General features: G+C 63.7%; 199 protein-coding genes, 2 tRNA genes, 3 pseudogenes and 1 riboswitch. Of the genes and pseudogenes, 100 read left to right on the top strand and 104 right to left on the bottom strand.

The window, feature by feature from the left end; all coding sequences use genetic code 11:
- Both ACWGS9_RS16740 and ACWGS9_RS16735 read left to right on the top strand, forming a co-directional pair.
- A partial coding sequence (locus ACWGS9_RS16740) for an electron transfer flavoprotein subunit alpha/FixB family protein (RefSeq protein WP_454506283.1) occupies nt 1-348 on the top strand: 348 nt, incomplete at its 5' end.
- Nucleotides 349-549: 201 nt separating this feature from the next.
- Nucleotides 550-1,428 (top strand): 3-hydroxybutyryl-CoA dehydrogenase, encoded by an 879-nt coding sequence (locus tag ACWGS9_RS16735; protein ID WP_224527472.1) that lies wholly within the window; start codon nt 550-552, stop codon nt 1,426-1,428.
- A gap of 18 nt (nt 1,429-1,446) precedes the next feature.
- Here ACWGS9_RS16735 and ACWGS9_RS16730 read toward each other — a convergent pair whose 3' ends face one another.
- The 3 genes from ACWGS9_RS16730 to ACWGS9_RS16720 form a co-directional block, all read right to left on the bottom strand.
- Nucleotides 1,447-3,423, bottom strand: coding sequence for a PAS domain S-box protein (locus ACWGS9_RS16730; RefSeq protein WP_454506282.1), 1,977 nt, complete (start codon nt 3,421-3,423; stop codon nt 1,447-1,449).
- A 173-nt stretch (nt 3,424-3,596) separates the two neighbouring features.
- Nucleotides 3,597-4,235 (bottom strand): NrsF family protein, encoded by a 639-nt coding sequence (locus ACWGS9_RS16725; RefSeq protein WP_454506281.1) that lies wholly within the window; start codon nt 4,233-4,235, stop codon nt 3,597-3,599.
- A gap of 1 nt (nt 4,236) precedes the next feature.
- Nucleotides 4,237-4,788 carry a sigma-70 family RNA polymerase sigma factor gene (locus ACWGS9_RS16720; RefSeq protein WP_454506280.1) on the bottom strand — a complete coding sequence of 184 codons (552 nt, stop codon included), beginning with the start codon at nt 4,786-4,788 and terminating at the stop codon, nt 4,237-4,239.
- Between the two features lie 206 nt (nt 4,789-4,994).
- Between ACWGS9_RS16720 and ACWGS9_RS16715 the strand changes: the two genes are divergently transcribed.
- From ACWGS9_RS16715 to ACWGS9_RS16695, 5 genes are all read left to right on the top strand, one after another.
- The gene (locus tag ACWGS9_RS16715) at nt 4,995-5,999 is read left to right on the top strand and encodes an iron ABC transporter substrate-binding protein (protein WP_454506279.1); all 1,005 of its coding nucleotides are present in this window, start codon (nt 4,995-4,997) and stop codon (nt 5,997-5,999) included.
- A 208-nt stretch (nt 6,000-6,207) separates the two neighbouring features.
- A complete protein-coding gene (locus ACWGS9_RS16710; RefSeq protein WP_454506278.1) occupies nt 6,208-7,734 on the top strand; it encodes an ABC transporter permease in 1,527 nt (508 codons plus the stop codon).
- Nucleotides 7,731-8,813, top strand: a complete 1,083-nt coding sequence (locus ACWGS9_RS16705) for an ABC transporter ATP-binding protein (protein ID WP_454506277.1) — start codon at nt 7,731-7,733, stop codon at nt 8,811-8,813. Before ACWGS9_RS16710 ends, ACWGS9_RS16705 begins: the two co-directional genes overlap by 4 nt.
- A 57-nt stretch (nt 8,814-8,870) precedes the next feature.
- A complete protein-coding gene (locus ACWGS9_RS16700; protein ID WP_454506276.1) occupies nt 8,871-9,146 on the top strand; it encodes an AbrB/MazE/SpoVT family DNA-binding domain-containing protein in 276 nt (91 codons plus the stop codon).
- Nucleotides 9,143-9,541, top strand: a complete 399-nt coding sequence (locus ACWGS9_RS16695; protein ID WP_454506275.1) for a type II toxin-antitoxin system VapC family toxin — start codon at nt 9,143-9,145, stop codon at nt 9,539-9,541. The genes ACWGS9_RS16700 and ACWGS9_RS16695 overlap by 4 nt, the downstream gene beginning before the upstream one ends.
- Nucleotide 9,542: 1 nt before the next feature.
- Here ACWGS9_RS16695 and ACWGS9_RS16690 read toward each other — a convergent pair whose 3' ends face one another.
- From ACWGS9_RS16690 to ACWGS9_RS16670, 5 genes are all read right to left on the bottom strand, one after another.
- Nucleotides 9,543-10,337: a phosphodiesterase gene (locus tag ACWGS9_RS16690; RefSeq protein WP_454506274.1), complete on the bottom strand. Its 795-nt coding sequence runs from the start codon at nt 10,335-10,337 to the stop codon at nt 9,543-9,545.
- Between the two features lie 50 nt (nt 10,338-10,387).
- Complete coding sequence (ugpC, locus tag ACWGS9_RS16685) at nt 10,388-11,488, bottom strand: sn-glycerol-3-phosphate ABC transporter ATP-binding protein UgpC (protein WP_320216615.1); 1,101 nt, start codon at nt 11,486-11,488, stop codon at nt 10,388-10,390.
- A 12-nt stretch (nt 11,489-11,500) separates the two neighbouring features.
- Complete coding sequence (locus ACWGS9_RS16680) at nt 11,501-12,415, bottom strand: ABC transporter permease subunit (protein WP_454506273.1); 915 nt, start codon at nt 12,413-12,415, stop codon at nt 11,501-11,503.
- Nucleotides 12,416-12,419: 4 nt separating this feature from the next.
- A complete protein-coding gene (locus ACWGS9_RS16675) occupies nt 12,420-13,304 on the bottom strand; it encodes a carbohydrate ABC transporter permease (RefSeq protein ID WP_454506272.1) in 885 nt (294 codons plus the stop codon).
- A 103-nt stretch (nt 13,305-13,407) separates the two neighbouring features.
- Nucleotides 13,408-14,760 carry an extracellular solute-binding protein gene (locus ACWGS9_RS16670; RefSeq protein WP_454506271.1) on the bottom strand — a complete coding sequence of 451 codons (1,353 nt, stop codon included), beginning with the start codon at nt 14,758-14,760 and terminating at the stop codon, nt 13,408-13,410.
- A 365-nt stretch (nt 14,761-15,125) separates the two neighbouring features.
- Between ACWGS9_RS16670 and ACWGS9_RS16665 the strand changes: the two genes are divergently transcribed.
- On the top strand, nt 15,126-16,166 hold the full coding sequence (locus ACWGS9_RS16665; protein ID WP_454506270.1) for an endonuclease/exonuclease/phosphatase family protein: 1,041 nt from the start codon (nt 15,126-15,128) through the stop codon (nt 16,164-16,166).
- 236 nt (nt 16,167-16,402) lie between these two features.
- Nucleotides 16,403-18,847 carry a putative bifunctional diguanylate cyclase/phosphodiesterase gene (locus ACWGS9_RS16660; RefSeq protein WP_454506269.1) on the top strand — a complete coding sequence of 815 codons (2,445 nt, stop codon included), beginning with the start codon at nt 16,403-16,405 and terminating at the stop codon, nt 18,845-18,847.
- Between the two features lie 193 nt (nt 18,848-19,040).
- On the opposite strand, the gene tlpA is transcribed toward ACWGS9_RS16660, so the two are convergent.
- Nucleotides 19,041-19,724, bottom strand: a complete 684-nt coding sequence (tlpA, locus tag ACWGS9_RS16655; protein WP_454506268.1) for a thiol:disulfide interchange protein TlpA — start codon at nt 19,722-19,724, stop codon at nt 19,041-19,043.
- Nucleotides 19,725-19,756: 32 nt separating this feature from the next.
- On the opposite strand from tlpA, the gene argH reads away from it, so the two are divergent.
- The 3 genes from argH to lysA all read left to right on the top strand — a co-directional run bounded on the left by argH (nt 19,757) and on the right by lysA (nt 22,782).
- Nucleotides 19,757-21,157, top strand: coding sequence for an argininosuccinate lyase (gene argH / locus ACWGS9_RS16650; protein ID WP_454506267.1), 1,401 nt, complete (start codon nt 19,757-19,759; stop codon nt 21,155-21,157).
- A 128-nt stretch (nt 21,158-21,285) separates the two neighbouring features.
- Complete coding sequence (locus ACWGS9_RS16645) at nt 21,286-21,492, top strand: lipoprotein (protein ID WP_095767477.1); 207 nt, start codon at nt 21,286-21,288, stop codon at nt 21,490-21,492.
- Between the two features lie 21 nt (nt 21,493-21,513).
- Nucleotides 21,514-22,782, top strand: a complete 1,269-nt coding sequence (gene lysA / locus ACWGS9_RS16640; RefSeq protein ID WP_454506266.1) for a diaminopimelate decarboxylase — start codon at nt 21,514-21,516, stop codon at nt 22,780-22,782.
- A 14-nt stretch (nt 22,783-22,796) separates the two neighbouring features.
- Here the strand turns inward: lysA and ACWGS9_RS16635 are convergent, their stop codons facing one another.
- Complete coding sequence (locus tag ACWGS9_RS16635) at nt 22,797-23,099, bottom strand: ArsR/SmtB family transcription factor (RefSeq protein ID WP_434724182.1); 303 nt, start codon at nt 23,097-23,099, stop codon at nt 22,797-22,799.
- Nucleotides 23,100-23,151: 52 nt separating this feature from the next.
- Between ACWGS9_RS16635 and ACWGS9_RS16630 the strand changes: the two genes are divergently transcribed.
- The 3 genes from ACWGS9_RS16630 (at nt 23,152) to ACWGS9_RS16620 (ending at nt 27,262) form a co-directional block, all read left to right on the top strand.
- The gene (locus ACWGS9_RS16630) at nt 23,152-24,093 is read left to right on the top strand and encodes a threonine/serine dehydratase (protein WP_454506265.1); all 942 of its coding nucleotides are present in this window, start codon (nt 23,152-23,154) and stop codon (nt 24,091-24,093) included.
- A 111-nt stretch (nt 24,094-24,204) separates the two neighbouring features.
- Nucleotides 24,205-26,790, top strand: coding sequence for a TIGR02302 family protein (locus ACWGS9_RS16625; RefSeq protein WP_454506264.1), 2,586 nt, complete (start codon nt 24,205-24,207; stop codon nt 26,788-26,790).
- Nucleotides 26,791-26,884: 94 nt separating this feature from the next.
- A complete protein-coding gene (locus tag ACWGS9_RS16620) occupies nt 26,885-27,262 on the top strand; it encodes a glyoxalase superfamily protein (RefSeq protein WP_454506288.1) in 378 nt (125 codons plus the stop codon).
- Between the two features lie 8 nt (nt 27,263-27,270).
- On the opposite strand, the gene ACWGS9_RS16615 is transcribed toward ACWGS9_RS16620, so the two are convergent.
- Together ACWGS9_RS16615 and ACWGS9_RS16610 are read right to left on the bottom strand one after the other, a co-directional pair.
- A complete protein-coding gene (locus tag ACWGS9_RS16615; protein WP_454506263.1) occupies nt 27,271-27,903 on the bottom strand; it encodes a glutathione S-transferase family protein in 633 nt (210 codons plus the stop codon).
- A 116-nt stretch (nt 27,904-28,019) separates the two neighbouring features.
- Nucleotides 28,020-28,880: a LysR family transcriptional regulator gene (locus ACWGS9_RS16610; protein WP_454506262.1), complete on the bottom strand. Its 861-nt coding sequence runs from the start codon at nt 28,878-28,880 to the stop codon at nt 28,020-28,022.
- Between the two features lie 364 nt (nt 28,881-29,244).
- Between ACWGS9_RS16610 and ACWGS9_RS16605 the strand changes: the two genes are divergently transcribed.
- Nucleotides 29,245-30,195: a DMT family transporter gene (locus tag ACWGS9_RS16605; protein WP_454506287.1), complete on the top strand. Its 951-nt coding sequence runs from the start codon at nt 29,245-29,247 to the stop codon at nt 30,193-30,195.
- Nucleotides 30,196-30,255: 60 nt separating this feature from the next.
- On the opposite strand, the gene ACWGS9_RS16600 is transcribed toward ACWGS9_RS16605, so the two are convergent.
- The 4 genes from ACWGS9_RS16600 to ACWGS9_RS16585 form a co-directional block, all read right to left on the bottom strand.
- The gene (locus ACWGS9_RS16600) at nt 30,256-30,726 is read right to left on the bottom strand and encodes an outer membrane protein (protein ID WP_454506261.1); all 471 of its coding nucleotides are present in this window, start codon (nt 30,724-30,726) and stop codon (nt 30,256-30,258) included.
- Nucleotides 30,727-31,089: 363 nt separating this feature from the next.
- Nucleotides 31,090-31,461 carry a response regulator gene (locus ACWGS9_RS16595; protein ID WP_454506260.1) on the bottom strand — a complete coding sequence of 124 codons (372 nt, stop codon included), beginning with the start codon at nt 31,459-31,461 and terminating at the stop codon, nt 31,090-31,092.
- A gap of 76 nt (nt 31,462-31,537) precedes the next feature.
- Nucleotides 31,538-32,080 (bottom strand): hypoxanthine phosphoribosyltransferase, encoded by a 543-nt coding sequence (gene hpt / locus ACWGS9_RS16590; RefSeq protein ID WP_042643821.1) that lies wholly within the window; start codon nt 32,078-32,080, stop codon nt 31,538-31,540.
- 180 nt (nt 32,081-32,260) lie between these two features.
- A complete protein-coding gene (locus tag ACWGS9_RS16585; protein WP_454506259.1) occupies nt 32,261-32,893 on the bottom strand; it encodes a hypothetical protein in 633 nt (210 codons plus the stop codon).
- 180 nt (nt 32,894-33,073) lie between these two features.
- On the opposite strand from ACWGS9_RS16585, the gene ftsE reads away from it, so the two are divergent.
- From ftsE to ACWGS9_RS16570, 3 genes are all read left to right on the top strand, one after another.
- Entirely contained in the window at nt 33,074-33,733 is a 660-nt protein-coding gene (ftsE, locus tag ACWGS9_RS16580) for a cell division ATP-binding protein FtsE (protein ID WP_095816884.1), read from the top strand.
- Nucleotides 33,726-34,709, top strand: coding sequence for a cell division protein FtsX (locus ACWGS9_RS16575; RefSeq protein WP_454506258.1), 984 nt, complete (start codon nt 33,726-33,728; stop codon nt 34,707-34,709). Before ftsE ends, ACWGS9_RS16575 begins: the two co-directional genes overlap by 8 nt.
- A 197-nt stretch (nt 34,710-34,906) precedes the next feature.
- Nucleotides 34,907-35,596 carry a YdcF family protein gene (locus ACWGS9_RS16570; RefSeq protein WP_454506257.1) on the top strand — a complete coding sequence of 230 codons (690 nt, stop codon included), beginning with the start codon at nt 34,907-34,909 and terminating at the stop codon, nt 35,594-35,596.
- Between the two features lie 62 nt (nt 35,597-35,658).
- On the opposite strand, the gene ACWGS9_RS16565 is transcribed toward ACWGS9_RS16570, so the two are convergent.
- On the bottom strand, nt 35,659-36,279 hold the full coding sequence (locus ACWGS9_RS16565; RefSeq protein WP_454506256.1) for a pyridoxamine 5'-phosphate oxidase family protein: 621 nt from the start codon (nt 36,277-36,279) through the stop codon (nt 35,659-35,661).
- A 54-nt stretch (nt 36,280-36,333) separates the two neighbouring features.
- Nucleotides 36,334-36,885: a carboxymuconolactone decarboxylase family protein gene (locus tag ACWGS9_RS16560; protein ID WP_454506255.1), complete on the bottom strand. Its 552-nt coding sequence runs from the start codon at nt 36,883-36,885 to the stop codon at nt 36,334-36,336.
- Nucleotides 36,886-36,988: 103 nt separating this feature from the next.
- On the opposite strand from ACWGS9_RS16560, the gene ACWGS9_RS16555 reads away from it, so the two are divergent.
- Nucleotides 36,989-37,891, top strand: a complete 903-nt coding sequence (locus tag ACWGS9_RS16555; protein WP_454506254.1) for a LysR family transcriptional regulator — start codon at nt 36,989-36,991, stop codon at nt 37,889-37,891.
- A gap of 171 nt (nt 37,892-38,062) precedes the next feature.
- Nucleotides 38,063-38,857 (top strand): lysophospholipid acyltransferase family protein, encoded by a 795-nt coding sequence (locus ACWGS9_RS16550; RefSeq protein WP_320216595.1) that lies wholly within the window; start codon nt 38,063-38,065, stop codon nt 38,855-38,857.
- A gap of 4 nt (nt 38,858-38,861) precedes the next feature.
- Here ACWGS9_RS16550 and ACWGS9_RS16545 read toward each other — a convergent pair whose 3' ends face one another.
- The 3 genes from ACWGS9_RS16545 to ACWGS9_RS16535 all read right to left on the bottom strand — a co-directional run bounded on the left by ACWGS9_RS16545 (nt 38,862) and on the right by ACWGS9_RS16535 (nt 41,276).
- Entirely contained in the window at nt 38,862-39,482 is a 621-nt protein-coding gene (locus tag ACWGS9_RS16545; RefSeq protein WP_454506253.1) for a LysE family translocator, read from the bottom strand.
- An 85-nt stretch (nt 39,483-39,567) separates the two neighbouring features.
- Nucleotides 39,568-40,515 (bottom strand): aldo/keto reductase, encoded by a 948-nt coding sequence (locus ACWGS9_RS16540; RefSeq protein WP_454506252.1) that lies wholly within the window; start codon nt 40,513-40,515, stop codon nt 39,568-39,570.
- 239 nt (nt 40,516-40,754) lie between these two features.
- Nucleotides 40,755-41,276, bottom strand: coding sequence for a gamma-glutamylcyclotransferase (locus tag ACWGS9_RS16535; RefSeq protein ID WP_454506286.1), 522 nt, complete (start codon nt 41,274-41,276; stop codon nt 40,755-40,757).
- A gap of 119 nt (nt 41,277-41,395) precedes the next feature.
- On the opposite strand from ACWGS9_RS16535, the gene ACWGS9_RS16530 reads away from it, so the two are divergent.
- Together ACWGS9_RS16530 and ACWGS9_RS16525 are read left to right on the top strand one after the other, a co-directional pair.
- Entirely contained in the window at nt 41,396-42,394 is a 999-nt protein-coding gene (locus ACWGS9_RS16530; RefSeq protein ID WP_454506251.1) for a DUF2125 domain-containing protein, read from the top strand.
- Nucleotides 42,395-42,401: 7 nt separating this feature from the next.
- Nucleotides 42,402-43,337, top strand: coding sequence for a sugar kinase (locus ACWGS9_RS16525; RefSeq protein ID WP_454506250.1), 936 nt, complete (start codon nt 42,402-42,404; stop codon nt 43,335-43,337).
- A gap of 354 nt (nt 43,338-43,691) precedes the next feature.
- On the opposite strand, the gene ACWGS9_RS16520 is transcribed toward ACWGS9_RS16525, so the two are convergent.
- The gene (locus ACWGS9_RS16520; protein WP_454506249.1) at nt 43,692-44,627 is read right to left on the bottom strand and encodes a prephenate/arogenate dehydrogenase family protein; all 936 of its coding nucleotides are present in this window, start codon (nt 44,625-44,627) and stop codon (nt 43,692-43,694) included.
- A gap of 6 nt (nt 44,628-44,633) precedes the next feature.
- The gene (hisC, locus tag ACWGS9_RS16515; protein ID WP_454506248.1) at nt 44,634-45,737 is read right to left on the bottom strand and encodes a histidinol-phosphate transaminase; all 1,104 of its coding nucleotides are present in this window, start codon (nt 45,735-45,737) and stop codon (nt 44,634-44,636) included.
- A gap of 148 nt (nt 45,738-45,885) precedes the next feature.
- A riboswitch (SAM riboswitch) is annotated at nt 45,886-45,963 on the top strand.
- A 96-nt stretch (nt 45,964-46,059) separates the two neighbouring features.
- Between hisC and metX the strand changes: the two genes are divergently transcribed.
- The 3 genes from metX to ACWGS9_RS16500 all read left to right on the top strand — a co-directional run bounded on the left by metX (nt 46,060) and on the right by ACWGS9_RS16500 (nt 49,129).
- Nucleotides 46,060-47,229 (top strand): homoserine O-acetyltransferase MetX, encoded by a 1,170-nt coding sequence (gene metX, locus ACWGS9_RS16510; protein ID WP_454506247.1) that lies wholly within the window; start codon nt 46,060-46,062, stop codon nt 47,227-47,229.
- A gap of 91 nt (nt 47,230-47,320) precedes the next feature.
- Nucleotides 47,321-47,935 carry a methionine biosynthesis protein MetW gene (gene metW / locus ACWGS9_RS16505; protein WP_454506246.1) on the top strand — a complete coding sequence of 205 codons (615 nt, stop codon included), beginning with the start codon at nt 47,321-47,323 and terminating at the stop codon, nt 47,933-47,935.
- A 264-nt stretch (nt 47,936-48,199) separates the two neighbouring features.
- Nucleotides 48,200-49,129 (top strand): glycosyltransferase family 2 protein, encoded by a 930-nt coding sequence (locus ACWGS9_RS16500; RefSeq protein WP_454506245.1) that lies wholly within the window; start codon nt 48,200-48,202, stop codon nt 49,127-49,129.
- Here the strand turns inward: ACWGS9_RS16500 and ACWGS9_RS16495 are convergent.
- Nucleotides 49,126-50,967, bottom strand: coding sequence for an ABC transporter ATP-binding protein/permease (locus tag ACWGS9_RS16495; protein ID WP_454506244.1), 1,842 nt, complete (start codon nt 50,965-50,967; stop codon nt 49,126-49,128). The two genes, ACWGS9_RS16500 and ACWGS9_RS16495, sit on opposite strands and share 4 nt — an antisense overlap.
- A gap of 117 nt (nt 50,968-51,084) precedes the next feature.
- Nucleotides 51,085-51,861: a class I SAM-dependent methyltransferase gene (locus tag ACWGS9_RS16490; protein WP_454506243.1), complete on the bottom strand. Its 777-nt coding sequence runs from the start codon at nt 51,859-51,861 to the stop codon at nt 51,085-51,087.
- 100 nt (nt 51,862-51,961) lie between these two features.
- On the opposite strand from ACWGS9_RS16490, the pseudogene gloB reads away from it, so the two are divergent.
- Both gloB and ACWGS9_RS16480 read left to right on the top strand, forming a co-directional pair.
- Nucleotides 51,962-52,728, top strand: a pseudogene (gene gloB / locus ACWGS9_RS16485) (hydroxyacylglutathione hydrolase).
- A 65-nt stretch (nt 52,729-52,793) separates the two neighbouring features.
- Nucleotides 52,794-53,225 carry a cupin domain-containing protein gene (locus ACWGS9_RS16480; RefSeq protein WP_454506242.1) on the top strand — a complete coding sequence of 144 codons (432 nt, stop codon included), beginning with the start codon at nt 52,794-52,796 and terminating at the stop codon, nt 53,223-53,225.
- A 66-nt stretch (nt 53,226-53,291) separates the two neighbouring features.
- Here the strand turns inward: ACWGS9_RS16480 and ACWGS9_RS16475 are convergent, their stop codons facing one another.
- The 3 genes from ACWGS9_RS16475 to ACWGS9_RS16465 are packed head-to-tail and all read right to left on the bottom strand — an operon-like array spanning nt 53,292 to nt 55,666.
- Nucleotides 53,292-53,963 (bottom strand): lysoplasmalogenase family protein, encoded by a 672-nt coding sequence (locus tag ACWGS9_RS16475; RefSeq protein WP_454506241.1) that lies wholly within the window; start codon nt 53,961-53,963, stop codon nt 53,292-53,294.
- Nucleotides 53,960-54,847, bottom strand: a complete 888-nt coding sequence (gene yddG, locus ACWGS9_RS16470) for an aromatic amino acid exporter YddG (protein WP_454506240.1) — start codon at nt 54,845-54,847, stop codon at nt 53,960-53,962. The genes ACWGS9_RS16475 and yddG overlap by 4 nt, the downstream gene beginning before the upstream one ends.
- 27 nt (nt 54,848-54,874) lie before the next feature.
- Nucleotides 54,875-55,666, bottom strand: a complete 792-nt coding sequence (locus ACWGS9_RS16465; protein ID WP_454506239.1) for a DUF3108 domain-containing protein — start codon at nt 55,664-55,666, stop codon at nt 54,875-54,877.
- Nucleotides 55,667-55,921: 255 nt separating this feature from the next.
- Here ACWGS9_RS16465 and rpmB point away from each other — a divergent pair, with 255 nt between their 5' ends.
- The 5 genes from rpmB (at nt 55,922) to ACWGS9_RS16440 (ending at nt 60,716) form a co-directional block, all read left to right on the top strand.
- On the top strand, nt 55,922-56,218 hold the full coding sequence (gene rpmB / locus ACWGS9_RS16460; RefSeq protein ID WP_027167505.1) for a 50S ribosomal protein L28: 297 nt from the start codon (nt 55,922-55,924) through the stop codon (nt 56,216-56,218).
- A gap of 111 nt (nt 56,219-56,329) precedes the next feature.
- Entirely contained in the window at nt 56,330-57,010 is a 681-nt protein-coding gene (locus tag ACWGS9_RS16455; protein ID WP_454506238.1) for a queuosine precursor transporter, read from the top strand.
- Between the two features lie 64 nt (nt 57,011-57,074).
- On the top strand, nt 57,075-57,749 hold the full coding sequence (locus ACWGS9_RS16450) for a polyamine aminopropyltransferase (RefSeq protein WP_454506237.1): 675 nt from the start codon (nt 57,075-57,077) through the stop codon (nt 57,747-57,749).
- 163 nt (nt 57,750-57,912) lie between these two features.
- A complete protein-coding gene (locus ACWGS9_RS16445) occupies nt 57,913-59,688 on the top strand; it encodes a GtrA family protein (protein ID WP_454506236.1) in 1,776 nt (591 codons plus the stop codon).
- Between the two features lie 218 nt (nt 59,689-59,906).
- On the top strand, nt 59,907-60,716 hold the full coding sequence (locus tag ACWGS9_RS16440) for a hypothetical protein (RefSeq protein ID WP_454506235.1): 810 nt from the start codon (nt 59,907-59,909) through the stop codon (nt 60,714-60,716).
- A 108-nt stretch (nt 60,717-60,824) separates the two neighbouring features.
- Here ACWGS9_RS16440 and ACWGS9_RS16435 read toward each other — a convergent pair whose 3' ends face one another.
- The 4 genes from ACWGS9_RS16435 to ACWGS9_RS16420 all read right to left on the bottom strand — a co-directional run bounded on the left by ACWGS9_RS16435 (nt 60,825) and on the right by ACWGS9_RS16420 (nt 65,526).
- A complete protein-coding gene (locus ACWGS9_RS16435; protein WP_454506234.1) occupies nt 60,825-61,841 on the bottom strand; it encodes an esterase-like activity of phytase family protein in 1,017 nt (338 codons plus the stop codon).
- On the bottom strand, nt 61,838-63,736 hold the full coding sequence (cobT, locus tag ACWGS9_RS16430; RefSeq protein ID WP_454506233.1) for a cobaltochelatase subunit CobT: 1,899 nt from the start codon (nt 63,734-63,736) through the stop codon (nt 61,838-61,840). The genes ACWGS9_RS16435 and cobT overlap by 4 nt, the downstream gene beginning before the upstream one ends.
- 55 nt (nt 63,737-63,791) lie before the next feature.
- Nucleotides 63,792-64,778, bottom strand: coding sequence for a cobaltochelatase subunit CobS (cobS, locus tag ACWGS9_RS16425; protein ID WP_454506232.1), 987 nt, complete (start codon nt 64,776-64,778; stop codon nt 63,792-63,794).
- A 124-nt stretch (nt 64,779-64,902) separates the two neighbouring features.
- On the bottom strand, nt 64,903-65,526 hold the full coding sequence (locus tag ACWGS9_RS16420; RefSeq protein WP_454506231.1) for a J domain-containing protein: 624 nt from the start codon (nt 65,524-65,526) through the stop codon (nt 64,903-64,905).
- A 157-nt stretch (nt 65,527-65,683) separates the two neighbouring features.
- Between ACWGS9_RS16420 and ACWGS9_RS16415 the strand changes: the two genes are divergently transcribed.
- On the top strand, nt 65,684-65,986 hold the full coding sequence (locus tag ACWGS9_RS16415) for a BolA family protein (protein ID WP_454506230.1): 303 nt from the start codon (nt 65,684-65,686) through the stop codon (nt 65,984-65,986).
- A gap of 13 nt (nt 65,987-65,999) precedes the next feature.
- Here ACWGS9_RS16415 and ACWGS9_RS16410 read toward each other — a convergent pair.
- Nucleotides 66,000-66,331 (bottom strand): annotated as a pseudogene (locus ACWGS9_RS16410) (thiamine pyrophosphate-dependent enzyme); the annotation flags it as partial.
- Nucleotides 66,332-66,605: 274 nt separating this feature from the next.
- Between ACWGS9_RS16410 and ACWGS9_RS16405 the strand changes: the two are divergent.
- From ACWGS9_RS16405 to ACWGS9_RS16395, 3 genes are read left to right on the top strand one after another with little or no spacing between them, the layout of a single operon-like run.
- Nucleotides 66,606-68,555, top strand: coding sequence for a PrkA family serine protein kinase (locus ACWGS9_RS16405; protein WP_320310825.1), 1,950 nt, complete (start codon nt 66,606-66,608; stop codon nt 68,553-68,555).
- 19 nt (nt 68,556-68,574) lie between these two features.
- Nucleotides 68,575-69,885: a YeaH/YhbH family protein gene (locus ACWGS9_RS16400; protein WP_454506229.1), complete on the top strand. Its 1,311-nt coding sequence runs from the start codon at nt 68,575-68,577 to the stop codon at nt 69,883-69,885.
- Between the two features lie 11 nt (nt 69,886-69,896).
- Nucleotides 69,897-71,444: a SpoVR family protein gene (locus ACWGS9_RS16395; RefSeq protein ID WP_454506228.1), complete on the top strand. Its 1,548-nt coding sequence runs from the start codon at nt 69,897-69,899 to the stop codon at nt 71,442-71,444.
- Between the two features lie 302 nt (nt 71,445-71,746).
- Here the strand turns inward: ACWGS9_RS16395 and ACWGS9_RS16390 are convergent, their stop codons facing one another.
- From ACWGS9_RS16390 to ACWGS9_RS16380, 3 genes are read right to left on the bottom strand one after another with little or no spacing between them, the layout of a single operon-like run.
- Nucleotides 71,747-72,643 (bottom strand): HlyC/CorC family transporter, encoded by an 897-nt coding sequence (locus ACWGS9_RS16390; protein ID WP_454506227.1) that lies wholly within the window; start codon nt 72,641-72,643, stop codon nt 71,747-71,749.
- The gene (gene aroB / locus ACWGS9_RS16385; protein ID WP_454506226.1) at nt 72,640-73,785 is read right to left on the bottom strand and encodes a 3-dehydroquinate synthase; all 1,146 of its coding nucleotides are present in this window, start codon (nt 73,783-73,785) and stop codon (nt 72,640-72,642) included. The genes ACWGS9_RS16390 and aroB overlap by 4 nt, the downstream gene beginning before the upstream one ends.
- Nucleotides 73,782-74,393, bottom strand: coding sequence for a shikimate kinase (locus tag ACWGS9_RS16380; RefSeq protein ID WP_454506225.1), 612 nt, complete (start codon nt 74,391-74,393; stop codon nt 73,782-73,784). Before ACWGS9_RS16380 ends, aroB begins: the two co-directional genes overlap by 4 nt.
- 189 nt (nt 74,394-74,582) lie before the next feature.
- On the opposite strand from ACWGS9_RS16380, the gene ACWGS9_RS16375 reads away from it, so the two are divergent.
- The 5 genes from ACWGS9_RS16375 to ACWGS9_RS16355 all read left to right on the top strand — a co-directional run bounded on the left by ACWGS9_RS16375 (nt 74,583) and on the right by ACWGS9_RS16355 (nt 78,564).
- Nucleotides 74,583-74,735 (top strand): histidine kinase, encoded by a 153-nt coding sequence (locus ACWGS9_RS16375; protein WP_320310819.1) that lies wholly within the window; start codon nt 74,583-74,585, stop codon nt 74,733-74,735.
- A gap of 34 nt (nt 74,736-74,769) precedes the next feature.
- Nucleotides 74,770-75,684 (top strand): site-specific tyrosine recombinase XerD, encoded by a 915-nt coding sequence (locus ACWGS9_RS16370; protein WP_454506224.1) that lies wholly within the window; start codon nt 74,770-74,772, stop codon nt 75,682-75,684.
- Between the two features lie 100 nt (nt 75,685-75,784).
- Entirely contained in the window at nt 75,785-76,735 is a 951-nt protein-coding gene (locus ACWGS9_RS16365) for an acetyl-CoA carboxylase carboxyltransferase subunit alpha (protein ID WP_320214996.1), read from the top strand.
- Nucleotides 76,736-76,969: 234 nt separating this feature from the next.
- Nucleotides 76,970-78,262 (top strand): L,D-transpeptidase family protein, encoded by a 1,293-nt coding sequence (locus ACWGS9_RS16360; RefSeq protein ID WP_454506223.1) that lies wholly within the window; start codon nt 76,970-76,972, stop codon nt 78,260-78,262.
- Nucleotides 78,263-78,312: 50 nt separating this feature from the next.
- Complete coding sequence (locus ACWGS9_RS16355) at nt 78,313-78,564, top strand: sulfurtransferase TusA family protein (RefSeq protein ID WP_454506222.1); 252 nt, start codon at nt 78,313-78,315, stop codon at nt 78,562-78,564.
- A 5-nt stretch (nt 78,565-78,569) separates the two neighbouring features.
- Here ACWGS9_RS16355 and ACWGS9_RS16350 read toward each other — a convergent pair whose 3' ends face one another.
- Together ACWGS9_RS16350 and ACWGS9_RS16345 are read right to left on the bottom strand one after the other, a co-directional pair.
- Nucleotides 78,570-79,679 carry a CobW family GTP-binding protein gene (locus tag ACWGS9_RS16350; protein WP_454506221.1) on the bottom strand — a complete coding sequence of 370 codons (1,110 nt, stop codon included), beginning with the start codon at nt 79,677-79,679 and terminating at the stop codon, nt 78,570-78,572.
- A gap of 8 nt (nt 79,680-79,687) precedes the next feature.
- Entirely contained in the window at nt 79,688-80,860 is a 1,173-nt protein-coding gene (locus ACWGS9_RS16345) for a D-alanyl-D-alanine carboxypeptidase family protein (protein WP_454506220.1), read from the bottom strand.
- Between the two features lie 221 nt (nt 80,861-81,081).
- Here ACWGS9_RS16345 and ACWGS9_RS16340 point away from each other — a divergent pair, with 221 nt between their 5' ends.
- Nucleotides 81,082-82,245: a M20 aminoacylase family protein gene (locus ACWGS9_RS16340; protein WP_454506219.1), complete on the top strand. Its 1,164-nt coding sequence runs from the start codon at nt 81,082-81,084 to the stop codon at nt 82,243-82,245.
- A gap of 148 nt (nt 82,246-82,393) precedes the next feature.
- Nucleotides 82,394-82,470 (top strand) — tRNA-Arg (locus ACWGS9_RS16335).
- A 45-nt stretch (nt 82,471-82,515) separates the two neighbouring features.
- Here ACWGS9_RS16335 and ACWGS9_RS16330 read toward each other — a convergent pair.
- A complete protein-coding gene (locus ACWGS9_RS16330; RefSeq protein WP_454506218.1) occupies nt 82,516-83,355 on the bottom strand; it encodes an undecaprenyl diphosphate synthase family protein in 840 nt (279 codons plus the stop codon).
- Between the two features lie 251 nt (nt 83,356-83,606).
- On the opposite strand from ACWGS9_RS16330, the gene ACWGS9_RS16325 reads away from it, so the two are divergent.
- On the top strand, nt 83,607-84,455 hold the full coding sequence (locus tag ACWGS9_RS16325) for an undecaprenyl-diphosphate phosphatase (protein WP_454506217.1): 849 nt from the start codon (nt 83,607-83,609) through the stop codon (nt 84,453-84,455).
- Here the strand turns inward: ACWGS9_RS16325 and ACWGS9_RS16320 are convergent.
- Nucleotides 84,452-84,673, bottom strand: a complete 222-nt coding sequence (locus ACWGS9_RS16320) for a hypothetical protein (protein WP_454506216.1) — start codon at nt 84,671-84,673, stop codon at nt 84,452-84,454. The genes ACWGS9_RS16325 and ACWGS9_RS16320 overlap by 4 nt on opposite strands.
- A gap of 69 nt (nt 84,674-84,742) precedes the next feature.
- Nucleotides 84,743-85,675: a diacylglycerol/lipid kinase family protein gene (locus tag ACWGS9_RS16315; RefSeq protein WP_454506215.1), complete on the bottom strand. Its 933-nt coding sequence runs from the start codon at nt 85,673-85,675 to the stop codon at nt 84,743-84,745.
- 222 nt (nt 85,676-85,897) lie between these two features.
- On the opposite strand from ACWGS9_RS16315, the gene ACWGS9_RS16310 reads away from it, so the two are divergent.
- Nucleotides 85,898-87,412, top strand: coding sequence for an LssY C-terminal domain-containing protein (locus tag ACWGS9_RS16310; RefSeq protein WP_454506214.1), 1,515 nt, complete (start codon nt 85,898-85,900; stop codon nt 87,410-87,412).
- A gap of 34 nt (nt 87,413-87,446) precedes the next feature.
- Here ACWGS9_RS16310 and ACWGS9_RS16305 read toward each other — a convergent pair whose 3' ends face one another.
- The 6 genes from ACWGS9_RS16305 to ACWGS9_RS16280 form a co-directional block, all read right to left on the bottom strand.
- Nucleotides 87,447-88,376 (bottom strand): anti-sigma factor family protein, encoded by a 930-nt coding sequence (locus ACWGS9_RS16305; protein WP_454506213.1) that lies wholly within the window; start codon nt 88,374-88,376, stop codon nt 87,447-87,449.
- Nucleotides 88,363-88,902 (bottom strand): sigma-70 family RNA polymerase sigma factor, encoded by a 540-nt coding sequence (locus tag ACWGS9_RS16300; RefSeq protein ID WP_454506212.1) that lies wholly within the window; start codon nt 88,900-88,902, stop codon nt 88,363-88,365. The genes ACWGS9_RS16305 and ACWGS9_RS16300 overlap by 14 nt, the downstream gene beginning before the upstream one ends.
- 13 nt (nt 88,903-88,915) lie before the next feature.
- Nucleotides 88,916-89,164 carry a hypothetical protein gene (locus ACWGS9_RS16295; RefSeq protein ID WP_454506211.1) on the bottom strand — a complete coding sequence of 83 codons (249 nt, stop codon included), beginning with the start codon at nt 89,162-89,164 and terminating at the stop codon, nt 88,916-88,918.
- Nucleotides 89,165-89,407: 243 nt separating this feature from the next.
- A complete protein-coding gene (gene chrA, locus ACWGS9_RS16290) occupies nt 89,408-90,796 on the bottom strand; it encodes a chromate efflux transporter (protein ID WP_454506210.1) in 1,389 nt (462 codons plus the stop codon).
- Nucleotides 90,793-91,611 carry a chromate resistance protein ChrB domain-containing protein gene (locus ACWGS9_RS16285; protein WP_454506209.1) on the bottom strand — a complete coding sequence of 273 codons (819 nt, stop codon included), beginning with the start codon at nt 91,609-91,611 and terminating at the stop codon, nt 90,793-90,795. Before ACWGS9_RS16285 ends, chrA begins: the two co-directional genes overlap by 4 nt.
- Nucleotides 91,612-91,789: 178 nt before the next feature.
- A complete protein-coding gene (locus tag ACWGS9_RS16280; protein WP_454506208.1) occupies nt 91,790-92,578 on the bottom strand; it encodes a 3-hydroxybutyrate dehydrogenase in 789 nt (262 codons plus the stop codon).
- A 247-nt stretch (nt 92,579-92,825) separates the two neighbouring features.
- On the opposite strand from ACWGS9_RS16280, the gene ACWGS9_RS16275 reads away from it, so the two are divergent.
- Both ACWGS9_RS16275 and ACWGS9_RS16270 read left to right on the top strand, forming a co-directional pair.
- Nucleotides 92,826-93,614 (top strand): acetoacetate decarboxylase, encoded by a 789-nt coding sequence (locus ACWGS9_RS16275; protein WP_454506207.1) that lies wholly within the window; start codon nt 92,826-92,828, stop codon nt 93,612-93,614.
- Complete coding sequence (locus ACWGS9_RS16270) at nt 93,607-94,767, top strand: patatin-like phospholipase family protein (protein ID WP_454506206.1); 1,161 nt, start codon at nt 93,607-93,609, stop codon at nt 94,765-94,767. The genes ACWGS9_RS16275 and ACWGS9_RS16270 overlap by 8 nt, the downstream gene beginning before the upstream one ends.
- A gap of 554 nt (nt 94,768-95,321) precedes the next feature.
- On the opposite strand, the gene ACWGS9_RS16265 is transcribed toward ACWGS9_RS16270, so the two are convergent.
- Both ACWGS9_RS16265 and ACWGS9_RS16260 read right to left on the bottom strand, forming a co-directional pair.
- The gene (locus ACWGS9_RS16265) at nt 95,322-96,932 is read right to left on the bottom strand and encodes an inorganic phosphate transporter (protein ID WP_454506205.1); all 1,611 of its coding nucleotides are present in this window, start codon (nt 96,930-96,932) and stop codon (nt 95,322-95,324) included.
- Nucleotides 96,933-97,012: 80 nt separating this feature from the next.
- Nucleotides 97,013-97,546 carry a TetR/AcrR family transcriptional regulator gene (locus ACWGS9_RS16260; protein ID WP_454506204.1) on the bottom strand — a complete coding sequence of 178 codons (534 nt, stop codon included), beginning with the start codon at nt 97,544-97,546 and terminating at the stop codon, nt 97,013-97,015.
- Nucleotides 97,547-97,694: 148 nt separating this feature from the next.
- Between ACWGS9_RS16260 and ACWGS9_RS16255 the strand changes: the two genes are divergently transcribed.
- Together ACWGS9_RS16255 and ACWGS9_RS16250 are read left to right on the top strand one after the other, a co-directional pair.
- Nucleotides 97,695-98,960 carry an efflux RND transporter periplasmic adaptor subunit gene (locus tag ACWGS9_RS16255; RefSeq protein WP_454506203.1) on the top strand — a complete coding sequence of 422 codons (1,266 nt, stop codon included), beginning with the start codon at nt 97,695-97,697 and terminating at the stop codon, nt 98,958-98,960.
- Entirely contained in the window at nt 98,957-102,091 is a 3,135-nt protein-coding gene (locus ACWGS9_RS16250; protein WP_454506202.1) for an efflux RND transporter permease subunit, read from the top strand. Before ACWGS9_RS16255 ends, ACWGS9_RS16250 begins: the two co-directional genes overlap by 4 nt.
- A gap of 156 nt (nt 102,092-102,247) precedes the next feature.
- Here ACWGS9_RS16250 and ACWGS9_RS16245 read toward each other — a convergent pair whose 3' ends face one another.
- Nucleotides 102,248-102,697, bottom strand: coding sequence for a L,D-transpeptidase (locus ACWGS9_RS16245; protein WP_454506201.1), 450 nt, complete (start codon nt 102,695-102,697; stop codon nt 102,248-102,250).
- A gap of 352 nt (nt 102,698-103,049) precedes the next feature.
- Here ACWGS9_RS16245 and ACWGS9_RS16240 point away from each other — a divergent pair, with 352 nt between their 5' ends.
- Nucleotides 103,050-103,382, top strand: a complete 333-nt coding sequence (locus ACWGS9_RS16240; protein ID WP_454506200.1) for a hypothetical protein — start codon at nt 103,050-103,052, stop codon at nt 103,380-103,382.
- A 33-nt stretch (nt 103,383-103,415) separates the two neighbouring features.
- Entirely contained in the window at nt 103,416-103,580 is a 165-nt protein-coding gene (locus ACWGS9_RS16235; protein WP_454506199.1) for a hypothetical protein, read from the top strand.
- Between the two features lie 71 nt (nt 103,581-103,651).
- On the opposite strand, the gene ACWGS9_RS16230 is transcribed toward ACWGS9_RS16235, so the two are convergent.
- The gene (locus tag ACWGS9_RS16230; RefSeq protein ID WP_454506198.1) at nt 103,652-104,353 is read right to left on the bottom strand and encodes a winged helix-turn-helix domain-containing protein; all 702 of its coding nucleotides are present in this window, start codon (nt 104,351-104,353) and stop codon (nt 103,652-103,654) included.
- Nucleotides 104,354-104,446: 93 nt separating this feature from the next.
- Here ACWGS9_RS16230 and ACWGS9_RS16225 point away from each other — a divergent pair, with 93 nt between their 5' ends.
- Together ACWGS9_RS16225 and ACWGS9_RS16220 are read left to right on the top strand one after the other, a co-directional pair.
- The gene (locus tag ACWGS9_RS16225) at nt 104,447-105,175 is read left to right on the top strand and encodes a response regulator (RefSeq protein ID WP_454506197.1); all 729 of its coding nucleotides are present in this window, start codon (nt 104,447-104,449) and stop codon (nt 105,173-105,175) included.
- Nucleotides 105,176-105,209: 34 nt separating this feature from the next.
- The gene (locus ACWGS9_RS16220; protein WP_454506196.1) at nt 105,210-107,312 is read left to right on the top strand and encodes a GAF domain-containing sensor histidine kinase; all 2,103 of its coding nucleotides are present in this window, start codon (nt 105,210-105,212) and stop codon (nt 107,310-107,312) included.
- A 280-nt stretch (nt 107,313-107,592) separates the two neighbouring features.
- Here ACWGS9_RS16220 and ACWGS9_RS16215 read toward each other — a convergent pair whose 3' ends face one another.
- From ACWGS9_RS16215 to ACWGS9_RS16190, 6 genes are all read right to left on the bottom strand, one after another.
- Nucleotides 107,593-108,000 (bottom strand): hypothetical protein, encoded by a 408-nt coding sequence (locus ACWGS9_RS16215; protein WP_454506195.1) that lies wholly within the window; start codon nt 107,998-108,000, stop codon nt 107,593-107,595.
- Between the two features lie 309 nt (nt 108,001-108,309).
- The gene (locus tag ACWGS9_RS16210) at nt 108,310-109,620 is read right to left on the bottom strand and encodes a flavin monoamine oxidase family protein (protein ID WP_454506194.1); all 1,311 of its coding nucleotides are present in this window, start codon (nt 109,618-109,620) and stop codon (nt 108,310-108,312) included.
- Nucleotides 109,621-109,808: 188 nt separating this feature from the next.
- A complete protein-coding gene (locus ACWGS9_RS16205) occupies nt 109,809-110,867 on the bottom strand; it encodes a dipeptidase (RefSeq protein ID WP_454506193.1) in 1,059 nt (352 codons plus the stop codon).
- 257 nt (nt 110,868-111,124) lie between these two features.
- Entirely contained in the window at nt 111,125-111,424 is a 300-nt protein-coding gene (locus ACWGS9_RS16200; RefSeq protein ID WP_454506192.1) for a GNAT family N-acetyltransferase, read from the bottom strand.
- A gap of 1 nt (nt 111,425) precedes the next feature.
- The gene (locus tag ACWGS9_RS16195; protein ID WP_454506191.1) at nt 111,426-112,055 is read right to left on the bottom strand and encodes an alpha/beta hydrolase; all 630 of its coding nucleotides are present in this window, start codon (nt 112,053-112,055) and stop codon (nt 111,426-111,428) included.
- Nucleotides 112,056-112,058: 3 nt separating this feature from the next.
- Nucleotides 112,059-112,991: a VOC family protein gene (locus ACWGS9_RS16190; protein ID WP_454506190.1), complete on the bottom strand. Its 933-nt coding sequence runs from the start codon at nt 112,989-112,991 to the stop codon at nt 112,059-112,061.
- Nucleotides 112,992-113,204: 213 nt separating this feature from the next.
- Between ACWGS9_RS16190 and ACWGS9_RS16185 the strand changes: the two genes are divergently transcribed.
- Entirely contained in the window at nt 113,205-114,758 is a 1,554-nt protein-coding gene (locus ACWGS9_RS16185) for an alkaline phosphatase family protein (RefSeq protein ID WP_454506189.1), read from the top strand.
- Between the two features lie 119 nt (nt 114,759-114,877).
- Here ACWGS9_RS16185 and ACWGS9_RS16180 read toward each other — a convergent pair whose 3' ends face one another.
- Nucleotides 114,878-116,245 carry a PRC-barrel domain-containing protein gene (locus ACWGS9_RS16180; RefSeq protein WP_454506188.1) on the bottom strand — a complete coding sequence of 456 codons (1,368 nt, stop codon included), beginning with the start codon at nt 116,243-116,245 and terminating at the stop codon, nt 114,878-114,880.
- Nucleotides 116,246-116,486: 241 nt separating this feature from the next.
- Here ACWGS9_RS16180 and ACWGS9_RS16175 point away from each other — a divergent pair, with 241 nt between their 5' ends.
- A complete protein-coding gene (locus ACWGS9_RS16175; RefSeq protein WP_454506187.1) occupies nt 116,487-117,407 on the top strand; it encodes a diacylglycerol/lipid kinase family protein in 921 nt (306 codons plus the stop codon).
- Nucleotides 117,408-117,414: 7 nt separating this feature from the next.
- Here the strand turns inward: ACWGS9_RS16175 and ACWGS9_RS16170 are convergent, their stop codons facing one another.
- The 4 genes from ACWGS9_RS16170 to ACWGS9_RS16155 all read right to left on the bottom strand — a co-directional run bounded on the left by ACWGS9_RS16170 (nt 117,415) and on the right by ACWGS9_RS16155 (nt 119,562).
- A complete protein-coding gene (locus ACWGS9_RS16170; RefSeq protein WP_454506186.1) occupies nt 117,415-117,615 on the bottom strand; it encodes a hypothetical protein in 201 nt (66 codons plus the stop codon).
- Between the two features lie 189 nt (nt 117,616-117,804).
- Nucleotides 117,805-118,269: a phage holin family protein gene (locus tag ACWGS9_RS16165; RefSeq protein WP_454506185.1), complete on the bottom strand. Its 465-nt coding sequence runs from the start codon at nt 118,267-118,269 to the stop codon at nt 117,805-117,807.
- A gap of 6 nt (nt 118,270-118,275) precedes the next feature.
- The gene (locus ACWGS9_RS16160; RefSeq protein ID WP_320310773.1) at nt 118,276-118,602 is read right to left on the bottom strand and encodes an ElaB/YgaM/YqjD family protein; all 327 of its coding nucleotides are present in this window, start codon (nt 118,600-118,602) and stop codon (nt 118,276-118,278) included.
- 198 nt (nt 118,603-118,800) lie between these two features.
- Entirely contained in the window at nt 118,801-119,562 is a 762-nt protein-coding gene (locus tag ACWGS9_RS16155; RefSeq protein WP_454506184.1) for a Crp/Fnr family transcriptional regulator, read from the bottom strand.
- A gap of 153 nt (nt 119,563-119,715) precedes the next feature.
- Between ACWGS9_RS16155 and ACWGS9_RS16150 the strand changes: the two genes are divergently transcribed.
- Entirely contained in the window at nt 119,716-120,096 is a 381-nt protein-coding gene (locus tag ACWGS9_RS16150; protein ID WP_320214946.1) for a response regulator, read from the top strand.
- A gap of 37 nt (nt 120,097-120,133) precedes the next feature.
- On the opposite strand, the gene ACWGS9_RS16145 is transcribed toward ACWGS9_RS16150, so the two are convergent.
- On the bottom strand, nt 120,134-120,685 hold the full coding sequence (locus tag ACWGS9_RS16145) for an RNA polymerase sigma factor (RefSeq protein ID WP_027166584.1): 552 nt from the start codon (nt 120,683-120,685) through the stop codon (nt 120,134-120,136).
- A gap of 3 nt (nt 120,686-120,688) precedes the next feature.
- Complete coding sequence (locus tag ACWGS9_RS16140) at nt 120,689-120,892, bottom strand: NepR family anti-sigma factor (RefSeq protein ID WP_095767379.1); 204 nt, start codon at nt 120,890-120,892, stop codon at nt 120,689-120,691.
- Nucleotides 120,893-121,109: 217 nt separating this feature from the next.
- On the opposite strand from ACWGS9_RS16140, the gene ACWGS9_RS16135 reads away from it, so the two are divergent.
- The 6 genes from ACWGS9_RS16135 to ACWGS9_RS16110 all read left to right on the top strand — a co-directional run bounded on the left by ACWGS9_RS16135 (nt 121,110) and on the right by ACWGS9_RS16110 (nt 124,548).
- Nucleotides 121,110-121,904: a response regulator gene (locus ACWGS9_RS16135; RefSeq protein ID WP_454506183.1), complete on the top strand. Its 795-nt coding sequence runs from the start codon at nt 121,110-121,112 to the stop codon at nt 121,902-121,904.
- Between the two features lie 171 nt (nt 121,905-122,075).
- Nucleotides 122,076-122,240 (top strand): DUF1328 domain-containing protein, encoded by a 165-nt coding sequence (locus ACWGS9_RS16130; RefSeq protein ID WP_018429836.1) that lies wholly within the window; start codon nt 122,076-122,078, stop codon nt 122,238-122,240.
- Between the two features lie 178 nt (nt 122,241-122,418).
- Nucleotides 122,419-123,450, top strand: a complete 1,032-nt coding sequence (locus ACWGS9_RS16125; RefSeq protein ID WP_454506182.1) for a sensor histidine kinase — start codon at nt 122,419-122,421, stop codon at nt 123,448-123,450.
- Between the two features lie 177 nt (nt 123,451-123,627).
- Nucleotides 123,628-123,798, top strand: coding sequence for a hypothetical protein (locus ACWGS9_RS16120; protein WP_454506181.1), 171 nt, complete (start codon nt 123,628-123,630; stop codon nt 123,796-123,798).
- 94 nt (nt 123,799-123,892) lie between these two features.
- Nucleotides 123,893-124,219, top strand: coding sequence for a hypothetical protein (locus ACWGS9_RS16115; protein ID WP_320310771.1), 327 nt, complete (start codon nt 123,893-123,895; stop codon nt 124,217-124,219).
- Between the two features lie 83 nt (nt 124,220-124,302).
- Nucleotides 124,303-124,548, top strand: coding sequence for a YMGG-like glycine zipper-containing protein (locus ACWGS9_RS16110; protein WP_027166589.1), 246 nt, complete (start codon nt 124,303-124,305; stop codon nt 124,546-124,548).
- 85 nt (nt 124,549-124,633) lie between these two features.
- Here ACWGS9_RS16110 and ACWGS9_RS16105 read toward each other — a convergent pair whose 3' ends face one another.
- The 4 genes from ACWGS9_RS16105 to xylF form a co-directional block, all read right to left on the bottom strand.
- Nucleotides 124,634-126,274: a CHASE domain-containing protein gene (locus tag ACWGS9_RS16105; protein ID WP_454506180.1), complete on the bottom strand. Its 1,641-nt coding sequence runs from the start codon at nt 126,272-126,274 to the stop codon at nt 124,634-124,636.
- Between the two features lie 124 nt (nt 126,275-126,398).
- Nucleotides 126,399-127,199, bottom strand: a complete 801-nt coding sequence (locus ACWGS9_RS16100; RefSeq protein WP_454506179.1) for an ATP-binding cassette domain-containing protein — start codon at nt 127,197-127,199, stop codon at nt 126,399-126,401.
- A gap of 78 nt (nt 127,200-127,277) precedes the next feature.
- Nucleotides 127,278-128,630, bottom strand: coding sequence for a sugar ABC transporter permease (locus tag ACWGS9_RS16095; RefSeq protein WP_454506178.1), 1,353 nt, complete (start codon nt 128,628-128,630; stop codon nt 127,278-127,280).
- Nucleotides 128,631-128,875: 245 nt separating this feature from the next.
- Nucleotides 128,876-129,916 carry a D-xylose ABC transporter substrate-binding protein gene (xylF, locus tag ACWGS9_RS16090; protein ID WP_320310767.1) on the bottom strand — a complete coding sequence of 347 codons (1,041 nt, stop codon included), beginning with the start codon at nt 129,914-129,916 and terminating at the stop codon, nt 128,876-128,878.
- 270 nt (nt 129,917-130,186) lie between these two features.
- Between xylF and ACWGS9_RS16085 the strand changes: the two genes are divergently transcribed.
- Entirely contained in the window at nt 130,187-131,422 is a 1,236-nt protein-coding gene (locus tag ACWGS9_RS16085) for an ROK family protein (protein WP_454506177.1), read from the top strand.
- 224 nt (nt 131,423-131,646) lie between these two features.
- Here ACWGS9_RS16085 and phoB read toward each other — a convergent pair whose 3' ends face one another.
- From phoB to ACWGS9_RS16050, 7 genes are all read right to left on the bottom strand, one after another.
- The gene (gene phoB, locus ACWGS9_RS16080; protein WP_010911896.1) at nt 131,647-132,336 is read right to left on the bottom strand and encodes a phosphate regulon transcriptional regulator PhoB; all 690 of its coding nucleotides are present in this window, start codon (nt 132,334-132,336) and stop codon (nt 131,647-131,649) included.
- Between the two features lie 15 nt (nt 132,337-132,351).
- The gene (phoU, locus tag ACWGS9_RS16075) at nt 132,352-133,059 is read right to left on the bottom strand and encodes a phosphate signaling complex protein PhoU (RefSeq protein ID WP_320214937.1); all 708 of its coding nucleotides are present in this window, start codon (nt 133,057-133,059) and stop codon (nt 132,352-132,354) included.
- 19 nt (nt 133,060-133,078) lie between these two features.
- Nucleotides 133,079-133,882 carry a phosphate ABC transporter ATP-binding protein PstB gene (pstB, locus tag ACWGS9_RS16070; protein ID WP_454506176.1) on the bottom strand — a complete coding sequence of 268 codons (804 nt, stop codon included), beginning with the start codon at nt 133,880-133,882 and terminating at the stop codon, nt 133,079-133,081.
- Nucleotides 133,879-134,730: a phosphate ABC transporter permease PstA gene (pstA, locus tag ACWGS9_RS16065; RefSeq protein ID WP_454506175.1), complete on the bottom strand. Its 852-nt coding sequence runs from the start codon at nt 134,728-134,730 to the stop codon at nt 133,879-133,881. Before pstA ends, pstB begins: the two co-directional genes overlap by 4 nt.
- A 3-nt stretch (nt 134,731-134,733) precedes the next feature.
- Complete coding sequence (pstC, locus tag ACWGS9_RS16060; protein WP_454506174.1) at nt 134,734-135,720, bottom strand: phosphate ABC transporter permease subunit PstC; 987 nt, start codon at nt 135,718-135,720, stop codon at nt 134,734-134,736.
- Nucleotides 135,721-135,786: 66 nt separating this feature from the next.
- Nucleotides 135,787-136,845: a phosphate ABC transporter substrate-binding protein PstS gene (gene pstS / locus ACWGS9_RS16055; RefSeq protein WP_454506173.1), complete on the bottom strand. Its 1,059-nt coding sequence runs from the start codon at nt 136,843-136,845 to the stop codon at nt 135,787-135,789.
- Between the two features lie 494 nt (nt 136,846-137,339).
- Nucleotides 137,340-140,693, bottom strand: a complete 3,354-nt coding sequence (locus tag ACWGS9_RS16050; protein WP_454506172.1) for a response regulator — start codon at nt 140,691-140,693, stop codon at nt 137,340-137,342.
- Between the two features lie 197 nt (nt 140,694-140,890).
- Between ACWGS9_RS16050 and ACWGS9_RS16045 the strand changes: the two genes are divergently transcribed.
- Together ACWGS9_RS16045 and ACWGS9_RS16040 are read left to right on the top strand one after the other, a co-directional pair.
- A complete protein-coding gene (locus ACWGS9_RS16045; RefSeq protein WP_454506171.1) occupies nt 140,891-141,238 on the top strand; it encodes a hypothetical protein in 348 nt (115 codons plus the stop codon).
- Nucleotides 141,239-141,600: 362 nt separating this feature from the next.
- Entirely contained in the window at nt 141,601-141,822 is a 222-nt protein-coding gene (locus ACWGS9_RS16040) for a hypothetical protein (RefSeq protein WP_454506170.1), read from the top strand.
- Between the two features lie 97 nt (nt 141,823-141,919).
- On the opposite strand, the gene ACWGS9_RS16035 is transcribed toward ACWGS9_RS16040, so the two are convergent.
- The 4 genes from ACWGS9_RS16035 to ACWGS9_RS16020 all read right to left on the bottom strand — a co-directional run bounded on the left by ACWGS9_RS16035 (nt 141,920) and on the right by ACWGS9_RS16020 (nt 145,267).
- Nucleotides 141,920-142,285 carry a hypothetical protein gene (locus ACWGS9_RS16035; protein ID WP_454506169.1) on the bottom strand — a complete coding sequence of 122 codons (366 nt, stop codon included), beginning with the start codon at nt 142,283-142,285 and terminating at the stop codon, nt 141,920-141,922.
- A gap of 263 nt (nt 142,286-142,548) precedes the next feature.
- On the bottom strand, nt 142,549-143,394 hold the full coding sequence (locus ACWGS9_RS16030) for a glutathione S-transferase family protein (protein ID WP_454506168.1): 846 nt from the start codon (nt 143,392-143,394) through the stop codon (nt 142,549-142,551).
- 22 nt (nt 143,395-143,416) lie between these two features.
- Entirely contained in the window at nt 143,417-143,998 is a 582-nt protein-coding gene (locus tag ACWGS9_RS16025) for a VOC family protein (RefSeq protein WP_454506167.1), read from the bottom strand.
- A gap of 288 nt (nt 143,999-144,286) precedes the next feature.
- A complete protein-coding gene (locus ACWGS9_RS16020) occupies nt 144,287-145,267 on the bottom strand; it encodes an MBL fold metallo-hydrolase (RefSeq protein ID WP_414128884.1) in 981 nt (326 codons plus the stop codon).
- Between the two features lie 117 nt (nt 145,268-145,384).
- Between ACWGS9_RS16020 and ACWGS9_RS16015 the strand changes: the two are divergent.
- A pseudogene (locus tag ACWGS9_RS16015) lies at nt 145,385-145,577 on the top strand (transposase); the annotation flags it as partial.
- Between the two features lie 232 nt (nt 145,578-145,809).
- Here ACWGS9_RS16015 and ACWGS9_RS16010 read toward each other — a convergent pair.
- The 3 genes from ACWGS9_RS16010 to ACWGS9_RS16000 form a co-directional block, all read right to left on the bottom strand.
- A tRNA-Glu gene (locus tag ACWGS9_RS16010) sits at nt 145,810-145,884 on the bottom strand.
- Nucleotides 145,885-145,970: 86 nt separating this feature from the next.
- Nucleotides 145,971-146,384 carry a VOC family protein gene (locus tag ACWGS9_RS16005; protein WP_454506285.1) on the bottom strand — a complete coding sequence of 138 codons (414 nt, stop codon included), beginning with the start codon at nt 146,382-146,384 and terminating at the stop codon, nt 145,971-145,973.
- Between the two features lie 11 nt (nt 146,385-146,395).
- Nucleotides 146,396-146,779 (bottom strand): fimbrial protein, encoded by a 384-nt coding sequence (locus tag ACWGS9_RS16000; RefSeq protein WP_454506166.1) that lies wholly within the window; start codon nt 146,777-146,779, stop codon nt 146,396-146,398.
- A gap of 26 nt (nt 146,780-146,805) precedes the next feature.
- Here ACWGS9_RS16000 and ACWGS9_RS15995 point away from each other — a divergent pair, with 26 nt between their 5' ends.
- Both ACWGS9_RS15995 and rpoH read left to right on the top strand, forming a co-directional pair.
- Entirely contained in the window at nt 146,806-147,876 is a 1,071-nt protein-coding gene (locus tag ACWGS9_RS15995) for an RluA family pseudouridine synthase (protein WP_454506165.1), read from the top strand.
- A 215-nt stretch (nt 147,877-148,091) separates the two neighbouring features.
- On the top strand, nt 148,092-149,003 hold the full coding sequence (gene rpoH / locus ACWGS9_RS15990) for an RNA polymerase sigma factor RpoH (RefSeq protein WP_320216692.1): 912 nt from the start codon (nt 148,092-148,094) through the stop codon (nt 149,001-149,003).
- A 302-nt stretch (nt 149,004-149,305) separates the two neighbouring features.
- On the opposite strand, the gene ACWGS9_RS15985 is transcribed toward rpoH, so the two are convergent.
- The 3 genes from ACWGS9_RS15985 to ACWGS9_RS15975 all read right to left on the bottom strand — a co-directional run bounded on the left by ACWGS9_RS15985 (nt 149,306) and on the right by ACWGS9_RS15975 (nt 150,880).
- Nucleotides 149,306-149,965, bottom strand: a complete 660-nt coding sequence (locus ACWGS9_RS15985) for a peroxiredoxin (RefSeq protein ID WP_454506164.1) — start codon at nt 149,963-149,965, stop codon at nt 149,306-149,308.
- 272 nt (nt 149,966-150,237) lie between these two features.
- Nucleotides 150,238-150,603: a cell division protein ZapA gene (locus tag ACWGS9_RS15980; RefSeq protein WP_454506163.1), complete on the bottom strand. Its 366-nt coding sequence runs from the start codon at nt 150,601-150,603 to the stop codon at nt 150,238-150,240.
- A gap of 4 nt (nt 150,604-150,607) precedes the next feature.
- The gene (locus ACWGS9_RS15975) at nt 150,608-150,880 is read right to left on the bottom strand and encodes a DUF4164 domain-containing protein (protein WP_454506162.1); all 273 of its coding nucleotides are present in this window, start codon (nt 150,878-150,880) and stop codon (nt 150,608-150,610) included.
- 276 nt (nt 150,881-151,156) lie between these two features.
- Between ACWGS9_RS15975 and tkt the strand changes: the two genes are divergently transcribed.
- From tkt to ACWGS9_RS15940, 7 genes are all read left to right on the top strand, one after another.
- Nucleotides 151,157-153,148: a transketolase gene (gene tkt, locus ACWGS9_RS15970; RefSeq protein WP_454506161.1), complete on the top strand. Its 1,992-nt coding sequence runs from the start codon at nt 151,157-151,159 to the stop codon at nt 153,146-153,148.
- Nucleotides 153,149-153,303: 155 nt separating this feature from the next.
- Nucleotides 153,304-154,314, top strand: a complete 1,011-nt coding sequence (gene gap, locus ACWGS9_RS15965) for a type I glyceraldehyde-3-phosphate dehydrogenase (RefSeq protein ID WP_454506160.1) — start codon at nt 153,304-153,306, stop codon at nt 154,312-154,314.
- 271 nt (nt 154,315-154,585) lie between these two features.
- Entirely contained in the window at nt 154,586-156,472 is a 1,887-nt protein-coding gene (locus tag ACWGS9_RS15960) for a potassium/proton antiporter (protein ID WP_454506159.1), read from the top strand.
- A 160-nt stretch (nt 156,473-156,632) separates the two neighbouring features.
- On the top strand, nt 156,633-157,829 hold the full coding sequence (locus ACWGS9_RS15955) for a phosphoglycerate kinase (protein WP_454506158.1): 1,197 nt from the start codon (nt 156,633-156,635) through the stop codon (nt 157,827-157,829).
- A gap of 299 nt (nt 157,830-158,128) precedes the next feature.
- The gene (locus ACWGS9_RS15950; RefSeq protein WP_454506157.1) at nt 158,129-159,154 is read left to right on the top strand and encodes a class I fructose-bisphosphate aldolase; all 1,026 of its coding nucleotides are present in this window, start codon (nt 158,129-158,131) and stop codon (nt 159,152-159,154) included.
- A 157-nt stretch (nt 159,155-159,311) separates the two neighbouring features.
- Nucleotides 159,312-160,052, top strand: a complete 741-nt coding sequence (locus ACWGS9_RS15945; RefSeq protein WP_454506156.1) for a DUF899 domain-containing protein — start codon at nt 159,312-159,314, stop codon at nt 160,050-160,052.
- 65 nt (nt 160,053-160,117) lie between these two features.
- Nucleotides 160,118-160,852 carry an SGNH/GDSL hydrolase family protein gene (locus ACWGS9_RS15940; RefSeq protein WP_454506155.1) on the top strand — a complete coding sequence of 245 codons (735 nt, stop codon included), beginning with the start codon at nt 160,118-160,120 and terminating at the stop codon, nt 160,850-160,852.
- Here ACWGS9_RS15940 and ACWGS9_RS15935 read toward each other — a convergent pair.
- Entirely contained in the window at nt 160,849-161,028 is a 180-nt protein-coding gene (locus ACWGS9_RS15935; protein WP_454506289.1) for a hypothetical protein, read from the bottom strand. The two genes, ACWGS9_RS15940 and ACWGS9_RS15935, sit on opposite strands and share 4 nt — an antisense overlap.
- A 183-nt stretch (nt 161,029-161,211) precedes the next feature.
- Here ACWGS9_RS15935 and ACWGS9_RS15930 point away from each other — a divergent pair, with 183 nt between their 5' ends.
- The 3 genes from ACWGS9_RS15930 to ACWGS9_RS15920 all read left to right on the top strand — a co-directional run bounded on the left by ACWGS9_RS15930 (nt 161,212) and on the right by ACWGS9_RS15920 (nt 162,733).
- Nucleotides 161,212-161,376: a hypothetical protein gene (locus ACWGS9_RS15930; protein ID WP_454506154.1), complete on the top strand. Its 165-nt coding sequence runs from the start codon at nt 161,212-161,214 to the stop codon at nt 161,374-161,376.
- Between the two features lie 208 nt (nt 161,377-161,584).
- Nucleotides 161,585-161,995 carry a hypothetical protein gene (locus ACWGS9_RS15925; RefSeq protein WP_454506153.1) on the top strand — a complete coding sequence of 137 codons (411 nt, stop codon included), beginning with the start codon at nt 161,585-161,587 and terminating at the stop codon, nt 161,993-161,995.
- An 18-nt stretch (nt 161,996-162,013) separates the two neighbouring features.
- The gene (locus ACWGS9_RS15920; protein ID WP_027166621.1) at nt 162,014-162,733 is read left to right on the top strand and encodes a helix-turn-helix transcriptional regulator; all 720 of its coding nucleotides are present in this window, start codon (nt 162,014-162,016) and stop codon (nt 162,731-162,733) included.
- A 67-nt stretch (nt 162,734-162,800) separates the two neighbouring features.
- On the opposite strand, the gene ACWGS9_RS15915 is transcribed toward ACWGS9_RS15920, so the two are convergent.
- From ACWGS9_RS15915 to ACWGS9_RS15905, 3 genes are all read right to left on the bottom strand, one after another.
- Complete coding sequence (locus ACWGS9_RS15915; RefSeq protein WP_454506152.1) at nt 162,801-163,499, bottom strand: DUF1013 domain-containing protein; 699 nt, start codon at nt 163,497-163,499, stop codon at nt 162,801-162,803.
- Between the two features lie 252 nt (nt 163,500-163,751).
- Nucleotides 163,752-163,892: a DUF1127 domain-containing protein gene (locus tag ACWGS9_RS15910; protein WP_454506151.1), complete on the bottom strand. Its 141-nt coding sequence runs from the start codon at nt 163,890-163,892 to the stop codon at nt 163,752-163,754.
- Between the two features lie 252 nt (nt 163,893-164,144).
- Nucleotides 164,145-165,155 (bottom strand): NAD(P)H-quinone oxidoreductase, encoded by a 1,011-nt coding sequence (locus tag ACWGS9_RS15905; protein WP_454506150.1) that lies wholly within the window; start codon nt 165,153-165,155, stop codon nt 164,145-164,147.
- A gap of 113 nt (nt 165,156-165,268) precedes the next feature.
- Here ACWGS9_RS15905 and ACWGS9_RS15900 point away from each other — a divergent pair, with 113 nt between their 5' ends.
- The 3 genes from ACWGS9_RS15900 (at nt 165,269) to ACWGS9_RS15890 (ending at nt 167,103) form a co-directional block, all read left to right on the top strand.
- The gene (locus ACWGS9_RS15900) at nt 165,269-165,463 is read left to right on the top strand and encodes a DUF1192 domain-containing protein (protein ID WP_454506149.1); all 195 of its coding nucleotides are present in this window, start codon (nt 165,269-165,271) and stop codon (nt 165,461-165,463) included.
- An 84-nt stretch (nt 165,464-165,547) separates the two neighbouring features.
- Nucleotides 165,548-166,795 carry an MFS transporter gene (locus ACWGS9_RS15895; RefSeq protein WP_454506148.1) on the top strand — a complete coding sequence of 416 codons (1,248 nt, stop codon included), beginning with the start codon at nt 165,548-165,550 and terminating at the stop codon, nt 166,793-166,795.
- Between the two features lie 32 nt (nt 166,796-166,827).
- Nucleotides 166,828-167,103, top strand: coding sequence for an ArsR/SmtB family transcription factor (locus ACWGS9_RS15890; protein WP_454506147.1), 276 nt, complete (start codon nt 166,828-166,830; stop codon nt 167,101-167,103).
- A gap of 51 nt (nt 167,104-167,154) precedes the next feature.
- On the opposite strand, the gene ACWGS9_RS15885 is transcribed toward ACWGS9_RS15890, so the two are convergent.
- From ACWGS9_RS15885 to ACWGS9_RS15870, 4 genes are all read right to left on the bottom strand, one after another.
- Entirely contained in the window at nt 167,155-167,619 is a 465-nt protein-coding gene (locus tag ACWGS9_RS15885) for an SRPBCC family protein (RefSeq protein ID WP_454506146.1), read from the bottom strand.
- Between the two features lie 11 nt (nt 167,620-167,630).
- Complete coding sequence (locus tag ACWGS9_RS15880; RefSeq protein ID WP_454506145.1) at nt 167,631-167,966, bottom strand: ArsR/SmtB family transcription factor; 336 nt, start codon at nt 167,964-167,966, stop codon at nt 167,631-167,633.
- A 6-nt stretch (nt 167,967-167,972) separates the two neighbouring features.
- Nucleotides 167,973-168,629: a glutathione S-transferase family protein gene (locus tag ACWGS9_RS15875; RefSeq protein ID WP_454506144.1), complete on the bottom strand. Its 657-nt coding sequence runs from the start codon at nt 168,627-168,629 to the stop codon at nt 167,973-167,975.
- Nucleotides 168,630-168,740: 111 nt separating this feature from the next.
- Entirely contained in the window at nt 168,741-169,562 is an 822-nt protein-coding gene (locus ACWGS9_RS15870) for an alpha/beta fold hydrolase (protein ID WP_454506143.1), read from the bottom strand.
- 88 nt (nt 169,563-169,650) lie between these two features.
- Between ACWGS9_RS15870 and ACWGS9_RS15865 the strand changes: the two genes are divergently transcribed.
- Nucleotides 169,651-170,169, top strand: a complete 519-nt coding sequence (locus tag ACWGS9_RS15865) for a winged helix-turn-helix transcriptional regulator (protein ID WP_454506142.1) — start codon at nt 169,651-169,653, stop codon at nt 170,167-170,169.
- Nucleotides 170,170-170,403: 234 nt separating this feature from the next.
- On the opposite strand, the gene ACWGS9_RS15860 is transcribed toward ACWGS9_RS15865, so the two are convergent.
- The 3 genes from ACWGS9_RS15860 to ACWGS9_RS15850 all read right to left on the bottom strand — a co-directional run bounded on the left by ACWGS9_RS15860 (nt 170,404) and on the right by ACWGS9_RS15850 (nt 172,177).
- A complete protein-coding gene (locus ACWGS9_RS15860; RefSeq protein ID WP_217573078.1) occupies nt 170,404-170,805 on the bottom strand; it encodes a hypothetical protein in 402 nt (133 codons plus the stop codon).
- A 235-nt stretch (nt 170,806-171,040) separates the two neighbouring features.
- Nucleotides 171,041-171,223 carry a 50S ribosomal protein L32 gene (rpmF, locus tag ACWGS9_RS15855; protein WP_006203806.1) on the bottom strand — a complete coding sequence of 61 codons (183 nt, stop codon included), beginning with the start codon at nt 171,221-171,223 and terminating at the stop codon, nt 171,041-171,043.
- A gap of 246 nt (nt 171,224-171,469) precedes the next feature.
- On the bottom strand, nt 171,470-172,177 hold the full coding sequence (locus tag ACWGS9_RS15850) for a biosynthetic peptidoglycan transglycosylase (RefSeq protein WP_320312033.1): 708 nt from the start codon (nt 172,175-172,177) through the stop codon (nt 171,470-171,472).
- A gap of 129 nt (nt 172,178-172,306) precedes the next feature.
- On the opposite strand from ACWGS9_RS15850, the gene ACWGS9_RS15845 reads away from it, so the two are divergent.
- The gene (locus tag ACWGS9_RS15845) at nt 172,307-173,224 is read left to right on the top strand and encodes a polyprenyl synthetase family protein (protein ID WP_454506141.1); all 918 of its coding nucleotides are present in this window, start codon (nt 172,307-172,309) and stop codon (nt 173,222-173,224) included.
- 129 nt (nt 173,225-173,353) lie between these two features.
- Here the strand turns inward: ACWGS9_RS15845 and ACWGS9_RS15840 are convergent, their stop codons facing one another.
- Nucleotides 173,354-174,715: an FAD-binding oxidoreductase gene (locus ACWGS9_RS15840; RefSeq protein WP_454506140.1), complete on the bottom strand. Its 1,362-nt coding sequence runs from the start codon at nt 174,713-174,715 to the stop codon at nt 173,354-173,356.
- 395 nt (nt 174,716-175,110) lie between these two features.
- On the opposite strand from ACWGS9_RS15840, the gene ACWGS9_RS15835 reads away from it, so the two are divergent.
- Nucleotides 175,111-177,444 carry a response regulator gene (locus ACWGS9_RS15835; protein WP_454506139.1) on the top strand — a complete coding sequence of 778 codons (2,334 nt, stop codon included), beginning with the start codon at nt 175,111-175,113 and terminating at the stop codon, nt 177,442-177,444.
- Between the two features lie 98 nt (nt 177,445-177,542).
- Here ACWGS9_RS15835 and ACWGS9_RS15830 read toward each other — a convergent pair whose 3' ends face one another.
- From ACWGS9_RS15830 to ACWGS9_RS15820, 3 genes are all read right to left on the bottom strand, one after another.
- Nucleotides 177,543-178,394, bottom strand: coding sequence for a lytic transglycosylase domain-containing protein (locus ACWGS9_RS15830; RefSeq protein WP_454506284.1), 852 nt, complete (start codon nt 178,392-178,394; stop codon nt 177,543-177,545).
- A 13-nt stretch (nt 178,395-178,407) separates the two neighbouring features.
- The gene (gene ispG, locus ACWGS9_RS15825; RefSeq protein ID WP_454506138.1) at nt 178,408-179,658 is read right to left on the bottom strand and encodes a flavodoxin-dependent (E)-4-hydroxy-3-methylbut-2-enyl-diphosphate synthase; all 1,251 of its coding nucleotides are present in this window, start codon (nt 179,656-179,658) and stop codon (nt 178,408-178,410) included.
- A gap of 254 nt (nt 179,659-179,912) precedes the next feature.
- Nucleotides 179,913-180,092, bottom strand: a complete 180-nt coding sequence (locus tag ACWGS9_RS15820) for a YdcH family protein (RefSeq protein ID WP_320216734.1) — start codon at nt 180,090-180,092, stop codon at nt 179,913-179,915.
- Between the two features lie 243 nt (nt 180,093-180,335).
- On the opposite strand from ACWGS9_RS15820, the gene ACWGS9_RS15815 reads away from it, so the two are divergent.
- On the top strand, nt 180,336-180,539 hold the full coding sequence (locus ACWGS9_RS15815; RefSeq protein WP_320216735.1) for a YdcH family protein: 204 nt from the start codon (nt 180,336-180,338) through the stop codon (nt 180,537-180,539).
- Nucleotides 180,540-180,733: 194 nt separating this feature from the next.
- On the opposite strand, the gene ACWGS9_RS15810 is transcribed toward ACWGS9_RS15815, so the two are convergent.
- Nucleotides 180,734-181,534, bottom strand: coding sequence for an IclR family transcriptional regulator (locus ACWGS9_RS15810; protein WP_454506137.1), 801 nt, complete (start codon nt 181,532-181,534; stop codon nt 180,734-180,736).
- Nucleotides 181,535-181,655: 121 nt separating this feature from the next.
- On the opposite strand from ACWGS9_RS15810, the gene ACWGS9_RS15805 reads away from it, so the two are divergent.
- The 8 genes from ACWGS9_RS15805 to ACWGS9_RS15770 all read left to right on the top strand — a co-directional run bounded on the left by ACWGS9_RS15805 (nt 181,656) and on the right by ACWGS9_RS15770 (nt 188,156).
- Nucleotides 181,656-182,528, top strand: a complete 873-nt coding sequence (locus ACWGS9_RS15805) for a transporter substrate-binding domain-containing protein (RefSeq protein ID WP_454506136.1) — start codon at nt 181,656-181,658, stop codon at nt 182,526-182,528.
- Nucleotides 182,529-182,650: 122 nt separating this feature from the next.
- Nucleotides 182,651-183,316 carry an amino acid ABC transporter permease gene (locus tag ACWGS9_RS15800; protein ID WP_454506135.1) on the top strand — a complete coding sequence of 222 codons (666 nt, stop codon included), beginning with the start codon at nt 182,651-182,653 and terminating at the stop codon, nt 183,314-183,316.
- A gap of 1 nt (nt 183,317) precedes the next feature.
- Nucleotides 183,318-183,968 (top strand): amino acid ABC transporter permease, encoded by a 651-nt coding sequence (locus tag ACWGS9_RS15795; protein ID WP_454506134.1) that lies wholly within the window; start codon nt 183,318-183,320, stop codon nt 183,966-183,968.
- 4 nt (nt 183,969-183,972) lie between these two features.
- Complete coding sequence (locus ACWGS9_RS15790) at nt 183,973-184,767, top strand: amino acid ABC transporter ATP-binding protein (protein ID WP_454506133.1); 795 nt, start codon at nt 183,973-183,975, stop codon at nt 184,765-184,767.
- A 38-nt stretch (nt 184,768-184,805) separates the two neighbouring features.
- Entirely contained in the window at nt 184,806-185,267 is a 462-nt protein-coding gene (locus ACWGS9_RS15785) for a RidA family protein (protein ID WP_454506132.1), read from the top strand.
- 19 nt (nt 185,268-185,286) lie between these two features.
- Entirely contained in the window at nt 185,287-186,492 is a 1,206-nt protein-coding gene (locus ACWGS9_RS15780) for an aminotransferase class V-fold PLP-dependent enzyme (protein ID WP_454506131.1), read from the top strand.
- Between the two features lie 93 nt (nt 186,493-186,585).
- Nucleotides 186,586-187,083: a 5-(carboxyamino)imidazole ribonucleotide mutase gene (gene purE / locus ACWGS9_RS15775; RefSeq protein ID WP_320216736.1), complete on the top strand. Its 498-nt coding sequence runs from the start codon at nt 186,586-186,588 to the stop codon at nt 187,081-187,083.
- Nucleotides 187,080-188,156 carry a 5-(carboxyamino)imidazole ribonucleotide synthase gene (locus ACWGS9_RS15770; protein ID WP_454506130.1) on the top strand — a complete coding sequence of 359 codons (1,077 nt, stop codon included), beginning with the start codon at nt 187,080-187,082 and terminating at the stop codon, nt 188,154-188,156. The genes purE and ACWGS9_RS15770 overlap by 4 nt, the downstream gene beginning before the upstream one ends.
- A gap of 7 nt (nt 188,157-188,163) precedes the next feature.
- Here ACWGS9_RS15770 and ACWGS9_RS15765 read toward each other — a convergent pair whose 3' ends face one another.
- The gene (locus tag ACWGS9_RS15765) at nt 188,164-188,586 is read right to left on the bottom strand and encodes a lysozyme inhibitor LprI family protein (RefSeq protein ID WP_454506129.1); all 423 of its coding nucleotides are present in this window, start codon (nt 188,584-188,586) and stop codon (nt 188,164-188,166) included.
- A 259-nt stretch (nt 188,587-188,845) separates the two neighbouring features.
- Between ACWGS9_RS15765 and ykgO the strand changes: the two genes are divergently transcribed.
- The 3 genes from ykgO (at nt 188,846) to ACWGS9_RS15750 (ending at nt 191,011) form a co-directional block, all read left to right on the top strand.
- Complete coding sequence (ykgO, locus tag ACWGS9_RS15760) at nt 188,846-188,971, top strand: type B 50S ribosomal protein L36 (RefSeq protein WP_006203764.1); 126 nt, start codon at nt 188,846-188,848, stop codon at nt 188,969-188,971.
- A gap of 170 nt (nt 188,972-189,141) precedes the next feature.
- Nucleotides 189,142-189,774: a tetratricopeptide repeat protein gene (locus ACWGS9_RS15755; RefSeq protein ID WP_454506128.1), complete on the top strand. Its 633-nt coding sequence runs from the start codon at nt 189,142-189,144 to the stop codon at nt 189,772-189,774.
- Between the two features lie 175 nt (nt 189,775-189,949).
- Nucleotides 189,950-191,011, top strand: coding sequence for an alpha/beta fold hydrolase (locus ACWGS9_RS15750; protein WP_454506127.1), 1,062 nt, complete (start codon nt 189,950-189,952; stop codon nt 191,009-191,011).
- A gap of 95 nt (nt 191,012-191,106) precedes the next feature.
- On the opposite strand, the gene pyk is transcribed toward ACWGS9_RS15750, so the two are convergent.
- Together pyk and ACWGS9_RS15740 are read right to left on the bottom strand one after the other, a co-directional pair.
- Nucleotides 191,107-192,534, bottom strand: coding sequence for a pyruvate kinase (gene pyk, locus ACWGS9_RS15745; protein ID WP_454506126.1), 1,428 nt, complete (start codon nt 192,532-192,534; stop codon nt 191,107-191,109).
- Nucleotides 192,531-193,019 (bottom strand): DUF1036 domain-containing protein, encoded by a 489-nt coding sequence (locus tag ACWGS9_RS15740; protein ID WP_454506125.1) that lies wholly within the window; start codon nt 193,017-193,019, stop codon nt 192,531-192,533. The genes pyk and ACWGS9_RS15740 overlap by 4 nt, the downstream gene beginning before the upstream one ends.
- Nucleotides 193,020-193,254: 235 nt before the next feature.
- Here ACWGS9_RS15740 and ACWGS9_RS15735 point away from each other — a divergent pair, with 235 nt between their 5' ends.
- From ACWGS9_RS15735 to ACWGS9_RS15725, 3 genes are all read left to right on the top strand, one after another.
- Complete coding sequence (locus ACWGS9_RS15735) at nt 193,255-194,052, top strand: N-formylglutamate amidohydrolase (RefSeq protein ID WP_454506124.1); 798 nt, start codon at nt 193,255-193,257, stop codon at nt 194,050-194,052.
- A 58-nt stretch (nt 194,053-194,110) separates the two neighbouring features.
- A complete protein-coding gene (locus ACWGS9_RS15730) occupies nt 194,111-194,419 on the top strand; it encodes a DUF1244 domain-containing protein (protein ID WP_454506123.1) in 309 nt (102 codons plus the stop codon).
- A 243-nt stretch (nt 194,420-194,662) separates the two neighbouring features.
- Nucleotides 194,663-195,856 carry an MFS transporter gene (locus ACWGS9_RS15725; RefSeq protein WP_454506122.1) on the top strand — a complete coding sequence of 398 codons (1,194 nt, stop codon included), beginning with the start codon at nt 194,663-194,665 and terminating at the stop codon, nt 195,854-195,856.
- The last annotated feature ends 89 nt before the right edge of the window (nt 195,857-195,945 follow it).

Below are 195,945 nucleotides of genomic sequence, written 5' to 3'. Positions count from 1 at the left end.
ATCATCATCTCCGGTGGTCGTGCGCTTGGCTCCTCGGAGAAGTTCCAGGAAGTCATCCTGCCGGTCGCCGACAAGCTGGGTGCTGCGGTAGGCGCCTCTCGCGCCGCGGTCGACGCCGGCTACGCGCCGAACGACTGGCAGGTCGGCCAGACCGGCAAGGTGGTCGCGCCCGACCTCTATATCGCCGTCGGCATCTCCGGCGCCATCCAGCACCTGGCCGGCATGAAGGATTCGAAGGTCATCGTCGCCATCAACAAGGACGAGGAAGCGCCGATCTTCCAGGTTGCCGACTACGGCCTGGTCGGCGATCTCTTCGTCATCCTGCCGGAGCTGCAAAAGGCGCTTTGACGCCGCCGGTTCTGGCATATTAAAATCCAAAGGGTGGGGTAGACGAAGTCGCCCCGCCCTTTTAGTTTGCACTGCACAAAAAGCGGGCCATCAAGGCTCGAAAGCTATCCGGCGGTTTTGCATCCGGATTGCGGGAAATAAACAAACAGGAGCACTTTCCCGCTTTAAAGAAGCGGAAATGCTCCAGACGGGATCGGGGTAATGAGCAAGATCGAGACGATCGGCATTGTCGGCGCAGGTCAGATGGGCGGCGGTATTGCCCATGTCTCGGCGTTGGGCGGTTACAAGGTCCTGATCCACGACGTGTCGCCCGATCGGATCGAGAAGGGCATCGCCACCATCAGCGGCAACATGGCCCGCCAGGTGGGCTCCGGCAAGCTTGAGGAAAAGGCGCGCAACGAAGCGATGGCGCGCATCTCCGCCGCTCCGGCCATGGCCGATCTCGCCGCCGCCGACCTGGTGATCGAAGCGGCCACCGAGGACGAGACGGTCAAGCGCAAGATCTATGCGCAGCTTTGCCCGCAGCTCAATCCGGAAGCGATCCTGGCAACCAACACTTCGTCGATTTCGATCACCCGGCTCGCAGCCCAGACCGACCGTCCGGAACGCTTCATCGGCATACATTTCATGAACCCGGTGCCGGTGATGAAGCTGGTCGAACTGGTGCGCGGCATCGCCACAGAGGACCAGACCTTCGAGGCGGCCAAGAGCTATGTGAAGCATCTCGACAAGACGATCACCGTCTCGGAGGACTTTCCGGCCTTCATCGTCAACCGCATCCTGCTGCCGATGATCAACGAGGCGATCTACACGCTCTACGAAGGCGTCGGCACGGTCGATGCCATCGACACCGCCATGCGGCTCGGCGCCAACCATCCGATGGGACCGCTGCAGCTCGCCGACTTCATCGGCCTCGACACCTGCCTGTCGATCATGCAGGTGCTGCATGAGGGCCTGTCGGATTCGAAATACCGCCCCTGCCCGCTGCTGGTGAAATATGTCGAAGCCGGCTGGCTCGGCCGCAAGACCGGCCGCGGCTTCTACGACTATCGCGGCGACCATCCGGTGCCGACGCGCTGATCCTCCCTGGCTGAACGCCTACGACGCCGCGGCGAGCGGCAGAGGCGTCGCACTGCCTTTCGAAACTTCGTCGAGCGAAACTTCGCCGGGCGCGGCGGAAACGCAGCCTCGGCCCGCCGCCTTGGCGGCATAGCAGGCGGCGTCCGCGCGGGCGATGATCTCGTCCACTTCGCCGCAACCGGCGCGGATCGGCGCAAGCCCGATGCTGGCGCCGATCGAATGCGGGCGCCCGTCCCAGCTGAAATTGAGATTGCGGATGGCATCGATGATCGAGCGCGCCGCGATCGGCCCGCGCGCCGCGGCGCCCGATTTGAGGATAACGGCGAACTCGTCGCCGCCGAGCCGCGCGACGATGTCTTCCGGACCGAGCACATTGCGCAGGCTATCGGCCACCTGCTTGAGCAGCGCATCGCCCGCGGCATGGCCGCCGGTGTCGTTGACCGCCTTGAAGTGGTCGAGGTCGACGAACATGAACTGATGCTCGCCGCCATTGAGGCGGCATTGGTCGACTAGGTCCTCCATGATGCGGATGAAGCTCGAGCGGTTGGCGAGCCCGGTCAGCGCATCATGGGCGGCGGCGTAGGCCAGTTGGCGCTGCAGGGCGCGCGCGTCGGTGAAATCCTGGAAGACGATGACCAGGCCGCAGAACTCGTCGCGGTCGTTCATGATCGGCGACACCACCTGGCGGATGCTGCAGCGCGTATCGTCGCGCCGGACGAGGACCGCGCGGGTGTTTTGGTCGCAATGCGGCCGCTCGCTCGCCGAAGGGCGCGTCAAGCCGATTCTCTGTCCACTTTCCTCGTCGACCGCCCAGTAGACATGGCCGAGCACCTTTCCCATAGCCTCACCGACTTCAATACCGGTAAGCTTTTCCGCGACCGGATTCATGAAGGTGACGCGGTTGGCGGCGTCGGTGCAGATCACCGCGTCGCCGATCGACTGCAACGTCACCCTGAGACGCTCCTTTTCGTCGGCCAGCATTGCCGCCGAAACCATCAGCCGCGCCTCTGCCTCCTTGCGCTCGGTGATATCGGTCAGGCTGCCGATGGCCCGGATCAGCCGGCCCTCCGCGTCACGCTCGATCGTCTTGCCGCGGTCGAGGATCCAGACCCAGTGACCGTCCTTGTGCCGCATCCGGAACTCGGCCTCGAAAAAGGGCGTCTCGCCGGCAAGATGCGCGCGATCCGCCTCGGCGACGCGTCCCTGATCGTCGGGATGGATCATGGTCAGCCAGCGGTCGGGGTCGCCGTCGAGCTCGCCATCGGCATAGCCCAGTATTTTCACCCAGGTTTCGGAATAGGCCGTGCCGCCCTTGCGCATATCGAGGCTCCAGACGCCCTGCCCGGCGCTGGCGAGCGCGAAATTCCACCGGGTCTCGGCCTCGGCGATGCGCGCCTCGGCCTGCTTGCGAGCATCGATGTCCTCGATCTGCGACACCAGATAAAGCGGCTTGCCGGTATCCTCGTCGCGGATGACCGAGCCAGCGAGCTGTGCCCAGACCGGGGTCCCGTCTTTCCTGAGATAGCGCTTTTCGAAATGGTAGGAACTGATCCTGCCTTCCCCTACGCTCTGCATCGTCTCACGGCCGATCAGCAGATCGTCCGGATGCGTGATCTGCGGGAAAGTCAGTGCCTCGATCTCGCCGCGGCTGTAGCCCAGCATGGCGGCGAAGGAAGGGTTGGCTTGCTGGATGCGCCCGTCGAGCCCGACTATGGCGACGCCGATCGCCGAATCCTCCATGGCGCGGCGGAAGCGCTGCTCGCTCTCGGCGATCTGCCGGCGGTCGTCGACGATGCGGTGAATGAACAGCGCCGACAAAAACAGCGTCGCGGCCGTGATGGCGACGGATATCTGTAGGCAGAGCTTCAGCGCGTCGGCACCAAACTCAAGTCGCGGCAGCAGGATCGATACGACGGCGGCAACCAGGCCGACCACCAGCAGACCCTGCGCAGCGTGCCTGTCGGCACGAAGCCCTTTCCAGTTCAACCACGCCACGATGCGATCCCACCCAATACGCACTGCACGTTGCCACAACCCTGGCGGAACGTTGCCACAACCCTGGCGGATCGATTTTAAGGAATGCTTGCATGGACGGCAGCGATCAGTCCGCTAACCGGCAAACAATTGCCGGCATGATTAAGGGACTGTTGCGAAAATCGCTCCGGTGGCTACCAGCGCACGAAAAGCCGCCCGCCGATGGCCCCGAGCAGCGTGAGGAAGGCGATCGCGATCGTATACCAGGTGGCGACGAAGAGCGGCGAATCGTCGAAGCAATGCGCGGCATAGAAGGTTGCCGCAAGCCCACCCGCAAGCAGGCCGGCGACCGCGCCGGCAAACACCGGCCGCGTCGGCGCGCCGTAACGCAGCATGCCGAGGAAGATCGCCAGCGGGCCGATGCCGATCAGCGGGATGAAGCTCATGCAGATCATCATGTTCGAGCCGACGAGCCGCGTGCCCCAATCGGCCTCGGGCACGACAAATAGCTCCAGCACGACCGCCAGCACGACCAGCGCGGGCGCCGCGACCATCCAGGCCATCACCCGCCTGGTCGAAGCACCCGGCATCGACAGCGCGCGGATCAGCGCGAAGGCGCTGGCCGCAAGCACCAGCGTGAACACGAATTTCGACATGAAGCGCATCGTGTGCATGGCCGGCATGATGTCGGGACGCGGTCCGATGGTCGCAAAGAAAACCGCTGCCGCGATCGCCACGGCCACGCCGACGGCCAGCCACCAGGCCCGGCCAAGCGGCATCGCCTTGTCGCGGGCATCGGCGTCGAGCGCCTTGATGAGATCCTCGGTCCTCATGTCACTGTCGTCCGAATCGCTCCTGTCCGAATCGCTTGGCGATCGCGGCGAGGCCGCGGTGCAGCGACACGCGCACCGCCGTCTCGCTGATGCCGAGCTTGGTGGCCGTCTCGCCGATCGAATGGCCATCGACCGAGATTGAGGAGACCACCGAGCGCTGCGCCGGCGGCAGGCCGTCGAGCGCCCGATTGATGTCGCGATCGCTGACCGTTTCCGCCTCCGGCTCGGCGAAGGTCTCGGCGATCTCGCCGATCTCAACCTCGATGCGCCGCCCGCGCCGGCGAAACGCGTCGATCAGCTTGAAGCGGGCAATCGCATAGACCCAGGGCAATACCGGCGCGTCCGGCCGCCAGGTGTGACGTTTCACATGAATGGCCAGCAAGGTTTCCTGCACGACATCCTCGGGGTCGACCCCGCCCTGAACGATCTTGCGCCGGACAAAGCCGCGAACGAGGGCGGCTATCCGGTGCAGAAAGTCGGCATAAGCCCTTTCGTCTCCCGCGATCGCGGCCTTGAGCAGCCGGGAGAACTCTGCCTCGTCCTTGCCGGTCACAAGAGTTTACCCCCGATGTTCGCGTCTCGGCCCTGGTTTGTTACGTGGCCGGCGAAATAATGTCCAAACCAAACTACCGCAAAATCACGAAAGTTTGCGGCACGGCGACCGATTGAAGCAGGGTCACAATGTTGACTATGATAGTCATGTATTGCTAGGTGACAGCTGTGCCCAAGCCCCTGTCTCCAGATTTGAGGACGATGCCCATGAAGATTGCCCTTTCCACGCTCGCCGGCGCCGCGCTGGCGCTCGGCCTGATCGCCGGCCCGGCCATGGCCGCGGATCAAGGCATCGTTGTCTACAATGCCCAGCATGAGAGCCTCGCCAAGGAATGGGCGAAGGGGTTCACCAAGGAAACCGGCATCAGGGTCACGCTGCGCAATGGCGGCGACAGCGACTTCTCCAACCAGATCGTGGCAGAGGGCGCGGCCTCGCCGGCCGACGTGTTCCTGACCGAGAACTCGCCGGCCATGGCGCTGGTCGAGGCGGCGGGCCTGTTCGCCCCGGTCGACGCCGATACGCTGGCCCAGGTTCCGCAGGAATACCAGCCGTCGAGCGGCAAGTGGGTCGGCGTCGCCGCCCGCAGCACCGTCTTTGCCTACAACAAGGACAAGCTTAAGGAAGACCAGTTGCCCAAGTCGCTGCTCGATCTTGCCGATCCGAGCTGGAAGGGCCGCTGGGCCGCCTCGCCCGCCGGTGCCGATTTCCAGGCCATCGTCAGCGCCCTGCTGCAGCTCAAGGGCGAAGCCGCGACCGTCAACTGGCTGAAAGGCATGAAGGAGAACTTCGCCGCCTACAAGGGCAACAGCACGGTGATGAAGGCGGTCAATGCCGGCGAGATCGATGGCGGCGTGATCTACCACTATTACTATGTCGGCGATCAGGCCAAGACCGGCGAGAACAGCAAGAATATCGGGCAGCACTATTTCAAGAACCAGGATCCGGGCGCTTTCATATCCGTTTCCGGTGGCGGCGTGCTGGCCTCGAGCAAGCACCCGAAGGAAGCCCAGGCCTTCCTGAAGTGGGTCACCGGCAAGGCGGGCCAGGAGGTGCTCAAGACCGGAACTTCGTATGAGTATGCGGTCGGCAAGGGCGATGACTCCAATCCGAAGCTGGTGCCGCTGGCCGACCTTCAGGCGCCGAAGGTCGACCCGGCGACGCTGAATTCCAAGAAGGTCATCGACCTGATGACGCAAGCCGGCTTGCTTTAGTTCGCGTTCGTCCTAAAAGGGCAAACGACCGTGCTCCCGCGGGAATTCGCTTCCGTGGGAGCGCTTTTGTTTTGGAGATGGCCTCGTCGATGACGATCATCTGCGTTTGCGGCCGCGTCCGCGGTTCATCACGTCGCTTCCAGGCGGCCTATTCCGGCTGATGGCGTCCGCGATCCACCTCACGCGTCCTGGGCTGCCGGCGGCCGGGATGAAGAAGCGCCGGTCCACGTCGTGGATCACGCTCGCCGCGGCTCTGATCTCCCTGATCTCGCTGCTGCCGCTCGCCTTCATCGTCTGGATCGCGATCCAGACCGGCTGGGATACGGTTGTGGCGCTGATCATCCGCCCGCGCGTCGGCGAACTGCTGGTCAACACCGGACTCCTCGTCATCGTCACCGTGCCGATCGCCATCGCGCTATCAGTGGCGCTGGCCTGGTTGACCGAGCGCAGCGACCTGCCGGGCAATCGGCTGTGGTCGTGGCTGTCGGTCGCGCCGCTCGCCGTCCCCGCTTTCGTGCACAGCTATGCCTGGATCAGCTTTGTCCCTGGCCTGCACGGGCTCTGGGCCGGCGTGCTTGTCTCCGTCATCGCCTATTTCCCGTTCCTCTATCTGCCGATCGCCGCCGCGTTGCGCCGCCTCGACCCCGCACTGGAGGATGCCGCGGCGGCACTCGGTCTTGGCCCGTGGCGGGTTTTCGCGCGCGTCGTGCTGCCGCAGCTCAGGCTCGCCATCTGCGGCGGGTCGCTGCTGGTCGGCCTGCATCTGCTGGCCGAATACGGCCTCTATGTCTTTATCCGCTTCGACACTTTCACCACCGCGATCGTCGATCAATTCCAGTCGACCTTCAACGGCCCGGCCGCCAACATGCTGGGCGCCGTGCTTGTGGTCTGCTGCCTTTTCCTGCTCGCTCTGGAGGTGACGATACGCGGCGAGGAACGCTATGCGCGCGTCGGTTCCGGCGCCGCGCGCAAGCAGCAGCGCGCCCGGCTTGGCCGCGCCACGCTGCCCTGCCTGCTTTTGCCGGCGGGCGTCGCGCTGCTTTCGCTCGGTGTGCCATTCGTCACCATAGGCCGCTGGCTGCTCGCCGGCGGGACCGATGTCTGGCGTTGGGACGAGATCGGCCTGGCGCTCGGCCAGACGCTGTTCCTTGCTATCGCCGGCGCGGTGCTTGCAACAATTGCCGCCATGCCGATGGCCTGGATCTCGATCCGCGCGCCAGGACGGCTGCAGCGCGTGCTCGAGAGCTGCAATTACATCGTTGGCGCGTTGCCGGGCGTGGTCATCGCGCTGGCGCTGGTGACCATCACCGTGCGCGTCGCGCTGCCGCTCTACCAGACGCTGTTCACCATCCTGTTCGGTTACGCGCTGATGTTCCTGCCGCGCGCGCTCATAAGCCTGCGCGCCTCGATCGCGCAGGCGCCGGTGGAGCTGGAACGCGCCGCTTCCAGCCTCGGCCGTCCGCCGGTCAAGGCGCTGTGGTCGACGACCATCCGCCTGTCGGCGCCCGGTGCCGCCGCCGGCATGGCGATGGTGGCGCTCGGCATCACCAACGAGCTCACCGCCGCCCAGATGCTGGCGCCCAACGGCACCCGCACGCTGGCGATGGCCTTCTGGTCCTATAGCGGCGAGATCGACTACGCCTCCGCCGCCCCTTATGCGCTGATCATGGTGGCGATGTCCTTGCCGATGACCTGGTGGCTCTACGTCCAGTCGAAGCGGATGGCCGGGCGATGAGCTTTCTCGAACTCAGCGGCGTCGCGAAAAACTACGGCCCGGTGGCGGCGCTGGCCGGCGTCGACCTTGAGGTCGAAAGCGGCAGCCGCACCGCGATCGTCGGCCCTTCCGGCTGCGGCAAGACCACCTTGCTCAGGCTGATCGCCGGCTTCGAGGCGCCGGACCGCGGCCGCATCGCGCTCGACGGCAAGGTGCTCGCCAATGGCGGAGCCGCAGTGCCGGCACACCGCCGCGGCATCGGCGTGGTGGCCCAGGATGGCGCCCTGTTCCCGCATCTCAGCATCGCCGACAATATCGGTTTCGGCATCGCGCGGAATGCCGACAGACGAGCCGAGAATATCGTCGAACTCGCTTACATCGTCGGGCTGGACAAGGCGGTTCTGAAACGCCGGCCGCACGAGCTTTCCGGCGGCCAGCAGCAGCGCGTGGCGCTTGCCCGCGCCATGGCGATGAAGCCCAGGCTGATGCTGCTCGACGAGCCCTTCTCGGCCCTCGACACCGGGCTTCGCACGTCGATGCGCAAGGCCGTTGCCGAGCTTCTGGAAGAGGCGGGCATCACCACTATCCTGGTCACGCACGACCAGGCCGAGGCGCTGTCCTTCGCCAGCCAGGTGGCGGTGATGCGCGACGGCTTGTTCTCGCAGGTCGGCACGCCGCGCGAGCTCTATTTCCAACCCAGGGACAGGATGGTCGCCGAGTTCCTCGGCGACACCATCATAGTGCCGGCCCGGATCGCGGACGGCTTTGCCGAATCGCGGCTCGGCCGCATCGCCGTCGACACAGAGGAACGGCGCGATGTCGCGCGCATCATGCTGCGACCCGAGCAGGTCCTGCTCAAGCGGACCTCGCGCGAAGGCATGTCGGGCACACCGGACATGCTGTTCGGCGAAGTGACGGACTGCGAATTCGCAGGCTCGGTCTGCACCGTCGCGGTGCGCCTGCTCAACAGCCTTGATCCGCCCGATGCGGCTGCGATCGGCAACACGCCGCTCATCCTGCGCAGGACAGGCATGGACGCGCCGGCGATCGGCGAGATCGTGCGCCTCACCGTGACCGGCAAAGCGCATGTCTTTGCTTGATCTCCGTCTTGAGAATAATGTAGTTCTGCATTATTTTTGGCGCTCGGAGGCCACATCATGACGACTTTGACGGTTACAGCACGGGGCCAGGTCACGTTCCGGAAGGATGTGCTCAAGCACCTCGGCATCCGGCCCGGCGACAAGATCAGGCTTGATCTTCTGCCCGATGGGCGGGCGGAGCTGAAAGCCGACCAGGGCAAGGGCTCCTGGCAAGAGCTGAGCGGGATGCTCAAGGGTAAGACGAACGGCGCACGGCTTTCGATCGAGGAGATCAACGATGCGATCGCCGACGCCGGCGCTTCGGGCGGGATGCGCGGAATCGAGCGCAAGTGAAGATCAGCCTCGACTCGAACGTGCTGTTGCGCCTTATCGTCGGGGATGACCCAACGCAGCAACAGCAAGCGGTTGATGCCCTTGAGGGGGCCGAGTTGGTCGCGATCAGCGTTCAGGCGCTCTGCGAGTTTGTTTGGGTGCTGGATAGAAGTTACCGGGTCGCGCGGCCTGACATATCCGCCTCGATCCGCCGCATCCTCGACATGCGCAACGTCGTGGCCAACCGCCCAACGATCGAAGCGGGCCTGGCCGTGCTCGACGCCGGTGGAGATTTCGCCGATGGCGTGATCGCGTTCGACGGTCAGTGGCTCGGCGGCGAAACCTTCGTGTCTTTCGACAGGAAAGCGATAAAGCTGGTCGAAGGACAGGGAACGCCCACACTGCTGCTCGAGTGATCTACCGCACGCGCTGCCCCGTCGCTGGCGACCACAACGGCCATTGCTCCAGGAAATCGTGGCTGTGGATGACGACGCGCTGCCCATCGATCAGGATGATCGAATAGGCGGGCGGCGCCTGCTCGACCGCCTCGTCGCCGACCAGGTCGAGCATGAAACGGGCATGAAGCCCGCGCTGCACCGAGAACGGAATGCCGGCGACGGTGCCGGCGATGTCGCGGTGGACATGGCCGAAGAAGATGTAGCGGACATTGCCGTGGCGGGTCAGGAGATCGATGAGCCGCTGCGGCTGTTCGAGTCCGAGCGGGTCAAGCAGGGTGAGCCCGAGTTCGACCGGCGGATGGTGCAGGAAAACATAGGCCGCTTTGCCTGCCTCGGCGAGCCGTGCATCGAGCCAGCCAAGCCGGTTGTCGCACAACTCGCCGGTGACACGGCCTTCCGCCAGGCTGTCGAGAAAAACGAGCCTCCCTTCCGGCGTGTCGAAAACCGACTGCACGAAGCCGTTGCCGTCGGTGCCGTTTTCCGGGAAGGCGGCGATGAGGTTGGCGCGCCGGTCGTGGTTTCCAGGCAGCAGCCGGTAAGGCACGGTGAGCCGGTTGAGCGCCGATCTCAAATCGGCGTAACTCTCGGCTTCGCCGTCATCTGCGAGGTCGCCGGTGAAGATGCAAAGCGTGGCATCCCCGTGCCGCGCATTGATATGGTCTATGCAACGATCGAGCCGCTCATTCAGGTTCGCGCCATAACGTATCTGATGCCGACGATCGAGATGGACGTCGGTAACCTGGATGATCTTCATCTCACGAACCCTCGGTCGAATTTTGTAAAGTCAGCCGTGCAAGGATCGCCTTACAGCGCCGGCTCCGGCACCGAAGCCTTGAACACGTCGAGCCTGGCGCCGGTCTCCGAGGAGAAGAAGTGCAGGTCCGCCTCGGCGAACTGCAGGCCGACCGTGCTCCCTGGTTCGGGGTGGACGGTCTCCGACGTCACGATGGAGAACGGCGCGCCGTCGAGATCGACATAGATGACGCGGCCGGCACCCAACTCCTCGATGAGGTCGACAGTCGCCGCCAGCGCCCCGGGCGTGCCCGGCGCCACCACGCGCACCGCCTCCGGCCGAATGCCGACCGCCACTTTCGAACCCACGGCAAGGCCTGTGCGCGACACGTTGAGCTTGCGGCTGTCGCCGAGCAACGACAGCCCGTCGAGCGTAACGGTACCTTCGAGCATGTTCATGGCCGGCGCGCCGACGAAGGTCGCCACGAAGCGGCTTGCCGGCCGGCTGTAGACTTCCGCCGGCGTGCCGACCTGCTCGACGCGGCCGCCATTCATCACCACCAGCCGGTCGGCCAGCGTCATCGCCTCGACCTGATCATGCGTGACGAAGACCGAGGTGGCGCTGAGACGCCGGTGCAGCTTGCGGATCTCGGAGCGCATCTGGACGCGCAGCTTGGCGTCGAGATTGGAGAGCGGCTCGTCGAAGAGGAACACCTTGGGCTCGCGGATCATGGCGCGGCCCATCGCGACGCGCTGGCGCTGGCCGCCGGACAGCGCCATCGGCTTGCGGTCGAGCAGGTGTTCCAGTTCCAGGACGCGCGCCACCGCCTGGATGCGCTGGGTGCGCTCGGCCGAGGGAACGCCGGCCACCTTCAACGAATAGCCGATATTCTGCGAAACGCTCATATGCGGGTAGAGCGCGTAGTTCTGGAACACCATGGCGCAGCCGCGTTCGCGCGGCTCGAGCTTGTTGACCACGGTGTTGTCGATCGCGATCGTGCCGTCGGAAATCTCTTCCAGCCCCGCGATCATCCTGAGCAGCGTGGACTTGCCGCAGCCGGACGGCCCGAGGATGACGACGAATTCGCCCGAGGCGAAGTCGAGATCGACACCGTGCACGACCTGCGTCTTGGCGTAATTCTTCTTGACGCCGCGAATGGTGATGGAGGCCATTTCTTTGTCTCCTTATTTTTCGGTGGCGATCAGGCCGCGCACGAACCAGCGTTGCATCAGCACCACCACGATCAGCGGCGGCAGCATGACGATCAGCGTGCCGGCCATGGCGATATGCCATTCCGGCGCTCCGCCGACATTGGGGATGAGCTGCTTGAGCTCGGTCACCGCCGTGGCGTGGCTGGCGTCCGTGGTGATCAGCAGCGGCCAAAGATACTGGTTCCAGGCCCACAGGAACATGATGGTGCCGAGCGCCGCCATGTTGTTGCGCGACAGCGGCAACAGGATATCGATGAAGAAGCGCAGCGAGCCGGCGCCGTCCATGCGGGCGGCTTCGGTCAGCTCATCCGGCACAGTCAGGAAGAACTGCCGGTAGAGGAAGGTGCCGGTGGCGGTGGCGATCAGCGGCATGATCAGGCCGGTATAGGAATTGAGCAGCCCAAGGCTGAGCTGGACCTGCACGCCCGATATCTTCTCGATCAGCCAGCTGATGCCCGTCACGTCGAGGATAGCCTGGTAGGGCGACAGCACGTTGGCAACGACCGCATAGGTCGGCACGATGCGCACTTCGAGCGGCAGCATCAGCGTGATGAAGATCAGCCAGAAGATCAAGGTGCGGCCGGGATAGCGGAAATAGACGATCGAGAAGGCGGTCAGCGCCGAGATGATGACTTTGCCGGCGGCGACGCCGGCCGCCATGATGAAGCTGTTGAGCAGCTTCGGTCCGAGATCGGCGGTCGTCCACGCCGTCTTGATGTTGACCCAGAAGTCGCTGCCCGGCAGCAGCGACATCGGCACGTCGTTGACGTCCTTCAGATTGTGCGAGGCCGCGATCGCCACGATGGCGAACGGCGCCACGCAAAATACAAAGCCGACGAGCAGGATCAGATGCGTGAGGAAGTTGAGGATCGGAGTGCGCTCGACCATGGCCTCACCTGTAATGCACGCGCCGCTCGATGAAGCGGAACTGGAAGATGGTAAGCAGGACGATGAGCAGCATCAGGATGATGCTCTGCGCGGCGGCGCCGGAGTAATCCAAGCCCTTGAAGCCGTCGGAATAGATCTTGTAGACCATCAGATTGGTGGCGTTGGCCGGCCCGCCGGCGGTCATGATGTCGACGATGCCGAAGGAATCCTGGAAGCTCTCGGTGATGTTGATGACCAAGAGGAAGAAGATGGTCGGAGTGATCAGCGGGAATTGAATGTCCCAGAAACGCCGGATAACACCGGAGCCGTCCATGGCCGCCGCCTCGATCAGCGAGCGTGGGATGGCCTGGAAGGCGGCGAGGAAGAAGATGAAATTATAGCCGACATATTTCCAGGAGAAGGCGAGGATGATCGAAGCCATGGCATCGGTGCCGTTGAGGCCGGGGTCCCAGAAGCCCGGCCAGAACTGGTTGACGAAGGCCATGAAGCCGGCTTCGGGCGCCAGGATGAAACGAAAGGCCATCGCCAGCGCGGGTGCGGCGATGCCGTAAGGCCAGATCAGCACCACGCGATACAGCCATGAGCCGGCGAGCTGGCGGTCGGTCAGGGCGGCGAGCACAAGCGCGATGAACATCGCAAGGCCAGTGCTGATTCCGGCAAAGATCAGGCTGGCGGTGATCGAATTCCAATAGTCGGCGTTGGACAATATCGAGCGGAAATTGTCGAGCCCGACCCAGATGTTGCCGCCGCCCCATGGCTGCTGCAGCGTCAGCGACCAGTACACCGCCTGTCCGGCGGGCCAGTAGAAGAAGGTGAAGATGAGAAGGAGCTGCGGCACCGCGAACAGGATGCCGATCGTCCATTTGCCGAAAGTGACGCGTTTTTCCATCGATCCGCCGATGCCGTTGAACCGTCAGCCGCTTTCCCGACAACCCTAGATGTGAAATGGCCGCCCGTCGATTCTCGGCGGGCGGCCGTTCCACTATCCGGGATCAGGGCAGCGTCTTGTTCGGATAGGTCTGCTGGAAGCGCTCGAGGATGGCGTCGCCGTTCTTGACCAGCGCGTCGATGCCTTCCTGTACGCTGACCTTGTTGGCGAAGATCGCCTGCATCTGCGTGCCGAACTCGGCGCGGATCTGGGTGAAGTTGCCGAGGCGGATGCCGCGGGTGATCTCGGTCGGTTCCGAAGCGGTCAGGCTGGCGATCGCCACTTCACGCCCCTTGTAGGGCGCCTTGTCGTAGAAGCCGCTGGACTTCATGTATTCGAAGCCGGACTTCGTCACCGGAATGTAGCCGGTGTTGGTCGACCAGAACAAAGCGGTCTTGGGGTCGTGGATGAAGTTGAGGAAAGCGGCCGCGCCCTTGTATTCGGCGTCCGACTTGCCGGACAGCACCCACAGCGAAGCGCCGCCGACCAGCGAGTTCTTGCGCTCGGTGCCGGCATAGGCCGGCAGCTCGGCGACATCCCAGTTCATGCCTTCCTTCTGCGTCTTGCCGACCGTGCCGTGGTCGCCGACCGAGGTCATGATGACCTGGCAGGTGCCGGTGGCAAAGGCCTGCACCATATCCTGGCCGAGGTCCTTCGACTTGATCTTGATCAGGCCGGCGTCATACCACTTCTTCAAGTCGGTGACGTACTGGACGAACTTGGTCTTGTTCATTTCCAGACGGGCGTCGAGACCGTCATAACCATTGTTCTTGGTGGCGATCGGCTGGCCGTGAATGGCCGAGAACTGCTCCATGATCTGCCAGCTTTCGTTGGCCGAGATATTGATCGCCATCGGGCAATCATAGCCGGCGTCCTTGAGCGCCTTGAGGTCGGCGCCGACATCTTCCCAGGTCTTCGGCGCCTCGGTCTTGCCGATCTTGGCGAAGGCGTCCTTGTTCCAGTACATCAGCGCCGTCGAGGAATTGAACGGGAAGGACAGCATCTCGCCCTTCGACGTCGCGTAATAGCGCGCGATGCCGGGGAAATAGTCGCTGTAGTCGATCTTGTAGCCGTTCTCCTCCATCAGCTTGTCGGCGGGCTTGTAGGCGCCCGACAGCATCATGGTGGCGGTGCCCACGTCATAGACCTGGACGACGGTGGGCTGCTTGCCGGCACGGAAGGCGGCGATCGTGTTCTGCAGCGTGGCGTCGTAATTGCCCTGGCTGGTGCAGACGACTTCATAGTCCTTCTGGGAACCGTTGAAGTTCTTGCACAGCGTATCGACGACGCGGGCGAGATCGCCCGAAAGACCGAACCAGAAATCGAATTTGACCGGCTCTGCAAAAGCAGGAACCGCAAGCGCGGTGCTCAGCGCGCCGGCGGCAAGGGCGGCAAAGCCCCGCTTGATGATCGTCATGGTTTTTCCCTCTTGAGTGACAGTTGACAAGGGTTTTGCGCAAGTCCTTGCCCGCTCTCATAGAGAAGGTATGTGACAGTTCTGTTGTGACCACTGGACCGGTAAGCAGCCCCTGTGGACAGCCCGTCTCTCCTCCCTGGCAGCGGTCGCGCCGGCATGAAAACGTCACATCGGCGCTCTAGAGCATGATGCCGAAAAGTGTGAAGCGGTTTCCGGGCGACATCATGCTCTATCTCTTGGATTTAGAGACGGATTCAGATTTCAGGTCGATTCGACCTGAAATCATCCGGCTCTAGGAAGCTAGCGCGCCTCGAAGCGAAGAAAAGACCTTCCGTGATTAACCGGCTAACTGGATGAGAAGAGACATGCTGGTCCCGCAGCTCACGCACGTGCCTGTCACCGCCCGCAACGCGATGCGGGACGGGCCGCGCGACAGCGCCACCCATCTGCGCCACGCGGCCGCCATTCCCGCCCTCGGCGAGATCGAGATCGGCGGCAAGGCCTCGCGTGAGGGCGCCGGCGAGAGCTTGACCGTCATGGCCTGGAACGTCGAGCGGCTCCGTCATGTCGACGCCATCGTCGAAACGATCGCCGGCCAGGCGCCGGACGTTGTGCTTTTGTCCGAGGTCGACAAGGGCATGGCGCGCTCCGGCAACGGCCATCTGTTGAGCCGGCTTGCCGATCGTCTAGGCCACTCCTTCGCCTATGGCGTCGAGTTCCTCGAACTCGGCACCGGCAACGAGACGGAGCAGGCGGCCAATGGCGGCGCCGAAAACACCGAGGGCTTCCACGGAAATGCCATAACCAGCGCCGTTCCGCTGCTGCGGCCTTTTCTCATTCGCCTGGATGCGGCCGGCGCCTGGTTCCTGCCGCAGCACGGCCAGCCGCGCATCGGCGGCCGCATGGCGCTCGGCGGCCAGGTGATGGTCGGCGACCGCCGGGTCACGGTCGTTTCGGTGCATCTCGAAAACCGCACAGACCCGGCCGGCCGTGCCGACCAGACACGCCACCTGCTCGACGCCATCGACAGATATGACGCGGAAGCGCCGGTCCTGATCGGTGGCGACTTCAACACGCTGACCGCCACTTATCCGGAACGCAATGACGATCCTGCGGCGTGGCTAAAGCGCATTGTCGCCGAACCGGACCGGCTGATGCGCCCCGACCGGCACGAGCCGCTCTTCGCGATCATGGCCGGGCGAGGTTACGACTGGCGCGACGCCAACGCGTTCGACAAGCCGACGCAGCGGCGCGCGGCCGGCGACGTCACGCCCGCCGGCCATATCGACTGGTTCTTCACACGGGGCCTTGCGGCAAGCGCGCCGGCGACGCTGCCGGCGGTGTTGCCGGACGGCGGCCCGAGCGCCGACCACGAGGCGCTGGTGGTAACGGTGCGGGTGAAGTGACGGCCGTCCGGATCGACACAGTCCCAATTGATCCGGCCCAATTGATCCGGCCCAGTCGATACGGCCCAGTCGATACGGCCAAATCGATCCGGAAATCCATTCTGGCGCATAACCCCTCAGGAAATGCAACCTCGAAAGCACGCAGTGGTTGCGGGCGGCATAATCGATTCTTCAGCCGTCCGGCCCTAATCAATCACGTTGCCTTGATTGAATGCGGGTAGATCAGGTGAAGCACGATGCTGGCCGTCTATAATTGTATCGTGAACGAGCACGATCTGAGACTGGTCGCACTGGCCGCGCTCATTTGCGGAATCTCCTGTTTTTCGGCCGTCAATCTCCTTCGCCATGTCGTGCAATCGACCAGTCGAAACCGGCATGCCTGGTTGCTGATTGCTGCCGCGTCGACCGGATTTGGCATCTGGGCGACGCATTTCATCGCCATGATCGCCTTCACGCCGGGAATACCCAACGCCTACAACGCCGAGCTTTCGGTGGCTTCGCTGGCGATGTCCGTGATTGTGACCGCGGCCGGCATGTGGATCGCGACGATGCGCGGCGGCATCGACCACTATCTCGTCGGCGGCACAGTGCTCGGCATCGGCATTGCGGCGATGCACTATACCGGCATGGCGGCTTTCGAAGTCGAAGGCCGGATCGTCTGGAACCAATTGCTGGTCGCCGCCTCGCTGGTCTCGGGCACAACGCTTGCCGCGCTCTCCTTGCTCGTCGTGCTTCGCCGGCCGTCGACCCTGGCGACGGTCGTCGGCGCGGTCCTGCTGACGCTGGCGATCTGCACGCTGCATTTCATCGCCATGGCCGCCGTCTCGATCTATCCGGATTCCTCGATCGAGATCTCGAAATTCACGATCGCGCCGATGTCGCAGGCCTTCGCCGCCGCGGCGGCAAGCCTGGTCATCCTGGTGCTGTCGGCCACAGCGCTGTGGATCGACCTGCGCTTTCGCCGTCACAGGATCGAGGCCGAGCGCATGCACGGCCTCGCCAATGCCGCCGTCGAAGGCCTCATCGTCTGCGACGGCAACCGCATCGTCAGCGCCAATGACAGCATCGCGGCGCTGAGCGGCGTCGCCGCTGCCGCGCTGAACAAGATGACGCTCGGCGACCTGTTCGGCGAGCGGATTGCCTCTGCCATCGCCGCCGGCAACGGACAGGCGCAGGAAGCCGACCTCCGCGGCCAGGGCGACAGCCCTATTCCGGTGGAGCTTATCGCCAGAAGCATCGACTATTGCGGCAAGCCTCATCTGGTCGTTGCCGTTCGCGACATTCGCGAGCGCAGGAAGGCCGAGCAGGAGATCATGCGCCTGGCGCATTACGACCCGCTCACCGGGCTTGCCAACCGCCGCAGCTTCACCGGCCGGCTGGAAGCCGAGATCGCCGCGTCGGCCCCAGGAGGCAACGGTGCCGGCAAGGGCGGCCAGCTGGCGCTCATGCTTCTCGATCTCGACCGGTTCAAGGAAGTGAACGATTTCTTCGGCCACGCCGCCGGCGATGCCGTGCTGCAAAAGGTGGCCCATTGCGCCTCCAGCGTGCTGCGCCACGGCCAGATGCTGGCCCGGCTCGGCGGCGACGAATTCGCCATCGTCGCTCCCAACCTTCCCGATCCGCAGGCGGCCGGCCGCATCGCCGAAGCCGTGCTTTCCGCCCTGCGCGAGGAGAACCGGCTGTCGCCCGGCGGCATGGTGTCGGCCAGCATCGGTATCGCGCTCTACCCGCTCGATGCCGACGAACAGGCGGCGCTGGTCAGCCATGCCGACACCGCGCTCTATCGCGCCAAGGCCGAAGGCAAGGATACCTTCCGCTATTTCGAGGCCTCGATGGGCGCCGAGGCGCGCGACCGGCGCATCATGGAGCAGGACCTGCGCCAGGCGGTGGCGCGCGACGAGTTCCGGCTCGTCTACCAGCCGCAGAAGGAGATCAGCAGCGGCAGGATGGTCGGCTTCGAGGCTTTGCTCCGCTGGCAGCATCCCGAACGCGGAGACGTTCCGCCTTCGGTGTTCATCCCGGTTGCCGAGGACAGCGGTTCGATCGCCCAGATCGGCGAGTGGGTGCTGGCGACGGCCTGCAGGGAGGCGGCGAGTTGGAAGAACCCGCTGACGGTCGCCGTCAACGTCTCGGCGGTGCAGCTCCACAATCCCGATTTCAGCCGCAAGGTGCATGAGGTGCTGCTGCGCTCGGGCCTGGCGGCCGGCAGGCTCGAGCTCGAGATCACCGAAACGGCGCTGGTGAAGGACATGCCGCGGGCGTTGGCCACCTTGCGACAGATCAAGGCGCTCGGCGTGCGCGTGGCGATGGACGATTTCGGCACCGGCTATTCGTCGCTGTCCAACCTGCGCGCCTTCCCGTTCGACAAGATCAAGATCGATGGGTCCTTCATCAAATCGGTCGACCGCAACGGCCAGGTCGCGACCATCGTGCGCGCCGTGCTTGGTCTGGGACGCGGCCTCGGCCTGCCGGTTCTGGCCGAAGGCGTCGAGACGCTGGACGAGCTGCGCTTTCTCGATGCCGAGGATTGCGACATCGGCCAGGGATATTATCTCGGCAGGCCTGGCCCGATCGAGGCATTCGGCGAGCTGACCGGCGTTCCGGCGGCCGATGACGGCGGCGTCAAGAGCGGCGGCAGCATCCTGATGCTCGAGCCTGCCGCGGCCGCGCGCTCGGTCTGACCCAATTCCAGGAAAAGTGCATAGCGGTCAGGCTCGGCGACTTCGCCGCAGCCTTCCGTCCGGAATTGCGCAAAAACAAACTTACTGCATGTCGCCCAGAAGTGTACGCGGTTCTGGGACAACGACATGCATAAAAACAAGGACTTAAAGCGCGTCGCCTGAATCCGTTTCAGCGCGACGCGCTTTAGGGTGATCAGGGTTCGAGTGCCGCTTCCACCAGCCGCTTGGCGTCAGGGCTCGACCATTCGGCCGGGCCGTTCATATGCGCGATCAGGCAGCCTTCCGCGTCGATCAGCATGGTCACGGGGAGTCCGAGTGCCAGCCCGCGCGTCTTGGCCTCGTTGAACAGGGCAATCGTCGGATCCCGGTAATAGGCGAGCGTCTCGACGCCGATGTCCTTGAGGAATTTCTTCGGCTTCGTATCGTCGCCGGTGTCGACATTGACCGCAATAACCTCGAAGGCATTGCTGCCCTTTTCCTTCTGCAGCGCATCGAGTGCCGGCATTTCCGCGCGGCACGGCGCGCACCAGGTCGCCCACAGATTGAGCAGCACCGTTTTGCCGGCGTGGTCGGCAATCGTCATCGGCTTGCCGTCGGGGCCGTTGAAGGCCAGGCTCTTCAGCGATTGCGGCGGATCGGCCGGCTGCAGCGCCGCGACCTGGCCGACGGCTTTCGCGGCGACCTGCTTGGCGCGTCCAGCCTTGGCCGTGCAGGCGGCATCGTCCTTGCCGGCGACCGCGGCGACCTTCCCCGCAGCATTGTTGCCAGAACCGCTCTCGCTGACATATACCGCGACCGCGCCGGCCAGCACGCCCGCCACCAGGGCGGCGAGGATGAGGCGCGTAGCCGGAAAAAAGAACCTATTGCCGTCTGCCATTTCAATACTGCTCCGGAGCACGGGTTATAGCGATGAGCGACAAGAAGGCCAGCAACCAGATGTGGGGCGGACGTTTTGCCTCGGGTCCGGCCGCAATCATGGAAGCGATCAACGCCTCGATCGGCTTCGACCGCAAACTCTATGCACAGGACATAGGCGGATCGATCGCCCATAGCGAGATGTTGGCTGAAACGGGCATTATTTCGGCAGCCGATCAAGAAAAAATCGCTCACGGGCTGAACACGATTCTGAAAGAGATCGAGGCCGGCAAGTTCGAATTCTCGACCAAGCTGGAAGACATCCACATGAATGTCGAGGCGCGGCTTGCCGACCTGATCGGCCCGGCGGCGGGACGCCTGCACACCGCCCGCTCGCGCAACGACCAGGTGGCGGTCGATCTCAGGCTCTGGGTCAAGGAGGAATGTCAGCGCGTCGCCCGAGCATTGAAGGACCTGATCGCCGCATTCGTCGAACGCGCCGAGGAGCATGCCGCAACCGTCATGCCCGGCTTCACCCATATGCAGGCCGCGCAGCCGGTGACCTTCGGCCACCACTGCATGGCCTATGTCGAGATGTTCGGCCGCGACCTGTCGCGCGTCCACGATGCCATCGGGCGCATGGATGAAAGTCCGCTGGGCGCGGCCGCCCTTGCCGGCACCAGCTTCGGCATCGACCGCCATATGACGGCGAAGGCGCTCGGTTTCCGCGAGCCGACGCGCAATTCGCTGGACAGCGTTTCGGACCGCGACTTCGCGCTCGAATTCCTGAGCCTCGCCGCGATCTGCGCGACGCATCTGTCCAGGCTCGCCGAGGAGATCATCATCTGGTCGACGCCGCAATTCGGCTTCATCCGCCTGTCGGACTCGTTCTCCACCGGCTCCTCGATCATGCCGCAGAAGAAGAACCCGGACGCCGCAGAGCTGGTGCGTGGCAAGACCGGACGCGTCAACGGCCATCTCGTCGGCCTGTTGACGGTGATGAAGGGCATGCCACTGACCTATGGCAAGGACATGCAGGAAGACAAGGAAGCGGTCTTCGACGCCGCCGAGACGCTTGACCTGATGCTGGCGGCGACGACCGGCATGGTGCGCGACATGACCGTCAACGCCGCCGCCATGAAGAAGGCTGCCGGCGCCGGTCACGCCACCGCGACCGACCTTGCCGACTGGCTGGTGCGCAATCTCGGTCTTCCGTTCCGCGAAGCCCATCATGTCACTGGCCGCGCCGTGGCGCTCGCCGAGGAAAAGAAGGTCGGGCTGGAGAAGCTCTCGCTGGAGGATCTGCATTCGATCCATCCCGGCATCACCGACGACATCTTCTCGGTGCTTGCCGTGCAGAATTCGGTGAAGAGCCGCACAAGCTTCGGCGGCACCGCGCCGTCGGAAGTTCGAAAGCAGATCCGCTACTGGAAAAAGCGGCTCGCCAAGGCTTAATGCATGTCGCCCAGAAGTGTGCAGCGGTTCTGGGACAACGACATGCATCAAAACAATTGCCGGGATGCAATGCGCCGAAAACTCGGCTAAAAGCGCAGCACGCAAAACAGTTTCGAACGGATGGATCGATGACCCGTAGCAGGATTTTGGTGACGCTCGCGCTGCTGGCGGCGGTTGTCACCGTCACGGCCTGCGGCAGGAAGACCGGACTCGACACGCCATACGAGGCGGCGGAGCAGGCGCGCAAGGATGCAGAACGTGCCAAGCAGCCGGTGCCGCCCGAGCCGGAGAAACCGGTCAAGGACAGGAAGTTCATCCTCGATCCTCTGCTTTGATCTTTTCCGGAACCAATCCTCGTGAACCATTTCGATTACCGCGACGGCGCGCTCCATGCCGAGGATGTCGCGATCCCCGATATCGCAGCCGAGGTCGGCACGCCGTTCTATTGCTATTCGACGGCGACGTTGACCCGGCATTTCCGTGTCTTCAAGGAGGCTTTCTCCGGCCTCGACGCGATGGTTTGCTACGCCATGAAGGCGAACTCCAACCAGGCCGTGCTGAGGACGCTGGCCAAGCAAGGCGCAGGCGCCGACGTGGTCTCGGAAGGCGAACTGCGCCGCGCCTTGGCCGCCGGCATCCCGGCCAACAGGATCCTGTTTTCCGGCGTCGGCAAGACCGCGCGCGAGATGGACTTCGCGCTTTCCGCCGGCATTCTCTGCTTCAACGTCGAATCCGAGCCGGAGCTGGAATTGCTGTCGGCGCGTGCCGTGGCGCTCGGCAAGGTGGCGCCTGTCTCGCTGCGCATCAATCCGGATGTCGACGCCAGGACGCATAAGAAGATCTCGACCGGCAAGGCCGAGAACAAGTTCGGCATTCCATGGCAGCGGGCACGGCAGGTCTATGCCCGCGCGGCTGAATTGCCTGGGATCAAGGTGACCGGCATCGACACCCATATCGGCAGCCAGATCACCGAGTTGCAGCCTTTCGACGACGCCTTCGCGCTGCTCGTCGAACTGGTCGGGGCGCTACGCGCCGACGGGCATGCGATCGAGCATGTCGATCTCGGCGGCGGCCTCGGCATTCCTTACCGCGTCGACAACAACCCGCCGCCGCTGCCCGACGCCTATGCCGGGATCGTCAGGAAGCACGTCACCAAGCTCGGTCTCAAGGTGATGTTCGAGCCTGGCCGCCTGATCGTCGGCAATGCCGGCATCCTGGTGTCGCAGGTCATCTATGTGAAGGAAGGCGACGCGAAGAACTTCCTCGTCGTCGACGCCGCCATGAACGACCTGATCCGGCCGACGCTCTATGACGCTTTCCACGACATCAGGCCGGTGGTGCAGCAGCCGTCCTCCACGCCGCGCATGAAGGTGGATGTCGTCGGCCCGGTCTGCGAGACCGGCGACTTCATCGGCCTCGACCGCGACCTGCCGAAGCTGAAGGCCGGCGACCTGATCGCAATTTCCACCGCCGGCGCCTACGGCGCGGTGCAGGCCGGCACCTACAACACCAGGCTTCTGGTGCCGGAGGTGCTGGTCGACGGCGACCGCTTCCATGTCGTGCGGCCGCGCCAAACCTATGAGGACCTGATCGGGCTCGATTCGATCCCCGACTGGCTGAAGTAGCGTTTTCCGCCTGGCTAGATTTTCTGCTGGATCAGCGCCTTGGCTTCGGCGATCCGGCCCTCGTCGCGGCGATAGAATATCCATTGCTTGGTGCGCTTGGTGCTGAGCAGACCGGCCTGGGTCAGCACGCGCATATGCTCGCTGAGCGTTGCCTGGGTGATGCCGAGCTTCTCGGCGATCAGCAGCGCGCACACACCGTCCTCGACCAGGTCGCCATCGGCCTGGCGCGGAAAATGCGCGCGCGGATCCTTGAGCCAGTCGAGGATCTGCAGCCTGCGTTCATTGGCGATCGCCTTGAAGATGTCGACCTCTTGCATTTAGCCATTTTGCTAAGTTACTAATTGAAGTCAATCCCGCGAGGAGCAGGTCATGTTGAACACCAGAACGATCACGCGTGAACGCATCGCCGCTGTCGAACCGCGCATCCGCCAATATGTGCGCCACACGCCGGTCATGCGCGTCGACATGGCGGACTTCGGCCGTCCCGCCTTCGCGGTCGATCTCAAGCTCGAATGCCTGCAGCATTCCGGCTCCTTCAAGGCGCGCGGCGCCTTCACCAACCTGCTCGAGCGCCAGGTGCCCGAGGCCGGCGTGGTCGCCGCGTCCGGCGGCAATCACGGTGCCGCCGTCGCTTACGCCGCCATGAAGCTCGGGCACAAGGCCACCATCTTCGTGCCCGAGGTCAGCCCGCCGGCGAAGCTCGCTCGCATTCGCGGCTATGGCGCGGAACTGGTGGTCGGCGGCGCGCGCTATGCCGAAGCGCTGGCCGCCAGCGAGGATTTCGCTGCCAGGACCGGCGCCCTGCAGATCCATGCCTTCAACCAGGAAGAAACGCTGCTCGGCCAGGGCACGCTGGGCTTGGAGATCGAGGCCGACTTGCCCGAAATCGACACGCTACTGGTCGCGGTCGGCGGCGGCGGCCTGATCGGCGGCATCGCCGCCTGGTTCTCGGGACGCATCCGCATCGTCGCCATCGAGCCGGAGGGTGCGCCGACGCTTTACCGCGCCCTGGAAGCCGGTCAGCCGGTCGATGCGCCCGCCGAAGGCATTGCCGCCGATTCGCTGGCGCCGAAGCGCGTCGGCGAAATGATGTTCCCGATCGCCGAGGCCTTCGTCGAGCGCTCGATCCTGGTCAGCGACGACGACATCGTCGCGGCGCAGAAGGCGCTGTGGGACCGCGTGCGAATCATCGCCGAGCCGGGCGGTGCGGCTGCCTTCGCCGCCATGCTTTCCGGGCGCTATGTGCCCGCGGACGGCGAGCGCGTGTCGGTCCTGGTCTGCGGTTCCAACACGAATCCCGTCAATTTCTGATCATAACGCGGCCAAACCGCTTCACGTTTTTGGAACCCGCCTCGCCTTTGCCGTGTTTGCTGGTATCCTTCTGGCGATAACGTCCGGGTTGTGCCCGGGCAGGAAGGGCCGATGACGCAACGACCCATTTCCAGCGGCGAACGCGGCCTGGCCTTGCGCCTGGCGCTGAGCCGGTTGGCGACGCGGGCCTCGATGGTCTTCGAGCGCGGCTGGCCGCTCGTGCTGCCGCTGCTGGCCGTCGTCAGCCTGTTCCTCAGCTTTTCGTGGTTCGGCCTGCTCCCGCGCCTGCCGGACGCGGCGCGCATCGGCCTCCTGGTCCTGTTCGCGCTGGCGGCGATCGCGGCGCTCTATCCGCTTCGCTTCTTCCGCATGCCTTCGGCCGCCGAGGTCGACAGGCGCATCGAGGCGGCGAACGCATTGTTGCACAGCCCGGTGCAGGTGCAGACCGACCGGCCGATCGGCGCCGAGAGCATCTTTTCGCAAGCCTTGTGGCGCGAGCACCAGAAACGGATGGCCGAGCGGCTTTCGAGCCTCGGCGCCGACCGGCCGCGCAGCAGCGTGCCGGACTACGACCGCTTGGGCCTGCGCGCCGTGGTGGCGCTGCTGTTCGTCACCGCTCTTGCCTTCTCCTTCGGCCCCTTCGGCGGCAGGGTCGGCGACGGTTTCGTCGCCCGCGCCGCGCGCGATACCGTGCCGCCGCGCATCGACGCCTGGGTGACGCCGCCCGCCTATACCGGCAAGGCGCCCCTGTTCCTGACCGCCGATGCCAACCAGGCGGTCCAGACCTTCTCTGTTCCGCAAGGCAGCGACGTTTCGCTGCGTGTCACAGGCGGTTCCGGCGAGGAAACGCTGAGCTATGCCGATGCCGGCGGCAATACCCGCGCCATCGAGCCCGCGGCACCGAAGGGGCCTGCGGCCCCCGCCAGCCAGGCCGTGCCCAAAGTGCGCCAGTTCTCCGGCAAGCTGAACACGAACGGCACGCTGACGCTGAAATCCGCTGAAAGCGATCTCGGCCACTGGGCCTTTGCCGTCATTCCCGACAAGCCGCCGACGATCCGCTTCGTCGGCGAGCCGAAGCGCGCCGTCAACGGCGCCATCGAGCTCAACTACGAGATCGACGACGACTACGGCGCCGCCGCGGCCAAGGCCGTTTTTGAGCTGTCGGCTCCGCCGGCGGCCAAAGCGCATCCGCTCTACGGCCCGCCCGACATGCCGTTGACGCTGCCGCGCCGCGGCGGCAAGACGAACGCGGCCAAGACGACCAAGGACCTGACCGAGCATGTCTGGACCGGCAGCAACATCAAGCTGACGCTGAGCGTCACCGACGATGCCGGCCACACCGCGACCAGCGACACCAGGACGCTTGTGATGCCGGAGCGGCCCTTCGCCAACCCGCTGGCCCGCGCGGTGATCGAACAGCGCCGGCTGCTGGCGCTCGACGCCAATGCCAAGCCGCGCGTTCTCGACCTGGTCGACGCGATCACGCTGCGTCCCGCGGACACGTTCGACAATATGTCGAACTACCTCGCCATCATGAGCGCCAGGAGCCGGCTGAAGCTTTCCGAGAGCGACGACCAGCTGCGCAACGTGGTATCCTATCTCTGGGAGATCGCGCTCGGCATCGAGGAAGGCAATCTGTCGGCCGCCGAGCGGCGGCTGCGCCAGGCGCAGCAGGCGTTGCAGGACGCCATCAAGAACGGCGCCAGCGATCAGGAGATCGAAAAGGCGATGAAGGAACTGCGCGAGGCAATGAACCAGTTCCTGCAGGAATTCGCCCAGCGCGCGCAGCAGAACCCGAACGCGCCGCAGATGCAGCAGAACGGCCGCGAGCTGCGCCAAAGCGATATCGACCGCATGATGGACCAGATCGAGAATCTGGCCAAATCGGGTGATCGCGACAAGGCCCAGCAGCTCCTTTCCGAACTGCAGGACATGATGAACAACCTGCAGGCCGGCCGTCAGCAGCAAGGCGGCGAGCAGGACAGCGAGATGCGCCAGCAGATGGACAAGCTCGGCGATATCATGCGCCGCCAGCAGGAGATGATGAACGACACCTTCCGCCTGGACCAGATGCAGCGCGGGCAGCGTGGCCAGCAGCAGCAGCTTGGCGAGGATGGCGAACAGGGCCAGTCCGACGACCAGCAGCAGCGGCCCGGCCCCGGCCAGGACCGCGATCCGCTGGGACGGCCGAAAATGTCGCCGAAGGACCTGGCCGACGCGCTGAAGCAGCTGCAGGAAGGCCAGGGCCAGCTGCAGAGCGAGCTCGATCAGTTGAAGAAAGGCCTCGAAGGCATGGGCATGGAGCCCAATGAGGGCTTCGGCGAGGCCGGCAAATCGATGGGCGATGCCGAACAATCGCTTGGCCAAGGCGACGGCGACCAGGCTGTCGGCCACCAGGGCCGCGCGCTGGAGGCGCTGCGCCGCGGCGCCAAGGACATGATGAAGCAGATGCAGGCCATGCAGGGCGACCAGGGCGGCAGCGAGCAGGGCGGGCGCCAGCAGGACGCCGACCGTGATCCGCTGGGACGGCCGCGCGCCACCAACGGCCCGGATGACGGCACTTCTGTCAAGGTCCCCGACGAGATCGACGTGCAGCGCGCCCGCCAGATCCTCGACGCGATCCGCAAGCGGCTCGGCAACGCGCTGAGCCCTGATATTGAGCGCAGCTATCTCGAAAGGCTGCTGGAACTGAAATAAGCTCGCCCGGTGCAATTCCAGGAAAAGTGTGAAGCGCTTTTTTCGTCCGGAATTGCGTGAGCCACTCAAACCATCCCGGATTGCCGTCGCCGCCATGCCGAAACTTGGAACCGTCACCCCGATCCTGCGCATGTTCGACATCGCCAAGGCGCGCGAATTCTATCTCGACTTCCTCGGCTTCGAAGTGCGCTTCGAACACCGTTTCGACGACAACGCGCCGCTTTATATGGGCATCGTGCGCGACGGCTGCGAACTGCATCTGAGCGAGCATCATGGCGATGGCTCGCCCGGCGCCAATGTCCGCATCGAGATCGAGGACATCGGCACATTCCATCGCGAATTGATTGGCAAGAAATACCGCTTCGCTAGGCCCGGGCTTGACAGGACACCATGGGAGACCCGCGAGGTATCGGTCGCCGATCCGTTCGGCAACCGGCTGCACTTCTATGAAGCAGCGCCGGCCAGCGCCTGATCGACGTCCTATTTGTTGCCGTCGAGCATTCCTGCCGCCTTGGCCATCTCGTATTCCCTTTGCGTGTAGCGCTGGAAGGCCGGGCGGGCGGCAAGACGGTCCAAATAGGTGCGGAACACCGGCTGGTCGGGTAGCACGCGCAGGATATTGGTGGCGAAATGGATGCCGCTGCCGATCTGTGTGTCGGCCGCGGTAAAATGCTCGCCGGCGATATAGGGTCGTGCCGACAGTGTTCTTTCGAGATTGCCCACCATCTCGGAGAAAGATCCGTAGGAATAGCCGCGGCCCATGAACTCGTTGCCATGTGCCTTCGCCGCTATCACCGGATCAAGGACGGAATCCGAATAAACCAGCCATGTCAGATAGGCGGCTCGTGCGGGGTCGCCGGTCGCCGGCGCGAGACCGGCATCGGCGAAGGTGTCGGCGAGATATATGGTAATCGCGGCGCGCTCGGTGACGATGGTGCCGTCATGGTCGATGGCAGGCACCTTCTTGTTTGGTTGGATCGCCCGATAAGCTTCTGGGACGCCCTCCTGCGCCCGAATATCGATCCGGGAGAATTTGAACGGTACGCCGAGTTCCTCAAGCAACCAATGGACGCCGGAGGCGCGGGACCATGGATTGTGGTAGAAGGTGATCATCCGGTTCGGCTCCGCTTGGGCTGGACAGTTCTACCGGATTGTTCCCGACAGCTTTCTGTCAGGGACATGGCAACAGGCAGAAACTCCGGAACGTCACGGCGGCCAACCCACCGCGGTCATTTGCCTTGCCTGAAGGCCTCGCGGATGGCGTTCTCCATACCATCGATCGCTTCGCCGGTCGCCAACGGATTGCGGTGCAGCACGACATTTGAGGAATCGATGTCGCCGAAACCGTCGGCAACCGTCAACTCGCGGCAGTCATCCGGGATGTTGCTGCGCGAGATCGGCGCGATGGCCAGGCCGGAAGTGACAGCGAGCGTCAGGCCGCCATTGGTGTCGCTGGTGTAGGCGACGCGGTAGCCGAGGCCGCGCTGTTGCAGCGACTTGATGGCGAAGTCGCGGCACCAGCCGTTGCGGCTGTAAAGCGCGATCGGCACCGGCCGTTCCTCATGCATGTGGTGCAGCATCGATGTCACCCAGACCGTCGGGTCATGCATCAACACCTCGCCGCCGGAGAACCCTTCCCATTCGAACACCACGGCGAGATCGAGTTCGCCGGCCGCAAGCGCCCTCACCTGCGAATCCGAATGCGCGTAGCGCACCGTGACCTCGACGCGCGGATGGCGCTTGGCGAATTCGCCCAGCGCCCGCGACAGGATCGAACGGCCATATTCGGCCGGGATGCCGATGCGCACCAGCCCACCGAGCGGCGGCGCCACCAGCGAGGCCGCCGTCTCGTCGAGCAGCGAGACGATTCGGCGCGCGTTCGAGATCAATTCGCTGCCGCGGCGGGTTAACGCCACGCCGCGCGAGCCGCGCTCGAACAGATTGTCGCCGACCATGTCCTCCAGCTTCTTCATCTGCATGGACACGGCCGATTGCGTGCGCCCGGCTTTCTCCGCCGCGCGTGTGAAATTGCCGGTTTCGGCCACCGCCACGAAGGTGCGCAGAAGGTCGCTGTCGAGCACGGGCTTCATCGATTTTCGCCATAAGAAAATTTGATTGCTGGCATCATTCCAATTCGTTTGCAACATGTCAAACGCCGCAGGATAGTCGCGACACCCATTGGATATGCGGTTGCGAAATCGGCCGCGGACCAATCGAAGAGTCCTCATTCGTACCCGCTGCCTGAAAATGGTAGCGGGTTCTTTTTAGGAGCATGATCCCGAAAAGTGGGAACCGGTTTTCGGAAAAGATCATGCTACGATAAAGAGTTAGATCAGGATGGCGGTTTAACGAAACGTCCTGATCTGGGAGCAATTCCAGGAAAACTGCTTGGCGGATTTCCGTCCGGAATTGCGTGAAATGAATAAGCCGACGGCTCGCGGGGGGCCGAAACTGATGCAGAACCGGATGGTGCTAGGCATTCTGAGCCTCTGTCTCGGCGTGCTGGTTTTTTCGCTGCAGGATCCGCTGGTGAAGGCGGTGTCGGGCGGTTATCCGGTGACCGAGGTGATGGCGATCCGCGCCATTGTCGCGCTACCGATCCTGATCGTCATCGTCCAGGCCGATGTCGGCCTGAAGGCCGTGCTGTCGAAGCGCTTCGGCATGCTGACGCTGCGCGCCTTCATCCAGTTCTCGTCCTACACGGTCTACTATCTGGCGATCGCCGCCTTGCCGCTGGCCGACGCCGTGGCGCTCTATTTCATGGCGCCGCTGTTCATCATGGCGATGGCCGGCCCCTATCTCGGCGAGCGCGTCTCGTGGAAAACGCTGGCGACGGTGCTGATCGGACTGGTCGGCGTGCTCGTGATGGTGCGTCCAGGCGCCGGCGTGTTCGACTGGGCAGCACTCCTGTCGCTGGGCTCGGCCTTCCTCTACGGCTTTTCGCAGTTGATGGCGCGCCGGATCGGCGACACCGAATCATCGACGGTGATGGCCTTCTACCAGAACGGCGCCTATCTCAGCGGCGCCATTGCCGTTGCAACCCTCTTTCACCTCGCCGGCATCACCCATGCGGTGCATCCGAGCGTTGAATTCCTGGTAAGGCCATGGGTGTGGCCGACAATGCCGGATCTCCTGAAAATGGCCGCCTGCGGCTTCGTCGCTTCCGCCGGCATGATCCTGTTGTCGCAGGCCTACCGCATGGCACCGGCCAACCGCGTCGCCACGTTCGAATATACCGGCATCCTGTGGTCGCCGCTGTGGGGCTTCCTGTTCTTCGCCGAGGTGCCGCGTGAAACGACCGTGCTGGGCGCGGCGCTGATCATCGGTGCAGGCCTGCTTGCGCTCAACGGCGAACGCCGGCGAAGTGCGGCACCGGCAGTCGCAGCGACCGGCGATGCCGTTTAGAGCAATCACCCAAAAGAAGGCCCCGGACAATGCCGCGGCCGGAAGCTGCCATTTAGCGGATCAGAACTTGTAGCTCACACCAACACGGACTGCATGGTCCCGGACCTTCATAGTTTCGATCACACCCGGGAAGAGTGGCGCCAGACTTCCATCGGCGGTCCCGAAATCCGTGTAGCGATACTCAACACGCGCCTGCCATTTGTCAGCGAATGCGTATTCCAATCCGGCACCGATGGTCCAACCGGTTTTGGTCTTCGTCCACGACTGCAAAGCCCCAGGGGCCGGTCCACCCTCAAAGCGGAAATTGCCAACGGCGACGCCGCCGGTAACGTATGGTAGGAAGCGATCAAAGGCGTAGCCGACTCTGACACGCGCCGAGCCCTGCCAGCGCAGATCGGCGCTTCCGGCGCTCAGGCCGCCGAAGGGGTTGTTGAAGCTGTCTTTGACATTGGCGTATTCGATGTCGCCTTCGACACCAACGACAAGCGGCGAGTCAAATTGGTGGTTGTATCCAACATACAGACCCCCCACGAAACCGCTCGGGGTAAAGGTCCCGCTTGGACAGGACCGCTGAAACTATAGCCCGTCCTCGCCCACTCATAGCCGGCTTGAGCGCCAATATAGAGCCCGGTCCAGTTATAGGTAGATGCTACCGGCTCCTGGGTTACAACGTCAGCAGCGAAAGCGCCGCCTGTAGCGGCAATGAAAGCTGCTGTTGCGAGCAGAATCGATTTCATGGCGGCCCCTTGATCTGGACTAGCGTATAGGAGCAACGCCTTGATGGGAACATCCATCAAGCCGGGCCCCTAGGCGATTTCAATGCCTTGTTGCCACGGAGCAACAACGAGGTGTTCGCTCACCCATCCGGCCAAAAGCAACTCGGCCGAGGCAGTCTCAGGCGAAACAGCTTAACGCCCGGCCGACGCGGGCGCGGATCTCTGCGAGCGTGAACGGCTTCTGCACGACATCGAGGATGATGCCGTCGAGTTCCTCGGCGCGTTCGCGCTGGTCGGCGTAGCCGGTCATCAGCATGATCTTCATCGTCGGGAACTCTCTCGCCGCCGCTGTCGCCATCTCGATGCCGTCCATTTCCGGCATGCGGATGTCGGACACCACCAGATCGAAGCTGCCAAACGCTTGCCGGATCAGGTCCAGCCCATGGGCGCCGTCAGTGGCGATGGTGACGCTATGGCCGTCGCGCTCGAGCGCTCGGGCAGCGAGGGTGCGGACGGACTCATCGTCCTCGACGATCAGAAGCTTTGCCATGCCGAAATAAATGCCGCCGAAACCTTGATGTTTTCTGAAAATTCTAACGATCGGCGGCTTTTCGAACTGCGCCTCTTCAGGCGTCGCCCTTCACCACCCCGACAAACGGCAGTTCGCGGAACGCATGGGCGACGTCCATGCCGTAGCCGACGACGAAATAGTCCGGGCAGTCGAAGCCGACATAGTCGGCGTTGAGCGCGGTCTGGCGGCGCATCCGCTTGTCGAGCAGGACGGCAATGGCGCAGCTCCTGGCGCCGCGCGAAAGCATCAGGTCGCGGGTGTAGGAAAGCGTCTTGCCGGATTCCAGTATGTCGTCGATCAAAAGCACGTCGCGGCCGGCGACCTCGTTGTCGATGTCGCGCAGCACCCTGACCTCGCCGCTCGTGGTGCCGGCGCCGTAGCTCGAGATGAAGATGAATTCGACTTCCGGCGACAGGCCGACATCATGCATGGCGCGGATGAGATCGGCTGCGAAGACGAACGAGCCCTTGAGGATCGAGATCACCAGCAGGTCGTGGTAGTCCCGCCCGGCGATCTCCTTGGCCAGTTCGAGATTGCGGCGCGCGATCGCCGACGCCGAAAACAGGACCTCGATGTCCTTGCCGCGTACAACTGGCATGCTTTTTGTCCTTCAAAATCGGCTGCAACGCCGGAAGGTGAGGTGTGTTGAGATTCAGGTCAGGCCGCGTCGAGAACGATGGCTTCCGAGAACCGGAGCGGAGCGTACTTGAAGTACGTGAGCACCGGAAGCGCAGGAAACCGTCGTTCGTAGGCCGGCCTCACCTGAAGATCGACACACCTAGCCGGCGAAGATTACGGAGACGGTCTTCACGCCGTTTCTAGGCACATCGAGGCGGCTGGAAAAGCCGAATCTTTCGCCGGGCGCCAGCGAGCGGTTGGATGTCCCCAGCCTGTAGCGGATGATATTGCTGTCATTGTCGGTGACACGGATCTCGAGCGGCGGCAACGCCTCCGACCTCATCCCGTCATTGGCTGCCTCGCCGTCGACGAACAGCACCGGCTTCAGGCCCGACGCATCGATGCGCGACGTCACGCCGGAAATGGTGAGCGCGCTCGCCTGCGCGTCGGCCACCCGGAACGGACCCTGCCTGACCAGCGCGTGACCGCCCGACACCCAGAAGGAGACCAGCGCTATGCCAATGCCGGCGATCCAGAACATCGGGCCGCCACGCGAGGGCGGCGACGGCGCGGCCTCCGGTTTGCGCAGCATGCCCATGCCTTCGATCGATGGCGTCGAGGGGATCAGCGGCGGCGACGCCGGTTCCGGGTGAGCGGCAAAACGCGGCAGCACCACATAGTCGGCATCGACGATGTCGGCCGCATCGAACATGACGCGCTCCGGCGCGGCATGTGTTGCCGTGCCGGTCATGATTTCGCCGGAAACAGGGCGCGCGGTTCTCTCGTCAGCCATAACGGCACCAGTGCAGTCTTCGTTTCTTTTGCGTAAACGGAATTGGTTAACGCTTCCCCACCGGAATGGCTTTGATGCACGCTGAACTTTGCAAAATTAACCGCCGGTTAACCATGCCGGCCGATGGTCTGTTAGAGTAGATTGTGGCGCGTCGCCGCCGAAAGTTCCAGGTCGCCGAACGTGATCCGCTTCGAAAATGTAGGCCTCCGCTATGGCATGGGTCCGGAGATCCTCCGCGATATTTCCCTGCACATTCCGGAGCGCTCCTTTCAGTTCCTGAGCGGCCCCTCGGGCGCCGGCAAGACGACCTTGCTGCGCCTGCTGTTCATGTCGCTGAAACCGACGCGCGGCCTCATCACCATCTTCGGCAAGGACCGCTCGCGCATTTCGCGCAGCGAACTACCGCTGCTGCGCCGCCGCATCGGCGTGGTGTTCCAGGATTTCCGCCTGCTCGACCACATGACGACCTACGAGAATGTCGCGCTGCCCTTGCGCGTGCGCGGGCGTGAGGAAGCGGGCTACCGCACCGACGTCACCGAGCTCTTGAAATGGGTCGGCCTCGGCGACCGCATGCATGTGCTGCCACCGGTGCTGTCGGGTGGCGAGAAACAGCGCGCCGCTATCGCCCGTGCCTTGATCGAACAGCCGGAGATCCTGCTCGCCGACGAGCCGACCGGCAATGTGGACCCGCCGCTGGCGCGCCGGCTGCTCAGGCTCTTTATCGAGCTCAACCGGCTGGGCACCGCTGTAGTGATCGCCACCCACGACCTTGGCCTGATGGAGCAGGTCGATGCGCGCCGCATGATTCTGGCCGGCGGAAGGTTGGACGTCTATGACTGACTTTCCGGCCGATCACCTTCAGGACGAAACCGCCGAGACGACGACGGTCCGGCGTGTCCAGCGCAAGACGGCGCCGATCGTGCCGGCGCAGAACATCGCCGGACGGGCGCTGGTGCTGGTCATCGCCATCATGACCTTCCTGTCCTGCCTCACCTTCGGCGCGGTGACGCTGGTGCGCGACACGGCATCCGTCTGGGAAAACCAGATCTCGCGCGAGGCGACGATCCAGATCAAGCCGGCCGACGGCCTCGACATGGAGGCGGCGCTCACCCAGGCCTCGCAGATCGCCGGCGAATTTCCCGGCGTCAAGGGCACCAAGATCATCGACCGCGATGCGACGGCGCGCCTTCTGGAGCCGTGGCTGGGCAGCGGCCTCAACATCGACGAGCTGCCGGTGCCGCGCCTCATCATCGTCACCATCGACGAGGCCAGCCCACCGGACTTTGCCGCCATGCGCGCCGCGATCACGCCCAAGATCCCAACCGCGGCACTCGACGATCACCGCACCTGGGTCGACCGGCTGGTCGCCATGGCGCACACGACGGTGACGATCGGCATCGCCGTTCTGGTGCTGATGCTGTCGGCAACGGTGCTGACAGTGGTGTTCGCTACGCGCGGCGCCATGGCCGGCAATGGCCATATCATCGAGGTGCTGCATTTCGTCGGCGCCGAGGCGCGCTTCATCGCGCGCGAATTCCGCTGGCATTTCCTGGTCACCGGCATGAAGGGCGCGGCCGCCGGCGGCGCTTTGGCGATCGTCGTCTTCATCGTCTTTTCCTGGTGGTCGTCGCGCAACATGGCGACGCCGCAGGCCGACCAGGCGACCGCTCTGTTCGGCAATTTCGCCATCGGCTCGGCAGGCTATTTCGGCGTCGGCCTGATGGTGCTGGTGATCGGCGTGCTGACCGCGGCAACCTCGCACGCGACCGTCGTCGCCTATCTCAGCGACATCGACGTTCGCCAGCCGGAGGGTTGACCCATGGGTTCCAACCGAAAGTCAGCGCAAGGCGTTATATACAAACAAGACGACGATCACACATTGGGCATCTGCCGTAACGCAAAGTGCGGCCGTCTTACCTATCAAAGGCCGCATTTCAGAGTTAACCATGGGATGTTTTCAGGATTAACCTGGGGATGATGGACGCGCGGGACTCGATCGGGACAGTTGGACGGATGCCGACGGTGCATGCGCATGCCGCCGTTTCCGCCAAGCTTGGCCGCCTGAGGTTCGCCTTGCGCGTCTGCGGATTCACCGTTCTCGCCATCCTGATGCTTTTTGCCGGCGGCTTCGGGTGGTTTGCCGACAAGGTCAGCCATATGACGACCCCGCTCAACCCGGCCAGGGCCGACGCCATCATCGTGCTCACTGGCGGCCAGTCGCGCCTCGACGCGGCGATGGATCTTTTGGCGTCCGGCAAAGGCGAACGGTTGCTGATCAGCGGCGTCCATCCGTCGGCTACCAAACGCCAGTTGCAGGCGGCAATGGGCGGCGACAAGCAGCTCTTCACCTGCTGCGTCGATATCGATCATGCCGCGCTCGACACCATCGGCAATGCCGAGGAAAGCGCCAAATGGGTGGAGAACCACGCCTATGGCAGCATCATCATCGTCACCAACAATTACCACATGCCGCGCAGCCTGCTCGAAATGGGTCGCCTGCTGCATGGCGCGCGGCTCGAGCCCTATCCCGTGGTCAACACCAATCTCGGCAATGGCGGCTGGCTGACCAAGCCGGAGGCGCTGCGCGTGCTGCTTACCGAATACAGCAAATATGTGCTGTCGCTGGCGCGCGGCTTCCTGCCGCTTCGCACGGCGCCCGAAGGCATGACGCTCGCCGAAGCCTCGGCGGTGTCTAAAAACTAATGCATGTCGCCCAGAAGTGTGCAGCGGTTCTGGGAAAACGACATGCATCAAAGCAAAGACTTTTAAGCTTCGCTCGGCGCGCTGTTGCGCAGGCGCGCGATCTCCTGCTCCAGACCGGCGATGCGCCGGTCGCGCTCGGCGAGGGCGGTGGCGACATCCGCCGCCTCGAAGCGCTGCGGGATGTGCTGCGGGCAATTGGCATCCCAGGCGGAGACCGTGAACAGAATCGTCTGATCCGGCCGCGCCTTGTAGCCCGGCGGCATCAGCCTTGCCGTCAAATCCGGGTCATTTTCGACGATGCGCGCCCTGCCCCAGATCTTGATGCGCTGCCTAAGCATGTAATCGATCAGGAACAGGAAGGCCCGGTCGTTGTCCTGGAGGTTGCCTTGGGTGATGAACTGCCTGTTCCCGGAAAAATCGGCAAAGCCGATCGTGTGCTCGTCCAACACCTTGAGGAAGCCGGCCGGCCCGCCGCGATGCTGGAGGTAAGGCTGGCCTTCGGCGTTGGCCGTCGCCAGGAACACGCTGGTCTGTGCTTCGACGAAGGCTGCGAGGTCCGGCGTGATCGTCGCCCGCCAGCCGCCGCGCTGTTCGACGCGCGCATAGGAGTCGCGTGACCCCTTGCGGGACTGGATCGCCTTGACCGAGGGGGTGAAGGCGACATCGCTGGTGAAGGCATCCATATCAATGTCCTCCAGGGCCGGGGCCTGAAAGCAACAGCGTCAGGCCAGGTCGAATCAGGCGGCCTGACGGGCTTGTACGACCGGGAAGTCGACCTCCGTATCCGCAACCTTGTTGATGTAGTTTGTCCAGACGTTGAGAGCGACATGCTGCACGATCTCGATGATCTGCGCGTCGTCGTAGCCGACGCGCCTCACCGCCTCGAGGTCAGCCTCGCCGACATGGCCACGCTCGCGCGCGACCTTGGCAGCGAAATGGACGGCCGCTGCCGCCATGCTGTCGTTGGAACGACCTTCCCGGTTGGCAGCCATCTCCGCATCGTCGAGGCCGGCTAGATTCTTACCCAGATAGGTGTGGGCGGAAAGACAATAGGTGCACTCATTGATTTCCGCGACAGCCAGCGCGATGCGCTCTCGGGTCGGCGCAGGCAGTCGGCCTTTGGATAGTGCCGCCGACATTCCAAGATAACCCTCCAACGCCGCCGGGCTGTTGGAGATCAACCTGAAGAGATTTGGCGCGACGCCGAGTTGTTTCTCGACAGCCCTGAGCATCGGCTGCGAGGGGCCGGGTGCGGCAGAGATGGTCTCGGGCGTGGGGATACGAGGCATGTGAACTCCTGTCGGGTCGATGACGACAGGAAAATGAATCCTTCCAAATTGAAATGGTAGATGGCATAATTGCAATCTATCCTTGCGATTTATGGAAAGATCGATGGACCGCCTCGACGCCATGTCGCTGTTGGTCGCCACCGTGGAGGCCGGCAGCCTTTCCGCTGCCGCGCGGCGCGTAGGGGTGCCGCTGGCGACCGTCAGCCGCAAGCTCTCCGAACTGGAGAAGCATTTGAAGACGCGCCTGCTCAACCGCTCGACGCGGCGCCTGACACTGACCGATGCCGGCCAGTCCTATCTGGATGCCTGCCGCCGTATCCTCGACGAGGTGAGCGAAGCCGAGCGCATCGCGGCCGGCGAATATTCGAGCCCGACCGGCGAACTGGTCGTCACGGCGCCGGTTGTCTTCGGCCGCCTGCATTTGCTGCCCGTGATCACCGACTTTCTCGCCGTCTATCCGCAGGTGGATATCCGCCTGAGCTTGTCGGACCGGATCACCCAACTGATCGAGGAGCGTATCGATCTGGCCGTGCGCATCGGCGAGTTGCCGGATTCGGCCATGGTCGCGATCCGCGTCGGCTCGATCCGACGCATCGTCTGTGCAAGTCCTGCCTATCTCGCCGGGCACGGCACGCCTGCTGAACCGCGGGGCCTCGCCGGCCACAACTGCATCACCTTCGAAGGGCTTGCCGCTCCCGCCGCATGGAGTTTCGTCACCGGCAAGAGCGAGGCCACGGTCCCGGTCCGCTCACGCCTTCAGGTCAACGCCGCCGAGGCGGCGATCGATGCCGCGATTGCCGGGCTCGGCCTGACGAAAGTGCTCTCTTACCAGGCCGATGCCGCGGTGCGCGCCGGCGCGCTGCGCGTGGTGCTGGAACCATTCGAACCGCCGCCCTGGCCGGTCAGCCTCGTTCATGCCGGCCAGGGCCGGTTGCCGGTGAAGCTGCGCGCCTTCCTCGATTTCGCCGCGCCGCGCCTGAAGGAACGGCTGGCGCGGTCGCTTTAAAAGCAATTTCCAGGAAAAGTGTGAAGCGGTTAGGTTCGGCGACCTCGCCGTAACCTCCGTCCGGAACTGCGCCAAAACAAGAGAGGGAGCGGCGGCATTCGACCACGGCGCCGTTTCCTTTTTGCCGCCGCTTGGTGTAACCAACGCACACTTCCTCACCGGGCCCCTTGCATGCTCATCATCCGCTCGCTGGCGTTCAACTTCGTCTTCTATCTCAGCCTCATCGTCCAGATGATTTTCTGGACGCCCTTTTATTTCCTGTCGCCGCGCCACCGCGCCTGGTTCGTGCCGAAATTCTGGTCGCGCACCTCGATGTGGCTCTACGACAAGATCGCCGCCACGAAGAGCGAAATCACAGGTGTCGAGAACCTGCCGGAAGGGTCCTTCATCCTGGCGCCGAAGCACCAGTCCTTTTGGGACGCGATCGCTTTCTTCCCCTATCTCGACGACGCGCTCTACATCCTGAAGCGCGAACTGACCTGGATCCCCTTCTTCGGCTGGTACATCTTGAAGATGCGCATGATCCCGGTCGACCGCGGCAGCCGCTCGAAAGCGCTCAAGGCGGTCGTCACCGCGACCAGGCAGGAGATGGATCGCAACCCGCGCCAGCTCATCATCTATCCCGAAGGCACGCGCCGCCCGCCGGGCGCCGAGCCGTCCTACAAATACGGCATTGTCGAGCTCTATACGCAGCTCGGCGTTCCGGTCGTGCCGGTCGCCCATGTCGCCGGCCTCTACTGGCCGCGCCGCAAGTTCCTGCGCTATCCGGGCACCGTCAAGGCCCGCTTCCTGCCCGCTATCCCGCCGGGCCTCGGCAAGGAGGAATTCATGCAGCGGCTGATCGGCGACACCGAAGCCGCCTGCGACCAGATGCTCGTCGAGGCAGCGCAGGCGCCGAACCCGCCGCCCATGCCGCCGACGGCGGTGAAGCGGCTGGCGGAGCTCGGCGTAACCGCAAAAACCTGATCGGCTATCGCAACGCCGCCAGCACGGTGGTCATCACCAGCGTTGCGGCGAAGGCCAGGTTGATGATCCGCGATGCCAGCGGATTGCGCAGGAAACGCGCGAAAGCCGTTCCGGCGAGCAGCCACACCAAGTGGATGGCGACGATCATCGTGGCAAGCACCAGCAGCCTGATGGAAACGCCTAATGTATCGGCCTGCGACGCGGCGCCGGCGAAAACGGCGGTGATCGCCACATAGGCCTTCGGGTTGGCGACGGCGAGCATGAAGCCGCCGAGAAAAACAGGCTTCGTCGCCGTGCTCTCGAGTTCGGCCAGTGGCGGCGCGGTCGCGATCTTGAAAGCGAGATAAAGGATGTAGGCCGCCGAGGCGATCGCAAGCAACGGCGCCAGTCCCGGCACCGAGGCCAGCATGCCGAAAACACCGGCCGCCACCACCAGAAGCACGGCGATCGTGCCGAGCACCACGCCCGAAGCATAGCCCAGCGAAGGCCGCAGGCCGAAAGCCGCGCCGACCGCGGTCACGCTGATGGTCGCGGGCCCCGGGCTGCCCATGACGACAGTCGCCGCCAGGACCAGCGCCAGCAATTGCTGCCAGGGCTGCGCCTCGCCCGGAACGCCACCAGCCATGCCGAACCCTCCACCTGCCGCGATGCGGAAAGGATTTACGAGGATTTTGTCATGGCCGTCTTGGACGATCGTGCGCGCACCGGTGTCAGGCGCTGGCCCGATCCAACGCTCCGATATCGTCGGCCGCTAGCTTGAGCGACGCGGCGCGGATCAGACTGTCCATCTGGGCCGGCGTCGTGGCGCTGGCGATCGGCGCGGTGACGCCTGGACGCGCGATGATCCAGGCCAGCGCCGCTTCCGCCTGCTTGGCCGAATGGCGCTCTGCCACGGCATCGAGCGCGGAAAGAATGCGCATGCCGCGCTCGTTGAGATAGCCCGCCACGCCCTCGCCGCGCGCGCTTTGCCCGAGATCGGCCTTGCTGCGGTATTTGCCGCTCAGGAATCCCTTGGCCAGGCTGGAATAGGTGATGACGCCGATATCCTCGGCCTTGCAAAGGTCGAGCAGCGGCCCGTCGAGCGAGGAACGATCGTACAAATTGTATTCAGGCTGCAGAACCTCGTAACGCGGCAGGCTGCGCAGGCTGGCGACGTCGAGCGCGGCGCGCAGCTGGCCGGCATCGAGATTGGAGCAGCCGGGATAGCGAATCTTGCCCTTTTCGAGCAGGCGCTGATAGGCGCCGAGCGTTTCCTCGTAAGGCGTGGCAGGATCCGGCCAGTGCGACAGGTAGAGGTCGATGACGTCGATTTGCAGCCGCCTCAGTGAAGCGTCGACCGCCTTTTCGATATAGGCGGCGGAGAGGTCGCGCTTGCCCTGGCCCATGTCCGAACCGACCTTGGTGATGATCACAACCTTGTCGCGGTTGCCGCGGCTCTTCATCCAGTTGCCGATGATGGTTTCCGATTCGCCGCCCTTGTTGCCGGGAACCCAGCGCGAATAGGCATCGGCCGTATCGATGGCGTTCAAGCCCGCCCCGACGAACCGGTCGAGCAGATCGAAGGAGGCCTTCTCGTCGGCGGTCCAGCCGAAGACGTTGCCGCCCAGAACCAGAGGCGCGATGGAAAGGTCGGTGCGACCGAGACGGCGTTTCTGCAAGACTGATCTCCGTGATGCTGGGACGGGCCTGATGCCCAAGGGATGGGGTTGCGGCTAAGCTAGGTCGTGCCCGGCCGAGGTCAAAGGCATGGTTTTGCTTTTTGATCGGACCAGAGCAATTCCGGCAAAAGTGCGCAGCGGTTAGGCTCGGCGAGGTCGCCGTAGCCTTGCGTCCGGGGTTGCGTAAAAACAAAGAGATAGAGCATTGGAGGCGAAATCATTTTCGCCGGAAATGCGCTTCACGAAGGCGCGACCCGACGGCCCACCTCCTCCAGCCAGTGATCGCGGACGCCGAGCGCCTCGAGGTGATCGAGCGTGCTGAGCACATAGTCCTCGTTCCGGCCGGATTGACCGACGGCGCCGCGAACGACCTTCGCCGCATGACCGGCGTCGAGCGCGCCGGCATATTGCTCATGCTGCCGGTCGACGATGTAGGCGACCGCCTCGACGGAAACGCCGCTGTCCAGCCGGACATCCAGCATGCGTTCGAGATAGACGCTGGTCACCAGTTCGCGTTCGCGCAGATAGGAAAGCACCTCGTCGCGCAAATTGCCGGGAACACGGTAAGCGAGGCCGACGCAGGAGCCGCCCCGATCGAGGCCGAGCACCAGGCCCGGCCGCCCGCGCGTGCCGCGATGCACGAAGGAATAGACGCAAAGCGAGCGGCGGTAGCCGTAAAGCCGGGCGCGGCGTGTCTCGACATGGGCAAATCCGGGCCGCCAGATCAGCGACCCATAGCCAAAAACCCAAAAATCGCCCATATCGCCAAGCCTGATCGCATTCGAGGTGAACGACACCGCACTTTTGAGGTGCTTCTGTCCCCTGCTTGTTTGCGTGGGAATGTCCGCTCGCCGTGTGAGGGGTTAACGAGAGCAGCAGCATGACGTCAAGTGACGAGCGACCGCCCAAACTTCGCCGCCGGCTGTTCTGGCTTGCCGCATTCCTTGTCGTGCTGTTCGCCATCTACAGCGGCGGCTGGTTCTATCTCGCCGGCAGGCTCAAGACCGAAGCCGACCAGGCGGTGGCGAGACTGGGCAGCAAGGGTATCGCGGCCGGCTGCGCCAACCTCGCCGTCAGCGGCTATCCGATGAGCTTCACGGTCTCGTGCGACAACATCGCCTATGAGGACGACACCCGGAAAGTCGCGGCCTCCGCCGGAAACTTCAACGCCGTCGCCGACATCACCGGACCTTTGTCGCCGGTCGCCGACTTGCGCGGGCCGTTGAGGACGATGGCACCCGGAATGCCGCCGCTCTGGATCGACTGGGACCAGCTGCAGGCAAAGGTCAAAGTGTCCTGGCCGCTGCCAAGGAGTGTTTCGCTGCGGGCCGAAGGGCTCTCCGGTCAGACCGACCCGCAGGACGACACGGATCCGATGCAATTGTTCAGCGCCGGCAAGGCGGCCGGCCAATTGCAGCCGATCGGCCAGGATATCAACTATGTCGGCAGCTTCGGCGATCTGGAGATCAATGCGGATGCCATTGGCGGGCGCGTTTTACCGGCATTGGACGGCACCGGCGAGGTGACGCTGAAGAACGGTGTGGCATTGATCGCGGCACCGCCGAAGGGCCTGCGCGGCCAGTCGATCGACATCGCCAAGCTTGACCTGTCGTCCGGGACAGCGCGCATCACCGTGTCCGGCCCCCTCTCCGTCGACGCGGAAGGCCTGATCGACGCAAGTCTGACGATCAAGCTCAAGGACCCCAAGGCCGTGGCAGCCATCCTTGGCGGCGCCATCCCGGAGCACAAGAGCGAGATCGAGCAGGGATTTGCCGGCATCGCCATGCTCGGCAAGGAGCCGTCCCTGCCGCTCAGGATCGTCAAGGGCAAGGCCTCGCTGGGCTTCATCCCGCTCGGCAAGATCAAGCCGTTAGAGTAACGCAGCCATGCCGGAGCCGGTCAGACTGCTCAGCGTCGGCGCCTTCACCCTCGACACGATCCTTCGCGTCGAGACGCTTCCCGCGCATCAAGGCAAGTTCATCGCCAGCGACGGCGTCCAGATCGCCTCCGGCATGGCGACGAGTGCCGCCTGCGCCGCGCATCGCCTCGGCGCCCAGGTCTCGCTATGGGCGAGCGCCGGCGACGATCCGGTCGGCGACCGGCTGATCGCCGACATCGAGGCCGAAGGCGTCGACTGCAGCCTCATCCGCCGCGTCGCCGGCGCGCGATCGGCGCTGGCCGCAATCCTGGTGGATGCACATGGCGAGCGCGTCATCGTCCCCTTCTATGACAAAAAGGCGCAAGCCGATCCCGAGGCGCTGCCGCTCGCCGACCTCTCCGCCTTCGATGCCGTGCTGGTGGATGTCCGCTGGCCGGGCGCCGCGGCACTTGCTCTGAGCGCGGCCAGATCGATCGGCCGTCCGGCGATCCTGGATGCCGACACCGCGCCGGTCGAGGTGCTGGAGCGCCTGTTGCCCTTGGCCTCGCACATCGTCGCGTCCGAACCGGCGGCGCGCATCGTTTGCGGCCACGCGCTCGACCCTGAAAGCGCCTGCACCGATCTTGCCTCGCGCACCGATGCCTTCGTCGCAGTAACCGGCGGCGCGGCCGGGACGTGGTGGCACGACCGGGCGACTGGGCGCGTGCGCCATGTCCAGGCGCCGAAGGTCAAGGCTGTCGACACGCTTGCCGCCGGCGACGTCTTCCATGGCGCCTTCGCCGTCGGCCTCGCCGAGGCAATGCCCATGGAAGAGGCCCTGCGCTTTGCCAGCGCCGCCGCCGCGCTCAAATGCCTGCGGTTCGGCGGCCGCCTCGGCGCGCCGGACAGGGCCGAGACGCTGGCCATGATGGCGGCGCACTGGCCAGCATCCGAACCAGGCTAGGTCCTCGACACAGGGGCTTTGAAAGATTGCAGGCTGTCGGCGGGCAGACTTCACCATCCTTGCCGTGAGATCGGTGCTGACTCTCGGAATTGGCGGAAAGTCTGCCCATCTCGTCATCCTAGGGCGGAGCAAGGAGCGAAGCGACGCGCGCAGACCCTAGGATCCATACCGTGACGCTAAAGCATTTGCAGCGGTTTCAGAATTTTGCGCCGCTGCACCCTATGTCGAACGTCACGGAATGGATTCTCGGGTCAAGCCCGAGAATGACGACCGAGTGGGCGTTTCGGCCAATCTCGAAGAAATACCACCTTCCGCCGCAGACATAGCCGACCGGTCAAAATCCGGTGCGGAAGCCTAAGGCTTGGCTGGATGCTCGACCGCCTGGCGACCAAAGTCCGGCACATCGATGTCCTGGCCGGCCTCGATGATCGAGCGGCGGATGGCGCGGGTACGGGTGAAGAGGTCGAACAGCTTTTCACCGTCGCCCCAGCGGATCGCCCGCTGCAGCGAGGCCAGATCCTCCGAGAAACGCGCCAGCATCTCCAGGATCGCGTCCTTGTTGTGCAGGCACACATCGCGCCACATGGTCGGATCGGAGGCGGCAAGACGCGTGAAATCGCGGAAACCGGATGCGGAGTATTTGATCACTTCGCTCTTGGTCACCGCTTCCAGGTCGTCGGCCGTGCCGACGATGTTGTAGGCGATGATATGCGGCAGATGCGAAACGATCGCCAAGGTCATGTCGTGATGCTGCGGATCCATCGTATCGATGTTGGAGCCGCAGCGCCGCCAGAATTCCGAAAGCTTCTCAAGCGCCGCGGGATCGGTGCCGGGCAGCGGCGTGAAGATGCACCAGCGGTTCTCGAAGAGATCGGCGAAGCCGGCATCGGGTCCGGACTTCTCCGTGCCGGCCAGCGGATGTCCGGGGATGAAGTGCACGCCTTCCGGCACGTGCGGCTGCATTTGCGCGATCACCGAGGCCTTGGTCGAGCCGACATCGGTGAGGATGGCGCCTTTCTTCAGCGCCGGCGCGATCTCGGCCGCGACCTCACCGGACGAGCCGACCGGCACCGAGACGATGACGAGGTCCGCGCCGCGCACGGCTTCGCTGGCGTCGGTGCTGTAGGAGTCGCCAAGGCCTAGCTCCTCGGCGCGCTTCAGCGTCGATGCGCTGCGCGTCGCAATCGCGATGTGGCGCGCCAGGCCCTCGCGGCGGATGATTCGGGCGAGCGACGAGCCGATCAGGCCGATGCCGACCAGCGCTATTTTCTCGAACATCGGTGATGCCATGGTGTTCTAGCTTTTCAGGAAGGTCTTGAGCGCGTCGATGACGCCGCGATTGGCCTCTTCGGTGCCGATGCTCATGCGCAGCGCATTGGGGAAACCGTAGCCGGTCACGCGGCGCAGGATGTAACCGCGCGCACTGAGATAATCGTCCGCTGCCGCCGCCGAATGCTTCCTGCCGTCGGGAAAGTGGATCAGCACGAAATTGCCGACGCTGGGCGTGACGCGCAGGCCGAGCCCGGTCAGCTCCGCGCTGAGCCAGGCCAGCCACTTCTCGTTATGCGCAACGCTGCGCTCGATATGGGCGCGGTCGCGGATCGCGGCGATGCCGGCCTCGATCGCGGTCGCGTTGACGTTGAAGGGGCCGCGCACGCGGTTGATCGCATCGACGATATGCGCCGGCCCATACATCCAGCCGATGCGCGCGCCGCCAAGGCCGAGCTTGGAGAAGGTGCGGGTCATCACCACGTTGTCGGAACTGCCGGCAAGCTCGATGCCGGCCTCATAGTCGTTGCGCCGCACATATTCGGCATAGGCCGCATCGAGCACCAGAAGCACGTCCTTCGGCAGGGCAGCGTGCAGCCGGCGTACTTCCTGGAACGGCACATAGGTGCCGGTCGGATTGTTGGGATTGGCGAGGAACACGATCCGCGTCGCCGGCGTCACCGCGGCAAGGATCGCGTCGATGTCGGCGCGCTCGTCGGTCTCCTTGACCGCGACAGGCTTGGCGCCGGCCGCCTGGATGTAGATCTTGTAGACCATGAAGGCGTGCTCGGTGAACACGGCCTCGTCGCCCGGCGCCAGATAAGTCTGCGCCAGCAGCCCCAGTATCTCGTCGGAGCCGTTGGAGCAGATGATGTTAGCCGGGTTGAGGCCATGCACCTCGGCGATCGCCTCGCGCAGCCGGCGGGCGGAGCCATCCGGATAAACATCCAGCTTTGCCGCAACCTCACGCGCGGCCTCGATCGCCTTCGGCGAAGGTCCGAGCGGATTTTCGTTCGACGACAGTTTGTAGACTTTCGTCACGCCGGCCGGCGCGGTGCTTTTTCCCGGCACATAGGCCTCGATGTCCATAATGCCCGCGCGGGGCGTCGGACGGGGCTGATCCTGCTTCATGTCACAAATCCGTCGAGAAGGCCTCTTCAAGGCCGCAGCGGAAATACAGGCCACAGGCTGGAATGTCGAGTGCCGGCGCTTGGCACCCGCGCCCGCCCGCGAGAAGGCTACCCGTTGACGAAGCGCGGCGCTGGTCCTAGAAGGTCTGCCAGACTTCCGTGGTGATTTGGCCGGTCGGCTTGCAGCCACGTTAAACAACTCGCTAAAGGGCCGTTTGCAACCTGTAACCGGCTTTGCGACGGCAATGCCGGTTTTTTGTTGTCCGCTGCCGGCCGGACACCGCATCGGGATGAGACCGATGCGGGACAGGATGAGGACGGACATGGCCGCTCAGCGCGCTGCAAGGACCAAGGACGAGGCCGACCATCCGTCGAGCCCGGTGCTGCAGTTCGGCCCCGACAAGCCGCTGAAGCTCGACGCCGGCACCTTGCTTTCGCCTTTCCAGGTCGCCTACCAGACCTACGGCACGCTCAACGACGCGCGCTCCAATGCCATCCTCGTCTGCCACGCGCTGACCGGCGACCAGCACGTCGCCAACACCAATCCGGTGACCGGCAAGCCGGGCTGGTGGGAGGTGCTGATCGGCCCCGGCAAGATCATCGACACCAACCGCTTCTTCGTGATCTGCTCCAACGTCGTCGGCGGCTGCCTCGGTTCGACCGGCCCGGCCTCGACCAATCCGGCGACCGGTAAGCCGTACGGCCTCGACCTGCCGATCATCACCATCCGCGACATGGTGCGCGCGCAGGCGATGCTGGTCGATCATTTCGGCATCGAAAAACTGTTTTGCGTGCTTGGCGGCTCGATGGGCGGCATGCAGGTGCTGGAATGGGCGGCCAGTCATTCGGAGCGCGTGTTCTGCGCCCTGCCGATCGCCACCGGCGCGCGCCATTCCTCGCAGAACATCGCCTTCCACGAGGTCGGCAGGCAGGCCGTCATGGCCGACCCGGACTGGCACGGCGGCAAATATCTCGATTTCGGCAAGCGCCCGGAAAAAGGGCTCGCCGTCGCGCGCATGGCCGCCCACATCACCTATCTTTCGGAAGCCGCGCTTCACCGCAAGTTCGGCCGCAACCTGCAGGACCGCGAGGCGCTGACCTTCGGCTTCGACGCCGATTTCCAGATCGAAAGCTATCTGCGCCATCAGGGCATGACCTTCGTCGACCGCTTCGACGCCAATTCCTACCTCTATCTGACCCGCGCGATGGACTATTTCGATCTTGCCGCAGATCACGGCGGGCGCCTCGCCGACGCTTTCGCCGGCACCAAGACGCGCTTCTGCCTCGTCTCCTTCACCAGCGACTGGCTGTTCCCGACCGAGGAGAGCCGCTCGATCGTGCATGCCTTGAACGCGGCGGGCGCTTCCGTCTCCTTCGTCGAGATCGAGACGGATCGCGGCCATGACGCCTTCCTGCTCGACGAGCCGGAGCTGTTCGCGGCCATCAACGGCTTCATCGCCTCCGCCGCCCGCGCCAGAGGGCTCGGCGCATGAGCGGCTCGCGATCGCCAATGCATGTCGCCCAGGAGCGCGCGGCGGTTCGGGGACAACGACATGCATCAAAACAAAAGCCGGAGGTGTCCCCATGAGCGTCAACCGCGCCCAGCGCGTCGACCTCGACGTCGTCACCGACCTCATTCCATCGAACTCGCGCGTGCTCGATGTCGGCTCGGGCGACGGCGTGCTTTTGGAGCTTTTGCAGGAGACCAAGCAGGTCGACGGCCGCGGCCTGGAACTGTCGCAGCGCGGCGTGAATGAATGCGTCGCGCGCGGCCTCTCGGTCATCCAGGGCGACGCCGACACCGATCTTGCATTCTACGCCGACAAGGGTTTCGACTTCGTCGTCCTGTCGCAGACGCTGCAGGCGACGCGCAACCCGAAGGTGGTGCTCGACCAGCTGCTCAGGATCGGCAACCGCGCCATCGTATCCTTCCCCAATTTCGGCCACTGGCGCGTGCGCTTTTCACTGCTGGTCAAGGGCAGGATGCCCGTCACCAAGGACCTGCCCTACTCCTGGTACGACACGCCCAACATCCACTTCTGCACCATCCGCGACTTCGTCAATCTGTGCGAGGAGCTCGGCGCGACCGTCGAGAAGGCTACCGCGCTCGACGACAACGGCCAGAAGATCGGCCTGAAGATGCCCTGGTGGTTCTGGAATTTCTTCGGCCAGCAGGCGGTGTTTTTGTTGAAACGCTGACGCCGCGGAGCGGCCCCACGAGCACAATGGTTCTCGCCGCTGGCCCTTGCCAGCGGACTTGCCCCGCCAAGGCGGAAACCCGATTGTGTTGCCATCAAACCGCAATACTGCGGAAAAGCCGCCAGTTCCGGCATTTCTTGGCGGGCGCGGCGTGACACAAGGGTGGCTTTTTTGTAGCGTCGGCCGCAAATCGGAGGTGGGAAACGAAGATAGGCGTCAGACCCCATCCGACAAACACCAGAACCGACCGGTAGCGGCGGCCCGATGTCGAGCGAAGACGTTCCGCTGATGACAGTGATCACGCCGACGCACAACCGGCGCAGCCAGGTAGTGCGCGCGGTGGAAAGCGTCCTGGCGCAGACATTCACCCGCTTCGAGCACATTGTTGTCGACGACGGTTCGACGGACGGGACAGCCGCCGCGCTCGCCGAAATCCGCGACACAAGGCTGATCTATGTCGGCGCCAAATGGCGCGGCGCCAATGCCGCGCGCAATGCGGGCATAGAGCGCGCGCGGGCGCCAGTGGTGACTTTCCTCGATTCGGACGACGTCTATCTGCCGGACCGGCTGGAGCGGACGCTGGCGCGCTTCGACGAGAACCCTTCGCTTGAGGTGCTGATCAGCTCCTTCCTGTCGGTGAAGGGCGGCCGCAGCACCAAATGCATCAATCGCAACGCCCTTCTCGACAAAAGCACGCTGCAGCGCGCCCTGGTCTTTCAGACGATCTTCATTGCCGGCTCGGCAATCACGGCCCGGCTCGGGTCGCTGCTCGCGATCGGCGGCTATGACAGCGACGTGACGCGCATGCAGGACCGCGAATTGCTGCTGCGCTTTGCCCGCCGCGGCGGCGCCCTTCTGTCCGAGGACATCGACTGGAAGAAGTACAATTCGGAGAATTCGATCTCCGGCCGCCGTGACGGCTATGTCGAGGCTTATGGCAATCTGATCGACAAGCATCCCTATATCGCCGACCGCTATCCCGACGTTCCGCCTTACATGATTGCGCGCCAGATCATCGCCGATATCCTCAAGGGCAGGTTGCCGCAGGCGTTTTCAGGCTATCATGCCAACCGGTCGTCCAAGTCGCTCGGCTACTCGCCGACCGAACTGGTGCGCGGCTATGTCGTCGGCCGGCGCTGGCGCCGCGACTGCTATGATGAGTTCCGTGCCAAGTACGGCGCCCGGCCAGCCTAAGCTTCAGAGGATACCTTCTTGCGGCGCGCCGCCGGAGGCGGCGGTTCGATCGCCCCGGCCCTGACCCGCGCGGGTTTCAGTGCCTGTGCGCCGGTATCCTTCACGATGTTCAGCGAGCGCGGGAAGAACTGAGTGTTGTGCAGGCCGCGGCCGATGTTGAGGATGGCGGCGTCGGGCAGCCGCGTCTGCAGCATCGCCAGCACCCGCCGCAGTGACGGGCCGTCGAACGCGTCCAGGGCTTCGTCGATGATCACCCATTTTGGTTTCCGCACGGCGATCCGGGCGAAAGCGAGCGCGCGTTGCTCATCGTCGCCCAGTTCGCGCTCCCAGCGCCCGCTGCGGTCGAGCGAAGATGACAGCCGTTCGAGGCCAACCTCGGCAAGCACCGCCGAAATTTCGGCATCGCTCACTGGCGCAGATCCGTTCGGATGGTCGAGGACCTCGCGCAGCGTGCCGGCCGGGAAATACGGAACGCGAGGCACGAAGATCGGGGTTTCTCCCGCTGGCAGGCCGATCAGTCCCCTTCCCCACGGCCACAGGCCGGCAATGGCGCGGAAGAACAATGTCTTGCCGGCGCCCGGTTCGCCAGTGATCATGACGCGCTCGCCGGCATGGATTTCGACATGCGGGTCTGCCAGCTTGGCACAGCCCTCCGGCGAGGCCACCTGGAGTTTTTCGAACGTCAGGCTGCCATTGGCGTTTTCCCCGAACTCGATGCGCTTTTCCGTGTCGTGCAGCACATCGGTTTCTTCCAGCGCGATGCGAAAATCGGCGACGCGCATCAGCGTTGCGCGCCAATCGGCGATGCTGCCGATGTTGTTGATGAACCAGCGCAGGGACGAATGAACCTGGTTGAAGGCGCCGACCGCCATCATCAACCCGCCGAAGCTGATGTTGCCCGAGAAATAGACCGGCGAAGCCACCAGGATGGGCGCCACCACCGTTATCCAGCCATAAGTATCGGTCACCCAGGACAGGTTGATCTGCGCGGTATAGATGCGCCGCATGGCGCCCAGCACCGTGCCGAGGTCAAGTTCGAGCCGGCGCCTGGCATCGGGCTCGCCATGGTAGAGCGCTATGGCATCGACGTTCTCGTTGACCCGCACCATGGAGGAGCGCAACTCCGCTTCGCGGGTATAGCGCTCGCTGTTGAGGCTGATGAGCGGGCGTCCAACCAGCCAGCTCAGCCAGGACGCGGTGCCGGCATAGAGGAAGGCGGCCCAGACCATGTAGCCCGGTATCGCCAATGACCAGCCGCCGACGAGGAACACAAAGCCGGAAGACAGCTCCCACAGCACGCCGATGAAGGAGACGAGCAGGATGAATGACTGCAGCAGGCCGACGCCGAGGTCCGTCGAAAGGTCCGACAGATGCGCCGCATCCTGCTGCATGCGCTGGTCGGGATTGACGCCGATGGCGCCGGCATTGGCCAGCCGGAAGGCCCGCGCCGGAAGCATCCATTGATCGATCAGGTCCAGCGTCAGCGCCTCGCGCAGCCTCAAGCGGATCATCTGGTTAAGCCAGGTCTGGCCGATATTGAGCACCAGAAGTCCGCCGGCAATGGCCGCAAAGACCAGAAGCTGGTGCAGGAAGTCCGCCATGTCGCGCCGGGCCAGCGCATCGTAGAAAGGCTGGTTCCAGCGGTTGAGCAGAACCTGTCCGATCGAGGTTGCGACGATGACCGCGACAATACCGATCGAGACCCAGGCAAGCTGCCTGCGCACCGGCGAGGACTTCAGCCCCCGCTTGATCGTCGCCACCTGGTCGGCGAGGCTGCTCGCCTCGACCGAGACAGCGGCATTTTGCGGGCCCGGCTTTTTATCGGTCTGGTCTTCCATGGGGGAATTTCCTGATTTCCGCAGCGGTCACCAATACCGCGCCTGGCGAGCATTTCTCAGATCGAGCTTTCCTCAGATAGGGTGACGATCGCTGCGCGATGCAAGGCGCGGTCGCGATCACGAACGCGTCACTTGGCCAGGCGCGGCATCGGCCGCCTGCCGGCCGAGCCGTGTCGCGCCCTGCGGCGAGAAGACCGGCACGAAGACGCGGCGCGAGGCGCGCTGCGCGACCGGCACGCCCTGGTAGAGGCGCTTCTGCGCCTCTACAACGATGACGCCGGAAAAGATCGGCCAGAACCGACGGCCGGCCCGCTCCAGCACATTGTGGAACCGCATCATGAAACGCCGCGGCGACGGCGGGAAGAACAGCGCATCGCTCCATGTCGCCGGGGTGAAATTCGCCTCGCGCAGCAATTCGGTAAGCTGGCCGCGCGAGAACGGCCGGCCGTTGCCGAACGGCGTGTGCTCGAACCGCGCCCAGACGCCGCGCCGGTTGGGCACGACGATGACGACACGGCCCGCCGGCGACAGCACGCGCCAGATCTCGTTCAGCGTCTCGCGCGGGTTTTCGGCATGTTCGAGCGAATGCACCAGGAGCACGCGGTCGATGCAGGAATCGACCAGCGGCAGTTCCTCGTCGAACACCAGCGCCGTCGCCGTCGGCCCCGACGCCGGCCACACCACGGCGCCCTGCGTCGCCGGCATGAAGGCGAAGACGCGCTCGGCATCGGTGCCGAAGCGCTCCAGCCAAGGCAGCGTATAGCCGAGGCCGACCAGCCGCTCGTTGGGAACGGTTGCCCATATGGACGACAGCGCCATGGTGATCGAATGCTCGGCCAGGCGCCCAAGCGTGGTCGAGTAGAAGGAGCGCAGATCGACGATATCCGAATGCATGCGCGCGACGGTAGCCGCGATGCATGCCAAGTTCAACAAAGGCAGATGACATCGGCGGCCTGCGGCCCTATGTCTGCGGCGATAACGGAGAAAGATGCCGATGGCCGTCGAGATCGAGCAGTTCATGTGCCGCACCGACAATTTCGGCGTGCTGGTTCACGATCCCAAAAGCGGGCAGACGGCGATCATCGACGCGCCGGAAGAGGCGCCGATCCTGGCGGCGATCAAGCGCACCGGCTGGACGCCGACATTGATCCTGACCACGCACATCATACCGATCATGTCGAAGCCAATCTGGCGCTGAAGGAACGCTTCAAGCTGCGCATCGTCGGCCCCGAAGCCGAGAAGGCAAAGATTCCCGGCCTCGATGAGATGGTCAGCCAAGGCTCGGTCGTGCGCCTCGGCGAGGAAAGGATCGAGGTCATCGAGACGCCCGGTCATACCGCCGGCCACGTCTCCTACCATCTGCCGGCCTCGAAGGTGGCCTTCACCGCCGACACGCTGTTTGCGCTGGGTTGCGGCCGCCTGTTCGAATGCAAGCCGCCGGTGATGTATGAATCGCTGAAGAAGCTGGCGGCGCTGCCGGCGGAAACCGCCATCTATTGCGGCCACGAATACACTTTGGCCAATGCCCGCTTTGCGGTGACGGTCGACCCGAGCAACCCCGCGCTGAAGCAGCGCGCGGCAAGGATCGAAGCGCTGCGCGCCGCCAACAAGCCGACGCTGCCGACGACCCTCGGCGAGGAATTGTCGACCAATCCGTTCCTGCGCTGGCACGACCCTGCGATCCGCAAGCATCTCGCCATGGAGAAGGCCTCGGACGCCGAGGTGTTTGCCGAGATCCGCAAGCGCAAGGACAATTTCTGATGCATGTCGCCCAAAAGTGTGCAGCGGTTTTGGGATAACGACATGCATCAAGACAAAGAATGCGAATGACCACCAGCGCCGCCGGGATCATCGCAACGCTAGGTCTTCAGCCGCATCCCGAGGGCGGCTGGTACGCCGAGACGTTTCGCGACGCCGCGGGCGGCTCACGCGGTCATTCGACCGCGATCTACTTCCTGCTCGAGCAGAGCCAGCTTTCGGCCTGGCATCGGGTGAAGGACGCGGCCGAGGTCTGGCACTTTTATGCCGGCGCGCCGCTGGCGCTGTCGATGCATGAGGAAGGTTCAGGCAACGTCATCGAGCAGTTGCTGGGCACAGCCCTTGCCACGGGCGAGCGGCCGCAGATCGTCGTGCCGGCCGGCTGGTGGCAGTCGGCGCGCAGCCTTGGCGAATGGACACTGGTCGGCTGCACTGTGGCGCCGGGCTTCGACTTCGCCGCCTTCGAGCTGGCCGAGCCTGATTGGCGACCGAAAGCATGATCCCGAACCAAAGGTCAGCGAAAGCAAGAAGTGGTTACCGGAAGATCATGCGCAATCCGAAAAGGCCTAAGCCAGCAAAATTCCCAGCGTGATCGCCAGCTGGGCGGCGTAGTAAAGCAGCCAGACCGCGTAGCGCATCCACACACGATGCGGCGAGATCGCCGCGAGCAGGAAGCGCTCGGCCGCCAGCAGCCCATCCGAAGCGATGAACAGCACCGCGCCGGCGATCACCCAGGCGTTGCCGGTGGTGAGCGCCGAAATGCCCGTGGCGAGGATCGCCGCGACATAGACGGCGATCGGGACGCGCAATTGCGGGCCGACGCGGCGCCAGAGCGCGGCAAGCATGACGATGCCGAATGCGGCCATGGCCAGGGCGATCACGCCCCGCCAGGCTTCGGCGCTCAACAGGTCGAGCCCGCCGCCTGCCCGCACAAAAAGCGCGACATAGACGAAGTGGGCGGCGAGGAAGCTCGCCAGCCCGCCGAGAAAGGCCTTTTCGCCGTCACGCGACAGGAAGGCGTCACCGACGGCGCTTAAGCCCAGCGCGGCGACGAGCAGCAGCGGACCGCCCTGCATGGCGGCAAGCACGGCCAGGAAAGCGACGGCAAGCGTTTTTGCCGCCGTGCGCGTCAGCTTCTGCGGCATGTCGAGCGCAAAGGCGTAGATCACGGCCGCGACAAACGAAAACAAAAGCGTCGCATTGGCGTTGGCCTCGATGCCGCCCGGAAACGGCATCATGCGTTCACCTCTTTGGCCGCCGGCTTGCGCATCAGCAGCGACTTCGCAGCCAGCGCCGCGCCGCCGGTGATGAGCACACAGGCGGCGAGAACGCGCAGCGACGGCTCGGCGACGCCGGCAGCAATCAGCACCAGCGTCGACAAAAGCGGCGCGGCATAGCTCGCGGCACCCAGCACCTGGATGTTGCCGCGCTTGACGCCGATGTCCCAGGCATAGAAGGCCGCGCCCACCGGCATCAGGCCGAGCCCGATGACGGCCAGCCACTGGCCGGGACCGTCCGGCAGCACGGTCTTCTCAAGCAGCAGATGGCAGGCCAGCGAAAGCGCCGACGTCGCCGCGCAGAACCAGGTGACGATCGAGGTCGGCACCGAGGGGAAACGCCGTGACAGCAGCGAATAGGACGACCACAAAAGCGCGCAGACGGCCGCCATCGCATAACCGAAAGCATAACGCGCATCGAAGGCCAGTCCGCCACCCTTGGTGACGATCAGGAAGGTGCCGGCGAGGCCGAGCAGCGCACCGACGACGTGGTTCCAGGCAAGCCGCTCGCCCGGCATCAGCGCCGAGCCGAGTACGATCAGCAGCGGCCACAGATAGGCGATCAGGCTCGCCTCGACCGCTGGCGCGTTGCGCAGCGCCGTGAAGTAGAAGAAATGATAGCCGAACAGCCCGGCTATGCCGATCACCCAGACTTGGCGAGGGATCTTCTCACTCTTGTCGGCGGCCGGCATCACCAGCCGCGCCGCCAGGCCGACACAGGTGCCGATCGCAAACGTGATGGCCGACAGCAGGAACGGCGGCACCTGCCCGGAAGCGTCGGTGAGCAGCGCCAGCAGCGCCCACATGGCGACCGCCGAGAATCCGATCAGTGTTGCGCGCCCCATCGATTCCCCCCGGCGCGCGGGTGGCGCCTAATCTACCGCTTCGAACCGTCCGGCGCTGATGGTCAGCGGACCGATCTGGGTCCCGACCGTGGCGCGGATCGGCGCATATACGCCGGATTGGCCGACCGGTGCAAACGTCACCAGCATTCGGCTCTTGTTCTTGAGGAAGTTCAGCGCCTTGCGGCCCTTGCGATAGCCTGCCACCGGCTCGAAGCCCATCTTGCAGGTCACCGTGTCGCCCTTGTAGCCCGGCACGGAGATCGAACCCTTGGAGGCATAGGTCAGGGTCAGGTCGGCGCGCATTTCGCCGTCATAGAACTTGACCGTGCGTCCGCAGACCTTGTCCAGGCTGTCGGCATGGATGACGGTCGCCGCCATCGGATCGAGCACCGATTTCAGGTCTGCGCCGCCGAGCGGCACCCAGCTCGTCGGATCGCGCTTGCCTGGCGCCGGAACGACTTGCGTGGAGGTGACCGCGCCGTTGCTGAAGCGGATGTCGACCATCGAGGCCTTCTTGCCGGACGTGTAGTCGGCCCTGAATGCCTGCGGCGTCATCTGCTTTCCGGAAATGGTGCCTTTCGACGAAATCGTGCCTTTCGTGTCGTCGAACAGCCTGCCGAGGCCGGCGGCCGAGACGGTGCCGTTGATGGCGTAGCTGCCGCCTTCGTAACGGCTGGAAAAAGTCGCCCTGGCGATCGAAAGGCCGAGATACGAGACCGTATATTCGCCCTTGAAGGACTGTGGCGCCGCGGCGGCGAAGCTTGTTGCCGGCACGGCGAGGGCCAGCAGGGCGGCAAATGCATGAGATGGACGGAGCATGGCGGCTGGCGAATCCCTGGCGGTTCGGCCGGAACGCGGAGGCTCCAGCCTGGCATATCCCTTCGCGATGGGCTTATAATGTGAAATCCGGCCTTTATATGGAGCGTGCCCGAGCCGGCCACGTGCCGGAGCTTGACGCAGTGGTGAAATGCCACTATGGAACGCCAACTTTTCCAAAGGCCGCCTGACCGAGACCGCGCGCCGCCTGGCGCGGGCAGAATGGTTTGGCAGGTTTAGAAACTGAAGGTAGACAAGATGTCCCGCACCTGCGAACTCACTGCCAAGGCAGTCCAGACCGGCAACAATGTGAGCCACGCCAACAACAAGACCAAGCGTCGCTTCCTGCCGAACCTGGTCAACGTGACGCTGATTTCCGAAGCGCTGAACCAGAACGTTCGCCTGCGCATTTCGGCCAACGCGCTGCGTTCGGTCGAGCACCGCGGCGGCCTCGACGCCTTCCTGGCCAAGGCCGACGTCAAGGAACTGTCGCAGCGCGCTCGTCTGCTCAAGAAGCAGATCGCCAAGAAGCTTGCCGAGCAGCCGGCCGCTTAAGCAGCATTCAGGCGGGGGACGACCGCCTCGAGCACCGGCTCAAACCGGGGCTCGAAATAAGAGCGAGCGTCGACACGACGCTCCGCTGGTTCCATTACCCAGGATAAAAAAATGAACTTCCTTACGCGATACCTGCCCTTCGTGGCCGCCATGGCGCTTGTCGTCGTGGCGTCGAATATCCTCGTGCAGTTCCCGATGCAGGGCCAGGTCGGCGGGCTGTCGCTGGCGGACCTGCTCACCTGGGGCGCGTTCACCTATCCATTCTCCTTCCTGGTCACCGACCTTGCCAACCGCCGCTACGGCCCGGCTGTGGCGCGCAAGGTGGTGTTCGTCGGCTTCATGGCGGCGGTGACCTGCTCGATCCTGATCCCGCCGTTCCTGTTCCGCCACGGACTGATCGAGTTCGAGACCGCCGCCGATCGGCTGGTACGTATCGCCGCGGCTTCCGGCGCGGCCTTCCTGACCGCGCAGCTGCTCGACGTCACCGTCTTCAACCGGCTGCGCCGGCAGAGCTGGTGGCGCGCGCCGATCGTCGGCACGCTGGTCGGCTCGGTATTCGACACCGTCGTTTTCTTCGGCGTCGCCTTCTCCGCCGCCTTCGCCTTTGCCGGTCCCAATGACAGTTTCGCGCTGGAGACCGCGCCGCTGCTGGGCATGCTGCCGGTCGAGACGATGCGCTGGGTCTCCTGGGCGCTTGGCGATCTTTCGGTAAAGCTGATCATCGCCGTCGTGGCGCTGATCCCCTACCGGCTGCTCGCCGCGCGCTGGAGCCAGCCGGCCGTCGCGGTTTAACCATGATCCCGCAAAGTGGAGCGCGGTTTGCGGAGAAGATCATGGTCAGGCGAAGAGCTGGCCCTTGATCCCCTGGGTTCAGCTTGATTCGGCCCGCACGCCTGATGGCGGCCAGGAACTTCGCCTGAAGCAGCGCGGCACCGAATTCTCGATCATGCTGGGCACCAATGAGCTGATGAACAGCCGCCTCAGCGGCTCCGAAGAGGCTCTCGCCAGGCTTTCCTGCGAGCGGATCGCCGGCCGCAAGCGGCCAAGGATCCTCATCGGCGGGCTCGGCATGGGCTTCACCTTGCGCGCCGCTCTCGCGGTGCTCGATGGCGACGCTGCCGTCACCGTTGCCGAACTTGTCCCCGCGGTCGTCGCCTGGGCGCGCGGCCCGATGTCCAGGATCTTCGACGGCTGCCTCGACGATCCCCGCGTCACTATTCGCGAGGCTGACGTCGGTCAGCTGATAAGGACGGAGAAAGCCGCCTGGGACGCCGTATTGCTCGACGTCGACAATGGTCCCGAAGGCATCGTCTACAAAGGCAATGATTCTCTCTATGACGCGGCCGGCCTGACAGCCGCTCGTGCCGCATTGAAGCCCGGCGGCGTTCTGGCGGTCTGGTCGCAGGGGCCGGACAGCCGCTTCACCCGGCGGCTGAAGCAGGCCGGCTTGGCGGTCGAGGAGATCAACACGCGGGCCCACGGCGGGCGCGGTGCCCGCCACGTGATATGGATCGCAGCCAAGACGTTGTGATCCGGATCTCAGCCAACGGACGCTGATCTTGCCGGCAGCTCGTGTTCCACTGCAGCCAATTGGCCGCGGCCTGACGCTTTCGGCCGCAGGATTCCGCGGCGGCTTTACGCTTTGTTACGGCTGATGGTGGAGGATCGCGGAAGTTCCCTCAGGGCATTGCTACATGACCGTGCAAGGCACCGGTTGGAAAAATGAACTCCTGCTTGCGTTATGCGCCACCCTGGTGGTGCTGACGATCAACGCGGTTTCCGGCTTTCCGACGCTTGCCGACTATGGCGCCGACAACGACAGCATGTTGCGGCTGGTCGAGGTCCGCGACCTGCTTGGCGGCCAGGGCTGGTTCGACCTCCATCAATACAGGATGGGCACCTCCGGCGGCTTCCTCATGCACTGGTCGCGGCTGGTGGACACGCCGCTCGCGCTGATCATCATGGCCTTCGATGCGCTGGGCGCCAGCCCCGCCATCGCCGAACGCGCCGCCCAGATCATCTGGCCGACCTTGCTCTACGGGTTGACCATATTCGTGCTCATGCGCGCCTCGCGGCGCTTCGCCGGCACGAATGTGGCGATGCCGGCAGTCATCCTGTCGACGGCGGCGCTTTTCTTCCTGGTGATCTACAGCCCGGGCGTGATCGATCACCACAACGTCCAGCTGCTGCTGACGGCGACAAGCCTCTGGCTTCTGATGGAGGCGCCCTCCTGGCGGCCTGCTGCCCTTCTGTCAGGCATTTGCTCCGGCCTGACGCTCGCCGTCGGCATGGAGACAGCTCCCTATGTGGCGGTACTCGGCATCTGTGCCGCGGTTCTGTTCATCCTCGACGACAAGGAGCGCGTCACGGCCCGCGGCTTCGGCCTCGGATTTGCCGTCGTCGCCTTCCTGGTGTTCGTGGCGACCGTCCGGCCGGCCGACTGGGGCGTGGCCCAGTGCGACGCCTTCTCGTCCTTTCAGTTCGCGGTTGCCGCACTTTCCGGCTTCGGCCTGGCGATTGCCAGCACGTCGACCGCATCGACGGCCCGGACGCGGCTTGTTTCAATGCTGGGGTTGGCGGCGGTGGTCGCGGCCGTTGTGATCGTGCTTTTCCCGCAATGCCTGGCGTCGCCCTATGCGGGCATGGACGAGCGTATCCGCACCTATTGGCTGGGCGACGTGGTCGAAGCGCAGCCCTTCTGGAGCGTCGCCATCCACCAGCCGAAGCTGATGGCGTCGCGCTATGTGACGCCCTTCATCGCGATCCTCCTGATCGGCTTTCAGCTCCGAACCCGTCGCCTGCGCCGCGAGGAGATGCTCGCCGCCGTCCTGCTCGTCGTCGCCTTCGGCGTCAGCCTCTGGCAGGTGCGCGGCTCGACCTTCTCGGTCGCCTTCGCCGTGCTGCCGCTCTCGGCCTGGATTGCGAAAATCCGACTGCGGGCGGACGCCACGCCCTCATGGCGCATCTCCACCGGCATTGTCATGGCGTGGCTGGTCTCGCTCAACGCGACCTGGGCCGGTGTGGCGGTGGCGGCACAGTCCGTGGTCCAGAAGGCGCCGCAGCGGATCAATTCCGATCCCGACCATGCCGTGACCTGTGGCAAGCCGGCCGACTTCCGCGATCTTGCCGCCATGCCGGCGACGACGGTGCTTGCCTCGTCCAATCTCGGTTCGGGAATATTGGTGTTCACCGGCCACCGGGCGCTGGCCGGCCCTTATCACCGCAATATCGGCGGCAACCTTGCCATGCTCGACGCGTTCTTGGGAACGCCGGACGCCGCCCGCGCCGTCATCGAGCACGAGCATGTGGGACTGATCGCGATCTGTCGCGGCAACACGGAAGAGACATCGCTGGCTCTGGACGCGCCAAAGGGTCTTGCGGCGGAGCTGCTGCGGGGCGAAGTGCCGGAATGGCTCGAACTGGACCGCTCGACCGCAGGAAAGCCGATCGAGATCTACAAGGTTCGCTGAATATCGGCCTGGGGCCATATCAGCATCGTCGACGGCGCCCCTTTCACACACTCGCTTAGCGCCCATACATCTTCACTTCGTGATGTAGAAAACCGCGATCGAAATCAGTCCGGTGGATCGTTGCAATCCAGCCTGTGCTTTGATTAGCATTTCGCCCGAGCAGCGATATATGTATCCAGGAAATCAGGATTCGGGGTTAGCTTGGGGGAAGGATATTCATGTCGGCCATAGACGGCGCGGTGGCGCCAGCATCAGCCACGCAAACGCTGCGGCATGTCGTCTCCCACATGGTGGAAGCAGTCGACCGCGCCACGTTTGTGGAAACGCCTTTCTGGCATCTGGAAATGACGAATGTTTTCCCGGCGGATCTCTATCTGCGCATGCGCGCCGCCATGCCCGAGGCGCGCGAATATCGCGCGCTCAAGGGGCGCAACAATGTAAACATCAAGGCTGACGGCACCGCAACGCGGATCAAGATCGACCTCTACCCCGAATATATCCGCCATCTGCCTGGCGAGAAACGCGCAGTCTGGGCCTTGGTCGGCAAGGCGTTGCATGCGCCGGAGCTAAAAGACGCATTCATGCGCCGCCTTGCCCCGGGCCTGGAACGCCGGTTCGGGTCGGATTTCATGAAGGTCGGCATGTATCCGGTGCCGATGCTGACGCGCGATGTGGCGGGTTACAAGATCGGTTTCCACACCGACACGAAATGGAAGGGCATCACGGTCCAATTCTATTTGCCGGCAGACGACAGCATCAACCATATCGGCACTCGCTTCGCCGAGCGCAAGCCGGATGGGCGTTTCGAGAATTCGCACCGGATGTCGTTTTCCCCGAACACCGGCTATGCCTTTGCGGTCGGCGCCGACACCTGGCACGCGGTCGACACCGTCGGACCGGAAGTCCGCACCCGCGACAGCATCCTTCACACCTATTTCGTCGACAACACCGCGACGCTCAAGATCCGCAACCGAAGCAAGCGCGCGGCCAATTTCGTGATGAACGAGGTCCGTCACGTCGGCCGCTAGAGCAATTCCAGGAAAAGTGTGACACGGTTTTTCAGTCCGGAATTGCGTTATTGCAAAGCGACAGAGCCTCGCGGCGGGCAGCACCCGTCGCGGGCAGTACCGAAGCGCTCAATCCTGGTGCAGGATGAATTCCAGATAGAGGTTGCGCTGCAGGATCGAATGGTTGTCGTCGGAGACCAGCGACACCATCAGCGCGCCGTCGTCGCGGGTCCAGACGTCGAGGCCTTCCATATTGTCGATCTGGTAGCCCATATCGGCCTCCATCAGCACGGGCCCGTCGGCGACAGCACCCTTCTCGACGCTTTCGCCATGGATGCGCCGCAGCCGCATCTTCACCCCGCGCGCGATCGAGAAGCTGCGCTCCAGAAGCAGCAGATCGCCGTCCGGCAGGAAGGCGCCGTCGGTTATGTCGAAATCGCCGCCGCGCTTGACGGTGAAGACGCCCTTGTCCGGCCCCTCGATGAGGGCGGCGTAGACATTGCCTGATTTGTCGAGGCTCGTTTCCGAGACCACGACCAGCCCGCCCGCATGCTGCCCATAAGGGTTGGCATGGGCGACGGTCTCGAAGCCGCGGTTCTGGCGCAACTCCTCGACGGGAACCAGGTAGTCGAGCAGCTTGACCGGCGCTTTCATGTTGTCGGGATCGATCTTGAACCGGGCCACGCGATGGTTTTGCTCGAAACCGACGGTGGCGATGCCGTCCTTGACCGCGAGCCCTTCCGCGTCGACCTCCCATTTCTTGTCGATCGGCCGGCCCGAAGCGTCGACCATCTGCTGCATGCGGAAATTCTTGACGCCAGTGGGACGTCTGTCGGCGTCATGCGTGATCGTGCCGAAGAACCAGAAGCCGGTGTCGGCGACACCCATGAAGTCATTGCCCGGCTTCAGGAAGCGAAGCGCCGACAGCGCGCCGAAATCGCGCGACGGCGAGGTCATCTCCAGCCCGCCGACGAATTCGAACGGCCCGAACCGTTTCTCGTCACGGCCGATATGGAACTGCGTGATCGGCCGCGCCGAAATCTCGACGGTCTCGACGGGAGCTCTCTGGGCGGCAATCGCCGGCGAGGCGCAGGCCAGCACGCAGGCGAAAAGCGTCCGCCGTGCACGCCGCCAGGAGGAGATCATCCGGCGCGCCGCAAGCCGCCGCGCCGCGTGTCGCGCGCGCTTTCCTCGCCGAACAGCGAGGCGAGCTGCTCGGTCATGGCGCCGGCCAGTTCCTCGGCATCGACGATGGTGACGGCGCGGCGATAATAGCGCGTGACGTCGTGGCCGATGCCGATCGCCAGGAGCTCGACCGGCGAGCGCGTCTCGATCAGTTCGATGACCGCCCGCAAATGCCGTTCCAGATAATTGCCCGGATTGACCGAGAGCGTCGAATCGTCGACCGGCGCGCCGTCCGAGATCATCATCAGGATCTTGCGCTGCTCGGGCCGGCCGATCAGGCGGTTATGCGCCCAAAGCAGCGCCTCGCCGTCGATGTTTTCCTTGAGCAGGCCCTCGCGCATCATCAGCCCGAGATTGCGCCGCGCCCGACGCCACGGATGATCGGCGGATTTGTAGATGATGTGGCGCAGGTCGTTGAGCCGCCCGGGGTTCGGCGGCTTGCCGTCCTTCAGCCATTTCTCGCGCGCCTGCCCGCCTTTCCAGGCGCGGGTGGTGAAGCCGAGGATTTCCACCGAAACGCCGCAGCGCTCCAGCGTGCGCGCCAGAATGTCGGCGCAGGTCGCGGCGACCGTGATCGGCCGGCCACGCATCGAGCCGGAATTGTCGAGCACCAGCGACACGACAGTGTCGCGGAACTTGGTGTCGCGCTCCTGCTTGAAGGACAGCGGCTGCATCGGATCGATGACGACGCGCACAAGGCGGGCCGGATCGAGATAGCCCTCTTCCAGGTCGAAATCCCAGGAGCGGTTCTGCTGCGCCATCAGCCGGCGCTGCAGCCGGTTGGCGAGCCGCCCGACGACGCCGGAGAGGTTGGCGAGTTGCTTGTCGAGGAAGGCGCGCAGCCGGTCGAGTTCTTCTTCCTCGCAAAGATCCTCGGCGCCGACCGTCTCGTCGAAGGCGGTGGTGAAGACCTTGTAGTCGATTTCTTTCGGCAGGTTGAGGAACGGATTGTCGTTGCGCTTGGCTTCGCCGGGTGTCTCGGCATCGGCATCGTCTTCATCCGAGAGATCGTCGGAGGTGGCGTCGGTCGCTTCCGTCTCGGCCGACTCTTCCTCGTCCGCAGAGGCCTCGGCATCTTCCGATTGCGACTGCTCGGAGCCCGAATCCTCCTCGCCGCCTTCCTCGCTCTGTTCCTCGCCCTGCTGTTCGTTCTCGTCGTTTTCCTCCGAGTCGTCGGTTTCCTGGTCGTCGCCGAGCTCCTCGGCCATTTCCATGGAAACGAGCATCTCGCGCACGACGCGCGCAAAAGCCTGCTGGTCCTCGAGCTTGGCCGACAGGCCGTCGAGGTCGCCGCTAGCCTTCTCCTCGACCCAGGGACGCCAGAGATCGACCAGCCGCTCGCCGCTCTTCGGCACGGGTCGGCCGGTTAGTTTTTCGCGCACCATCAGCGCAACCGCTTCCTCGATCGGCGCGTCTGCCTTGTCCTTTACGTCGACGAGGTTCGCCTTGGCGTATTTGTCCTCGAGCATCGAACCGATATTGTCGGCCACGCCCTGCATGGCGCGGCTGCCGATCGCCTCGACGCGAGCCTGCTCGACCGCGTCATAGATCGCGCGCGCCAGCTTGCCTTCCGGCGCCAGCTTCGTATGGATGCGCTGATCGTGGCAGGCGCGCTTCAACGCCATGGAATCGCCCAGGCCGCGCGTGATCGCGATGTCGTTGCGGGAGGCTTTCTTGGGCAGCTCGGGCAGGCGCGCCCGATTGCCGGCCAGCGCCGGCCGATCCTTGGCGAAGCCGACCTCGAGGTCCTTGTCGCCGGCGACGGCGCGCATGCACACGGTGACGGCGCGCTTGAAGCTGTCGGCTTCAGAACCCGTCTTCGGCTTGTTGCGCGTGTTGTCGCCTGGACCCGCCATTGATCATTCCCTGCGCGATTCATGCTGAAAGGCCGGAGGCCTTTCAGCTGCGCGCCTAGCCCAGCACCACGTTGGCGGCGCTCTCCGGCAATTCCTCGCCGAAGGCGCGCTGGTAGAACTCGGCCACCACCGAACGCTCCAGCTCGTCGCACTTGTTGAGGAAGGTTAGCCGGAACGCCATGCCGATATCGCCGAAGATCTCGGCGTTTTCGGCCCAGGTGATGACGGTACGCGGGCTCATGACGGTCGACAGGTCGCCATTGATGAAGGCCGAGCGAGTCATGTCGGCGACACGCACCATCTTGTTGACGATGTCCTTGCCCTTGCTGTCGCGGTAGTGCTTGGCCTTGGCCAGCACGATGTTCACCTCATTGTCGTGCGGCAGGTAATTGAGCGTGGTGACGATCGACCAGCGGTCCATCTGCGCCTGGTTGATCTGCTGCGTGCCGTGATAGAGGCCGGTGGTGTCGCCCAGCCCGACCGTGTTGGCGGTGGCGAAAAGCCGGAACGCCGGGTGCGGGCGGATGACCCGGCTCTGGTCGAGCAGCGTCAGCCGGCCCGACGATTCCAGCACGCGCTGGATGACGAACATCACGTCCGGACGGCCGGCATCGTATTCGTCGAAGCAGAGCGCCACATTGTGCTGATAGGCCCAGGGCAGGATGCCGTCGCGGAATTCGGTGATCTGCAGGCCTTCCTTGACGACGATGGCGTCCTTGCCGACGAGGTCGATACGGCTGACATGGCTGTCGAGGTTGACGCGCACGCAAGGCCAGTTGAGCCGCGCCGCCACCTGCTCGATATGTGTCGACTTGCCGGTGCCGTGATAGCCCGACACCATGACGCGGCGATTGTAGGCAAAACCCGCAAGGATCGCCAACGTCGTTGCCTTGTCGAACAGATAATCCGGGTCGATGTCCGGCACGTGCTCGGTCGCTGCCGAATAGGCGGGAACCACCATCTTGGAATCGAAGCCGAATTTCTCCTTCACCGACACTGTCGTGTCGGGCAGGTTGGCGATGTCGCGATCGACCTTGTTCATCACTATCAACGTCTCCACGGGCGAAACGCCGCGTTTCGCCGGCAATCGATTTTGTCCGGGGGCGGTCTTAGAGCCTTTTCCAACCTTATGAAAGTTGGAAAACGACTTGGGACCGTAGGGCCGCTCAGCACAATCCTGCTTGCTTGAGCACGCGATAGGCCTGCAGCACATCGCGGAACCGGTCTTCCGAACCTCTGTCGCCGCCATTCGCATCCGGATGGTGGCGCTTAACGAGTTCCTTATAGCGCGCCTTGATGTCCTGACCAGTCGCCTTTGTGTCAAGGCCAAGCGTTTCCAGCGCCTTGGCCTCAAGCGGCTTTGCCTTGCGCTCGCGTGGTTCCCGCGCTCCGCCGCCGAACAGGTTGAAGGGGTCGCGCATGCGGTTGTGGTAGCCGGCGCGCCCCGAACGCTGCTGCGCGAAATCCGGCGCCGAGCGCGTCCCGCCGCCATTGGCGCCCATGCGCCATGTCGGCCGATGGCCGGTCAGCGCCTCTTTCTGGAAACGGGCGATCTCGCCGTCCGACACGCCGGAGAAGTAGTTGAAGCCCTTGTTGTATTCGCGCACATGATCGAAGCAGAAGCGGAAATACTCGCCCTCCTTGAGGCGTCCGACCGGCGCGCGATGCGTGCCCGCCTCGTTGCAGCCGTCCCACTGGCAGATCGGCGCGCGCGACTTCAGCTCGGCGTCCTTTTCCGGCCGGATTCGAATTTTCTCGAAATATTTGGGATACGCTTTCATCTCACCCATTTATGGGCTGTCCGCACGTGCGAAACAAGAATTGACATTTCGCCGATGATCGCCCTAACCGCTGAATCGCGGCTTAAAAGCGGTCGAAAACTCAAGATTTTGCGGCTATGCCGCAGATACTTGCGGCTATGCCGTCAAGTGGGGAAGGGAAACCAGGATGTCCATGCAGTCGACGATGGAAAACAAGCTGAAGGCGGCATTTTCGCCCGAAAGGCTCGCCGTCATCAACGAAAGCCACCTTCACGCCGGCCATCACCATGCGGAGTCCGGCCACCATGCGACATTCGACGGCACCGGCGAGACGCATTTTCGCGTCCGTGTCGTCTCAGCCGCCTTTGCCGGCATGGGCCGCATCGAGCGCCACCGCGCCGTCAACGAACTGCTTGCCGACGAATTGAAGGCCGGCGTGCACGCGCTTGCGATCGAGCCGGCCGCGCCTGGCGAGAAGACGCGCTGGTAAGTTCCCGCCCCGCCTAGATCACCGCTTCGATCAGGAACGGTCCCGGTCGCGACAGCGCGCTGTCGAGCAGCGCGTCGAAGCGCTCGCAGGTATCGGCGCGGGCCGCTTCCACGCCCATGCCGTTTGCCAGCGAAACCCAGTCCAGCGCCGGCTGATCGAGGTCGAGCATGCGCCTGGCATTCTCGCCGATTGCGTTCACCCCGACATTGCGCATTTCGCCATGCAGGATGGCGTAGCTGCGGTTGGAAAAGACGATGGTGACCACATCGAGCTTTTCGCGGGCCTGCGTCACAGGCCCTGCACCGTGTACATGCCGCTGCCGTCGGCCTCCAGGTTCACCACCTTGCTGCCAAAGGGTGCGCATACGCGCCGCGCGCGTCCGGTTGGTGATCAATATTGGGGATATCCGGACGCGAAACCAAATACGCCCTTGAAGGTCCGCCGGTAATCACCACGTATTTTCTTAGGCAGACATTCTCGGCCGAATCGGGTGCCTCCCGAAGGCCAACGCCGGATCGCATTTGCTGTCCTTCGTGTGAAGGGAACCACAATGCCCTCCGGCAGTTGAAGGTATGATGAGCCGACTGTCTGCCAGAACGGGCTCTGAGAGCAAAACATCATGCGCGAGAATCAATCCGACGTCTTCGACCTGTTTTCGGAGATTTATGCGAACGCGGCTCAGGAAGAGATCAGCCTCCAGCAATATCTGCTCGCCTGCCGCGAGGACAAATCCATGTATGCCTCGGCGCCGGAGCGTATGGTTGAGGCAATCGGCGAGCCGAATCTGGTCGACACCAGCAAGGACGAGCGGCTCGGGCGGATTTTCTCGAACCGCACCATCAAGATTTATCCCTCCTTCTCCGACTTCTACGGAATGGAGGATACGATCGAGCGCATCGCCGGATATTTCCGCTACGCCTCGCAAGGTCTCGAGGAGCGCAAGCAGATCCTCTATCTGCTGGGCCCGGTCGGCGGCGGCAAATCCTCGCTCGCCGAACGGCTGAAGAAGCTGATGGAGCAGCGCCCGATCTACACGCTCAAAGTCGGCAACCGGATCAGCCCGGTCTTCGAATCGCCGCTCGGCCTTTTCCAACCCGATCGCATGGGCGATCTGCTGGAAGACAAATACGGCATAGCCCGCCGTCGTTTGAACGGGCTGATTTCGCCCTGGGCGGCCAAGCGTCTCGACGAACTGTCCGGCGACATCTCCAAATTCAGCGTCGTCAAGCTGTCGCCGTCACGACTGCGCCAGATCGCCATCGCCAAGACCGAGCCCGGCGACGAGAACAATCAGGACGTCTCGGCGCTGGTCGGCAAGGTCGACATCAGGCAGTTGGAACACTTCAGCCAGTCCGATCCGGATGCCTATTCCTACAGCGGCGGCCTGAACCGGACCACGCAAGGGTTGCTCGAATTCGTCGAGATGTTCAAGGCGCCGATCAAGGTCCTGCACCCGTTGCTGACGGCAACCCAGGAAGGCAGCTACAACGGCACCGAGAATTTCGGCTCCTTCCCCTATCAGGGCATCGTCGTTGCCCATTCCAATGAATCGGAATGGCAACAGTTCAAGAACAACAAGAACAATGAGGCCTTTCTCGACCGCATCCTGGTGGTCAAGGTTCCCTATTGCCTGCGCATCACCGAGGAAAGGCATATCTACGAGAAGCTGCTACGCGAAAGCGACCTGGCAAACAGCCCCTGCGCGCCCGAGGTGCTGGACATTCTCAGCCGCTTCACCGTCTCGACCCGCCTTGCCGAGCACGACAATTCGCCGCTCTACACCAAGATGCGCGCCTATGACGGCGAGAGCCTCAAGGAGATCGACCCGAAGGCCAAGTCGGTCCAGGAATATCGCGACGCCGCCGGCGTTGACGAAGGCATGACGGGGGTCAGCACGCGTTTCGCCTTCAAGATCCTGTCTCAGACTTTCAACTACGACACCAAGGAGGTCGCCGCCGATCCGGTGCACCTGATGTACATCCTCGAGGAGGCGATCAAGCGCGAGCAGTTCCGCAAGGAGACGGAGGCTGCCTACCTCGAGTTCATCAAGTCGGAGCTCGCAACGCGCTATGCCGAGTTCATCGGTCATGAGATCCAGAAGGCATATCTGGAATCCTACAGCGAATACGGCCAGAACCTCTTCGACCGCTATATCGCCTACGCCGATGCCTGGATCGAGGATCAGGACTACAAGGACCCCGATACAGGGCAGATCCTCAACCGCGAGGTTCTGGACAAGGAATTGTCGCAGGTCGAGAAGCCGGCCGGCATCGCCAATCCCAAGGACTTCCGCAACGAAGTGGTCAAGTTCACCTTGCGCGCCCGGGCGCGCAATCATGGCCGCAACCCATCATGGGCGAGTTATGAAAAGCTTCGCGAGGTCATCGAGAAGCGCATGTTCGGCCAGGTCGAGGATTTGCTGCCGGTGATCAGCTTCGGCTCCAAGCAGGACAGCGTCACCGAGAAGCGGCACAATGAATTCGTGCAGCGCATGGTGGAGCGCGGCTATACCGAGCGGCAAGTACGCCGGCTGGTCGACTGGTACATGCGCGTGAACAAGGCGGGTTGAGCAAAGCCTGGACGGTTCCATGCCGATCTTCATCGACCGCCGCCTGAACCCGAAGGACAAGAGCCTTGGCAATCGCCAACGCTTCCTGAGGCGTGCGCGCGAAGAGCTCAAGCGGAGCATCCGCGACCGCGTCCGCACCGGCGGAATCGCCGAGTTGGATCGCGAGCATGCCGTGCCGATGCCGCGCACAGGCACGAGCGAACCGACCTTCAGCGACGCCAAGGACAGCGGCCGGCGCCAGCATATCCTTCCCGGCAACAAGACGTTCAACTCCGGTGACCTGGTCCCCAAGCCAAGCGGCGGAGGTGCAGGTGCCTCGGCCCCTGGAACCACGGACTCCGAAGACGATTTTCGCTTCGTGCTGTCGCGCGAGGAAGTGCTCGACCTCTTCTTCGAGGATCTCGAACTGCCCGATCTGGTTAAGCTCAGTCTGAAGCAGATGCTCAGCTTCAAGCCGAGGCGGGCGGGCTTCGCCGCAAGCGGCGCGCCGACCAACATCAATGTCGGGCGCACGATGCGAAACAGCCACGGGCGCCGCATCGCGCTCAGGCGTCCGAAGCAGGCCGAGGTGGAGGCCATCGCCCGGCAGATCGCCGAGCTGGAATCCAAGCCGCCGGATGCAAAGAGGCGCGAACGCATCGAGGCTCTGCGCGAAGAGCTCGATCGGCTGGAGCGCCGGCGCAGGCGCATTGCCTATGTCGATCCGGTCGACATCCGCTTCAATCGCTTCGACCCTCAGCCGCAGCCGAATGCCAGTGCCGTCATGTTCTGCCTGATGGACGTATCCGGATCGATGGGCGAGCGCGAGAAGGATCTGGCCAAACGCTTCTTCGTGCTGCTGCACCTCTTCCTGACACGCCGCTATGAACGCACCGAGGTGGTCTTCATTCGCCACACCCACGAGGCCAAGGAGGTGGACGAGCACACGTTTTTCTACCACACGCAAAGCGGCGGTACCGTCGTTTCCACCGCGCTCGAGGAGATGCATCGCATCATCGAAGAGCGATATCCGGCCTCTGAATGGAACATCTACGCCGCCCAGGCTTCCGACGGCGACAACTTCGCGACCGACTCCGAGCGCTGCATAGAACTGCTCGACCGCAAGCTCATGCGGCTTTGCCAGTATTTCGCCTATGTGGAGATCATCGACGAGCGGGAAAGCCACATTTTCGGCTCGACCGAGAATGGGACATCGCTCTGGCGCGCCTACAACGCCGTCGATGGGAAATGGCCGAATTTCCAGATGAGGCGCATCGCTGCTCCGGCCGATATCTACCCGGTCTTCCGCGAGCTCTTCGCGAGGCAGCCTGCTCTGCGCAAGAGTGCGTGAGGAAATCGGCGATGGTCAGTCCGGCGCGCAAATCCGCACTGCTGTTTTCCGGATCGGACTGGGATTTCGGAAAACTGTCGCGGGTCTATGACGAGATCGAGGCGATCGGCATCGAAGAGCTTCGCCTCGACATCTATCCGGTGCAGATGGAGGTCATCTCCTCCGAGCAGATGCTCGATGCCTATTCGTCGGTCGGCATGCCGCTGATGTATCGCCATTGGTCGTTCGGCAAGCATTTCCTCTATGACGAACTTCTCTACCGCAAGGGCGCGCGTGGGCTGGCTTATGAACTGGTCATCAACTCCAATCCCTGCATCGTCTACCTGATGGAAGAAAACACCATGGCTCTCCAGGCTTTGGTGACCGCCCATGCCGCGCTTGGGCACAACCACTTCTTCAAGAACAATCATCTCTTCCGGCAGTGGACTGACGCCGGCGGGATCCTGAGCTATCTGGATTTTGCCAAGAGCTACATCGCCCGCTGCGAGGAACGGCATGGCCTGGCGGCTGTGGAGGCGGTGCTCGATTCCGCGCACGCGCTGATGGAGCAGGGCGTGTTCCGCTACCATCGACCGCCGAAACTGTCCTCGGAGCAGCAGCGCGAGGGGTTGCGCGAGCGCCTGGACTATGAGGAGCGTTCCTTCAACGATCTATGGCGGACGTTGCCGTCCTCACAGGGAAAGAACAAGCCGGAAGCGGAGGAGGACAAAATCCTTGCCGAGCGGAAGAAATCGCTTAACCTGCCGGAGGAGAACCTGCTCTATTTCCTCGAGAAGAACAGCCTCGTTCTTGAGCCCTGGCAGCGCGAGATCGTCAGGATCGTGCGCGTCATCGCGCAATATTTTTATCCGCAGCGGCAAACCCAGGTGATGAACGAAGGCTGCGCGACCTTCGTGCACTACACGCTCATGAACACGCTTTTCGACCGCGGCCGCATCAACGAAGGCGCCATGCTCGAGATCTTGCGAAACCACTCGAACGTCGTCTTCCAGCCGGCCTATGACGACCCGCGCTTTTCCGGCATCAATCCCTATGCCCTGGGTCTCGACATGATGCAGGATATCAAGCGCATCTCGACCGCGCCGACCGCGGAGGACCGCGACTGGTTTCCCGACATCGCCGGCCGTGGCGACTGGCGCGACACCCTCCTCGATGCCTGGGCCAACCACCGCGACGAATCCTTCATCCGTCAGTATCTGAGCCCGGCGCTGATCCGGAAGTGGCGGCTCTTCGTGCTGGCCGACGGTGCCGACGAGCCGCACTACGAAGTCGCCTCGATCCACAATGAGCGTGGCTATCGCAAGATACGGTCTGCGCTCGCTCAAAGCCGCGATGTCGGGGCGCGCCACCCCGACATCCAGGTGATCGACGTCGACCTCCTGGGCGACCGGCATCTGCGACTTCAACACACGGTGAAGGATGGCATTATGCTCGAGGGCGAAAGCCGCGACGCAACCCTGCGCCATATCCGCAAGCTTTGGGGTTACGACGTTAGCCTGGCAGCAATCGATGCTGGAACCGGCGCAATGCTTAGCGAGCGCTCGACGAAGGAAATTTGAGATCGGGCCCCCAACTTCGCCTAGGGGTCTGTTGAGATTCAGGTCAGGCCGAGCCGAATATGGTGGTTTCCGAGAACCGGCCTACGCCGGCCGTAGCCTTCATAGGGCGGAAACACTTATGAGGGCTTCGGCCGGCGAAGGCCGGAAGCGCAGGAAGCCCCCGTTTGCAGGCCGGCATCACCTGAATATCGACACACCTTAATGCATGTCGCCCAGAAGTGTGCAGCGGTTCTGGGACAACGACATGCATCAAAACAAAGACTTAAAGCGCGTCGCCTGAACCCGGTTCAGCGCGACGCGCTTTAGCCTTCGCCGGCGGGCCGGATCCTCAACCTCGCGATGCGGTTCTTGTCGCGCTTCATCACCACGAAGCGCTTGCCATGGAAGGTGAAGGCCTGCTTCTCCTCGGGGATAGATTGCGTCTCATGGATGACGAGGCCGGCGATCGTGGTGGCCTCCTCGTCGGGCAGGTCCCAGTCGAGTGCGCGGTTCAAATCGCGGATCGGCACCGTGCCCTCGACGACGACCGAGCCGTCGGCCTCCTTCTTCACACCCTGCATGTCGACATCGTGCTCGTCGGCGATCTCGCCGACGATCTCCTCGATGATGTCTTCCAGTGTCACCAGCCCTTCGACCTCGCCATACTCGTCGACGACGATGGCGAAATGCGCCTTGCGGCGCAGGAAGGCATTGAGCTGTTCCTGCAAGGTGGTGGTGTCCGGCACGAACCACGGCTTTGCCGCGATCTTCATCACATCGATCTGCGAAAAGTCGTTGCCGACCTCGTTGAGGGCTCTGAGCAGATCTTTCGCATGCAGCACGCCGACGATGTTGTCGAGCGAGCCCTTCCACAACGGCATGCGGGTGTGCGGGCTCTGGAGGATTTCGCGCACCACCGCTTCCGGCGCATTGTCGGCATTGACCGAGCGCATATTGGTGCGGTGGACCATGATATCCGACACTTCGAGCTCTTCGAGGTCGAAGAGGCCCTCAAGCCGATTGCGTTCCTCGCGGACAGTCCCGCGATCGCGACGGAGATCGTCGCTGTCTTGATCCTTGCCGTTGCGCTCGGATCGCTGCTGCGGCTCGATCGGCCGCAGCGCGTAGCCGAAGGCGGCAAGCAATCGGGCGCGGAACAGAAGCGCCAAGAGCACGATGGCGGCAAGGACGGCGGCAACAATCCAGCCGGCGTCGGTCATCCGGGACGGCTCATCTTGAGCCGTTCGGGATGACTCGTCTCGAGGAACGTCAACACTTCCGAGGGCGGCACGTCCTTGGCGATGAAAGCCTCGCCGATACCATGCGTCAGGATGAAGGTCAGCGCGCCGCGCGAGACCTTCTTATCCTGGGTTATGAAGCCGAGCAGCGCCTCGGCGTCCGGCAGTTCGCCCGGAATATCGGCCATCCGCCAGGGCAGGCCGACGGCGCGAAGATGCGCTTCGACGCGGTCCGCGTCATCGGGGCTGGCCAGGTTGAGACGCGCCGAGAAGCGGTGCGCCAGCGCCATGCCGATGGCGACGCCCTCGCCATGGACGAGGCGCGCCCCGTCATATTGCGTGGCTGCTTCGAGCGCATGGCCGAAAGTGTGCCCGAGATTGAGCAGGGCGCGGTCGCCGGTCTCGAACTCGTCGCGGGCAACGACGTCGGCCTTGGCGCGGCAGGCCTCGGCAATCGCCTCGACGCGCGCCGGGCCGCCGGCGAACACGTCCCGCCAGTTCTGCTCAAGCCAGCCGAAGAAGGCCGGACGATCGATCAGCCCGTATTTGGCAAGCTCGGCATAGCCGGCGCGGAATTCGCGGATCGGCAGCGTGTCGAGCACGCCGGTGTCGGCAAGCACCAGCTTGGGCTGGTGGAAGACGCCGACGAGGTTCTTGCCGCGCGCGCTGTTGATGCCGGTCTTGCCGCCGACGGAAGAATCGACCTGCGCCAGCAACGAGGTCGGTATCTGCACGAAATTCATGCCGCGCCGCACGATGCCGGAAGCAAAGCCGGCAAGGTCGCCGATGACGCCGCCGCCGAGCGCGATCACCACGTCGCGGCGTTCGAGCTTTGCCGCAAGCACGTCGTCGACCACCTCTTCGAGATGGGCAAAACTCTTTGTCTTCTCGCCGGCGGGCAGCGTGATGACGGCGGACTGGATGCCGTCTTTCTCCAATCCCGCCTTGAGCGTGTCGAGATGCGCGGCGGCAACGTTCTCGTCGGTGACGATGGCCGCGCGCGTGCCGGGAAGCCGGCGCGCGATCTCTTCGCCGGAACGCAACAGCAGGCCGGAGCCGATCAGGATGTCATAGGCGCGGTCGCCGAGCCCGACCTCGACCTTCACCGGTTCGGCATTGCTCACGACCGCACCTCGTCTCTGGTCGCGATCGTGTCTACGCCGAGATGGGCGCAAAGCGCCGCGACGACTTCGCTGGCGATGATCTCCTTGCGGTCATCGCGCGTCGGCACGGTCAGGTCGGCGGTGGCGTAGAGCGGGTAGCGCTCGTCCATCAGCCGCTCCAGCACTGCGCGCGGATCGGGATTCTTCAACAGCGGCCGGTTCTGTTTCTTCGAAACCCGCTCCATCAGGAGGTCGAGGTCGGCCTTCAGCCAGACCGACACGCCATGCGCCGCGATCGCCTCGCGTATCTGCGCGTTCATGAAGGCGCCGCCGCCGGTCGACAGCACTTGCGGGCCATTCTCCAACAGACGCAGGATCACCCGCTGCTCCAGCGCGCGGAATTCCGGCTCGCCATAGCGCTCGAACAGTTCCGGCACCGTCATGCGCGAGACGCTTTCGATCTCCTGGTCGCTGTCCATGAAGGGCAGCGAAAGCACGGTCCCCACCTTGCGGCCGATCGCCGTCTTGCCGGCCCCCATCAGCCCGACGAAGACGATCGAGCGGCTGCCGAGCCGTTCGATCAGCGCGGCGTGGCCTTCGTCCGTCGGATTTGCTGGCAGAGCGTTCATCGGAGCCTCTTTGCGCCGTATCGACATCAAAAGCCTGTTTGCGTCAAGCACGGCCGGACAAACGGGCTCGGAGCCTTCCCGGCGATACCTCTGTCAACCGGAATCCTTCGCCCTTGAATTGGCCGGATTGGCGTCCCATAAGGGCACAGGGCTTTGGAAACGCAGAACAACAAGACGGGCGAAAATTGAATGCCGACTTTGTTTCGCTTCGTCGTGACGCTGGCGGTTCTTGCAGGCATTGTCTACGGCGCGATGTTCGCGCTGGCGATGTTCGTGGAGCCGAAAAAAGCGGAAATGAGCATCCGCATTCCAGCCGAAAAGCTCAACCCCAAGAAGAATTGACCCAAGAGAACTGACAAAGAGCTGATCCGGCCCGATGAACAGCGCCGCCCGCATCGAAGCCTTCCTCGAAATGATGAGCGCCGAGCGAGGCGCGGCCGAGAACACGCTTTCCTCCTACCGCCGCGACCTGGAGGACGCTTCGGAAGCGATCAAAGGTGGGCTTGCGCCGGCGGGATCGGCCGACATCCGCGCCTATCTCGACGACATTGCCGCGCGCGGCTTCGCGCCGACCTCGCAGGCGCGCAAATTGTCGGCGATCCGCCAGTTCTTCAAATTCCTCTATGCCGAAGGCCTGCGCGGCGACGACCCGACCGGCACGCTGGACAGCCCGCGCAAGGGCCGGCCGCTGCCGAAGACTATGAGCGAGGCCGAGACCGGCCGCCTGCTCGACCGGGCGGCGCAGGAAGCCGGCGAAGCCGGACCGGACGGCGACCGGCTGGCCGCATTGCGCCTGCACGCGCTGGTCGAGGTGCTCTACGCCACGGGCTTGCGGGTGTCGGAGCTGGTCGGCCTGCCGGCGACGGTGGCGCTGCGCGACGACCGCTTCTTCATGGTGCGCGGCAAGGGCGACAAGGAACGCGTGGTGCCATTGTCGACCAAGGCACGCTCCGCCATGCGCGCCTGGCTCGCCGCAAGGGCCGAGCGTCCGACCTTTGCCGAGAGCCCTTTCCTGTTTCCGGCCTCCTCCGACAGCGGCCATCTCTCCCGGCAGGTTTTCGCCCGCGATCTCAAGGGGTTGGCTGCACGGTCGGGGATAGCTGCAGCCAAAATCTCGCCGCACGTGCTTCGCCATGCTTTTGCCAGCCATCTGCTCCAGAACGGCGCCGATCTCAGAGCCGTTCAGCAACTCCTGGGCCATGCCGATATCTCGACCACGCAGATCTACACCCATGTGCTGGAGGAGCGGCTGGTGCGGCTGGTCAACGATCATCATCCGCTTGCCGACTAGGCCTCATATCGCTATGTGAGGGCGACGTTCCACCGCCCGGAGCCCGCATTTCAGCGGTTCCGCCAGCCATTTGCCTTCCGACGGATCGGTCCGCCCAAGCATGTACAACTACCTCGACTTCGAAAAGCCGGTGCAGGATCTGGAGCTCAAGATCCTTGAGCTGAAGAAGCTTGCCGAGAACGGCGAGGCGGTCGATGTCGCCGAAGAGATCAGCAGGTTGGAAAAGCGCTCGCGCGACGCATTGCGCGACCTCTACAAGGCGCTCACGCCCTGGCAGAAGGTGCAGGTCGCTCGCCATCCCGACCGCCCGCATTGCGTCGACTACATCAAGGCGTTGTTCACCGATTTCACACCCTTGGCCGGCGACCGCAATTTCGGCGACGATCAGGCGATCGTCGGCGGTTTCGCCCGATTCCGTGGCGAGCCGGTGGCGGTTATCGGCCAGGAAAAGGGTTCGGACACGGCAAGCCGCATCAAGCACAATTTCGGTTCGGTGCGGCCCGAGGGCTACCGCAAGGCGGTGCGCCTGATGGAATTGGCCGACCGTTTCAAGATCCCGCTTTTGACGCTGGTCGACACCGCCGGCGCCTATCCCGGCGTCGGCGCCGAGGAGCGCGGCCAGGCCGAAGCGATTGCCCGCTCGACCTCGGCCTGCCTGGCGCTGAAAGTGCCGTCGATCTCGGTGGTCATCGGCGAAGGCGGCTCCGGCGGCGCCATCGCGATTGCCACCGCCAACCGGGTCTACATGCTGGAGCACGCCATCTATTCGGTGATCTCGCCCGAAGGCGCCGCGTCGATCCTGTGGCGCGACACCACCCGCTCGAAGGACGCGGCGACCAACATGAAGATCACCGCGCAGGATCTTCTCGAGATGAAGATCATCGACGCCATCATTGCCGAGCCGATGGGCGGCGCGCAGCGCGCGCCGGAAACGGTGATCGCCTCGACCGGCGACCTCATCGCCAGGACGATGAAGGATTTTACCGGCGCCAACATCGATTTCCGCGAGCAGCGCCGCGAGAAATACCTGGCGATGGGCCGCAGCCTCTGATCTCTCTTCTCAGGTCGGCAACAGGTTCAACTGTGGCCGCAATGAGCAATTTCGCCACAAAAATGCCGCCGCATTGGGCTCAATGAAAATGTCGCGAGGGGTTGGCCAAGATTTGCTGGCGAGACTTGCGGTAAGGAATTTTCAAGGTTAACGGGCTTACGGTCCGTCAATGTTCAGCGTGCGGGCTCGGCGCTGCCGAAGCCTTTGGCCCGAGAGAAAAGCATAGCCGTACCCATGTTTGCCAAGCTTGCCCGCACCGGAGTCCTGATCGCCGCCATCGGCGTTGCCGGCTGCAATGATTCCTCGATGAAGAATTTCGCGCCGGAGGGCAACAAGCCGCTGCCGGACAAGATCCTCGCCGATATGCGGGCCAAGGGCATGGTGCGAACCTCCTCGGTGATGGCGCGCATCTTCAAGGAAGAAGGCAAGCTGGAGATCTGGAAGGCCAAGACCAACGGCCGCTACGAGATGGTCGCCAGCTACGACATCTGCAAATGGTCGGGCAAGCTCGGCCCCAAATACACCGAGGGCGACCGCCAGGCACCGGAAGGCTTCTACACGGTGCGTCCGTCGCAGATGAACCCGCGATCGAATTACCATCTGTCCTTCAACATCGGCTTCCCCAACGCCTATGATCGCGCCAATGGCCGCACGGGCCAGAACCTGATGGTTCATGGCGCCTGCTCGTCGTCCGGCTGCTATTCGATGACCGATGCGCAGATCGAGCAGATTTATGCCTTCGGCCGCGACGCCTTCCAGGGCGGTCAGACCGAGTTCCAGATCCAGGCCTTTCCGTTCCGCATGACCGCCGCCAACATGGCGCGCTACCGCAACGACCCGAACTACGACTTCTGGAAGATGCTGAAGGTCGGCTACGACAATTTCGAAATCACCAAGGTGCCGCCGAAGGTCGACGTCTGCGAGAAGCGCTACGTCTTCAATCAGGTCGCGCCCGAAGGCACGGCCTTCGACCCGACCGGCCCCTGCCCCGCGACGACGCAGCCGGATTCGCTGAAGACAGCCTTTGCCAATTACGAGAAGAGCTATGACGCGGCCTTCAATTCGGCCGTGAATTCGAGCGCGGTGGCACCGAAGCCGACGATTTCCGGCATTAAGGAAGCCAGCATCGTTTCCGACTGGTCGAAGCGCCGTGCCCGCGGCGAGCGCGTGCCGATCGACCCGCCGTCGATGAATTCAGACGGCTCGGTGACGGAAACGACCCGCATGGGCCGCATCGATTCCCCGGCCGGCCGCAAGATGGCAGCGCTCGACGCGGAGAAGGAAGCCAAGCGCAAGGCCGAAGAGCAGCGCCTGGCGGCGATCGAAGCGGCCAAGGCCGCCAAGGAACAGGCAAAGGCGCTGGCGCTGGCCGAGAAGGAAGCCGCCAAGCAGGCGGCGCAGCAGCAGGTCGTCACCGCGGGCGTCGAGGCCACGCCCGCGCAGCCGGCGCCGGAGCAGGCCGCCGACGCCGACCAGGGCACCGTGTCGAAGCTGAAGAAGAAGCTGCTCGGCATGTTCGGCGGCTGAGATTTCCATGCATGTCGCCCAAAAGTGGAAGGCGGTTTTGGGATAACGACATGCATGAACAAAAGGCAAGACAGGCAGCCATTTACGATCTCAAGGGACTGAACTGTCCGTTGCCGGTGCTGAAAGCCCGCAAGCGGCTGGCCGCGATGCGGCCGGGCAGCAGGCTTTGGCTCGAGACCACCGATCCGCTGGCGGTGATCGACATCCCGGCCTTCTGCGCCGATGCCGGCCACCAGCTTGTCGAGACGGCCGCGATCATCGGCGGTCATCGTTTCCTGGTCGAGCGCGGCAACGCGGCCTGAGCCGGTTATAGCCCTGCAATAGCCAGCGGATTGGCTTCGAGCGCCGCACGGTCCGGCGTGTCGACCGACGGCTTGTTGGTGAGGGCTGCAAACAGCCGCTGGATATAGTCATTGGGCATGTCGAGCGTGATCAGCACCAGCCTGGTGCCGCGCTGGCCGTCCGGCCAGGCCGGCAGCCGTGCCGGCGGGTGCAGGATCTTCTGCACGCCATGGATGACCAGCGGCCGCGACGGGTCCTCCGTCAGCTCGATGACGCCCTTCAGGCGCAGCAGTTTCTCGCCATGCGTCGAACGCACAAGATCGAGGAACATCTCGATCGCCGAGAACGGCACCGGGCCGTCATGGACAAGCGAGTGCGAGCGCACGCGCGTGTCGTGGCGATGGCCATGATCATGGTGATGGTGGCGATCTTCATCACCATCGTGATGGTGGTGATCATGCGCCGCCTCGTCACCGAGCCAGCGCCGCACGTCGGCGGACTTGGTTTCGGGGTTGTAGAGCCCGCAATTGAACAGCGCCGCAGCACCCGTGCCGGCCTCGTTGACATCGAGCACGACAGCGCCCGGATTGATCTGCTTGAGCCTCGCCCGCAACGCCTCCACCTCGGCCGTCCCGGCAAGGTCGGTCTTGGTCAGCACGATGCGGTCGGCCACCGCGGCCTGCTTGACTGCCTCGACATGGGTGTCGAGCGTCGCCTCGCCGTTGACGGCGTCGACCAGCGTGATGACGCCGTCGAGCCGGAAGGCTTGTACCAGCGCCGGATGCGCCATGATCGACTGCAGAACGGGTGCCGGATCGGCCAGACCCGTCGTCTCGACGACGACACGGGCCAGTTTCGCGATACGGCCAGTCTGCAACCGGTCGACGAGGTCGGCAAGTGTGTCGACCAGGTCGCCGCGCACTGTGCAGCAGAGGCAGCCGTCGGAAAGCTGTATGATGCCGTCGGAAGCCTGTTCGACCAGCAGATGGTCGATCGCCACCTCGCCGAACTCGTTGATGATCACCGCCGTGTCGGCAAGCCCCGGATCCTTGAGCAGCCGGTTGAGCAGTGTCGTCTTGCCGGCGCCGAGAAAGCCGGTGAGCACCGAAACGGGAATGGGAAAGCCGCTACCCATGGCAGGGGTCAGTTCGCCGCCTTGGCGGGCTGGTCGCCCTGCGCGGCGGCGGCGGCCGTTCCGGTCGCCAGCGGCTCGGCGCCGGCCGGCGCCGGCCTGTCGGGCCGCCAGCTCGGCAGCGGCACGTCGGCATAGTTCTGATCGACCTGGTCGACGAAAGCCTTCGGCGCCGGTCCGGTGGCGCCGCCGAGGCCTACCGCGATCAGCGTCGGGTGGTCGAGCTTCACCTGATAAGGCGATTTCGGCTTGTCCTTGGCGTCGACGGTGGGGGCGGCCTCGGATTGCTCCTCTTTCGTCTTCTTCTTGCAGATCTCATCATGCAGGTCGTTGGGCGACAGCGTGTCGCCATAGGGCTTGAGCGCCGCAAGCGTCGTCGAGCCGGCGGCCGGCGTATCAAAACCCTGGTCGAGCAGCTTCGCTGCGGCTTCGGCGCGGCTGACCGCGGATTTTTCACCAAGCACCACGGCAACCAGCGTACGGCCATTGCGCGTCGCCGAGCCGATCATGTTGAAGCCCGAGGAGCAGACGAAACCGGTCTTCATGCCATCGGCGCCCGGGTAGCGGCCGATCAGGAGATTGTAGTTGGGAAGCGCCTTCTTGCCGACGGCAAGTCCCTCGATGGAGAACCACGGCGCATATTGCGGGAAGTCGTTGCGCACCGCCGTCACCAGGACGGCGAGGTCGCGCGCGGTCGTATACTGGTCCGGGGAATAGAGCCCGTTCGGATTGACGAAATGCGTGCCGGTCATGCCGAGCCTGGCGGCCTCGGCATTCATGCGCTGGGCAAAGGCCTCCTGCGAACCGCCGATGTTCTCGCCGACGGCCATGGCGATGTCGTTGGCCGATTTGACCAGCATCATCTTCAGCGCATTGTCGAGCCGCATCACCGAGCCTGGCTTGAAGCCCATCTTGCTCGGCGGCTCGCCGGCCGAATGTTTCGTTACCTTGATCGGCGAATCGAGCGCCACCTCGCCGGCGGAGATCGCCCGGAAAGTGACATAGGCCGTCATCAGCTTGCTGAGCGAGGCCGGATACCAGCGCTTGAAGGCGTCCTGATGCTCCAGCACAGAGCCGCTCTTCAGGTCGAAAAGGACAACCGGATTGGCGCGAGCCGCGCCGATAAACACCGGAAGTGCCAGCGCGCCTGCCAGCAACAGGTTGAGGAAATGCCTTTGCCGCATGATCAAATCCGAAATCGCCTCTTGCCGTAGTCGCCGGTGGGTCCGTAAGATTTCGTTACCCATCGCCAGCATAAATGCGGCCCGACCCCTCGATCCGGAACGCATTGTTGCGGTGCTATTTACCCTATGTGACGCCAAAATGGCAAAGTGCAAGACATTCGCAATTGCAGGGTAGCGGCTCTGAACCGACTGCCGCCAATCAACCAAGAGATGGACCGATCATGCCGATTCTGAACCGCGCCGAGGAAATGCAAGAAGAAGTTGCTGGCTGGCGGCGACATCTGCACCAGACACCGGAACTGAATTTCGACGTCTACCAGACCGCCGACTTCGTGACTGAAAAGCTGAAAGCCTTTGGCTGCGACGAAGTCGTCACGGGGCTGGGCAAGACCGGCGTCGTCGGCATCATCCGCGGCCGCAAAGGCGATGGCGCGACCATCGGGCTGCGCGCCGACATGGACGCGCTGCCGATCGATGAGATCACCGGCAAGCCATGGGCCTCGACCGTGCGCGGCAAGATGCATGCCTGCGGCCATGACGGCCATACCGCAATGCTGCTGGGCGCCGCCAAATATCTCGCCGAGACGCGCAATTTCGCCGGCAGCGTGGCGGTGATCTTCCAGCCGGCCGAGGAAGGTGGCGGCGGCGGCAACGAAATGGTCAAGGACGGCATGATGGAGCGCTTCGGCATCGAGAAAGTGTTCGGCATGCACAATATGCCGGGCCTGCCGGTCGGCCAGTTCGCCATCAAGCCCGGCCCGATCATGGCCGCGACCGCCGAATTCACCATCACCGTCAACGGCCGCGGCGGCCATGCCGCGATGCCGCACGGCACGATCGACCCGATCGTCATCACCAGCCAGCTGGTCGGCGCGCTGCAGACCATCGCCTCGCGCAGCACCGATCCGGTCGAGGCCGTGGTGGTGTCGGTGACGAAGTTCCATGCCGGCGACGCCTATAACGTTATCCCCGAAAGCGCCGAGATCGCCGGCACCGTGCGCACGCTGAAGAAGGAAGTGGCCAAGAAATCGGAAGAGCGCATCCGCGCGCTCTGCGCCGGGCTGGCCTCCGCCTTCGGCGCCACGATCGACGTCGACTACGACGCCAATTACCCCGTCACCTTCAACCATGCCGAGGAAACCGTGTTTGCCGGCGATATCGCGGCCAATGTCGCCGGCGACAGCCATGTCCACCGCGCCATCCAGCCGGTGATGGGCGGCGAGGATTTCTCCTATATGCTGGAAGCCCGCCCCGGCGCCTTCATCTTCATCGGCAACGGCGACTCGGCCGGCCTGCATCACCCGGCCTACGACTTCAACGACGAGGTCATCCCGCACGGCATGAGCTATTGGGTGAGGCTGGCGGAGACTGCGCTCGCGGCTTGAGCGGCTGGCGAGCGAAGGCGGCGGGCATTCCGCCGCCAATGCAGGTCAGGCTGCTGGCCTGGCCTGGGCGGACGCCGCCGGCGTTGGGGAAGCACTGTCGCATGCCCCTTGGCGAACCGGCTCGAAGCGTTTATGTGTCGGCCCGCGTGGTCCCGTAGCTCAGTAGGATAGAGCGGCAGATTCCTAATCTGTAGGTCACAGGTTCGATTCCTGTCGGGATCACCAAGTATTTCAAATGCTTAGTGAATTGCTCCCGTACTTTTTTCCAAATTAGTATGGCAATTGGTACGGCGAACTCTCGTGCGCTCGTATTGGTGAGCGCCTGCGTTGGTCGGGGTCGGAGAACGCGCGAAATCCTATTTTCCGAAACGGCGGCGGCGACACTGATAGGCGCGAATGGCGCGGAGAAAATCGAGCTTGCGGAACTCCGGCCAGTTCACGTCTGAAAAATAAAGCTCGCTGCTGGCGCTTTGCCAAAGGAGAAAGCCGGAAAGGCGGACCTCGCCGCTTGTGCGGATAATGAGATCGAGATCGGGCAGAAAGGTATTCGTCTATCGCCGCTGGGCTCTGCTCGTCGAGGATCGTATCGAGATCGACCCCCTGCTGGCGCTTTTGGCGCACGAGGTTGCGGACGGCATCGACGATTTCCTCGCGTCCGCCATAGGCGATCGCGATTGTCACGGTGAGCGTCTCGTTCCCGGCGGTTCGTTCCGTCGCCTCACGGATCACGTCGGCTGTCGAAACCGACACAAGGTCGAGCCGGCCCGCGGCCCTGAGCCGGACTCCGCGGCTCAGGATCGAGGGATCCTCGGCCAGCCCGGCGATCTTCTTCTCGACGGCGGCCATGATGGCGGAGACCTCGGCCGGCGGCCGGCGCATATTGTCGATCGAAAAAACCCAGAGCGTGACAGCGCGGATTTCAAGGTCGATGCACCAGGCAAGCACGTCGTCGAGCTTTTCGGCTCCCAGCTCGTATGCCACGCGCGGGTCGCTGTAGCGGGCCTCATCAACTTGGGAGCGAGAACCCGCAACGACCGCGGCCGTATCCGATAATGCAACGGCGGTATTGCTTCGGCGGTCGCCATGGCTGTTTCCGGATTCCGGTATCAATGTAAAGTTTTGTAAAGTCTGTACCGGGACAGCCAGTCTGTGAGGGGGTCTTTAACGGGTTTGAATGTGCTGAAATCCCAATGAGGCCAAGGCCGCTACGCAGGATTGGCGATGGCGCCAGCAGCAGATAGCTTGACCGCCCCTGCTTGACAGCACCTCTCGATTGGTCACACTCACCCGCTTCGTACCTTTACCTCCGCCTGCAGTCGTGCCTGGCTTGATAGAGCTAGGCTTTTGGGGACAATTGCGTCGTGATCACTTATTTCCAAGCGATCGTTTTGGGACTTCTGCAGGGTTTCGCGGAACTCTTCCCAATATCGAGCCTAGGACACACCGTTCTGATCCCCGCCCTGCTCGGCTGGCCTGTCGAGCGATCGAGTGACGCGTTCGTCGCCTTTCTGGTGCTGACACATCTGGCGACGGCTCTCGTGTTGCTGGGGTTCTTCTGGCGTGATTGGCTGGGCATAGTTGGTGGCGTCCTTCGCTCGCTTAAGCAACGCGAGATTCACGCCGATGACACCTATGCCAAGCTGGGCTGGTTGCTGGTCGTCAGCACCATCCCGGCTGGACTTCTCGGCCTGTTGTTCGAAGAGCGGCTGAAGCAGCTCTTTGCAGCCGCAACAGTTGTCGCGATCGTCTTGATGCTGAACGGCGTCATGCTTTATGCCGTCGAGGTGCTGCGCACTCGCGGCGTGGCTGAAGGTCCGCACGATGACAGGAAGCTTGCTGCCCTTTCGTGGACGCAAGCTGTCATCATCGGCATCGCGCAATGTTTCGCGCTGATACCGGGATTTTCTCGCACCGGACTAACCATGGGCGGTGGGCTGGCCTGTGGGCTTTCCCACGAGAACGCCGTCCGCTACTCCTTTCTCTTGGCGACGCCCATCATTCTGGCGGCGGCCGTCCTCAAGGTTCCCGATCTTTTCGCAAATGGCGGGGCTGGATTGGGTCAGGCGATTGTTGGCGCTTGCTGCGCGGCTGTGACCGCGTTTCTTTCGGTCCGCTTCCTGCTCAAATATTTTGAAACGGACACGCTCAAGCCGTTCGCACTATATTGCGTTGGCGCTGGCCTCGCGGCCTTCCTCTACCTGGCGCTCTAGGATTTCTTCGGCCCGCTCTGGAACCAGGCGAACGCGAACAGTGCAAGGGCGAGGATCAGTGTCCCGAGACCATGCTTGAAATGGACACGCGCGGAGCCTGCTTCATATCCTGGCAGATACACGGGAAGCGACCCGGCCGGCTCCAGCCAGTAGACCGCCGTCAACACCAGTAGCCCGATTCCGAGAATGATCGCGCCCCAGATCATCGGCCCTTTCATGCTGTCATCACCCCACAAACGGAGAACCGCCAAAGCGTGCTCATGGCGGTCAACAACATGCCATAGCGATCACCGGTTCTCAATCGCCTTCAAGTGAACTTTATACGCGGCAGGCGTGAGAACTCGCAGAGACCGCGGCCGTATCCGATAATGCAACGGCGGCATTGCCTCCACGGTCTCGCCGTCCATCGCAATGCGCAGGTGTCGTCGACGGGTCTTGATCTCCACACTTTGTACCCGGAAGTGTTCGACATCGCGGACTGGGTCGATCAACCCGAGCGCGGCCTTGAACGGCAGTAGCGCGAGCCCCAGCCAGGACTGCGGCTTCACGACGTAGATGCACAGCTCACCGGACGTAAGACTGCCGCGGTGGCCGAGCGCTCGAAGATCGTAGAAATTGTTGCCAACGAACACGCAAAGCGTCTTCTGGCTTCGCTCGTTGCCAATAGAGATCCTCACCCTCTTCCACGATGAAGCCTTGAGCGTACGGATAAGCGCCGGGCCGAGCGCGGCAAGCTTTCCGATCCCCAGCCGCTTCTGCTCGGCGGTCCGTTCGGCGACAAGAAACGGATAGATGCCGATGGATGAGTTGTTGAGGAAGGTCCGGCCGTTCACCTCCGCAACGTCGATCTGCTCGACGTGGTCCGTGGCGATTACGTTCATGGCCACCTCCAGATCATTTGACAAGCCAAGATCCCTGGCGAAATGATTGAGGGTGCCGAGCGGCAGGACGCCCAGCAAGACATCCGTTCCTGCGACGGCCGAGGCCACGGAACCGAGTGTGCCGTCGCCGCCGCCGACCACGAGGGTCCTTGGTTTATCGCGGGGTGATTTCGTCGAGACGAAGCGGTGGGCCATCTCCACGATCTCGTGGGCCTCCGCAAGTCGCACCTCGGCCTCGATGCCACGCGCTCGCAACCCGTTTCGAACAAATGCTTCGACATCGTAGTCGGCGCGTTGAATTGTGCCGGCACTTGCGTTGAGGAGGACCAGAACTGTCATACATGCGCCATTTGTGGGAGTGAGAAGGTCCGCTAGACCAACCATGCGGCCAGCATGCCAAAACCCCGACGAACCCGTCTGCAGAAATGAAAAGCCCTCGGTTCGGCTGGCGTGTTGCCCGCAGCATTGGTGTGACGGCAATCGACATGCTAGCCTAAAGGTTCGCCGCAAGCACCAGGTTGTTCCGGCGAATTGCAGGGGAGTGGCGGCTGGATGTGGCGCTTGGCGAGCTCACTGCTGCAGTCCATTGTCGAAGCCATACGGCGTGACCCGGAACTTCAGCGCCACATCGCATCCCACCCAAGGTTCTGGGGCTGGCTTGCCAGGCGGTTCAACCGTTCCGAGCTATTTGGCCTGCGCCTGACGGTTGGCGCAGCGCTGGCGTCCATCCTCCTGTTCTTTTTCCTCTCGATTGTTCAGGATTTGATCGCCAACGAGGCCATCGTTCTCGCGGATTTGCGTCTGCTGTCCGTGGTTCAAATGTATCGCACGCCCGGCCTGAACAGGCTGATGCTGTTCCTGACCTATCTGGGGAACTGGCAGATCGTCACGGCGGGCGCCGGCCTGTTGGTCCTATATCTTGCGCTTACGCGCCGACGGCTTTGGATCCTGGCTCTACTCATCTCGATCGGTGGCGGCGAGATTCTCGTCCAGTTGGGAAAGGTAGGTCTTGCCCGCCCCCGGCCAGATCTCATCAACGCGTTGATCCCGGCCAAAGGCGCGAGCTTTCCGAGCGGTCACGCCTTCGTGGCAATATGTTTCTATGGACTGGTCGGGTGGTTCGCGATCGATCGGGTGAAGACCTGGACAGCGAAGGCCGCAATCGCGGTCATGACGATAGCCATCGTGGTGGCCGTCGGGTTTTCCCGGATCTATCTCGGAGTCCACTGGCCATCCGACGTGGTTGCGAGTTTTGGACTCGGCGCGGCCTGGCTCACAGCAACAATCACCTTCTTCAGCGTTGCGAGAGCGTCCGCCGGAGACACGATTTCGAGCCCTACGCCTGCCTTGTCCAGAGCCGCGGCGGTGTGCCTCTTCGTAGCGTGGGCTGGCATCGTAGGCGCGTTCGACTACACACACCCGCTTGTCGACAAGGGGCAGCCCAGAAACGCACCGGTCGACCTGGCGGAAAACAACTTTCCGGAGGCGATGTTCGCCTTGGCGCCACGCTTCAGCGAGGACATAACCGGCAAGCCGATGGAGCCGATCAACGTCATCCTGATAGGAAGCGAGGCTGACTTGGCGAAAGCCTTCGCTCAGGCCGGATGGGAGCCGACGGACAAGATCTCGTTCGCAAGCACATGGCGATTGCTTGGCGCGGAGTTACGCAACCAGCCTTCTTCACGCGCGCCGGGGCTTCCAACGTTCTGGCACGGGCAGCCCAACCAGCGGGGCTTCCAATATGTGGATCCCGGCGGCTCGGTGCGGGAGCGGCACCACATTCATGTTTGGGACACTGACTTTCGGGTTTCCGGCAGCTCGGTTTGGCTTGGTACCGTTCACTTCGACAAAGAAGCTAAAACTGAAAGCGGAAGGGGGCTGCTGATCCACCAAATTGACCCGGACATAGACAAGGAGCGGGAGGCATTGCGCGCTGTCCTCCTTCGGTCGAAATGCGTCGGGAAGATGGATGATGCAGTCGTGACCCAGCCGATGGCGGGCAAAAACGCTATAGGCAATCCATTCTTTACTGACGGCAAGGCCATTGTCGCCTTGCTGAATTGCGGCGCGGAGTGATCGCCGGGCATGGCGTCACCCTCAGCGCAGGCGTTCAGCCCGGGCTGCCGGCCGCCGGATTGGCGATGATCGCTGCCCGGAAGCGGGCGACGAAATCGTCGAGCGCCGGGCGTTCGGCATCCGAGATCGCCCAGTAGGAGAAGGCGTCGTCGGTCCAATGGACCAGAAGGAACCCGCCCGCCGAGAGGTCGTCGGCCACCGGCTTCGATTTGGCCTCGTTCTGCCGGGGTGCGGCTACCAGCGTGATCAGATGCTCGTGATGGCGATAGACCAGCGCCGGCATCGGCCTGTCGCCGATCACCTCGACACGTCCGCCAAGCAGCGCATAGCCGTCCTTGGCCATGTCCGGCGCCGCCGGCGAGACGCCGATGCGGCCGTCGAGCCATGGCTTCACCGTATGCCGGTCGGACGAGACGATGTCGACCGGGGTCGCAGCGAGCAGGCTGCGGCGATGGCCGTTGGCGACGGCGACCGCGAAACTGTCGGGCGCATTGTCCACCATCAGCCATTGGGTCGCGCCGCTGGCGACAAACGCGGTCAGCGCGATCGAGGCCGCCATCTGGCGCCAGTCGAAGGAGTTGAACCAGCGTGCCGCGCGCGGCCGCATCTCGATGACTTTGCCTTGCTGCTGTTGCGGCTGCACGGATGGCTGCGGCTCCGCCTTCGCGGCTGCGGGTTGGACAAGCTCAGCCTGCTCGGCGCCTTTGACTTCGGCGATGGCCGCGATACGCGCCAGGAAATCGTCGCTGACGGTCGGACGCGGCACGTTGGCGACAGCGCCGCGTAGCGCCACGAGGCGAGCATGTTCGGCGGCAAGGTCCGGATCGGCGGCCATGCGGCGCTCGACTGCCAGGGCAGCCGCGGCATCGAGCTCGCCATCGACAAGAGCGTGGATCATCAGCTTCATATCCTGTGGGTCTTCCGGCAATCCATCCTCACGCGGGCGATTTTCATGCGGGCTCATGGCGCCCTCCAAGTTCCGTCATCAAGAGGCCGCGGGCCCGTGCCAGCCGCGACATCACCGTGCCTTGCGGCACACCGAGCATGGCGGCGATCTCGCGGTAGCTGAGACCGTTGATTTCGCGCAACACCAGCGTTTCGCGGAAGGCTTGCGGCAGCCTTGCGATCGCTGCTTCCACCGCCGCCGTATTCGCCTTGGCGATCAGCGCCGCCTCAGGACTGTCGGCATCGTTGTCGGGCGGCGGCGAGACGTCGTCGAGATCGGCGAGGTCGCCGACGGCCACCACGCTGCGTGGACGGTTGCGCGCCATCCACGTGTAGGAGGCGTTGCGCACGATGGTGAGCAGCCAGGCGCGGGCGTTGCCGCCGGCAAAGCCGGCAATGCCCGCATGCGCCTTGAGGCAGGCCTCCTGCACCACATCCTCGGCATCGGCTGTGTTGCCGGTCAGCCAGCGGGCGAGCGACAGCGCATCGCCAAGATGCGGCAGCACCACTTCGGCAAAACGCGCGGCCAGTATCTTTTCGCTCAACACCGTTCCACCGTCAGGCGCTCCCGCCAGGGGCTTGCGGCCACCCTCGGCAGGTGGCGCTGAGCTGTCCCTGCTCGTGCGGGTGAAGATCGCGGCTGCAGGCGACGGCGCCTGCTTCGGAGGAGGAGAAGGCATTGGCGTCACCGGAGTCAAGCGTATTGAACGAGAACGGCGCCTCGGAAGAGGACGGCGCATCGCTGGCTGCAATGAGATGCTGGACGTCGCCGTCATGGCCGTGGATCTCGATGGTTGCGATCGGCACGGATCAGAGCCGGCGACGGGGCGGCATCGCCCAGAACAGATGCGCCCAACGCTCCAAAGGACGGCGGCGGCTGATGCCTTCACCCTCTTCGGCCCTTGCGCTTTTATCTTCATGCCGCTTCATGATGGTCTCCTGCTGTTGCGCACAAATGGCGCATGCCCTGAAGACCAGCGGACTCAACCGTTTATTCCCGGCGACCGGCTTTTTTTGTTCACGCCGATGTGATCGGTTTGTTGAGCCGCCTTACAGCGCCAGCAATGCAAGCCCCGCCAGCGCCGATCCTGCCAGTGTCGGCAGCATGCCGAGTTTCAGCCTGAACATGGCGACCATCGCCGCCGCCGACAGCAGCGCGGCGCGCCAGTCGAGCGAGGGCAGAACTGGAATCTCCACGCCCCAGCCGACGCTCTCGACCTTGCCGAAGACGACATGCAGCGCGAACCACAGCGCAAGGTTCATGATCACGCCGACCACCGCCGCGGTGATCGCGCCGAGCGCCGCCGACAGTGCCTTGTTCTGGCGCAATTGCTCGATGTAGGGCGCGCCGAGGAAGATCCAGAAGAAGCACGGCGCGAAGGTGGCCCAGAGCGTCAGCGCCGACCCGAGCGATCCGGCAAGCAACGGGCTGATCGCCCCTGCATGGCGATAGGCGGCAGTGAAGCCGACGAATTGCAGCACCAGGATCAACGGCCCGGGCGTCGTCTCCGCCAGCCCGAGCCCGTCGACCATTTCTCCGGGCGAAAGCCAGCCGAACGAGGTCACCGCCGCCTGCGCGACATAGGCCAGAACCGCATAGGCGCCGCCGAAGGTGACGACGGCCATCAGGCTGAAGAAGCCGCCGATCTGCGCCCACACGCTGCCCGGCCCTGCCAGCGCGGCGACCAGAGCCACCGGTCCGAGCCAGAGCGGCAGCCAGATGGCGATGGTTCGGACCGCATGCCATCGCCTCGGCACGGTGTGGCCAAGCTCGCCGCGCTCGAACATCAGGTCGACCACGGCGATTCTGTCGGCGGCGGCGCTCCCCTTGCCGTGCGCCGAGCCGGAAAACAGCCCTGGTGCAAAACGATTGCCGATCCAGCCAGTGAAACCTGCCGCAAGCACGATCAGCGGGAACGGCAGCCTGGCGACATAGATGGCGAGAAAGGCCGCCACCGCGATCGCGACCATGGCACGGTTCTTCAGCGCCCGCTTGCCGATGCGAATGACAGCCTCGACGACGACGGCAAGCACCGCCGCCTTGACGCCGAAGAACAGCGCCTCGACGACCGGAGCATCATTGTAGAGCATGTAGAAGCTGCTCAAGCCCAGCATGACCAACGCGCCGGGCAGCACGAACAGGATGCCGGCGACGAGGCCGCCCGCCGTCCGGTGCAATAGCCAGCCGACATAGATGGCAAGCTGCTGCGCCTCTGGCCCAGGCAGAAGCATGCAGTAGTTGAGCGCATGCAGGAAGCGCTCCTCGCCGATCCAGCGGCGCTCCTCGACCAGTTCCTTGTGCATCAGCGCGATCTGTCCGGCCGGCCCGCCAAAGGACAGCAGGCCGATCTTGGCCCACAGCCGCGTCGCTTCGCGAAAGCTCGGCACGGCCGGGGTCTCGACCGGCCGCGCGGCGCCGTCTTTGGCGAGCGCCGTCATTGCGCCTTGCCTCCGACGGGCCAGTTGTGCGTCTCTTCCGCCGCGTCGCGGCACCAGCGGAAGAAGGCGTCGTAGAGCAGCATGCCGGCTTCGAGCTGCTCCAGATCGTCGCGGAACATGCGCGACAGGCCGAGCGAAGCGGCGAGGAACCCGGCCGCCTGCGGAACAAGGTCGAGGCGCGCCGTATCCGCTCCGCGCACGATCAGCGCCAGGCGATCGAGCGCATCGACGCGCAGGCCGAATTCCTCGATCATCGTGTCGAAGCTGCAGCGATCGCCACGATGGCTCCAGAACACGCCTTCGATGTCGAAGGGAACCGCGGCGAAGCGATCGGCCACCAGAGGCACCTCGGCCGGATCGACGAACAGGAACACCGCATCGGGATCGATGAAGCGGCGGATCAGCCAAGGGCAGGCAATGCGGTCGACCTTCGGCCGGGAGCGCGTGACCCATACGGTGCGGCCGTTCTCGTCGCGGGGCGGGATCGCGCCGGCCGCGACCAACGGCGCCTTGGCGGCGGCCCAGGCCTCGAAGCCGCCTTCCAGCGACTCCGCCGGAATGCCTTCATGGCGCAGCCATGCGGCAACGCCTTGCGACAGCTTCTGCCCCCTCTGGCAGATCACGACGACTTTGCGTCCGGAAAATTCCGCCGCCCACAACGAGACAGTCCTGAAATCGCGCCGGCATGACGCCGGCAACAGGCGCGGATCGGCTTCATGGTCGTCATCGATGCGCACATCGACTAGGCAAGGCGCGTCGGGCAGACCGACGAGGCGGGAAAGCTGCGGAACGGTAATTGCGGTTGTTGACGGCATGGCGTCCACCTCCAGAACAAAGAGAGTTTGGACGCGATCGTTGGGCTGACGCCTCACGGGGTCGTCGCGGGGAACCCCTTGGCGAGGATGCTGGAACGCTCCCCTGCGATTGTCAAGAATTCAAATTGCCAAGGAAGACGGAAGCTCCGCCCACCCTTCCCCGGAACGGCCGTTGCCTTTACTGCGCGGTCCAGCCGCCATCCATCGGCAGGGTCGTGCCGGTGATCTGCTTGGCCGCGTCGGTGCACAGGAACAGCGCAAGTGCCGCCAGTTCCTCGACGGTGACGAACTCCTTGGTCGGCTGCGCCGCCAGCAGCACGTCGTGCTTGACCTGCTCTTCGGTCATGCCGCGCGCCTTCATCGTGTCGGGGATCTGCTTCTCGACCAGCGGCGTCCAGACATAGCCGGGCGCGATCGCGTTGACGGTGATGCCGTTCTGCGCCACTTCCAGCGCCACCGTCTTGGTCAGGCCGGCAATGCCGTGCTTGGCCGAGACATAGGCCGACTTGAACGGCGAGGCGACCAGCGCATGCGCCGAGGCGGTGTTGATGATGCGGCCCCATTTGCGGCTCTTCATGCCGGGCACCACCGCCTTGATGGCATAGAAGGCGGCAAGCAAATTGATGCGGATGATGGCTTCCCATTTGTCGTCGGGAAATTCCTCGATCGGCGCGACGTGCTGGATGCCGGCATTGTTGACCAGGATGTCGAGGCTGCCGAACGCCTCCTCGGCCTCGTGGATCATGGCGGTGACGGCGGCGCCGTCCATCATGTTGGCATCCGAGTAACGGCACTTCACGCCGAAATCCTTCTCGATGCCGGCGCGCTCCTGCTCGATCGCCGCGGCATCGCCCAGACCGTTGATGGTGACGTTGGCGCCCTCGGCGGCAAAGGCGCGGGCGATTGCCAGGCCGATGCCGCTGGTCGAGCCGGTGACGAGCGCATTCTTCGAAGACAGGGAACCCATGGGAGATCTCGCGACAGGAGGACCGAAGGCAAGAGTATGAGGACAGACAGCCGGGAAGGCACATGATTTGTGCACTGCAGCATCACAATGCCACACCCATATGTCGGCGCTATTACAAGTCCGCGGCCGCGTTTGCCGGCTGCAGGAAGCACTGTCCTGGCGTTGACACGGCATTGTCATGCTGCCGTGCAACATATTTGCCAGCGCATTCGCGCGGGGTCATCCCGAACCTGTTGGGGCACCAGCCATGGAAATCGCCGATGTCGTGAAGCGCGCCTATGCCATGCCGCTCACCAACCCGTCCTTTCCGCCCGGCCCTTATCGTTTCTTCGACCGCGAATACATCATCATCACCTACCGCACCACGCGCGAAGCACTCGAGGCGGTCGTGCCCGCGCCGCTCGAGATCGACGAGCCGCTGGTCAAGTATGAGTTCATTCGCATGCCGGACTCGACCGGCTTCGGCGATTACACCGAGACCGGCCAGGTCATTCCGGTGCGCTACAAGGGCCAGCACGGCGGCTACGTGCATTCCATGTATCTCGACGACGACGCGCCGATCGCCGGCGGCCGCGAGCTCTGGGGTTTCCCCAAGAAGCTCGCCAGCCCCAAGATCGTGCATGAAGGCGAAGTGGTGGTCGGCACGCTGCACTATGGCAGCGTTCTGTGCGCCACCGGCACCATGGGCTACAAGCACCGAGAAGCCGATCACGACCAGGTGCTGGCCTCGCTCGCCGCGCCCAATTTCCTGATCAAGATCATCCCGCATGTCGACGGCAGCCCACGCATCTGCGAGCTGGTCTGCTACTACCTCACCGACATCACGCTGAAGGAGGCCTGGACGGCGCCCGCCGCGCTCGACCTTCGGCCGCATGTCATGGCCGACGTGGCGAAGCTGCCTGTGCTCGACATCGTCTCGGCCGTTCACTTCACCGCCGATCTGACGCTCGGCCTGGGCGAAGTCGTGCATGATTACCTCGCAGACCACGGCCGATCAGTTGCCGGCGCGAGCCAGCTGGAGAAAGCCGGTGCTTGAGCGTAACCGCAGCAAGGCTGTCGCCGCCACTATCCAGGAAATCACGGCGCAATATGACCGCATCGCCCTGGTCTTCCAGGGCGGCGGCGCGCTGGGCGCCTACCAGGCCGGGGTCTATCAGGCGCTTGCCGATGCCGGCTGCGAGCCGACCTGGCTCTCCGGCGTCTCGATCGGCGCCATCAATGCCTCGATCATCGCCGGCAACGAGCCGAGCCGCCGCCTGCAGCGGCTCGAACAGTTCTGGCAGACGATCTCCGGCCGCAAGATCTGGGCCTATACGCCGGAAGGCGACATCTATCGCGATATCCGCAACCAGACCTCGTCGTTGATGACGATGACCATGGGTCAGCCCGGCTTCTTCAAGCCGCGCAGTCCCAACCCCTGGATCCAACTCTCCGGAGCGGAAGGCGCCACCAGCTTCTACGACACCGCCGAGCTCAAGGACACGCTGGAAAGCCTGATCGACTTCGACGTGCTGAACGACGGCAAGAAGCGGCTGAGCGTCGGCGCGGTCAATGTCAGGACCGGCAACTTCGTCTATTTCGACACCGAAAAAGTTCGCATCGGGCCGGAGCACATCATGGCGAGCGGCGCGCTGCCGCCGGCCTTCCCCTCCATCCGCATCGAGGGCGAGTATTATTGGGACGGCGGCATCGTCTCCAACACGCCGCTGCAATATCTGCTCGACCAGGAAGAGGATCGTTCCTCGCTGGTGTTCCAGGTCGATCTGTTCAGCGCGCGCGGCGTGCTGCCGCGCAGCATGGCCGACGTTCTGTCGCGCCACAAGGACATCATGTATTCCAGCCGCACGCGCCAAAACACCGACAACTTCCAGCGCATCCATGCGCTGAAGATGAAGCTGCTCGACGCGCTGAAGCGCGTGCCGCCGGAGCAGCTCAAGGACGGCGAGAGGGAACTGATAGCCGACTATTCCGACGCCGGCGTGGTCAACATCGTCCACCTGATCTACCAGCACAAAGGCTATGAGGGCCACGCCAAGGACTATGAGTTTTCCGGTACCTCGATGCGCGAGCATTGGGAGATGGGCCTGGAAGACACCGAGCGCACGCTGCGCCACAGGAAGTGGCTGATGCTGCCCGATAACGCAGATGGCGTCACCATCCACGACCTGCACCGCGAAGACCCGACTTAGCCAGCCCTGCGAAGCGGTTTCACCGGTATCATATCGTTGGCAGCGAGAATCCAGCCGTTCGATCGAGCGGATCGACGTCCAAGATTGTCGAAGCCCTCCGCCGCATCGTCATCCACGGGCGGAGCAGCCGCGAAGCGGCGTCGCGGAGACCCGAGGATCCATTCCGTGAGCTAATGCATGTCGCCCAGAAGTGTGAAGCGGTTCTGGGACGACGACATGCATCAAAACAAAGACTTAAAGCGCGTCGCCTGAGTCCGGTTCAGCGCGACGCGCTTTAGCGCGAAGGGTAAAGGCGACGCAGAACCGAGGTCGTTCTGCACCGCCGTGGCGCTTCTGGGTAACGGAATGGATTCTATGGTCTGCGCCGCGTCGCTTCGCTCCTTGCTCCGCCATTGAATGACGACGTGAAGGGCGCCTCAGCTATCTCCGATGCGCCTCTGTCGACACACCAAATACATCCCTGCGACTCGTGTCCCGCACAATGGGTTTTGCCCAAAGAAAAGGCAACGCCGGTCGCCGGCGCCGCCTTTTGTTTGAGCGCTTTCGTTCTCCGCTCAGAAAACCTGGCGGAAGATCACGAATAGAACGAAGGCCAGCGCGATCGAGCAGGGCAGTGTCAGCACCCAGGCAAGCAAAAGATTGCGCACGGTCGACCACTGCAGGCCGGACCCATTGGCCGCCATCGTGCCGGCGACGCCCGACGACAGCACGTGGGTGGTCGACACCGGCAGTCCGAGGCGATCCGCCATGCCGATGGTGATCATCGCGACCAGCTCGGCGGCGGCCCCCTGGCCGTAGGTCAGGTGGCTCTTGCCGATCTTCTCGCCGACGGTGACGACGATGCGCTTCCAGCCGACCATGGTGCCGAGCCCAAGCGCCAGCGCCACGGCGATCTTCACCCACAGCGGGATGAACTTCGTGGCGTTGTCGACCGCCTTGTGATAGTCGGTGACCGCCTTGAGGTCAGCATCCTGCATCGGCAGGAGCTTCTTCTTGTCGATCAGCTTCAGCGCTTCGCCGATCAGGTAGATGTCGTTACGCGCGTTGCTGACCAGATCGGTCGGCACCTTGTCGACGGAGGCGTAGGGCTGCAGCTCGGCGGTCGTGTTGTGGATATAGGTCTTCAGCGCGACGGTCGTCTGGTCGTTCCAGGTCTTGCTGCGCACGGCCTCCTGCACGGCAGCCTTGGCGGCATTGGCATCGGCGACCGTAACGCCCGGCTTGACATACTTGCCCAGCGCCTGCTCGACGGCGACCGAGGCCGACTTGTAGGCTTCGAGATAGTTGATGTCGGGCGTCCGGTTGAGCGCATAGGCGGTCGGCACCACGCCGATCAGGATCAGCATGATCAGGCCCATGCCCTTCTGGCCGTCATTGGAGCCATGTGCGAAGCTGACGCCGGTGCAGGTGAAGATGAGCAGTGCGCGGATCCACCATGGCGGCGGCGTGTTGCCCTTCGGCGCTTCGTAGAGCGCCGGATTGCGCACCAGGAGCTTCATCGCATAGAGCAGGATGGCGGCGGCAAAGAAGCCGACGATCGGCGAGACCAGCAAGGTGGTGCCGACATTGGTCGCTTGCCCCCAATCGACGCCGCTGGTGGCGCTGCCGGCCGGAGCCATGAACTGATTGGCAAGACCGACGCCGATGATCGAACCGACCATCGTGTGCGAGCTCGAAGCCGGCAGGCCGAGGAACCAGGTGCCCAGGTTCCACAGGATTGCGGCGACCAGCAGCGCGAACACCATGGCGAAGCCGGATGACGAGCCGACCTGCAGGATAAGCTCGACCGGCAGCAGCGACAGGATGCCGAAGGCCACCGCGCCGCTGGACGTCAGCACGCCGAGGAAGTTGAAGACGCCCGACCACATGACGGCGAACTCGGCCGGCAGGGAACGCGTGTAGATGACGGTGGCGACCGCGTTGGCGGTGTCGTGGAAGCCGTTGACGAATTCGAAGCCCAGCGCAATCAAAAGCGCGATGCCGAGCAGGATCCAGGGCACCGTCTTGGCGACAGCCAGGTCCTGGCTGAGCGCATAGCCGACATAGATGATGCCGACGAGCACCAGCACGCCGAAAGCCGGCAGGAACCATTTGGCACCGCCCGATTGTCCCAGCGGATGATCCGGTCTCGGGATCCCCGCCTCGCTGGAAACGACGTCCACCATTGCCCCACTCCTTTTGCATTGCAGCAAAGAACCGCGAGGAACGCTATGTCTCCAGGATGAAGCTGGTGTGACGTTGGTGACTACCCGGCTATCTTGAGAAGCGAGGCGACCAGCAACTCGCGCTCGTCCGGCGACAGCACGTCTGAATCAAAGAGATTCATGCTGCGCATCCCCTCGATGGCGAGAAAGCAAACCAGCAGCGAGCCGAGATCGTCCGTCTCCTCCTTCAGCCGTTCGAACAGCTGTCGTTTGAACGCTTTTATCGGCGTCAGGAAATCGGGGTCCTCGGCGATCGCCGAGAACATCCAGGAAGCCGAGGGTTTGGGTTGCTCACAGTCGTCGGCCGATAGTTTGATATAGGCCGAGAGCACGCTTTCGTGGCCGGCTTCGGCGGCGCGTGCTTCCAGAGCCTTCTGGAAGTCGCGGAGATAGCTCTCCACAAGCCCCTGCATCAGCTTGGCCTTGGTCGGAAAATTGTAAAGCAGGCCGCCTTTCGACACGCCGGCGCGGCTGGCGACCGCCTCGAGCGACAGGCTTCCCGGGCCCGCCTCGCGCGCCACGTCGGCGGCTGCGGCAAGTATCTTCTCGCGTGAGTTTGCCCTGCGTACTCTCATCGCGCCTCCCCCTACATTAGCCTAGGCGGAATTGACAAGACCGTCCAGCCGGTACAGTAAGGCGCCCGCCATTTGAAATCGGGACTTATCGTCGATATGTGTCCCGGAATCGATTGTTTTGCCGCTTGCCGGCTCGAGGGGACCATCCGTGAAACGCTTTTTCATCATCGTCGGTTTCTTGCTGCTGCTCGTCCTGGTGTGCGTCGGCATCGTTGGCTTCAACTTCATGCGCGATGCCGGCATTAAGCAGTATTTCGCCACCATGAAGCCGCCGGCCGCCACGGTTTCGACAGTGACCGTCAAGCCTTCCGAGTGGACGCCCGGCGTCGAGGCCATCGGCACCGTCAATGCCGTGCGCGGCGTCGACCTTACCGTCGAAACGAGCGGCATCGTCAAGGACATCCTCTTCCACGCCAACCAGAAAGTTGCCGCCGATGCCGTGCTCTTGCAGTTGGATGACGCGGTCGAGAAAGCCGATCTGGTGGCACAGAAGGCGCAGGCCGCCTCGGACCAGGCGGCGCTGACCCGCGCGATCGAGCTGCAACGGCGTGGTGTTGGCACCGACGCAACGCTTGACGCCGCGCGTGCCGCGGCGGACGCCTCCGCCGCGCAGGTCAACAAGATGCAGGCCGTGCTTGTCCAGAAGCAATTGTCCGCGCCCTTCGGCGGCACGATGGGTATTCCGAAGATCGACGTCGGGCAGTACCTGGCCCCAGGCAACTCGGTGGTGACGATCCAGGACCTGGACACGATGCGGGTCGACTTCACCATTCCCGAACAACAGCTGCCGCTGCTGAAGATCGGCCAGACCGTGAAGCTTGGCGGCAATCCGGCCGACATGTCCTTTGCCGGCTCCATTCGCGGCATCGACCCCAAGATCGACCCGGCAAGCCGGCTGGTCTCGATCCGTGGCGAGGTCGCCAATCCGGAAGGCAAGCTGACCCCGGGCCAGTTCGTGCAGATCCGCGTCGAGCTGCCGCCGGAAAACAATGTCATCTCCGTGCCGCAGACGGCGGTGACGACGAGCCTCTACGGCGATTATGTTTTCGTCGTCGAGCCGGCAAAGCCCCAAAAGCCTGCCGGCGATGCCGCCAAGCCGCAGGCCGATGCTGCCAAACCCGCGACTGAAGCGACCAAGCCCGCTGACAACGCGATGAAGCCGGCCGACAGCGCCAAGCCGAACGCCGATGGCGCCAAGCCGGCCGATGCCGCGCAACAGCCGGCGCTCGTCATCTCGCAGGTGTTCGTGAAGCTCGGCCGCCGCAACAACGGCATGGTCGAAATCACCGAGGGCCTCAAGGATGGCGACCAGGTCGTCACTGCCGGCCAGAACCGGCTCTTCAACGGCATGTCGGTTGCCGTCGACAACACCATCGACCCCAGCAAATCGGCGAACAAGCAGGTCCAGCAATGAGCTTCTCCGACCTCTTCATTCGCCGGCCTGTCCTTTCGACAGTGCTGGCCTGCATGATCCTGCTTCTGGGGTTCCAGGGCATCTTCGGCCTGTCGATCCGTCAATATCCGAAGGTCGACGAGACCGCGATCACCATCACCACGGCCTATCCCGGCGCCAGCGCCGACCTGATCCAGGGCTTCATATCGGCCCCGATCGCGCGCGCCGTCGCCTCGACCGAGAACATCGACTACGTGACCTCGTCCAGCCGTCCGTCTTCGAGCACGGTCACGGTGCAGATGAAGCTCGGCTCCAATCCGGACGTCGCGCTCGCCGAGGTGCTGTCCAAGGTCCAGGGCGTGCGTGGCACCTTGCCGACCGCCTCCAAGGATCCGGTGATCGTCAAGGGCACCGGGCAGCAATTCGCGATGATGTATATCTCGATGCAGAACCCGAACATGACGAAGGAGCAGCTCACCGAGTATATCGAGCGCGTCATACGGCCCCGCATTTCAACCGTGGAAGGCGTGGCCGACGTTCAGGTCTTCGGCGCCCAGGAATATTCCATGCGCATCTGGATCGACCCGATCCGGCTCGCCGCCCGTGGCGCCACGGCCACCGATGTGCTGACCGCGATCAACAACTCGAACTTCCTGTCGGCGCCCGGCAACACCCAGAACGAGTATGTGGTCTCCTCGATCACCGTGCATTCGACCTTGCAGACGCCGGAGGCGTTCGCCCAGCTCCCGATACGCTCGACGGGTGGTCAGGTGGTGCGCCTGCGCGATGTCGCGCATGTCGAGCTCGGCGCGAAGAACACCGACACCAGGGTGAGCTTCAACGGCAAGCCGGGAACCTTCCTCGCCATCTTCCCGACGCCGGCGGCCAACCCGCTGACGACGGCGGCGGCGCTCACCAAGCTCGTCCCGGTGATCCAGGAGACGTTGCCGAAAGGCATGACGATCGAGATCGTCTATGATGCCACCGGGCAGATCAGCGCTTCGATCGAGGAAGTGTTCAAGACCATTGGCGAGGCGGTTGCCATCGTCATCGTGGTCATCCTTCTGTTCCTGGGTTCGTTCCGATCGGTCATGATGCCGATCGTCACCATCCCGCTGTCGCTGATCGGCGTCTGCTTCATTTTGTTTGCGGTCGGCTACTCGATCAACCTTCTGTCGCTGCTGGCCATGGTGCTGGCGATCGGGCTTGTCGTCGACGACGCCATCGTTGTGGTGGAGAACATCCACCGCCACATGGAGGAGGATCACATGTCGCCGATGCAGGCGGCATTCAACGGCATGCGCGAGATCTTCTCGGCCATTGTCGCCATGACCATCACGCTGGCCGCGGTGTTCACGCCGCTTGCCTTCACCGGCGGTCTGACCGGCGCGCTGTTCCGCGAATTCGCGGTGACACTAGCCGGCTCCGTGGTGCTGTCGGGCCTCGTTGCCATCACCATCACCCCGATGATGTCGGCCCGCCTCTTGAAGCCCGGCGCGCATGGCCGTTTCCAGCGCATCGTCGACGGCACCTTCAGCCGCGTTGAACATATCTACGAGCGGGCGGTCACCGCTTCGCTGAGGAACCGCCCCGTAGCACTGATCATGGTGGTGGCCCTGGTGGCGCTTACCGGCTTCATGTTCACCACGACCTCCAGCGAATTGGCGCCGGAAGAGGATCAGGGGTTCCTGCTTTCGATCGTGACCGCGCCGCGCTATGCGACATCGGACTACACGGAGACCTATGTCAACCAGATGCTCGGCCTGGTGAAGGATATCCCGGAGACCAGGGCGCAGTTTTCTGCCGTCGCCTTCGGCGGCGCCACCAACGGCGCTTTCGTCGGCTTCGCTTTCAAGGATTGGGCGGACCGCAAGCGCGGTTCGAAGGAGCTTCAGGCCGACATCCAGGGCCGCCTCGCCAAGGTAGCCGGTGTCCAGGCCTTCGTCTTCGCGCCGCCGACGCTGCCCGGCTCCGGCGGCGGCCTGCCGATCTCGATGGTCGTGCGCTCGACCGGCGATCCCTCCGAGGTCTTCGACCAGGCGGAGAAGATCAAGAACAAGGCCCAAGCGTCCGGCCGCTTCATCGTCGTCCAGAACTCGATGGCTTACGATGCGCCGCAGGTGACCGTCACCATCGACCGCGAGCGCGCCGCGGCGCTGAACCTGCCGATCGCCGATATCGGCAACACGCTGACGCTGCTTGTCGGCGGCGCCGAGGTGGCGCAGTTCGACCGCGACTCCAACAGCTATGACATCATCCCGCAGGTGCCGCAGCAGTTCCGCGACAACCCCGAAAAGCTCGGCGAATATTTCGTGCGCAGCGTGGATGGCAAGATGGTGCCGCTGTCGGCTGTGGTGAAGATTTCGACCAACGCCTCGCCGGCCGCGATCGAACAGTTCAACCAACTCAATTCCGCCACCATCTCGGCCCTGCCACTGCCCGGTGTCACCACCGGCGACGGGCTGAAGGCGCTGGAGGACATCGCCAAGGAGACGCTGCCGGACACCTTCTTCGTCGACTACTCCGGCCAGTCGCGGCAGGAGAAGGAGCAGGGCAACACGATCCTGATCGCCTTCGCGGCGGCGGTGATCGTCATCTATCTGGTGCTGGCCGCCCAGTTCGAGAGCTTCCGCGACCCGCTGATCATCATGATGGCGGTGCCGCTGTCGATCTTCGGCGCGATATTGCCGCTCAACATGATCCCGAACATCAACATGATTTTCACCATTGTGGGATCACATTTCACCCTTCCGGCCACAACGCTCAACATCTACACCCAGGTCGGCCTGATCACGCTGATCGGCCTCATCACCAAGCACGGCATTCTGCTGGTCGAGTTCGCCAACCAGCAGCGCGAGATGCATGGCATGCGGCGCCGCGACGCCATCATCGCTTCGGCCAAGGTGCGCCTGCGGCCGATCCTGATGACCACGGCGGCCATGGCGCTTGGCGTCGTGCCGCTGATCATTTCCAGCGGCGCGGGTGCCGCCGCGCGCTACTCGATGGGCCTGGTCATCTTCACCGGCATCCTGGTCGGCACCATGTTCACGCTCTTCGTCGTGCCGATGTTCTACACTTTCATCGCCAGCAGGGACCTGCCGCATCTCGCCGAGAAGCCCGATCCAAACCTGATGCCGGCGTTGCCGGGCTAAGAGGCGACGAAGCGAAAAACAAAAGAGGCCGGAAAGTTCCGGCCTCTTTTTTTGGCGGTGGCCCCACGGCTTCGGCGCCAGAGCAATCCGAAGGCGGCAACTGCCTGCTACTTGACCAGCCCGTTAGTTGACCAGCCCGTTACTTGACCCAGCGCGTTACTTGACAATGACTATACTGGTGTTGGCGGGGCCGAAGGCCTCGACCAGCTGATAGAAATCGGCCGCGGCATCGGGATGCAGCCGCACGCAGCCATGCGAGGCAGGACGACCGAGACGGCTGATGGCAAAGGTGGCGTGAACGGCATAGCCGCCGCTGAAGAACACCGAATGCGGCATCGGCGCGTTGGCGTATTTCTTCGAGTACCACATCTCATGCATGCTGGTCGGCTTGAATGAGCCGGTTGGCGTGATGTGCATTCTGTCGCCGGTCGACACCTTCCAGGTGTAGGTCGGACGGCCATCGACAGTGACTTCCATGATCTGCTGCGACAGCGAAACCTTGGCGATGATCTGATTGGCGTGGGCGGCGTTGCCGGCTCCGAAGAGCAGCGTCGCACCGGTGAGCGCCGCGGCGGTGACATTGATGAGCTTGGCGGAAACATGCATGGCGATCCCTCTCTGTTTTTTGCCGGTCGCGCCGGCTTCAATTCGATGGACAGCCTTATCGAGGTCGCCTGTTTCAGATCGATTTCGCTTGATGCTCGCTTTTGTTTCGAATTTGTTTCTCAAAGTTAACGCCAGAGGGTCCCAACACCATTCCGCCACAAGGTGGCGCTTTCCCTCAATTTGCAACAAGGTGGTATGCTGCAGCGCAAACGAAAGCGCATTTGACCCTTATATGAAAGTCTGACAGCCAATTTCGAAACAAATCTGCAACAAAGTGCGTCTCCGGCGGCATGATGCGGATACAGGCCGGCGGCAGATTTGACGCAACGGGAACAGACATCTGCAAACGAAAATGGGCAGGAAATCGAAACTCCGCTCCTGGCTTCTCAGGATCAGCGTCGCGGCGATCGTGCTCGGCGGCGCCGGCTCACTGGCCGGCAACCCGGTGACGGCGCTGGCGGCGATGAATTCCGGCGAGGTTTCGACGCTGCACATGGCTCTGTTCATCGCCACGGTCTGGATTGTTTCCAGCCTGCGCGTCCACCGGCTGAAGGCCCTCTGGCGGGTCGGCCATCGGCTGATGAGGACACGCGGCCCCTCCGGCTACTTGCTGCCGAGAGGACCGAAGGCCCGCGCCGCAGCGGGGGGCTCCGTCAGCGGCGCGGGCGCTTCGGGAGTTTCCTGAAGCACCGACGATTTCGAGATTGGGGATTCAAAGATGAAGACGAAATTTGCTGCCTCGGTGCTTTCGGCACTTCTTTACGCGCAAGGTCTGCTCGGCTTTGCCGCGCTTGCGACGGTACTGCTCAAGGAGCGCGCCCGGGCCGAGACAACCGCCAGCGCTGACGTTCCACCCGGCCCCTCGGTCATCGTGGTGCGCTGAGCGAGGGGCGTCGGACCCAAAGGACCACCGCTGTGGGGAATCCGATGCTCAAACGCCTCGCCGACTCGAACTCATTCATTGCGCGGGACCGGCGGATCGAAACGGTAGCCGGCGCCCCTGATGGTGGTGATGGTCTCGGTGTCGAGCTTGCGGCGCAGCCGCACGATGCGCGAGTCGATCGACCGGTCGAAAGCGTCGGCATTCTCGGCCGGTGCCGCGGCAATGATGTCGTCGCGCGTCAGCACCTTGCGCGGGCACGCCAGAAACAGCTTGAGCAGCGCCACCTGTCCGGGAGAAAGCTGATCCTCCGTGCCCGAGCGATGCATGACCATGGCCGACCGCAGGTCGACGGTGGCGTTCTCGAGCACGATCAGTTCCCCGGCGGCCCTGCCGCGTCTGGTCAGCAGGCCGCCGATGCGCGCGGCAAGCTCGCGCACGTTGAGCGGGCTTTCGATCACATCGGCAGCGCCAAGCTCGAGCGCCAGCACCTTGTCGACGAGATCGCGCGGCCGGCAGATCAGGATGAAGTCGGGGCCGCCCTCGCCACCCCCGCCCTGGCTGCTATGGCGCCTGAGCAGTTCGCGGCCCTCGGCCTGGGTGACATCGTCGCCGACGACCACGATATCGATGCCGCCAGCCGAAAGCAGCGTCTCCGCCTCCCAGGGCTGGCGCGCCTGGCGCACGTCGTGCCCGCGCCGGTCGAGATGGTCGGCGAGATCGCCCGCCACCACTTCGGCGACGGACACAAGCGCAATGACGGATCGTGCGGCCATCTTCTCCACCCCGCCACAGACAACTCGAGATGAGTGCTGGACATCATGTTTATACCCAATCTACTTTCCGCTGAAAGCGGGAGCGAGCGCGTCGTGAAGGCACGCATCATCGTCGTCGAGGACGAACCGGATCTGAGGGAAGCCGTGGCCGAGTATCTTGGCGCCAGCGGCTATGACGTCGTCACGGCCGAGAACGCCGCGGCCGCGCGCGCGCTGTTCGAGGCGCAGTCCTTCCACCTCGCCATCCTCGACATCGCCATGCCCGGCGAGGACGGGCTGTCGCTCGGCCGCTGGCTGCGCTCGAAAACGCAGATCGGCATCATCTACGCCACGGCCGCCGGCACCGCGCTCGACCGCATCGTCGGGCTGGAACTCGGCGCCGACGATTACATCGTCAAGCCATACGAATTGCGCGAGGTGCTGGCGCGGGTGCGCAGCGTGCTGCGCCGCGTGCCGCAGCCGGCCGAGCCGCAAGCGGCGAAGGCCGAAACCGGTAATCGCCGCTTCATGAATTTCGGCGGCTTCCAGGCCGACTTCGACGGCCGCCTGGTCATCGGCGCCAATGGTGCGGTCATCGAAATGGCCAAGAGCGAATTCGACGTGCTCGAGGTTTTCCTCACCCGCGCCAACCGGCTTCTGACGCGGGCGGCGATTTCGCAAGCCATCGGCTTCGTCGAGGATCCGGAATCGTCGCGCGCCGTCGACATCCGCATCATGCGGTTGCGGAAGAAGATCGAGGCCGACCCCGCCAATCCAAAATTCCTGCGCACGGTGCGTGGCGAAGGCTATATCTTCTCGCTGCCGAGCAGCGACAGCAATTGAGCCCGCCGACGCGGGCTACGAGAGACGGCCGACCATGACTGCTGATGCAGCACGCACCGATATGCATGGCTCGCGTCCGGGTGGCGCCGCGATGGCGGCCGTCCATGTCGTGCGCCGCCTGCGCGAGGCGGGCGACTGGCAGCGCGAGATGGACGGCATACTGGAAACGGTGTGCCGCAAAATGGATTGCCAGCGCGGCATTCTCTTCCGCTTGCGTGAATTGCCGAGCGAAGGCTTCGCCCAATCCGTCGCCGCCTATTGGATCGACCCGGATTTCGGCGGCGAGCTGGCGTCGCCCACGGTGATCATGCAGTCGATCATCAACTCGGACTTGCTGCTGGAGCGGCTGCAGGAGGACGAACGGCAGGGCAAGATTTTCTCCGGCCACACGCGTGACCTCGACGGTTTCCTGCGGGCGGATTTCGAGAAGCAGAGCATCAAGTCGTTCCTCTCCGTCTCGGTTTTCGCGCATGGCCATCTCTGGGGCACGCTGGCTGTCAACGACTGCGTCGACGAGCGCGAATGGACGGACGAGGAAGAAGCGACGCTGCACATCATCGCCTTGGCCATCGGCGATGCCATCGAGCGCTCGCCGTCCGAGGCGCATGCCAGCGAAGTGATTCGCCGCACCATGCTGCAGGCCTCGCTCGACGCCATCATCGTCATCGACGAGACGGGTTCGATCATCGAGTTCAATCCGGCCGCCGAGAAGATGTTCGGCTTCCAGCGCAGCGCCATTCTCGGCAAGGACCTGCTCGATACCATCGTTCCGGTATACTACCGCAAAGGTTATGCTTCGGGCGCCGAATACATGGCCGGCCGCGGCGCGCCGATGGTCGGCCAGCGCCTGGAAACCGTCACCCAGAACGCCGCCGGCGAGATTTTCCCGATCGAACTGACGGCGACGGAGATGCGCGTTGCCGACCGCCGCCTGATCTTCGGCTCGATCCGCGACCTGCGCGAAAAGCTGCAGGCCGAGGAAGAGATCAACCGCCAGCGCGAGAAGCTGCACCAGAACGAGAAGATGGCGGCAATGGGCTCGCTGCTGGCCGGGGTCTCGCACGAGCTCAACAACCCGCTGGCGGTGGTGGTGGCGCAGTCGACGCTGTTGCACGAATTCGCCAGCGACCCGCAGACCAAGGTGCGCGCCGAGAAGGTGCGTGCCGCTGCCGAGCGCTGCGGCCGTATCGTCAAGAGCTTCCTGTCGATGGTTCGCCTGCATCCGACCGAGCAGGCCGAGACGGACCTCAACCAGGTCGTACGGGCGGCGCTCGAGGTCACCGCCTATGGCGCGCGTTCCAGCGGCATCATCATCGACACCGATTTCGCCAACGGACCGCTGCTTGCCATGGCCGATGCCGACCATGTCACCCAGGTCGCGGCGAATTTCCTCATCAACAGCCAGCACGCGCTTGCCGGCATCACCGGCGAGCGGCGCATCAAGGTGCGAACTTTCCGCGGCGAGCGCGGCAATCCGGGCTTCTCCATCGAGGACGACGGCCCGGGCATTCCCGAAGCGATCCGCTCGCGTATCTTCGAGTCCTATTTCACCACCAAGCCGGTCGGCGTCGGCACCGGCATCGGCCTGTCGATCTCGAAATCGATCGTCGAGCGGCACAACGGCAATATCTGGTTCGAGGAGGTTGAGCCGCACGGCGCGCGCTTCGTCGTGCAGTTGCCGGCGATCGCGGGCAACAGCGCCAAGCCCGGCGAAGGCCCGGCGCGTTCGAGCGGGCTGCGCCATGCATTGGTGATCGACGACGAGCCGGACGTCGCCGCCTCATTGTCCGACATACTCGAACTGATGGGCCTGAAGTCGCGCGTGGTGGCAAGCTGGACATCCGCCGCCGACGTGCTGGGCGGCCATATGCCGCCGGACATCGTCTTTTCAGACCTGCGCATGCCGGGCACCAGCGGTATGGCGATCTACCGCGAACTGCTTGCCGAAAAGCCGGCGCTGGCGAAGCGCTTCGTCCTGGTGACCGGCGACCTGATCGGCGCCAAGGCGGAGATCGAGGCGCTGCCGCCGCTGCAGCGGCCGCAGATTCTGGAGAAGCCCTTTTCGACGCTCGACGTTCGCGGCATCCTCTCAGCCGTGGCGGACGAGGCCGCCGCCGACAACGGCGCCCACATTTGAGCCGAGATCGCGTAGCTTCGCGCCGCCGCAGGATCTGTCGAGATTCAGGTCAGGCTGAGTCGAAAATGGTGACTTCCGAGAACCGGCCTACGCCGGCCGTAGCCTTCATAGGGCGGAAACACTTATGAGGGCTTCGGCCGGCGAAGGCCGGAAGCGCAGGAAGCCACCGTTTGCAGAACAGCCTCACCTGAATATCGACAGATCCGAAAAAAAGAGGCTCCCGACCGACTTCGCGGCGGGAGCCTGACTGGAGCGCAGGAGGGTGCGCTCAGGGGAGGACTTAAAAGATGTTCGGCGTATTGGTGAGCGGCGTGGCGTTGGCGATCATGCGCACCGCGCGCGCCCTGTGCTGGCCGGACTGCTCGGCGATGGCGCGCAGGCAGTCGACGCTCTCGGCGCCCCAGTTCTGGCCCTTGCAGGCAAAGTCGATCGAGGGTTCCGGCAGGCGGGCGGTCTTGAGCGTGGTCTGCGCACCCTCGACGACATTGGCCGGCGGATTGATCGACGCGAAAGCAGGACCCGAGGCCGGTGCGACCAGCATGCCGGCGAAGGCGCAGGCGCCGATCAGCATGAACATCGCCATCGGATGGTCGCTGGCGCGCTGGCGCAGCGCAAGCTTGGGCCGGCGGTCATTGCGTTCCGGGCCCTGCAGGCGACTGGCGTGGGCGGTATGGACTTTCGCAAGCATTGGTTGTTCCCTTCGTTATCTTTCTTTTTTCTATGAAACGAACTTAACCGCGCCATGTAACGGCGGAATGATAGGGGGCGATTTGCTGTGTAACTGGATTGAAACAGGGTTCGTCGCCACCCGTCTGTCCCTGCTTGCCGCCAGCGAGCGTTCACCGCTTCTGGTTTGAGGACACATGCGCCTGTCGGACGCGGCGGACTGTAAGCGACCTCACACAGCGCTCTGGTCGGCGAGATTTTTTGGCCGCGTCAAAACCGACAAGCCCGAGGGCTCGCTCGGAACGGCGGCCGCGGTCGGCGCCCGCCTCGCCTACGACCGCGACGCCCTGCTGGCAATGACCCGTTGGAGCTCGGCCGCGAGCTTCCGGGCAGCGCTGCGGCCCGCAACGATCGCGCCTTCCACATAGCCCGGAAAGGACGGCGACAATTCCGAGGCTGCGAAATGAACGGGCGGCGCGCCGGCAAGAATGGTGCGCTCGGCGTACCTTGCCGTCACATCGACGATGAGATCGCCATAAGCGCCGCCGCTCCAGCGGTCATGCGTCCAGTCGCGGCAGCTGAAATCGAGCATGTCGGCCGCATCCGGGCCGAGCGCATCGACAAGCCTCGCCGTCACCTCCGCGCGCAGCCCCGCCTCGCCGAACTCGCGCCAGCGCAATGCCCTTGGCCCACCGACGAAGACGGTGAGCGCGGCATGCTCGGCATCTTTGCTGGCATCGCACGCAAACAGTCCTGGCACGCCGCGCCACATCACCATGCCGCTCAGGCTCCGCTTGCGCCAGAATGGCCTGGCGAAGCGCACCAGGATCTTGATCACCGCGCCACTTTCCCAGACGCCCAGCGCCTTCGCCAGTGCTGCCGGCAAGGCGGGCTCGAAATCGAGCTTGGCAGCCGTCGCCGGTGGCAGCGCGACCAGCACCGCGAGCGCTTCGACCGTACCGTTTATCGTGGAGACCCGAACGCCCTCGTGCCCGTGCTCGATGCGCGTGACCGGGTCGTTGAGCCGCAGTTGTTCGCCGAGATCGCCCGCCAGATCGTCGGCAAGCGACTGCATGGTTTCGCGCAAGGAATATTGCAGCTCCGGCACCTCGTTAGTGATGCGGCGGTCATTGTCGATCAGGTGCCAGAGCGGCACCTTGTCCAGCGCCAGGCACCACAGGCCTTCGATCATCGAACGGAAGCCGGCCTTGGCTTCGATCGAGTCCTTCTGGCGTTCGAGCCAGTCAGCGACGCTCAAGCCGGCGATCGCCGGATCGTCCGGCTCGATCGTATTCATACGCTCGCGGATGGCCATCGCGGCATGATAGGTCCTCACCGCCTGCTCGACCGGCATCGGCGGATAGGTGACGAAATTGCCCTCGACATAGGTCTCGACGAAGGTCTTGCCGCGCGCCTTGGCCAGCGCCATCAGCTCAGGCATGTCCTCGCACAGGAACTGGCCGCCACTGTCGAACCGCTCGCCCAGCCCGTTTTGCACGGCTTCCACGCGGCCGCCGACACGGTCGCGCGCTTCGAGCACAAGGAAATCGATGCCGGCGCGCTTCAGTTCGAGCGCAGCGGCGAGACCGGTGAAGCCGGCGCCGACGATTGCAACGTCGGTTCTTTCGATCTTGCTGCTCAATAGCCCGCCTTGATCTGCCGGCAATTCGACCGGCCTCCACCGCGCAGATGGGTGGGGCGCCGTCACCCCTGTCAAGCACCTTCGTCGCCTCCGGATGTTTGTCGAGACTACCGGAGTTGTCTGCGCGCCCGGCTCGAAGAGGACCCCTTGCCGACTGCACCGCACCGGCTACGCGCAGTAGCGCCGGCTTATCCGATCGTCCTTTCCAGTACGCTCAACCAGTTCCTGTAAGCGATCTTCTCGATCAGCGCGCGGCCGAAACCACGCGCGGCGAGCGCGTCGGTGAGTTTGGGCAGGCCGGCGACGTCGCCGATGACGGCCGGGATCATGGCGCCGTCGAAATCGGAGCCCAGGCCCACGCCGTCCTCGCCCAGCGCCTGCAGCAGCGAGTCGATGTGGCGCACCATGATGTCGATGCTGGTGTCGGCATTCATGCGGCCGTCCTCGCGCAGGAAGCCGGTGGCGAAATTCAGGCCCACCACGCCGCCGGTCTCGCGGATCGCGCCGAGCTGCCAGTCGGTCAGGTTGCGCGAATGGCCGCAGATCGCATGCACATTGGAATGGGTGGCAACCAGCGGCGCATCGCTAAGATCGGCCACATCGCGAAAACCCTTTTCGTTGAGATGCGACAGGTCGATCATGATCTTGAGCTTGTTGCAGGCCTTGGCCAGCGCCTTGCCGGCATCGGTGAGGCCAGGCCCGGTATCGGGCGAGGACGGGAAGCGGAACGGCACGCCATTGCCGAAGGCATTCGGGCGGCTCCAGACGATGCCCAGCGAACGCAGCCCGGCGGCATGCAGCACGTCGAGCATGGCAAGCTCGGGATCGATTGCCTCGACGCCTTCGATATGGAACACCGCCGCGATCGAGCCTTTCGCCATGGCGTCGCGCACATCGCCGGCGCTGCGGCAGACGGTCAGCGCGCCGGCGCGCTCCAACCGGAACAGGATCGACGCCATGCCGATAGTCGAGGTGATCGCCTCGGCCTGCGGCAGTTCCGGCGGCAAAGGCTCGTTGTCGCTCGGCGCCGGCGGCACCGCGCTGCGCTTCGACTTTTCGACCGGCGGCGGAAAGATCGCGAACATGCCGCCGGCAAAGCCGCCCCTTTTGGCGCGCGGCAGGTCGATATGGCCGCCCGGCGTCCCCTCGATGAACAGCTTTTCGACGTCGGCTTCCTTCGATTGGTAGAGCCGAAGCAGCGTGTCGTTATGTCCGTCGAACACGGGGATCAGGTCGGTATCGGTCATCGGGGGAGCCATTCAAATCAGTGACGGGCGGGACGACAGGTTTCGTCCGAGCGAACCGTCAACTTAGGCAAGATGGCCGGGCCGTGCAAATGCGAAGGCTGGGCTCTTTTCCTTCTCCCCTTGTGGGAGAAGGTGGATCGGCGCGCAGCACCGAGACGGATGAGGGGTGTTCCAGCGGAGTGACACGTTGGCGTCCCCTGGAGCACCCCTCATCCGGCCGCTTCGGGGCCACCTTCTCCCACAAGGGGAGAAGGCGCTTACTGCTTCAGCACATCCGCCCATTCCGGGTGGCGACGGAACTGGGCGTTGGCGAAGGGGCAGAGCGGGATGATCTTCTTGCCGGCCGCACGCGCGTCCTCGACCGCGCGGCTGACGAGCCGAAGCCCGGCGCCCTGGCCGCGAAAGACATCCGGCACCTCGGTGTGATCGATGATGAGCTGGTGCTCGCCGATCTTGGTGAAAGTCATCTCGGCCTCGGCGCCACCTGGTCCGCGCAGCACGTAGCGCCCCTTGGAGCCGTGGTCCTCAAGTTCGATCTCGGGCAGTTGGTCAGCCATTTTATTTGCCTCCTTCGGCAGCCGGCGCCGGCGCAAAGAGCCGCCGCGCCGCTTCGATTTCATTCGGCCGAACCTCGTGCCCGCCGTCGTGCCATTCCACTGTGACATCGGCGCCGTCGGCGCGCAAATAGGCCTCGAGCCGCGACGTCAGGTTGGGCGGGCAGATCGGATCGCGCCTGCCGGCCGTGATCAGGATGCGGCGGCCGGCAAGGCTGCCCTGGACATCGGGTTCGAACGGGATCAGCGGATGCATCAGCGCAGTCGCGTCGAACAGGTTCGGCTGAGCGAACACCACCGAGGCCAGGATGTTGGCGCCGTTGGAATAACCGAGGCCGAACACCGCCGAGGGTTTTGCCGCCTCGACATGCGCCTTGACGAAGCCCGCCATCTTCGATGTCGCGCGCGCCAGGTCGTCCATGTCGTAGACACCTTCGCCGGTGCGGCGGAAGAAGCGGGCAGCACCTTGCTCCGACACATCGCCACGCGGCGAGATGATCGTCGCCGAAGGCGCAAGCTCGCGACCGAAACCAAGAAGCTGGTTCTCATCCGCGCCGGTGCCGTGGAAGACGAAGAGCAGCGGACTGCCCGGCGAACCGGGCAGCACTTTGTGGATGTAAGCGTCCTTGCTCATGGCTTAGTCTTCCAGCTTCTGCAGATGCTGTTCGAGATAGGGCCTCAGATGCTGATGCTGCGACGGCAGCTTCAGCGCCTCGCCGAGATGCGCGGTGTCTTCGTCGCGGTCGAAGCCCGGCTCGTTGGTCGCCACCTCGAACAGTACGCCGCCCGGCGTGCGGAAATAGATCGCCCAGAAGTAATCGCGATCGATGACTGGCGTCACGCCATAGCCCGTGTCGACAAGCGCCTTGCGCACTTCGAGCTGCTTGGCGCGATCCTCGACCGCGAAGGCGACATGGTGCACCGAGCCGGCGCCGAGATTGGCAAAGCCGGCGCCCGGCAGCGATTCGATGTCGACGACATCGGCGCCATTGCCGTTCTTGATCGCCAGCCGGCGGACGTTGCCCGACTTGTCGACCTCCTCATAGCCCATGAACTTCAAAAGCTCCTCGGTGGCGCCGCCATCCTTCAGCCTGAGCGAGACAGAGTGAAAGCCGCGGATCGCCTCGTCGCCGGGAACGACGCCCTTGATCCAGGGCGCTCTGCTGTCGGCCTTGTCCTCGACCAGAGCGAAGCTGTCGCCGTCGGGACCGGTGAAGGTGAGGCGCTTCTCGCCAAAGCTTTCCGCGCGGGCAACGTTGCCCACGCCTTCATCGGCGAAGCGCTTTTCCCAATAGGCGAGCGTGCCTTCCGGCACAGAGAACACCGTGGTGCCGACTTCGCCGACGCCATGCCGGCCCTTGGCGATATCGGGGAACGGGAAATAGGTCATCACCGAGCCCGGCGTGCCGACCTCATCGGCGTAGTAGAGATGGTAGACGTCCGGCGCGTCGAAATTGACCGTCTTCTTGACCCGGCGCAGGCCGAGCTTCCTGGTGAAGAACTCGTTGTTGCGGCGCGCATCGCTGGCCATCGAGGTCACGTGATGCAGGCCCTTGATCTGATTGAGCATGATGTTGCTCCTTCCCTTGTCCTTATGCGGCCCTCGCCGCTGTCCACGCCAATATGAGGATAGCCCGGCCACCGGCAAAGCGGGCAAACACAGAATGGACTGTTTCATAAAAGTGAACGCCCGTTCGAAATATGTTCACCAATCCATCACCTGCGTTGGCTTGCAACGCCGGTGATTTCCGTTCCATCTGGGCCCTTCCACAAGGAGACAATCTTGGACAATCCGACGAGCCGCCCGAATGTCCTCCTCATCACCTGTGACCAGTGGCGTGGCGATTGCCTGTCGGCCGCCGGCCATCCGGTGGTGACGACGCCGAATGCCGACGCACTCGCCGCCGACGGCGTCCTCTTCCGACGCCACTATGGCGGGGCAGCACCCTGCTCGCCGGCCCGCGCCTGCCTCTATACCGGCCTCTACCAGATGAACAATCGCGTCTGCCGCAACGGCACGCCGCTCGACGCGCGCCATGGCAACATCGCGCTTTCGGCGCGCGCGGCTGGCTATGACCCGACCCTGTTCGGCTACACCGATGTCTCGCTCGATCCGCGCCAGCTTGCGGCCGAGGATCCGCGGCTGCGCAGCTATGAAGGCGTTCTGCCCGGCTTCACCGTGCGGCAGTCCCTGCCGGAGCATCAGAAGCAGTGGCTGTCATGGCTGCGGGCCCAGGGCATCGACGCCGGCGCCGGCAGCCCCGACATCCACCGCCCGGCCAGCGGGCAGGCGGAACGCGATGTAACCAACGCACCTCCGATCTACGCGCAGGACCAGACGCCGACTGCTTTCCTGGCCGGCGAATTCATCCGCTGGCTTGGCGAGCAGGAGAAGAGCGCGCCATGGTTCGCGCACATCTCCTTCATCAGCCCGCACCCGCCCTTCATCGTGCCGGAACCCTACAACACCATGTACGATCCGGCTGAAGGTCCCGCCTTCAACCGCGCGGCAAACTGGCAAGCCGAAGCCCGGAGCCACCCCTACCTCGCCTACGATCTCGCCAGGCAGAAAAGGACAAAGTTCGTCCCCGGCATCGAGGGCAAGGTGCCGGATTGGAGCGAGGAGAACTTCCGCCGCATCCGTGCGATCTATTACGGCATGATTTCCGAGGTCGACGCACAGCTCGGCCGCGTCTGGCGGGGGCTCCAGCAGGCAGGCGCCTGGGACGACACCGTCATCGTGCTCACCTCCGACCACGCCGAGATGATGGGCGACCATTTCATGCTCGGCAAAGGTGGCTTCTTCGACGCCAGCTACCATATTCCGCTGATCATCCGCGATCCGGGCAAGAGAGCCACGGCCGGCTCATCGGTGGACCATTTCACCGAGGCCGTCGACATCTTCCCGACCTTGCTCGACCTGATCGGTGCCGCGCCGCAGCGCCATCTCGACGGCCGCTCGCTCGCGCCTTGGATCGACGGCAAGCAACCGCAGACCTGGCGCGACGCCGCGCATTGGGAGTTTGATTTCCGCACAATCGCCGGAGGCGAAGCCGAGCGCCATTTCGGCATCGGCTCACAACAATGCAACCTCGCCGCCATCCGCACGGGCGACTTCAAATATGTCCATTTCGGTGGCGGTCTGCCGCCGCTTCTGTTCGACCTGTCGATAGACCCGGGAGAGCTGAACAACGTGGCTGACGATCCGGCCTATCTGCCGGTGCGGCTCGAGTTAGCCGAGAAGATGCTTGCCTGGCGCGCCGCCCACCTCGATCAGTCGCTGGCATTGGCGGAACTGACGGACGATGGCGTGGCCGGGTATGTGGGTAGGCAGTAGGCAGTAGGCAGTAGGCAGTAGGCAGTAGGCAGTAGGCAGTAGAATATTCCCAATCGCCGAGGTGCTTTGGCAACTCTTCTTTTACTACTGCCTAACCCCTACTGCCTACTGCCTCATTCCTATTTCAACATCATCCGCTGCTGGTCGCGCTTCTCGGCATAGCTGCCCTTTTCATAGGCGGTCTGCGCCTGCAGCTGCTCCTTGGTGAAGTTGGTGTAGAGGTACTTCTTGCCGTTCTTGTCGGCCATGAATTTGAGCTTGTCCATGCCGACCGCCACTTCCTTGGCGCCGATGCCGAGGAATCCGCCGACATCGACGATCACCGCGTCAGGCTTGTTGTCGGGCGTCAGCACGACGTCGCCGATGGAACCGATCTTGGCGTCGTTGGCGCCATAGACAGTGGTGCCCTTGAGGTCGTCGCCTCGGATATTGCCCATGGGCATCTCGGTCAGCGTCGACTTGTCGATCGAAGCGGTCTTGGTCTGGTCGGTGGCAGCAGCGCCGTTGTCGACCGGCTTGTTTTCAGCCGTTGTCGGTGCCGGCGCCGCGGGCTTGGTCTCGGCGGTCGCCTGGGCCGGTTGCGCCGGCTTGGCTCCCTTGTCGGAAGTTGCGTCCGACGATGCCACCGCAGGCGTGGTCGTGGCCGGAGCATTGCTTGCAGCCGTCGTGGAGCCGGGCGCCGGATCATAGGCCTTGCGGTTGAAGTCCGGCTGCGCCTGCAGTTCTTCCTTGGTGGTCTCCGCCACCAGCCAGCGGTCGCCATTCTTCTCGGCCCACTTGGCCTTGGCGAAGTCGAAAGTGACGTTCTTCGTACCGATGCCGAGGAAGCCGCCGACGCCGATCACCAGCGAGTCCGCCTTGCCGTCCTTGGCAAGCACGATGTCCTTCACGTCGCCGATCTTTTGGGCATCGTCCGCGGTGCCGTTATAGACCGATTCACCCATGATGTTGGTGGCGAGGTTGCCTTCCGCCTTCTTCACCGGTTCGGCCGGCTGCGCCGCGGCTGGCTTCTGCGCTCCCGTGCTGTCGGTCGCGGCTGGCTGCGTCGCATCGGCTGATTGCGCCGGAGCCGGATCGTATGGCTTGCGGTCGAATGCCGGCTGGGCGGTCAGCTCATCCTTGGTAGTCTTTGCCACCAGCCAGCGGTCGCCATTTTTCTCGGCCCATTCCAGCTTGCCGTAGTCGAAGGCGACGTCCTTCTTACCGACGCCCAGAAAGCCTCCTACCCCGATAATGGCGGATTTGGCCTTGCCGCTGGCATCGAAGACGACATCGTCGACCTTACCGATATCTTGGGCATCGTCTCCGGTGCCGTTATAGACGGACACGCCGATAATGTTGGTCATCAGCGCGCCATCGGAGCGCATGGCCGGAGCCGGGTTTTCGGCTGCGGGGGCCGGGGCCGGCGCAGGCGTTGTCGTCTGCGCAAAAGCGCCGGTTGCAACCAGCGTTGCAAGTGCGGTTGTCGCAAAAAGTGTGCGGATCATGACGGTCTCCTCGTGCCTGATTTCGTGCATGACGCTCCCTGGGCCTAGCCTCGGATCGGCAGGTCGGAAGCGGCATTGTCGACAGGTTCAAAACGTTGTGACCGTGACGTTGTTCCAAAAAGCCGTGTCGGCATCGCCGCTCTCTTTCCTGACCCCGGGGGAACCTTTGCGCCGGCACTTCCGTTCCAGCCTGCGGCTGAGGCGTCATTCAGCCTCCTGCTGAGGATGATACGGAGTGGGTATGCGGTTTGCTGCAGTGCTGAACCAGGACGGTGGCATGCTCCGCACCATCGACATCCAGGCTTTTTGCGACCAGCTGCGTCAGATACTCGAAGCTGCCGGACATTCTGTTGAGATCGAAATCGTCGCCGGTCGCGACATCGCCACGGCGTTGGAAAAAGCCATTGCGAAGCGGAGCGTCGACGTCATCCTCGCCGGCGGCGGCGACGGGACGATTTCCACGGCCGCATCCCTTCTCATGAACAAGAAAAAAGCCTTGGCCATTCTCCCGGCCGGTACGATGAATCTCTTCGCCCGCGGCCTCGGCATTCCGCAAACGCTGGAGGCTGCGTTGAAGTCCTTCGCCGACGGAGAGGTGATCGCCGTCGATATGGCGAGCGCCAACGGTCAGCCTTTCGTGCATCAGTTTTCCATCGGCATGCACGCAAAGATGGTTCAGCTGCGCGAAAAGATGGATTTTGGCTCGCGCCTTGGGAAAATGCAGGCTTCCGCGCGCGCCGCCTGGGCAACGATCAAAAATCCGCCGGCGCTCAAGGTGAGTCTGACCATCGGCACGGCCGAAATCGTCACCCGCACCACCGGTATCGGTATCAGCAACAATCTGTTCGGCGAAGGCCATCTGCCCTACGCCGACAACCCGGCCGGCGGCGTGCTCGGCATCTATGTCAGCGTCGCGCGCCGGCGTCATCATCTGGCGAAGCTGTTGCTCGACACGCTGCGCGGCAGGTGGCGCCAAAGCGCGCATATCGAGATGCATCAGGCTGGCAAGGCGGTGTTGAAAATCCGCTCACCCACCAGGAAGTTCAGCGCCGTCCTGGATGGCGAATTGATCAGGCTCGAACGCGAAACCACAATCGAGATTCACCCCGGCGCACTGAACGTGCTTGTCCCCGCGAGCAATGCTCAGGCAAAGGCGGCGTGAGGGAAGATTAGCTCCCTTGGGTGGATTTCTGCTCTGCGGCCGGCGCCGTCGGCACGCTCTGCTGCGTCGTCGGCGACTTGATCAGCTCTCCGTAAATCTCGACTGCTCCCCACGCAATGAAAGCGAGCAACAGCCCGGCGATAAGGATTCTGAGAGCATGCCATCCCCAATGTCCCTGGCGCGCTTTGTCTTCAGGTATGATCACCATTGGCCCCCATATTGCGCGGCGGCGGGCGCTCCAGGCGGGTAACGGGCTCTGTTCGGGAAGGTTCCCACCCGGTGGCAACGCAATCATCTGATGAATGACCGCGGTCCGTGACGCTTGGGAGCGTGACGGACAAGTCGGCCGTCAAAGCAAATACCTAGCGGGTCAGCGGCTCTGGGAAAGCGAACTGCCTTAAGGCGTGTCTTCCGGGTCCGGCTTGGGCGGTCTGGGTTTGGCGTTCTCGCGATAGATGGCGTAGGCGACGACAGCCAGAGCGGGCGCGACGACGGCGCCCAGCCCGCCCTTGCTCTTGGCAAGCGCCGGAAGCAGGGCGAGCGCCGCGGTAATGCCTACCGCCGTCATGTCGGCCTGGCGCCGTCTTGCACGCCGCTTGGCCCGCATCCTGATCGTCAGTTTGTGAATGACAAGGATGAGGCCGGCAATCACCAGGAACCCGATGCCGAAGCCGAGACTGGTCGCCAGCGGTCCGTAGCGCCCCGCCAACCAGATATAGCCGGCGCCGATGAGGAAGCCGACGCCGCACAGGGCAAAAACGGCGGCAAGTCCGTAAAGGATCACCGTCATCCGCGCTCTTTGCAAGGCGGCCATGGCCTCGCCCGAAGCCAGGGCCGAGATCAGCGAGACAAGCGTCCCCATCTGAGGCTAGCGGCGGGAAAGAAGGGCGAAGAGGAAGCCGACGCCTGCCGCGATTGCCAGTGACGTCACCGGCTTCTCGCGCACCTTGGCTATCAGTTGCGCTTCTATATCCTCGGCGCTTCCGCGCACGCTTTCGAACGCGGCTTCGCCCTGCGCGCGCAACTGTTCGACGCCATCCGCGGCGGCGCGACGGGCCGCGCCGTAGCCGTGCTGACCTGTCTTGGCGAGTTGCTCCGTGAGCTTCTGGATATCCGCTTTCAGTTGCTCGATATCGGCCTCCAGATCGGCGGTGGTCGCTTCGTTCGTCGCGGATTTGCCGGCAGCGGTTGCCATTCTCTAACTCCTTGCGTTTGCTTCGGTTTCAACGTCCGTTCGATGCCAAGGTTCCAGTCTTCACGGCTCAAAGGCGCTCCAGGGCAATCCCAGGAAGAATGTGAAACGGTTAGACTCGGCGGCTTCGCCGTAGCCTTCCATCCGGAATTGCATAAATACTCAGAGCGGGTCGGCGATTCAATGAAACGCTGAACCACTCTAAATCAGCGGCCTGCGTTCCTCGCCGAGGCCCTCCCAGCGGGCGAGCTTCTTCAGTCCATCATAATCGCCAACCTCGCAGCCGCCGTCCCGCCACATGACCAGTTTGCGGTCGATCAGCTTGCGGATCGTCTTGTTGGTATGGACAAGCGACAGGCCAAGCGTGTCGGCTATGTGCTGCTGCGTGATCGGGATCTGCACGGGCGTCTTGCCATTGAGGCCGACGCCGCGAGCCCGGCTGGCAATGAAGGCGATGAGATAGGCGGCGCGTTCGAGCGCGGTGCGGCGGCCGATGCTGAGCAGGTTCTCGTCCAGCATGCGCTCTTCGCGCGACGCGATCCAGGTGATGTCGTAGGCAAGGCCCGGATAGTTACGGTAGAGTTCGTGCAGCTGTTCGCGTTCGAAAACGCACAGCAGCATTGGCGACAAGGCTTCGACGGAATGCTGCATCTCGCCCATCAGGCTACCTTGCAAGCCGATGAGATCGCCCGGCATCGAATAATTGAGAATTTGTCGCCGGCCGTCGGGCAAGAGCTTGTAGCGAAACGCCCAGCCCGAAAGTACCGTATAAAGATGAGCGCTATGGCTGCCCTCGACCAATACGGTCGCCCCTTTGTCGACTGCCAGTTCGCCGCGCTTGAAGGTGCTGATAAAGGACAATTCCTGCTTGTCGAATTCGCGAAAGGCGGGCAGTGGCCGCAGCGGACACTTTTCGCAAGGGTACTGACGACTGGCAAACGAACGTAGGCTTTGGCTGGACATTTCGACCCCTCTTCGAAATCCCTGCCCTGTCGGGCGCATAGAAACGCTTGAGATCGACACCGGTTCCGCCAGGCGTCATGCCCATGTCTTTTTTAAATGACATGGCGACGAATTCCGCGCATGAGTGCGGCCCCGCCGAGGAGACACCCATAAGTGCCAGCATTGCTTGACGGACTCCACATCCTCGTCCTGGAAGACGAGTTCCTGATCGCGATGGATGTCGAGCAGCTTTGCCGTGACCACGGCGCCGCGGATGTGACGATCGCGCGCGATCTTGGTGAGATCGACGGGCAGGCGCTGCCTTCGCGCTTCGACGCGGCGGTTGTCGATCTGATGCTCGGCGGCGTTTCGACGCTGGATTTCGCCGCGCGGCTGCGCAGCGAGGGCGTGCCGTTCGTGTTCGCCTCCGGCTATTCGGATTCGGACGAAGTCAAGGGCTCGTTCCCGGACATCCGGCTGGTGACCAAGCCATACTCGGGCGACGATCTGATTGAAGCGGTGGCCATCGCCTGCGGGCGCGCGAACGCGGCCTGACGGGTCATCGCCGCAGCCGGCACCATGGTGGTGCGGCTTACGCGGCGTTCGAACCTGTCACCTGCGCCGAAATCGCGTCGGGCCCGAACTCGTCCTCTCCGGAAATCTTGAGGATCTCCTGCAGCCTGGTGCGCGCCCGGCTGACACGGCTCTTGATCGTGCCGACCGCACAGCCGCAGATCTCGGCCGCTTCCTCATAGGAAAAGCCGGAAGCGCCGATCAGGATGATGGCTTCGCGCTGGTCCTCGGGCAATTGTTCCAATGCGCCGCGGAAATCCTTGAGGTCGAGCTGGCCATGCTGGGCCGGATGAACTGCAAGCCTGGCCGTCATGATGCCGTCGCTGTCCTGCACTTCGCGGCCGCGTTTGCGCATCTGCGAATAGAATTCGTTGCGCAGGATGGTGAATAGCCAGGCCTTGAGGTTGGTGCCCGGCTGGAAACTCTCGTGCTTGTCCCACGCCTTGACCAGCGTTTCCTGGACGAGGTCGTCGGCCCGGTCGGCATTCTGTGTCAATGACACGGCAAAGGCACGCAGGCTCGGGATCGCACCGAGCAGCTCGGTCTTGAAGCTCTGGGATACCGCCGCCATGCCTCAGTCCTTTTTCTGGGCAGGTTCGGTTTGTTCCAGCTGGCTCAGCAACTGAGCGAAGCGGTCCGGCACATGGTCCGAGACCAACTCGTCATAATACTGCTTGAGCTTGCGGGCGATTTCGGAGTTTGCCCCAAGCGGGTTGCCATCCCCGTTCCGATGCCTGCTTGCGGCATCAGCCATCTGTTTTTTTGACATTTCTTTCATAGTCGCCCTAGTTTCCAGCACGCGAACCGCTCTTCGACTTCAAACCACAACGTAAGCGGAACCCTCGTCTGGCTGCCCATCCCGAGACCCCCAAACGCCCGCTCGCTAATTTAGTTCCACAGCGGGCGGAACTTTTTCTGGAAGCCGGCGTTGATTTTCAGGGGCTTGCATCAGCGTGGCCTTGAACGTGCAACGTCATCTGAGGGAGACGTAAATAATGAGTTTGTCCGCAACCATCGCTCCGCATCTTCCCTTCCTGCGCCGCTTCTCGCGGGCGGTATCGGGATCGCAGGAGAGCGGTGATGCGCTGGTCGCCGCCATGCTGGAAGCCATCATCGCCGACACCAATATCTTTCCCGACGCCTCCAGCGACCGCATCGCGATATATAAGGTTTTCGCCAAGCTGTTCACGTCCGTGGCCATCCGCGTGCCGCAGGAACAGGCGCAGACAGCTTGGGAGCAGCGGGCCGCAGCCAATCTGAATGCGATCGCGCCCCTGCCGAGGCAGGCTTTCCTTCTGGTTGCCGTCGAGGGCTTCAGCGAGGACGAGGCGGCGGAAATTCTCGATGTCGACGAGGATGAGTTTTCGGAGTTGCTTGCCCAGGCAAGCAACGAGATTTCGCGGCAGGTCGCGACCGACGTTCTGGTCATCGAGGATGAGCCGCTGATTGCCATGGACATCGAAGAAATGGTCGAAAGCCTCGGCCACCGCGTCGTCGGCACGGCGCGTACGCATGCCGAGGCAGTGGCCATGTTCGGCAAGACACGGCCGAAAATGGTTCTGGCCGACATCCAGCTCGCCGACGGCAGTTCCGGCATCGAAGCCGTCAACGAGATTTTGTCCTCGACGCCTGTGCCGGTAATCTTCATCACCGCCTTCCCGGAACGCCTGCTGACCGGCGAGCGCCCGGAGCCAGCCTTTCTGGTCACCAAGCCGTTCAATCCCGACATGGTCAAGGCTTTGATCAGCCAGGCCCTGTTCTTCGACCGTCAGGCGAAGGCCGCCGCCTGATCAGTTCCGAAACCTGAACCTTCGAGCGTCATGCGAGGCCTTCGCGTCTCGTGTGGCGCTTGTCTGTTTCGCGATCTGAAAAGCCCTTCAAGGGGATCGTCTTTTTCAGCGAATGGTGGAACAAACGGCACCGGGCCACGTTCTTTTCCCGACATAAGAAGGAGACGCATCATGCTGTACTGGGCGCTCGTATTTCTCGTAGTTGCGATCATCGCCGGCGCGCTTGGGTTCGGCGGCATCGCCGGTACATCGGCAGGCATCGCGCAAATCCTGTTCTTCATCTTCCTCGCCTTCCTGGTGATTTCGCTCATCGCGGGTCTCTTCAGGAGAGCCTGACCGCAACACTGGAAGCCGCACCCCTCAAACGGTTTCCAGCCACCGCCGGGCGGCGCCTCGACAGGGGCACCGTCCGGCGGACCGCTTTTGGAGAGACCGCACGCAACTACGGGTGCCGATACCGTGCGGAACCAGTTGTGAATTGAGCCGTTCAAGGACCGAGTACGGGATGTTTCCAATGCCTTCCGAGGGTCCCACGAAAGACAGGCTTGAAAAACAGGACGGCGAAGTGATCGCGATGCATCCCGCCGAAAGCGGGATGCAGGTGGGGCGCGCCTTGCTTCACGCGCTGCATAATGCCGGAATTTCGGTTCTCTACCAGGATCGACAGATGAAAACGGTCTGGGCGCGCAACATGAGCGCGCCCTGGGCGTCCGAAACCGCCGACGGCAAGGATTTGCTTTCGCCGGCGCAGACCGAACACATAAGAGCCGCCAAACTCAAGGTGATCGAATCTGGTAACGCGGACCAGTTCGAGCTCAGCATTCCGGGAAGCCAGGGCATCCGTTGGTTCCAGCTTTGGATCGATGCCGACCGCGGGGACGCCAGCGAAGTCATCGGCGTCGTCACCACCATGGTGGAGACGACGGAGCAGAAACATCGCGAGCAAACGCTGAAGACGCTGTTGCGCGAAGTCAGCCATCGATCGAAAAATCTCCTGGCCATCATCCAGAGCATCGCCACCCAGACCGGGCGCTATACGGAGACGCTTGGCGAGTTCCTGGCGCGGTTTCGCGGACGGCTGCAATCGCTCGCTTCCTCGCAGGACCTTGTCACATCATCCAACTGGCGGGGAGCGGCACTGCAGGAGCTCGTATCCGGCCAGGTCGGCCGCTACAGCAGCGATCTGGCGCAAAGCCTGCGGTTCGCGGGCGAAAATCCTTATCTCAATCCCAACGCCGCCCTGCACATCGGCCTGGCTATGCATGAATTGGCCGTGAACTCGGTGAGCTATGGCGCGCTGTCGCGGCCGGACGGCCACGTCGAGGTGCGTGCTAGGCTCGAGGCCGAAAACGGAACCCCGCCTAACCTTTTGCTGACCTGGACGGAGGCGGTCGGCGACGCGCCGCGCAATGAGAAGCGCTTCGGCAGCGTGGCCCTGGAGCGCGTCGTGCCGATGTCGCTGAATGGCTCCGCAACGCTCGAAATCGGCAAAGACCGGATGGAATACCGCCTCACTGTCCCGCGCGGGAATTTCGAAACGGATTGACCGCGCTGCCGATGGCGTGAGAGCGATTCGCCGTTTCCATGGAAACGGCGAACCGTTCCGGCTTTGCCGACGAAGGCCCCTTAACCGGCTGTTCACCATAAAGTCCGATCCTGTGCTCCCGGCTAACGATGTGCCGGAAACCCATCCGCGCGCCGGCGCGCGACCTGGGAGACTAAAATGATGGTTATCGACATGAAGAGGCTTGAGCAGGCCGCCTGCGTCTCGATGAGCGGCTTCCAGGATGCCGAGCCGCCGCCGGCTCCGCGATCATCTTATCTTGCGCTTCGCCTTGGCGCGATCGCGCTTTTCGCCGCCGTGGCCCTGACCGTGGCCTGGCAATTGTTCTGATCCCCGTATGCCGTTTTGACGACGCGCTTTTAGACTCCAGCCACGGAACTTTTGCTCGCCCGGAATCGTTGCTTGCGGCGAGAGGTTCGGAGCCATGGAACACATCGCCGCATTGCTCTTCGTCGTCGGCTGTTCGAGCACAATGGCCGATTGCCGCGAACTCGAGGTGCCGGTCAGTGTCTTCGAGACCGCGCAAGCCTGTGTCGCCGAAAGGCCCTTCGCCCTTGGCGACCTGCAGGGCCAGGCTCCCCGCATCATCGGTAAATGTCTGGCCGTCGACCCGGCTCTGGAGGACGACTACGACCGGATCGACTGGAACGTGCGGCCCGACGGCACGCTGGTCGCGTCTTTGGAGGTTTCCGGCATGCTTGTCGCGTCGAACGGTGGGCGCCCCGAAAAAGACTATCTTAAACAACAGTGAGATCTGGCAGGCAAAGGCCGTTTTTTCATGCTAAATGGCGGCTGGCACTGCCGAAAGTGAGGACAAAAGTGAGGAGCAATTCTATGCGGAAGATGATCATTGCCATGGTTGCCGTAGTCGCCGTCAGCGGCTGCACCACGACCGAGCAGGACGTCGTCGGTGGCGGCCTGATCGGCGCCGGCGTAGGCGGCTTGGTCGGCGGCGGCAAGGGCGCGCTGATCGGCGCGGCTGTCGGCGCCGGGTCGGGCCTCCTGGTTCGCAACCTGCGCAACGGCTATTGCCAGTATCGCGATCATCGCGGCCGGATCTACACGGCTCGCTGCAACTAATGCAGGAAAAGAGCCGGAGGCCGGCTGTCGGCCTCCGGTTTCAAACCGCTGGTTCGCCCGCCCACCAGGGGAACATCTGGGCCGCTCACGCGGTCAGCGGGATTCTGATTTCCACCTTCAGTCCATCGGCGTCATAATCGCGCGCGATCGTGCCGCGCAATTCGCGTGTGACGTTGATATCTATCAGCTTGGTGCCGAAGCCGGTCTTTGCCGGCGCTTCCAGTTTCTTCTGACCCGCTTCGCGCCAGTTCAGCACCAGCGTCCGCTCGCGGTCGCGCCCTTCGACGCTCCAGTCGACCTTGAGGGCCCAGCTTCCCTTGACGGAATTGGCAGAGTTGCCGGCTTCGCCATATTTCAGCGCATTGGTGGCGAGTTCGTGGAAGGTCAGTCCGAGCGCCTGCGTCGTCGTCTCGTCAAGCAGCACTTGCGGCCCGGACAGCACCCCTTCGGGGAGGTCCTTGCCGAACACCTGCCCGAGCTCGATGCGCAGGAGGTCGCCGAGATCGGCCTTCTGCCAGCGCGAGCGCGTAAGCATATCCTGCGATGCGGCCATGGCCTGGAGGCGCGCCGAGAACGATGCCGAAAACTCCTTGACGTCGGTGGCCTGCGAGGCCGTCTGCCGCGCGATCGCCAGCACGCGGGTGATCGAATTCTTGATGCGGTGCTTCATCTCCTGCAGGATCAGGTCCTTTTCCAGCAGGCTCTTTTCTGTCGCCTCGTGCAGCGCCGATTTCGCATCATAAGCACGCTCCTGATAGCGCGCCACCAGGGCGATAGCCCCGGCAAGCAGCAGGCCGAAAAGCCCGAGCATCACCGGAATGGCGCGCGAGGACGGTGGCTCGAAGGCGCTTGTCGGCCTGAACAGCACGGACCAGGGCCGGCCCGCGACGACGATATCGCGACGCGCCAAAAGCTTCGCGCCGATACGTTCCGCCGGCGGCGCCTCCGACCGGAAGAGCAGATTGCCGGCCTCCGGCTTGCCGTCATAGACCTCGACATTGACCGGCAGCAGCGGCGAGTGGCTTAGCGCGACCTGGAACAGGTCGGTGGCGCGAAAGGCGGCATAAAGAAAGCCTGCCGTAGAGGAGCGGCTTACATTGATGACGTCGGGAGCGGTTTCGACGTTCAGCCGCACGAAAACCAGGAAACCCGTGAAGGTTTGCGCCACGCCGGCGCCCTGGCCAAGCTGGACCAGGCCGCTCGCATGTTGCTGGTCGTCGGCCATCGCCTTTTCGATTGCCGCGCGCCGTACCGGCTCGCTGAACATGTCGAATCCGATGATCGACTGGTTGGACGTGTCGAGCGGCTCGAACAGCACTATGGGTGTCCGCCATGCCTCGGTGGTGGCGGGATAGATCGGGTGGGCCGATCCATAATCGCGCAGAATGTCGCGTTCGACCGCCGCCTCGTCGCCGGTTTTGGCGAGCCTGAGGAAGCCGATGCCGCGCAGGCCGGCAAAGTTGTCGTCGATGTGCAGCGCGGTGAAGAAGGCGTTGAATTCGCCGCGCGTGATGTCGCCATTGCGCGCATCGAAAAGCGCTTGCGTCGAGCGCAGCAGCGACAGATGCAGGTCGATGCGGCTCTCGATGCGGCTGAGCGCATCGTCGGCGGTGCCTTCGAATTTTATCCGCGCCGCCTCTTGCGTCGCGAAATAAGCGAACCCCGCCATCGTCAGGCTGATCAGCGCGACGGCGATGAAAGCGACGATGGGGAAGAGTTTCTTCAACAAGCCGAGTCCAGGAACGGTCGGACCTTTATGGGCAAGTCTGGATGACAAGACAATGGCGAGGCCAAACCATGAAGGCGGCTGGCATAGGAGCCGGCCACCGGCAGCCGGCTAATTCATCGCCTCAAGCCGCGATCCTCAGTGCGCCCGGCCCGGGGATGGCGCCAGGCGGGCATTTGCCGAGAATGATCATGCCGAGCACCTCGTCCTGAGTGACATCGGTCGTCCGCGCGGTGCCGACCACCTGGCCGTTCTTCATCACGCAGACCCGGTCGGCGAGCTCGAACACGTCATGGATGTCGTGGCTGATCAGGAAGATGCCGATGCCGTCGGCCTTGAGCTGCTTGACCAGTTCGCCGACCTGGGCCGTCTCCTGCGGGCCGAGCGCCGCCGTCGGCTCGTCCATGATCAGGATGCGGGCGTTGAACAGGATAGCGCGCGCGATCGCCACCGACTGCCGCTGCCCGCCCGACAGCTTGATGACCGGCTCCTTGAAGCGTTGGAAGCGCGGATTGAGCCGGCCCATCACCTTGCGCGCCTCGGCTTCCATGGCGACGTCGTCGAGCGTGCCCCAGCCCGTCATCAGCTCGCGGCCGAGGAAGAGATTTGCCGCTGCATCGACATTGTCGGCCAGCGCCAGCGTCTGGTAGATCGTCTCGACGCCGTATCTCTTGGCGTCGCGCGGGTTGGCGATCGAAGCCTCCTCGCCATTGATGAATATCTGTCCGCTGTCGCGCTTATAGGCGCCTGACAGGATCTTGATCAGCGTCGACTTGCCGGCGCCGTTGTGGCCGAGCAGCGCCATCACTTCACCGGGGAAAAGATCGACGGACGCGTCGTCGACGGCGCGGATGCCGCCGAAGGCGATCGAGATGTTGCGCATGTCGACCAGCGGAACGCCGGCGGGAGCGGATTTGTCAGCCATGATCGTTGTTCCTACGCTGAAGTCCATGCTCAAGCATGATCTGGTCCGAAAACCGGGTTCCACTTTTCGGGATCATGCTCAGACGCGCTTGCGATAGATGGTGTCGAGCCAGACCGCGACGACCAGCACGGCGCCCACGACGATGCTTTGCAGCGGCGAATCGACGCCGAGCAGCACCATGCCGGACTGCAGCGACTGCATCAGCAATGCGCCCAGCATGGCGCCGAGCACCGTACCGGAACCGCCGGCGAGCGAGGTGCCGCCGATGACCGCCGCGGCGATGACCAGGAGCTCGTCCAGCGTTCCCAGCACGTTTGTCGCGGAGTTCTGCCTGGCCGACGAGATCGCCGCCGCGATCGTCGCCAGCACGCCCATGATCATGAACACCTTCATGGTGATCCAGCGCGTGTTGATGCCGGCAAGATTGGCTGCTTCCGGATTGCCGCCGATGGCAAAGACATAGCGGCCGAAGCGTGTGCGCTTGGTGACGAAGGTCATGATCAGGCCGACGGCGACAGCCATCAGCACCGGAATGGCGATGCCATGCGCGATGAACAGCCCGCCTTCGGGGACTGTGATGTTGTTGGCGGCTGCGTAGCGGTTCACGATGCCGACCGGCCACGGATAGGAATTGGCGAGCCACACCGCGCCCAGGATGATTGCGCAGGTGACCGTGGCGAGCAGCGTCTCGGCCCAGATCGGACGCAGCGGGAAGCGGAAGCGCTTGCGTTGCACGCGGCCGTTGAAATGCATGAAAACCACCGCCAGGCAGGCGACGATGCCGACGGCCCAGCTCCATCTGGCGCCGATCGAGCCCGCCGGGCCGCCGCCCATCAGCTGGAAGGTAGCGTCGAGCGGCGCCACCGTCTGGCCGCTGGTAACCCACCAGGCCGCGCCGCGCCATACCAGCAGTCCGCCCAGCGTCACGATGAAGGCCGGCACTTCGAGATAGGCGATGATGAAGCCCTGGAAGGCGCCGATGAGCAGGCCGAGCGCCAGGCCGATCAGCAACGCCAGGATCCAGATCCAGGGATTGCCCAATTCAAGCCCGACGAAGCGCACCAGGAAATGCACCTGGGCAAAGCCCATGACCATGCCGATCACGCCTTCGGCCGATCCGACCGACAGGTCGATGTTGCGCATGACGATGACCAGCACCATGCCGGAGGCCATGATCGCCACGGCCGAAGTCTGCACCGACAGGTTCCAGAGATTGCGGGGCGTCAGAAAGGTGCGGCTGTCGAAGTCGAGCGGATTGACGCCAAGGCGCAGGCTGGAGATCACATGCAGCCCGATCCAGATCAGGAGCAGCGCGCCGATCATGCCGAGCATGCGTGTGTCGAGCTCGGTTGCCTTCAGGAACCGGGCAACGCCGCTTAGTTCCGATGCACGCGCGGTGTCTGCCTGTGAGGAAGACGTCGTGTCGGTCATGATTTCCTCCCGCCGGCTTGCCCGTCTGGCGCGGATGCCGGAGCCAAGCCTAGAAGCTATCCGCCAGAGGCGGAAACACAAATCTTTTTGAGAAAACGCCGCGGCTTTGAAGCAATTCCAGGAAAAGTGTTTGACGGTTTTCCGTCCGGAATTGCGGCAGTTAAAGGGCCGGGAGGGTTCAGTGGCAAAACACTGAACCCTCCCGGCGCCGCGGCGCAAGTGTTGAGATCGAAAGTCGGCAAAGCTTAGTTGCAAACCTTGACGCTGCCGGCGGCAACGCCTGCGCAAACCTCGTCCTTCTTGATCCAGCCGGCGTCGATGACGACGTTGAGATTGTCCTTGGTGATGGCGATCGGGGTCAGGAACAGCGACTTGACGGTGTTGCCGCCGGGCGTCGTGAAGTCCTTGGCGCCGGCGATGTCGGCCATCTTCTTGCCGTCGGCGAGCTGCGAGGCGATCTCCGCGGCGTTCTTGCCGAGCTCGCGCGCGTCCTTCCACACCGACACGGTCTGCGTGCCGAGCGCGATGCGGTTGAGCGCCGCGTGGTCGCCGTCCTGGCCCGAGACCGGAACGGTGCCGGCCAGGCCTTGAGCCGTCAGCGCCGCGACGACGCCGCCGGCGGTGCCGTCATTGGCCGCCACGACCGCATCGACCTTGTTGTCGTTGGCGGTCAGGAACTGCTCCATGTTCTTCTGCGCGTTGGCGGGCAGCCAACCGTCGGTATAGGCCTCGCCGACATTCTTGATCTTGCCGCTGTCGATGGCTTCCTTCAGCACTTCCATCGAGCCCGAGAACAGGAAGTCGGCGTTCGGATCGGCGCCCGAGCCCTTGATGAAGACGTAGTTGCCTTCAGGCTTGGCCTTGAACACCTCGCGGGCCTGCATGCGGCCGACTTCCTTGTTGTCGAAGGTCAGGTAGAACACGTCCTTGTTTTCGATCAGGCGGTCGTAGCCGACGACCGGGATGCCTTCATCGAGCGCCTTCTGCACCGCCGGACCGATCGCCGAGGCATCCTGCGCCAGGATGATCAGCGAGTTGGCGCCCTGCGAGATCAGGCTTTCGACGTCGGTCAGCTGCTTGCCCGGATTGGACTGCGCGTCGGCGGAGATGTACTTGTCGCCCGCGGCCTCGATTGCCTTCTTCATCGCCGCTTCGTCGGTCTTCCAGCGCTCTTCCTGGAAATTCGACCACGAGACGCCGATCACCTTGCCCTTCGCCTCGGCGACCGACGCCAGCGTCAGCGACATGGCAACGCCCGCCAGGATGGCGGCTGCGAATTTCTTCATGATATCCTCCCTGCGCCGTGTGCGGCGCGACCCAGACTGGCCCGAAGGCCGGCACAGAGGCTTTTTTTCGAGCCTCAAAAAAATAGTGATCCAGCAAAACGACGCTGTCAACCGCGATTCTGATGGCTTTTGATGGGTCCGGGCATTTTTTTCGACGTTCGCAATAAATAATGACATCGGCTTTGGCTTCTGCCACTATCGCTGGCGTGTCAGCGACAGGCCATGGCATCGTCACAAGGCCGCGATGACCCGGGAGGACGGTACGAGATAATGTCGGTCGGAATCCGCCACGACGATTTGCGCCGGCGCAACCGCGCCATGGTGATTTCGGCCGTGCGCCGCGCCGGCCAGCCATCGCGAACGGAGATTGCCGCCACCACCGGGCTCAGCCACTCGACCATTTCGGCGATTTCCGCCGATCTGATCCAGGAGGGCATTCTCACCGAGAGCAAGGCCAACGAGCCGACGGCGTTGAAACGCGGCCGTCCGCAGATCGGCCTGGCGCTGAACCCCGAAGCCGCCGCGGTGCTGACCGTGGTGCTGTCGCTGAACTTCCTGTCGGTCGCCGTCATCGACTACGCCGGCCAGGTGATTGCCGAGGAACAGCAGCGCCTGGACACGCTTGTCATGCCGCGCGACGAGCTGATCGGCGCATGCATGGCAATCGTCCGGCGCCGGCTGCAGGATCCCGACCTCGACGTGGGCAGCGTCGCCCGCATCGCCATGGGCATTCAGGGCATCACCGATTCCCGGGCACGCGCCATGCTGTGGTCGCCGATCACCCCGCTGACCGACATTCCTTTTGCCGACATCCTGGAGAAGGAATTCGGCATCCCCGCCACCATGGAGAACGACTGCAACATGATGGCGGTGGCGCTGCAATGGCGCGATCCCGAGCGCTATCGTGACGATTTCATCGCCATCCTGCTCTCGCACGGCATCGGGATGGGCCTTGTGTTGAAGGGCACACTGTTCACCGGCACGCATTCCTCGGGCGGCGAGTTTGGCCACATGATCCATCGTCCGGGCGGCGCGCTTTGCCGATGCGGCCGCCGCGGCTGCGTCGAGGCCTATGCCGGCAATTATGCGATCTGGCGCAGCGCCATGAAGATAAGCGAGGACGCCTCGCCGGTCGATGTCGGCGACGCCGACATGCGCGCCCTTGCCGCGAAGGCGCGCGAAAAGGACGGCCCGGAGCGCGAAGCCTACCGCCGCGCCGGCGAGGCGCTGGGATTCGGCCTCGGCAACCTGTTCGCGCTGATCGATCCGGCGCCGGTCGCCATGGTCGGCGTCAGCGCCGCCGCTTTCGACCTGATCGAGCCGGCGCTGAGAGAAGCGATCGCCCAGACCGCCGGCGGCCAGCATTCGACATCAATCTCCTTCGACACCGAACCGAACGAATTGCCGCTCATCCGCGAAGGCTGCGCCATGCGCGCGCTGACCTTCGTCGACCAGGAGATTTTCGCGCCCGGGGGCCAGGCGAGAGCGGGCAAGCACGTCGCATGAACTGCAGGCTCAAGCGCCGGGATATGCTGAGATTCAGGTCAGGCCGAGTCGAGAATGGTGGATTCCGAGAACCGGCCTACGCCGGCCGTAGCCTTCATAGACGGAGACACTTGTGAGGGCTTCGGCCGGCGAAGGCCGGAACGGAGCGTACTTAAGTACGTGAGTACCGGAAGCGCAGGAAGCCACCATTCGCAGGCCGGCCTCACCTGAATATCGGCATATCCCTAATCTTCCCTGATCGCGTAGCCCGCCCCGCGGATGGTGCGGATGACGTCCGGCATGCGGCCGTTGTTGACGGCCTTGCGCAGGCGTCCGACATGCACGTCGACCGTGCGCTCGTCGATATAGATCGTCTCGCCCCAGACATTGTCGAGCAGCTGGCTGCGCGAGAATACCCGGCCGGGATGCCGCATCATGAATTCGAGCAGCCGGAACTCGGTCGGGCCGAGCCTGATCTCGCTCTTCTTGCGGTAGACGCGATGCGATTCGCGGTCGAGCACGATGTCGCCGACCTTGAGCACGCTGGACAGCACCTCCGGCTTGGCGCGGCGTAGCAGCGCCTTGACGCGGGCCATGAACTCCGGCGTCGAGAACGGCTTGACCAGATAGTCGTCGGCGCCGGTCGAGAGGCCGCGCACGCGGTCGCTTTCCTCGCCGCGCGCCGTCAGCATGATGATCGGCAGCCGCTCGGTCTCGGGCCGCATCCTGAGGCGCCGGCAAAGCTCGATGCCGGAAACGGCCGGCACCATCCAGTCGAGCACGAGCAGGTCGGGAACGTTTTCCTGAAGGCGGATTTCGGCCTCGTCGCCGCGGGTCACCACTTCGACCTGGTAACCCTCGGATTCGAGATTGTAGCGGAGCAGCACCCCCAGCGGCTCCTCGTCCTCCACCACCATGATGCGTGGCGCGATCATTGCAGGTTACCCTTGTCAGGCCGCCGGCGCCGACATTGCCGTCTCGTCCTGCTTCGGGCGATTCGCGGGCAATTGCATGCCGGTCAGCACATAGTAAGCGTTCTCGGCGATGTTGGTCACATGGTCGCCGATGCGTTCGAGATTCTTGGCGCAGAACAGAAGATGCGTGCAAGCGGTGATGTTGCGCGGGTCCTCCATCATATAGGTCAGGAGCTCGCGGAAGACGGAGGTGTATTTGACGTCGATGCGCTCGTCGTCGTTGCGAAGCTTGGCCAGCGCCGTGGCATCGCCCACCGTATATTCCTGGATCACGGCCTGGACCTGGATCAGCACCAGCTGCGCCATGGAATCGATCGAATGCGTGAGGTCGCGCGGCGCCGCGCTGACGCCTACCGAACCGACGCGCTTGGCGATGTTCTTGGCAAGGTCGCCGATGCGTTCGAGGTCGCCCGCCATGCGGATCGAGCCGACCACGTGGCGAAGATCGTCCGCCATCGGCTGCCGCTTGGCGATCAGTGTGATGGCGCGGTCGTCAAGCTCGCGCTGACGCGCGTCCATGATGGCGTCGTCGGAGACGACGCGCTGTGCCAGCGCATTGTCGGTCTCGAGCAGTGCCCTGGTCGAAGCGCCGACCATGGAGCCGGCGAGATCGCCCATGTCGTTTATAAGCCGGCTGATCTGCCTCAAATCCTCGTCGAAGGAGGCGACGGTATGTTCGGCCATATTGATGTCCTCGATGAACTCAGCCGAAGCGGCCGGTGATATAGTCCTGCGTGCGCTTCTCGCGCGGCGAGGTGAAGATCTTCTCGGTCCGGTCGAACTCCACCAGCTCGCCGAGATACATGAACGCCGTCTGCCGCGACACGCGCGCCGCCTGCTGCATGTTGTGGGTGACGATGACGATCGTGTAGTCGACCTGCAACTCGTCGATCAGTTCCTCGATCTTGGCGGTAGACAGCGGATCGAGCGCCGAGGCCGGTTCGTCGAGCAGGATGACTTCCGGCTTCACCGCCACGGTGCGGGCGATGCACAGGCGCTGCTGCTGGCCGCCGGAAAGGCTCAGGCCGCTGGCGTTGAGCTTGTCCTTGACCTCGGTCCAGAGCGCGGCGCGCTTCAGCGCCTGCTCGACGCGGCTGTCCATCTCGGCCTTGCTGATCTTCTCATAGAGCCTGACGCCGAAGGCGATGTTTTCGTAGATCGACATCGGGAACGGCGTCGGCTTCTGGAACACCATGCCGATCTTGGTGCGCAGCAGGTTGAGGTCCTGCGAGCGGTCGAGGATGTTCTTGCCGTCTAGCATCACCTGCCCTTCCGCGCTCTGCTTCGGATAGAGCTCGTAGATGCGGTTGAGCACGCGCAGCAGCGTCGACTTCCCGCAGCCCGACGGCCCGATGAAAGCGGTCACGCTGCGCTCGGGCAGGGACAGGTTGATGTCCTTCAGCGCCTTCGACTGGCCATAGTAGAAGTTGAGGTTCTTGACCTCGATCTTGGCCTTCTCGACGGTCGTGTCGGCTACGTTCAGGTCGGTGGACAACATCGGTTTCATCTGTCCTCTCTGCGTCCGGTTAGGCTGCGGGCGATGATGCTCAGCCCGAGAACCGTCAGTGTGATTATGAGTGCGCCCGTCCAGGCCAGTTGCTGCCATTCTTCATAGGGGCTGAGAGCGAACTGGAAGATGGTCACCGGCAGGCTGGCCATCGGGGCATTGAGATTGCTCGACCAGAACTGGTTGTTGAGCGCGGTGAAGAGAAGCGGCGCCGTCTCGCCGGAGATGCGGGCGATCGCCAAAAGGATGCCGGTGACGATGCCTGACATTGCGGCGCGATAGGCGACCGAGCGGATCACCACCCAGCGCGGCGCGCCGATGGCGGTGCCCGCCTCGCGCAGCGCGTTGGGCACAAGGTTGAGCATGTCCTCGGTGGTGCGCACCACGACGGGGATCACCAGGATGGACAGCGCGACGGCGCCGGCAATCGCCGAGAAGTGCCCCATCGGCCGCACCAACAGCTCATAGACGAACAGGCCGACGATGATCGAGGGCGCCGACAACAGGATGTCGTTGATGAAGCGCACCACCGTGGTGAGCTTCGAGAAGCGACCATATTCGGCCATGTAGGTGCCGGCCAGCACGCCGATCGGCGTGCCGACGACGATGCCGATGATGGTCATCATGATGCTGCCGTAGATGGCGTTGAGCAGGCCGCCGGCATCGCCGGGCGGCGGGGTCATTTGCGTGAACACGGCCGGCGATAGTCCGGAGAGCCCTTTGTAGAGCAGGGCGCCGAGGATCAGCGCCAGCCAGGCAAGGCCGATGCCCGCCGCGACGACGCATAGCGCCATCATCACGGCATTCTTGCGCTTGCGGCTTTGGTGAAGCGATGCGGCTGTCGACATCGATCAGGCTCCCGTGCGGCTATCGATGCGCAACAGCATGTAGCGTGCGAGCGCGAGGATGATGAAGGTTATGATGAACAGGATCAGGCCGAGAGCCACCAGCGAGGACGTGTAAAGCGCGCCATCTGCCTCGGTGAATTCATTGGCGATCGTCGCCGAGATCGTCGTGCCCGGCGCAAACAGCGAGGCGCTGATGCGATGCGCGTTGCCGATGACGAAGGTCACGGCCATCGTCTCGCCGAGCGCGCGGCCGAGGCCGAGCATGACGCCGCCCATGATGCCGACGCGGGTATAGGGGATGGTCACGCGCCGGGTCACTTCCCAGGTCGTGCAGCCGATACCGTATGCCGATTCCTTCAGCACCGCCGGCACGGTGTCGAACACGTCCTTGGTGATCGAGGTGATGAACGGCAGCACCATGATGGCGAGGATCAGCGACGAGGTCAGCAGGCCGATGCCGTAGGGCGGGCCGGCAAACAGGCTGTTGAGGCCGGGGATGCCGTTGAAGAGCCAGATGACGAAGGGCTGGACCGTCGTCTGCAGGAACGGCGCGAAGACGAACAGGCCCCAGATGCCGTAGATGATCGAGGGAATGCCTGCGAGCAGCTCGACCGCGATGGCGATCGGGCGCCTGAGCGGGCGCGGGCAGAGCTCGGTCAGGAAGACGGCGATGCCTATACCGATCGGCACGGCGATGATGATGGCGATGGCCGAGGTGACGACGGTGCCATAGATGGGCGCCAAAGCGCCGAAATTCTCGGTGACCGGATTCCAGGATTCGGTCGTCAGGAAGGATACGCCGAATTTCGACAGCGCTTCCCACGATCCGGCGATCAGTGAGATGGCGACCCCGCCGAGGAGAACCAGCACGAGGATGGCGGATGCGCGCGTGGCCGCCCGGAAGACCGTATCGGTGAAGGCGAAACGACGCACCGTCGCTTCCCTGGTCCGCAGGGCGGACATTGTCGCGGCTTCGGAAACGGCAGTCATCTAGCCCCTCGCATCTCGAAAGAGAGACGGGAGGGCGCCGGAAGCGCCCTCCCTCGTTCCGTAGGATTACGTGCCGGAATAGAGCGGCTTGCCGTCCTTGTCGACGATGTCCTTGCCCCACATTTCCTCGACGCTCTTCACGACCGCGTCGGGCATCGGGACGTAGTCCAGTGCGCCGGCCATCTCGTCGCCCTTGGCGTAGGACCACGCGAAGAATTTGAGCGCTTCGGTCGTGGCCGCCGCGTCGTCGGGCTTCTTGTAGACGAGGATCCAGGTGGCGGAGGTCATCGGCCAGGATTCCGCGCCCGTCTGGTTGGCCAGGATGACGCCGTAGCCCGGCTTCGAGCTCCAGTCGGCATTGGCCGCGGCAGCCGAGAACGCTGCCGCCGTCGGCTCGACCTTCTTGCCGTCCTTGTTGATCAGGTCGGTATAGGTAAGCTTGTTCTGCTTGGCGTAGGCATATTCGACGTAGCCAATGGCGCCGCCGGTCTGCGCGACGTTGTTGGCGACGCCTTCGTTGCCCTTGGCGCCGATGCCCACCGGCCATTCGAGCGCGGTGTTGACACCGACCTTCGACTTCCAGTCGGCGCTGACGTCGGCGAGATAGTAGCTGAAGTTGAACGTCGTGCCCGAGCCGTCGGAGCGGTGGACAACGGCGATCGCCTGGTCGGGCAGCTTGGCGTCGGGATTGAGCTTCTTGATCGCCGCGTCGTTCCAGTTGGTGATCTTGCCGACGAAGATGTCGGCCAGCGTCGGGCCGTCCAGCACCAGTTCACCCGGCTTGACGCCTTTGAGGTTGACGACCGGAACGATGCCGCCCATCACCATCGGGAACTGCGCCAGCCCGGTGGCATCGAGGTCCTCGCCCTTCAGCGGCGCATCGGTAGCGCCGAAGGTAACCGTCTTGGCCTTGATCTGCTTGATGCCGCCGCCGGAGCCGATCGACTGGTAGTTGAGACCGATGCCGGTTTCCTTTTTGTAGGCGTCAGCCCACTTTGCGTAGATCGGATAGGGGAAGGTGGCGCCGGCGCCGGAAATGTCGGCAGCCATCGCGGCGGAGATGCTAAGGGTTGATGCCGCAGCGATTGCAATCGCAACGGCCGCCGAGCGGATGAAGTGTCTCATGTGGCCTGCTCCTGTTCGGAAGATGGTCTCTCGGCGCCCATTTCTGTCGGCGCCTGACGAGGGCAATAGCCTTCGATTATTACAGTCGCATGACAGTTTCATGTCAGCCCGGTAACGGCTGAACGGTGACGTCGGAAGAGGCCTCGGGCGGCCTCTCGGGGCCATCCGGAGTTTGCCGCGGGAATCAGCAACTTGTCTGACTTTTGAAACAAAATTTATCCCGGCGGCCGGGTCACGGCCGCCGGGAAATAAAATCCGGACGAGAGCGCGTTGCCTGAATGCCAGAGCGGATCATGGCCTGGCCATCGCCGAAAACAGGTCCGTTGGGGTAGAGTCGACGCTGTTCCATGCCGGCGGTCGCCGCTCCCGCCCGTAACCGAAAGGCGGAATCGATAGGGCTATTGTCCTGACTTGGCCTTCGCTTTGGAATGGTGCGATCGCACCATACGCATACGTCAGCCTCTCGCGGGCAGCGGCCGCCGGAGTTCGTGTCGTTAGCCGGCGTTGCGCCGTGCCTCGGCGTCGGATCCCAGCCAGCGATCGAGCTTTTCGAGCAACGCCCGCGGACTGATCGGCTTCGGCAGGTAATCGTCCATGCCGGCCTCCAGGCAGCGTTCGCGGTCGCCCTTCAGCGCATGCGCGGTGACGCCGACGATCGGCACATGCGTGCCCATGTCCTGCTCGAGCCGGCGAATGGCGCCCGTCGCCTCCAGCCCGTTCATTTCCGGCATCGACACATCCATCAGGATCATGCGCGGATTGAGCTTGCCGAAAGCATCGAGCGCCTTGCGGCCGTTGCCGACGATCTCGAAGCGATAACCGGTCTCGCCAAGGATCTGGGTGAACACCAGCTGGTTCACCTCATTGTCCTCGGCGACGAGGATGTCGAGCCCGCGCTCCGCATCGGCAGGGCGTGGACGCGCGCGCACCGGTGGCGGCTGCAGCATGGCGCGGTCCGATGCCGCCGTCGGCGCCGGCGCGGCTTGCGATGGGCCGACGGCTGGGTGCGCCGCGCCGCTGGAGTGGCGATGGCGCTGGATGGTCGCGACGAGCGTTTCCAGCAGGATCGAGGAGCGCGCGGGCTTGATCAGCTGCGCATCGATGCCGAGGTCGCGATAGGCGGTGTTGGCAAGCGACTGGTCGACCGAGGTCAGCATGATGATCGGCGTGTGCGCCAGGCCCGCGGTGCTGCGCACGATGCGCGCCATCTCGGCGCCGGTCATGCCGGGCATCTGGTAGTCGAGCACGACGCAATCGACCGGCACGCCATAGGCGGCGGCGGCAATCAGCACCTTCAACCCTTCGGCGCCGCTTTCGGCTGCGCAGGAATCGAACGTCCACGACGCCATCTGCTCGCTCAGGATCGAGCGGTTGACGGCATTGTCGTCGACGATGAGCACGCGGGCACCGGTGACGTCGACCGGCATGATGCGCTGCCCGCCCTGCTCGGCCTTGGGCAGCGTGACGGTGAACCAGAAGGTCGAACCCTTGCCTTCGGCGCTGTCGACGCCGATCGCGCCACCCATCATCTCGACCAGCCGCGAGGTGATGGCAAGGCCAAGCCCGGTGCCTTCGTGCCGCCTGGTCGAGGAGGTGTCGACCTGGCTGAACTTCTCGAACACCAGCTTCAGCTTGTCGTCCGGGATGCCGATGCCGGTGTCGGTGACCGAGATGGTGAGCCTCGTTCCCGCAGGAACCCGCTCGCCCGTGACGTCGACCAGAACATGGCCCTCGTCGGTGAACTTCACCGCGTTGCCGAGCAGGTTGGTGACGATCTGCCTGACGCGGCCGACATCGCCGACGAACTGCCTGTCGAGCCCCGGCTGCACGCGGACGATGAGCTCGAGGTCCTTCTCCTTGGCGCGCGTCGACACCAGCGTCGCCACGTCCTCGATCGCTTCGGCGAGATTGAACGGCGCCGGGTCGAGCACCAGCTGGCCGGCATCGATCTTGGAGAAGTCGAGGATGTCGTTGATGATGGTGAGCAGCGCGTTGCCGGATTTGACGATGATATCGGTGAAGGTTTTCTGCTTCGGATCGAGGTCCGACTTTGCCAGCAGCTCGGCCATTCCAAGGACCCCGTTCATCGGCGTACGGATCTCGTGGCTCATATTGGCAAGGAATTCCGACTTGGCCCGGTCCGCGAGCACGGCGCGCCGGCGCGCCTCGCTGAGCTCGGCCTCGCGCTGCTTGAGCTCGGTGATGTCGGTGGTGGAGCCTATGAGATAGAGCGAGCCATCGGAGGCGATCATAGCGCCCTTGCGCGCGAACTGGTGTCTGACGCTGCCGTCCGGCATCGTCACCGTCTCTTCGATCTCCTGCGTTTCGCCGGTGCGCAGCACGGCAAGGTCGCCGGCGATGAACGCTTCGCCGTCCGCGCCGAATATCTCGACATCGGTCTTGCCGACGGCCTCTTCCTTGCTGAAGCCTGTCAGATCGCTCCAACCCTTGTTGACGTAGAACTGCCGGAGGTCCGAGCGCTTGGCGTAGATCGACACCGGTACGTTGTCGATGAGGCTGCGGAACACCTCGTTCTCGCTCATGCTTTTCTTGAGCGCCTGCTCGCGCGCTTTGACGTCGGTGATGTCGGTGCTGGAGCCGACCAGATGCACCGAGCCGTCGGTCGCCACCAGCCGGCTCTTGCGCGTCATCAATTGCCGCACCGTGCCGTCGCGATGGGTGACAGCCTCCTCGACCTCGCGTCCCGCGCCGGTCGTCACAACTTCGGTGTCGTCACTGCTGAAGCCGTCAGCTTCTTCCGTGGCGAAGAGCGCGCGATCCGTCTTGCCGATCACCTCTTCCTTGGGAAGGCCGGTCAGCGAGCACCAGGCCTTGTTGACGAATTCTATGCTGAGATCGTCGGCTTTGATGAAGGCGGCCACGGGCAGCTCGTCCATCACGTGCCGGTAGAGGTCGATCTGGCGCATGGAGTCACGCAACGCCTTCTCGCGAGCCTTGATATCGGTGATATCGACACGCACGCCGATGAACGTGCCGTCGTCGGTGCGCATGTCATAAACCTGGTACCAGCGCCCGTCGGAGTTGAGGCGTTCGTAGGAAGAGCTCGGCAAACGGTACCGCCTGAGCATGGCGTCAAGCCAACGCTCGGTGTCGACGCCATGCAGGCTGTCGATCTCGGTGTCGCCGCTCGAGCGGAAATAGCCGACGCGATGGCCGAGCGCCAGCGCCTCGCGGAAGGTGCGGCCCGGCTGCCAGGCCGGTTGCAGCGCGGGCAGCGTATCCTGCAGCTTGCGGTTGGCGAAGACGAAGCGGTCGTCGCGGTCGTAGATGATGACGCCGGCCGGCAGCGACTCCAGCACGGTGGCGAGGTTCCTGCGTGCATCCTCGGCTTCTGTCTCGCGCTGTTTCATGTCGGTGATGTCGACATAGGAGATCAGCCGTTTGCCGCCGGGAAGCGCCGCCAGCGAGGCGATCAGCGTGCGGCCGTCCTTGCGCGGCAACTGCCTGGAGCCTGCGGCGCCGGCCCGGATTTCGGCCTCGCGTTCGGCGACGTGGCTTTGCCAGGCCTGCTCCTCGCCGCCGAACGGATCGGCGTCGCGGCTGGCTTCCATGAGGTCGCGAAAGCGGCTCCCGGCCGGCGCGCGCCGCGGATCGATCTTCCAGAAGTCGTAGAATGCCCGGTTGACCACCTCCGCCCGCAATTCGGCATCGAGAACAATGACGCCGATCGGCATCGAATCGACCATCAGGCTCAGATTGGCGGGCGCCTGCGAAGTCATGGCCACATCGCGGCCCTCACCGAGGGAGACCCCGTTGCCGCGCATGTCCGCCGCCTTGTTGAAATCCCGCGCGCTGTCCGCCCCGACAGTCCCGTCCGTATCCGCCATTGCCACCCCCAAGGCCGAACCGCGCCGGTTCGCCGGCGGAAATGTGCCCGACAAGCATTAACGATCCGCTAACCATAATGATTGCAGCCACCGCCGTCCGATGCCATTGAAGTAATTCGATCGCGGCGCCGGCTGCGGTATTCCGCCCGTTGGCGAACAAGGCAACGACGCATTATAAGGTGCCTGAGGTATTGCTAATGTTCGGTCGAATCGCTGCTTTCATCCTGTGCCCGGCGTTGCTTGCAGCGGGCGGTTGCGCGCGCAGTGACGACGGCACGGTGATCGTTCCAAGCCGGATGGACGTCAGGCGTGTCTGGGACAGGACGCCGCCGGGAACGACCGCGTCGAGGCAGATCGCGTCGGACGTGTTTCCTCTGCCGCCGAGCGCGCCGCCGAGCCCCGCTGTCCGGCGCTATTCCAGGCCCGCTTCGGCCAAGCCATCCTTGAGCCAGGAACTGCCTGATGCGTCTTCCGTCGAGCAGAAACCCCTCACCTGCAGGGATGTCGGCGAAAACGGCAAGCGCCATCGCGTCGTCTGCGAATAGTTTGCTTCAATCCGTCAGGCAGCACCGACCTAGTGCCTTGCAGCATGTCGCCCAGAAGTGTGCAGCAGTTCTGGGACAACGACATGCATCAAAACAAAGACTTAAAGAGCGTCGCCTGAATCCGGTTCAGCGCGACGCGCTTTAAGAACGACGCCGGATCAATTCGAATCAGCATATCTGGCCTGCAATCCTGAGCCGCGGCCGGAATTGCCGATGCTGACGATCTGGCGCTGCACTTCGGTCCGGTACCGGGCGAGATCCGCTTGAGTCTGCGACGCGATCACGGATTGCTGATGAAACTTTTGGCCGGTGACGGACGTTGTTGGCGCTGATGTGATCCGCGCACGCAGTGGAGACTGAAGATGTCCATTCACTTCACCGTCTCTGGCCTGACCAGGAACCTGATCCATTCGCTTGGGCTGGATCATGAGCAGACGCCGAGACCCCTTACCGCCGAACAAAGCCTTCTGCTGGATTGTTATCTGGCCGGGCAGATTCCGGACTCCGCCTGGAGCGACTACGTCTTCGAGATGCCGGAGTTGGAAAAGCACGCCCAACTCAGGCGCGCGCGCAACTTGACCTGAGAGCAATTCCAGGAAAAGTGGCACACGGTTGGGCTCGGCGCCTTCGCCGTAGCCTTCCGTCCGGAATTGCCTCAAAGATAGACGTCAAGCCTGCCGTTTATTTCTTTGGCGAGTTGAACTGCAGCGTGAAGACGTTGCCCGCAACGCCTTGCGCCAGCGACGGCGAAAAGCTGAGCGGCAGGCAGTCATTGAGCGCCTTGGTCGCCGCATCGACATAGGCCTTGCGCGCCTTGTCGTCGCCGCTGACATGAATAGCGGTCGTTCTCGGCGGCCCGATCAGCGTGCCGTCGCGCTTGAAGCTGAAGCTGAGCGTGACCGAGGAATTCTCGGAATTGGCCGGCGGTGTCCAGCAGGCGAGCATGGCGGCGCCGACTTCGTTCATGCTGTTGAGCGATGCGGCCACCGATGGAAAGGGCGCAACCAACAGCGCGCCCGCAATCATCAAGGATCTTGCCGTGTTCATCGCGGGTTCGTCGTTGCCATCGCTCAGCCGCCTGACGGCATCGTACGATCCATGACGAGGATGACAACAGCAATTCGGCCTGCCCGTCGGCGACGCAATCATACAGTCGTGATTGCGCTAAAAAGCAAAAGGCCGGCACGGAGCCGACCTTTCCCTTGCCTCGTCATGGCGCCAGTACATCCGTGGTCGCGGCGAGGACTGCGACCAGTAGAAAGGCCTTAGGTAAACGAAACCTTAAAGCGAGTGGCGGGCATCGGGGGCTGCTACGCCCTGGCCTGCGATTTCACATGCGCGATATAGCCGCGCACGTCGCCGGCCGGTTCCGCATAAGCCTTGCCGAGCTTCTTCTCCAGCGCCGCCATGTACTCCTTCGCCCATTTGGGCAGCGCGTAGTCGATGACGGCCAGGAATTCGAGCGTTGCCGCGAGCCGGATATCGGCGATCGACGGATTCTTGCCGCCGATGAACGGTTTGCCGTCGCGGAAGAAAGAGTGAAACACCTCCAGCGGCTCGGCGATCGCGGCCATCGCGGCCTTCTGCGCTTCCGATTTCTTCTCCGGATGGGCATCGCTGTGGCCGACCTCGCCGGCATATTGCGGGAAGCCGAGCGCCGGATAGGTGGCTCTGGCGACATAAGGATAAAGCGTGCCGACGAGGTAGAACATGGCGCTGTCTACCATGGCCCGCTTGGCCGGCGCCTTCGGATAGAACTTCTCCAGCCCATGCTTGTTGGCGAGATATTGCATGATGGCGCAGCTTTCCCACAACACGCCGCGCGGCAGGCCCTTGTCCTCGATCATCGGCGTCAGATGCGCCGGATTGCGCGCCAGGAACTCCGGCGAGCGCGTATGGCCCCAGGCGTCGGTCTCCGCGGGATCGAGCCCGGCCGCGCGCGCGAACACCCGCACCGTCATGTTGTTGACGCTTGGCCTCAGCATGCTGAGTTTTACGCCCGGCTTCTTAGCCGGCTTCGCTTTGGCTTTAGGCGCGGCTTTTGCCGTCGCCTTGGACGCGGCCTTTGCCGCCACCTTGGGTGCGGCTTTTGCCACTGGCTTTGCCGCGGCCTTGGCCGCGGGCTTCTTCGCGCTCTTCGTTGCAGCCTTTGCCATTTTGGTCCTCCCTCTGAGCTGGTTAGTATGGATTTTTTGCCGCCCTGTTTTCCGACAAGGTTTCGCGCGACCGCTCGACCAGCGCCTGGATGGCATCGGCAAGGTGGAGTTCGGTGATGTTGTAGTCGCCGAGCGTCACACGGATCTTGTGCGCCTCCATCAGCACGTCGGCATGGGTGAAGCCGGCCGGCGGCTCGAAGCGGTAGGACGCAAGCTCGATCAACAGTCCCAGCGGATCCTCGAAATAAATCGAATCCATGAAGCCGCGATCCTTGACGCCGCTGTGCTTGATGCCGCGCTCCTCAAGCCGCTCGACCGCCTGCAGGAAGGTGACCCGCGACACCGAGAACGCGATGTGGTGGACGCAGCCGATATCGGTCGGCGTCCGCCGCTTGACTGGAGTCCGGCTCTCGTCGGTGAATACCGTGATCAGCCGCCCGTCGCCCGGATCGAAATAGAGATGGCTTTCGCTCGCCTTGTCGAGATTGGGCTGCTCGAAGATGAAAGGCATGCCGAGCACGCCCTCCCAGAAGTCGATCGAGGTCTGACGCCCGGCGCCGACCAGCGTGATGTGATGAACGCCTTGTGACTGCAGTTTTTGCATCGGTTCCTCCCCGCCTGCATTTGCGCCTTGCCGGCTGGCGAGTTTTTCAGATGCCCAGCCGCCTTTGGATCAGCGCTTGGCACGTGACCGCCGCCCGCTTCACTTCCCTGCGCTCGGCGTTCCGCATCTTGTCGGTTTGCGGCCGGAGCGTCGATGAGGGGATGCTAATTCAATCCGGGACGTTACGCCAGAAGCACCGAGCCTTCACTGAGATTGCGAGGCGTCGCCATCGTCGGCGCGAAGGACCAGGAGCTGCAGTCGAGGCCTCACGTTTGGAATGCTCGCGCGTCAGATTGCGAATATCTTTCCGACGGCCAAGGGTGCCACGGTGCTGTCACCATAGGCGTTCGCGAGGGCATTCACCGCCCGCCAGCCCGTGCAATGGCCCGGCGCGATCAAGGTAAGGCCGAACGTTCCGATGTCGCGCACGGATTCGGCAATGATCTTCTCGTTGCCGCCCGCCAAGTGGAAGCCGCCAGCAACAGCATAGAGCGGGATCGCCGGGAAACTGGACTGCGCATGTTTGAGGACGTTGATGATACCTGCGTGCGAGCAGGCCGTGAGTACGACAATGCCTTTGCCGCCCACGTGAACGGCCAGAAAGCGCTCGTCCATGATGAGCGGATCATCTTCCCAAGATTGGCCGTCCTCACTCCGCCGCTTGTGGCCGGGGAACCCCTTCTCGTAGCTCGTCATGCGGGGAATCTCGCCGCTGACCAGAAACATATCGTCAAGCAGGACTTGCGCCTCAGTCGTGACGACCGGGACGGCTCCCTTCGCAGCGAGATCGTCCGGCGAGGGGATCTCGCGGATGGGAAGTAATCCGCCGCCCGTGAGCGGCAAGGCGCGCTGGCGGAACATGCCGGGGTGCAAATAGCAGGGAATCGCGCGGCCGCCGTTTGCTTTGGTGATGAGGTCAAACGCAATCGGCAGCCCGCCGGCGTGGTCCCAGTGCCCGTGCGAGAGCACCACAGCATCGATACTGGCGAAGTCGATGCCCAGCCGGGTCCCATTGTATTCGACCGCGAACTCCACCGGACCGGCATCGAACAGAACAACGCGGCTCGCTGCGCCGCGAAACGCTTTGACGACGACTGCCAAGCCGTGATTCGCACAACATTGGCAGCGGCCGGACAATTGTCGCATGCCCGCCCGCATAAGTGCCGTCCACTCAAGCGTGACATTCGGCGGGGCCGTGGACAAGCTATCGGTCAGATTGTCGATCAGGATCTGAAATTCCAACCGATCCACGGGCTGCAAAGTGGGCATGGGCGGTTTCCCTCGTTCGGCCGCACGAGACTCTCTTCCGAGCTATGCGTCCTCAGGCCGAGGATAGAGTCTACCACATTGGCGAGCGGAAACGGCGCTCCCGATGGGCTCAAACCGATGCTGCCGAACAAGGCCGCGCGGCGTTCGGCGCGTAAATGACCGCCGCGTGCTCAATGGCATCTTTTGGGTACTGCGTTCTGGTGCGCCATGGCGCGACCTGCCGAAGAACTACGGTCCCCGCACCACTTGTTACAATCGCTTCGTTCGGTGCCGGCGGGCTGGCGTCTGGGACCGGATCATGGATGCAATCTGGCGTTCGTCAAACTCGCATCAATGCGAATTTGGCTGCGTGCTAATGAGTCCGCGCCCTAGCCACTGAGCCGGAATGACAGCTTGTTAGCCAATTTTGTCCAAGGGTTTCTCGCCACCCTAGGCACGGGCTGTGAGGGCGAACGGCTGCTTCGTCCGTACGCATCCAATGCCGTGTATTCGACGGATATTCGACCGCCTTTTGGAGAGATAGGCTAAGTGCTTGATTTTGTTGGTACGCCCAAGGGGAATCGAACCCCTGTTCCCGCCGTGAGAGGGCGGTGTCCTGACCGCTAGACGATGGGCGCGCTCAAGAACCGGCTACATAGGCTGGCGGCCGCGAAAAAGCAACTGGGCTTTCGACCGCTTCGCGCGCTTTGCCAAACGGCGGTGATCAGCCCTGCCGTTTCGGCTCGATCAGGTCCCAGAGATTGCCGTAGAGATCGGCAAAGACGGCCACCGTGCCGTAGGCCTCATGGCGCGGTGCCTCGCGGAACTCGACGCCTTTGCCGAGCATCGCCTGATGGTCGCGGGAAAAATCGTCGGTTTCGAGGAACAGAAACACCCGGCCGCCTGTCTGGTTGCCGATGCGGCTTGCCTGCTCCTCGCCGGATGCTTCCGCCAGGAGCAGCCTCGCGCCCTGGCCGTTCGCCGGCGCAACGGTGACCCAGCGCTTGCCGTTGCCGAGGTCGACATCCTCGCTCAGCGTGAAACCGAGCCGCTCGACATACCAGCGAACCGCCTCGTCATAATTGCCGACGACCAGCGCGACGGTCGCAACGCTGCGGTGCTTGGCGAAGCCGCTAATGTGTTGCGGGCTCATTTGGTGCGAATTGGGAACTGGCCGATCACGCGGCGTTCGGCGATGTCGTAGACGAAGATCGAACGGCTGCCGTCCGCCAGCTCGGCATCGATCGACAGGCGGTTGCCGGACAAGGACTGGCTGACCACCTTGGCGCCCACGGGAAGCACGATGTCGCCCGAGAGCGGCATGCCGGCCGGAACCTGGACCTCGCCGGCGGGTGCCGAGCCGACCACCGGCGCGTTGCGGGCTTTGTAGACAAGCACGCCGATCACCACCATAAGGGCGAGGAACAGAAGGCCGAGATTGACGATCATGAAGCGAACGAGCTTCCGGCGCACGTTTTCGGCCGCGGGGTCGAGCGGCTTTTCCTCATCTTCTTCGGCAAGGGGCCGGGCCATGGCTAAGCAATCCGCAACGGGTTTCGATGAGCGCTCATAACGAAGACACCCCGACATTGATAGGGCAGATATTGGCGGGAGATGTATCCGAGGAGGGCGAAGCCGTCGCGCTCGATGCCGGCGCGGATGCCGCCGGCCAGCGTCTCGACCAGTGGCTCGCTGCCCGGCTCGGGCCCGAGCTCTCGCGCAGCCGCGTGCAGGCACTGATCAAACAAGGCGCGGTCTCCATCGCCGGCAAGCCGGTGCTGGAAGCCAAGCGCAAGCTGACCACCGGTGAGCGCATCGAGATTCTTGTGCCCGCGCCGGAGCCCGCCGAGCCGCAAGGCGAGGACATTGCCCTCGACATCCTCTACGAGGACGACGAGCTGATCGTCATCAACAAGCCGGCGGGGCTGGTCGTCCATCCCGGCGCCGGCAACTGGACCGGCACGCTGGTCAACGCGCTGATCCACCATTGCGGCGACAGCCTGTCCGGCATCGGCGGCGTCAGGCGGCCGGGCATCGTGCACCGGCTGGATAAGGAGACCAGCGGCGTCATGGTCGTGGCCAAGACCGACCGCGCCCACAAGGCTTTGTCGGAGGCTTTTGCCGACCACGGCCGCGCCGGCGATCTAGAGCGCGCCTATCTGGCGCTGGTCTGGGGCATTCCGCAGCGGCCAACCGGCACCATCGATGCAGCCCTGGGCCGGGCCGCCGACCGCGTTCGCCGCGCGGTCGTGCCCGAGGGCCGCGACGATGCCCGCCACGCCGTCACCCATTTCAGCGTCGTCGAGCGCTTCGGCGAAGGACAGCAGGCTTTCGCCACCGCCAGCCTGATCGAATGCCGGCTGGAGACCGGCCGCACCCACCAGATCCGCGTCCACATGGCCCATATCGGCCACCCCGTGATCGGCGACCCGGATTACGGGCAAGCCTTCCGCACCAAGGCCAACCGGCTGCCCGAACCCTTGAAAGGCAAGGTCAATGCCTTTCCCCGGCAAGCCCTGCACGCCTGGCTCCTTGAATTCCGGCATCCGACCACCCATCTGACGATGAGGTTCGAAGCGCCGATGCCGGGAGACATGGAGGTACTCGTCGGCGACTTCCGAAAACTCTGAGCCGACCCGCCACGAACAAGCTGCAAACCAGCCATCAAAAAACCTGACCGGCGTTGTTCACTTCAGCGTGACAGACTGTTTAGCGTTGAACAAATGCCTGTCTTTTCTGGTTTTGTTCCTATATACACAGGTTGTCGCGGATGAGCCTTTGGCATCCGCGTCGAATGCCCGCCGCGTTTCGGGGGCATCCACTCCAAAGAGAGAGGGGCGCTATCATGGCCCAATCATTACCCAGTATCGTTTCCGGTGAAGGCGGTCTCGCCCGTTACCTGGAAGAAATCCGCCGCTTTCCGATGCTTCAGCCGCAGGAAGAGTACATGCTCGCCAAGCGTTATGCCGAGCATCAGGACACTTCGGCTGCCCACAAGCTCGTCACCAGCCATTTGCGGCTCGTCGCCAAGATCGCCATGGGCTATCGCGGCTACGGCCTGCCGATCGGCGAAGTGATCTCGGAAGGCAATGTCGGCCTCATGCAGGCCGTGAAGAAATTCGAACCGGAGCGTGGTTTCCGGCTCGCCACCTATGCCATGTGGTGGATCAAGGCCTCGATCCAGGAATACATCCTGCGCTCGTGGAGTCTGGTCAAGATGGGCACTACCGCCAACCAGAAGCGCCTGTTCTTCAACCTGCGCAAGGTGAAGGGCAAGATCCAGGCGCTTGACGATGGCGACTTGAAGCCCGACCAGATCGCCGAGATCGCCACCCGCCTCAACGTCTCCGAGGCCGAAGTGGTGTCGATGAACCGCCGCCTGTCGGGCGACGCTTCGCTCAACGCCCCGATCCGGGCGAGCGAAGGCGAGTCCGGCGAATGGCAGGACTGGCTGGTCGACGACCATGAAAGCCAGGAAGAGATGCTGATCGAGCAGGACGAGCTGGAAAACCGGCGCGGCATGCTGTCGGGTGCTCTGTCCGTGCTCAACGACCGCGAGCGGCGCATCTTCGAGGCGCGTCGTCTGGCCGAAGAGCCGCTGACCTTGGAAGAGCTGTCGGCCGAATTCGACATCAGCCGCGAGCGCGTGCGCCAGATCGAGGTGCGCGCCTTCGAGAAGGTGCAGGATGCGGTCAAGGCCGCCGCCAAGCGCCAGACCCAGGCGCTGCGCACCATCGAGGCGCAGCCGGCGGCTTGACCCAGCTCAAGGCATAAATGAAAAGGCGACGCTTCGGCGCCGCCTTTTTTGTTTGGCGAAAGCGGCGGAGCAGCCCTTTCTCGCCGTCACTATACGGGGGAGAAATGCCCGGTCCACCCTCCGTAGCCGCAGCGCAGCTGCTGCGAAGGACGGTCAGGGCAATGAGGGGCAGCGCCGACGCTGCGGGGTTATCGATTCACGGGCGGGGCTTGTGGATTTGGCGCGCCAATCATCGAGCGCCGCGCCGCCCCTCATCCGCCCTTCGGCACCTTCTCCCCGTGAACGGGGAGAAGGAAAAAGGCTCACGCCGTCGGCTGCTTCGTTTTCCTGAGATACGGCAGCACCGTCTCGTACGCTCCAAAACGCTTGATCGCATCCTCGTTGGAGACGGCGGCGGTGATGATGACGTCGTCGCCCTGCTTCCAGTTGGCCGGCGTCGCCACCTGGTGCTTGGCCGTCAGCTGGATGGAATCGATGACGCGCAGGATCTCGTCGAAGTTGCGGCCCGTCGTCATCGGATAGGTCAGCACCAGCTTGATCTTCTTGTCCGGGCCGATCACGTAGACCGAGCGCACCGTGGCATTGTCGGCCGGCGTGCGGCCTTCCGAGCTTTCGCCCGCGCCCGCCGGCAGCATCTCGTAAAGCTTGGCGACCTTGAGGTCCTTGTCGCCGATCAGCGGGTAGTTCACCGTTTGGCCGGTAGCGGTCTTGATATCGGCTTGCCACTTGTCGTGGCTCGACACCGGATCGACGGAAATGCCGATGATCTTGACGTTGCGCTTTTTGAAGTCGCCTTCCAGCCCGGCCATGGTGCCGAGCTCGGTCGTGCAGACGGGCGTGAAATTCTTCGGGTGGCTGAACAGCACCGCCCAGCCGTCACCGATCCATTGATGGAAGTTGACCGTTCCCTGCGTGGTTTCGGCCGTGAAATCCGGCGCGATATCGTTGATACGAAGACTCATGGTGTGCTCCCTACCCTGAGACATGTCGCCGGCATGGGACAACCCCATCGGCGTGGCTCCGCCTTCTATACCGCCGCGCGGCCTGGTTCAAAAGGCTTGTGTCTGCAAGCGTGATTGAAGTGGCGGAAAATTTTCGCCTTTTCCTGGAAAAGACAGCTGGAATTTCGGCGATGGCTGTTTGACCCGTATGGGACGCTCAATGCATGTCGCCCAAAGTGCATAGCGGTTTTGGGCCAAGCGCGTCGCCTGAATCCGTTTCAGCGCGACGCGCTTTAAGCCTTCTTCACCGCCAGCGTCGTCGCCAGATCTTCCATGCGCTGCGCAAGTGCGGCAAGCGCGGTGGTCAGCACGCTGTCGCTCTTGTCGGCTTTGGTCAGCGCCTCGTCGCGCGTCTTGCGCAGCGTCAGCACTTCACTCTCCATGCCCTTGACGCGCTTGGCGAGCTCGGAGAGCTCATCCATCACCATGATGCCGGCCATGACGGTGAGCCTCTGGTCGCCGATCTCGCCGAAGGAATCCTTCAGATGCGAGACATAACGGTCGAAGCGCTCGGCAAGGTCGATCAGATGCTCTTCCTGGCCCTCGTCGCAGGCCATGCGATACTGCTTGCCGTCGATGGAAACCGTGACCTGTGCCATTGCCCTACCTGTCCAGCACCGCCCGGATGGTTTCCATGGCGGTCACCAGCCGGCGCGACACTTCCTTGTTGGCATCTTCAAGCCGCTCGGCGCGCGCTTCTGAATTGTCGAGCTCCTGCGCCAGGCGCGAGCGGTCGGCGTTCATCCGCTGCACCTCGGCCTCGGCTTCCGAATAATCGCGCTCGTGCTCGATCTTCGCCGCCACGGCGTTTTCCAGCCCTTCCATGGCTTTGCCGAGCCTGGCGATGACTTCCTTGAGGGTCGTTTCCCCGGTCATGGCTTCGTCCTATGCCCTGCCCATCACCGAATCGCTCGCATTCAGAACGCGTTACCTTGGAAAGATTAGGCACCGGGTGAAGGGCGCGTCAACAAAGCTCTCGCGACTGTCCCCCGCTATCGCTAATGTAAGGCGCCCGACATACAAAAACACCGCACCACAAGCCCGGCAAAAACCGCCCCCATTTGTTGACTAAAAGGCCGTGCCTGCTATGTGTCGCGCAACCCTTTCCCTAGGGTTCTCCCAAGGCCCTCAACCCGATTTCCCGGAGGAAGCATGAGCTCGCGCGAACAACATGACCGGATGGCCAATGCGATCCGATTTCTTGCCATGGACGCCGTCGAGAAGGCAAATTCGGGCCACCCCGGCCTGCCGATGGGCTGCGCCGACATCGCCACTGTGCTGTTCAGCCGCTTCCTGAAATTCGACGCCAAGGCCCCGCACTGGGCCGACCGCGACCGCTTCATCCTCTCCGCCGGCCACGGTTCGATGCTGCTCTATTCGCTCCTCTACCTTACCGGCTATGAGGACATGACGATCGACCAGATCAAGAATTTCCGCCAGCTCGGTTCCAAGACCGCCGGCCATCCCGAATACGGCCATGCCGCCGGCATCGAGACCACCACCGGCCCGCTCGGCCAGGGCCTTGCCAATTCGGTCGGCTTCGCGCTCGGCGAGCGCATCATGAACGCCGCCTTCGGCAACGACCTCGTCAACCACTACACCTATGTGCTGGCCGGCGACGGCTGCCTGATGGAAGGTGTCTCCCAGGAAGCCATCGCGCTGGCCGGGCACCTGAAGCTCAACAAGCTGATCGTCTTCTGGGACAACAACAACATCTCGATCGACGGCCCGGTCTCGCTGGCCGACAACACCGACCAGGTCGCCCGCTTCCAGGCTTCGGGCTGGAACGCCAGCCACATCGACGGCACCGATCCGGAAGCCATCGCCTACGCCATCGAGGCGGCGCGCCATTCCGACAAGCCGACGATGATTGCCTGCAAGACCACCATCGGCTTCGGCGCCCCGACCAAGGCCGGCACCAACAAGGCGCATGGCTCGCCGCTGGGTGCCGAGGAAATCGCCGGCGCGCGCAAATTCTTCAACTGGGAATCGCCGCCCTTCGAGATTCCCGCCGACATCCTCGACGGCTGGCGCGCCGTCGGCAAGGGCGGCGCCAAGGCACGCGCCGACTGGGAGGGTCGCCTGGCCAAGGCCGACGCCCAGCTCAAGAGCGAATTCGAGCGCCGCCTCGCCGGCAAGCTGCCCTCCAACTTCGACGCCGTCATCGCCGACTACAAGAAGAAGCTCTCGGCCGACAAGCCGAAGGTCGCGACCCGCAAGTCCTCCGAAATGGCGCTGGAAGTCATCAACGGCGCTGTGCCGGAAACCATCGGCGGCTCGGCCGACCTCACCGGTTCCAACAACACCAAGACCAGCCAGACCAAGAACATCACGCCGGACGATTACGGCCAGCGCTATGTCCACTACGGCATTCGCGAGCACGGCATGGCGGCGGCGATCAACGGGCTGACGCTGCATGGCGGCCTGATCGCCTATGGCGGCACGTTCATGTGCTTCTCCGACTACGCCCGTCCGTCGATGCGTCTGGCCTCGCTGATGGGCATCCGTTCGATCTTCGTCATGACGCATGACTCGATCGGCCTCGGCGAGGACGGCCCGACCCACCAGCCGGTCGAGCATCTGGCGGCGCTGCGCGCGATTCCCAACCACAATGTCTTCCGCCCGGCCGACGCGGTCGAGACGGCGGAATGCTGGCAGATCGCGATCGAATCGGAAAAGACGCCGTCGACCCTGGCGCTGACCCGCCAGAACCTGCCGACGGTGCGCACCGAATTCAGCGCCAAGAACCTGAGCAGCCAGGGCGCCTACGAACTGGCCGCCGCCGGCGGCGAAGCGGTGGTGACGATCTTTGCCACCGGCTCCGAGGTCGAGATCGCGCTCGGTGCGCGCGACCTGCTCGAAAAGCACGGCCACCCCACGCGCGTCGTCTCGGTGCCCTGCTTCGAGCTGTTCGACCAGCAGAGCGACGACTACCGCAGGAAGACCATCGGCAACGCCAAGGTGAAGGTCGCGATCGAAGCCGGCATCCGCCAGGGCTGGGACCACCTGATCGGCACTGACGGCATCTTCGTCGGCATGCACGGCTTCGGCGCCTCGGGCACGATCGAGCAGCTTTATCCGCATTTCGGCATCACCGCCGATGCCGCTGCAAAGGCGGTCGAAGCCCGTCTGCACGGCGAGTAGGAATTGGTCCGGGCCCGGCAGCGCCGATTAACGGTTTTGCCGGGCTGGACCAACCTAATCGATTTAAATGCGACCTTCTGCGGCTGGATTCTTACGCCGTCCGCCGTTATGAAACTGCGGACCCATCCGCTTTCCAGCCTCCAAGGGAGAGAACAATGACCGTCAGAGTTGCCATCAACGGATTTGGCCGTATCGGCCGTAACATCCTGCGCGCCATCCATGAATCGGGCCGCAAGGACATCGACGTCGTCGCCGTCAACGATCTCGGCCCGGTCGAGACCAACGCGCACCTGCTGCGCTATGACAGCGTGCACGGCCGCTTCCCGCACGAGGTGACGGTCGATGGCGACCAGATCACCGTCGGCAAGGAGAAGTTCAAGGTCACCGCCATCAAGGACCCGACCCAGCTGCCGTGGAAGGACCTCGGCGTCGACATCGCGCTCGAATGCACCGGCATCTTCACCGCCCGCGACAAGGCTGCCGCGCACCTGACCGCCGGCGCCAAGCGCGTCCTCGTTTCGGCGCCCGCCGAAGGCGCCGACCTGACCGTCGTCTACGGCATCAACCACGACAAGCTGACCAAGGACCACATCGTCATCTCGAACGCGTCCTGCACCACCAACTGCCTGGCGCCGCTGGCGGCCGTGCTGCATGAGACCGTCGGCATCGAGAAGGGCATGATGACGACGATCCACTCCTACACCGGCGACCAGCCGACGCTGGACACCATGCACAAGGACCTCTACCGCGCCCGCGCGGCAGCGCTATCGCAGATCCCGACCTCGACCGGTGCGGCCAAGGCTATCGGCCTCGTGCTGCCCGAGCTCAAGGGCAAGCTCGACGGCATTTCGATCCGCGTGCCGACCCCGAACGTCTCGGTCGTCGACTTCAAGTTCATCGCCAAGCGCTCGACCACCGCGCAGGAAATCAACGAGGCGGTCATCGCCGCGTCCAAGGGCAAGCTGAAGGGTGTCCTGTCCGTCACCCACCATCCGAACGTGTCGATCGACTTCAACCACGATCCGCATTCCTCGATCGTGGCACTCGACCAGACCAAGGTGATGGACGGCAACTTCGTTTCGGTCCTGTCCTGGTACGACAATGAATGGGGCTTCTCGAACCGCATGGGCGACACCGCCGTTGCCTTCGGCAAGACCATCGCCTGATCCAAGGCTCATCTGGCAATTTGAAACGCCCGGCTTCGGCCGGGCGTTTTCGTTTAAGATCAGGCGGATCCGCGCACCACGGAGATTAACCGGAACACCAGTCGCGTCGTCATTCCAGGGTCTTCGCGGCGGAGCTTCGCTCCTGCTTCGCCCTGGAATGACGAAGTTGGAGGCACTGCCCAAAAAACCATGCTGCCGCCTTGCACTGGTCACGTCTTCGCCCCACTCTGCCGTAAAGCGGGAGGGACGCGTATTTGAGGGGCAATAGCGGATGGAGCATGCGATCTATCTTGTGACGCTGGTCGGCACCGCGCTTGTCGTTGCCGCCGCGTTTTCGAGCCTGATCGCCTTCCGCTTCGGCGCTCCCCTGCTGCTCCTGTTCCTCTGCATCGGGCTTGCCACCGGTGTCGACGGACTCGGCATCCAATTCGACAATGCGCGGCTGGCTTATTTTGCCGGCTCACTGGCTTTGGCCATCATCCTGTTCGATTCCGGTTTCGGCACGCCGCTCAACGCGTTGCGCCAGGCAGCCGGGCCGGCGCTGTCGCTGGCCACGATCGGCGTTATCTTGACCGCCGGCATCTTCAGCGTCGCCGCTTCCTATTTTCTCAAGCTCAGCTGGCTGGAATCCTCTCTGCTTGGCGCCGCCGTCGCCTCGACAGACGCGGCCGCCGTGTTCTTCCTGCTGCGCGCCGGCGAAATCCATCTGCGCGAGCGCGTTCGCGCGACGCTCGAAGTGGAATCCGGCACCAACGACCCGATCGCCATCTTCCTGACCATCACCCTGGTCGAGATCATCGCCGCACATGCCAACCCACAGGCCAATGTGCTGGCCACCAACCTTTTGCTCGGCTTCCTCGCCAATATGGGGCTCGGCGCTATTATCGGCGTGCTCGGCGGTCTTGGCATCGTGCGCCTTGTCGAGCGGCTCAACCTCGACCACGGCCTGCTGCCGATCTTCGTGTTGACGCTCTCGCTGATGGTGTTCGCGGCAGCCGGCGCCATTGGCGGCTCGGGCTTCCTCGCCGTCTACCTTGCCGGGCTGATCGCCGGAAATTCCGATATCCGCGCCGTCACCATCCTGAAGCGCTTCCAGGACGGCATGTCGTGGCTGGCGCAGATCATCATGTTTCTGATCCTCGGCCTGTTCGCCACGCCTTCGCAGTTCCCGGCGATCCTGGTGCCGGCTGTTCTGCTCGGCCTGTTCCTGATCTTCGTTGCACGCCCGGTCGCCGTCTGGCTCTGCCTGATCCCGTTCCGCCTGCCGCGTCCGGAGGTCGCCTTCGTCTCCTGGGTCGGCCTGCGCGGCGCGGTCTCGATCCTGCTTGCCATCACGCCGCTGCTCGGTGGCCTCGATCACGGCCGCCTGATCTTCAACGCCGCCTTCATCATCGTGCTGGTGTCGCTGGTGGTGCAGGGCTGGACGGTCGGGCCGCTGGCGCGCCGCCTCGGCCTGATCGTGCCGGCGCGTCTCGGGCCGCTCGACAAGGTGGAGCTCGAACTGCCGGGCTCGGCCCATCACGAGTTGCTCGCCTATCGTGTGGCACCTGGGAGCCCGGTGGCGCGCGGCGAGCGCATCCCGCGCTGGGCACGGCCCTCGCTGGTGCTGCGCGACGGCCGCTCGATGCGCTTCCAGGACATGGGCAGGCTGGCGGCCGGCGATCAGGTGTACATCTTCGTGCCGGACCGCTATCCGCGCCTGCTCGACAAGCTTTTTGCCAGCCGCGCCATGGTCGATCCGGAGGATGCCGACTTCTTCGGCGCCTTCGCCCTCGATCCGGCCCGCTCCGCCGCCGAGCTGGAAGCCGCCTACGGACCGGGCCTGACCGAGGGCGAACAAAAACTCACCGTTGCCGCGCTGGTTTCGGAACGGCTCGGCGGACATCCCGAATATGCCGACCGCGTGATGATCGGCCCAATCGAGCTGATCGTGCGCGATGTCGACGAGAAAGGCAGGATCACGGGGCTTGGCCTGTCCTTCGAGCCGACCGCGCCGGTGGCGCGTGTGCCGGTCTTCCTCAGCGCCGGTGAGATCGGCGACCGCGTCGCGGCGCTGATCCGCAACTGGCGCAGGCCGGCGCAAATGCGGGCAGCCGAGAACGTGCCGATCGACACGGCGCCCGAGCCGGACGGACAAAAGGCAGCAGGCGAAGGCTGATGTCTCACGGCGACATCATTTTTGCGCGCACGCTTCAACGCAGCCCTTGCATCGTCCTTCGTGCCGGGTAAGGTCGCCGCGTTTTCGCTAGAGCAATTCCAGGAAAAGTGTGGGCGGTTTTCCGTCCGGAATTGCGTCAAGGCACTAGGAAGGAACCACCATGGCCGGCTTCAAGACACTCGATGACATCGGCGCCGTCAGCGGCAAACGCGTCCTGGTGCGCGTCGACCTCAACGTGCCTGTCGCCGACGGCAAGGTGACCGATGCCACCCGCATCGAACGCATCGCACCGACCATCGCCGAGCTTTCGAAGAAGGGCGCCAAAATTATCCTGCTCGCGCATTTCGGCCGCCCGAAGGACGGGCCTTCGGCCGAGTTCTCGCTCGAGCCGATCGCCAAGGCCACGGCCGAAGTTCTCGGCCGCCCGGTCGGCTTCGCCGCCGACTGCGTCGGCGACAAGGCCGCGGATTCCGTCGCCGCCATGAAGGACGGCGACGTCCTGCTGTTCGAAAACACCCGCTTCTACAAGGCCGAGGAGAAGAACGAGCCGGCCTTCACCGAAAAGCTCGCCGCCAATGGCGACATCTATGTAAATGACGCCTTTTCCGCCGCGCACCGCGCGCATGCGTCGACCGAGGGCCTGGCGCGTCACTTGCCGGCCTATGCCGGCCGCACCATGCAGGCGGAGCTCGACGCGCTGGAAAAGGGTCTCGGCAATCCGGTTCGACCGGTGGTGGCCATCGTCGGCGGCGCCAAGGTCTCGAGCAAGATCGACCTCTTGATGAACCTGGTGAAGAAGGTCGACGCGCTGGTCATCGGCGGCGGCATGGCCAACACCTTTCTTGCCGCGCGCGGCACCGATGTCGGCAAATCGCTCTGCGAACATGACCTCGCCGGCACCGCCAAGCAGATCATGATCGAGGCGGCGGAAGCCGGCTGCGCCATCATCCTGCCCGCCGACGGCGTCGTCGCCAAGGAATTCAAGGCGGGCGCCGCCAGCGAGACCGTCGCCATCTCGGACGTGCCGGCCGACGGCATGATCCTCGATGTCGGCGCAAAGACCGTGCAGAGCGTCAACGACTGGATCGATCGCGCCGCCACGCTGGTCTGGAACGGCCCGCTCGGTGCCTTCGAGATCGAACCCTTCGACCGCGCCACGGTGGCGGCGGCCAAGCACGCGGCGGCCCGTACCCGGGAAGGCAAGCTGGTCTCCGTCGCCGGCGGCGGCGACACGGTGGCCGCGCTCAACCATGCCGGCGTCGCCGACGACTTCACCTATGTCTCGACCGCCGGCGGTGCCTTCCTCGAATGGATGGAAGGCAAGCCCTTGCCGGGCGTCGAGGTGCTGAAGCGCTAAGCAATTCCAGGAAAGGTGTGACGCGATTAAAGCGCGTCGCGCTGAAACGGATTCAGGCGACGCGCTTTAAGTCCTTGTTTTTATGCATGTCGTTGTCCCAGAACCGCGTACACTTCTGGGCGACATGCATTAGGCCCGGCGACTTCGCCGTAGCCTTCCGTCCGGAATTGCGACTCAATCAATACTCCGGGAACACGCGAAACCGCGCCTGGCTTTCAATCGATTCGAGCTTTTCGACCCCATTCCTTTGGCGGTAGAGTTCCGTTAAGCGCGGAACCGACACCGTCAAGGAGAGCATCATGAGCGAACGTCTCGAAGATATTGCCGCTGCTATCGTGGCCGATGGCAAGGGCCTTTTGGCCGCCGATGAGAGCTCCGGCACCATCAAGAAGCGCTTCGACGTCATCGGCGTCGAATCGACCGCCGACAACCGGCGCGACTATCGCGAGATGATGTTCCGGTCCAAGGAGGCGATGTCCCGGTACATCTCAGGGGTCATCCTCTATGACGAGACCATCCGCCAGAAGGCTGCCGACGGGACGCCGCTGGTCGATATCATCAAGGCGGCCGGCTCCATTCCGGGCATCAAGGTCGACGCCGGCGCCAAACCTCTCGCCGGCTTTCCCGGCGACACCATAACGGAGGGCCTGGACGGGCTGCGCGAGCGGCTCGCCGACTATTACAAGCTCGGCGCCCGCTTCGCCAAATGGCGCGCGGTGATCGACATAGACACCGGCAAAGGCGTGCCTTCCGCCAATTCGATCAGTTCGAACACCCACGCTCTGGCACGCTATGCCGCGCTTTGCCAGGAAGCCGGCATCGTGCCGATCGTCGAGCCGGAAGTGCTGATGGACGGCGCCCACTCGATCGACACCTGCTACGAGATCAGCAAGGCGACGCTGATCAAGCTCTATGACGAACTCTACGCGGCGCGCGTCGTCCTGGAAGGCTCGATCTTGAAGCCGAACATGGTCATCTCCGGCAAGAAATCGGGCAAGACAGACAGCCCCGCGGAAATCGCGGAGAAGACGATAAAACTGTTCCGCGAGGTGGTGCCGTCGGCAGTGCCGGGCATTGCCTTCCTCTCAGGCGGCCAGGAGGACGAGGAGGCGACGGCCAACCTCAACGCCATCAACGCCATCGGGCCGCATCCGTGGAAACTGACCTTCTCTTATGGCCGTGCCCTGCAGGCAGCGCCGCAGAAGGCGTGGAGCGGCAAGGCCTCGAATGTTGCCGCCGGCCAGGCCGCTTTCACCCACCGCGCCCACATGAACCATCTGGCGGCGCTTGGAAAATGGCAGCCGGCGCTGGAAAAGGCCGCCTGACACCTTCCCCCTCGGCGACGCTGAAAAAACCCGGACCAACTGGCCCGGGTTTTGTTTTTTGCCGACAGCATTCCCACTTGTGAGGCTCCGTTGTCCGGCAACATGTCGGATCGCGCTGATGTCGAACGTCCTTGGCAGGCGAGGACAGGAGATAGTCATGCATCGCAATGCCGTGGTTTCGCGGGACGACTGGTTCGAGGCGCACAGAAAGCACCTTGAGCGCGAGAAGGAGCTGACACGGTTCCGTGACCTTATCGCCGCCGAGCGGCGGCAACTGCCCTGGTTCAAGCTGCGCAAGGATTATGTCTTCGAAAGCGAAGCGGGGCCGAAGCGCCTTGCCGAGCTGTTCGCCGGCAAGAGCCAGCTCATCGTCTATCACTTCATGATGACGCCGGGCTCCGATCACCGTTGTAAGGGCTGCTCGTTCCTCGCTGATCATATCGACGGCGCCAACCAGCATCTCAAGCACCATGACGTCTCGCTGATCGTCGTCTCGCGCGCGCCGCTGACCGAAATCCTGCCTTACAAGCAGCGCATGGGCTGGGAGTTCGACTGGGTGTCGTCCTATGCGTCCGATTTCAACTTCGACCTGCAGGTCTCCTTCACCGACAAACAGATCGCCGCCGGCGACACCACCTACAATTTCGAGAAGCGCCCTTTGCGCTCGAAGGACCTGCCCGGCACCAGTGTCTTCTACCGCAATGAGTGCGGCGATATCTTCCTCACCTTCCTGTCGCGTGCCCGCGGCGGCGACGCGCTGATCGGCGCCTATCATTATCTCGACATGACGCCGAAGGGCCGCGACGAGACCGGCCCCTATCACGGCCTGATGGACTGGGTGCGCCTCCACGACGAATATCAGGACAAGGCAAGGGACCAGCCCGACTGCTGCGAATGATCGACGTCGTTCACCTCGGACGAGACATGCGCTAATGGCTTAGTGGTCATTCCAACGGACTCGCCATGCAGCGCCTGCTTGCCTTCCTCACCTGGCTCGCTTTCCCGGTCTATATCTGGCAGGGCCTCGGCGTGCGCCGCCGCACCACGCGCATGCTGCCGGCCAGAGGTCCGGTCCTGCATGAGATTGGGGGCCGGCCGCCGGCGGTCGCATTGCTGGTCCTGGGCGACTCCTCAGCAGCGTCGGTCGGCATTGAACAATCCGAATACGGGCTTGCCGCGCAGCTTGCCGGCCTGATCGCCGAGCGCGCGGGCAGCGCCGTGCGTTGGCGCGCCGCCGGCTTCAATTCGGCGACCTCCGGGCAGATCCGCGACTATGTCCTGCCCAACCTGTCGGCCGATCCCTGGACGCATATCGTGCTCGCCATCGGCACCAATGACACGAAGAACTTTCACTCCTTGCCACGCTTCAAGAAGGAGTTCGGCGGCCTGCTCTATGCGCTCCGGGCCAAATGGCCGGAAGCGCGCGTGGTGTGGTCGCCGGTGCTGGAATTCACCCGCGCGCCGGCAATGCCGCCATTGCTCGGCAGGATCCTCGAAATCCGCGCTGGCGCGATGAATCGCATGGGCGTGCGCCTCTGCAACGAGCGCGGCGCTATTGCCGCCGCGCGCCTGCCGATCACCAATCCCGAGGCCGGCTTTGCCTCCGATGGCTTCCACGCCTCGGAAGCAGGCTATCGCGCCTGGGCGGAGCATCTGCTGGATTTCGTGCTTGGCGATGAAATGAGCAACCTGACTTAGGTCCAATGCCCCAGAACGGCCGCCAGCGATATCGCCGCCATGGCAAGCATTGCCAGCTTCCAGAAGTCGCCGCGCCGCTTCAACCCCGGCCAGCCGAGCGGCTTGATGACCTGGATCAGCATGATGCCGATGATGACAAGGGCGAGCAGTTTCGTCATGCCGCCTTTGACCAGCAATGCCTGCGCCTGTCAAAGCCGATCTCGGCGCAGGCACTGACGGAACACCCCTGACAAAACGCTGGTTTCCCGGACCCTCGCCAAGCCTTACGGCGCATTCTTCCGTACCTGCCAACCTCCTGACAGACTGCTGTCAGGAGGGGTGTGAGATACTCTCCTCATCAAAAAGAGAGGAGTCTGGTCATGAACGGTTTCACCATCTTGCGTAGCGTGCAGCACTATGTCGGCAGGATCCGCACGGTGCGGAACGAGATCCGCACCCAGCGTTTCCTGAACACCTTGCCGGCGGATATCCGCAAGGACATCGGCTGGCCGGACCTTTACACCGGCCGCGTGCGCGGAAACTGAAATTTTGGCGCCGCGACTTGGATTGTGACGACGCAGCGCCCAGATGTAATGGCAGCCAATGATACCGAGTTCCGGGATAGAAGCCTCTGTTTGCCGGTAGCTTAGCCGCAGCCTCCTGACAGTATGTTGTCAGGAGGCATGCGGTATTTGGAACGGCTTCGATCCTGACAGCGACGAACTTGATCCGACTATCCGGAGTAATCCGCGTATGGTGAAAAGCTGGAACGACAGGCTGAACACCGCCGGCATCAACGGCATCAAGCCGTCGCCGCGCACGGTTGGCGATGTCGTCGAGGGCCAGCCGATGCTGGTGCCGACCGCCCGTCAGGTCGACGACTTCATCCGCTCGATCCCTGAAGGGGTGGAGATGGATGTGCGCGCGCTGCGCTCCGCTTTGGCCATCGAGCACGGCGCCGAGGTGACATGCCCGGTGACGATCGGCTATCATCTTCGCACCGTTGCCGAGGCCGCTCACGAGGATCTTGAGCGCGGCATGGCGTTGAGCGATGTCGCGCCCTTCTGGCGCGTATTGGATGCGGAGACGCCGACCACGGGCAAATTGTCCTTCGGTGCGAAGTTCGTTGCCGCGCAGCGCAGGCGCGAAGGACTGAAGCCATAAACCCCGGGGGAGAAATCGATGCGTCGTGCCGACAGGCTTTTCCAGATCGTGCAGCATTTGCGGGGTGGCCGGCTTGTCACCGCGCAGAAGCTCGGCACATGGCTCGAGGTTTCCGAGCGCACCATCTACCGCGACATAGCCGACCTGCAGTCGACCGGCGTGCCGATCGACGGCGAAGCCGGCGTCGGCTACATGATGAGGGAGGGTTTCGACCTTCCGCCGCTGATGTTCACCCGTGACGAGATCGTGGCGCTGGTTGCCGGCGCCCGCATGGTGCGCGCCTTTGGCGGCGCCGCAATGGCAAGGGCCGCCGACGAGGCGCTGGTCAAGATCGGCGCCGTGCTGCCCGACACCGAGAAGGACCGCATCGCCCGCACCGAGATCCACACGCCGATGTGGGTGGTGAGCGACGCCGCGCGCGAAGCCATCGACCTGATCGAGCGCGCCGTCGAGAAGCGCCAGGTGCTGACCATCGACTACTCCGACGAGGCCGGCCGCGGCACCGCGCGCGACATCAGGCCCTTGGGCCTGTGGTTCTGGGGCAAAGTCTGGACCCTGGTCGCCTGGTGCGAGATGCGCGACGATTTCCGCGCCTTCCGCATCGACCGCATCGCCTCGGTCGTCATCGCCGGGCGTATCTTCAAACCCGAGCGCGGCAAGCAGCTCGCCGATTTCTACCGCGCCGTCGAGCGCTCAGAGGATTACGGCATGGCGCCCGACCGCGCCGCGCGGACGTGACTTCCTCCCAAGCCATCGTCCAATAAAAAAGCCCGCTTCGAGCGGGCTTTTTTATTGAATGTCAGGATTACTTCTGGTCGTCGTCTTCGTCCTTGTCCTTCGACTTGAGCGCCGAGAGCTTGGCGAAGACGGCGTTGGCGTCGAGCTCCTGATCCTCGTCCTTCGGCTTCTCGGGCGCCGGCACCAGCCGTTCGGTGAGTGCCGCGGGCAGCAGCGTGTCGCCGACGGGCTGCGCCGGCTCGCGGCCGCGCGATGCGCGGTTGACTTCGAGGTCGAGGTCGATCTGCGAGGTGAGGCCGAGCGTCACCGGATCCATCGGCTGCAGATTGGCCGAATTCCAGTGCTTGCGCTCGCGGATCTGTTCGATCGTCGATTTGGTGGTGCCGACAAGACGCGAGATCTGCGCGTCCTTGAGCTCCGGATGGTTGCGCACCAGCCAAAGGATAGCGTTCGGACGGTCCTGGCGCTTCGACAGCGGCGTGTAGCGGGGACCCTTGCGCTTCGATTCCGGCACACGAACCTTGGGATCGGACAGTTTAAGCCGGTGGTTCAGGTCCTTCTCGCTGCGCGCGATCTCGTCGCGGGTGAGCTGACCGGTGATGATCGGGTCCATGCCCTTGATGCCCTGCGCCGACTCGCCGTCGGCGATCGCCTTGACCTCGAGCGGGTGCAGTCCGCAGAACTGCGCGATCTGCTCGAAGGAGAGCGCGGTGTTGTCGACCAGCCAGACGGCGGTCGCCTTGGGCATGAGCAGCGAATTGGCCATATCAAAAATCCTTCTCGTTCGCCCGCGTTCCCGCGCGGGCGGTGGTTTAGAGCCACCAAAATGGGAAATTCGCGGCCTGTATAAACGCTCCCTCAAATTTTCGCAATGTTTTTGGGCAGGCGAGTCAACAGCCCTAAAAAGACAAAACCCGCTGGACGAGGTCCAGCGGGCTTGGAACCGGAAACGAAAGCAAGCGTCTCAACGGCTCTGGCTTGCCTGTCCAGCCCGGCCTTGCGGTCGGGCTGTGTCTGATTACACCGCCTGGCGGGCGATGCGCTCGATATCGGCGCGGCTGATGCCGAGGTCGCTCAGCTGACGGGCATTGAGCTTGTTCAGCTCACGCACGGTTTCGTTATACATGCGCCACTTACGGAAAGCACTGATCGGGTTCATGATGGTTCTCCAGTCGTTTGGTCAAATTGTTTGATGCCGCGTAAATAGGCACGCCTGCCCACAAATTGAACGGACGCTTTTGCATGGCCGCAATGCGTTTTGTGCATTGCAGCAAAAGAAAGGGAGTAGGGGAGTAAGGGAATAGGGCAGTAGGGTGAACGAGGGGCAACCCCTACTCCCCTACTCCCCTACTCCCCTACTCCCCTACTCCCCTACTCCCCTACTCCCCTACTCCCCTACTCCCCTACTCCCCTACTCTACGTCGAGGACGATCTTGCCGATATGCTCGCCCTCTTCCATTCGCTCATGCGCCCGCCAGGCTTCGGTCAGCGGAAAGATCATGTCCATGACGGGGGCGACTTTGCGCGTGCCGAGCAGGGGCCAAACCTGGGCTTCGAGCGCAGCCGCAATCGCCGCCTTGAACTCGACGGTGCGGGGGCGAAGCGTCGAGCCGGTATGCGTCAGCCGCTTCACCATGATCTTGGAAAAATCGACGCTGGCCACGGCGCCGGCCTGCACCGCGATCTGGACGATGCGCCCTTCAACGGCCGCGGCATCGTAGTTGCGCCCGACATAGTCGCCGCCGACCATGTCAAGGATGACGTCCGCGCCCTTCTTCCCGGTCGCATCCTTCACCGCGGCGACGAAATCCACCTCGCGATAGTTGATCGCCCGGTCGGCACCGAGCTTCAGGCAGGCGTCGCACTTCTCCTTGCTGCCGGCGGTGGTGATCACATAGGCGCCGAAGGCCGAGGCGAGCTGGATGGCGGTGGTGCCGATGCCGGACGAGCCGCCATGGACAAGCAGCGTCTCGCCCTTCTTCAGGCCGCCGCGCTCGAACACATTGTGCCAGACGGTGAAGTAGTTTTCCGGAACCGCCGCAGCCTCCGAATGCGTGAAGCCTGCCGGCAGCGGCAGCACGCTGCCCGCATGCACCTTGACATATTCCGCATAGCCGCCACCCGGCGTCAGCGCGCAGACCCGGTCGCCGATGCGCCAACGCGATATCCCGTCGCCGAGCGCCGCGATTTCGCCCGAAGCTTCGAGGCCGGGCAAGTCGGAGGCGCCGGGCGGCGGCGGATAGGCGCCTTTGCGCTGCTGCACGTCCGGCCGGTTGACGCCGGCCGCGTGCACCCGGATCAGCACTTCGCCCGGACCGGGCACAGGCACGTCGCGGGTTTCCGGCTTCAGCACCTTGGGACCGCCGGGTTGCGAGATCGCGATGGCCGTCATCTTCGCCGGTATCTCGTGATTGTTAGCCATGGCTTTCCCGTCTCCTCGAATCTGTGCCGTCGCTCGCGGTTTGCATCGGCGCCCCTGCCCTATGTATGCTGATTGCCAAATCAGGCAAATGGCCAAGTAAGGGAGGAGCGACGATGGCTATCTTCGACGACGAACCCAGGAAAAAGCCGCGGCCGCACGAGATCGGCCAGGACCTGTCGCTGCTGTCCGCCGGCGAATTGTCGGAGCGCATCGCATTGCTGCGCGACGAGATCGCCAGGCTGGAAGCCGAACTGACCGCCAAGGGCTCCACCAAATCCGCCGCTGAGGCTTTATTTCGCCGCGGATAAAATGTCCGGCCTTGCGCGCGCTCGCCGCCGAAAAGCCCGAATAAGCCTGTCTTCAGACCCCTGCGCCCGAACCCGGATCAAGCGATGTTTGCTACCTACCGACCGATCCTCTCGCTGCTGCGCGGCACGGCATTCCTGCTCGCCGCGTCGGGCCTGCACGGCCTGCTTTTGCCGCTGCGCGGCCAATTGGAGGGCTTCTCGACCGCATCGCTCGGCCTGATGGGCACGGCCTGGGCCGGCGGTTTCGTCGCCGGCTGTTTCTTCGCGCCGCGTCTCGTGCGCCGTGCCGGCCATGTCAGGGCCTTCGGCGCTTTCGCCGCGTCGGGTGCCATCATCGCGCTGCTCACCGGCCTCATCATCGACGAGTATTTCTGGATCCTTCTGCGCGCCTTCACCGGCTTCACCATGGCCGGCGCCTTCATGGTGATCGAAAGCTGGCTGAACGAGAAGGCCACCAACGAGAATCGCGGCACCGTTTTCGGCCTCTACATGATGGTCACCTACGCTTCGATCATGGGCGGCCAGATGATCGTTGCCGGCGGCGACGTGCGGTCGGCCTCGCTGTTCATGATCACCGGCATCCTGTTTTGTCTCTCGCTTATTCCGACGGCCGTGTCGACGCAGTCGAGCCCCAAGCCGCTGCAGGACGTCAAGCTCGACGTCAAAGGCCTTTACGCCAATTCCCCGGTGTCGGCGGTGGCCTGTCTTCTGATCGGTATCGCCAACGGCGCCTGGGGCACGCTAGGCGCAGTCTACGGCGCCCGCATCGGCATATCGACCGCGGAGATCGCATTGATGATGAGCCTTGTGGTCGTCGCCGGCGCCGCCATGCAGCTTCCGGCCGGGCGCCTTTCCGATACAACCGACCGCCGCTTCGTGCTGGCCGGCGCGGCCTTCGGCGCGGCTCTGGTCGCGGTACTGATCTTCCTGATCGCGCCGCGTTCGGCTGTCTTCGTCATCGTGATGACCGCCGCCTATGGCGCCTTCGCCTACACGCTTTATTCGATCGCCGTCGCGCATGCCAACGACCACGCCCGTTCCGAGGATTTCGTCAAGGTCTCAGGCGGCCTGCTCTTGCTCTACGGCTTCGGTACGATGATTGGCCCGCTTTTGGCCGCGGCCTTGATGGGTTCGGTGCGTCCGGAAGGACTTTTCATTGCAACCGCGCTCGCTCATCTCAGCCTCGCCGGCTACACGCTGCTGCGCATCCGCGCCCGCGCGCCGGTGCCGATCGAAAACCGCGATGCCTTTAAGACTCAACCAGCGGACCGCGCGGTCACGCCTGAGGCATTGCGGCTCGATCCGCGCAGAAAGGTTGAAACCAATAGTTGAGATTCGGAAAACTTTGCCCCACAAATAAGGGCATGATGTTTTCTGACGCCTTCACGGCGATAGCCGATCCCAACCGGCGCTATCTCTTGGAAGAACTCCGGCGCGGCCCGAAGACGGTGAACGAATTGGCGGCCGGGTTGCCCGTCTCACGCCCGGCGGTTTCACAGCATCTGAAGGTCCTGCTCGACGCCGGCCTGGTCAACGCCAAGGCCGAAGGCACTAGGCGCGTCTATGCTGTCTCCAGCGCCGGCTTCCTCAGGCTCAACATCTGGCTCGACCAGTTCTGGGAAATGGCGCCTGGAGAGTGACTTCCAACGACGACGCTTATGCGGAAGTCGGCGGCCGGCCGTTGCGAGAAATCATTCCAAAGCTGCCAAGTCCGCTCCAAGCGCGTCGAGCAATTCGCCGGTGCCATGCTCGCGCGTGGCCGGCGAGTCGATGCCGTCGAAAAAGGCGCCCTGCTCCGTCAGGGTAAGTCGCGTTCCGCTGCCTTCGGCGATGAGCTCGATCGTCGCCAGCGACACCGAGACGCGGGTTTCGCCGAACAGCACCTCGTAGCTGTAGACGATGCGTTTGTTCGGCACGATGTCCTGGTAGACCGCATTGTAGAAATGCATCTGCCCATCGCTCGGGCAGCCGGCGTTCACTTCCTTGCCGCCGACACGGAAGTCCATCTCATGCCGGCTCGGCATCGGATTGTCGGGATCGAAAAACCAACGTTTTTTGGCGGCTGGATTGCTCAGCGCGAAATAGACCTTCTCCGGCGCCACTGGATAGACGCGCTCGATGACGAAGGTGGAATGGACGACGGATCGTTCGGTCATGACGGCTTCCTTCAGGTTTCGTCTTTGGTCTCAGCGAGGAGATCGCCGAGACGGTGGAGCCGGCGCTCCCAGGCGAGCCGCCGCTCGTTGATCCAGCGTTCGGCGGCGCCCAGCGCTTTCGGTTCGATCTGGCAGGTGCGCACCCGGCCAAGCTTCTCGGTTCTGACGAGGCCGCTCGCCTCGAGCACGTTGAGGTGCTGGACGACGGCCGAAAGCGACATCGCCAGCGGCTCCGCCAGTTGACTGACCGATGCCGGCCCGCGCGACAGCCGTTCCACCATCTGCCGCCGCGCGGGATCGGCAAGCGCCTGGAACATCAGGTCTAGCTGGGCGGGATCGTGCAGCATCGCGAACTAGCCGTTGTTGTAGGGAAAGAACTTGAAATAAGGCTGCGCTTCCTCGATGACGCGGGCGAAGGACGGACGCGCGAGCAGGCGGTCGTGGTAGCGTTTCACCGCCGGGAATTTGTCGCCGAACGGCTCGACCTTGTTGGCGTAGAACAGTGCCGGCGAGGCGGCGCAGTCGGCCATGGTGAAGGTTTCGCCTACGGCCCAGGTCCTTCCCGCCATCTCCTCCTCAACAATGGCGTAGGAATTGCGCAGTTGCGCGCGAGCCTCCTCGACCCCGAACGGATCGGTCTGCTCCTTTGGCCGCAGCCTGTCGCCGACGATCTTCTGCATCGGATGCTGCACATAGAAATCGTAGAAGCGGTCCGCCTGGCGGATATGGAGGGCGACATCGACATCGGCGGGAACGAGCTCGACCGGCCCTGGATAATGGGCGGCGAGATATTCGATGACGATGGTCGATTCCAGCACCGTGCGATCCCGCGCATCGTCGCGTAAGGCAGGCATCTTGCCCGTCGGCGACACCTTCAGGAACGCCGTGCGCGACGCCTCGTCGCCGAGATCGACGACGACCGGCTCGAAAGGCGTGCCGTTCTCGTAGAACGCGATCAGCGGCTTCCAGCAGAAGGATGCCAAGGGATGGAAATGCAGCGTCAGGGACATTCTGGCTCTCGTCGGTTTTTGCAGATTCAATACTGAAGCATTCACTTAACTATTACCGCGAGACGGCCACGTCAAGGGCGCGGAGCCATCACGGGTGTGCAGCGGAAGCCATCACCGGTGCGTCGCGATGGCTTCGACGACTTGCGGCCAGTCGTTGCGGTGCAATTCGTGGCCGCCGCCTTCGATCCGTACCAGCCTGGCGCCGGGAACGGCCTCGGCAAGCGCTTCTGCATGCTCGATCGGGAAGATCGGATCGGCGGAGCCGTGGATGACGAGCAACGGCACGCGGAGATCCCGCACCGTCCGCTGCGGGCCGCCGCCCTTGAGCAGGAAATGGTTGGTCGCGGTGGCGAGACCGCCGGAACGGTCGTAATCCTCTTCGATCATCGCGCGGGTCCGTTTCTCGTCGAACGTATGGCGCGTGCTGGCCAGCGCGCGGGCGTCCTTGATCATGAAGTCGAGCACCTGGCTCCGGTTCGACCAGTCGAGGTCGGCGCCTTCCGCCGAATGCTTTCGATAGGCTTCCGTGGTTCCCGGCAGGTTGGAGGTGTCGACGCCGAGCGGCGAGCTGGAGATCACTGTGAGCGCGCTGACGCGTTCGGGATATTTCAGCGCCACGCTTTGCGCGATCATGCCGCCCATCGACATGCCGGCGACATGCGCCTTGGCGACGCCATGATCATCGAGCACGCGCATGGCATCGTCCACCATGTCCTCGAACGTGTAAGACGGCGCGCCCGGCGGATATTTCGCCGACAGGCCGGTATCACGATTGTCGTAGCGGATGACGAAGCGGCCGCGCCCGGCAAGTTGCCGGCAGAAGGCTTCGGGCCACCAGGACATCGAAGCCATGGCGCCCATGACCAGAAGGATCGCAGGATCGGTTGGATCGCCAAAGCTTTCCGAGACGATTTCGGCGCGTTGTGTCGACATTTGGGCTCTCCAAACCGATTGCATTTTGCAATCAGTTGCACGATAATGAAACCGATATCATAATGCAACCGGTTTTTCGGAGATCGTCATGAATACCGAGCATCGGTCCGGCTGCCCGATCAATCTGTCGCTCGAGGTCTTCGGCGACCGCTGGAGCCTGATCATCCTGCGCGACATGATCTTTGGCGGCCGGCGCCATTTTCGCGAGTTGCTCAACGGCTCGCTGGAGGGCATCGCCTCCAACATCCTGGCCGACCGCCTGAAACGGCTGATGGAACTCGGCATGCTGACCAAGGCCGACGACCCCAGCCACAAGCAGAAGGCGATCTACAGCCTGACCGAGATGGCGATTGCGCTGGTGCCGATCATGGCGCATCTCGGCGCCTGGGGACGCGTCTGGCTGCCGGTCAGCGAGGAGCTTTCGATCCGCGCCGAACTGCTCGAAAAGGGCGGTCCGCCGCTATGGGAGCAGTTCATGGACGAACTGCGCCACGAGCATCTGGGCGCGCCGCTGAAGACGCCGCCTGACACGCCGACCGTGCGCCAGCAATTGCGCGCTGCCTACGAGGCCGTGGTGACGCAGAAGGCTGAGGCTGCTGTGGATTGACCGCTTTCGTCTCGGTGGCCTTGGAGATTGGCCGAAACGTCCCCTCGCGTCGTCATCCTAATGGCGAAGCAAGGAGCGAAGCGACGCGGCATAGACCATAGGATCCATTCCGTGACTTCGAAGCGTTGTAAAGCCGTAGAATTCTGCTCCGCTGCGCTCTTCGACCAAGGTCACGGCATGGATTCCAGGGTCTCCGCGACGGAGCTTCGCCCTGGAATGACGACATTCGAAGCCCTAGTTCAGGTTGATGTCCCGGCTCGCCGACCGCATCGACACCGAGAAGCCGGCCAGCACGTCGAACAGCGCGATGACCATCAGTGTGAAGAAGACCGAGTGCGCCGCGCCCTTCACCAGCAGGAATTCGACCAGGAAGGCGATGAAGACCAGCGTCGACAGAAGATGATCCAGGATCGAGGCATTGGTCGTGCGCACCGATTTTGAGATTTCGATGAACAGGAAGATCAGCCCGATCAGCACCATCAGGTCGCCGAGCGTCATCGAGAACACGCCGCCCGACATCATGCGGAAGGAGAACATCTCGGTCATCCAGGGATCGTCGCCGCCGCCGAACAATCCGAGCAGTCCGAGATTGTAGAGGACGAAGGGCACGATCAGCAGCGGGATGGCACCGAACATCTGGGCGACTCCAACGAGGGCACCCTTTTCTAAAATCCGCCGCAAGCGCGCCGTCAAGGTTTTTCGCCGGCGGTGTCGAACACGCTCTAAGACCTAATGAAATAACGATGTCAGCCGGTTGTCCGGCCATCGGCAATGCGAGCGACATATTCCGAACGCTGGTTATCCCGGCGCCAAAAACAAAAAGACCGGCCAGGGGCCGGTCTTTTGAAACGTCACGAACCGTGGAAGCTTCTCAGCTTTCCTTCGGCTCCAGCACCTGGCGGCCGCGATACATGCCGGTCTTCAGGTCGATGTGGTGCGGGCGGCGCATTTCGCCGGAATTCTTGTCCTCGACATAGGTCGGGGCCTTGAGGGCGTCGGCCGAGCGGCGCATGCCGCGCTTCGACGGAGAGGTTTTTCTTTTTGGAACGGCCATGGATATGCTCCACTACATGGTCAAAATGCCCCGGCAACCCTCGCGAAAGGGCCGCATCGAGGCCATAATCTGAGAAAGTCGGGTGCCTATACACGCCTTGCGCCGTTTTGGCCAGCGTCGCCCGCGAATTTTTTTGGCGAAGCAGAAAAGAGCCAGGAGCGTCGAGATTCAAGTCAGGCCGAGCCGAGAGCGGCGGCTCCCGAGAACCGGCCTACGCAGGCCGGCCTCACTTGAATATCGATGCACCTAGTCCAGGCACCCGACATAGGCGCCCGAGCGGCTGGCGCGCCGCTCGATCAGCGAGGCCAGCCGCCGCAAGCCAGGCCCAGGCTTAGCTGGATTGCGTGCGATCGGATTGGGCAAGCTGACGGCAAGCAAGGCTGCCTGCCTTCGCGACAATTGCTTGGCCGAGACGCCGAAATGATGTTGCGCGGCGGCCTCGATGCCGTAGATGCCCGGCCCCCATTCGGCGACGTTGAGATAGATCTCCATGATGCGCCGCTTCGACATCACCGCATCGAAATAAACGGCCAAGGGCAGCTCGACCACCTTGCGCACGCTGCTGAGCGGCCGCGCCCAGAGAAAAAGGTTCTTCACCGTCTGCATGGTGATGGTGGACGCGCCACGCGTCGCCTCGCCGGCCAGCGCGTCGTCGACGACGCCGCGCAATTCGCCAAGGTCGACGCCGCGATGGAAGCAGAACTGCCCGTCTTCCGACATGATCACCGAATGCGCCAGCACCGGCGCCACGTCGTCGATCGACACCCAACGCCGGTCGTAGCCGGAAAAGGTCACAAGGTCCTTCAGCATCAGCGTCGAGACCGGATGCACGAAGGGCGGCAGATAAAGGAACGTGAGCACGACCGGAATAGCCGCCAGCACGAGCGCAACGACCAGGCAGCGCCGGACGATGCGCTTCAGACCGGCGCGGTTCAGGCGCCGACGTCGCGCCATGTCCAGCCCTTCGCTTTCATATTCGACGATCGGTTCCGTCAAGCCGCCCCACCCGTGCCACTCGCGCTTCCGGCATAAAGGCGCGCGGCTGCTTGCGCAATGTCTGAGTGTCGGCTACCGCTCCCGGCCATGAGCAAAGACGACCAGATCGCCTTCGAATCCGCGCTTTTCATGCGCGCCGCCGCGGTCGAGACGCAACTGCGGCGGATCCTCGACGCCCGCCCGCTCACCGGTGAGATCGCGCGGCCCGAGCGCCTGATGGCGGCGATGCGCCACGGCGTGCTCAACGGCGGCAAGCGGCTGCGCCCTTTTCTGGTCATGGAAAGTGCCGCGCTGTTTTCGGCCGACAATGACGCGGCGCTGCGCATCGCCGCCGCGCTGGAATGCGTGCACTGCTATTCGCTGATCCATGACGACCTGCCGGCCATGGACGACGACGATTTGAGGCGCGGCCAGCCGACGGTGCACAAGGCCTTCGACGAGGCGACCGCGATCCTCGCCGGCGACGCGCTGCTGACCCTGGCCTTCGACATCATCGCCGATGAGGCGACGGCATTGCCGGCAGACCGCCGGGCAGCACTCGTGCTGGCGCTCGCGCGCGCCGCCGGCGCCGGCGGCATGGTCGGCGGCCAGACGCTCGATCTCGAAGCCGAGCGCAAACGGCCGGACGAGGCCGGCATCATCACCTTGCAGGCGATGAAGACCGGCGCGCTGATCCGCTTCGCCTGCGAGGCCGGTGCGATCGTCGCCGGCGCGCCGACCGCCGACCGCGAGAGGCTGGCCGAATTCGGCTCGGCGATCGGCCTTGCCTTCCAACTCGCCGACGACCTGCTCGACCTGACGGCCGACGCAAAGCAGATGGGCAAGGCGACGAACAAGGACGCCGCCGCCGGCAAGGCAACGCTTGCCGCATTGCACGGCCCGGACTGGGCGCGCGGCCAGCTCCACGGCCTCATCGAGCAGGCGCATGCGCTGCTGGAACCCTACGGCGAGCAGGCGGATATGCTCAAAGCCGCCGCAACTTTCGTGGCGACGCGGAGCAACTGACGTCACGAGCCATTAGCCCCGTTCGGCATTGCCCGCCCTTGTGGTCAGCGAAGAACGATAGCGGATCGACTTCCAAGGTCCGATGTTCCACGGAACGGCGACAGAGGTCCGGATTGGTGTGAAGCGGACTTACCGAGCCGCAACGAGTGAAGGCTTCGGTTCAATATTCTGGTTCAGCCGGAAGAGATTTGAAGGATCGAAGCGGGCTTTAAGTGCCGCAAGGCGGTTGTATTTTTCTGCGCCGTAGGCGGCGTACGAGAGATCCTTGCCGGTATCCGCCTGCTCATTCAGATAATTTCCGGCTTGAGACATCGCCGCCAGGCGGCCGCCCGCCTCTCGTCCCCATGCGATGCAACGGGAGTCGTCTGTGGAGTTGTCCCAAACCGGCTCGGCAATCCAGTAGAATTTCGCAGCCCGCCCCGAATAGGCCGTGGCAGCTTCGTCAACGTCACTTATCGCACCGCCAAGTTGCAGCACGTACAATTCCGAATCCGGCGTTGGCGCGGTCGCGATTGAATCCAGGAGGCAGTTGATGACCCGATCGTCGATGTCACCCAGGAATCCGCCCTTGGCGTAGTAGCGCCGGCCCCACGCAAAGTGCGAGTCGTTGCGGGTTTGCAATTCGAGATATGTCTGGCCGCCGACCATGCTGGCATCGGCCTGTGCCAATGATCCATAGGGTTGAATGGCTGCCCTGGCGTTTTCGGGCGATCCGGACCAAAAAGCGCTCACGGAGACGGTCGTCGATGTCATTGTGAAGGCAGTCGTCAGTTCACGCGGTGCTTCGGCCGCGAGATGACGATAGCCTCTCAGGACAGTGTCGAATGCCTGACGCGGATAGGTCCAGCGGCCGATCAGGACCGGTCCAAGAGGGTGCATCTTGAAGCGGAACTTCGTTACCACTCCGAAATTGCCGCCGCCCCCGCGAATGCCCCAGAACAGTTCAGGCTCAATGTCCCGACTCGTATGCAACGCGTGACCCTCGGCAGTGATGAGGTCCGCGCTCAACAGGTTGTCGATCGTCAGGCCAAAGCGCCGGCTCAACCATCCCATGCCGCCGCCCAACGTGAGCCCGGAAACCCCTGTATGCGAAACGACTCCAGCAGGCGTTACAAGCCCAGCAGCGGCACCTGCCACATCCAGATGCCCGAGCAATGCACCGCCCTCGACTTCCGCGGTACGGGACACGGGGTCAATGACGATATGGTTCATTGCCGACAGATCGAGGACGATTCCGCCATCGCAGGTCGACAAGCCGGGGAAGCTATGGCCACCGCACCTAACTGCCAGCAGGGCACCGTACTCAGCCGCAAGCTGTACGGCCTTTGCCACTTGGGCGGCCGTTCTAGGGCGGACAATCGCCGCAGGTCGCCGATCTACCGTGCCGTTCCATACCTTACGCAGCAGTTCGTATTCGACCTGATGAGGCCCTATGACGGTGCAATTCGACCCCGCAGTCTCAAGTTCCTTGGAAATCCGCGCCAGTAGCATGCCATCCCCCCAATGCCGTGATTGCGAACCCAAATCTCCACTTGTTCTTGATTTTCAACCTAACATAGTGGAGCCAGAGCTGTCTTGCCAGCCGCCAGGCCCGCGACGGGTCCGATAGGCGACAGTCCTGGTGGCGATCCGCAGGTCCAGAGATGCGCCACCACGAGTTCCAGTGCGGTCGTCACTAACGTCCGCTTTCAGGCAGTGGCACAGCTAATTTTGATATCCGAGATGAAAGGCGCAAAGTTGCTTTTGCGCCTTGGAGGTCTGCGTCGTCTTCGTCAAAGGCAGTCATTCATCGACACTGCAGCACCATCCCAGGCACCAACGAAATCTTAATGTAAATCAAGCGTAATCCCGACCATTAAAATTGTGCGTATGTGTTGGGGTTGCGCGTGCCGGAATACTCCTCCTTCGTCCGGTCGATCCGGATCCGCTACATTTCGGGATTGCTGATCTTTGCGCTGGCTTCGGCCGCGGTGATGTACGCGCTCAACCGGGTGAACTCCTTCCGTCACGAGGTCGATGCTCTCAGCGGCAATGTCGTCATCTTCGCCCGCGACCTGCGCAACGCCACCAATTTCGCCGAGACGACCGGCACCGCCTGGCGCAGCGAGACGCGCGATGCGCTGACGGTCGCCGCGCGCGGCCACTCCGAACGCCTGACGGGCGAGATCGAGGCCCTGAACGCAGAGCTTGCGACGATCAGGCCGAAACTGTCCCGGAACACGATCAATGCGCTCGATTCTTCTTCGGTCAACGGCGACCTGTTCTGGTCGACGCGCGACATGGTGCGCAACTTCAACCTGATGTCGACCGCCCAGAAGGTCGACGAGTGGAGCTACCGCGAGATCCGCAACCAGAACGACCTTTTTGCCCAGCCGATGCTGGTGCGTGTGCGCACCGCGCTCGACGACGAGCGCCGCCTCGCCGATGCTTCCAGCGACCGGCTGCTGTTGTGGGCGAGTGGCCTGCTGTTCGCCGTGCTCGCCATTGCCGCGATCTGGATCTTTCGGCCGATGGAGGATGCGATCCGCCGCGCCTTCGCCGAGAGCGCCGCATCGCTGTTCAAGGCCGAGGCCGCCGACCGCGCCAAGTCGGAATTCCTCGCCAATATGAGTCATGAGATCCGCACGCCGATGAACGGCGTGCTCGGCATGGCCGAGCTGCTCGCCAAGACCGAGCTGACGCCGCGCCAGAAAACCTTCACCGAGGTCATCGTCAAGTCCGGCAACGCGCTGCTCACCATCATCAACGACATTCTCGATTTCTCGAAGATCAATGCCGGCCAGCTGACGCTCGACCCCGCCCCCTTCCGCCTGGCCGAAGCGGTCGAGGATGTGGCGACGCTGGTGTCGGCGCGCGTGGCCGAAAAGAACCTAGAGCTCATCGTGCGCGTCGACCCGCGCCTGCCGGCCTTCGTCGTCGGCGATGCCGGGCGCTTCCGCCAGATCGTCACCAACCTGCTCGGCAACGCCGTGAAATTCACCGAGAAGGGCCATGTGCTGGTCGATGTCGGCGGCGACGTCGTCGACGGCGTGGTCCAGCTCAAGGTCCGCGTCGAGGACACCGGCATCGGCATCCCGGCCGAAAAACTGCAAAGCGTGTTCGAGAAATTCGCCCAGGTCGACGGCTCCTCGACCCGCCGCCACGAAGGCACCGGGCTTGGGCTTGCGATCGGCGCCAGGCTTGTCGACCTGATGGGCGGCAAGATCGGCGTCGAAAGTGAGATCGGCCGCGGCTCTGTCTTCTGGTTCGCCGTGCCGCTGCCGGCACACAACCAGCAGGCTCGCGACGAACTGGTGCCTGTCGACGTCACCGGCGCCCGTGTGCTGGTCATCGACGACAACCCGGTCAACCGCGAGATCCTGCTGGAGCAGCTCAGAAGCTGGAGCTTCGACTGCGCGGCCGCCGAGAGCGGCGCCGTTGGCCTCGCCTTCCTCGACCGTGCCTGCCAGCTCGGCGCCTCGGTCGATTGCATCATCCTCGATTACCAGATGCCCGGCATGAACGGCGCCGATGTCGCCAGGGCGATCGCCGCCGACAGCCGGCTTTCCTCCATTCCGGTCGTGCTGCTCACCTCGGTCGACCAGGTCGATTTCGGCAGGATGGTGATCGATTTCGGCATCGTCGCGCATCTCACCAAGCCGGCGCGTTCGGCGGTGCTGCTGGGCACGGTGATTTCGGCCATCCAGAAGGCGCGCATGCAAGGCGCCAGGGCGCATTTCGAGCGCGAGCCGGTCGCGGCCCAGGCGGCCCCGCCGGCCTTCACCGTCATCCGTGGCCCGGCCGTTCCGGTCCTGGCCGCGCCGGAATCGAGCGCCGCGCCGAGCGGCCCGATCGACATCCTGATCGCCGAGGACAATGACGTGAACCAGCTGGTCTTCGGCCAGATCCTCAACGGTTTCGGCCTCAGCTACCGCATCGCCGGCAACGGCCGCACAGCGGTCGAGATGTACCGTTCGCTGCGCCCCCGCCTGGTGCTGATGGACGTCTCCATGCCGGAGATGAACGGCTATGAGGCGACCCGCGCCATCCGTGCGATCGAAGAGCACAACGGCGATCGCACGCCGATCATCGGCGTTACCGCCCATGCGCTCAAGGGCGACCGCGATAAATGCATCGAGGCCGGCATGGACGACTACCTGCCGAAGCCGGTCTCGCCTGACCGCCTCGGCGCCAAGATCGGCACCTGGCTCAGCGAGACCGTGGCGGCGAAGACGGCTTGAGGCTGGGTAGCGGATGGCAGCCATCGGCCACCGCCGAGTTCCTTCGCGCCCCCCCTCGGGCGCTGCCCCGCCAGCGTCTCCGAAATCCCGCAAAGCCGTCACCGGTTGCGCATCACGACGCAGGCGCCGCCGACGCTTTGCAGCTTGTCGCAGATGCCGTTGGCCTCGCCGCGCGAATCGGCGCCGATCCTGACCGCATAGATGCCGCGCCGGCCGATCGGCGTGCGCACCCGGCTGACCACCGGGTCACGGCTGGCGAGCAAGGCCGGGAACCGGCCCCTGACCCTCAGCCATTGGCCGATCGCCGCCGAACGGCGGAAATTGCCCGCCACCTGGACACCCCATGGCTTGACGTTGATCGAGGCCATGGCGACGGTCCGCGACATGATCACCGGCAGCCTGCGGCACGCGACCGCGAAGCTCATCTTTGGGTCGAGCGGCTGGACGGTGCCGGCATAGGCGGTGTCCGAGAACTTGTCCACCGGCTCGCCCATGACGTCGAAGACATAGCTTTCCGTCTCCATCGGCAGGAAGCCGCCGGAGGCAAGCCAGCGCGACACCCGGTTCTCGCCGGCATTGTAGGCCGCCGCCGCGAGGCCGAGATTGCCGTAGCCGGCCTCCATCTCGGCAAGATACTTCGCCGAAGCCGGAATCGCCTGCTCGATGTCGAAGGCGTTGGCCAGGCCGCGCATCTTGGCGGTGCCGGGCATGAATTGCGCGATGCCTTCGGCGCCGACCGGGCTCACCGCGTTCGGATCGAAGCGGCTCTCCTTCCAGATCAGCCGGGCGAAGAAATCCTTCGGCAGGCCATTCTGTTGGGCCTGGATCTCGATCAGATCGCAGACGCGGGAAATCAGCCGTTTTGCGGCCGATTGCGACTGCGGCGGATCGGCGAACGCCTGACCGGCAAGGATCAGCGCGCAAGTCAGGATCGGTGCCGCCCTGAACATGCGCTGCATGGGCTCATTCCGCGGCGGCTTTGCCGTGTCCGTACCGCTGCTCGATATAGTCGCCGACCATCTTCTCGAAATCCTGCGCGATGGATGGACCGCGCAGCGTCGCCGCCTTCTTGCCGTCGATGAAGACGGGCGCCGTCGGCGTCTCGCCGGTGCCGGGCAGCGATATGCCGATATCTGCATGCTTGGATTCGCCGGGGCCGTTGACGATGCAGCCCATCACCGCGACCTTGAGGTTCTCGACACCCGGATATTTCTCGCGCCAGACCGGCATGTTCTTCCTGAGATCGGCCTGGATGTTCTGGGCAAGCTCCTGGAACACGGTCGACGTCGTGCGGCCGCAGCCGGGGCACGCCGCGACGATCGGCACGAACTGCCGGAAGCCCATCGTCTGCAGGAGTTCCTGCGACACCTGCACCTCGCGCGTGCGGTCGCCATTCGGCTCCGGCGTCAGCGAGATACGGATCGTGTCGCCGATACCCTGCTGCAGGAGGATGCCCATGGCGGCGGACGACGCGACGATGCCCTTGGTGCCCATGCCGGCCTCGGTCAGGCCAAGATGCAGCGCGTGGTTGGAGCGGGTGGCAAGCTCGGTATAGACCGCGATCAGGTCCTGCACGCCGCTGACCTTGGCCGACAGGATGATCTTGTCGCGGCCAAGCCCGATCTCTTCCGCCATCTCGGCCGACAGGATCGCCGACTGAACGATCGCCTCGCGCGTGACTTCCTGCGCCGTCAGTGGAAAACCCTGGGCTTGGTTGTCGTCCATCAGCCGGGTCAGCAGTTCCTGGTCGAGCGAGCCCCAGTTGACGCCGATGCGCACAGGCTTGTCGTGCTTGATCGCCATTTCGACGATCGCGGCGAACTGGCGGTCCTTCTTTTCCTTGAAACCGACATTGCCGGGATTGATGCGGTACTTCGCCAGCACCTCGGCGCAGGCCGGGTGATCGGCGAGCAGCTTGTGTCCGATATAGTGGAAGTCGCCGACCAGCGGCACATCGACGCCGAGCCGCAACAGCCGCTCATGGATGCGCGGCACCGCCGCGGCGCTCTCGTCGCGGTCGACGGTGATGCGCACGATTTCCGAGCCGGCGCGATGCAGCGCCGCCACCTGGGCGACGGTCTGGTCGACATCGGCCGTGTCGGTATTGGTCATCGACTGCACAACGACAGGCGCGCCGCCGCCGACCATCACGCCGCCGACCGACACGCCGACCGACATGCGCCGCGGGAAAGGAGAAGAAAAATATCCGGTCATGCCGGCCGCCTTCATCTGGGAGTTCCGGGCATGAGGTGGCGGAGCAAAGATGGCTTGTCAATGGCAAGCGTCAGGCAAGGTCGGCAAATCGGCCGCGCTTGATCGCTCCCCATGCGGATCAGCGAAGCAAGCCGGGCCGCACGCTGCACGCCCAAACGGTCTGCTGATGTCAGTGTAAAACACCGTGCCGGTGGCATTTCCTGCCACCGGAGGGATCACCGCGGCGGGTGCGGCGACGTTTACTCAGAGGAGCTTCAGTGTGTCGTCGGGCTTCCCTTCAGCTTTTCAATCTCGTCCTTGATTGCCAGCTTGCGTCGCTTGAGATTCACGATTTCGAGGTCGTCGACCGATGGATGGTTCATCGCATCGGTGATCTCACGCTCGATGTCACCGTGTTTCCGCTGCAACTCATCAAGATGGGACGCAAGAGACATGATTGGTTCTCCCTTTCATGGTTTCCTCGATTGCAGCCGTCGCAGGCGCATCCACCGCAGGTTGCGACTGTGACGGCACAATGACAGTTTGCCACCAACCGATCTCGATGTCGAATGCCACGTGGTAGCATTCCACGACTAAGTGAAATGTGATAAGGGCTGCGCGCCGGTCACAAACAGACAAGCCCGACCGGCCCCGCCCAGACAGCCCGATTGGGCGATACATACGCTAAACGGTAGATAATGTCCGAACAGGAACAGGCTGAAATACGCCTCGAATTTTCCCGGCTCAAACAGGAACACGCCGATTTCGACGCCGCCATCAACGCGATGATCGCCACGGGCTGCGACCCGCTTCAGATCCAGCGCATGAAGAAGAAGAAGCTGATGCTGAAAGACCGGCTGTCGGCGCTGGAAGACCGCATCATTCCCGACATCATCGCCTGAGCGGATCGTTTAATGCATGTCGCCCAAAAGTGCGCAGCGGTTTTGGGAAGACGACATGCATCAAAACAAAGATTTTATGCGCGTCGCCTGAATCCGTTTCGACGCGACGCGCTTTAGAGTCTTTGTTTTTGCGCAATTCCGGACGGAAAACCGGAACGCACTCTTCCTGGAATTGCTCTAACCGCCCCTCTCCGTCACGAGATCGAAAGCCGCGCCGCGCGCTCGCGCAGCACGGTAAGAAGTTCGCCGGTCCGTTCCTCGGACGTGTCGATCGGCACCACCAGGCACATCGTCGCCTCGACCTTGCCGGGAGCCGAGAAGACGGGCGCCGCAAGGCACTTGGTATAGGCATCGACCAGGCCTGACGTGACGCAATAGCCGGCGACGCGCGCCCGCGCGATGTCGTCGATGAAGTCGTCGAGCACGAGCTTGCGGCCATCCGGCAGCACGAGGTCGTCTTGCGTGACCATCGCTTCGATCCGGCCACGATCGAGGCCAGCAAGCAGCAGCCGGCCCGACGCGGTCCAGGGCAGCGGGATCTGCAGGCCGGTGGCCGAGCTGATGCGGAACGGCCTGGTGCCCGGGCTGGAATGGACAATCGTGTAGCGGCCGCTCTGCAGCATGCAGAGCTCCGAGGTCTCGCCGGTCTCGCGCGACAGCGTGTCGACCTCCTGGCGGCCGCGCCTGAGCAGATCGTTGCCGCGCATATAGGCCATTCCATAGAGATAGAGCTTCTTGCCGAAATAGACGCGGTTGCCGTCGCCGGCCATTTCAAGCAACCCGGCTTCGACCAGCTCGCGCACCAGCGTGTAGGTCGTCGAGCGCGGCGCGTTGAGCCCCTTGGCCAGCTCGCCGATGCCGATCGCGCGCTGGTTGGCATGCAGGAACTCCAGCATGTTCAAGACCCTGTTGAGGCCCTTCTCGCGCGAGCCCGCCGGCCGCTCTTCACCGGCGCCCTCGGTCGGCCACGCGCTCAGCGTTTCACTATCTTGCATTGCTGATTCCTGATGCTAGTATCTGTCTTGTACAGGATACACGCGTCTCTTGTAAGAGACAATCGCCATTGCGATGCGTATCTCTGCTGCATTGGGGAACAAACCATCAAAGGAGGTCGCTGTGAACGACACATCCGGCAGACGTGATTTTCTGAAACTGGGAATGGCAGGCCTGGCCACCGCCGGCGCGCTGACCGCAATCAGCGCCGAGAAGGCGGCGGCGCAAGCCGCGTCCGACAGCGTGCTGCGCACCGCGCTCGATCGCGGCAAGCTGATCGTCGGCACCGGCAGCACCAATGCGCCGTGGCATTTCGAGAACGATGCCGGCGAGCTGGTCGGCATGGACATAACCATGGGCCGCATCCTCGCCAAGGGCCTTTTCGACGACCCGACCAAAGTCGAGTTCGTCCCCCAGGATCCGGCGCAGCGCATCCCGAACGTCACGACCAACAAGGTCGACATCACCATCCAGTTCATGACTATGACGGCGCAGCGCTCGCAGCTGATCCACTTCTCGCGGCCCTACTATGTGGAGGGCGTCGCGCTGCTGACCCTGCCCGGTTCCGAGAACAAGACTTTCGACAAGTTGTTGGCGAACGGCGCCAATACGCGCATCTCGATCCTGCAGAATGTCGATGCCGAGAGCTCGGTCCATTTCGCCTTGCCGCAGGCGCAGGTCTTGCAGATCGACACTCAGGCCAACGTCCTGCAGGCGTTGGAATCCAAGCGCGCCGACGCCGCCGCGGTCGACCTTTCCACCGTGCGCTGGCTCGCCTCGCGCAACCCGGACAAATATTTCGACGCCGGCAAGAGCTGGTACTCGATGCTTTACGGCGCGGCCGTCAGGCAGGGCGACCTCGACTGGCTGACCTTCGTCAACCAGACCTTCACCATCGCCATGTTCGGCCACGAGACGGCGCTCTACGATGCCGCCTTCAAGGAATATTTCGGCCAGGAGCCGCCGCCGCGCCACCCGGGCTTCCCGGTCATCTGACCAGGCCATACGACTAAGCCGGCGGAAGGGCGCGGCAAACGCTCTTCCGCCTGTTTTTCCTCGACACCGGCTCGCGGACGGCGAATCCTTGAATCGTCACCGCGGGCCATTGAGACGGAAGCATGGGCTATACGCTCAATTTCAACCTGATCTGGCGGCATTTCGACAAGCTGTGGGGCGGGCTCTTGCTCAGCCTCGAGCTTGCCGTCATCTCGATCGCCATCGGCATCGTCATCGGCCTGGTGCTGGCCGTCTGGTATGTCTCGGCCGGGCGCGTGGTGCGCGGCATCATCGCGGCTTATGTCGAATTCATCCGCAACGTGCCGTTGATCCTCCTGGTCTATCTGGTCTTCTACGGCCTGCCGACGGTCGTCGATATCGCCTACAGCGCGCAGACCTCTTTCGTCGCGACGCTCGCTCTCTATAGCGGCGCCTATCTGGTCGAAGTGTTCCGCTCCGGCCTGGAAGCCGTGCCGCGCGGCCAGCTCGACGCCGGCAAGGCGATCGGGCTGACGCCCTGGCAGCGGCTGCTCCATGTGCGCCTGCCGACGATGATGCGCATAACGCTGCCGGCGCTGTCGAACACCTTCATCTCGCTGTTCAAGGACACGTCCGTCGCTTCCGTCATCTCCGTGCCGGAGCTGACCTATGGCGCGCAGTGGATCAACTTCAACACCTTCCGCATCGTCGAGGTCTATCTCGTCGTGACGGCAATGTATCTGGTGACGGGCTACGCCTTGCTCTTCGCGCTGCGGCTGGTCGAGCGCTGGTACAGGACGGCACGCTAAGATGTTCGGTCAGATCACCTACGCCCTGCCGTTCCTCGCCCAAGGCTTCGCGCTCACGCTCTGGGTATCGCTCCTGGTCGTGGTGCTGTCGCTGATCGCCGGTGTCATCCTCGGCGTCGGCCTGGTCTATGGACCCGCGCCGGTGCGCTGGGCCGTGCGCATCTTCAGCGACACCATCCGCGGCATCCCGATCCTGGTGCTGATTTTCTTCGTCTATTACGGCCTGCCCGCGGTCGGCGTTCACCTGCAGTCCTTCTGGGCCGCGGTGCTGGCGCTGACCTTGTTCAAGACCGCCCAGGTCGTCGAATATCTGCGCGGTGCCGTCGGCTCCATTCCGAAAGGCCAGTCGGAAGCGGCGATGGCGATCGGCCTCACCTTCCGCCAGCGCCTCGCCTACGTCATCTTCCCGCAGGCTTTCCGCCGCTTCCTGCCGCCCTGGATCAACGGCGTCACCGATGCGGTCAAGGGCAGCGCGCTGGTCTCGCTGCTCGGCATCACCGACCTGATGCAGGCGATCAACCAGGTCATCGGCCGCACCTATGAGGCGATGCCGCTCTATATCCTTGGCGCCCTGATCTATTTCGCCGTCAACTATGCGCTTTCCTCCGCCAGCCGGCGGCTGGAACGGCGCTTCGCTTTCATCCGGGACTAAGCCGATGGCCACCAGCTCGAACAACAGCACCGCGCTTCTCGATATCGCCGAGGTCTCGAAGTCCTTCGGCCCGGTCAACGTGCTGCGCTCGGTCAGCCTGACGGTTGCGAAAGGCGAGGTGGTCACCGTCATCGGCCCGTCCGGCAGCGGCAAGACCACGCTGCTGCGCTGTGTCAACTTCCTCGAAAGCTATGACAGCGGCTCGATCCGTATCGACGGCAAGGAGGTCGGCTTCCGCGATGGCGGCACCCGCCAGCGGCGCAGCGAGCGCGACTTGGCCGCCATGCGCGCCGAGACCGGCATGGTGTTCCAGGGCTTCAACCTGTTCCCGCATCTGACGGCGGCCGGCAACATCATGCTCGGCCTGACCAAGGTGCGCGGCAAGAGCAGTGCGGAAGCGCGCTCGATCGCCGAACATTGGCTGGGCCGCGTCGGCCTCGCCCACAAGGCCGACAGCCTGCCCGCCGAATTGTCCGGCGGCCAGCAGCAGCGCGTCGGCATTGCCCGCGCCGTCGCCATGGAACCGAAAATCCTGCTGCTCGACGAGATCACCTCGGCGCTCGACCCGGAGCTTGTCGGCGAGGTGCTGGCCGTGGTGCGGAGCCTCGCCGAGGACGGCATGACCATGGTGATGGTGACGCACGAGATGGCCTTCGCCCGCGATGCCTCGAGCCGCATCGTCTTCATGGCCGATGGCGGCGTCTCGGCCGTCGGACCGCCGAAGGAGGTCCTTGCCACGGAGACGACCAATGAGCGGCTGCGCACATTCCTGGCGCGCTTCCGCGCCTCGCATTTTTGAACGCGGATGGCCTCGGCCATCCAAGGAGTACCTTTCTCATGTCGCCTTACAAACGGCTCGCCGAACTCGGCCTGACGCTGCCCGAGCCGCCGACGCCCATCGCCAACTTCGTCACCCATGCCGAAAGCGGCCGGCTGATCTTTCTCTCCGGTCAGGGGCCGTTGCGCGCCGACGGCACGCTTTGCACCGGCAAAGTCGGCGACGACGTGACCGTCGAGCAGGCCTATGAGCATGCCCGCCTCACCGGCCTCAATCTGCTCGCCGTCATGCATGCGGCGGCCGGCGATCTCGGCCGCATCGTGCGTGTGGTAAAACTGCTCGGCTTCGTCAACGCGACCCCGACCTTCAGCGACCACCCCAGGGTGGTCAATGGCTGCTCCGACCTCTTCGCCGATGTGTTCGACAAGATCGGCGGCCATGCCCGCTCGGCAATCGGCGTCGGCTCGCTGCCGCGAAACATCACTGTCGAAATTGAAGCGGTCGTCGAGATCGCGGCCTGACCAAATGGAACCCACTCAAATGAAAACCTATTCCGACATCGGCTCCAACACCACGATCCGCGAGCGTCTGGGGCTGAGGCCCATCATCAACGTCTCGGGCACGATGACGACGCTGGGCGCCTCGATCATCGTTCCCGAGGCGATCAGCGCCATGGCCGAGATCGCCTCGCAATGGGTGGAGATGGACGATCTGCAGCGTGCCGCAAGCGCGGTCGTCGCGCGCCTTACCGGCGGCGAGGCCGGCTTCATCACCGCCTGCTGCGCCTCAGGCATCACCATGGCGATCGCCGGCGCGATGACCGGCAACAATCTGCTGGCGATCGAACGCCTGCCGGACGACACCGAAGGCCTGAAGTCGGAGGTCGTCATCCAGCTCGGCCATATCGTCAATTACGGCGCGCCCATCGACCAGTCGATCCGCGTCGCCGGCGCCAAGGTCATTCCGGCGGGCACCGTCAGCGTGACGCAGGATTATCATGTGCGCGAAGCGATCAACGAGCGCACGGCGGCGGCGCTTTACGTCGTCGCCCACCACACCGTGCAATACGGCATGCTCTCGCTGGAGGAGTTCTGCGAGATCTGCCACGCCAAGGGCGTGCCGGTGATCGTCGACGCGGCCTCGGAATATGATCTGCGCAGCTTCCTGGCGCGCGGCGCCGACATCGTCGTCTACAGCGGCCACAAATTCCTCAGCGGCCCGACCAGCGGCATCGTCACCGGACGCAAGGACCTGGTGCGCGCCGCCTATCTGCAGAACCGCGGCGTGGCGCGGGCCATGAAGGTCGGCAAGGAAAGCATCGCCGGCACAATGGCGGCGCTCGACGCCTGGGAGAAGCGCGACCATGCCGGCATCCGCCGCCGCGAGGAAGCGGCGCTCAATCTGTGGAAGGACGCGCTGCAGGACATTCCCGGCATCGGCGCTGAGATCATCCCGGATCCGACCAACAATCCGCTCGACCGCCTGCAGGTCTTCGTGCGGCCGGAAAGCCGCTTCACCGCCGCCGGGCTTGCCTCGGCTTTAGCCGCCGGCTCACCGCCGGTCATCGTGCGCAACCACGAGGTCGAGCGCGGCCACTTCTTCCTCGACCCTTGCAATCTGCATCCCGGCGAGGTCGAAATCGTCGCCGAGCAGATGCGCGCCGTGCTGACCGCGAAGGAGCGCCCGGCCGACGCGATGAAAATCGCCCGCAAGGAATCGTCGGGCGCGTTACGCTGGCCGGACTAGCTGGCAGTCCCGGCGTTGCGCCGCAGCCGCGACATCCTTGCGGCTGCCGGCGAATTCCGCTAAGGCGCGCCTTTGCCGCCGGGGAGCGAAACCTTGACCGATCAGCGTGCCGACGTCGCCATCATCATGGGCAGCCAGTCCGACTGGGCGACAATGCGCCAGGCGGCGGAAACGCTGGAGGCGCTGGGCATCCCGCACAAAAGGCTGATCGTCTCCGCGCACCGCACGCCCGACCGCCTCTATGAATTCGCCAAGGGTGCCAAGGCGGCCGGCTTCAAGGTCATCATCGCCGGCGCCGGCGGGGCGGCGCATCTGCCCGGCATGACGGCGGCAATGACCCCTCTCCCGGTCTTCGGCGTTCCGGTCGAATCCAAGGCGCTGTCGGGCCAGGACTCGCTGCTGTCCATCGTGCAGATGCCGGCCGGCATCCCGGTCGGCACGCTGGCCATCGGCAAGGCGGGTGCGGCCAACGCGGCACTTCTCGCGGCCGCCGTTCTGGCGCTCAACGACGACAAGCTCGCCGCCCGGCTCGACGCCTGGCGCTCGGCCCAGACCGCCAAGGTCGCCACCGAGCCGACGGACGCGCCGTGAGCCTGGCCCCCGGATCGACCATCGGCATCATCGGCGGCGGCCAGCTTGGCCGCATGCTGGCGATGGCCGCCGCCCGCCTCGGCTATCGCATCGTCGTGTTGGAACCCCAGGCCGACTGCCCGGCCGCTCAGGTCGCCAACCGGCAGATCATTGCCGCCTATGACGATCCGGCAGCGCTCGCCGAATTGGCTGCCGCCAGCGCCGCCGTCACCTACGAATTCGAAAATGTCCCTGTCGCCGCTGCTGAAGCGCTCGCGGCGACGGTTCCGGTCTATCCGCCGGCCCGCGCGCTCGAAGTCGCGCAGGATCGCGTCACCGAGAAGAGCTTCCTGAGCGGCATCGGCATCCCAACGGCCGAATTCTGCCCGGTCGACAATGACGACCAGCTGACCGAGGCGTTGAAGAAGTTCGACGGCAGCGGCGTCTTGAAAACCCGCCGCATGGGCTATGACGGCAAGGGCCAGCGTGTCTTCCGCAACATGGAGACGGCTGGCTTTGCCGGGGTCTGCGAGGCGATGGGCAATGTGCCGCTGATCCTGGAATCGCTCGTCGCTTTCGAGCGCGAGATTTCGGTGATTGCCGCGCGTGGTCTCGACGGAACTATCGCCGCCTTCGATCCGGCCGAGAATGTGCATCGCGAAGGCATATTGCGCAGCTCCACCTCGCCGGCGGCCATCCGCCCACAAACGGCTGACGCCGCCAAGGATGCGGCCTCGAAAATCCTTTCCGCGCTCGACTATGTCGGCGTCATCGGCGTCGAGTTCTTCGTCCTCGCCGACGGCTCGCTTCTGGCCAACGAGCTGGCGCCGCGGGTGCACAATTCCGGCCATTGGACCGAGGCCGCCTGCATCGTCTCACAGTTCGAGCAGCATATCCGCGCCGTCGCCGGCCTGCCGCTGGGCTCCGCTGCCCGGCATTTCGACTGCGTGATGGAAAACCTGATCGGCGACGACATGCTGAAAGTGCCGACGCTGCTGGCCGAGCCCGACCTGATGCTGCATCTCTACGGCAAGGCCGAGTCGCGCCCCGGCCGCAAGATGGGCCATTTCACGCGCCTCATCCGGGCGCGATAAGCTTCGCTTACTGCAAATCCTGGTCTCCGTCCCCGTCCGGGCTGGCGCAGCTCGGATCGCCTAACTTACAGTTGGCGTCGGAGGCGATCTGCTTTGTGCGCTCGGTGGTAAGCCGCGTCAGGCACTGCGACACCTCCATCGGATGGATGGAGCCGCCTTCGCTGTCGGCGGTCGAATAGGCGCATTCGGCGTCGCGGAAAGCGATCCAGGCGCGCTGCGCCATCTGCAAGAGCTTGTTCGAGGCCTGATCGTTGCGGCTGATGAGGTCCTTATAGGCGGCGTTGAGCTTGGCGTCGGCCGCCTGATAGTCGGCATCGGCGCAGATGTTCATCATCGACTGGCTGTCGTCATTGCGGTCGCAATCCTCGGCAAAGGCTGCCGGAGCGGTCGCCAGAAGGACAAGGCAGGCGGATAGAAAGAGGCGGCGCATGGGGATCTCCAGTCGCTTGGGCGTGGATTCACCATCCTAGCCGCCCCACCATTCCAGTCGCCTTTGAGTCGCGCAATGCCGTGCCAGGTGGATGGCGAATATTTGATATGCCGCGCCACTTGTGGCATTCGGGCATGCGCATGTGGTTGACAGGGGCAAGGCTCCTCGTTTATGAGCCACGCAAGTTCAAAGGCGCGCTTTTCCGGGCGCGCCTTTAAAAATTCGGCCCGGGACGGGCCCTGACCGAACAGGCAAGACCATGAAGATCAAGAATTCGCTCAAGGCGCTCAAGGCGCGTCACCGCGACAACCAGCTGGTTCGCCGCAAGGGACGCATCTACATCATCAACAAGACCGCTCCGCGCTACAAGGCGCGCCAGGGCTGAGCCTGCGCGCGGCTTAATGCATGTTTGCCCAAAAGCGCGCAGCGGTTTTGGGAGAACGACATGCTTAAAAAGCAAAGAAGCCGCGCCGCGCTGATGTCGATTGCCGGTTCGCCGGCCCTCTCACGCTAAAATCATTTGGACGATCCGCCGTCCGGGATTAGATTCCGGCGATGCGGATTCGTTTTGCTTGTCTCACCGCTCTTTTGCTGTCTGGGCCAGCTCTGCCTGCCTGGGCGGGGAATATGGCCACGCCGCCCGCGGCAACGCCTCCCGACGCCGGGCCGCCGCCGGCCATGACACCGCCGCCGGCAGCGCCAACCAAGCAGGGCCGTCTCGACCAACTCTTCACAGACTTGAAGCGCGAGCGCAACGAAAAGGCCGCCGAGCGCATCGCCGGCCGCATCTGGAACGAGTGGAACCAGTCCGGCAGCGCCTCGATCGACCTGATGATGCGATGGGCGCAGAAGGCGACGGAAGACCAGAAATTCGACGTCGCGCTCGATTTCCTCGACCAGGTCGTGACCTTGCAGCCCGACTATGCCGAAGGCTGGAACCGCCGCGCCACCGTCCATTTCCTGATGAAGAACTACGGGAAGTCGATGGCCGACATCGAGCGCACCCTGCAACTCGAACCACGCCATTTCGGCGCGCTCTCGGGCCTCGCCCAGATCATGACCGAGACCGGCCACAAGCAGTCGGCGCTGGAAGCCTGGCAAAAGGTGCTTACGATCTATCCGATGATGCGCAGCGCCCAGAACCAGGTCTCGACACTTTCGGAAGAACTTGCCGGCGAGGGTATTTGAGGGAGTAAGGGAATAGGGGAGTAAGGGAGTATGTTCTAGGTCATAGAACGGCACTCAGAAATGCTCCCCTACTCCCCTACTCCCCTACTCCCCTACTCCCCTACTCCCCTACTCCCCTACTCCCCTACTCCCCTACTCCCCTACTCCCCTACTCCCCTACTCCCCTACTCCCCGCATGAACCTCATCTGCGCCGCCTTCCTCTTCCTCATCGCGCTCCTCTTTGCCCTCGCCGGTGTCACTCGCGTCGGCGTCTGGTCGATCGAGCGACGCAGCCCGCCTGCCGGCGCGTTTGCCGAGATCGACGGCATGCGCATCCATTACGTCCATATCCCGGCGTCTGCCGGCGCCGACCTGCCCCCGGTCGTCTTCATCCATGGCGCCAGCGCCAACCTCAAGGACCAGATGCTGCCGCTGAAGCCCTTGCTCGAAGGCCGCGCCGAGATGCTTTTTCTCGACCGTCCGGGCTTCGGCTGGTCGGAGCGCGGCGACAACGAAACCTTGGCAGCGCAGGCCGATACGATCGCTGCGCTGATGGACCGCCTCGGCATCGAAAAAGCCGTCATCGTCGCGCATTCCTTCGGCGGCGCGATCACCACGGCCTTCGCCCGCCAGCATCCGGAAAAGACGCTCGGCCTCGTCTTCGTCTCGCCTGCCACCCATCCCTGGCCGGGCGGCGCGACCGCCTGGTACTATAAGCTCACCGCCATGCCGGTCATCGGTTGGCTGTTTTCCGAAACGCTCGCCTATCCGGCCGGCATGCTGCAGATCGGCGATGCGACAGCCTGCGTCTTTTCGCCCAACAACCCGCCGGCCGACTATATCGGGAACGCCTCGATCCGGCTGGTTCTGAGGCCATCGGCCTTCCGCTCCAACGCCCGCGATGTCGCCCAGCTCTACGACTATGTCCGCGTCGCCTCGTCGAGTTACCGCGAGATCAAGGCGCCGACCGTCGTCATATCGGGCGACCGCGACAAGGTGGTCTACGCGACGATCCATTCCGTCGGCCTGGAGCGCGACATTCCCGGCGCCGAACTGATCTGGGTCCACAATCTCGGCCACAAGCCGGACTGGATCGCGCCCGACCTGGTGGTCGGCGCGATCGAGAAGGCGGCCGGCGCGCCGGTCGACCTGCAGGCGATGGCGAGAGTTGTGGAAAGCCGCATCGCCGGCGACGAGCAGGGCGCCGGCAAATGCCCCGAGCTCAAGGTGCCGGACGCCGAATTCGCGCCAGGCTGAGCGGGCCCTGCGACTTCGCTGGACGATTTAAGTGGGGCGCTGCGCCGCCCTTGAATGATTTTCGTATGGCGAATACAGCAGACCAGACCTAGCGACTAATGCGTATCCGACCCGACATAGGCAATCCGCAGCATGTTGGTCGACCCTGGCGTCCGTAGCGGCACGCCGGCGGTGATGATGACACGGTCGCCCGGTTTGCCGAAACCTTCGTCGAGCGCGATCCGGCAGGCCCGGTCGACCATGTCGTCGAGGTCGATGGCGTCTTCCGAAACCACGCAATGCGTGCCCCACAGCAACGACAACCGGCGCGCGGTGTTGAGGATCGGTGACAGCGCCACGATCGGCACCTGCGGGCGCTCGCGCGCGGCACGGAGCCCGGTGGTGCCGGAAGCGGTGTAGGTGATGATCGCCGACAGCTTCAACGTCTCGGCGATCTCGCGCGCGGCGAGCGAAATCGCATCGGCGCCTGTCGCCTCCGGTTCCGAGCGCTGCGCGTTGATGATGCCGGCATAGGTCGGGTCGGTTTCGACCTTGGTGGCGATGCGGTTCATCATGGCGACCGCCTCGACCGGATAGGCGCCGGCCGCGGATTCGGCCGAAAGCATGATCGCGTCGGCTCCCTCGAACACGGCGATCGACACGTCGGAGACCTCGGCGCGGGTCGGCACAGGGGCAGTGATCATCGATTCCAGCATTTGCGTGGCGATCACCACCGGCTTGCCAGCGCGGCGAGCCGCGCGCGTGATCTGCTTCTGGATGCCGGGCACTGCTTCCAGCGGCATCTCGACGCCGAGATCGCCGCGGGCGACCATCAGCGCATCGGAGAGTTCGATGATCTCGCCCAAACGGGCGACCGCCTGCGGTTTTTCGATCTTGGCCATGATCAGCGCGCGCCCGCGTGCGATCTTGCGGGCCTCCGCCAGATCCTCCGGCCGCTGCACGAAGGACAGCGCCACCCAGTCGACGCCGGTGGCAAGCACCGCGTCCAGGTCGGCGCGGTCCTTCTCGGTCAGCGCACCGACCGGCAGGTCGGTGTCGGGCAGGCTGACGCCCTTCTTGTCCGAAATGCCGCTGCCGGCAACGACGGTGCAGGTGATCGACTTGCCGTCGCTCTTCAGCGCCTTCAGCTCAAGCTTGCCGTCGTCGATCAAAAGACGATGACCGGCCTCGACCGAGCTCAGGATTTCCGGATGCGGCAGATAAACCCGCTTCGACGTGCCAGGCTCCGGATTGTCGTCGAGCGTGAAGCTTTGCCCTGGCGTCAGCGCTTCCTTGACATTGGCGAATTTGCCCACCCTGAGCTTCGGCCCCTGCAGGTCGGCGAGGATGCCGATCGGCCTGCCGACTGCCGCCTCGACGGCTCGGATGCGGCCGACCAGCGTGCGCATCAGCTCGTGATCGGTATGGCTCATATTGATGCGGAAGACATCGGCACCGGCTTCGAAGAGCTTTCTCAGCATTTCCTCGGAGGAGGACGCTGGACCGATCGTGGCGAGGATCTTGACCTTGCGGTTACGTCTCATTGACTGTTCGTTCCCGGAGCGGGGGCCGCTGGTGCGCCTCCCGTTGCGGGCTCGTCGGTCAGCTGGACCATCCAGCTAGCCTGCTCGCCCGTGTCATATTCCTGAAATCCGGCGCGCTGAAAGCCCCGGGCGACGCAATCATTCACGCCGGCAATCTTGAACTCTTTTTCGGCGACGCACATGTTGGTCGGGCCATCCCATCGCCCGCCGCGTTCGGCGTCTTCTGCATAAAGATAGTAAAACCTTGATGACAGCGGACCCTCGATCAGCGTCTTGCAGGTCGATCCTTCGATGTGCCACCAGCCCTCGGTGATCCAGCCGGCCTTGGCGCGATAGCCGATGCCGACGCCCACCAGATTTTGCGTTGCGTTGCAAACGCGGAAGTCGGCCCGGGCCGGGGAGGTCGCGCCAATCGCGCATAATCCCGCGCCGACGATGAGCAACGGCATGGCCAGGCGCTTGCGCAACCGACCGCCAAAACCCATCGCAGATCCCCTTGCGAACCACATTTGCATCTCTCGAAGCCCTTTTCAGCAAACTCCGGTCGCATGTCAACGCGCCGTTTTGTTCAATTCCAATCGATTTAGAAGGGCCCGTCGCGCAAGTTCTCCTCCAATCGGGGATTTTTTGCGGAAACCTTGGCCAAACAACGGCATTGCGCGAGCGTCCTCTTCGTGGAATGACGATACCACATCAAGGCCGCCACCCCCTTTTCAGCTGATGACCCGATCCACAGTTTTCACGCCATTCGACATTGTCGAGGGCGACCGCAAGAAAGGCGTCGTGCTTCTCGCCGACCACGCCCGCCGCGATCTCCCCGAGGAATATGGCAGTCTCGGTTTGCCGGCGTCCGAATTCGACCGCCATATCGCCTATGACATCGGCGTCGAGACGGTGACGCGCGAGCTCGCGGCGGCGCTCGACGTGCCGGCCGTGCTCGCCGGCTTCTCGCGGCTGCTGATCGACCCCAACCGGGGCGAGGACGACCCTACCATGATCCGTCAGCTCTATGACGGCACCGTGGTGCCGGGAAACTATCCGATTGCCCAGGAGGAACGCGAGAGGCGGCTCGACCGCTTCTACCGGCCCTACCATGACGCCGTCGGCGCAATGATCGCCTCCGTAGCCCATGCCTCGGGCAAGGCGCCGTTCATCTTCTCCGTGCACTCCTTCACGCCGGTGATGCAGAATTTTGTCCGCCCCTGGCATGTCGGCGTGCTGTGGGACCTCGACGACCGCGTGGCGCGGCCGCTGATCGATATGTTGGGGCAGGACAAGTCCCTCTTCGTCGGTGACAACGAACCCTATGACGGCGCGCTGCGCGGCGACACCATGTTCCGTCACGCCATCGTCAATGGCTACGCCCACGCGCTGATCGAGATCCGCCAGGACCTGATCGCCGACCGTGCCGGCGCCCTCGCCTGGGCCGAGCGGCTGGCGCCGATCGTTGACGCAATCGATCGCCGTGCCGATATACATGCCGTAAAAATGTTCGGCTCGCGCACCGGGCCGGCATGAAAGGCCGTCAGGCCTGGCATTTACGTGAAAAGGCCGCCAAGGCCGGGAGTTTCCCGAGATGACCGAACTCAGCGATGACCAGAAGCGCGACTTCGAGGCAGCCGCTTTCCGCCGGCTGGTGAAGCATCTGCGCGAACGCGGCGATGTCCAGAACATCGACCTGATGAACCTCGCCGGCTTCTGCCGCAACTGCCTGTCCAATTGGTACCGCGAAGCCGCCGACGCCGAAGGCGTGGCGCTGTCGAAGGACCAGTCGCGCGAGATCATCTACGGCATGCCTTATGCCGAATGGCAGGCATTGAACCAGACCGAAACGTCGGAGGCCAAGAAGGCCGAGTTCGAGGCAAGGCGCCCGAAGGAACACTAGTGATGCCGATCGCCAACGCGGCTTCGTCATCCACGGGCGGAGCAAGGAGCGAAGCGACGCGCGCAGACCCGAGGATGACGAACGGAGAGGCGTTTCCGCCAACGTCCAAAGCCGCAGAATGGGGCCTACCCTCGGTCGCCTCTTGGTCCAAGTACTTCCTTGGTGCGGTTCTTGACTAGAAATTGAATCGATCTAATTTGCCGCTCAAAAGCCAAAGCCATTGACGTAGCGGACTACAGAACCATGAGCGTGCAAACCACGATGCAGGCCGCGACGCGCGGCCGCTGGGCCATCGCCGGCATTTTCCTCGCCAATGGTTTTCTCACCGGCAGCTGGGCGCCGCAGATTCCGGTGTTCCTGACCCGGCTCGACATCACCAAATTCACGCTCGGCCTGCTGATCTTTCTGTTCGGCGTCGGCGCGGTCATGGCCATGACCTGGTGCGGCCATCTCATTTCCAGGCATGGTTCGCGCGCCGTGACCCGGCTGTTCGGCATCTGCGGCAGCTTCGGCCTGCTGATCGTGGCGCTCGCGCCCAACGTGCCCTTGGCGGCGATTGCAATGCTCATCTTCGGCGGCTCGATTGGCGGCATGGATGTTGCCATGAACTCCAATGCCGTCGTTGTGGAACGAAAGCTCTCGCGCGCGATCATGTCGTCCTCGCATGGCTTCTGGAGCCTTGGCGGTTTCGCCGGCGGCGCGCTCGGCGGCTACTCGATCCAGAATTACGGCTATCTTCCCCATGCCGTCGCGGTGACGGCGATCGCCTTTGCCGTCATCGCCTTTGCCATTCGCCATCTCGTCGCCGAGGACAGGCCGCAGGCCGTCGAGCATCAGAAATTCACGCTGCCGCGGCATACGGCCGTCTACCTCGTTGGGCTGATGGCGCTGCTCACCATGATCTCCGAGGGCGCGGTGCTCGACTGGGCAGCGCTCTTCCTGCACCAGGAACTGGGCGCCGATCTCGCGGTCGCCGGCCTCGCCTATGCCGCCTTCTCCGGCGTCATGGCGCTGATGCGTTTCCTGGGCGATGGCGTGCGCAACCGCTTCAGCGCGGTGGCGACGCTGCGCGGCTCGGCGTTCGTCGCCGCCGCCGGCATGCTGGTGGCCGGCCTCTCGCCTTCGCCTTACCTTGCCATTGCCGCTTTCGCCTTCTGCGGCTTCGGCATTGCCAACATGGTGCCGATCCTGTTCTCGGCCGGCGGCAACCAGGAAGGCATGTCGTCCGGCACCGGCATGAGCGTCGTCACCACCATGGGCTATTCCGGCATATTGGTGGCCCCATCGGCGATCGGCTTCGTCGCCGAGCATTCGAGCTTCGGCCCGATCTTCATCGCGCTCTCCGGCCTGCTCGTCATCGTGCTCCTGATGGCCGGGCTCGCTCACCGGGCCGAGTTCGCCCCCGAGCCTGATGGACTTCAGGTCGGATCGACCTGAAATCATCCGGCTCTAATGCATGTCGCCCAGAAGTGTGCAGCGGTTCTGGGACAACGACATGCATCAAAACAAAGACTTAACAGGCTGCT

The organism is Mesorhizobium sp. Arg314 (genome assembly GCF_053714275.1).
Note: the sequence above shows the minus strand (reverse complement) of the source record. Positions and strands in the feature narration are given on the sequence as shown.

Bases quoted from the DNA above. Each gene is read 5' to 3' on its own strand.
- ACWGS9_RS16160 (WP_320310773.1), bottom strand. From the start codon at position 118,602: ATGGCAACCGCTGCCGGCAAATCCGCGACGAACGAAGCGACCACCGCC.
- ACWGS9_RS15740 (WP_454506125.1), bottom strand. From the start codon at position 193,019: ATGGGTTTTGGCGGTCGGTTGCGCAAGCGCCTGGCCATGCCGTTGCTC.
- rpmF (WP_006203806.1), bottom strand. From the start codon at position 171,223: ATGGCCGTTCCAAAAAGAAAAACCTCTCCGTCGAAGCGCGGCATGCGC.
- metW (WP_454506246.1), top strand. From the start codon at position 47,321: ATGAGCGTCAACCGCGCCCAGCGCGTCGACCTCGACGTCGTCACCGAC.
- ACWGS9_RS16480 (WP_454506242.1), top strand. From the start codon at position 52,794: ATGACCACCAGCGCCGCCGGGATCATCGCAACGCTAGGTCTTCAGCCG.
- rpmB (WP_027167505.1), top strand. From the start codon at position 55,922: ATGTCCCGCACCTGCGAACTCACTGCCAAGGCAGTCCAGACCGGCAAC.
- ACWGS9_RS16370 (WP_454506224.1), top strand. From the start codon at position 74,770: ATGAACAGCGCCGCCCGCATCGAAGCCTTCCTCGAAATGATGAGCGCC.
- ACWGS9_RS16420 (WP_454506231.1), bottom strand. From the start codon at position 65,526: ATGGGTGAGATGAAAGCGTATCCCAAATATTTCGAGAAAATTCGAATC.
- ACWGS9_RS16560 (WP_454506255.1), bottom strand. From the start codon at position 36,885: ATGCCTCGTATCCCCACGCCCGAGACCATCTCTGCCGCACCCGGCCCC.
- gap (WP_454506160.1), top strand. From the start codon at position 153,304: ATGACCGTCAGAGTTGCCATCAACGGATTTGGCCGTATCGGCCGTAAC.
- ACWGS9_RS16585 (WP_454506259.1), bottom strand. From the start codon at position 32,893: ATGGCTGACGAGAGAACCGCGCGCCCTGTTTCCGGCGAAATCATGACC.
- ACWGS9_RS16610 (WP_454506262.1), bottom strand. From the start codon at position 28,880: ATGAAGCCCGTGCTCGACAGCGACCTTCTGCGCACCTTCGTGGCGGTG.
- ACWGS9_RS15810 (WP_454506137.1), bottom strand. From the start codon at position 181,534: ATGCAAGATAGTGAAACGCTGAGCGCGTGGCCGACCGAGGGCGCCGGT.
- hpt (WP_042643821.1), bottom strand. From the start codon at position 32,080: ATGCCAGTTGTACGCGGCAAGGACATCGAGGTCCTGTTTTCGGCGTCG.
- ispG (WP_454506138.1), bottom strand. From the start codon at position 179,658: ATGACCGGATATTTTTCTTCTCCTTTCCCGCGGCGCATGTCGGTCGGC.
- ACWGS9_RS15880 (WP_454506145.1), bottom strand. From the start codon at position 167,966: ATGCTGCACGATCCCGCCCAGCTAGACCTGATGTTCCAGGCGCTTGCC.
- ACWGS9_RS16380 (WP_454506225.1), bottom strand. From the start codon at position 74,393: ATGAACGCTCTGCCAGCAAATCCGACGGACGAAGGCCACGCCGCGCTG.
- chrA (WP_454506210.1), bottom strand. From the start codon at position 90,796: ATGACGGCGCTCGCCAAAGACGGCGCCGCGCGGCCGGTCGAGACCCCG.
- ACWGS9_RS16555 (WP_454506254.1), top strand. From the start codon at position 36,989: ATGGACCGCCTCGACGCCATGTCGCTGTTGGTCGCCACCGTGGAGGCC.
- ACWGS9_RS16605 (WP_454506287.1), top strand. From the start codon at position 29,245: ATGCAGAACCGGATGGTGCTAGGCATTCTGAGCCTCTGTCTCGGCGTG.
- ACWGS9_RS16570 (WP_454506257.1), top strand. From the start codon at position 34,907: ATGCCGACGGTGCATGCGCATGCCGCCGTTTCCGCCAAGCTTGGCCGC.
- ACWGS9_RS15755 (WP_454506128.1), top strand. From the start codon at position 189,142: ATGCGGATTCGTTTTGCTTGTCTCACCGCTCTTTTGCTGTCTGGGCCA.
- ACWGS9_RS16085 (WP_454506177.1), top strand. From the start codon at position 130,187: ATGTCGGTCGGAATCCGCCACGACGATTTGCGCCGGCGCAACCGCGCC.
- ACWGS9_RS15795 (WP_454506134.1), top strand. From the start codon at position 183,318: ATGTTCGGTCAGATCACCTACGCCCTGCCGTTCCTCGCCCAAGGCTTC.
- ACWGS9_RS16715 (WP_454506279.1), top strand. From the start codon at position 4,995: ATGAAGATTGCCCTTTCCACGCTCGCCGGCGCCGCGCTGGCGCTCGGC.
- ACWGS9_RS16320 (WP_454506216.1), bottom strand. From the start codon at position 84,673: ATGAAAGGGCCGATGATCTGGGGCGCGATCATTCTCGGAATCGGGCTA.
- ACWGS9_RS16725 (WP_454506281.1), bottom strand. From the start codon at position 4,235: ATGAGGACCGAGGATCTCATCAAGGCGCTCGACGCCGATGCCCGCGAC.
- pstB (WP_454506176.1), bottom strand. From the start codon at position 133,882: ATGAAACCGATGTTGTCCACCGACCTGAACGTAGCCGACACGACCGTC.
- ACWGS9_RS15815 (WP_320216735.1), top strand. From the start codon at position 180,336: ATGTCCGAACAGGAACAGGCTGAAATACGCCTCGAATTTTCCCGGCTC.
- ACWGS9_RS16500 (WP_454506245.1), top strand. From the start codon at position 48,200: ATGTCGAGCGAAGACGTTCCGCTGATGACAGTGATCACGCCGACGCAC.
- pstC (WP_454506174.1), bottom strand. From the start codon at position 135,720: ATGACTGCCGTTTCCGAAGCCGCGACAATGTCCGCCCTGCGGACCAGG.
- ACWGS9_RS16660 (WP_454506269.1), top strand. From the start codon at position 16,403: ATGCTGGCCGTCTATAATTGTATCGTGAACGAGCACGATCTGAGACTG.
- ACWGS9_RS16215 (WP_454506195.1), bottom strand. From the start codon at position 108,000: ATGCTTGCGAAAGTCCATACCGCCCACGCCAGTCGCCTGCAGGGCCCG.
- ACWGS9_RS15750 (WP_454506127.1), top strand. From the start codon at position 189,950: ATGAACCTCATCTGCGCCGCCTTCCTCTTCCTCATCGCGCTCCTCTTT.
- ACWGS9_RS15735 (WP_454506124.1), top strand. From the start codon at position 193,255: ATGACCCGATCCACAGTTTTCACGCCATTCGACATTGTCGAGGGCGAC.
- ACWGS9_RS16625 (WP_454506264.1), top strand. From the start codon at position 24,205: ATGACGCAACGACCCATTTCCAGCGGCGAACGCGGCCTGGCCTTGCGC.
- ACWGS9_RS16200 (WP_454506192.1), bottom strand. From the start codon at position 111,424: ATGGCTGACCAACTGCCCGAGATCGAACTTGAGGACCACGGCTCCAAG.
- ACWGS9_RS15885 (WP_454506146.1), bottom strand. From the start codon at position 167,619: ATGACCGAACGATCCGTCGTCCATTCCACCTTCGTCATCGAGCGCGTC.
- ACWGS9_RS16025 (WP_454506167.1), bottom strand. From the start codon at position 143,998: ATGCAAAAACTGCAGTCACAAGGCGTTCATCACATCACGCTGGTCGGC.
- ugpC (WP_320216615.1), bottom strand. From the start codon at position 11,488: ATGGCCTCCATCACCATTCGCGGCGTCAAGAAGAATTACGCCAAGACG.
- ACWGS9_RS16315 (WP_454506215.1), bottom strand. From the start codon at position 85,675: ATGACAGTTCTGGTCCTCCTCAACGCAAGTGCCGGCACAATTCAACGC.
- ACWGS9_RS16595 (WP_454506260.1), bottom strand. From the start codon at position 31,461: ATGGCAAAGCTTCTGATCGTCGAGGACGATGAGTCCGTCCGCACCCTC.
- ACWGS9_RS16350 (WP_454506221.1), bottom strand. From the start codon at position 79,679: ATGGGTAGCGGCTTTCCCATTCCCGTTTCGGTGCTCACCGGCTTTCTC.
- ACWGS9_RS16155 (WP_454506184.1), bottom strand. From the start codon at position 119,562: ATGTCCAGCCAAAGCCTACGTTCGTTTGCCAGTCGTCAGTACCCTTGC.
- xylF (WP_320310767.1), bottom strand. From the start codon at position 129,916: ATGAAGAAATTCGCAGCCGCCATCCTGGCGGGCGTTGCCATGTCGCTG.
- ACWGS9_RS16205 (WP_454506193.1), bottom strand. From the start codon at position 110,867: ATGACCGATACCGACCTGATCCCCGTGTTCGACGGACATAACGACACG.
- tlpA (WP_454506268.1), bottom strand. From the start codon at position 19,724: ATGGCAGACGGCAATAGGTTCTTTTTTCCGGCTACGCGCCTCATCCTC.
- ACWGS9_RS16305 (WP_454506213.1), bottom strand. From the start codon at position 88,376: ATGAGCCCGCATGAAAATCGCCCGCGTGAGGATGGATTGCCGGAAGAC.
- ACWGS9_RS16235 (WP_454506199.1), top strand. From the start codon at position 103,416: ATGAAGACGAAATTTGCTGCCTCGGTGCTTTCGGCACTTCTTTACGCG.
- ACWGS9_RS16525 (WP_454506250.1), top strand. From the start codon at position 42,402: ATGCCGGAGCCGGTCAGACTGCTCAGCGTCGGCGCCTTCACCCTCGAC.
- ACWGS9_RS16145 (WP_027166584.1), bottom strand. From the start codon at position 120,685: ATGGCGGCGGTATCCCAGAGCTTCAAGACCGAGCTGCTCGGTGCGATC.
- ACWGS9_RS16260 (WP_454506204.1), bottom strand. From the start codon at position 97,546: ATGAGAGTACGCAGGGCAAACTCACGCGAGAAGATACTTGCCGCAGCC.
- phoU (WP_320214937.1), bottom strand. From the start codon at position 133,059: ATGGCCGAACATACCGTCGCCTCCTTCGACGAGGATTTGAGGCAGATC.
- ACWGS9_RS16455 (WP_454506238.1), top strand. From the start codon at position 56,330: ATGAACTTCCTTACGCGATACCTGCCCTTCGTGGCCGCCATGGCGCTT.
- ACWGS9_RS16140 (WP_095767379.1), bottom strand. From the start codon at position 120,892: ATGAAAGAAATGTCAAAAAAACAGATGGCTGATGCCGCAAGCAGGCAT.
- ACWGS9_RS15920 (WP_027166621.1), top strand. From the start codon at position 162,014: ATGCGTCGTGCCGACAGGCTTTTCCAGATCGTGCAGCATTTGCGGGGT.
- ACWGS9_RS16355 (WP_454506222.1), top strand. From the start codon at position 78,313: ATGCATGAACAAAAGGCAAGACAGGCAGCCATTTACGATCTCAAGGGA.
- ACWGS9_RS16495 (WP_454506244.1), bottom strand. From the start codon at position 50,967: ATGGAAGACCAGACCGATAAAAAGCCGGGCCCGCAAAATGCCGCTGTC.
- ACWGS9_RS16100 (WP_454506179.1), bottom strand. From the start codon at position 127,199: ATGGCTGACAAATCCGCTCCCGCCGGCGTTCCGCTGGTCGACATGCGC.
- ACWGS9_RS16170 (WP_454506186.1), bottom strand. From the start codon at position 117,615: ATGGTGATCATACCTGAAGACAAAGCGCGCCAGGGACATTGGGGATGG.
- ACWGS9_RS16175 (WP_454506187.1), top strand. From the start codon at position 116,487: ATGCGGTTTGCTGCAGTGCTGAACCAGGACGGTGGCATGCTCCGCACC.
- ACWGS9_RS16400 (WP_454506229.1), top strand. From the start codon at position 68,575: ATGCCGATCTTCATCGACCGCCGCCTGAACCCGAAGGACAAGAGCCTT.
- metX (WP_454506247.1), top strand. From the start codon at position 46,060: ATGGCCGCTCAGCGCGCTGCAAGGACCAAGGACGAGGCCGACCATCCG.
- ACWGS9_RS15870 (WP_454506143.1), bottom strand. From the start codon at position 169,562: ATGTCGACACAACGCGCCGAAATCGTCTCGGAAAGCTTTGGCGATCCA.
- ACWGS9_RS16490 (WP_454506243.1), bottom strand. From the start codon at position 51,861: ATGCATTCGGATATCGTCGATCTGCGCTCCTTCTACTCGACCACGCTT.
- ACWGS9_RS16395 (WP_454506228.1), top strand. From the start codon at position 69,897: ATGGTCAGTCCGGCGCGCAAATCCGCACTGCTGTTTTCCGGATCGGAC.
- ACWGS9_RS16665 (WP_454506270.1), top strand. From the start codon at position 15,126: ATGCTGGTCCCGCAGCTCACGCACGTGCCTGTCACCGCCCGCAACGCG.
- ACWGS9_RS16195 (WP_454506191.1), bottom strand. From the start codon at position 112,055: ATGAGCAAGGACGCTTACATCCACAAAGTGCTGCCCGGTTCGCCGGGC.
- ACWGS9_RS16615 (WP_454506263.1), bottom strand. From the start codon at position 27,903: ATGATCACCTTCTACCACAATCCATGGTCCCGCGCCTCCGGCGTCCAT.
- ACWGS9_RS15995 (WP_454506165.1), top strand. From the start codon at position 146,806: ATGAGCGCTCATAACGAAGACACCCCGACATTGATAGGGCAGATATTG.
- ACWGS9_RS15980 (WP_454506163.1), bottom strand. From the start codon at position 150,603: ATGGCACAGGTCACGGTTTCCATCGACGGCAAGCAGTATCGCATGGCC.
- ACWGS9_RS15950 (WP_454506157.1), top strand. From the start codon at position 158,129: ATGAGCGAACGTCTCGAAGATATTGCCGCTGCTATCGTGGCCGATGGC.
- ACWGS9_RS16280 (WP_454506208.1), bottom strand. From the start codon at position 92,578: ATGGGTTCCCTGTCTTCGAAGAATGCGCTCGTCACCGGCTCGACCAGC.
- ACWGS9_RS15900 (WP_454506149.1), top strand. From the start codon at position 165,269: ATGGCTATCTTCGACGACGAACCCAGGAAAAAGCCGCGGCCGCACGAG.
- ACWGS9_RS16630 (WP_454506265.1), top strand. From the start codon at position 23,152: ATGTTGAACACCAGAACGATCACGCGTGAACGCATCGCCGCTGTCGAA.
- ACWGS9_RS16550 (WP_320216595.1), top strand. From the start codon at position 38,063: ATGCTCATCATCCGCTCGCTGGCGTTCAACTTCGTCTTCTATCTCAGC.
- ACWGS9_RS16475 (WP_454506241.1), bottom strand. From the start codon at position 53,963: ATGATGCCGTTTCCGGGCGGCATCGAGGCCAACGCCAATGCGACGCTT.
- ACWGS9_RS16275 (WP_454506207.1), top strand. From the start codon at position 92,826: ATGGAAATCGCCGATGTCGTGAAGCGCGCCTATGCCATGCCGCTCACC.
- ACWGS9_RS15960 (WP_454506159.1), top strand. From the start codon at position 154,586: ATGGAGCATGCGATCTATCTTGTGACGCTGGTCGGCACCGCGCTTGTC.
- ACWGS9_RS16180 (WP_454506188.1), bottom strand. From the start codon at position 116,245: ATGATCCGCACACTTTTTGCGACAACCGCACTTGCAACGCTGGTTGCA.
- ACWGS9_RS16050 (WP_454506172.1), bottom strand. From the start codon at position 140,693: ATGGCGGATACGGACGGGACTGTCGGGGCGGACAGCGCGCGGGATTTC.
- ACWGS9_RS15985 (WP_454506164.1), bottom strand. From the start codon at position 149,965: ATGAGTCTTCGTATCAACGATATCGCGCCGGATTTCACGGCCGAAACC.
- ACWGS9_RS16240 (WP_454506200.1), top strand. From the start codon at position 103,050: ATGGGCAGGAAATCGAAACTCCGCTCCTGGCTTCTCAGGATCAGCGTC.
- ACWGS9_RS16045 (WP_454506171.1), top strand. From the start codon at position 140,891: ATGTTCGGTCGAATCGCTGCTTTCATCCTGTGCCCGGCGTTGCTTGCA.
- ACWGS9_RS15765 (WP_454506129.1), bottom strand. From the start codon at position 188,586: ATGCGCCGCCTCTTTCTATCCGCCTGCCTTGTCCTTCTGGCGACCGCT.
- ACWGS9_RS16110 (WP_027166589.1), top strand. From the start codon at position 124,303: ATGCGGAAGATGATCATTGCCATGGTTGCCGTAGTCGCCGTCAGCGGC.
- ACWGS9_RS16220 (WP_454506196.1), top strand. From the start codon at position 105,210: ATGACTGCTGATGCAGCACGCACCGATATGCATGGCTCGCGTCCGGGT.
- ACWGS9_RS16115 (WP_320310771.1), top strand. From the start codon at position 123,893: ATGGAACACATCGCCGCATTGCTCTTCGTCGTCGGCTGTTCGAGCACA.
- ACWGS9_RS16635 (WP_434724182.1), bottom strand. From the start codon at position 23,099: ATGCAAGAGGTCGACATCTTCAAGGCGATCGCCAATGAACGCAGGCTG.
- ACWGS9_RS16120 (WP_454506181.1), top strand. From the start codon at position 123,628: ATGATGGTTATCGACATGAAGAGGCTTGAGCAGGCCGCCTGCGTCTCG.
- ykgO (WP_006203764.1), top strand. From the start codon at position 188,846: ATGAAGATCAAGAATTCGCTCAAGGCGCTCAAGGCGCGTCACCGCGAC.
- ACWGS9_RS15875 (WP_454506144.1), bottom strand. From the start codon at position 168,629: ATGTCCCTGACGCTGCATTTCCATCCCTTGGCATCCTTCTGCTGGAAG.
- pstS (WP_454506173.1), bottom strand. From the start codon at position 136,845: ATGAGACACTTCATCCGCTCGGCGGCCGTTGCGATTGCAATCGCTGCG.
- ACWGS9_RS15955 (WP_454506158.1), top strand. From the start codon at position 156,633: ATGGCCGGCTTCAAGACACTCGATGACATCGGCGCCGTCAGCGGCAAA.
- ACWGS9_RS15915 (WP_454506152.1), bottom strand. From the start codon at position 163,499: ATGGCCAATTCGCTGCTCATGCCCAAGGCGACCGCCGTCTGGCTGGTC.
- ACWGS9_RS16285 (WP_454506209.1), bottom strand. From the start codon at position 91,611: ATGCCGTCAACAACCGCAATTACCGTTCCGCAGCTTTCCCGCCTCGTC.
- ACWGS9_RS16440 (WP_454506235.1), top strand. From the start codon at position 59,907: ATGTCGGCCATAGACGGCGCGGTGGCGCCAGCATCAGCCACGCAAACG.
- ACWGS9_RS15940 (WP_454506155.1), top strand. From the start codon at position 160,118: ATGCAGCGCCTGCTTGCCTTCCTCACCTGGCTCGCTTTCCCGGTCTAT.
- ACWGS9_RS15850 (WP_320312033.1), bottom strand. From the start codon at position 172,177: ATGGCGCGACGTCGGCGCCTGAACCGCGCCGGTCTGAAGCGCATCGTC.
- ACWGS9_RS16690 (WP_454506274.1), bottom strand. From the start codon at position 10,337: ATGAAGATCATCCAGGTTACCGACGTCCATCTCGATCGTCGGCATCAG.
- ACWGS9_RS16360 (WP_454506223.1), top strand. From the start codon at position 76,970: ATGTTTGCCAAGCTTGCCCGCACCGGAGTCCTGATCGCCGCCATCGGC.
- ACWGS9_RS15785 (WP_454506132.1), top strand. From the start codon at position 184,806: ATGTCGCCTTACAAACGGCTCGCCGAACTCGGCCTGACGCTGCCCGAG.
- ACWGS9_RS16135 (WP_454506183.1), top strand. From the start codon at position 121,110: ATGAGTTTGTCCGCAACCATCGCTCCGCATCTTCCCTTCCTGCGCCGC.
- ACWGS9_RS16245 (WP_454506201.1), bottom strand. From the start codon at position 102,697: ATGCATGTTTCCGCCAAGCTCATCAATGTCACCGCCGCGGCGCTCACC.
- ACWGS9_RS16700 (WP_454506276.1), top strand. From the start codon at position 8,871: ATGACGACTTTGACGGTTACAGCACGGGGCCAGGTCACGTTCCGGAAG.
- ACWGS9_RS16705 (WP_454506277.1), top strand. From the start codon at position 7,731: ATGAGCTTTCTCGAACTCAGCGGCGTCGCGAAAAACTACGGCCCGGTG.
- ACWGS9_RS16250 (WP_454506202.1), top strand. From the start codon at position 98,957: ATGAGCTTCTCCGACCTCTTCATTCGCCGGCCTGTCCTTTCGACAGTG.
- ACWGS9_RS16345 (WP_454506220.1), bottom strand. From the start codon at position 80,860: ATGCGGCAAAGGCATTTCCTCAACCTGTTGCTGGCAGGCGCGCTGGCA.
- ACWGS9_RS16565 (WP_454506256.1), bottom strand. From the start codon at position 36,279: ATGGATGCCTTCACCAGCGATGTCGCCTTCACCCCCTCGGTCAAGGCG.
- ACWGS9_RS16130 (WP_018429836.1), top strand. From the start codon at position 122,076: ATGCTGTACTGGGCGCTCGTATTTCTCGTAGTTGCGATCATCGCCGGC.
- ACWGS9_RS15925 (WP_454506153.1), top strand. From the start codon at position 161,585: ATGGTGAAAAGCTGGAACGACAGGCTGAACACCGCCGGCATCAACGGC.
- argH (WP_454506267.1), top strand. From the start codon at position 19,757: ATGAGCGACAAGAAGGCCAGCAACCAGATGTGGGGCGGACGTTTTGCC.
- ACWGS9_RS16000 (WP_454506166.1), bottom strand. From the start codon at position 146,779: ATGGCCCGGCCCCTTGCCGAAGAAGATGAGGAAAAGCCGCTCGACCCC.
- ACWGS9_RS16265 (WP_454506205.1), bottom strand. From the start codon at position 96,932: ATGGTGGACGTCGTTTCCAGCGAGGCGGGGATCCCGAGACCGGATCAT.
- ACWGS9_RS15905 (WP_454506150.1), bottom strand. From the start codon at position 165,155: ATGGCTAACAATCACGAGATACCGGCGAAGATGACGGCCATCGCGATC.
- ACWGS9_RS15895 (WP_454506148.1), top strand. From the start codon at position 165,548: ATGTTTGCTACCTACCGACCGATCCTCTCGCTGCTGCGCGGCACGGCA.
- ACWGS9_RS15860 (WP_217573078.1), bottom strand. From the start codon at position 170,805: ATGTTCGGTGCCATCCCGCTGCTGATCGTGCCCTTCGTCCTCTACAAT.
- ACWGS9_RS16125 (WP_454506182.1), top strand. From the start codon at position 122,419: ATGCCTTCCGAGGGTCCCACGAAAGACAGGCTTGAAAAACAGGACGGC.
- ACWGS9_RS15820 (WP_320216734.1), bottom strand. From the start codon at position 180,092: ATGTCTCTTGCGTCCCATCTTGATGAGTTGCAGCGGAAACACGGTGAC.
- ACWGS9_RS16165 (WP_454506185.1), bottom strand. From the start codon at position 118,269: ATGGGGACGCTTGTCTCGCTGATCTCGGCCCTGGCTTCGGGCGAGGCC.
- ACWGS9_RS16445 (WP_454506236.1), top strand. From the start codon at position 57,913: ATGACCGTGCAAGGCACCGGTTGGAAAAATGAACTCCTGCTTGCGTTA.
- pstA (WP_454506175.1), bottom strand. From the start codon at position 134,730: ATGTCGACAGCCGCATCGCTTCACCAAAGCCGCAAGCGCAAGAATGCC.
- ACWGS9_RS16020 (WP_414128884.1), bottom strand. From the start codon at position 145,267: ATGCCCACTTTGCAGCCCGTGGATCGGTTGGAATTTCAGATCCTGATC.
- ACWGS9_RS16190 (WP_454506190.1), bottom strand. From the start codon at position 112,991: ATGCTCAATCAGATCAAGGGCCTGCATCACGTGACCTCGATGGCCAGC.
- phoB (WP_010911896.1), bottom strand. From the start codon at position 132,336: ATGATCGCGCCACGCATCATGGTGGTGGAGGACGAGGAGCCGCTGGGG.
- ACWGS9_RS16375 (WP_320310819.1), top strand. From the start codon at position 74,583: ATGCCGACTTTGTTTCGCTTCGTCGTGACGCTGGCGGTTCTTGCAGGC.
- ACWGS9_RS16340 (WP_454506219.1), top strand. From the start codon at position 81,082: ATGCCGATTCTGAACCGCGCCGAGGAAATGCAAGAAGAAGTTGCTGGC.
- ACWGS9_RS16035 (WP_454506169.1), bottom strand. From the start codon at position 142,285: ATGAACACGGCAAGATCCTTGATGATTGCGGGCGCGCTGTTGGTTGCG.
- ACWGS9_RS16645 (WP_095767477.1), top strand. From the start codon at position 21,286: ATGACCCGTAGCAGGATTTTGGTGACGCTCGCGCTGCTGGCGGCGGTT.
- pyk (WP_454506126.1), bottom strand. From the start codon at position 192,534: ATGAGACGTAACCGCAAGGTCAAGATCCTCGCCACGATCGGTCCAGCG.
- rpoH (WP_320216692.1), top strand. From the start codon at position 148,092: ATGGCCCAATCATTACCCAGTATCGTTTCCGGTGAAGGCGGTCTCGCC.
- ACWGS9_RS15865 (WP_454506142.1), top strand. From the start codon at position 169,651: ATGAATACCGAGCATCGGTCCGGCTGCCCGATCAATCTGTCGCTCGAG.
- ACWGS9_RS16620 (WP_454506288.1), top strand. From the start codon at position 26,885: ATGCCGAAACTTGGAACCGTCACCCCGATCCTGCGCATGTTCGACATC.
- ACWGS9_RS16040 (WP_454506170.1), top strand. From the start codon at position 141,601: ATGTCCATTCACTTCACCGTCTCTGGCCTGACCAGGAACCTGATCCAT.
- ACWGS9_RS15780 (WP_454506131.1), top strand. From the start codon at position 185,287: ATGAAAACCTATTCCGACATCGGCTCCAACACCACGATCCGCGAGCGT.
- ACWGS9_RS16575 (WP_454506258.1), top strand. From the start codon at position 33,726: ATGACTGACTTTCCGGCCGATCACCTTCAGGACGAAACCGCCGAGACG.
- ACWGS9_RS16680 (WP_454506273.1), bottom strand. From the start codon at position 12,415: ATGGTCGAGCGCACTCCGATCCTCAACTTCCTCACGCATCTGATCCTG.
- ACWGS9_RS16710 (WP_454506278.1), top strand. From the start codon at position 6,208: ATGAAGAAGCGCCGGTCCACGTCGTGGATCACGCTCGCCGCGGCTCTG.
- ACWGS9_RS16435 (WP_454506234.1), bottom strand. From the start codon at position 61,841: ATGATCTCCTCCTGGCGGCGTGCACGGCGGACGCTTTTCGCCTGCGTG.
- ACWGS9_RS15725 (WP_454506122.1), top strand. From the start codon at position 194,663: ATGAGCGTGCAAACCACGATGCAGGCCGCGACGCGCGGCCGCTGGGCC.
- ACWGS9_RS16535 (WP_454506286.1), bottom strand. From the start codon at position 41,276: ATGGGCGATTTTTGGGTTTTTGGCTATGGGTCGCTGATCTGGCGGCCC.
- ACWGS9_RS16095 (WP_454506178.1), bottom strand. From the start codon at position 128,630: ATGACCGACACGACGTCTTCCTCACAGGCAGACACCGCGCGTGCATCG.
- ACWGS9_RS15840 (WP_454506140.1), bottom strand. From the start codon at position 174,715: ATGCTACTGGCGCGGATTTCCAAGGAACTTGAGACTGCGGGGTCGAAT.
- ACWGS9_RS16465 (WP_454506239.1), bottom strand. From the start codon at position 55,666: ATGCTCCGTCCATCTCATGCATTTGCCGCCCTGCTGGCCCTCGCCGTG.
- tkt (WP_454506161.1), top strand. From the start codon at position 151,157: ATGAGCTCGCGCGAACAACATGACCGGATGGCCAATGCGATCCGATTT.
- ACWGS9_RS16545 (WP_454506253.1), bottom strand. From the start codon at position 39,482: ATGGCTGGTGGCGTTCCGGGCGAGGCGCAGCCCTGGCAGCAATTGCTG.
- ACWGS9_RS16415 (WP_454506230.1), top strand. From the start codon at position 65,684: ATGTCCATGCAGTCGACGATGGAAAACAAGCTGAAGGCGGCATTTTCG.
- ACWGS9_RS15975 (WP_454506162.1), bottom strand. From the start codon at position 150,880: ATGACCGGGGAAACGACCCTCAAGGAAGTCATCGCCAGGCTCGGCAAA.
- ACWGS9_RS16530 (WP_454506251.1), top strand. From the start codon at position 41,396: ATGACGTCAAGTGACGAGCGACCGCCCAAACTTCGCCGCCGGCTGTTC.
- ACWGS9_RS15845 (WP_454506141.1), top strand. From the start codon at position 172,307: ATGAGCAAAGACGACCAGATCGCCTTCGAATCCGCGCTTTTCATGCGC.
- ACWGS9_RS16520 (WP_454506249.1), bottom strand. From the start codon at position 44,627: ATGGCATCACCGATGTTCGAGAAAATAGCGCTGGTCGGCATCGGCCTG.
- hisC (WP_454506248.1), bottom strand. From the start codon at position 45,737: ATGAAGCAGGATCAGCCCCGTCCGACGCCCCGCGCGGGCATTATGGAC.
- ACWGS9_RS16735 (WP_224527472.1), top strand. From the start codon at position 550: ATGAGCAAGATCGAGACGATCGGCATTGTCGGCGCAGGTCAGATGGGC.
- ACWGS9_RS16365 (WP_320214996.1), top strand. From the start codon at position 75,785: ATGTACAACTACCTCGACTTCGAAAAGCCGGTGCAGGATCTGGAGCTC.
- yddG (WP_454506240.1), bottom strand. From the start codon at position 54,847: ATGGGGCGCGCAACACTGATCGGATTCTCGGCGGTCGCCATGTGGGCG.
- ACWGS9_RS16390 (WP_454506227.1), bottom strand. From the start codon at position 72,643: ATGACCGACGCCGGCTGGATTGTTGCCGCCGTCCTTGCCGCCATCGTG.
- ACWGS9_RS15790 (WP_454506133.1), top strand. From the start codon at position 183,973: ATGGCCACCAGCTCGAACAACAGCACCGCGCTTCTCGATATCGCCGAG.
- ACWGS9_RS16230 (WP_454506198.1), bottom strand. From the start codon at position 104,353: ATGGCCGCACGATCCGTCATTGCGCTTGTGTCCGTCGCCGAAGTGGTG.
- cobS (WP_454506232.1), bottom strand. From the start codon at position 64,778: ATGAACAAGGTCGATCGCGACATCGCCAACCTGCCCGACACGACAGTG.
- cobT (WP_454506233.1), bottom strand. From the start codon at position 63,736: ATGGCGGGTCCAGGCGACAACACGCGCAACAAGCCGAAGACGGGTTCT.
- ACWGS9_RS15945 (WP_454506156.1), top strand. From the start codon at position 159,312: ATGCATCGCAATGCCGTGGTTTCGCGGGACGACTGGTTCGAGGCGCAC.
- ACWGS9_RS15800 (WP_454506135.1), top strand. From the start codon at position 182,651: ATGGGCTATACGCTCAATTTCAACCTGATCTGGCGGCATTTCGACAAG.
- ACWGS9_RS15730 (WP_454506123.1), top strand. From the start codon at position 194,111: ATGACCGAACTCAGCGATGACCAGAAGCGCGACTTCGAGGCAGCCGCT.
- ACWGS9_RS15830 (WP_454506284.1), bottom strand. From the start codon at position 178,394: ATGTTCAGGGCGGCACCGATCCTGACTTGCGCGCTGATCCTTGCCGGT.
- ACWGS9_RS15910 (WP_454506151.1), bottom strand. From the start codon at position 163,892: ATGAACCCGATCAGTGCTTTCCGTAAGTGGCGCATGTATAACGAAACC.
- ACWGS9_RS16670 (WP_454506271.1), bottom strand. From the start codon at position 14,760: ATGACGATCATCAAGCGGGGCTTTGCCGCCCTTGCCGCCGGCGCGCTG.
- ACWGS9_RS16030 (WP_454506168.1), bottom strand. From the start codon at position 143,394: ATGGCAAAGGCTGCAACGAAGAGCGCGAAGAAGCCCGCGGCCAAGGCC.
- ACWGS9_RS15930 (WP_454506154.1), top strand. From the start codon at position 161,212: ATGAACGGTTTCACCATCTTGCGTAGCGTGCAGCACTATGTCGGCAGG.
- ACWGS9_RS16675 (WP_454506272.1), bottom strand. From the start codon at position 13,304: ATGGAAAAACGCGTCACTTTCGGCAAATGGACGATCGGCATCCTGTTC.
- ACWGS9_RS16405 (WP_320310825.1), top strand. From the start codon at position 66,606: ATGCGCGAGAATCAATCCGACGTCTTCGACCTGTTTTCGGAGATTTAT.
- ACWGS9_RS15890 (WP_454506147.1), top strand. From the start codon at position 166,828: ATGATGTTTTCTGACGCCTTCACGGCGATAGCCGATCCCAACCGGCGC.